This is a genomic window from Haliea sp. E17 (assembly GCF_048323675.1).
Taxonomy (GTDB): Bacteria; Pseudomonadota; Gammaproteobacteria; order Pseudomonadales; family Halieaceae; genus Mangrovimicrobium.
Genome location: NZ_JBLWFK010000004.1, coordinates 173,015 through 400,397 on the forward strand (window position 1 = coordinate 173,015; position 227,383 = coordinate 400,397).

225 protein-coding genes, 1 tRNA gene, 1 other RNA gene and 1 pseudogene (2 of these 228 cut by a window edge) are annotated in these 227,383 nt (G+C 61.1%); 72 read left to right on the top strand and 156 right to left on the bottom strand.

Annotation, left to right across the window (positions count from 1 at the left end; translation table 11 throughout):
- The 4 genes from aceE to ACNKU3_RS11305 form a co-directional block, all read right to left on the bottom strand.
- On the bottom strand, positions 1-1,037 hold the 5' portion of the coding sequence (gene aceE, locus ACNKU3_RS11290; protein WP_418259571.1) for a pyruvate dehydrogenase (acetyl-transferring), homodimeric type. It extends 1,612 nt beyond the left edge of the window; the window shows 1,037 of its 2,649 coding nt (coding positions 1-1,037); it begins with the start codon at positions 1,035-1,037; its stop codon lies beyond the left edge, outside the window.
- Between the two features lie 226 nt (positions 1,038-1,263).
- Positions 1,264-4,122, bottom strand: a complete 2,859-nt coding sequence (locus tag ACNKU3_RS11295) for an insulinase family protein (protein ID WP_418259572.1) — start codon at positions 4,120-4,122, stop codon at positions 1,264-1,266.
- 15 nt (positions 4,123-4,137) lie between these two features.
- A complete protein-coding gene (locus tag ACNKU3_RS11300; protein ID WP_418259573.1) occupies positions 4,138-5,217 on the bottom strand; it encodes an AI-2E family transporter in 1,080 nt (359 codons plus the stop codon).
- Positions 5,218-5,235: 18 nt separating this feature from the next.
- Positions 5,236-5,469: a sulfurtransferase TusA family protein gene (locus tag ACNKU3_RS11305; protein ID WP_418259574.1), complete on the bottom strand. Its 234-nt coding sequence runs from the start codon at positions 5,467-5,469 to the stop codon at positions 5,236-5,238.
- 184 nt (positions 5,470-5,653) lie between these two features.
- Here ACNKU3_RS11305 and ACNKU3_RS11310 point away from each other — a divergent pair, with 184 nt between their 5' ends.
- Positions 5,654-7,135, top strand: a complete 1,482-nt coding sequence (locus ACNKU3_RS11310) for a M48 family metalloprotease (RefSeq protein WP_418259575.1) — start codon at positions 5,654-5,656, stop codon at positions 7,133-7,135.
- Positions 7,136-7,157: 22 nt separating this feature from the next.
- Here ACNKU3_RS11310 and nadA read toward each other — a convergent pair whose 3' ends face one another.
- Complete coding sequence (gene nadA, locus ACNKU3_RS11315) at positions 7,158-8,231, bottom strand: quinolinate synthase NadA (RefSeq protein WP_418259576.1); 1,074 nt, start codon at positions 8,229-8,231, stop codon at positions 7,158-7,160.
- 287 nt (positions 8,232-8,518) lie between these two features.
- Here nadA and ACNKU3_RS11320 point away from each other — a divergent pair, with 287 nt between their 5' ends.
- From ACNKU3_RS11320 to ACNKU3_RS11350, 7 genes are all read left to right on the top strand, one after another.
- The gene (locus tag ACNKU3_RS11320) at positions 8,519-10,225 is read left to right on the top strand and encodes a putative bifunctional diguanylate cyclase/phosphodiesterase (protein ID WP_418259577.1); all 1,707 of its coding nucleotides are present in this window, start codon (positions 8,519-8,521) and stop codon (positions 10,223-10,225) included.
- A gap of 90 nt (positions 10,226-10,315) precedes the next feature.
- On the top strand, positions 10,316-12,112 hold the full coding sequence (locus ACNKU3_RS11325; protein WP_418259578.1) for a putative bifunctional diguanylate cyclase/phosphodiesterase: 1,797 nt from the start codon (positions 10,316-10,318) through the stop codon (positions 12,110-12,112).
- A gap of 23 nt (positions 12,113-12,135) precedes the next feature.
- Positions 12,136-14,118 (top strand): S8 family peptidase, encoded by a 1,983-nt coding sequence (locus tag ACNKU3_RS11330; RefSeq protein WP_418259579.1) that lies wholly within the window; start codon positions 12,136-12,138, stop codon positions 14,116-14,118.
- A 290-nt stretch (positions 14,119-14,408) separates the two neighbouring features.
- Complete coding sequence (locus tag ACNKU3_RS11335) at positions 14,409-14,957, top strand: hypothetical protein (protein ID WP_418259580.1); 549 nt, start codon at positions 14,409-14,411, stop codon at positions 14,955-14,957.
- 182 nt (positions 14,958-15,139) lie between these two features.
- Complete coding sequence (locus tag ACNKU3_RS11340; RefSeq protein ID WP_418259581.1) at positions 15,140-19,609, top strand: two-component regulator propeller domain-containing protein; 4,470 nt, start codon at positions 15,140-15,142, stop codon at positions 19,607-19,609.
- 205 nt (positions 19,610-19,814) lie between these two features.
- The gene (locus tag ACNKU3_RS11345) at positions 19,815-22,673 is read left to right on the top strand and encodes a ligand-binding sensor domain-containing protein (RefSeq protein WP_418259582.1); all 2,859 of its coding nucleotides are present in this window, start codon (positions 19,815-19,817) and stop codon (positions 22,671-22,673) included.
- 92 nt (positions 22,674-22,765) lie between these two features.
- Positions 22,766-23,659, top strand: a complete 894-nt coding sequence (locus tag ACNKU3_RS11350) for an FAD:protein FMN transferase (protein ID WP_418259583.1) — start codon at positions 22,766-22,768, stop codon at positions 23,657-23,659.
- Between the two features lie 6 nt (positions 23,660-23,665).
- Here the strand turns inward: ACNKU3_RS11350 and ACNKU3_RS11355 are convergent, their stop codons facing one another.
- Positions 23,666-24,424, bottom strand: a complete 759-nt coding sequence (locus ACNKU3_RS11355) for an enoyl-CoA hydratase/isomerase family protein (protein ID WP_418259584.1) — start codon at positions 24,422-24,424, stop codon at positions 23,666-23,668.
- A gap of 148 nt (positions 24,425-24,572) precedes the next feature.
- Between ACNKU3_RS11355 and ACNKU3_RS11360 the strand changes: the two genes are divergently transcribed.
- Positions 24,573-25,160, top strand: a complete 588-nt coding sequence (locus tag ACNKU3_RS11360; RefSeq protein ID WP_418259585.1) for a DNA-3-methyladenine glycosylase I — start codon at positions 24,573-24,575, stop codon at positions 25,158-25,160.
- Positions 25,161-25,163: 3 nt separating this feature from the next.
- Positions 25,164-26,519 (top strand): MATE family efflux transporter, encoded by a 1,356-nt coding sequence (locus ACNKU3_RS11365; protein ID WP_418259586.1) that lies wholly within the window; start codon positions 25,164-25,166, stop codon positions 26,517-26,519.
- Here the strand turns inward: ACNKU3_RS11365 and ACNKU3_RS11370 are convergent.
- From ACNKU3_RS11370 to hrcA, 10 genes are all read right to left on the bottom strand, one after another.
- Positions 26,516-27,223 carry a histidine phosphatase family protein gene (locus tag ACNKU3_RS11370; protein ID WP_418259587.1) on the bottom strand — a complete coding sequence of 236 codons (708 nt, stop codon included), beginning with the start codon at positions 27,221-27,223 and terminating at the stop codon, positions 26,516-26,518. The genes ACNKU3_RS11365 and ACNKU3_RS11370 overlap by 4 nt on opposite strands.
- Positions 27,223-28,950, bottom strand: a complete 1,728-nt coding sequence (aceK, locus tag ACNKU3_RS11375) for a bifunctional isocitrate dehydrogenase kinase/phosphatase (protein ID WP_418259588.1) — start codon at positions 28,948-28,950, stop codon at positions 27,223-27,225. The genes ACNKU3_RS11370 and aceK overlap by 1 nt, the downstream gene beginning before the upstream one ends.
- Positions 28,951-28,959: 9 nt before the next feature.
- Positions 28,960-29,775 (bottom strand): SDR family oxidoreductase, encoded by an 816-nt coding sequence (locus ACNKU3_RS11380; RefSeq protein WP_418259589.1) that lies wholly within the window; start codon positions 29,773-29,775, stop codon positions 28,960-28,962.
- Positions 29,775-30,815, bottom strand: coding sequence for an LLM class F420-dependent oxidoreductase (locus ACNKU3_RS11385; RefSeq protein ID WP_418259590.1), 1,041 nt, complete (start codon positions 30,813-30,815; stop codon positions 29,775-29,777). Before ACNKU3_RS11385 ends, ACNKU3_RS11380 begins: the two co-directional genes overlap by 1 nt.
- 143 nt (positions 30,816-30,958) lie before the next feature.
- Entirely contained in the window at positions 30,959-31,813 is an 855-nt protein-coding gene (gene trxA, locus ACNKU3_RS11390) for a thioredoxin (RefSeq protein ID WP_418259591.1), read from the bottom strand.
- Positions 31,814-31,932: 119 nt separating this feature from the next.
- Entirely contained in the window at positions 31,933-32,739 is an 807-nt protein-coding gene (gene dapB / locus ACNKU3_RS11395) for a 4-hydroxy-tetrahydrodipicolinate reductase (RefSeq protein WP_418259592.1), read from the bottom strand.
- Entirely contained in the window at positions 32,736-33,863 is a 1,128-nt protein-coding gene (gene dnaJ, locus ACNKU3_RS11400; protein WP_418259994.1) for a molecular chaperone DnaJ, read from the bottom strand. The genes dapB and dnaJ overlap by 4 nt, the downstream gene beginning before the upstream one ends.
- A 132-nt stretch (positions 33,864-33,995) precedes the next feature.
- Complete coding sequence (gene dnaK, locus ACNKU3_RS11405) at positions 33,996-35,930, bottom strand: molecular chaperone DnaK (protein ID WP_418259593.1); 1,935 nt, start codon at positions 35,928-35,930, stop codon at positions 33,996-33,998.
- Between the two features lie 177 nt (positions 35,931-36,107).
- Positions 36,108-36,653: a nucleotide exchange factor GrpE gene (grpE, locus tag ACNKU3_RS11410; RefSeq protein WP_418259594.1), complete on the bottom strand. Its 546-nt coding sequence runs from the start codon at positions 36,651-36,653 to the stop codon at positions 36,108-36,110.
- A gap of 167 nt (positions 36,654-36,820) precedes the next feature.
- Positions 36,821-37,879, bottom strand: a complete 1,059-nt coding sequence (gene hrcA / locus ACNKU3_RS11415) for a heat-inducible transcriptional repressor HrcA (protein ID WP_418259595.1) — start codon at positions 37,877-37,879, stop codon at positions 36,821-36,823.
- A gap of 427 nt (positions 37,880-38,306) precedes the next feature.
- On the opposite strand from hrcA, the gene recN reads away from it, so the two are divergent.
- Positions 38,307-39,965 (top strand): DNA repair protein RecN, encoded by a 1,659-nt coding sequence (recN, locus tag ACNKU3_RS11420; protein WP_418259596.1) that lies wholly within the window; start codon positions 38,307-38,309, stop codon positions 39,963-39,965.
- A gap of 18 nt (positions 39,966-39,983) precedes the next feature.
- On the opposite strand, the gene fur is transcribed toward recN, so the two are convergent.
- Positions 39,984-40,400 (bottom strand): ferric iron uptake transcriptional regulator, encoded by a 417-nt coding sequence (gene fur / locus ACNKU3_RS11425; protein ID WP_418259597.1) that lies wholly within the window; start codon positions 40,398-40,400, stop codon positions 39,984-39,986.
- A gap of 72 nt (positions 40,401-40,472) precedes the next feature.
- Between fur and ACNKU3_RS11430 the strand changes: the two genes are divergently transcribed.
- A complete protein-coding gene (locus ACNKU3_RS11430; RefSeq protein WP_418259598.1) occupies positions 40,473-40,856 on the top strand; it encodes an outer membrane protein assembly factor BamE in 384 nt (127 codons plus the stop codon).
- A gap of 37 nt (positions 40,857-40,893) precedes the next feature.
- Here the strand turns inward: ACNKU3_RS11430 and ACNKU3_RS11435 are convergent, their stop codons facing one another.
- The 3 genes from ACNKU3_RS11435 to ACNKU3_RS11445 are packed head-to-tail and all read right to left on the bottom strand — an operon-like array spanning position 40,894 to position 42,999.
- Complete coding sequence (locus ACNKU3_RS11435; protein ID WP_418259599.1) at positions 40,894-41,199, bottom strand: RnfH family protein; 306 nt, start codon at positions 41,197-41,199, stop codon at positions 40,894-40,896.
- A 5-nt stretch (positions 41,200-41,204) separates the two neighbouring features.
- Positions 41,205-41,636: a type II toxin-antitoxin system RatA family toxin gene (locus ACNKU3_RS11440; RefSeq protein ID WP_418259600.1), complete on the bottom strand. Its 432-nt coding sequence runs from the start codon at positions 41,634-41,636 to the stop codon at positions 41,205-41,207.
- Between the two features lie 10 nt (positions 41,637-41,646).
- On the bottom strand, positions 41,647-42,999 hold the full coding sequence (locus ACNKU3_RS11445) for a sodium-dependent transporter (RefSeq protein ID WP_418259601.1): 1,353 nt from the start codon (positions 42,997-42,999) through the stop codon (positions 41,647-41,649).
- 107 nt (positions 43,000-43,106) lie between these two features.
- On the opposite strand from ACNKU3_RS11445, the gene smpB reads away from it, so the two are divergent.
- Entirely contained in the window at positions 43,107-43,586 is a 480-nt protein-coding gene (gene smpB, locus ACNKU3_RS11450) for an SsrA-binding protein SmpB (protein WP_418259995.1), read from the top strand.
- A gap of 277 nt (positions 43,587-43,863) precedes the next feature.
- Here the strand turns inward: smpB and ACNKU3_RS11455 are convergent, their stop codons facing one another.
- The 4 genes from ACNKU3_RS11455 to ACNKU3_RS11470 all read right to left on the bottom strand — a co-directional run bounded on the left by ACNKU3_RS11455 (position 43,864) and on the right by ACNKU3_RS11470 (position 51,101).
- Positions 43,864-47,031, bottom strand: a complete 3,168-nt coding sequence (locus tag ACNKU3_RS11455) for an efflux RND transporter permease subunit (RefSeq protein ID WP_418259602.1) — start codon at positions 47,029-47,031, stop codon at positions 43,864-43,866.
- Positions 47,024-48,346 carry an efflux RND transporter periplasmic adaptor subunit gene (locus ACNKU3_RS11460; protein ID WP_418259603.1) on the bottom strand — a complete coding sequence of 441 codons (1,323 nt, stop codon included), beginning with the start codon at positions 48,344-48,346 and terminating at the stop codon, positions 47,024-47,026. Before ACNKU3_RS11460 ends, ACNKU3_RS11455 begins: the two co-directional genes overlap by 8 nt.
- Positions 48,343-49,692, bottom strand: coding sequence for a TolC family protein (locus ACNKU3_RS11465; protein WP_418259604.1), 1,350 nt, complete (start codon positions 49,690-49,692; stop codon positions 48,343-48,345). The genes ACNKU3_RS11460 and ACNKU3_RS11465 overlap by 4 nt, the downstream gene beginning before the upstream one ends.
- 596 nt (positions 49,693-50,288) lie before the next feature.
- Entirely contained in the window at positions 50,289-51,101 is an 813-nt protein-coding gene (locus tag ACNKU3_RS11470) for a sulfite exporter TauE/SafE family protein (protein WP_418259605.1), read from the bottom strand.
- 418 nt (positions 51,102-51,519) lie between these two features.
- Between ACNKU3_RS11470 and ACNKU3_RS11475 the strand changes: the two genes are divergently transcribed.
- Positions 51,520-52,062, top strand: a complete 543-nt coding sequence (locus ACNKU3_RS11475) for a flavodoxin (RefSeq protein ID WP_418259606.1) — start codon at positions 51,520-51,522, stop codon at positions 52,060-52,062.
- A gap of 75 nt (positions 52,063-52,137) precedes the next feature.
- On the opposite strand, the gene clpX is transcribed toward ACNKU3_RS11475, so the two are convergent.
- The 19 genes from clpX to nifE form a co-directional block, all read right to left on the bottom strand.
- The gene (gene clpX / locus ACNKU3_RS11480; protein ID WP_418259607.1) at positions 52,138-53,460 is read right to left on the bottom strand and encodes an ATP-dependent Clp protease ATP-binding subunit ClpX; all 1,323 of its coding nucleotides are present in this window, start codon (positions 53,458-53,460) and stop codon (positions 52,138-52,140) included.
- On the bottom strand, positions 53,457-54,350 hold the full coding sequence (gene nifM / locus ACNKU3_RS11485) for a nitrogen fixation protein NifM (protein ID WP_418259608.1): 894 nt from the start codon (positions 54,348-54,350) through the stop codon (positions 53,457-53,459). Before nifM ends, clpX begins: the two co-directional genes overlap by 4 nt.
- 1 nt (position 54,351) lies before the next feature.
- On the bottom strand, positions 54,352-54,846 hold the full coding sequence (locus ACNKU3_RS11490) for a nitrogen fixation protein NifZ (RefSeq protein ID WP_418259609.1): 495 nt from the start codon (positions 54,844-54,846) through the stop codon (positions 54,352-54,354).
- 4 nt (positions 54,847-54,850) lie between these two features.
- Positions 54,851-55,189 carry a nitrogenase-stabilizing/protective protein NifW gene (gene nifW / locus ACNKU3_RS11495; protein ID WP_418259610.1) on the bottom strand — a complete coding sequence of 113 codons (339 nt, stop codon included), beginning with the start codon at positions 55,187-55,189 and terminating at the stop codon, positions 54,851-54,853.
- 24 nt (positions 55,190-55,213) lie between these two features.
- Positions 55,214-55,756, bottom strand: a complete 543-nt coding sequence (locus ACNKU3_RS11500; protein WP_418259611.1) for a hypothetical protein — start codon at positions 55,754-55,756, stop codon at positions 55,214-55,216.
- Positions 55,757-55,765: 9 nt separating this feature from the next.
- Positions 55,766-56,545 carry a serine O-acetyltransferase gene (gene cysE / locus ACNKU3_RS11505; protein ID WP_418259612.1) on the bottom strand — a complete coding sequence of 260 codons (780 nt, stop codon included), beginning with the start codon at positions 56,543-56,545 and terminating at the stop codon, positions 55,766-55,768.
- Positions 56,545-57,723 (bottom strand): homocitrate synthase, encoded by a 1,179-nt coding sequence (nifV, locus tag ACNKU3_RS11510; RefSeq protein ID WP_418259613.1) that lies wholly within the window; start codon positions 57,721-57,723, stop codon positions 56,545-56,547. The genes cysE and nifV overlap by 1 nt, the downstream gene beginning before the upstream one ends.
- Before the next feature lie 10 nt (positions 57,724-57,733).
- Positions 57,734-58,942, bottom strand: coding sequence for a cysteine desulfurase NifS (gene nifS / locus ACNKU3_RS11515; RefSeq protein ID WP_418259614.1), 1,209 nt, complete (start codon positions 58,940-58,942; stop codon positions 57,734-57,736).
- Positions 58,943-58,958: 16 nt separating this feature from the next.
- Positions 58,959-59,918 (bottom strand): Fe-S cluster assembly protein NifU, encoded by a 960-nt coding sequence (gene nifU / locus ACNKU3_RS11520; RefSeq protein ID WP_418259615.1) that lies wholly within the window; start codon positions 59,916-59,918, stop codon positions 58,959-58,961.
- A gap of 56 nt (positions 59,919-59,974) precedes the next feature.
- A complete protein-coding gene (locus ACNKU3_RS11525; RefSeq protein ID WP_418259616.1) occupies positions 59,975-60,298 on the bottom strand; it encodes a HesB/IscA family protein in 324 nt (107 codons plus the stop codon).
- Between the two features lie 205 nt (positions 60,299-60,503).
- Positions 60,504-61,241, bottom strand: a complete 738-nt coding sequence (locus ACNKU3_RS11530) for a Rossmann-like domain-containing protein (RefSeq protein WP_418259617.1) — start codon at positions 61,239-61,241, stop codon at positions 60,504-60,506.
- Positions 61,242-61,267: 26 nt separating this feature from the next.
- Positions 61,268-61,663: a hypothetical protein gene (locus ACNKU3_RS11535; protein WP_418259618.1), complete on the bottom strand. Its 396-nt coding sequence runs from the start codon at positions 61,661-61,663 to the stop codon at positions 61,268-61,270.
- An 18-nt stretch (positions 61,664-61,681) separates the two neighbouring features.
- Positions 61,682-62,005, bottom strand: coding sequence for a (2Fe-2S) ferredoxin domain-containing protein (locus ACNKU3_RS11540; RefSeq protein ID WP_418259619.1), 324 nt, complete (start codon positions 62,003-62,005; stop codon positions 61,682-61,684).
- A gap of 1 nt (position 62,006) precedes the next feature.
- The gene (gene fdxB, locus ACNKU3_RS11545) at positions 62,007-62,309 is read right to left on the bottom strand and encodes a ferredoxin III, nif-specific (RefSeq protein WP_418259620.1); all 303 of its coding nucleotides are present in this window, start codon (positions 62,307-62,309) and stop codon (positions 62,007-62,009) included.
- A 55-nt stretch (positions 62,310-62,364) separates the two neighbouring features.
- A complete protein-coding gene (locus ACNKU3_RS11550; RefSeq protein ID WP_418259621.1) occupies positions 62,365-62,571 on the bottom strand; it encodes a CCE_0567 family metalloprotein in 207 nt (68 codons plus the stop codon).
- 12 nt (positions 62,572-62,583) lie between these two features.
- A complete protein-coding gene (locus ACNKU3_RS11555) occupies positions 62,584-63,051 on the bottom strand; it encodes a NifX-associated nitrogen fixation protein (RefSeq protein WP_418259622.1) in 468 nt (155 codons plus the stop codon).
- A 53-nt stretch (positions 63,052-63,104) separates the two neighbouring features.
- Positions 63,105-63,581 (bottom strand): NifB/NifX family molybdenum-iron cluster-binding protein, encoded by a 477-nt coding sequence (locus ACNKU3_RS11560; RefSeq protein ID WP_418259623.1) that lies wholly within the window; start codon positions 63,579-63,581, stop codon positions 63,105-63,107.
- Complete coding sequence (gene nifN / locus ACNKU3_RS11565; RefSeq protein WP_418259624.1) at positions 63,581-64,972, bottom strand: nitrogenase iron-molybdenum cofactor biosynthesis protein NifN; 1,392 nt, start codon at positions 64,970-64,972, stop codon at positions 63,581-63,583. The genes ACNKU3_RS11560 and nifN overlap by 1 nt, the downstream gene beginning before the upstream one ends.
- A complete protein-coding gene (nifE, locus tag ACNKU3_RS11570) occupies positions 64,969-66,384 on the bottom strand; it encodes a nitrogenase iron-molybdenum cofactor biosynthesis protein NifE (protein WP_418259625.1) in 1,416 nt (471 codons plus the stop codon). Before nifE ends, nifN begins: the two co-directional genes overlap by 4 nt.
- A 377-nt stretch (positions 66,385-66,761) precedes the next feature.
- Here nifE and modA point away from each other — a divergent pair, with 377 nt between their 5' ends.
- Genes modA through modC form a run of 3 tightly spaced genes read left to right on the top strand, consistent with a single transcriptional unit; the run spans position 66,762 to position 69,327 of the window.
- A complete protein-coding gene (gene modA / locus ACNKU3_RS11575; RefSeq protein WP_418259626.1) occupies positions 66,762-67,544 on the top strand; it encodes a molybdate ABC transporter substrate-binding protein in 783 nt (260 codons plus the stop codon).
- On the top strand, positions 67,541-68,242 hold the full coding sequence (modB, locus tag ACNKU3_RS11580) for a molybdate ABC transporter permease subunit (RefSeq protein WP_418259627.1): 702 nt from the start codon (positions 67,541-67,543) through the stop codon (positions 68,240-68,242). Before modA ends, modB begins: the two co-directional genes overlap by 4 nt.
- Positions 68,239-69,327, top strand: a complete 1,089-nt coding sequence (gene modC, locus ACNKU3_RS11585; protein WP_418259628.1) for a molybdenum ABC transporter ATP-binding protein — start codon at positions 68,239-68,241, stop codon at positions 69,325-69,327. Before modB ends, modC begins: the two co-directional genes overlap by 4 nt.
- A 15-nt stretch (positions 69,328-69,342) precedes the next feature.
- On the opposite strand, the gene eutC is transcribed toward modC, so the two are convergent.
- Positions 69,343-70,122: an ethanolamine ammonia-lyase subunit EutC gene (eutC, locus tag ACNKU3_RS11590; protein WP_418259629.1), complete on the bottom strand. Its 780-nt coding sequence runs from the start codon at positions 70,120-70,122 to the stop codon at positions 69,343-69,345.
- Positions 70,119-71,513, bottom strand: coding sequence for an ethanolamine ammonia-lyase subunit EutB (locus ACNKU3_RS11595; protein WP_418259630.1), 1,395 nt, complete (start codon positions 71,511-71,513; stop codon positions 70,119-70,121). Before ACNKU3_RS11595 ends, eutC begins: the two co-directional genes overlap by 4 nt.
- A 170-nt stretch (positions 71,514-71,683) precedes the next feature.
- Here ACNKU3_RS11595 and ACNKU3_RS11600 point away from each other — a divergent pair, with 170 nt between their 5' ends.
- The 5 genes from ACNKU3_RS11600 to ACNKU3_RS11620 are packed head-to-tail and all read left to right on the top strand — an operon-like array spanning position 71,684 to position 74,837.
- Positions 71,684-72,520, top strand: a complete 837-nt coding sequence (locus tag ACNKU3_RS11600; protein WP_418259631.1) for an ABC transporter ATP-binding protein — start codon at positions 71,684-71,686, stop codon at positions 72,518-72,520.
- On the top strand, positions 72,521-73,303 hold the full coding sequence (gene mlaE, locus ACNKU3_RS11605; protein WP_418259632.1) for a lipid asymmetry maintenance ABC transporter permease subunit MlaE: 783 nt from the start codon (positions 72,521-72,523) through the stop codon (positions 73,301-73,303). It begins immediately after the preceding gene.
- Positions 73,304-73,768, top strand: coding sequence for an outer membrane lipid asymmetry maintenance protein MlaD (mlaD, locus tag ACNKU3_RS11610; RefSeq protein WP_418259633.1), 465 nt, complete (start codon positions 73,304-73,306; stop codon positions 73,766-73,768).
- The gene (locus tag ACNKU3_RS11615; protein WP_418259634.1) at positions 73,765-74,493 is read left to right on the top strand and encodes an MlaC/ttg2D family ABC transporter substrate-binding protein; all 729 of its coding nucleotides are present in this window, start codon (positions 73,765-73,767) and stop codon (positions 74,491-74,493) included. Before mlaD ends, ACNKU3_RS11615 begins: the two co-directional genes overlap by 4 nt.
- On the top strand, positions 74,490-74,837 hold the full coding sequence (locus ACNKU3_RS11620; RefSeq protein ID WP_418259635.1) for an STAS domain-containing protein: 348 nt from the start codon (positions 74,490-74,492) through the stop codon (positions 74,835-74,837). The genes ACNKU3_RS11615 and ACNKU3_RS11620 overlap by 4 nt, the downstream gene beginning before the upstream one ends.
- A gap of 5 nt (positions 74,838-74,842) precedes the next feature.
- Here the strand turns inward: ACNKU3_RS11620 and corA are convergent, their stop codons facing one another.
- Both corA and ACNKU3_RS11630 read right to left on the bottom strand, forming a co-directional pair.
- On the bottom strand, positions 74,843-75,937 hold the full coding sequence (corA, locus tag ACNKU3_RS11625; protein ID WP_418259636.1) for a magnesium/cobalt transporter CorA: 1,095 nt from the start codon (positions 75,935-75,937) through the stop codon (positions 74,843-74,845).
- Positions 75,938-76,122: 185 nt separating this feature from the next.
- Positions 76,123-76,677: a leucine-rich repeat domain-containing protein gene (locus ACNKU3_RS11630; RefSeq protein ID WP_418259637.1), complete on the bottom strand. Its 555-nt coding sequence runs from the start codon at positions 76,675-76,677 to the stop codon at positions 76,123-76,125.
- A gap of 335 nt (positions 76,678-77,012) precedes the next feature.
- Here ACNKU3_RS11630 and ACNKU3_RS11635 point away from each other — a divergent pair, with 335 nt between their 5' ends.
- Positions 77,013-77,207 carry a (2Fe-2S)-binding protein gene (locus tag ACNKU3_RS11635; RefSeq protein ID WP_418259638.1) on the top strand — a complete coding sequence of 65 codons (195 nt, stop codon included), beginning with the start codon at positions 77,013-77,015 and terminating at the stop codon, positions 77,205-77,207.
- A 42-nt stretch (positions 77,208-77,249) separates the two neighbouring features.
- On the top strand, positions 77,250-77,702 hold the full coding sequence (locus tag ACNKU3_RS11640; protein WP_418259639.1) for a bacteriohemerythrin: 453 nt from the start codon (positions 77,250-77,252) through the stop codon (positions 77,700-77,702).
- 1 nt (position 77,703) lies between these two features.
- Here the strand turns inward: ACNKU3_RS11640 and ACNKU3_RS11645 are convergent, their stop codons facing one another.
- Positions 77,704-77,898 (bottom strand): hypothetical protein, encoded by a 195-nt coding sequence (locus ACNKU3_RS11645; protein ID WP_418259640.1) that lies wholly within the window; start codon positions 77,896-77,898, stop codon positions 77,704-77,706.
- Positions 77,899-78,183: 285 nt separating this feature from the next.
- Here ACNKU3_RS11645 and ACNKU3_RS11650 point away from each other — a divergent pair, with 285 nt between their 5' ends.
- On the top strand, positions 78,184-78,624 hold the full coding sequence (locus ACNKU3_RS11650; protein ID WP_418259641.1) for an ankyrin repeat domain-containing protein: 441 nt from the start codon (positions 78,184-78,186) through the stop codon (positions 78,622-78,624).
- Between the two features lie 19 nt (positions 78,625-78,643).
- On the opposite strand, the gene ACNKU3_RS11655 is transcribed toward ACNKU3_RS11650, so the two are convergent.
- The 7 genes from ACNKU3_RS11655 to nifH form a co-directional block, all read right to left on the bottom strand.
- Positions 78,644-79,414 (bottom strand): 4Fe4S-binding leucine-rich repeat protein, encoded by a 771-nt coding sequence (locus tag ACNKU3_RS11655; protein ID WP_418259642.1) that lies wholly within the window; start codon positions 79,412-79,414, stop codon positions 78,644-78,646.
- A complete protein-coding gene (locus tag ACNKU3_RS11660) occupies positions 79,414-79,680 on the bottom strand; it encodes a hypothetical protein (RefSeq protein WP_418259643.1) in 267 nt (88 codons plus the stop codon). The genes ACNKU3_RS11655 and ACNKU3_RS11660 overlap by 1 nt, the downstream gene beginning before the upstream one ends.
- A gap of 2 nt (positions 79,681-79,682) precedes the next feature.
- Positions 79,683-80,384 (bottom strand): dinitrogenase iron-molybdenum cofactor N-terminal domain-containing protein, encoded by a 702-nt coding sequence (locus ACNKU3_RS11665; protein WP_418259644.1) that lies wholly within the window; start codon positions 80,382-80,384, stop codon positions 79,683-79,685.
- A gap of 1 nt (position 80,385) precedes the next feature.
- Positions 80,386-80,607, bottom strand: a complete 222-nt coding sequence (gene nifT, locus ACNKU3_RS11670; protein ID WP_418259645.1) for a putative nitrogen fixation protein NifT — start codon at positions 80,605-80,607, stop codon at positions 80,386-80,388.
- Between the two features lie 72 nt (positions 80,608-80,679).
- The gene (gene nifK / locus ACNKU3_RS11675) at positions 80,680-82,260 is read right to left on the bottom strand and encodes a nitrogenase molybdenum-iron protein subunit beta (protein ID WP_418259646.1); all 1,581 of its coding nucleotides are present in this window, start codon (positions 82,258-82,260) and stop codon (positions 80,680-80,682) included.
- A gap of 97 nt (positions 82,261-82,357) precedes the next feature.
- Positions 82,358-83,845, bottom strand: coding sequence for a nitrogenase molybdenum-iron protein alpha chain (gene nifD / locus ACNKU3_RS11680; RefSeq protein ID WP_418259647.1), 1,488 nt, complete (start codon positions 83,843-83,845; stop codon positions 82,358-82,360).
- A gap of 116 nt (positions 83,846-83,961) precedes the next feature.
- A complete protein-coding gene (gene nifH / locus ACNKU3_RS11685; protein ID WP_418259648.1) occupies positions 83,962-84,846 on the bottom strand; it encodes a nitrogenase iron protein in 885 nt (294 codons plus the stop codon).
- 487 nt (positions 84,847-85,333) lie between these two features.
- On the opposite strand from nifH, the gene ACNKU3_RS11690 reads away from it, so the two are divergent.
- Positions 85,334-86,179: an SIR2 family protein gene (locus ACNKU3_RS11690; protein WP_418259649.1), complete on the top strand. Its 846-nt coding sequence runs from the start codon at positions 85,334-85,336 to the stop codon at positions 86,177-86,179.
- A 213-nt stretch (positions 86,180-86,392) separates the two neighbouring features.
- Here the strand turns inward: ACNKU3_RS11690 and ACNKU3_RS11695 are convergent, their stop codons facing one another.
- Genes ACNKU3_RS11695 through ACNKU3_RS11730 form a run of 8 tightly spaced genes read right to left on the bottom strand, consistent with a single transcriptional unit; the run spans position 86,393 to position 90,764 of the window.
- Positions 86,393-86,674 (bottom strand): hypothetical protein, encoded by a 282-nt coding sequence (locus ACNKU3_RS11695; protein WP_418259650.1) that lies wholly within the window; start codon positions 86,672-86,674, stop codon positions 86,393-86,395.
- Entirely contained in the window at positions 86,661-87,032 is a 372-nt protein-coding gene (locus tag ACNKU3_RS11700; RefSeq protein ID WP_418259651.1) for a hypothetical protein, read from the bottom strand. Before ACNKU3_RS11700 ends, ACNKU3_RS11695 begins: the two co-directional genes overlap by 14 nt.
- Before the next feature lie 15 nt (positions 87,033-87,047).
- Positions 87,048-87,359 carry a rhodanese-like domain-containing protein gene (locus ACNKU3_RS11705; protein WP_418259652.1) on the bottom strand — a complete coding sequence of 104 codons (312 nt, stop codon included), beginning with the start codon at positions 87,357-87,359 and terminating at the stop codon, positions 87,048-87,050.
- Positions 87,360-87,392: 33 nt separating this feature from the next.
- A complete protein-coding gene (locus tag ACNKU3_RS11710; protein ID WP_418259653.1) occupies positions 87,393-87,887 on the bottom strand; it encodes a hypothetical protein in 495 nt (164 codons plus the stop codon).
- Positions 87,880-88,242, bottom strand: a complete 363-nt coding sequence (locus ACNKU3_RS11715; RefSeq protein WP_418259654.1) for a hypothetical protein — start codon at positions 88,240-88,242, stop codon at positions 87,880-87,882. The genes ACNKU3_RS11710 and ACNKU3_RS11715 overlap by 8 nt, the downstream gene beginning before the upstream one ends.
- Positions 88,239-89,912 carry a nitroreductase family protein gene (locus tag ACNKU3_RS11720; protein WP_418259655.1) on the bottom strand — a complete coding sequence of 558 codons (1,674 nt, stop codon included), beginning with the start codon at positions 89,910-89,912 and terminating at the stop codon, positions 88,239-88,241. The genes ACNKU3_RS11715 and ACNKU3_RS11720 overlap by 4 nt, the downstream gene beginning before the upstream one ends.
- Positions 89,909-90,166, bottom strand: coding sequence for a nitrogen fixation protein NifZ (locus ACNKU3_RS11725; protein ID WP_418259656.1), 258 nt, complete (start codon positions 90,164-90,166; stop codon positions 89,909-89,911). Before ACNKU3_RS11725 ends, ACNKU3_RS11720 begins: the two co-directional genes overlap by 4 nt.
- Positions 90,167-90,206: 40 nt before the next feature.
- A complete protein-coding gene (locus tag ACNKU3_RS11730; RefSeq protein WP_418259657.1) occupies positions 90,207-90,764 on the bottom strand; it encodes a hypothetical protein in 558 nt (185 codons plus the stop codon).
- Between the two features lie 536 nt (positions 90,765-91,300).
- Here ACNKU3_RS11730 and ACNKU3_RS11735 point away from each other — a divergent pair.
- On the top strand, positions 91,301-91,705 hold the full coding sequence (locus ACNKU3_RS11735; protein ID WP_418259658.1) for a DUF2750 domain-containing protein: 405 nt from the start codon (positions 91,301-91,303) through the stop codon (positions 91,703-91,705).
- A gap of 111 nt (positions 91,706-91,816) precedes the next feature.
- On the top strand, positions 91,817-92,779 hold the full coding sequence (locus tag ACNKU3_RS11740; RefSeq protein WP_418259659.1) for a 2Fe-2S iron-sulfur cluster-binding protein: 963 nt from the start codon (positions 91,817-91,819) through the stop codon (positions 92,777-92,779).
- Between the two features lie 7 nt (positions 92,780-92,786).
- Here ACNKU3_RS11740 and ACNKU3_RS11745 read toward each other — a convergent pair whose 3' ends face one another.
- The 9 genes from ACNKU3_RS11745 to nifL all read right to left on the bottom strand — a co-directional run bounded on the left by ACNKU3_RS11745 (position 92,787) and on the right by nifL (position 100,680).
- On the bottom strand, positions 92,787-93,509 hold the full coding sequence (locus ACNKU3_RS11745) for a dinitrogenase iron-molybdenum cofactor biosynthesis protein (RefSeq protein ID WP_418259660.1): 723 nt from the start codon (positions 93,507-93,509) through the stop codon (positions 92,787-92,789).
- 30 nt (positions 93,510-93,539) lie between these two features.
- Entirely contained in the window at positions 93,540-93,809 is a 270-nt protein-coding gene (locus ACNKU3_RS11750; protein ID WP_418259661.1) for a BolA family protein, read from the bottom strand.
- A 9-nt stretch (positions 93,810-93,818) separates the two neighbouring features.
- A complete protein-coding gene (gene grxD / locus ACNKU3_RS11755; protein ID WP_418259662.1) occupies positions 93,819-94,148 on the bottom strand; it encodes a Grx4 family monothiol glutaredoxin in 330 nt (109 codons plus the stop codon).
- Positions 94,149-94,178: 30 nt separating this feature from the next.
- Positions 94,179-94,820, bottom strand: coding sequence for a nitrogen fixation protein NifQ (locus ACNKU3_RS11760; protein WP_418259663.1), 642 nt, complete (start codon positions 94,818-94,820; stop codon positions 94,179-94,181).
- Positions 94,784-95,212, bottom strand: a complete 429-nt coding sequence (locus ACNKU3_RS11765) for an ArsC/Spx/MgsR family protein (RefSeq protein WP_418259664.1) — start codon at positions 95,210-95,212, stop codon at positions 94,784-94,786. Before ACNKU3_RS11765 ends, ACNKU3_RS11760 begins: the two co-directional genes overlap by 37 nt.
- Positions 95,213-95,223: 11 nt before the next feature.
- Entirely contained in the window at positions 95,224-95,502 is a 279-nt protein-coding gene (locus ACNKU3_RS11770) for a 4Fe-4S binding protein (RefSeq protein WP_418259665.1), read from the bottom strand.
- Between the two features lie 113 nt (positions 95,503-95,615).
- Positions 95,616-97,133 (bottom strand): nitrogenase cofactor biosynthesis protein NifB, encoded by a 1,518-nt coding sequence (gene nifB / locus ACNKU3_RS11775; protein WP_418259666.1) that lies wholly within the window; start codon positions 97,131-97,133, stop codon positions 95,616-95,618.
- Positions 97,134-97,471: 338 nt separating this feature from the next.
- Complete coding sequence (gene nifA, locus ACNKU3_RS11780) at positions 97,472-99,019, bottom strand: nif-specific transcriptional activator NifA (protein WP_418259667.1); 1,548 nt, start codon at positions 99,017-99,019, stop codon at positions 97,472-97,474.
- A gap of 47 nt (positions 99,020-99,066) precedes the next feature.
- The gene (nifL, locus tag ACNKU3_RS11785) at positions 99,067-100,680 is read right to left on the bottom strand and encodes a nitrogen fixation negative regulator NifL (protein WP_418259668.1); all 1,614 of its coding nucleotides are present in this window, start codon (positions 100,678-100,680) and stop codon (positions 99,067-99,069) included.
- 445 nt (positions 100,681-101,125) lie between these two features.
- Here nifL and rsxA point away from each other — a divergent pair, with 445 nt between their 5' ends.
- The 7 genes from rsxA to ACNKU3_RS11820 are packed head-to-tail and all read left to right on the top strand — an operon-like array spanning position 101,126 to position 106,403.
- The gene (gene rsxA, locus ACNKU3_RS11790) at positions 101,126-101,698 is read left to right on the top strand and encodes an electron transport complex subunit RsxA (protein ID WP_418259996.1); all 573 of its coding nucleotides are present in this window, start codon (positions 101,126-101,128) and stop codon (positions 101,696-101,698) included.
- Between the two features lie 11 nt (positions 101,699-101,709).
- Entirely contained in the window at positions 101,710-102,237 is a 528-nt protein-coding gene (locus ACNKU3_RS11795; protein WP_418259669.1) for an RnfABCDGE type electron transport complex subunit B, read from the top strand.
- Between the two features lies 1 nt (position 102,238).
- The gene (gene rsxC, locus ACNKU3_RS11800; RefSeq protein WP_418259670.1) at positions 102,239-103,708 is read left to right on the top strand and encodes an electron transport complex subunit RsxC; all 1,470 of its coding nucleotides are present in this window, start codon (positions 102,239-102,241) and stop codon (positions 103,706-103,708) included.
- Entirely contained in the window at positions 103,705-104,790 is a 1,086-nt protein-coding gene (locus ACNKU3_RS11805) for an RnfABCDGE type electron transport complex subunit D (protein ID WP_418259671.1), read from the top strand. The genes rsxC and ACNKU3_RS11805 overlap by 4 nt, the downstream gene beginning before the upstream one ends.
- Position 104,791: 1 nt before the next feature.
- The gene (locus ACNKU3_RS11810; protein ID WP_418259672.1) at positions 104,792-105,454 is read left to right on the top strand and encodes an RnfABCDGE type electron transport complex subunit G; all 663 of its coding nucleotides are present in this window, start codon (positions 104,792-104,794) and stop codon (positions 105,452-105,454) included.
- Complete coding sequence (locus ACNKU3_RS11815) at positions 105,451-106,128, top strand: electron transport complex subunit E (RefSeq protein ID WP_418259673.1); 678 nt, start codon at positions 105,451-105,453, stop codon at positions 106,126-106,128. The genes ACNKU3_RS11810 and ACNKU3_RS11815 overlap by 4 nt, the downstream gene beginning before the upstream one ends.
- 11 nt (positions 106,129-106,139) lie before the next feature.
- Entirely contained in the window at positions 106,140-106,403 is a 264-nt protein-coding gene (locus ACNKU3_RS11820) for an RnfH family protein (RefSeq protein WP_418259674.1), read from the top strand.
- A 41-nt stretch (positions 106,404-106,444) separates the two neighbouring features.
- On the opposite strand, the gene ACNKU3_RS11825 is transcribed toward ACNKU3_RS11820, so the two are convergent.
- Positions 106,445-107,080 (bottom strand): TetR/AcrR family transcriptional regulator, encoded by a 636-nt coding sequence (locus ACNKU3_RS11825; RefSeq protein ID WP_418259675.1) that lies wholly within the window; start codon positions 107,078-107,080, stop codon positions 106,445-106,447.
- Between the two features lie 101 nt (positions 107,081-107,181).
- Between ACNKU3_RS11825 and ACNKU3_RS11830 the strand changes: the two genes are divergently transcribed.
- Positions 107,182-108,474 (top strand): hypothetical protein, encoded by a 1,293-nt coding sequence (locus ACNKU3_RS11830; RefSeq protein ID WP_418259676.1) that lies wholly within the window; start codon positions 107,182-107,184, stop codon positions 108,472-108,474.
- A 100-nt stretch (positions 108,475-108,574) separates the two neighbouring features.
- Positions 108,575-108,966, top strand: a transfer-messenger RNA (tmRNA) gene (ssrA, locus tag ACNKU3_RS11835).
- 66 nt (positions 108,967-109,032) lie between these two features.
- Here the strand turns inward: ssrA and ACNKU3_RS11840 are convergent.
- The 5 genes from ACNKU3_RS11840 to ACNKU3_RS11860 form a co-directional block, all read right to left on the bottom strand.
- Positions 109,033-110,418 (bottom strand): MFS transporter, encoded by a 1,386-nt coding sequence (locus ACNKU3_RS11840; RefSeq protein ID WP_418259677.1) that lies wholly within the window; start codon positions 110,416-110,418, stop codon positions 109,033-109,035.
- 179 nt (positions 110,419-110,597) lie between these two features.
- Positions 110,598-111,641, bottom strand: a complete 1,044-nt coding sequence (locus ACNKU3_RS11845; protein WP_418259678.1) for a hypothetical protein — start codon at positions 111,639-111,641, stop codon at positions 110,598-110,600.
- Positions 111,642-111,677: 36 nt separating this feature from the next.
- Positions 111,678-113,159 (bottom strand): class I adenylate-forming enzyme family protein, encoded by a 1,482-nt coding sequence (locus tag ACNKU3_RS11850; protein WP_418259679.1) that lies wholly within the window; start codon positions 113,157-113,159, stop codon positions 111,678-111,680.
- A gap of 88 nt (positions 113,160-113,247) precedes the next feature.
- Positions 113,248-113,490 carry a phosphopantetheine-binding protein gene (locus ACNKU3_RS11855; RefSeq protein ID WP_418259680.1) on the bottom strand — a complete coding sequence of 81 codons (243 nt, stop codon included), beginning with the start codon at positions 113,488-113,490 and terminating at the stop codon, positions 113,248-113,250.
- Positions 113,491-113,547: 57 nt separating this feature from the next.
- Positions 113,548-114,435, bottom strand: a complete 888-nt coding sequence (locus ACNKU3_RS11860) for a hypothetical protein (protein WP_418259681.1) — start codon at positions 114,433-114,435, stop codon at positions 113,548-113,550.
- Between the two features lie 378 nt (positions 114,436-114,813).
- On the opposite strand from ACNKU3_RS11860, the gene ACNKU3_RS11865 reads away from it, so the two are divergent.
- Complete coding sequence (locus tag ACNKU3_RS11865; RefSeq protein WP_418259682.1) at positions 114,814-115,992, top strand: class I SAM-dependent RNA methyltransferase; 1,179 nt, start codon at positions 114,814-114,816, stop codon at positions 115,990-115,992.
- A gap of 305 nt (positions 115,993-116,297) precedes the next feature.
- Positions 116,298-118,091, top strand: a complete 1,794-nt coding sequence (locus ACNKU3_RS11870; protein WP_418259683.1) for an SPOR domain-containing protein — start codon at positions 116,298-116,300, stop codon at positions 118,089-118,091.
- Between the two features lie 169 nt (positions 118,092-118,260).
- On the opposite strand, the gene istB is transcribed toward ACNKU3_RS11870, so the two are convergent.
- Complete coding sequence (gene istB, locus ACNKU3_RS11875; protein ID WP_418259684.1) at positions 118,261-119,082, bottom strand: IS21-like element helper ATPase IstB; 822 nt, start codon at positions 119,080-119,082, stop codon at positions 118,261-118,263.
- Positions 119,072-120,580: pseudogene (istA, locus tag ACNKU3_RS11880) on the bottom strand (IS21 family transposase). The gene istB and the pseudogene istA overlap by 11 nt, the downstream one beginning before the upstream one ends.
- A gap of 462 nt (positions 120,581-121,042) precedes the next feature.
- Here istA and ACNKU3_RS11885 point away from each other — a divergent pair.
- Positions 121,043-121,924, top strand: a complete 882-nt coding sequence (locus ACNKU3_RS11885; RefSeq protein WP_418259685.1) for a sulfotransferase family 2 domain-containing protein — start codon at positions 121,043-121,045, stop codon at positions 121,922-121,924.
- Between the two features lie 28 nt (positions 121,925-121,952).
- On the opposite strand, the gene ACNKU3_RS11890 is transcribed toward ACNKU3_RS11885, so the two are convergent.
- The 13 genes from ACNKU3_RS11890 to ACNKU3_RS11950 form a co-directional block, all read right to left on the bottom strand.
- A complete protein-coding gene (locus ACNKU3_RS11890) occupies positions 121,953-123,104 on the bottom strand; it encodes a glycosyltransferase (protein ID WP_418259686.1) in 1,152 nt (383 codons plus the stop codon).
- Positions 123,105-123,123: 19 nt separating this feature from the next.
- A complete protein-coding gene (locus ACNKU3_RS11895) occupies positions 123,124-123,999 on the bottom strand; it encodes a polysaccharide pyruvyl transferase family protein (RefSeq protein WP_418259687.1) in 876 nt (291 codons plus the stop codon).
- Positions 124,000-124,117: 118 nt separating this feature from the next.
- Positions 124,118-125,887 (bottom strand): ABC transporter ATP-binding protein, encoded by a 1,770-nt coding sequence (locus tag ACNKU3_RS11900; RefSeq protein ID WP_418259688.1) that lies wholly within the window; start codon positions 125,885-125,887, stop codon positions 124,118-124,120.
- A gap of 15 nt (positions 125,888-125,902) precedes the next feature.
- The gene (locus tag ACNKU3_RS11905; RefSeq protein ID WP_418259689.1) at positions 125,903-127,189 is read right to left on the bottom strand and encodes a hypothetical protein; all 1,287 of its coding nucleotides are present in this window, start codon (positions 127,187-127,189) and stop codon (positions 125,903-125,905) included.
- A gap of 118 nt (positions 127,190-127,307) precedes the next feature.
- Positions 127,308-129,881: a glycosyltransferase gene (locus ACNKU3_RS11910; RefSeq protein WP_418259690.1), complete on the bottom strand. Its 2,574-nt coding sequence runs from the start codon at positions 129,879-129,881 to the stop codon at positions 127,308-127,310.
- Positions 129,882-129,929: 48 nt separating this feature from the next.
- Positions 129,930-130,934, bottom strand: a complete 1,005-nt coding sequence (gene galE, locus ACNKU3_RS11915) for a UDP-glucose 4-epimerase GalE (protein WP_418259691.1) — start codon at positions 130,932-130,934, stop codon at positions 129,930-129,932.
- 9 nt (positions 130,935-130,943) lie between these two features.
- On the bottom strand, positions 130,944-131,957 hold the full coding sequence (locus tag ACNKU3_RS11920; protein ID WP_418259692.1) for a UDP-glucuronic acid decarboxylase family protein: 1,014 nt from the start codon (positions 131,955-131,957) through the stop codon (positions 130,944-130,946).
- 42 nt (positions 131,958-131,999) lie between these two features.
- Positions 132,000-133,379 carry a UDP-glucose dehydrogenase family protein gene (locus ACNKU3_RS11925; protein ID WP_418259693.1) on the bottom strand — a complete coding sequence of 460 codons (1,380 nt, stop codon included), beginning with the start codon at positions 133,377-133,379 and terminating at the stop codon, positions 132,000-132,002.
- A 480-nt stretch (positions 133,380-133,859) separates the two neighbouring features.
- Entirely contained in the window at positions 133,860-134,204 is a 345-nt protein-coding gene (locus ACNKU3_RS11930) for a hypothetical protein (RefSeq protein WP_418259694.1), read from the bottom strand.
- Positions 134,168-135,574 carry a hypothetical protein gene (locus ACNKU3_RS11935; RefSeq protein WP_418259695.1) on the bottom strand — a complete coding sequence of 469 codons (1,407 nt, stop codon included), beginning with the start codon at positions 135,572-135,574 and terminating at the stop codon, positions 134,168-134,170. The genes ACNKU3_RS11930 and ACNKU3_RS11935 overlap by 37 nt, the downstream gene beginning before the upstream one ends.
- A gap of 399 nt (positions 135,575-135,973) precedes the next feature.
- Entirely contained in the window at positions 135,974-136,444 is a 471-nt protein-coding gene (locus ACNKU3_RS11940; protein ID WP_418259696.1) for a NifB/NifX family molybdenum-iron cluster-binding protein, read from the bottom strand.
- Between the two features lie 28 nt (positions 136,445-136,472).
- The gene (locus tag ACNKU3_RS11945) at positions 136,473-137,027 is read right to left on the bottom strand and encodes a flavodoxin (protein ID WP_418259697.1); all 555 of its coding nucleotides are present in this window, start codon (positions 137,025-137,027) and stop codon (positions 136,473-136,475) included.
- 364 nt (positions 137,028-137,391) lie between these two features.
- Positions 137,392-137,817, bottom strand: a complete 426-nt coding sequence (locus ACNKU3_RS11950) for an RrF2 family transcriptional regulator (protein WP_418259698.1) — start codon at positions 137,815-137,817, stop codon at positions 137,392-137,394.
- Between the two features lie 134 nt (positions 137,818-137,951).
- Here ACNKU3_RS11950 and ACNKU3_RS11955 point away from each other — a divergent pair, with 134 nt between their 5' ends.
- The gene (locus ACNKU3_RS11955; RefSeq protein ID WP_418259699.1) at positions 137,952-138,317 is read left to right on the top strand and encodes a group I truncated hemoglobin; all 366 of its coding nucleotides are present in this window, start codon (positions 137,952-137,954) and stop codon (positions 138,315-138,317) included.
- 108 nt (positions 138,318-138,425) lie between these two features.
- Here ACNKU3_RS11955 and ACNKU3_RS11960 read toward each other — a convergent pair whose 3' ends face one another.
- From ACNKU3_RS11960 to ACNKU3_RS11970, 3 genes are all read right to left on the bottom strand, one after another.
- Complete coding sequence (locus ACNKU3_RS11960) at positions 138,426-138,809, bottom strand: hypothetical protein (protein ID WP_418259700.1); 384 nt, start codon at positions 138,807-138,809, stop codon at positions 138,426-138,428.
- A 32-nt stretch (positions 138,810-138,841) separates the two neighbouring features.
- Entirely contained in the window at positions 138,842-141,127 is a 2,286-nt protein-coding gene (locus ACNKU3_RS11965; protein ID WP_418259998.1) for a heavy metal translocating P-type ATPase, read from the bottom strand.
- Positions 141,128-141,313: 186 nt separating this feature from the next.
- Positions 141,314-141,955, bottom strand: a complete 642-nt coding sequence (locus ACNKU3_RS11970; protein ID WP_418259701.1) for a TetR/AcrR family transcriptional regulator — start codon at positions 141,953-141,955, stop codon at positions 141,314-141,316.
- A 232-nt stretch (positions 141,956-142,187) separates the two neighbouring features.
- On the opposite strand from ACNKU3_RS11970, the gene ACNKU3_RS11975 reads away from it, so the two are divergent.
- From ACNKU3_RS11975 to cfa, 7 genes are all read left to right on the top strand, one after another.
- The gene (locus ACNKU3_RS11975) at positions 142,188-143,438 is read left to right on the top strand and encodes an efflux RND transporter periplasmic adaptor subunit (protein WP_418259702.1); all 1,251 of its coding nucleotides are present in this window, start codon (positions 142,188-142,190) and stop codon (positions 143,436-143,438) included.
- 13 nt (positions 143,439-143,451) lie between these two features.
- Positions 143,452-146,622 carry an efflux RND transporter permease subunit gene (locus ACNKU3_RS11980; RefSeq protein WP_418259703.1) on the top strand — a complete coding sequence of 1,057 codons (3,171 nt, stop codon included), beginning with the start codon at positions 143,452-143,454 and terminating at the stop codon, positions 146,620-146,622.
- 70 nt (positions 146,623-146,692) lie between these two features.
- Positions 146,693-147,664 carry a calcium/sodium antiporter gene (locus ACNKU3_RS11985; protein ID WP_418259704.1) on the top strand — a complete coding sequence of 324 codons (972 nt, stop codon included), beginning with the start codon at positions 146,693-146,695 and terminating at the stop codon, positions 147,662-147,664.
- Positions 147,665-147,727: 63 nt separating this feature from the next.
- Positions 147,728-147,862, top strand: coding sequence for a hypothetical protein (locus ACNKU3_RS11990; protein ID WP_418259705.1), 135 nt, complete (start codon positions 147,728-147,730; stop codon positions 147,860-147,862).
- Between the two features lies 1 nt (position 147,863).
- Entirely contained in the window at positions 147,864-150,650 is a 2,787-nt protein-coding gene (locus ACNKU3_RS11995; protein WP_418259706.1) for an AAA family ATPase, read from the top strand.
- Positions 150,643-151,458 carry a mechanosensitive ion channel family protein gene (locus ACNKU3_RS12000; RefSeq protein WP_418259707.1) on the top strand — a complete coding sequence of 272 codons (816 nt, stop codon included), beginning with the start codon at positions 150,643-150,645 and terminating at the stop codon, positions 151,456-151,458. Before ACNKU3_RS11995 ends, ACNKU3_RS12000 begins: the two co-directional genes overlap by 8 nt.
- 102 nt (positions 151,459-151,560) lie before the next feature.
- Positions 151,561-152,757 carry a cyclopropane fatty acyl phospholipid synthase gene (gene cfa, locus ACNKU3_RS12005; protein WP_418259708.1) on the top strand — a complete coding sequence of 399 codons (1,197 nt, stop codon included), beginning with the start codon at positions 151,561-151,563 and terminating at the stop codon, positions 152,755-152,757.
- Positions 152,758-152,763: 6 nt separating this feature from the next.
- Here cfa and ppnN read toward each other — a convergent pair whose 3' ends face one another.
- Positions 152,764-154,131, bottom strand: coding sequence for a nucleotide 5'-monophosphate nucleosidase PpnN (ppnN, locus tag ACNKU3_RS12010; protein ID WP_418259709.1), 1,368 nt, complete (start codon positions 154,129-154,131; stop codon positions 152,764-152,766).
- Positions 154,132-154,369: 238 nt separating this feature from the next.
- Here ppnN and ACNKU3_RS12015 point away from each other — a divergent pair, with 238 nt between their 5' ends.
- The 3 genes from ACNKU3_RS12015 to gtfA all read left to right on the top strand — a co-directional run bounded on the left by ACNKU3_RS12015 (position 154,370) and on the right by gtfA (position 160,190).
- A complete protein-coding gene (locus ACNKU3_RS12015) occupies positions 154,370-155,920 on the top strand; it encodes a sodium:solute symporter family transporter (RefSeq protein ID WP_418259710.1) in 1,551 nt (516 codons plus the stop codon).
- A 337-nt stretch (positions 155,921-156,257) separates the two neighbouring features.
- Positions 156,258-158,588 carry a glucosylglycerol-phosphate synthase gene (gene ggpS, locus ACNKU3_RS12020; protein WP_418259711.1) on the top strand — a complete coding sequence of 777 codons (2,331 nt, stop codon included), beginning with the start codon at positions 156,258-156,260 and terminating at the stop codon, positions 158,586-158,588.
- 156 nt (positions 158,589-158,744) lie between these two features.
- The gene (gtfA, locus tag ACNKU3_RS12025; protein WP_418259712.1) at positions 158,745-160,190 is read left to right on the top strand and encodes a sucrose phosphorylase; all 1,446 of its coding nucleotides are present in this window, start codon (positions 158,745-158,747) and stop codon (positions 160,188-160,190) included.
- Positions 160,191-160,424: 234 nt separating this feature from the next.
- Here gtfA and ACNKU3_RS12030 read toward each other — a convergent pair whose 3' ends face one another.
- Positions 160,425-160,574 (bottom strand): hypothetical protein, encoded by a 150-nt coding sequence (locus tag ACNKU3_RS12030; RefSeq protein ID WP_418259713.1) that lies wholly within the window; start codon positions 160,572-160,574, stop codon positions 160,425-160,427.
- 212 nt (positions 160,575-160,786) lie between these two features.
- Here ACNKU3_RS12030 and ACNKU3_RS12035 point away from each other — a divergent pair, with 212 nt between their 5' ends.
- Positions 160,787-162,031: an MFS transporter gene (locus tag ACNKU3_RS12035; RefSeq protein ID WP_418259714.1), complete on the top strand. Its 1,245-nt coding sequence runs from the start codon at positions 160,787-160,789 to the stop codon at positions 162,029-162,031.
- Between the two features lie 41 nt (positions 162,032-162,072).
- Here the strand turns inward: ACNKU3_RS12035 and ACNKU3_RS12040 are convergent, their stop codons facing one another.
- Complete coding sequence (locus ACNKU3_RS12040; RefSeq protein WP_418259715.1) at positions 162,073-163,425, bottom strand: ABC1 kinase family protein; 1,353 nt, start codon at positions 163,423-163,425, stop codon at positions 162,073-162,075.
- 337 nt (positions 163,426-163,762) lie between these two features.
- Between ACNKU3_RS12040 and ACNKU3_RS12045 the strand changes: the two genes are divergently transcribed.
- Complete coding sequence (locus ACNKU3_RS12045; protein WP_418259716.1) at positions 163,763-164,752, top strand: prenyltransferase; 990 nt, start codon at positions 163,763-163,765, stop codon at positions 164,750-164,752.
- A gap of 78 nt (positions 164,753-164,830) precedes the next feature.
- Positions 164,831-165,868 carry a ferrochelatase gene (hemH, locus tag ACNKU3_RS12050; protein WP_418259717.1) on the top strand — a complete coding sequence of 346 codons (1,038 nt, stop codon included), beginning with the start codon at positions 164,831-164,833 and terminating at the stop codon, positions 165,866-165,868.
- A 45-nt stretch (positions 165,869-165,913) separates the two neighbouring features.
- On the opposite strand, the gene ACNKU3_RS12055 is transcribed toward hemH, so the two are convergent.
- From ACNKU3_RS12055 to rplU, 5 genes are all read right to left on the bottom strand, one after another.
- Complete coding sequence (locus tag ACNKU3_RS12055) at positions 165,914-166,780, bottom strand: ZIP family metal transporter (RefSeq protein ID WP_418259718.1); 867 nt, start codon at positions 166,778-166,780, stop codon at positions 165,914-165,916.
- A 138-nt stretch (positions 166,781-166,918) separates the two neighbouring features.
- The gene (proB, locus tag ACNKU3_RS12060) at positions 166,919-168,040 is read right to left on the bottom strand and encodes a glutamate 5-kinase (RefSeq protein ID WP_418259719.1); all 1,122 of its coding nucleotides are present in this window, start codon (positions 168,038-168,040) and stop codon (positions 166,919-166,921) included.
- Entirely contained in the window at positions 168,040-169,239 is a 1,200-nt protein-coding gene (gene cgtA / locus ACNKU3_RS12065) for an Obg family GTPase CgtA (protein WP_418259720.1), read from the bottom strand. The genes proB and cgtA overlap by 1 nt, the downstream gene beginning before the upstream one ends.
- 183 nt (positions 169,240-169,422) lie before the next feature.
- A complete protein-coding gene (gene rpmA / locus ACNKU3_RS12070; protein WP_418259721.1) occupies positions 169,423-169,680 on the bottom strand; it encodes a 50S ribosomal protein L27 in 258 nt (85 codons plus the stop codon).
- A gap of 16 nt (positions 169,681-169,696) precedes the next feature.
- A complete protein-coding gene (gene rplU / locus ACNKU3_RS12075) occupies positions 169,697-170,008 on the bottom strand; it encodes a 50S ribosomal protein L21 (protein ID WP_418259722.1) in 312 nt (103 codons plus the stop codon).
- 390 nt (positions 170,009-170,398) lie between these two features.
- Between rplU and ACNKU3_RS12080 the strand changes: the two genes are divergently transcribed.
- The 3 genes from ACNKU3_RS12080 (at position 170,399) to pgi (ending at position 174,064) form a co-directional block, all read left to right on the top strand.
- The gene (locus ACNKU3_RS12080; RefSeq protein ID WP_418259999.1) at positions 170,399-171,307 is read left to right on the top strand and encodes a DMT family transporter; all 909 of its coding nucleotides are present in this window, start codon (positions 170,399-170,401) and stop codon (positions 171,305-171,307) included.
- 52 nt (positions 171,308-171,359) lie between these two features.
- Complete coding sequence (locus tag ACNKU3_RS12085) at positions 171,360-172,322, top strand: polyprenyl synthetase family protein (protein ID WP_418259723.1); 963 nt, start codon at positions 171,360-171,362, stop codon at positions 172,320-172,322.
- Positions 172,323-172,414: 92 nt separating this feature from the next.
- The gene (gene pgi / locus ACNKU3_RS12090) at positions 172,415-174,064 is read left to right on the top strand and encodes a glucose-6-phosphate isomerase (protein WP_418259724.1); all 1,650 of its coding nucleotides are present in this window, start codon (positions 172,415-172,417) and stop codon (positions 174,062-174,064) included.
- Here the strand turns inward: pgi and ACNKU3_RS12095 are convergent.
- From ACNKU3_RS12095 to ACNKU3_RS12110, 4 genes are all read right to left on the bottom strand, one after another.
- Positions 174,061-175,230: a tetratricopeptide repeat protein gene (locus tag ACNKU3_RS12095; RefSeq protein WP_418259725.1), complete on the bottom strand. Its 1,170-nt coding sequence runs from the start codon at positions 175,228-175,230 to the stop codon at positions 174,061-174,063. The genes pgi and ACNKU3_RS12095 overlap by 4 nt on opposite strands.
- 75 nt (positions 175,231-175,305) lie before the next feature.
- The gene (locus ACNKU3_RS12100) at positions 175,306-176,658 is read right to left on the bottom strand and encodes a phosphomannomutase (RefSeq protein ID WP_418259726.1); all 1,353 of its coding nucleotides are present in this window, start codon (positions 176,656-176,658) and stop codon (positions 175,306-175,308) included.
- Positions 176,659-176,661: 3 nt separating this feature from the next.
- The gene (gene galU, locus ACNKU3_RS12105) at positions 176,662-177,492 is read right to left on the bottom strand and encodes a UTP--glucose-1-phosphate uridylyltransferase GalU (RefSeq protein WP_418259727.1); all 831 of its coding nucleotides are present in this window, start codon (positions 177,490-177,492) and stop codon (positions 176,662-176,664) included.
- 21 nt (positions 177,493-177,513) lie between these two features.
- Entirely contained in the window at positions 177,514-178,923 is a 1,410-nt protein-coding gene (locus ACNKU3_RS12110) for a mannose-1-phosphate guanylyltransferase/mannose-6-phosphate isomerase (protein ID WP_418259728.1), read from the bottom strand.
- 203 nt (positions 178,924-179,126) lie between these two features.
- Between ACNKU3_RS12110 and fabA the strand changes: the two genes are divergently transcribed.
- Both fabA and fabB read left to right on the top strand, forming a co-directional pair.
- A complete protein-coding gene (fabA, locus tag ACNKU3_RS12115) occupies positions 179,127-179,627 on the top strand; it encodes a 3-hydroxyacyl-[acyl-carrier-protein] dehydratase FabA (protein WP_418259729.1) in 501 nt (166 codons plus the stop codon).
- Between the two features lie 20 nt (positions 179,628-179,647).
- A complete protein-coding gene (gene fabB, locus ACNKU3_RS12120; RefSeq protein WP_418259730.1) occupies positions 179,648-180,874 on the top strand; it encodes a beta-ketoacyl-ACP synthase I in 1,227 nt (408 codons plus the stop codon).
- A 66-nt stretch (positions 180,875-180,940) separates the two neighbouring features.
- On the opposite strand, the gene glp is transcribed toward fabB, so the two are convergent.
- From glp to ACNKU3_RS12145, 5 genes are all read right to left on the bottom strand, one after another.
- Complete coding sequence (glp, locus tag ACNKU3_RS12125; RefSeq protein ID WP_418259731.1) at positions 180,941-182,146, bottom strand: gephyrin-like molybdotransferase Glp; 1,206 nt, start codon at positions 182,144-182,146, stop codon at positions 180,941-180,943.
- Entirely contained in the window at positions 182,143-182,673 is a 531-nt protein-coding gene (gene moaB, locus ACNKU3_RS12130; RefSeq protein WP_418259732.1) for a molybdenum cofactor biosynthesis protein B, read from the bottom strand. Before moaB ends, glp begins: the two co-directional genes overlap by 4 nt.
- Before the next feature lie 15 nt (positions 182,674-182,688).
- Positions 182,689-183,549, bottom strand: a complete 861-nt coding sequence (locus ACNKU3_RS12135) for an SDR family oxidoreductase (RefSeq protein WP_418259733.1) — start codon at positions 183,547-183,549, stop codon at positions 182,689-182,691.
- A gap of 147 nt (positions 183,550-183,696) precedes the next feature.
- Positions 183,697-184,242, bottom strand: coding sequence for a single-stranded DNA-binding protein (ssb, locus tag ACNKU3_RS12140; protein ID WP_418259734.1), 546 nt, complete (start codon positions 184,240-184,242; stop codon positions 183,697-183,699).
- A 101-nt stretch (positions 184,243-184,343) separates the two neighbouring features.
- A complete protein-coding gene (locus ACNKU3_RS12145; RefSeq protein ID WP_418259735.1) occupies positions 184,344-185,552 on the bottom strand; it encodes an MFS transporter in 1,209 nt (402 codons plus the stop codon).
- Between the two features lie 234 nt (positions 185,553-185,786).
- On the opposite strand from ACNKU3_RS12145, the gene uvrA reads away from it, so the two are divergent.
- Both uvrA and ACNKU3_RS12155 read left to right on the top strand, forming a co-directional pair.
- Positions 185,787-188,645, top strand: a complete 2,859-nt coding sequence (gene uvrA / locus ACNKU3_RS12150) for an excinuclease ABC subunit UvrA (protein ID WP_418259736.1) — start codon at positions 185,787-185,789, stop codon at positions 188,643-188,645.
- Between the two features lie 57 nt (positions 188,646-188,702).
- Positions 188,703-188,778: transfer RNA gene (locus ACNKU3_RS12155), tRNA-Thr, on the top strand.
- A gap of 99 nt (positions 188,779-188,877) precedes the next feature.
- Here ACNKU3_RS12155 and rplQ read toward each other — a convergent pair.
- The 29 genes from rplQ to ACNKU3_RS12300 all read right to left on the bottom strand — a co-directional run bounded on the left by rplQ (position 188,878) and on the right by ACNKU3_RS12300 (position 203,306).
- Complete coding sequence (rplQ, locus tag ACNKU3_RS12160) at positions 188,878-189,267, bottom strand: 50S ribosomal protein L17 (RefSeq protein WP_418259737.1); 390 nt, start codon at positions 189,265-189,267, stop codon at positions 188,878-188,880.
- 60 nt (positions 189,268-189,327) lie between these two features.
- A complete protein-coding gene (locus ACNKU3_RS12165; protein ID WP_418259738.1) occupies positions 189,328-190,332 on the bottom strand; it encodes a DNA-directed RNA polymerase subunit alpha in 1,005 nt (334 codons plus the stop codon).
- Positions 190,333-190,369: 37 nt separating this feature from the next.
- The gene (gene rpsD, locus ACNKU3_RS12170) at positions 190,370-190,990 is read right to left on the bottom strand and encodes a 30S ribosomal protein S4 (RefSeq protein ID WP_418259739.1); all 621 of its coding nucleotides are present in this window, start codon (positions 190,988-190,990) and stop codon (positions 190,370-190,372) included.
- A 21-nt stretch (positions 190,991-191,011) separates the two neighbouring features.
- Positions 191,012-191,404 (bottom strand): 30S ribosomal protein S11, encoded by a 393-nt coding sequence (rpsK, locus tag ACNKU3_RS12175; protein ID WP_418259740.1) that lies wholly within the window; start codon positions 191,402-191,404, stop codon positions 191,012-191,014.
- Positions 191,405-191,491: 87 nt separating this feature from the next.
- Entirely contained in the window at positions 191,492-191,848 is a 357-nt protein-coding gene (gene rpsM, locus ACNKU3_RS12180; protein ID WP_418259741.1) for a 30S ribosomal protein S13, read from the bottom strand.
- Positions 191,849-192,003: 155 nt separating this feature from the next.
- Positions 192,004-192,120, bottom strand: a complete 117-nt coding sequence (gene rpmJ, locus ACNKU3_RS12185) for a 50S ribosomal protein L36 (protein WP_418259742.1) — start codon at positions 192,118-192,120, stop codon at positions 192,004-192,006.
- 29 nt (positions 192,121-192,149) lie between these two features.
- Positions 192,150-193,478, bottom strand: coding sequence for a preprotein translocase subunit SecY (gene secY, locus ACNKU3_RS12190; RefSeq protein ID WP_418259743.1), 1,329 nt, complete (start codon positions 193,476-193,478; stop codon positions 192,150-192,152).
- The gene (gene rplO, locus ACNKU3_RS12195; protein WP_418260000.1) at positions 193,478-193,912 is read right to left on the bottom strand and encodes a 50S ribosomal protein L15; all 435 of its coding nucleotides are present in this window, start codon (positions 193,910-193,912) and stop codon (positions 193,478-193,480) included. Before rplO ends, secY begins: the two co-directional genes overlap by 1 nt.
- A gap of 14 nt (positions 193,913-193,926) precedes the next feature.
- The gene (gene rpmD, locus ACNKU3_RS12200; protein ID WP_418259744.1) at positions 193,927-194,109 is read right to left on the bottom strand and encodes a 50S ribosomal protein L30; all 183 of its coding nucleotides are present in this window, start codon (positions 194,107-194,109) and stop codon (positions 193,927-193,929) included.
- An 18-nt stretch (positions 194,110-194,127) separates the two neighbouring features.
- Positions 194,128-194,640 (bottom strand): 30S ribosomal protein S5, encoded by a 513-nt coding sequence (rpsE, locus tag ACNKU3_RS12205; RefSeq protein WP_418259745.1) that lies wholly within the window; start codon positions 194,638-194,640, stop codon positions 194,128-194,130.
- A gap of 9 nt (positions 194,641-194,649) precedes the next feature.
- Entirely contained in the window at positions 194,650-195,000 is a 351-nt protein-coding gene (gene rplR, locus ACNKU3_RS12210) for a 50S ribosomal protein L18 (RefSeq protein WP_418259746.1), read from the bottom strand.
- A 14-nt stretch (positions 195,001-195,014) separates the two neighbouring features.
- Positions 195,015-195,542, bottom strand: coding sequence for a 50S ribosomal protein L6 (gene rplF, locus ACNKU3_RS12215; RefSeq protein ID WP_418259747.1), 528 nt, complete (start codon positions 195,540-195,542; stop codon positions 195,015-195,017).
- Between the two features lie 26 nt (positions 195,543-195,568).
- Positions 195,569-195,964 (bottom strand): 30S ribosomal protein S8, encoded by a 396-nt coding sequence (gene rpsH, locus ACNKU3_RS12220; RefSeq protein WP_418259748.1) that lies wholly within the window; start codon positions 195,962-195,964, stop codon positions 195,569-195,571.
- A 15-nt stretch (positions 195,965-195,979) separates the two neighbouring features.
- A complete protein-coding gene (gene rpsN / locus ACNKU3_RS12225; RefSeq protein ID WP_418259749.1) occupies positions 195,980-196,285 on the bottom strand; it encodes a 30S ribosomal protein S14 in 306 nt (101 codons plus the stop codon).
- A gap of 10 nt (positions 196,286-196,295) precedes the next feature.
- Positions 196,296-196,835: a 50S ribosomal protein L5 gene (gene rplE, locus ACNKU3_RS12230; protein WP_418259750.1), complete on the bottom strand. Its 540-nt coding sequence runs from the start codon at positions 196,833-196,835 to the stop codon at positions 196,296-196,298.
- A gap of 36 nt (positions 196,836-196,871) precedes the next feature.
- Positions 196,872-197,183: a 50S ribosomal protein L24 gene (gene rplX, locus ACNKU3_RS12235; protein WP_418259751.1), complete on the bottom strand. Its 312-nt coding sequence runs from the start codon at positions 197,181-197,183 to the stop codon at positions 196,872-196,874.
- Between the two features lie 25 nt (positions 197,184-197,208).
- Positions 197,209-197,577: a 50S ribosomal protein L14 gene (rplN, locus tag ACNKU3_RS12240; RefSeq protein WP_418259752.1), complete on the bottom strand. Its 369-nt coding sequence runs from the start codon at positions 197,575-197,577 to the stop codon at positions 197,209-197,211.
- Positions 197,578-197,618: 41 nt separating this feature from the next.
- Positions 197,619-197,888 carry a 30S ribosomal protein S17 gene (gene rpsQ, locus ACNKU3_RS12245; protein ID WP_418259753.1) on the bottom strand — a complete coding sequence of 90 codons (270 nt, stop codon included), beginning with the start codon at positions 197,886-197,888 and terminating at the stop codon, positions 197,619-197,621.
- A gap of 1 nt (position 197,889) precedes the next feature.
- Positions 197,890-198,081 (bottom strand): 50S ribosomal protein L29, encoded by a 192-nt coding sequence (gene rpmC / locus ACNKU3_RS12250; RefSeq protein WP_418259754.1) that lies wholly within the window; start codon positions 198,079-198,081, stop codon positions 197,890-197,892.
- On the bottom strand, positions 198,081-198,494 hold the full coding sequence (gene rplP, locus ACNKU3_RS12255; protein ID WP_418259755.1) for a 50S ribosomal protein L16: 414 nt from the start codon (positions 198,492-198,494) through the stop codon (positions 198,081-198,083). The genes rpmC and rplP overlap by 1 nt, the downstream gene beginning before the upstream one ends.
- Positions 198,495-198,505: 11 nt before the next feature.
- The gene (rpsC, locus tag ACNKU3_RS12260) at positions 198,506-199,177 is read right to left on the bottom strand and encodes a 30S ribosomal protein S3 (RefSeq protein ID WP_418259756.1); all 672 of its coding nucleotides are present in this window, start codon (positions 199,175-199,177) and stop codon (positions 198,506-198,508) included.
- 15 nt (positions 199,178-199,192) lie between these two features.
- A complete protein-coding gene (rplV, locus tag ACNKU3_RS12265) occupies positions 199,193-199,531 on the bottom strand; it encodes a 50S ribosomal protein L22 (protein ID WP_418259757.1) in 339 nt (112 codons plus the stop codon).
- A 24-nt stretch (positions 199,532-199,555) separates the two neighbouring features.
- The gene (gene rpsS / locus ACNKU3_RS12270) at positions 199,556-199,831 is read right to left on the bottom strand and encodes a 30S ribosomal protein S19 (protein WP_135442959.1); all 276 of its coding nucleotides are present in this window, start codon (positions 199,829-199,831) and stop codon (positions 199,556-199,558) included.
- Between the two features lie 37 nt (positions 199,832-199,868).
- Positions 199,869-200,696, bottom strand: a complete 828-nt coding sequence (gene rplB / locus ACNKU3_RS12275) for a 50S ribosomal protein L2 (protein ID WP_418259758.1) — start codon at positions 200,694-200,696, stop codon at positions 199,869-199,871.
- Positions 200,697-200,710: 14 nt separating this feature from the next.
- A complete protein-coding gene (rplW, locus tag ACNKU3_RS12280; protein WP_418259759.1) occupies positions 200,711-201,007 on the bottom strand; it encodes a 50S ribosomal protein L23 in 297 nt (98 codons plus the stop codon).
- The gene (rplD, locus tag ACNKU3_RS12285; protein ID WP_418259761.1) at positions 201,004-201,621 is read right to left on the bottom strand and encodes a 50S ribosomal protein L4; all 618 of its coding nucleotides are present in this window, start codon (positions 201,619-201,621) and stop codon (positions 201,004-201,006) included. Before rplD ends, rplW begins: the two co-directional genes overlap by 4 nt.
- An 18-nt stretch (positions 201,622-201,639) precedes the next feature.
- On the bottom strand, positions 201,640-202,275 hold the full coding sequence (rplC, locus tag ACNKU3_RS12290; RefSeq protein ID WP_418259762.1) for a 50S ribosomal protein L3: 636 nt from the start codon (positions 202,273-202,275) through the stop codon (positions 201,640-201,642).
- 129 nt (positions 202,276-202,404) lie between these two features.
- A complete protein-coding gene (gene rpsJ / locus ACNKU3_RS12295) occupies positions 202,405-202,716 on the bottom strand; it encodes a 30S ribosomal protein S10 (RefSeq protein WP_418259763.1) in 312 nt (103 codons plus the stop codon).
- 275 nt (positions 202,717-202,991) lie between these two features.
- Positions 202,992-203,306 (bottom strand): TraR/DksA family transcriptional regulator, encoded by a 315-nt coding sequence (locus ACNKU3_RS12300; protein ID WP_418259764.1) that lies wholly within the window; start codon positions 203,304-203,306, stop codon positions 202,992-202,994.
- Positions 203,307-203,480: 174 nt separating this feature from the next.
- On the opposite strand from ACNKU3_RS12300, the gene ACNKU3_RS12305 reads away from it, so the two are divergent.
- Positions 203,481-203,882, top strand: coding sequence for an NINE protein (locus ACNKU3_RS12305; protein ID WP_418259765.1), 402 nt, complete (start codon positions 203,481-203,483; stop codon positions 203,880-203,882).
- A gap of 5 nt (positions 203,883-203,887) precedes the next feature.
- Here ACNKU3_RS12305 and ACNKU3_RS12310 read toward each other — a convergent pair whose 3' ends face one another.
- The gene (locus ACNKU3_RS12310; RefSeq protein ID WP_418259766.1) at positions 203,888-205,465 is read right to left on the bottom strand and encodes a peptide chain release factor 3; all 1,578 of its coding nucleotides are present in this window, start codon (positions 205,463-205,465) and stop codon (positions 203,888-203,890) included.
- Positions 205,466-205,587: 122 nt separating this feature from the next.
- On the opposite strand from ACNKU3_RS12310, the gene ACNKU3_RS12315 reads away from it, so the two are divergent.
- Both ACNKU3_RS12315 and ACNKU3_RS12320 read left to right on the top strand, forming a co-directional pair.
- Positions 205,588-206,862, top strand: a complete 1,275-nt coding sequence (locus tag ACNKU3_RS12315) for an ATP-binding protein (protein ID WP_418259767.1) — start codon at positions 205,588-205,590, stop codon at positions 206,860-206,862.
- Position 206,863: 1 nt separating this feature from the next.
- Positions 206,864-207,400 carry a response regulator transcription factor gene (locus tag ACNKU3_RS12320; RefSeq protein ID WP_418259768.1) on the top strand — a complete coding sequence of 179 codons (537 nt, stop codon included), beginning with the start codon at positions 206,864-206,866 and terminating at the stop codon, positions 207,398-207,400.
- A 75-nt stretch (positions 207,401-207,475) separates the two neighbouring features.
- Here the strand turns inward: ACNKU3_RS12320 and lipB are convergent, their stop codons facing one another.
- The 12 genes from lipB to ACNKU3_RS12380 all read right to left on the bottom strand — a co-directional run bounded on the left by lipB (position 207,476) and on the right by ACNKU3_RS12380 (position 218,051).
- The gene (lipB, locus tag ACNKU3_RS12325; RefSeq protein ID WP_418259769.1) at positions 207,476-208,087 is read right to left on the bottom strand and encodes a lipoyl(octanoyl) transferase LipB; all 612 of its coding nucleotides are present in this window, start codon (positions 208,085-208,087) and stop codon (positions 207,476-207,478) included.
- Positions 208,087-208,356 carry a YbeD family protein gene (locus tag ACNKU3_RS12330; RefSeq protein ID WP_418259770.1) on the bottom strand — a complete coding sequence of 90 codons (270 nt, stop codon included), beginning with the start codon at positions 208,354-208,356 and terminating at the stop codon, positions 208,087-208,089. Before ACNKU3_RS12330 ends, lipB begins: the two co-directional genes overlap by 1 nt.
- A gap of 14 nt (positions 208,357-208,370) precedes the next feature.
- Positions 208,371-209,528 (bottom strand): D-alanyl-D-alanine carboxypeptidase family protein, encoded by a 1,158-nt coding sequence (locus tag ACNKU3_RS12335; protein ID WP_418259771.1) that lies wholly within the window; start codon positions 209,526-209,528, stop codon positions 208,371-208,373.
- An 87-nt stretch (positions 209,529-209,615) separates the two neighbouring features.
- Complete coding sequence (locus ACNKU3_RS12340; RefSeq protein ID WP_418259772.1) at positions 209,616-210,461, bottom strand: septal ring lytic transglycosylase RlpA family protein; 846 nt, start codon at positions 210,459-210,461, stop codon at positions 209,616-209,618.
- The gene (gene mltB / locus ACNKU3_RS12345; RefSeq protein WP_418259773.1) at positions 210,458-211,477 is read right to left on the bottom strand and encodes a lytic murein transglycosylase B; all 1,020 of its coding nucleotides are present in this window, start codon (positions 211,475-211,477) and stop codon (positions 210,458-210,460) included. Before mltB ends, ACNKU3_RS12340 begins: the two co-directional genes overlap by 4 nt.
- Positions 211,478-211,494: 17 nt before the next feature.
- The gene (gene rodA, locus ACNKU3_RS12350) at positions 211,495-212,637 is read right to left on the bottom strand and encodes a rod shape-determining protein RodA (RefSeq protein WP_418259774.1); all 1,143 of its coding nucleotides are present in this window, start codon (positions 212,635-212,637) and stop codon (positions 211,495-211,497) included.
- Positions 212,630-214,492, bottom strand: a complete 1,863-nt coding sequence (gene mrdA / locus ACNKU3_RS12355) for a penicillin-binding protein 2 (RefSeq protein ID WP_418259775.1) — start codon at positions 214,490-214,492, stop codon at positions 212,630-212,632. Before mrdA ends, rodA begins: the two co-directional genes overlap by 8 nt.
- 73 nt (positions 214,493-214,565) lie before the next feature.
- Positions 214,566-215,036, bottom strand: coding sequence for a 23S rRNA (pseudouridine(1915)-N(3))-methyltransferase RlmH (gene rlmH, locus ACNKU3_RS12360; RefSeq protein ID WP_418259776.1), 471 nt, complete (start codon positions 215,034-215,036; stop codon positions 214,566-214,568).
- Entirely contained in the window at positions 215,036-215,377 is a 342-nt protein-coding gene (rsfS, locus tag ACNKU3_RS12365; protein WP_418259777.1) for a ribosome silencing factor, read from the bottom strand. Before rsfS ends, rlmH begins: the two co-directional genes overlap by 1 nt.
- Positions 215,378-215,413: 36 nt before the next feature.
- The gene (gene nadD / locus ACNKU3_RS12370) at positions 215,414-216,061 is read right to left on the bottom strand and encodes a nicotinate-nucleotide adenylyltransferase (RefSeq protein WP_418259778.1); all 648 of its coding nucleotides are present in this window, start codon (positions 216,059-216,061) and stop codon (positions 215,414-215,416) included.
- Complete coding sequence (locus ACNKU3_RS12375; protein ID WP_418259779.1) at positions 216,058-217,314, bottom strand: glutamate-5-semialdehyde dehydrogenase; 1,257 nt, start codon at positions 217,312-217,314, stop codon at positions 216,058-216,060. Before ACNKU3_RS12375 ends, nadD begins: the two co-directional genes overlap by 4 nt.
- Positions 217,315-217,448: 134 nt before the next feature.
- A complete protein-coding gene (locus tag ACNKU3_RS12380) occupies positions 217,449-218,051 on the bottom strand; it encodes a peroxiredoxin (RefSeq protein WP_418259780.1) in 603 nt (200 codons plus the stop codon).
- Positions 218,052-218,288: 237 nt separating this feature from the next.
- Here ACNKU3_RS12380 and ACNKU3_RS12385 point away from each other — a divergent pair, with 237 nt between their 5' ends.
- Together ACNKU3_RS12385 and bfr are read left to right on the top strand one after the other, a co-directional pair.
- Positions 218,289-218,495 (top strand): bacterioferritin-associated ferredoxin, encoded by a 207-nt coding sequence (locus ACNKU3_RS12385; RefSeq protein WP_418259781.1) that lies wholly within the window; start codon positions 218,289-218,291, stop codon positions 218,493-218,495.
- A 135-nt stretch (positions 218,496-218,630) separates the two neighbouring features.
- Positions 218,631-219,113 carry a bacterioferritin gene (bfr, locus tag ACNKU3_RS12390; RefSeq protein ID WP_418259782.1) on the top strand — a complete coding sequence of 161 codons (483 nt, stop codon included), beginning with the start codon at positions 218,631-218,633 and terminating at the stop codon, positions 219,111-219,113.
- A gap of 110 nt (positions 219,114-219,223) precedes the next feature.
- Here the strand turns inward: bfr and grxD (ACNKU3_RS12395) are convergent, their stop codons facing one another.
- Positions 219,224-219,556, bottom strand: a complete 333-nt coding sequence (gene grxD / locus ACNKU3_RS12395; protein WP_418259783.1) for a Grx4 family monothiol glutaredoxin — start codon at positions 219,554-219,556, stop codon at positions 219,224-219,226.
- A 491-nt stretch (positions 219,557-220,047) separates the two neighbouring features.
- Here grxD (ACNKU3_RS12395) and ACNKU3_RS12400 point away from each other — a divergent pair, with 491 nt between their 5' ends.
- From ACNKU3_RS12400 to ACNKU3_RS12425, 6 genes are all read left to right on the top strand, one after another.
- Positions 220,048-221,211 (top strand): aspartate aminotransferase family protein, encoded by a 1,164-nt coding sequence (locus tag ACNKU3_RS12400; protein WP_418259784.1) that lies wholly within the window; start codon positions 220,048-220,050, stop codon positions 221,209-221,211.
- A gap of 29 nt (positions 221,212-221,240) precedes the next feature.
- The gene (gene argF / locus ACNKU3_RS12405) at positions 221,241-222,155 is read left to right on the top strand and encodes an ornithine carbamoyltransferase (RefSeq protein ID WP_418259785.1); all 915 of its coding nucleotides are present in this window, start codon (positions 221,241-221,243) and stop codon (positions 222,153-222,155) included.
- A gap of 485 nt (positions 222,156-222,640) precedes the next feature.
- Positions 222,641-225,514: a ribonucleoside-diphosphate reductase subunit alpha gene (locus tag ACNKU3_RS12410; protein ID WP_418259786.1), complete on the top strand. Its 2,874-nt coding sequence runs from the start codon at positions 222,641-222,643 to the stop codon at positions 225,512-225,514.
- 58 nt (positions 225,515-225,572) lie between these two features.
- Positions 225,573-226,883, top strand: coding sequence for a ribonucleotide-diphosphate reductase subunit beta (locus ACNKU3_RS12415; RefSeq protein WP_418259787.1), 1,311 nt, complete (start codon positions 225,573-225,575; stop codon positions 226,881-226,883).
- Between the two features lie 107 nt (positions 226,884-226,990).
- Positions 226,991-227,176 carry a hypothetical protein gene (locus tag ACNKU3_RS12420; RefSeq protein WP_418259788.1) on the top strand — a complete coding sequence of 62 codons (186 nt, stop codon included), beginning with the start codon at positions 226,991-226,993 and terminating at the stop codon, positions 227,174-227,176.
- Positions 227,177-227,304: 128 nt separating this feature from the next.
- Positions 227,305-227,383: the start of a heme-binding beta-barrel domain-containing protein gene (locus tag ACNKU3_RS12425; protein ID WP_418259789.1), read on the top strand. The gene runs 494 nt beyond the window's last position; only the first 79 of its 573 coding nucleotides appear in the window; it begins with the start codon at positions 227,305-227,307; the stop codon falls past the right edge of the window.

A 227,383-nucleotide genomic window follows, 5' to 3' on the forward strand; every position in this document is an offset into this window, starting at 1 on the left:
AGGTCTTCCACCAGTTTCAGGGTCTCCGGGTACTTGCCGAAGAAATGCTCCCGGGTATAGGCGCCGCCGTTGTACTTGTAGTTCTGCAACTCGCCGTCGCAGACCTCGTCCATGCGCTGGCGCAGCAGGCCGCTGTCGTCCTTTTGCAGCAGCGGGTCCCACTTGCGACCCCAGATGACCTTGATGACGTTCCAGCCCGCGCCGCGGAACACGCCCTCCAGCTCCTGGATGATCTTGCCGTTGCCGCGCACCGGGCCATCGAGGCGCTGCAGGTTGCAGTTGACGACGAAAATCAGGTTGCCGAGGCGTTCGCGCCCGGCCAGGGCGATCGCGCCGAGGGATTCCGGCTCGTCACACTCACCGTCGCCCATGAAACACCAGACATTGCGGTCCTGGTGATCGACCAGCCCGCGACTTTGCTGGTATTTCATCACGTGCGCCTGGTAGATCGCCTGGATCGGCCCCAGGCCCATGGACACTGTGGGGAACTGCCAGTAATCCGGCATCAGCCAGGGGTGCGGATAGGAGGAGAGGCCATTGCCGTCCACCTCGCGGCGGAAATTATCCAGCTGCTCTTCCGAGAGCCGCCCTTCCAGATAGGAGCGGGCGTACATACCCGGCGCCGAGTGCCCCTGGTAGAACACCAGGTCTCCGGGGTGCCCGTTGTCGGTGCCGCGGAAGAAATAGTTGTAGCCGACGTCGTAGAGGGTCGCGCTGGAAGAGAAACTGGAAATGTGTCCGCCCAGGCCCTCGTTGTTACGGTTGGCACGCATCACCATGGCCAGCGCGTTCCAGCGCACCAGCGAACGGATACGCCGCTCCATGAACAGGTCCCCGGGCATGAGTTTCTCGTCTTCCGGGGCAATGCTGTTGACGAAAGGGGTCACGATGGATGACGGCAGGCTGACCCGCTGCTTGAGCCCGTGACGGCCCAGCGCCATCAACAGGTAGCGGGCCCGGTCCAGGCCCTGGTGGCGGATAACCGCGTCCAGGGATTGCAGCCATTCTTCAGTTTCAATGGGATCGATATCTTCCATGCTCACCTCGTGTAGAAAACGTGTCGGGGGACGCATTTATAGTTCTATAACAGAACCCTTATCGCATACTCCACCTCAGAACTGGGGGAACGATGAGCAAAAAGTGCCCGGTCGCCACCTGCAGCGCCCGCACACCCTACCCCATTACGCCTCGAAATGGAATATCAGTTCCACATTAGAACCTTAAGCTTGTCCCGGGTTGGTCACTTCCCCGGGACGCAGCGGGTCACTCTACAAGATAGACCCTGTGGCCGGATTTCAACTCCGCGGCGGACTCCACCCGCCGCTGGGAACCGGCGGGCAGGGTTTCGCGGGCACCCGGGGCGGCGACCTGCAGGGAGTGACGCTGCTGCAGGAAAGTGGTGTTGTAGTAGTCCTGCCACTGCTCCAGGGTGAGTGCGCGCAGGGCTTCGGCCTGCTGGTCACGGGAATCGAAATCGAACTGCTTGCGGGCCAGGGACTGCCAGTAGAATTCCGCGCGCTGCCACATGTTCTCGTCCGGCCGCAGTACCTCGTTCAACAGTGCCTGCTTGTTGCGGGCAAACTGTTCCGCATCGATCTCAGCGGGCACCGAGCGCAAGTACGTGTCCATGGCTTCCGCCAGCACTGCCGTGTCAGCCACCGGCGACTGGATCAGCATTACCAGCGCCGGGATGTCCATTTGCGGCCAGTAAAAGGCCGAGACCATGTAGCCCAGTTGCTGCTCGGTGCGCAGTTGCTGGAAGAAACCGGATTTGATCAACTGGCCGGTCATCGCGGTCGCCGCGCGATCCTGCCAGCTGTTGCCCGCCCCCTGCAGGTACCAGGCGAGCACCGCATCTTCATGCTCCAGGGCAACCGGGTAGAGCACCGATTCACCCGCTTTCAGCTCCAGTACCCGCAGGGGCGGCAGGGCTGCCGGCATCCCCGCCGGCAGCAGCACCTTGAGCTGGCCGGCCAGCGTGGTTACTGCCTCTGGCGGGTAGTTGCCGTAGACCAGCGCCTGGGCGCTGGCGCCCTGCCAGAAGCGGTTGGCGTAGTCCTCCAGGTCCGCGAGGCTCATGCCCTGGAGTGCGGCAATCAGCGCCTCCTCTCCCCACTCGCCATAGAGCAGCGACTCCCGCAGGTCATCCATTGCCTGCCGGCCCGGGTTCTGTGCCGCCGTATTGCGCAGGGAGCGAATCATGTCCGCGCGAATGTTGGCGAAGCGCGCTGCATCGAAGCCCGGCGACTTGATGACGGCGAACAGGTCATCGAGCAGGCGCGACTGCTTGTCGTTGTAACCACTGACCCGCAGGCTGATGCCCTGTGCGTGCTTGTAAAGACTGAAGTTGAGACCCGCCAGCATGGCCGGATAGGTATATTCGTTCACCCGGTCCATCAACAATGCCGTGTACAGCGCCGCGGCCGCGGACTGCTCGGGGCTCTGCCCCACCAGTGGTGAACGGAAATTGATATAGGTGGCGCCACGCGGAATACGGAACTCGCTGCTCTGGGCAAACCAGATCTCACTGCGCTGGTCGCCGTAGACCTTGCCCGGATTCCCGGACATACCCGGGACCAGCGGCACCAGGGAAACATCCTCGGCGATGAAGGCATTGGGTGCCGGCAGGTGGAACAGACTGGCGGCCTCCGGATTGCGCCAGGCCTCGGGCACGGCGCCCTGCAGCGCCTGCACCGAATACGGTGTGGCGTAATTGCGCGACTCCCGGTCGGTCGTGACCGAGGGCGCCTCGAGGATGACCACCGCGCGGTCAGCGGTGATGTCCGCCATCAGGCCCGCCAGCATGGCGGAATCGTAATCGTCCATGATGTAGGCGCCGCGCAGGATGTCCCGGGGCGAATAAACATGCATGTTGTCCGCCAGGCGCGCAACGTAGGACATGGGACTGCCCTTTTCCTTGAATTCGAAAGCCAGTTCAGCCAGCTGCCCCTGCTCCTCATACAGCCAGCGCTTCGGCCCCTGCTGGCGCAGCATATCCATGTAGCCAAACAACAACTGCAGGATGCGATCGTGCTCGCTCACGCCTTTCTCGGTAAGCGTTACCGTGACACTGAACAGCGAACCGCCATTCCATTGCAGCCCGTTGCCCGCGGCGAGGCTTTCCGCCAGCCCCTCGGCTTTGAGTTGCGAGAGCAGGCTGCCCTCCCCCTCATGGCCTACCAGGTTGCCCAGGTAGGACAGCGGCTGGGCGTGGTACTCGGCACGGTAATCATCGATGGGAAAGAACACCTGCAACTCGCGCGAAGAGGCCTGCGGCCTGATCTGCACGAACAGCGGCAGCTCGTCGGGTTCGAACAGCGGCTGGTCGATCTGCGCAACTCCCAGCGACTTGTTCGGCACCGGGGAAAATTTCGGCGCCACCATCGACTGCAGTTCATCCAGCGACTGCGAACCGAGCACCACCAGTCGCATCAGGTTGGCGGAATAGTGACTGTCGTAGAACGCGATGAGGTCGTCGCGCACCTTGTCGCCGGGGCGGTCAGCCAGGGTTTCCAGTGAACCGACGCTGAAGCGGCTGTAGGTGTGCTGCGGATTCATGACTTCCTGCAGCACGTCCATGCCGCGCCGGCCGTCGCTGCTCAGGCCCATCTGGTATTCCGCCTCGACCGCGTTCTTCTCGCGATCCACATAGACCTCGTCAAACTTCGGCGCCACGAAGAACTGGGCAAAACGGTCCAGCGCCTCGTCCAGGTAGGGGGCGTCGATATCGAAGAAGTAATTGGTGTTCTCGGTGCTGGTATAGGCGTTGTGGTTGCCGCCGTGCCCGGTGATGAACTCTTCGTACTCGGCGGAATCCGGGTACTTGTCCGTGCCCAGGAACAGCATGTGCTCGAGGAAGTGGGCGAGGCCCTCCCGGCCCGGCGGGTTATCGGCGCTGCCGGTTGCCACATCCAGCGAGGCTGCGGCCGTCGGCGTGTTGGGATCGGAAATCAGCAGCACCTGCAGCTGGTTGTCCAGCGTGATGTAGCGGTACTCCCGGCTGTCGCTGGGGCTCTTGACCGGCTGCGCTGTTTCGGGGGGCAGGCTGGCACAGGCGCCCAGTAACAGTGAAACCAATAGAACGGCGGTAGCGGTATACCACCGCGACAGGTGTTGACTCATGCATCACTCCACAGATTATTCGACTGGTACGTCGGCCGCTACAATGTCGCCGCGCGACGGCCAGGCATAGATTACGGCCTTGATCATGGTGGCCAGGGGGATCGCGAAAAAGACCCCCCACAATCCCCAGATTCCCCCGAAGAAGAGAATCGCCAGGATAATCGCCACCGGGTGCAGGTTCACCGCCTCGGAAAACAGCAGGGGTACCAGCACGTTGCCATCCAGTCCCTGGATCACAAGATAGACAACACAAAGCACATAAAAGTCATTGGAAAAGCCCCACTGGAAAAACCCGACAGCCAGCACCGGCACGGTGACCAGGGCCGCGCCGATATAGGGGATGATGACCGACAGGCCCACCAGCAGCCCCAGCAGGGCGGCATAGCGCAGTTCTATCCAGGCAAAGCAGATATAACTGACGCTGCCGACAATGATGATTTCGAGAACCTTGCCGCGAGAATAGTTGGCGAACTGCTGGTTCATCTCCCCCCAGATACGCCGCAGCAGGGGGCGCTCGTCGGGCAGGAAACCACCCAGCCAGGAGAGAATCAGCTCGCGGTCGCGCAGGAAGAAAAATACCAGGATGGGGATGAGGATCATGTACATCATCACCGAGAACACCCCCGGCAATGAGGCCAGCGAGCGGGTTACCACGATCTGGCCCATGCTGGCCGCCTCCGCCTGGGCGAGCTCGATAAGCCCGGCAATCTGGTCGCTGCTGACCAGCCCCGGGTAGCGCTCCGGCAGCACCAGCAGCACCTGCTTGCCCTGGTCGATATAGCGGGGCAGATCACCGGCCAGCGAGGCCAGCTGCCGCCATACCAGCGGAAACAGGCCGAGGGTGACACCGAAGAAGCCGCCGATAAACAACAGGTAGGCAAGGGCCACCCCCAACCAGCTGGGGACCCCGTGCTGCACCAGCTGTCCCGATACACCCTGCATCAGGTAGGCCAGTACGATGGAGGCGAGCAGGGGGGCGAGGATGTCGCCGATGGTCATCAGCAGGAGAATCGAGCCGACGATCAGCACCAGCAGCAGTATCGCCTCCTCTTCAAACAGGTAGCGCCGGCCCCATTTCTTGAACACTTCCAGCATAGCTCGAACTCTCCGTGATCAGCGCTTTTGCAGCAGGTAGCTGTAGACTCCCGCGTCACAGGCGGATTCGAGCAGGCGATGGCCGGATTGCCGGGCAAACACCTCGAAGTCGCGCTGCGAACCGCTATCGGTTGCCAGCACCCGCAACTGGTCACCGCTGGCGAGACTGTTCAGGGCCCGTTTGGCCTTGAGCAAGGGCATGGGGCATTGCAACCCGCGCGCATCCACTTCCGTCACCACCTGCTGGCTCATGTGTTCACTCGGTTATAAAACAGTGGCCTGAGTATACGCATTCGCCCCGACGGAATGAACTTTGGCAGCGCGCGGTCATCGAATTAGGCGGAACCAGAGATTCCACAGCAGTGTGTCCCGGCATCCGCTGCCTGGGATACAATCAACCTTTTCAGGAAAGACCGAAACCAAGTGCCCTGACCCCGTGTTGTATTCCTCCACCGCAACCCCGACCGGCTGGCGCCGGCTGTTACCTGCCCTGCTCGCCGCAACGCTTTCGACGCCCGTAGCAGCTGGCACCGCGACGGACGGCCTGAAGCTGCCCAACCTGGGCGACGCCAGCACCAGCATGTTCTCGGGAGAATTCGAGCACCAGATCGGCCGTATCTGGCTGCGCAGTTTCCGCAGCCAGGTGCACACCATCGACGACCCCCTGCTCTACGAATACCTGAACAACCTGATCTACCAGCTGGCCACCCACAGCCAGCTGCAGGACCGGCGCCTGGAACTGGTGATCGTCGACAACCCGACCATCAACGCGTTCGCAGTACCGGGCGGGGTAATCGGCGTCCACAACGGCCTGCTCCTCTACGCCCAGAGCGAAGACGAACTGGCCACCGTGCTGGCCCACGAACTTGCCCACCTCAGCCAGCGGCACTTTTCCCGCGGGGTGGAATACCAGCAAAACCAGATGCCGATCAACCTGGCCGCCCTGCTGGCCGGCCTGGTGGTCATGGCGACCGCAGGCGGCGAGGCGGGTATGGCGGCGATCAACGCCTCCCAGGCCCTGGCGCAGAACAATGCGCTGCGCTTCAGCCGCCAGAACGAACAGGAGGCCGACCGTATCGGCATGCAGACGCTGGTCGACGCCGGCATGGACCCCTACGCCGCGCCGGCCATGTTCGAGCGCATGCTGCAGTCCTCCCGCTACACCAGCGCCGAACGCATTCCGGAGTTCCTGCGCAGCCACCCGCTGTCGGAGAACCGGGTGGCCGACACCCAGAACCGGGCGCGCCAGTACCCGCGCCAGATACACCCGGACAACCTCGAGTTCCAGCTGATGCGGGCGCGGGTGGTCAACCAGTTGAGCAACACCCCCGAGGAAGCGGTGCAGTACTTCCGCGGCGCCCTGCAAGGCTCCCCGCGCTCCCCGCAGGCCGCCCGCTACGGCCTGGTACTGGCATTGATCGACGCCGGGCGCGCCGACGAGGCAGCCCTGGAACTGGACAGCATCTGGTCCGGCGACCCGGACCGGCTGGAATACATCATCGCGGGCTCCGAAATCGACCTGCAGAGCGGCAACCCCCAGAAAGCGGTGGATGCGCTGCGCCAACAGCTCGCCCTCAATCCCGGCAACCACCCCCTGACCATGCAGTACGCCCGGGCCCTGACCCGCAACCAGCAGCCCCACATTGCCGAGGAAGTGCTGGTGGAGCAGAGCAAGCTGCGACCCAATGACCCCGGCCTGTGGTATGAACTGGCGGAGGTGCAGGGGCTTTCCGGCAACATCATCGGCCTGCACCAGGCGCGGGCGGAGTATTTTATTCTCAACGGTTACCTGGACCAGGCACAGCAGCAACTGGAATACGCACAGAAGCTCGTGAAGAACGACTACCCCACCAGCGCGCGGATCAACCAGCGGCTGGCGGATGTGGCAAAGATGCGTGAGGAGATGGAGCGCCTCTGACCGGGCGCCCCGTTGCGCGGGATCAGGCGTTGCCTTTGACCGGGACGTTGAGCCCGGCGGCAAAATCGAGCATGCGCTGCAGGGGAACCATGGCTTTCTCGCCCAGGCCGGGGTCGACGAAGATCTCGTTATCATCGCGATCAAACACCGCGGCCAGGGCCTCGAGGTCGTTCATGGCCATCCAGGGGCAGTTGGCACAGCTGCGGCAGGTTGCGCCTTCACCGGCGGTGGGGGCGATGATCAGCTCCTTGTCCGGCGCCTCCTGTTGCATCTTGTAGAAGATGCCCTGGTCGGTGGCGACGATAAACTGCCGGTTGGGCATTTCCTTCGCCGCGCGAATGATCTGCGTGGTGGAACCCACCCGGTCGGCCAACTCGAGCACCGACTCCGGGGATTCCGGGTGCACCAGTACCGCCGCCTCGGGGTAGACCGCCTTGAGGTCGGCGATCCCGCGGGCCTTGAATTCCTCGTGCACGATGCAGGCGCCATCCCACATCAGGATGTCTGCACCGGTTTCACGGCGCACATAATTGCCCAGGTGCTGGTCGGGCGCCCAGATGATTTTCTCGCCCAGTTCCGCCAGGTGCTCCGCCACATCCAGCGCGATGCTCGAGGTGACCACCCAGTCGGCCCGCGCTTTCACCGCCGCGGAGGTGTTTGCATACACCACCACGGTGCGGTCGGGGTGCTGGTCACAGAATGCGGAGAACTCGTCGATCGGGCAGCCCAGATCCAGCGAACAGGTGGCCTCCAACGTCGGCATCAGTACCCGCTTTTCCGGGGTCAGGATCTTGGCGGTCTCGCCCATGAACTTCACCCCGGCGACGACCAGCGTCTTTGCCGGGTGCTCGCGGCCGAAGCGGGCCATCTCCAGGGAGTCGGAAATGCAGCCGCCCGTCTCTTCCGCCAGCGCCTGTACCACCGGCGAGGTATAGTAGTGCGCCACAATGACCGCGTTTTCCTCGACCAGGCACGCCTTGATGCGCTCCTTCAGCGCCGCTTCCTCGGCGGGAGACAGGCGCTGCTGTTCGGCGTGATCCAGGTGGTTCTGGACCTGCAGGCGAATGGACTCGAGTTTTTCGGAAGCGATGCTCATGACGGACAGCGTGGAGTGAGCTGGAAAGGGGCGCAAAGTCTACCACAGTTTATTAGGCCCGGTAGCCGCCACAAAATTCCCCCTGCCCGCGTATTCACCACTTTTGGGCCACGCTGGGGAGCGCTGGATGGAACTGCGGCATTTTTTGTGAACATTCACTAGAAATTTTCTCAATGTTTCCGTATAACTTCATGTTATATAAAGGATAAGCGCAACGCGCAGATCGGTGTTAATGGCGCGGGCCTTACACCGGCACCAATAATCAGGGCGATGACCAGGGGCCATTAGTGGGGCAATACACGGTATTGATCATTTCCGAGAATCAGGCGGACCACCTGATACTCGGCCAGTGCCTGCAGCGCGCGACCCCCAAACGCTTCCAGTTGATCGTGCCGGAGTCCATGGAACGCCCCGTGGAAACCCTCCTCGACCCCGCGGTAGATGCCGTCATCATGGCGATGGGCGCGGAGACCGAATACCTGTTGCGGCTCGCCCAGAAGCACGACTCCCCGACCCCCATCATCCTCCTGCTCGACGAGGAGAATTATCCGCAGATAGAACAGATGCGGGACCTGGGCGCCCGGGACTACCTGCTGCGCAGCCAATTGCACGACAACCTCGTGCACCGGGTGCTGGACTACACGATTCGCCTGAGCGAAGCCGAGCACCGCATCCAGCAGCTCTCCCACCGCGACTCGCTCACCGGCGCCCTCAACCGCGCCGGTTTCCGGGCGCACCTGGAACGCGCCATGGAGCGCTCCCGGCGTTACGGGTTCAACACCGCGCTGCTCTACGTCAATATGGACCAGTTTGCCAATATCAACGATCACTACGGTGAAGCCGACGGCGACCTGATGATCAAGACCATCTCCCGCCGGCTGCTCAACAAACTGCGCAGTACCGACAGCATCGCCCGCATGGGAGCCGACGAGTTCGCGATCGTCCTCGAGGACGTGGCCAGCGCCGAGGACGTGCAGCAGATTGCGGAAAAAATGCTCAGCTCGATCGCCGCACCGATGATCCTGAGCGACCAGCAGGTTTCCATCGCCGCCAGTATCGGCGCGGCCATCTACCCCGACGACGGGCAGGAGTTCCCCGACCTGGTGGAATGCGCCCGCTCCGCCATGCAGCAGGCCAAGAGCATCAGCGGCAGTAAATTCGTTCGCTTCAGCGAGCAGCTCTCCTTTGACCACGGCGGCAACAGCACCCTCGCCGCGGAACTGCGCAACGCCGTGCGCAAGAACCAGTTTGAACTGCACTACCAGCCCCGGATCGACCTCGGCACCGGGCGCCTGGTCGGCCTGGAAGCGCTCCTGCGCTGGAATCACCCGGAACGCGGACTGTTACTGCCGCGCGAATTTATCAGCGCCTGTGAAGACATGGGCCTGCTCAAGACCATCGGTTACCAGGTAATCCAGCACGCCTGCTCGGCACAGGTGTGGATGGAGGAACAGGGCATTCACGATGTCGATGTGGCCGTGAATATCTCCTTCACCCAGTTCCAGGATGACCCCTTTGTCTCCATCGTCAAGGAGATCATCAAGCGCACCGGCTGCGAGCCCTCACGCCTGGAATTCGAGCTCACCGAATCCACCATCCTGAAAAGCCCCGAGGCCGTCCAGCAGCGCATGGACGAATTGCGCCTGCTGGGAATTTCCTTTTCCCTCGATGACTTCGGCACCGGATTTTCACAGCTGTCACACCTGACCGAACTGCCGATCTCGGCGCTCAAGATCGACGCGCGCTTCGTCCGCGACCTGCCCCACAACGCGCACCAGGCTGCCGTCTGCAACATGATTATCGAGATGGGCCGCCGCATGGACCTGCTGGTGATCGCGGAGGGAGCGGAAACCTACGAACAGATCGAATTCCTGCGCGACAATCATTGCCAGCAGGTGCAGGGTTTTTACTACAGCCCCGCCTTCCCCCTGCAGCAACTCCCCCGTTTTATCCAGGAACAGCACTACAAACGCCGCGAATCCCTCATTCCCTGAGCGAACTGGTGTAAACTCCATTCTTGTCTAGGCGGGTGCCACAAGGGATGGTAGCCTATTGGCAGATAAGACTACCGTTCCCGGATATCGATGCCCAGTCACGATGGCCTGCTCCCCCGGGCCAAAATTCTAGTTTGCGACGACGACTTCAACGTACGCCTGCTGACTCGACAGTGCCTCGAGTCCGAAGGCATGACGGTGCTCGAAGCCAGTGATGGTATAGAAGCCATCGACATCTTCGTGCGCGAGCGCCCCGACCTGGTGTTCCTGGATGTGGAAATGCCGGAAATGAACGGCCTGGAAGTGTGTCGCCGCATCCGCCAGTTGCCCCAGGGCGAGTCTATTCCGATCATGATTGTCACCGGCTCGGACGACCGGGAATCGATCGACCAGGGTTTCGAAGCCGGGGCCACCCAGTACAAGACCAAACCGGTCAACTGGACACTGCTCGGCCGCGACGTCCAGTACATGCTGCGCGCCAGCGACGCCTTCAATGCGCTCAAGCGGCAGGAAGACCGGCTGCGTTATCTCGCCTACTACGATCCGCTGACCAGCCTGCCGAACCGCCGCAGCTTCAACGAACAGCTCAACCGCATACTCAAGCGCTGCCGCCGCCACGGCACAGGCGCCGCGCTGATGTTCATCGACCTCGACCACTTCAAGCGGATCAACGACTCGATAGGCCACGGGCGTGGCGACCGCCTGCTGGTCGAAATCGCCAAGCGCCTGACGCTGGAACTGCGCGAAGACGATGCCATCAACTATTACACCGACAACAGCGCGGAAGACTTCCCGGAATCAAACACCGAGATCGCTCGCCTGGGTGGCGACGAGTTCACCGTCGTGCTTTCGGACATCGCCGATTCCAACCAGATAGAAAGGGTCGCGAAGCGGATTCTGGACACCCTGTCCCAGCCGATTCCCCTGCAGTCCCACAACCCGGTGGTAACGCCCAGCATCGGCATCGCGCTTTACCCACAGGACGGTGAAAACCCGGACACCCTGCTGCGCAACGCGGATACCGCCATGTACGCAGCCAAGGCCGAAGGCCGGGCCTGCTTCCGCTTTTACAACGAACAGATGAATGCCCAGGCGGTGGAACAGCTCAAGATGGAAGAAGAGCTGCGCCACGCCATGCGCAACCACGAACTGGAGTTGCGCTACCAGCCCCAGGTGGATTCCCGCACCGGCGAAGTCGTGAGCATGGAAGCCCTGGTCCGCTGGAAACACCCGCAGCGGGGCATGGTGCCGCCCGGGGAGTTCATTCCCGTGGCCGAGCGCACCGGGCAGATTATCGAACTGGGAGAATGGGTTCTGCACGAGGTGGTCCGGCACTGCCAGTACTGGGACTCTCTCGGGCTCAAGCGGTTTTCCATCAGCGTCAATATTTCGCCCCTGCAGTTCAACCAGAGCGGATTACCGGAATGGCTCAAGGAGTTCCTGGAAACCTCCGGGCTATCCCCGGACCGGCTGGAGCTGGAACTCACCGAAAGCGCGATCATGAACGACGCGCCAACCAACATTGAAAAGCTGCGGAAACTGAAAGCCCTTGGCCTGAAACTCGCCGTGGATGATTTTGGTACCGGTTACTCCTCCCTCAGTTACCTCAAGCGCTTCCCCATCGATACGCTGAAGATCGACAAGAGCTTTGTCGCCGATATGCAGACTGCCGACGGCGCGGCCATCGTCGAGGCGATCATCGCACTTTCCAAAACCCTCAACCTGGAAGTGATCGCCGAGGGTATCGAGGAAAAATCGCAGCTGGATTTCCTGATCAAGCGGGAATGCGACCTGCTGCAGGGCTACTATTTCTCCCGGCCGATTTACCCGGAAAACGTACCCGACATCCTTAACGAGCGCTTTCTCGACGAGCCCCGGGCCAGCTGAATCGATTCCGAACCCCGCCCTTGATGCCGCTTCGCCAACCAGTCATCGCCCTCGCCCTGTGCCTGTACACCGTGACCAGCGTTGCACAATCCACAGAGCCGGAACTGGAGACGATGCTGCAGGGCGAATCCGCCCGGGCCATGGCGGCCCTGGTTGACGCCCACGGCGGACAGATCACTCATGTCCTTCCCATCATCAATGCGGTGGGTGCCAGGCTCACCCGGGGCCAACTGGATAGCATCCTCGCGACCGGTGAGGTCAGCCGCCATATCGACGACCTTGCCCTGAATGACCAGCCAGAGGGCTCGCCTACCCTCGATGCCCCCGCCGATTGCAATGTTTCCGGCGCGGTGACCATTCACCAGAGCGGGAATGAAATCACCTGGCAGCTGTTCAACAAGCATTCGTCTGCCGCCGAACTGAACCGCCTGACGCTGACCTGGCCGGCCGGCCTGGGCCACCTGAAAGGACTGGAACTCGATGACAGGGACCTCCTGACAGAGGCCCCCGCCAGCAAAGGCAGTGCAGACCTCACTTTTGAAAGGCCAGCAACGATAGCCGCCGGGCAGGAAGCGAGCCTTCACTTTCAGCTTGAGCACCTCGACAGTGGACCAATGCCACCGCCACAGAGCCAGTTCACCATCCGGGCCGGATTCAGGGGCGGGTGTGAGACCAGCCTGATTCCCGGCTACCCGGACAATCTCAGCGACTATTACTACAGCGATGTCTCCGGTGCCGGCGACTTGCACCGCCAGGGTGTGCTGGGTTCCGGGGTAACCGTAGCGGTACTGGATTCCGGGCTCTGGGAACAGCCGCGGGAACTGGCCCTGGACAGCCAGGGCGAGCCGCGCATTCCCGCACGCTTTGACGCCATCGCGGGCCAGGATGTCGAGGTCGCTTTCGATGAAAGTGGTCACGGCACCCACCTGGTGAGCGCCCTGGCAAACAGCGGCAAGACCCTGCAGGGCGGACGCCCGACCGGCAGCTTCAGAGGCATCGCACCCGACGCGCGGGTTATACCGATCAAGGCCTTCCGCGAGAATGGACAGGGCTCAATGCTCGACATCGTACGCGGCATCCAGTGGGCCGTGGACAACCGGAACCGCTACGCTATCAGAGTGCTCAACCTTTCGTTTGCCGCCCGCCCTCGCTGGCCCTACTTCCTCGATCCCATCAACCAGGCCGTGATGCAGGCCTGGAGGGCAGGCATCGTGGTCATCGCCGCCGCCGGTAACGAAGGCCCAGAGCTGATGACCATCGGCTCTCCCGGCAATACCCCCTATATCATCACCGTCGGCGCGGTCACCGATTCCTGGACACCCACGGACAGGGCGGATGACTATATCCCGGATTTTTCCTCTCGCGGCCCAACTCCGGAAGCCCATATAAAGCCCGATATCGTTGCCCCCGGGGGACACATCACCGGACTGATCAGACCCGGCTCGGGACTGACCCTCGAACACCCCGAATATCTCCTCGACCCGGACACCTTCGTGCTGACCGGCTCATCACAAGCGGCCGCCATCGTGTCCGGCCTGACCGCACTGCTCCTGCAACTGGAACCGGAGCTCTCCCCCGATGACGTGAAATGCAAACTGCTTACCGGCGCCGACCCGGCGATCAACAGCGATGGCAAACTCGCCTACAGCCCCTTCGAACAGGGACAGGGCTACGCCAACGTCATTCGCGCGGTGCTGATCGGCGAGCGCGGCTGTGGCAATACCGGCCTTGATATCGACAAGGACCTCGCCATGCAGGAGCACTTCGAGGGCCCTTCGATTGTCGACAGTGCCGGCAACATTACCCTGCCCAACCTCAACCAGATACTCTCCCCCATCCCCGCGGCCAAGGGCCACAGCGATACCCGCGCCTGGGGTATAAAAGCCCATATCGAGCGTGAAGCACCCGACCCGGCAGCAGCGGCAGCGGCAGAACCGCCGCTGGACTGGGAACTCCTGTATGAGCTCGAACGCGAGCGCGTGGAAAAAATTCAGAACGCCCCCTGAAGCCCGCCATTGGGCGCCTCTCCCACCCCGAAATCGACACTTATTCTTTTAATTTCAACAGGTTACAAGACCTCCCTGCCAGCCTGCGCTAAATTTGCCCGCTAAACCCCCAAAACGACCTAACCCAAAATGGGTATTGGTACCAATTCAGAAAGCTACTCAGTGCTCGTATAACAAAGTCAAGCACTCAAATCGAGGTTTGTGACCTCAATCTCATAGAATGTGCGGGAAGCTTGAAACGAGTCACAGATGGTGACAGCCACTCTGGCCAGAGAAAGGACGTACGAACAATGACTACTAAATCCGCTTTGAAGATTGCATCCATCGGCACCCTCGCCGCAGTACTGCTCACCCCCCTGAGCAGCCTCGCAGAGGTTAATTCACAAAGCACTGGCGCCACTCAGTCCAGCCACAGTCTCGTTCACCGCGTCAGCCACACCCTGGCCAACGACCGGACCTACGCAGCTTCCGGCAATTCAGGCTATAAGTGGGCCAAAGGCACCCAGGCGACCGAAACCAGCGCCACTTGGGCTACCAAAGCCAATGCCCAGGCCGGTTACAAGTGGAATAACGCCGTTGCAGCTGAGCAAAACAATGAACAAGGTTATGCCAGCAATGCAAACTACCAGTGGGGGAGCATGAGCTTTTCGGAGCAGTCGGCGTACAAATGGGGACTTAGAAACTTCTCTGAGCAGTCTGCATACAAATGGGGCCTCCGTAATTTTCCAGAACAGTCGGCATATAAGTGGGGGCTGCGTAGCTTTTCCGAACAATCTGCATACAAGTGGGGCCTTCGTGGCTTCTCCCAGCAGTCTGCTTACAAATGGGGACTCCGATAGCCAAATCGGTGTTTGAGTTCATATCAAACTAGCTTTACTCAACCTTCTAACCCCAAAGGGCTCCTAGCATAAATACGCTAGGAGCCCTTTTCATTATTAACATAATGAATAGGTTTGGGGTTTATCTATATAATCAAAATTAGGTATATCTTCACGAACTACTCTTTCGATTAGTAGCAAGCATGCGGAATTTTATTTTTTTCATAACGCTAGCTTTTACTGCAATATTCCCAAGCCCAAGCAGGGCTATAGTGGCGTTCGCACCTACGATCGACTTTTACGAAGCCCCTTTTTCAAAAGACCTTACACAACAGACTGTTATCCAATCATTTCAGGACTCCAGGGGCGCACTCTGGCTCGCAACCCAGGAGGGTCTGAACAGATATACTGGACTAAGGCTGAACAATTTTAGGCATATCCCTGGTGATACAGCCTCAATATCATCAAATAACGTATCAAGAATTGCCGAAGACGGAAGAGGCGACATCTGGATTTCCACATTAGGAGCTGGAATTAATCGATACGACCCAATTTCCAATAGCTTCATCCAACTTCGATCCGACCCCAACAACAGAAATACGCCCCTTTCTGATACAGTCACGACCATATTCTGGGACAACGCCCACCAGATTTTATGGATTGGTTATAACAATGGACTGAGTATTTTCGACCCCACAGAGTCATCTTTTCGACATTTTACTTCAGCGTCAGGATCACTACCGACAACCGGACTTATATACGACTTTGCTCAAACGAGTGACGGTTTCGTTTGGGCGGGAACAGAAAGCGCAGGACTTATTCGACTGGAAGTGGGATACACAAATTCTACGAGGACAGTATCAAGCCAGGCAGTGGAAATACCAAATGATAGAACCTCAGTAACACGAGTAACCTCCACGAGTCATGATGACCTATGGATAGCCACTCCAGACGTTGGGGTTTTTAGATATGACCCAAAATCTGAAGACCTGAAACACTACGAACATTCAGCCACCAACAGTGCATCAATATCCTCGAACAAGATTTTTGATATCTTTGAAGACGACCGCGGGCGAATTTGGGTCGCCACAGTTGAGGGGCTCAATCTAATAACACCTCAGAAAAATGCAGTAACGACGTTTATCCATACAACGTCAAATTTACCCTCAAATATGATTACAAGTATTTATCAAACACGGGAGGGATTGTTTTGGATTGGCACAATGAACGGCTTGGTATCCGGCAGCGAAGTTCATATACCCAAATTCGATTCAAATAACTCAAAGCTATCGAGCAACGGGGTAAATGCCTTCGCCGAAACTTCAGATGGCACTCTTTGGGTTGGAACCGACAATGGTCTAAACAGGTTGCGCCCCAATAAGACAAACTTCGAATGGATCAATGAGTACTCCAAGCCAAGCATTTCGAGTTCCGTAATAATGAGCCTAATGGGAAACAAGCAGACCCTGTGGATTGGCACATATGATGCGGGACTGAATATTATCGACCTTAACACCGAAGAGGTTAAAGTTTTCCGACACAGTCGCTTTAACGACGAAACAATAGGAGCAAATGGCGTTACGTCCATTTTAAAAACCAACTCAAATCTTGTCTTAGTTGGCACATATGGGGGCGGACTGAGCACATTCACTCCAGATGGAAATTTAATCAAAACCTTCCGCCACACTGCAAATGTTAGCAATTCTCTAAGCAGTGACATGGTAATTGCACTTTATGAAGATTCTTTTGGCTACGTATGGGTCGGAACTGAAAACGGCCTAAATAGATTTGACATCAAGAATAATGAATTCACCCAATTTTTGAGCGACCCACGAAAGGCAAATAGTCTAACCAGCGATACTATTTGGGAATTCTATGAAGACGATGAATCTAACCTCTGGATAGGGTCATCTGGAGGAGGATTAATATCATGGCCTGCCCAAGAACGCCTTCACCTAAACCCGTACTTTGTAAGCTTTTCGGCAAAACTTGAAATAGCCAGTTCTGATATCTACGGAATAACCAGCGACGCGGAAGGCAATCTGTGGCTCTCTCATAACCGAGGAATCACAAGCATTAATAAGGATAAAACCGGGACAACAAAGTATGGCATACGAGATGGCCTACAAAGCACTGAGTTCAATATGGGTGCTTCATTTAAGGGAGAAGATGGATCCATTTACTTTGGCGGCCCAAGAGGCTTCAACATAATTCCCAATGATTTCACTGATAACGAAAGCATAGAACCACTCGTGGCGATTTCATCAATAAAGATAATGAATTCACCAGCAAAATTGAATTCGCCACCGTATGAACTTAGTCAATTAGATCTAACTTACAAAGATAGATTCATAACAATTGAAGCGTACGCCTCAGACTATAAAAACCCTGACCTAGTGCAGTATGCTTACAAACTTGAAGGTATTCATAAGGACTGGATCATATCCGAAGACTCTCACATCGCTTCGTTTACTACCCTACCTCCAGGAGAATACAAATTACGCTTCGCTGCAGCTAATCCAAGTGGGATTTGGAACTGGGATGCGATCAGCTTGCCAATCGTAGTTCACCCGCCACCGTGGCTAAGCAACTATGCCTACTCTCTATACGCCATAACTCTAATGCTGCTACTTTTTCTAGTCTACAGGAGACATAACTCCCAACAATTAATAGCGATAGCCCGACAAAAGGAACTTGAAAAAAAGGTTCAGGAACGTACAGCAGACCTACAAATCGCCAGAGCTGCAGCCGAATCTGCCAACAAAGCTAAATCTAACTTCTTAGCTACTATGACCCACGAGATTCGAACACCTCTGCACGGCATGATTGGAATGACTCAATTGCTCATGCAGACCGATTTAAATGAACAACAAAAGCAATTCACCAAAGCAGCCCATAACAGTGGGCAATCACTACTAAAAATTATCAACGAAATTCTAGACCTCTCAAAAATTGAAGCTTCGAAAGTAGAAATTGAAAAGACCGAATTCGATATTGTTGAGCTTCTGGATGAGACCTGCTACTTACAAAGCGAACCCGCTGCTCGAAAGGGTATATACATCTACAATATATACGACCCTTCCTTAGCAGAATTGGCCATTGGCGACCCTACTAAAATACGCCAGGTCGTTATGAACCTCTTAAGTAATGCGATTAAATTCACCCACAAAGGTGAAGTTGTTTTGTACGCGAGCACAACTAAAATTGATGAAGAAGTCGATGAGCATACTTTATTGGTAAGAGTTTCTGACAGCGGTATCGGCATGGATTCGGAAACTCAAGGAAAAATATTCGACGTTTTTAGTCAGGCAGACTCGAGCATAACAAGGGAATACGGCGGCACTGGGCTCGGGCTTTCTATCTCCAAACAATATGTTGAACTCATGAATGGGACGATCACCGTTGAATCCGAGCCGGGCAAAGGAAGCACTTTCACAATTAAAATTCCGATCGATGTTTTCAAGCATCGGAAAATTAACAGCAAAAATCTGAAACACGAAGTTTGTATCATCACAAAAAATGAAAAAGTAAAACTTCTTCTTGAATCACACCTTTCACTACTTGGCTACTCTCACGTTAGCAGAAGTCAATTGGAAAAACTCAGTGAGAAACAAATTTATATATTAGATACACTAACGTCTAATTACGAAATCAATTTTGAAGAAAAGGGTATACCCGACGCGACCTCGGCGGTCAGGGGATTTAAACTGTCAACAATTTCCAATCATCCCATGAAAATAAAAAACCTGGATTGGCCTAGTATTCTTATTCCAATCAAGTCGAAATCACTGGATCTCACCCTGAATCATCTTAAACTTGAAATTGAGAGCGAGGTACGAATAGCACCACGAGATATTTCTCACAAAAGCAGCCCCAAAATTCATGTCTTAATTGCAGAAGACGTCGAAACCAACCAAAGAATTCTTTCAGAAACCCTGAAGTTGATTGGGTGCACTTGGGATATCGCAATAAACGGTAAAGAGGCTTTCGATCGCTACAAGTCCGATCAATATGACATCGTTTTTATGGACTGCCAAATGCCAGTAATGGATGGAATAACGGCAACAAAACTGATCCGGGAATATGAGAAGGAAAGTAATCATCAGAGGACTCCTATAGTAGCGCTTACAGCAGGGATAGAAGCGCTGGATCCTTCACGATTTTCTTCAGCTGGAATGGACTTCTATGTAAACAAACCATTTTCACTTTCTGAGATAGATGAAATTGTAAGATCGATTTCCAACAGTGCTACCAGCAAGCCAAACAAAAGCACTCACACACCCTCTCCGTCAGTTGAACAAGACAAAGAACCAATAATTGACGAATCTACCTTCGACTCAATTGTTGAACTCTCTATAAAATCAGGTTCTGAATTACTACCTATAATATTCCGAGAATATATTTCACAGATGGAAACGAAGTTATCAGAACTATCGCTAATTGATTTTAATAATGAGAAAAGACGAGGCTCGCAAACGGCTCATGCCATCAAATCCATGAGCGCCAATATAGGGGCGAATAGAGTCAGATTAATCAGCGCGGAACTGGAAAAGTCATATGGAAATGACACCACATCGAAAGACTTCATCCGAGATCTTCAAGAAAACCTCAAATCGTCATTTGATGAGTTTGTTGATTATTCACAAGATAAATTTTCAATTAAGGCCATCTAGAAAAATATTTTTTCCTACAACCGCAATACTTCTTTTAAATTTCCTACTAATAATTCCTTTATTTAGTGAAGCATGTCACGCCACGATAAACGACCGCAACTATCACATCGCAGAATCAAGCCTGAATCACGACATTGAAGAGCCAACAATATCGAGTATCTACAAGGATTCCAGTGACCATCTTTGGATAGGAACACAACATGGTGTGTATAAATTTAACGGTAACAATTTCAGAAAGCTAAAGACCGATGAACCTCGCGACTCCTCTGCAACATCAAATATTTCTGGAATTACAGAGGATCAAAATGGAAGTGTTATTGTCGTCACACACCCTGGAAAAATATATAGATGGAACTCGGAAACTCAAATATTGGAAGATACATATTTCACGAGCAAGAGACTAAATTCCGGATCTGTAAAACTACTGTTCAAAGAGAAAAATACATTATTCTTAAGCACTCGATCCGGACTTGAAATCGCAACCTTGGGCAGTTTTAAAAACTTCCAATGGGTCGGAGAACTGCTAAAAGAAAAAATAACTGGCGAAATAGTTGATGGCCACAGTTACTCTGATCAGTATCTTATCTTCATCGACACAAACACAATCTATATTTTATGCCGAAAAACAAAGTCGTTAATTCAAATCAATATCCCAAACCATTTTCAAGAAATATCAGCATCACAGACCCTTCCTGATAACTCCTTGTTAGTAGCAACAAAGAACAATAATCTCATAACATATTCACTTGAAAGCCTAAAGATTACGAAACACATTAATCTCGAAATAGGAAACCAAACACAAATAACTGATATAGCTGTAGAAGCTTCTACTATCTGGATAGGAACGAATAATGGGATCTATTTAACTGATCTAAATGGAGTAATTCTTGCTCACTTTAATCAGAAGAACTCTGACTTATCGCATGACTATATAACTAAATTGCAACCCGAAGACCAACTTTGGATTGGAACCTTTCAGGGAATTAATCGTGGTGTGAATTCCAAAATAATAACGTTTACACCAGATAATTCTGAAATCTACAGTGACGTTCTCGCTTTCGAAGAAGACAAATTGGGAAATTTCTGGATAGGAACATATAACGGACTCTTTAAAACAGACTCGAAATATCAAAACCTTGAGAGAGTGACCTGGTTAGATAGTTATAATCACCCACTGAAGATTATGACACTCGCATTGCGAGAGGATAAGTTATGGATAGGTCTTCAAGACTCTGGACTTATTATCGCCAATATTTCAACCAGCACATACGAACCTTTCTATCCTGAACTCCTGAAAAGTACTCAAATATCAAAAATCCTTCACGATAACAGCAGGACCTGGATTTCAACATTCGACAACGGAGTTTATCTATTCGAGGACACAAAGCCCCCCACTCATTTTGAACCCTTAGACAATCCTAGCTTCATTGGTCTTTATAAAATTTCTACGGATTTTATATTCGCTTCCGCCGAACAGGGCTTATACCGCATCAATATAGAGGGCAGTTCTTTTGAAAGAATGGGGTTATTTGATGAATATGGCACTGAACTCAAAATCGTCATATTTTCAATTTTAGAAGGGAGTAATGGTAATATTTATTTTGGCACTAAAGATCATGGCGTCTATGTTACTAATATAAAAAAAATATCACTTGATGATATTGTTCTTCGTCGGCTTTCATCCCAGGATGAACTATTAGAGAAAACTGTTTATGGAATATTGGAAGGCTTAAATAGTCACATTTGGGCATCTACTAACAAAGGAGTTTTTAAGCTTTCACAGAGCGGAGAAACAATCTCTCGGCTAACAGCATCCAATGGCCTACAAGATAACGACTTCAACTATGGATCGTACTTCAAGTCTAGCAATAACGATATTATATTCGGTGGAGTTAGGGGATTTAGCGTTATCGATCAAAAAGATACTTGGAAAGCTTTGGAGCAACCCAATATTTACATTAACTCAGTATCGGGACCGGGATTCAGTTGGGCAATAGATCCAGTGGCCTCACTAAAAACTGAACTCAAGATACCCGAATATCGCAATGATTTTTCCATTGTTTTTAGCGTGGCTGACTTTGTAGATCCTAAACTGAATCGATATAAATATAGACTATTTCCAACTGATACTAGCTGGACAGATAGCGGTAATATAAACGTGGCTTCGTATTCAAGTCTCCCCGTAGGAAAGTACACATTTAAGGTGATAGGTGCCAATGCTAACGGCGCATGGAATACCGCAGGTGCAACTATAGATTTCCAGATCGTCGGAAATTGGTGGAAATCGAAGTTGGCATATCTCGCATACATCACAATTCTATTTGTATTATTTTGGTTAATCCTGCGCACATACCGAATCCACATTCTAAAAAATCAAGCCCTCGAACGTGTAAGCGAGATGGAACGCGGCGCATTCCTCAATCAAAACGAACTGGAAGAGGAGCGTGACTATCAGGATGGCGTAATTGACGCTATAAAGACCCAGAATCACGCAATAATGGATATCATTAAAACATGCATCCTCGATACAAATAGCTCTCCAGTCCAGTACAAAAAGATTGCCAGCCAACTCGACCTCCTGCAGGAAATCGAACAGTTCTACGTCTACCAGACGGGTTACCTCGGATTCGATCTACACACTTTTGTGGAAAATATCGTGATTGGCACACTTGTTAACAAGGAATTTGATAACCATCACGTAGTCGTTATCAATTCAACGTCCAGGCAAATCATTCCGGCAAATATTGGCTCCACCCTCGCGGTGATAATCTTTGAACTGGCAAGTAATTCACTTCGCCACGGTTTCGTTGCAGACTCGCCAGTAAACTACATTGATATCTTTTTCGCTTTAAATAGCACAGACAACACCTCCAACCATTACTTTTTGCGGTATAGCGATGACGGCATCGGCTTCCCCCAGGGCATTGATCCTCTGTCGGTTAACTCTACCGGGCTCTCACTGGTGAGATCACTATCCCAATCATTCCACGGCGATCTGTCCGATCGCAGCACCGACGAACAGACCATACTTTGCCTTAGCATCCCTATGCCGGTTACCCATTAACATTGATTAGCTAACATTGCGGTCCGCGCGTTTCAGAAATACTATTGCAGGACTCTGGCATCGGATCCAAGGGATCTATTGGCACTTTATGTATGCTTTTCCGTGAACGGATCAACAGCTTCGGCAAATCCTGCCTTATCTCGATTCATGCCAGTGATGCGGACGCACGCGAATTGGCTGCACTGTCAAAGCGTGAACTTCGCAGGCTGGAGTCCCGATTCAGTTCCTTCCACCCGGAAAGCCTCATTAGCCAGATCAATCGCAGCGCGGGCAACCCGACGCATATCGAACTGGATTCCGAAGCAAGGAGCCTTTTCGAATATGCAACGACACTCTGGAGCGAAAGCCGGCAGGTATACGACCCCACTATCGGAATCGTTAGCTCCTGCTATTCCGAGGACGGGGCATTACGTGCCACCCCACCCCAGGTTTCGAAGTTACTTGCACTGGTCGGCTGGTCAAAACTCCAGGTAAATGAAAGTGGCGCCTACCTCTCGCAGGCCGGTATGCAGATCGATCTGGATAACTGTGTCCGAGTGCATGCACTGGACAGCATACGTAAACTGCTCGCCAGAAACGGCGTTCAGCACGCCTGCATCGAGTTTGACCGCGATGCGGTGACTATCGGGAAACAACCCGATGGTTCAAACTGGCTACTCGGGGTTCGGCATCCTTATCACGGAAGAACCGCCATAGCGCGCATCAAACTCAATAATAAAGGTTTCTCCCAACAGGGTATTTTTGACCAGGGTTACCAATATAACGGTGAATATTATGGTCGCGCGCTGAGTCCCGTCGACGGCTACCCGATACCCGGCCTGCTTTCGGTCACCTGTGTTGGTGACACCTGCCTTGACGCTTACAGTGCGGCGATGCTCGCCCGGCTCAGGACGGAGGAATCGGGGCTCGGCTGGCTGCAAAAGCTGGGATTGCCGTGGATGGCAATAGACCGTCATTTGGGCCTGCATGGACCTCTTGCCCCGTAAGCCCGCTTATTGCCCTGAAAACTCCGGTTCGCGCTTTTCCTTCTGAGCGAGCAAACCCTCCCGCAAGTCGTTTGAGCCGGCGCACGTCGCTACGAGATCAGAAGCCGTAGCCATGTCCAACTGACCACGACCCGATTGCTGGATAATGGCCTTCATGGCCGCTACTGCCATCGGCGCCAGAGCAGCAACACTCGCAGAAAAGCGCTCGACCTCGGGTTGTAACTGTGAAGGTTCAACCACCATGCTCAAAAAGCCAATGTCTTTCATTCCCTGAGTATCAAATTCTTCGGCAGCCATCAGCACCCGTTTGGCGACATTCATTCCCAGCTTTTCCACAAAGCGCTGGATTCCGTTGACCGGATAGCACAGGCCGATCCGGGCTGCCGGCACACGCATTCTGATTCCCGTCACCCCCATCCTGAAGTCACAACTCAGGGCCAGTTCGACGCCTCCACCGAATGCATTACCTCCCAGGGCTGCCAGTGTCGGCATCCTCAGGCTGCCGATACGGTCAGTCACTGCCTGGAAATCGTCGCCCTGGATCAAACCATCCCGAAGATCCTGCAGAGATGCACCAGCGCAAAATGTCTTGTCGCCCCGCCCGGTGACAACCAGCATGCGGACGTCATTGTCACTCTCAACCTGGTCAAGAATTTTGTGGAGTTCATCGAGTTCAATTCGCCCCAGAGAGTTATGCCTTTCTGGCTTGTTCAGGACAATCGTTCCAACATAGCCTTCTCTCTGGTACAGAACGCTTTCAGACATCTCAAAACCTCTTCATATAAAAACTACATACCCGGGTAACCACAGGCAAGCCAGCACGTTACGACCGGGATCGACCAGCCAGATTTCCGCAGCCGCTGGACAGTACCGCACCTGAAGCCCATACTTTGCCGCGACTGATAATTCTGAAATGCTTATGACCGGCAGATGCACCTGGTGCGGCGAAGACCCACTCTACACGCAGTACCATGATAGCGAATGGGGAGTCCCGGTTCTGGACGACCGAACCCTGTTCGAATTCCTGATCCTTGAAGGTGCCCAGGCGGGATTATCGTGGATAACGGTACTGCGTAAGCGGGAGGCATACAAGAACGTATTCGATAACTTTGACCCCGTTAAAGTGGCCCGTTTCACCGACGCCAAGCTGGAGAAGGTGCTATCGAATCCAGCCATCATACGCAACCGGCTGAAAGTGTTTTCCGCGCGTAAAAATGCCCGCGCCTTCCTGGACATACAGGCAGAGTGGGGTAGTTTCAGCAACTATATCTGGCAGTTTGTCGACGGAAAGCCCATCCAGAACCAATGGAAAAGCCAGGCTGACATACCCGCCAATACACCACTATCAGACAAGATCAGCAAGGACATGAAAAAGCGTGGTTTTACCTTCGTTGGCACCACGATCATCTACGCACATATGCAGGCTACCGGCATGGTCAACGACCATACTGTAAGCTGTTACCGACACCGTGAGTGCGCGGCACTGGCCAAAGCCCTCTAGCCCATGGCAATCAGTTCCAATCCCGGAAGTGATACGGGCTCAACCACCCTGCGCGTCTGGCAGCTGGCCTGGCCGACGATAGTTTCCAACCTGCTGTTAACAACGGTCCAGTTCGCCCATATCAAAATCGTATCCGACCTCGGCAGTAGTTCGGTAGCGGCGGTCACTACCGGGCACCGGGTCTTTTTCCTGCTTCAGGCAATGATGATGGGGTTGTCGGTTGCCGCTACAGCGCTGATCTCCCGCCACTGGGGAGCGGGCAACAAGCTGATCGCGGAAAGGGCTCACTGGGCCTCAATGGCGCTATGTTTACTTCTTTCCGCCGTAACAACCATTCCGCTGCTCCTGTTTCCCAGCCAGGTCGCGGGTCTTTTCGGGCTGGATGCGCACACAACCCAGGAAACCGCACGATTCATATTCTGGTACGGCCTGTTCAGTGTTTTTATCTCGATCAACCTCATGCTCTCAACCGCGTTGCGGGCAACCGGGGACGTGGTAACACCACTCTGGTTCCTGTTTGCCAGCGTCATGTTGAATGTGCTGCTTGCCTACTCATTCACCTACGGAGCGCTCGGACTTCCCGCATTGGGCGTCGCCGGCACGGCGATGGGCGGCGGGCTCGCCGCGGCGATACCCGCCTGCATTTTCGTACTGAGCTGGTGGCGGGGTAATTTCAAGCTCGGCGCGGTAAAGCGCTGGGCCATCGACCGCACCCAGGTGCGCCAGTTGGTCCAGATTGGCACCCCATCGGTTCTGGAGCAGGGTTTTATACAGATTGCCATGCTCGGCTTTTTCCTGTTCCTGGGGCATTACGGCACAGCCGCCTACGCGGCCTACGGCATTGGCATCAGTATCGTATCCTTCTCGCTGGTGGTCGCCTTCAGCTTCGGGCTCGCTACCGCTACCCTGGTGGGCCAGCACCTCGGTGCACAACGTCCGGATCTCGCCAGGACCACCGGCTGGCGTGGACTGGCCATGGCGGTCACCACCATGTGCGTGCTTTCTGTGCCGATTGCAATCTATGCGCAAGATCTCGCGCGTTTCATGATTCCAGACGAGGAAACCGTACAGCTGACCAAGGTTTTCATCTACTTCATTGCGCTTTCCCAGCCGATCATGGCGATCGAGATCACCCTCGGCAGCGCGCTGCGTGGCGCCGGGGATACCCGCTTCCCCCTCATCTCGACGGTCATCGGCATGGTCGCGGGGCGCATCATACCCGCGGCAATTTTTGTCAGCCTGGGGATGTCCGTCTACTGGATGTTCGCGGTCACCCTGTTCGACTACGGCATCAAGGCTGTACTGATGTTACTGCGCTACAGCCGGGGACACTGGCAACACGTCAGGATCGGCAGCTAGCGGTAGGTTACCAGCTGTTCTCCCGCGTCACTTCCCGCGACACGCAGGAAGGAGCAGTCGTTGTAACTCGCGAGGGAAACACGACCACCGGAAAACACCAGTTGGCTAATCGCACAGTTGAACATCGGCTCATAGAACTTATAGGTAGCGATGCCCTCCATTCCCAGAACCTGGGAAACGATGGTCGCGATGGTGCCACCGGAGGTGAACAGGGCAACCTGCTTGCCAGAGCCTTCGTTATCCATGAGCTCCGCCATCGCAGTGCGCACACTACCCCGGTAGTCATCCCAGCTCTGGATGCCGAATTCACTGCAATCATTCCTTACCCAATAGTCAAAAACCGCGGCGAGTACTTTCTGGTAGGGTTTGCTTTCGTTGTGTGAGCGCGACAGCAGCTCCGCCAACTGCGGGTCATTCCCGGCCAGGAAGGGTGCGAGATGTTCAAACTGCTCGTCGTTACGAATCTCGTCGAATCTCGGGTCAACGATGGCTTCAACCTGCCGCGGTTGCGCAGCAAGTGCCAGACTCGCCGTATCCTTTTGCCGTTTCAGGCTGCCGGTATAGACCGCGTCCAGCGTTACACCACTCCGATACAGATACTCCCCGGTGCGCTGCGCCTGTACCCGCCCGAGCTCCGACAGGCGATCGTAATCATCAGTGCCGAAGGAGGCCTGGCCATGCCTGATCAGGTATAAAGTAGACATCAGTCAGCAAACCCCCGATCGAAACGCAGTTTCCTGCGGTAGGGAAAGAAGCTCTCGATATAGCCGCTGCGTACCTGGTCTTGCAGGCCGTTCCAGAATGAAGCCTCGTAGATGTCGCTGTGCATACTGTCAAATACCTTTCTTGCCCGCTGGTTTCCCGAGAAAAACAGGCGGAACTCCTCGGGGAAAATATCGTTCGGCCCCACCGAGTACCATGGCGTGCTCGCCAGCTCTTCTGCCTCTGTTCGCGGGCTGGGAATGACCCGGAAATTACACTCGGTAAGGGGCTGGATTTCATCGTAATCATAGAAAACGACGCGACCGTGACGGGTGACGCCGAAGTTCTTGAGCAGCATATCACCGGGGAAAATATTGGCGGCGGCGAGCTGCTTGATGGCATTGCCATATTCGTCCATCACTTCGCTGACCTGTTCGTCCGTGGCATCCTGCAGGTACAGGTTAAGGGGCGTCATCCTTCGTTCGACATAGACATGGCGGATTATCAGTGCCTTGCCATGTTCCTCGATCATCGAGGGTGCGACCTTGTGCAACTCCGCCATCAACTCGTCGGAGAAACGCTCCCGGGCGAACGCCAGGTTGGTAAATTCCTGGGTGTCGGCCATGCGCCCCGCCCGGTCCCAGCGCTTCACCAGCCGGTATTTCTCCTTCACCTGTTCCCTGGTCATTTCCTTGGGCGGGGTGAATCGATCCTTGATGATTTTGAACACGAAATCATAGGAAGGCAGCGTAAACACGCTCATCACCATCCCCTTGATACCCGGCGCAACAATGAACTTGTCGGTGGTGCTCGTCATGTGCCGGTAGGCACAGCGGTAATAATAGGTCTTGCCGTGCTTGTTGTGACCCATTGCGCTGTAGATTTCCGAAATGGGCTTTGCCGGCATCAGTTGCTGCAGAAAGAGTACGTACTGGGAGGGAATCGCCGCGTTCACAAAAAAGTAAGAGCGCGTAAAACTGAAAATAACACTCAGCTTGTCTGATCCGAACAGGATCGTATCGACGAATACCCCGCCCTCGTCATTATGCAGAATCGGCAGTACGAAGGGCATGGTCCTGGCACCACTGACGATACGGCCAACCACATAGGCGCTCTTGTTGCGAAAGAAATGCTGGTGCAGTACCTGGAACTGGAGACTGTCACTACCCAGGTCCAGTTTGCCGCCCAGGTAGGAGTTGATGGCCTCGACGATATGGCGAACATCCCGTTCGCGATCCTCGAAGGGGATGTCGAAGCTGTAGTCGTCCAGTATCTCGCCCACCACCTGTCCCAGCGAACTGCCGCCACGGTAAGTATGGTAAACCCGGCTCACGTCGGCAGGCGGCATGTCCCCCTGCGGCGAAAATACAAAGGCATACTCGTCGCGAATCTTGTGGTGATCAAAAACCGTGCAGAACACCGAATTGTAGAAGGTCTCGGCAATCTCGAAATTATCGTGGCCTTCGATCAGGCGTGAATAAATGACCTTGGATTCTCGCCAGAAGTCGAAGTCGCGAAGGCATGCCCCGGCGATCAACTCGACATACTCGAAAATCTCGTTGGTCTTTTCCTTGTAGAGGTCGATCCGCTGCCGGGAAGCCGCCTGCATAGCGAGCCAGTCGGCGTTTTCAAAGCGGGTGCGCGCCGCCAGTGTGATGTTCTGGAATTCGGCGAAATAGGCCTCAAAGCCATTCAGTATGGTGCGCGCGAAGCGTTCCTGGCGATGCAATGTCTCACCTTAGTGAAAGTCCTTGCCGAAGCCGACTTTGCGGCGCAGTTTGCGCATGCCGCCCAACCAGCGGTCGTAGTCCCTGGCTTTCGCCTGGCGATAGCTTTCCACCTCAGGGTGGGGAAGTATCAGGAAGCGTTCCTCAGCAAGCCCAGCTACTGCCGCACTGGCGACATCGGCTGCGGAGAGGACCCCGTCGACGCTCGCTGCCTCCCCCGCGCCAGCACGCGCGCCGCCGCCCAGGTTTTCCACCATACCGGTGGCCACAGCCTGGGGACAGAGCACCGATACCTTGATACCGTCATCGCCGTGGGTTATCGCCAAGGCCTCGGCAAAACCGATTGCTGCGTGCTTGGTGGTTGAATAGGCCGCATCGCCAATCTGGTTGAGCAGGCCCGCCGCAGACGCCGTATTCAGGAAATAACCCTCACCGCGGGCAAGCATTCCCGGCAGGCAAGCGCGGGCGGCGTGCACATGCGCCATGACATGAATCTCCCACATCGCCTGCCAGGTAGAATCCGGGGCAGACGTCGCCCACCAGGGCTCGCCGTCCAGGGAGAGAATACCGGCATTGCTGCAGAAAAGGTCGACGCGGCCATAACGTGCCTCTACCTGTTCGACGAATGAGCGAATGGCGTCACCATCGCGCACATCGAGGGCAAAAGCGTCGCCGCAAACCGTGTCCGCGACTTTGCTCGCGCCGCCGTGATCGAGATCGGTAACGACGATCTTTTCCGGACCTTCCTCGGCAAAGCGCTCACACAGGGCCCTGCCGATACCGCTTGCGCCACCGGTTACCACGATCACCTTACTGGCCAGGTTCACTACAGCAGTTCCCCGGCAAGAAACTCCAGCACGGAAGGCGCCTGCATGCCCAGCAGCATGGTACTGATCTCACCGCGGGCCGCTGCGGCTTTCCAGTCAGCCAGCTTTTCGCGGATTCGCTCGCGGGGTCCGACCAGGCCAATGGCGTCGACAAATTCATCGGGTACGGCGGCAATCGCCTCGGCGTGTTTGCCGGCCAGGTACAGGTCCTGAATTTCCTCCGCGGCATCGGCAAAACCGAGGCGCGCAGTGTAATCGTGGTAGAAGTTTTTGCCCTTGGCGCCCATGCCGCCGATGTACAACGCCAGGCCCGGGCGCAGTGCGTCATAACCGGCACGGACATCGTCATTCATCGCCACAAACACAAACGGGGCAACGTCGAAATTGGCGAGCGACTTGCCGTTACCGGCCGCCGCAAAGCCCTTCTCCAGGTGTTCGCCAATCACCCCGTACTGGTTCGGATCCATCCACACAGGGAAGACCCCGTCGGCCAATTCACCCGCACAGCGCAGGCCCGCGGGGGTTATGGAGGCGGTGTAGATGGGAATATCCGGGCTGGGATCGAGAATGGACTTCAGCGGTTTGCCGAGGCCGGTAGTACCGGGTCCCTTGTTGGGCACCTGGTAGACCTCGCCCTGGAAATCCAGGGGCCCCTGGCGGGCCATGATCTGGCGCATGATCTCGATATACTCGCGGGTGCGGGTGACCGGCTTGCCGTAGGGAATCCCGTGCCAGCCCTCGACAACCTGGGGCCCGGAAGCGCCTATACCGGCGATAAAACGGCCACCGGATAGCTGGTCAAGGGACATCGCGGTCATCGCGGCGAGCGCCGGGGTGCGCGACGGCATCTGCATGATCGAGGTACCGACGCGAATTTTGTCGGTGTGCGCGAGGATCCAGGTAGCACTGGTCACGGCATCATTGCCATAGGATTCGGCGGTCCACACCGAGTCGTAACCGAGGGCTTCCGCCTGCTTGATCAGGTCAAGGGGAATTTCTATACGTTTGCCGGAGTAACCCAGCAACAGGCCCAGTTTCATACGCCGCCTCCACAAGTAGTGTTCACCCCGGGAAAGGACTGTAGTCTAGTCCATGGGGAGAAGCCAAAGTACCGGCTTGGGGAACAGCACTCAATGGTTGGAGCGGCCAAAAATATTGACCGCAACGTACGCCGGGGATGGTTTCAGTACAGCAGGCTGTAGAGTTTGCGCTGGTACTCTGCCGCCAATGGATCGCCCTTGCCCAGGCTGGCAATGGTATCCAGCAGGACCTTCCTGGTGGCGCCATCGGCGTGATTGACGTCCTTGCGCAGGATGCTGACCAGGTTTTCCAGGGCATCGCGGAACATGCCAGCATTGGTGTACTGCACCGCCAGTTGCTGGCGGATATCCAGGTTCTCCGGATCGGTTGCAAGCTGTTGTTCCAGCGCCTCGATCTCCGGGGATTTTGCCGCCTGCCGCTTGATCTCAAGCAGGGCGCGCAGTTGCTCGTAACTGGCGTCCTGGTCCGCCATGCGCACGCCATCCAGCAGCACCTGTGCCTCGTCCAGGCGCAGGCACTCGATCAGTGCGCGCACATACAGGAAGGTCACCTCCAACTGCTCCCCGGAGTCCTCCCGGGCCTGGCGCAGCGGCGCGAGCGCGGCGTTGAAATCGCCTGCGGCCATCAGTTCCTGCGCCTGTTCGATCAGGGCATCCCAGGGTTTCGGCAGGTACTTGCCAAGCATCTCGCGAATCGCGGTTTCCGGCTGGGCTCCGGCGAAACCGTCCACCGGCTGGCCGTCTTTCATCACGAAAACCGTAGGCAGGCTGCGCACCCCGAACTGCTGGGCAATCATGCCCATTTCGTCGGCGTTGACCTTGGCGAGGACGAAGGCACCCTGGTATTCGTTGGCGATTTTTTCCAGCAGCGGCATCAGCGTCTTGCAGGGCTGGCACCAGTCGGCCCAGAAGTCCACGACGACCGGACGGTTGTGGGACTCGTCGATCAGCACCGCCGCGGCGTTGGATTCATTGATGTTGACGATGTAGTCGCTCAATGTCATTTCCTCAAACATTTCTCGATGGCAGGCATACCGCGGCGACACTCGCGCGGCGCACGCTGCTGCCAATTGCTTCGTACTGATTCAACCCGCCCCACTGGGGCGGCACACCTGCCTTACAGGCCCAGTACGTCCCGCATGTCGTACAGTTTCGCTTCGCGGCCAGCCAGCCAGCCGGCCGCGCGCACGGCGCCGCGGGCGAAGGACATCCGGCTGGACGCCTTGTGGGTGATTTCGACCCGCTCACCATCCGCGGCAAACATCACCGTGTGATCACCGACGATATCGCCGGCCCGCACGGTGGCGAAGCCGATGGTTTCGCGTTCGCGGGCGCCGGTCTGGCCCTGGCGGCCATAGACTGCAACCTTGTCGAGGTCACGGCCCAACGTATCGGCAACCACCTGCCCCATACTGAGCGCAGTACCGGAGGGCGCATCGATCTTGTGCCGGTGATGGGCCTCGTAGACCTCGATGTCCACGTCATCACCCAGCACCCGCGCCGCGACCTCCAGCAGCTTGAAGCAGAGGTTTACGCCGGTGCTGAAATTGGACGCCTTGCAGACCGGTACACGCTGCGCCGCAGCATCGATTTCAGCCTGCTGATCACTGCTAAAGCCGGTAGTACCGATAACCACCGCCACCCCGTGCTGCGCACAGAGTTTCACGTTCGCGAGCGTTGCCTCGGGCACGGTGAAGTCGATCAATACGTCGATATCGGCGACCACTTCAGCGAGGTCCCCGGCCACGCTGACGCCGTTGCGGCCAATGCCGGCCAGCTCACCCGCGTCGGCACCGATCAGGCTGCTACCGGGTCGTTCGATGGCGGCCGCCAACTGCAGCGGGGCACCGGCGGCGTTCACAGCCTCGATGAGTGTGCGCCCCATGCGCCCGGCGGCGCCGGTAATACCGATACGTGTGGTCATGATGTCATGTCTTCAAAAAAATTCTTCACGCCCTCGAACCAGCTCTGCTGGCGCGGGGACTGCCGCTTGCCGTCCTCGCCGAGGGTCTCGCCCAGCTCCACGAGCAGTTCGCGCTGGCGCTTGGTGAGGTTGACTGGAGTTTCCACTACCGCGCGACACAGCAGGTCGCCCACTGCGCCGCCGCGCACCGGCTTGACGCCCTTGCCACGCAGGCGGAACAGTTTACCGGTCTGGGTCTCCGCGGGAATCTTCAGTTTTACCCGTCCGCCGAGGGTGGGGACTTCCATCTCGCCACCCAGTGCCGCGTCGACAAAGGATATCGGCACTTCACAGTAGAGGTGCTTGCCGTCGCGCTCGAAGATCGAGTGCTGCTTGACGGAAATCTGCACGAACAGGTCGCCGGGAGGACCACCCTTCAGGCCCGCTTCGCCTTCCCCGGTAAGCCGGATACGGTCACCGGTATCCACGCCGGGGGGTACTTTCACGGACAGGGTACGGGTTTTTTCCACCCGGCCCTGGCCGTGACAGGAATTGCAGGGATCGGAGATGATCTGGCCCTGGCCGCGACAGGCCGGGCAGGTCTGCTGCACCTGGAACAGGCCCTGCTGCATCCGTACCTGGCCGACGCCGCCACAGGTACCACAGTTCTGCGGCTTGGAGCCCGGCCTGGCGCCAGTGCCGTCGCAGGGTTCACATTCGACAAGGTTGGGGACGCGAATTTCGACCGTGGTGCCATGCACCGCGTCTTCCAGGGTGATGTCCAGGGTATAGCGCAGGTCGGAGCCGCGTTGGGGGCCGCTGCGGGAACGACCGCCGCCGCCAAAGATGTCACCGAAAACGTCGCCGAAGATATCGCTGAAGCTGCCGCCGCCGAAACCGCCGCCACCGCCCATCTGCGGATCGACCCCGGCGTGGCCAAAGCGGTCATAGGCCGCGCGCTTTTCCGGATCCATGAGGACATCGTAGGCCTCGGTGGCTTCCTTGAACTTGTGGTCCGCCTCCGGATCATCCGGGTTGCGGTCCGGGTGGTACTTCATGGCCACCCGGCGGTAAGCTTTCTTGATTTCCTTTTCGTCGGTACCCTTATCGACGCCAAGAATCTCGTAATAGTCGCGTTTTTCCATACTCACCCGGCCCGCCTGCCGCTGTTTAAAACGTAAATTGGGGTCAGAGCCCGAACCAACAAAACCGGGGTCAGAGCCCTTTTTCCCTCAGGGGAAAAAGGGCTCTGACCCCATCGAGGCAGCCTGCTTGCCTTACTTCTTGTCGTCGTCCTTGACTTCCTCGAACTCAGCGTCGACCACGTCATCGGCGGCGTTGCTGCCGCTGCCGCCGGCACCCGCACCGGCGGACGCGCCCTGTGCGCTTTCCGCCTGGGCCGCGTACATCTTCTGCGCGACCGGACCGGTGGCTTCGGTGAGCGCGGTTGCCGCGGCGTCGATGGCATCCTTGTCGTCACCTTTCACCGCCTCCTCAGCCTTCGCAATGGCGGCCTCGATAGCAGCTTTCTCGTCATCGCTGGCGTGTTCCGCACCCTCTTCCAGGGTTTTCTTCGCCGCGTGGACCAGGCCGTCGCAGGTGTTGCGAGCGGTGATCAGTTCCTCGAACTTCTTGTCCGCTTCAGCGTTCGCCTCGGCGTCCGCCACCATTTTCTCGATATCTTCCTCGGACAGGCCGCCAGAGGCGGTGATCCGGATGGACTGTTGCTTGCCGGTGGCCTTGTCCTTCGCCGACACGTTGAGGATGCCGTTGGCGTCGAGGTCAAAGGTGACTTCGATCTGCGGCATGCCGCGCGGGGCCGGCGGGATGTCCGCCAGGTCGAAGCGGCCCAGCGACTTGTTCTGCGCCGCCTGCTTGCGCTCACCCTGCACCACGTGGATGGTCACGGCTGTCTGGTTGTCGTCCGCGGTGGAGAAGACCTGCGATTTCTTGGTCGGAATCGTGGTGTTCTTCTCGATCAGCGGGGTCGCCACACCGCCCATGGTTTCGATACCCAGGGTCAGCGGGGTGACGTCCAGCAGCAGTACATCCTTGACGTCGCCCGACAGTACCGCGCCCTGGATGGAGGCGCCCATGGCCACCGCTTCATCCGGGTTGACGTCCTTGCGCGGTTCCTTGCCGAAGAAGTCCGCGACTTTCTGCTGCACCATCGGCATGCGGGTCTGACCGCCCACCAGGATCACGTCGTTGATCTCGGAGGGTGACAGGCCGGCGTCCTGCAGGGCGATTTTCACCGGTTCCAGCGAACGGTTCACCAGTTCTTCCACCAGCGACTCGAGCTTGGAGCGCGACAGTTTAACCACCAGGTGCTTGGGACCGGTCGCATCCGCCGTGATATACGGCAGGTTCACTTCGGTCTGCTGCGAACTGGACAGTTCGATCTTGGCTTTCTCGGCGGCCTCTTTCAGGCGCTGCAGGGCCAGCGGATCGTTGTGCAGGTCGATACCGGACTCTTTCTTGAACTCCGCGGCGAGGTACTCGATCAGGCGCAGGTCGAAATCCTCACCACCGAGGAAGGTGTCGCCATTGGTGGACAGTACTTCGAACTGGTGCTCGCCGTCCACTTCGGCAATCTCGATGATGGAGATGTCGAAGGTACCGCCACCCAGGTCGTAGACCGCGATGGTGCGGTCGCCCTTGGCCTTGTCCATGCCGTAGGCCAGCGCCGCCGCGGTGGGCTCGTTGATGATGCGCTTGACCTCGAGACCGGCGATCTTGCCCGCGTCCTTGGTGGCCTGGCGCTGGGAGTCGTTGAAGTAGGCCGGCACGGTGATAACCGCTTCGGTTACCGGCTCACCGAGGAACTCCTCGGCGGTTTTCTTCATCTTGCGCAGTACTTCCGCGGAAACCTGCGGCGGCGCCATTTTCTGGCCCTTGGCTTCCACCCAGGCGTCGCCGTTGTCCGCCTCGGTGATCTTGTAGGGGACCATGCTGATGTCTTTCTGCACCACGTCGTCCTTGAAGCGGCGGCCGATCAGGCGCTTCACGGCGAACAGGGTGTTTTGCGGGTTGGTCACGGCCTGGCGCTTGGCGCTCTGGCCGACCAGGATTTCACCGTCCTCGGTGTACGCGACGACCGACGGGGTGGTGCGGTCGCCCTCGGAGTTCTCGATAACCCGCGGCTTGCCGCCCTCCAGCACTGACACGCAGGAGTTGGTGGTACCGAGGTCAATTCCGATAATCTTGCCCATGTTTGTCTCTCCAGTCTTGGTGGGCGCTCCGTGGCGCCCGCTGCAATTTCGTTGTTCTCTATCTGGGGGTCTTTCGCGGTGATTCAACCCCCGGAAAGTGGGGTCAGGGCCGGTTTTTTACACTGATCGCACCCGGTTTTACCCGGCTGCCGGTCAAAACGCCCCCACCCTGGCCGGTTACTTGCTGACCATCACCATGGCCGGGCGGATCAGGCGGCCGTTCAGGGTGTAGCCCTTCTGCATGACGGCGATAACAGTGTTCGGCTCGACTTCCCGGTTTTCCACCATGCTCATGGCCTGGTGCAGGTTCGGGTCGAAGGGCTCGCCCTGGGGGTCGAGCTGCGCCACGCTGTGCTTCTCCAGTGCGCTGATCAGGCTTTTCAGGGTCAGCTCGACCCCCTCGGCGATCGGCCTGACGGCCTCTTCACCGCCGGCGGCCGCTTCCAGCGCCCGTTCGAGGTTGTCTACCACCGGCAACAGCTCGCTGGCGAAGCGCTCGAGGGCGAACTTGCGGGCTTTCTCCACGTCCAGCTCGGCGCGGCGCTGGATATTCTGTGCGTCGGCCTGGGCACGCAGGGCCGCATCGCGGGCTGCGGCGAGGTCGGCCTGCAGGGTTTCCAGCTCTGATTCCAGGGTATCCTCCTCAACGACTTCCTCGTTGGCGATATCCCGGGCATTTACTTCCGCTTCGGGCGAAGCTGGCGACTGTTCGCCCCCGTCCATGGTACCGGTTCCAGATTTCTGAGAGTCTTGCTCGGCCACGCGTTTTCTCCGTTATGGCTTGCGATTGGTGTCGTTCGCCGGATATGGGGCCGGCTCGGGGAATTTCAAGGCTGGAATTGGAGGCCGATCCTGAGCGGATGGCGGGTCCCGGGACGCGCCTGCGGGGATCAGCGGGTGAGTGCGGAGCTCAACATCCGGGCGGTGATATCGACGATGGGAATCACCCGCTCGTAGGCCATCCGGGTCGGTCCGATAACCCCCAGTACCCCGAGGGTACGGGCGCCGTCGGTGTAGGGGGCAGTGATCACCGAATAGTCGCCAAACACTTCGTAGCCGGCCTCGTCACCAATATACACCTGTACCCCCTGTGCCTGGGAGCAGCGCTCCAGCAGGTGGAGCAAATCCTTTTTGCGCTCGAAGGCGTCGAACAGCTCCCGCAACTTGAACATTTCATCCGCCGTGGCACCGCCCAGCAGGCGCGATTCTCCCGCCACGACGCAATCCTCGCTGCCCTCATCCTGGTCCAGCGCCTTGCTGGCAAGGTCCAGGGTCGCCTGCATGTAGCTGTCGATCTGGCTGCGGGCCTCCTGCATTTCCCGCAGCAGGTGCTCCTGGACCTGCTGCAGGGGGCGCCCGGCGAAACGCTGGTTGACCATGCTGGCGGCGGCGTTGAGCTCCTCTTCGGTAAAGGGCCGCTGGGTGTGGATGATGCGGTTCTGCACTTCGCGCTCATTCACTACGAGGATGACCAGCACCCGGTCCCCGGACAGGGGCAGGAACTCCACCTGCCGGAGCTGCCCCGGCTCTTTGCGCGGCACGGTTATCAGGCCGGCCTGGGCGGTAATATTGGACAGCAGTGACGAGGCGCTCTGGACCAGTTCGCCGGTGGACTTGTCGGGATTGAGGCCGTGGCGCAGGAACTGCACGGCCTCCTGTTCCAGCGGCTGTACCTGCAGCAGGCAATCGACGAAGAAGCGGTAGCCCTGGGCGGTGGGGATGCGCCCGGCGGAGGTGTGCGGCGAGGCGAGGAAGCCGCGCTCCTCGAGGTCGGACATGACGTTGCGGATGGTGGCCGCGCTGACGGCCAGCCCGGAGGCCTGCATCAGCGTCTTGGAGCCCACGGGCTGGCCGTCGCTGATGTGTTTCTGGATCAGGGTCTTCAGGAGTACCTTGGCCCTGTCGGAAATAACGTCGCTGGTCATGGTGTCCGTAATCAGGTTGTCCATGTGTTTGTATCATAGTGGGGGCGGATCGCCAAACTCACAAGTTCCCATGCAATGGCCCAGCCTGAATCTTGTGCCACAGGTAGAGTGTGAGACGGAACCTGCCTGCTGGAACCGTGTGGCGACAGGGACGTCGCCACCCGAGCCTGCACATGGAAGTGCGCTTTTTGGCGTGTTCCAGCAGGCAGGATCCGTTTCACGCTCGGCGGCTCAACCCACGCACCAGGAAGTCAAACAACGCTACAAATCAGTCCCATCTTCAAGCGCTCCCTCATGGTTACTTCGCTAGCCGGTGGCTTGGCCAGCGATCAGCCAGTATCCCTTCCAATCACCTTACAAATTTCAGGTTCCAGATCCAATCCAGTGGCGTTCGATCTATTTATGCTGCCAGACTTCTGCGGTATAAATGTCGAAACATTCAGGGCGGCGTATGCTCACCCATCTCAGCATCAGCAACTACACCATCGTCCCGGAACTGGACATCGAACTGGCCGGCGGGATGACCGTCATTACCGGCGAAACCGGTGCCGGCAAATCCATCATGCTCGACGCCCTGGGCCTGTGCCTGGGCGACCGGGCGGACCCGAAGGCGGTGCGGCCCGGCTGCGAGCGCGCCGAGATTTCCGCTACCTTTGATATCACCGGTATCCCCGCGGCGCACCAGTGGCTGGCAGGGCGCGATCTCGACAGCGGCGAGGAGTGCCTGCTGCGCCGGGTGGTGACGGCGGAGGGCCGCAGTCGCGCCTATATCAATGGCAGTCCCAGTACGCTGCAGGATTGCGCGGAACTGGGGGCGCTGCTGATCGACATTCACAGCCAGCACGCCCACCAGTCGCTGCTGCGGCGCCCGGTGCAGCGGGACCTGCTGGATGAATATGCAGGGCATTCCAGGCTCACCGAGTCTGTCGGGCAACTGGCCAGTGCCTGGCTGCGCGCCCGGCGCGAGCTGGAACTGCTGGCGGGCAGCCGCGAGGAGCACACGGCACGCGCGCAGTTGCTGTCCTACCAGGTCGAGGAGCTGGAGGCGCTGGCGCTGCAGGAAGGGGAGCTGGAAGCGCTGGAGAGCGAGCAGAAGCAGCTGGAGAATGCCGAACAGATTCTCTCCTCCGCCCACGCCGCGGTGGAATTGTGCGAGGAACAGGAAACCGGGACCCGGCGCGCATTGCAGCTGATGGACAGCCGCACCCACGCCGGCGAAGCGGCGAACGGGGCGCGCGAATTGCTCGAGAGTGCTGCCATCCAGCTGTCCGAGGCGAGCCGCGAGATCCAGCATTACCTCGACCGGGTGGAAATCAATCCGGAGCGCCTGAAAGAGGTGGAAGAGCGGCTCGAAGCGATTTACGACGTGGCGCGCAAGCACCGGGTGCTGCCCGAACAGGTGCGGGAGACCCAGCAGCGACTGCAGGAAGAACTGGACTCCCTGACCGGCAGCGCGGAGCGTATCGATACCCTGCAAGCCGACCTCGACCGGCTGGCGGGGGAGTACCAGGCCGAGGCGAAGAAGCTCAGTGCCGGCCGCAAAAAGGCCGCCAAAAGCCTCGCGGTGGAAACGCAGAAGATTCTCGCCTCCCTGGCCATGGCCCACTGCCAGCTGGAGGCCGCCCTGCCCGGCCGGGAGGACGGCAACCCCCACCCCCACGGCAACGAGGACGTGGAGCTGCGGATCAGCACCAACCCGGGCGCAGCGCCGCAGCCGCTGGGCAAGATCGCCTCCGGTGGCGAACTCTCCCGCATCAGCCTCGCCATCCAGGTGGTTGCCGCCAGCGGCAGTACGGTGCCGGCGATGGTCTTCGACGAGGTGGACGTGGGCATTGGCGGCGGTGTGGCGGAAGTGGTCGGCCGACTGCTGCGCGGGCTGGCCGGCAAATCACAGGTGCTGTGCGTCACTCACCTGCCACAGGTCGCGGCACAGGGGCATCACCACCTGCGCGTCAGCAAGCTCAGCAGCGGCAAATCGGTGCAGACACAGCTGGAAACGCTGGACGCGGACAACAAGGTGGAGGAACTGGCGCGTATGCTCGGTGGCCTGAGCATCACCGAACAGACCCGGGCCCATGCCCGCGAGATGCTGGAAAACGCCGAGGCCTGACGCTGCGAGAAACCTGCTTCAGTTGGCTTTTTTACGGACGTAGAGAACCAGCGAGTGGTCCTCGAGCTCGAAGCCGTGCTCGGCGGCAATCCGGTTCTGGCGTTCCTCGATAACCGGGTCGTTGAACTCGATGACTTCGCCGGTATCGAGACAGACCATGTGGTCGTGGTGATCGCCCTTGGCCAGTTCGAACACGGAGTGGCCGGTTTCAAAATGGTGGCGGGTGACAAGACCGGCGGATTCGAACTGGGTGAGTACCCGGTATACCGTCGCCAATCCCACATCTTCCCCGGCGTCGCGCAGTGCGTCGTAGACCTGTTCCGCGCTCATGTGCTGCTCGCTGTGCTCGGTCATCTCCAGGATCTGCAGGATCTTGACCCTGGGGAGCGTAACTTTCAGCCCTGCGCGGCGCAGTTCCTGATTTTCTTCGGACATGGTGAGGGGTTCTCTGTCTTGGCGAGTAGCGGTATGATGCCACCGCTATAAATGAAGTGGAAGTTTTAGCCCATGCGTATTCTTTTGCCGGCCCTGCTCGCCTTCGCTCTCAGCGCCTGCAGTTTTGTCGGTTTTCCCGGTGTTTATCGCATCGACGTCGAACAGGGCAACATCGTCACCCAGGAACAGCTCGACCAGCTCCAGCCGGGGATGAGCCGCCGCCAGGTTCGCTTCCTGCTGGGAACGCCGCTGGTGGAAGACACCTTCAACCCGGATCGCTGGGACTACAGCTACAGCAAGCGCAACGGCCTCGATGTCCTGGCCGACTCCAAACTGACCGTGATTTTCGATGGCGACAGCCTTGTGGATGTGCGCGGAGACGCGGCGCCTGCCGCCTTTCGCGAAGAGGTTCCCGCCGAGAGTGACAGCAGTTTCCCGGAAGACGACCGCACCTGATTAACGCGGCCTGCCTGAACCGGTGCCGCGGCGCTGGTCAGGCCTGGCGGCGCTCTTTCGACTTCGCCGCCCGCGCCTTGCGCACTTCCTTCGGATCGGCAATCAGCGGGCGGTAGATTTCCACCCGGTCGCCCTCGCGCAGCACCTGTGTCGGCGCCACCGCCTTGCCGAATACGCCGAGCTTGGCGTTCTCGAGGTCGACCCCTTCAAACTTCTGCGTCACCCCGGACTGTCGCGCGGCTTCCAGCGCCGTCGTGCCTTCCGCAACGCTCAGGCTGATAATGGCCTGCTTGCCCGGCAGGGCATAGGCCACTTCGACATTGATAGTGCCCGGCTCACTCATGGGGCTCAACCGTACAGCTGGCGCGCGCGTTTTTCCACCGCGCCGACCAGGTTATCGGATACCGAATCGAACAGGCGCGCCGCGGCAACCCCGAGCAGCGCGCTGCTGATGCTGAACTCCAGTTCCAGGCTGACCTTGCAGGCCTGCTCCCCCAGCGACAGGAACTCCCAGTTGCCGTGGAAGCGCTCGAAGGGGCCATCCACCAGTTCCAGCGAAATGTGGCGTGCATCCAGCAGGCGGTTGCGGGTGGAAAAGCTCTGCCTGACGGGCCCCTTGGCCAGGTCCAGTCGCGCCTCGATGAGATCCGCTTCCCGGCGCAATATCTGCGCGCCCACGCAGCCGTCCATATACGCGGGGTAGGCCTCGACATCGTTGACGAGGTCGAATATCTGCTGCGCCGGATACGGTAACAGGGCGCTGCGGTGAATGCGTGTCATCGGAAACTCTTCACTGAACCAGGCCCGCCACCAGCATCAACACCAGCGCGGGGGGCGTAATATAGCGCAGGACCCAGCGCCAAAGCGAGAACTGGGCCCGCGACTCCCGGCCGAGGCAGCGGCGCAACTGTTCCGGCCGCAGGCCCCAGCCCACCAGCACGGCGATCAGCAGCGCTATCAGTGGCAGCATGATGCCCGCCGCCAGGTAATCGATACGCCCGAGCAGGTTTTGCCAGCCATTCCAGCCGTACTCGCTCATGGACGCGGCGATCACCCAGCCGAGGCCCCAAACCAGCAGCGCCGCCGTCGCTGCCGCGGCGACGCGACCCAGGCGCAGGTATTGCTGGAGCAGGGTCACCAGGGGCTCCAGCAGCGCAGCGGCGGCACCCAGGCAGGCCATCGCCATCAGGGCGAAGAACAACACGCCAATGAACTCGCCCTGGCCGAGGTTGCCGTAGGCGTAAGGCGCGCCAATGAACAGCAGACCGGGGCCACCTGCGGGCAGCAGGTTGCTGGCGAGAATTACCGGCATGATGGCAATGCCGGCCAGCAGGGCCAGCAGGGTATCGAACAGCGCCACGGCCATGACCGAGCGCCCGAGCGGTATCTGTGCCGGGGCATAGGCTCCGAACACCAGCACGGCGCCGACGCCGGTGCCCAGGGACAGCAGCGCGTGGCCGAGCGCCGCCAGCACTGCTTCCAGGTTGAAATCCGCCAGCCGCGTGTTGAACAGGAAGTTGTGCGCGGCGGCGAGATCGCCGTTGTCGAACGCGAAGCCCACCAGCACCGCCAGCAGGGTCACCATCAACGGCACCAACAGCCAGGCCAGCGCCCCCAGGCCGCGCCGCACACCGGCCGCCAGTACTCCGCCAAGGAGCGCGGCGAACACCGTGAGCCAGCGAATCTGCATGGCGGTATCCTCGATCAGGTCGCTGAAGCGATCCGCCACTTCCGGCACGCTGGCGGCGGCGAAGACCTCGCCGCGGAAGAGGTTGAGATAGGCGAGACTCCAGGCGGCGACGACCGACTGGCAGGCGGCCAGCAGCACGCCGGTCAGCGCCATCAGCAGGCCCAGCCACATCCAGTGGCGGGAGGCGCCGGCGTCCTCCGCTGCAACCCGGATGGCCCGGATCGGGGCGGCCCGGCCCAGGCCGCCGAGGACCGCTTCAGCGCAGCAAACGGGAACCGCCACCAGAAACAGGCTGAGGACATAGGACAGCATGAATGCGGCGCTGCCGTAATTGCCCAGCAGCCAGGCAAAGCGCCATAGCGTGCCCAGTCCGACCGAGGCCGCCGCCAGCGCCAGTACGAATGTCGTGCGGCTCTGCCATCCGGGAAGCACTGCCTGTACAGCTGCAGTCACAGCATAATCCACTGTTTTATCATGGGCTTAGAGTGCCCGAGGCGGGCCGCGCAGAAAAGAGCAAGATTACCGTTTCAGCGCGCGCGGTGAACCGTATAATGCGCGCCATGGCAAAGAAACCGAAAGTCTCCGACAACACCATTGCGCGCAACAAGCGCGCCCGCTTTGACTTCGAGCTGCTCGAGTCCTTCGAGGCGGGCGTCTCGCTGACCGGCTGGGAAGTGAAAGCGCTGCGCATGGGCAAGGGCAACCTCACCGACTCCTACGTACTGATGAAGAACGGCGAGGCTTTCCTGCTCGGCGCCCAGATCGTGCCGCTGGACACCGCCTCCACCCACTTTGTGACCGACCCGACCCGCACCCGCAAACTGCTGCTGCACAAGAAGGAACTGGCACAAATACTGGAAGGGACCTCGCAAAAGGGGCTGACCTGCGTGTGCACCGACCTTTACTGGAAGGGACACCTGGTCAAGGCGCGGATCGCCCTGGCCCGCGGCAAGAAATCCCACGACAAGCGCGACACCGAGAAAGACCGCGACTGGCAGCGGCAGAAACAGCGTGTAATTCGCGATAACGTCAAACAGTAAGCCCGGTTGTTATCAGGCCAGGCGAGCTTAGACAGACTCGGTCTAAAACCCGCCTTGCGGTAAGCTCCCGCGGCTACCATAGTTAAAATGTGGCAGGTATTCCTTACCCCCAACGCACACACGGAACGTCCTTGCCACGGGTATACGGTGTTAACCGCAACACTCTCCCATGGAGGAGAGTGCCGGGTGAGGGACCCTGGCGCGATGCAATTCCCTCACTATAGGCAATACCCCCCCGGCCGCAGTCGATTGCTCCCCGGCAACCGGTTGCGGCTTTCTATTGCTGGTGGCCGGCGTTTTCCAGCTCCGCGCGTGAATGCTGCTCCACCGGGTGGGCCAGTTCCCAGCGCCGCCACAGCAGGTACACCACCGGAATCACGAAGAGTGTCAGCAGCACGGCACTGAGCATCCCCCCCACCATTGGCGCCGCCAGACGGCTCATCACCTCTGCGCCGGTACCACTGCCATGCAGGATCGGCAGCAAGCCGAAAATGGTCGCCGTCGCCGTCATCAGTACCGGGCGGACCCGGCGGCTGGCACCGGACAACACCGCGGCGTCCAGCGCCGCCCTGTCGCGGGCGGATGCCTCTGTGCTTTCCTGCAGGTCACGCCAGGCCTGGTCGAGATAGACCAGCATGATCACACCGGTCTCTACCGCCACCCCGGCCAGCGCAATCACACCTACCCCCACGGCGATCGACAGGTTGTAATCCAGCAGGTAAAGCAGCCAGACACTGCCGACCAGGGCCAGCGGCAGGCAGGCCATCAGGATCGCCACTGGCGCAAAGCGGCGGAAATTGAGGTAGAGCAACAGGACGATCAGGCCCAGGGTCAGCGGCACCAGGTAGAGCAGGCGCTCACCGGCGCGCTGCATGTACTCGTACTGGCCGGACCAGCTGATGGAGTAGCCCGGGGGCAGGTCCAGCTGCGCGGCCACTGCCGCCTGCGCCGCCTCCACGTAGGAGCCCACATCACTACTGGCGAGATCGACGAAGGTCCAGCCATTGAGCCGGGCGTTTTCACTCTTGATCCCGGGGGGCCCATCCTCCACCCGCACGCTGGCCACGTCGCCCAGCGCGATGCGCTGCCCCGCCGGGGTGATCACCGGCAGCAGGCCCAGTTGTTCCGGCGAGTCGCGGTAGTCCTGCGGGTAGCGCAGGTTGACCGGGTAGCGCTCCAGGCCCTCCACGGTGCGGGTGATGTTCACCCCGCCCACTGCACTGGCGATGACCTGCTGGACATCGGCAATGTTCAGGCCGTAGCGCGCTGCCCGCGCCCGGTCGATGTCGACATTGATATAGCGCCCGCCGGCCACCCGCTCCGAATAGACCGACGCCGTACCGGGCACCTCCGCCAGGATGGTCTCCAGTTGCCTGCCGATGCTTTCGATCACCGCCAGTTCGGGCCCGGCTACCTTGATGCCCACCGGAGTCTTGATGCCGGTGGCGAGCATATCGATACGGGTCTTGATCGGCATCACCCAGGCGTTGCTCAGCCCGGGCATCTGTACCAGCTGGTCGAGCTCCGCCTGCAGCGATGCCGTCGTCACCCCTGGCCGCCACTGCTCGCGGGGTTTCAGCTGGATGAAGGTTTCGATCATGGTCAGCGGCGCAGGATCGGTGGCGGTCTCCGCCCGGCCGATCTTGCCGAACACTGTCGCCACCTCCGGCACCGTGCGAATCAGCTTGTCGGTCTGTTGCAGGACCTCCCGCGCCTTGCCGATCGACAGGCCGGGATAGGTGGTGGGCATGTACATCAGGTCGCCCTCGTCCAGCGTGGGCATGAACTCGCTGCCCAGCCGCGACAGGGGCCACAGACCGCTCAGCACCAGCAGCAGGGCCAGCACCAGCGTGGTCCGCGGCCGCGCCAGCGCCGCCCGCAGGGCCGGCGTGTAAGCGCCCACCAGCGCCCGGTTGACCGGATTGCGGCCCTCCGCGGGCAGCTTGCCGCGCACACAGTAGCCCATCAGCACCGGCACCAGGGTCACCGCCAGCGCCGCGGCGGCGCCCATCGCGTAGGTCTTGGTCAGCGCCAGCGGGGTGAACATGCGGCCCTCCTGGGCTTCCAGGGTGAACACCGGGATAAAGCTCACGGTGATGATCAGCAGGCTGAAAAACAGTGCCGGGCCGACCTCCGAGGCGGCGGCCGCCACCACCTGCCAGCGGTTGGCGCGGGTGACCTCGGTGCGCGAGTAATGCCGGTGCAGGTTTTCCACCAGCACGATGGCGCCGTCGATCATCGCGCCGATGGCGATGGCGATGCCGCCGAGTGACATGATGTTGGCGTTCAGGCCCTGCAGGTACATCACCACGAAGGCCGCGAGAATCCCCACCGGCAGGCTGATCACCGCCACCAGCGAGGAGCGCAGGTGAAACAGGAATACCAGGCAGACCAGCGCCACCAGCAGCAATTCCTCGCCCACCTTCTGCCAGAGGTTGCGCACCGCGCGGTCGATAAGGCCGGAGCGATCATAGACCGTTACCAGTTCCACCCCCTCCGGCAGGCTGCCGCGCAGCTGTTCGAGGCGTTCCCTGACCGCGGCGATGGTCGCGCGGGCGTTCTCGCCATAGCGCATGACCACAATGCCGCCGGTAACCTCGCCCTCGCCGTCCAGCTCGGCAATACCGCGGCGCATCTGCGGGCCGATATCGATCTCCGCGACGTCCTGCAGCAACAGCGGCGTACCGTTGTCGTTGACCCCGAGGGGGATATGCCGCAGGTCGTCGAGGCCCTCGATATAACCGGTCGCACGCACCATGTACTCCGCCTCGGCCATCTCCACCACCGAGGCGCCCACCTCCTGGTTGGCCGCGCGAATGGCATTCTGGATCAGCGACAGCGGAATGCCGTAGGCGCGCAGGCGATCCGGGCTCACCTTCACCTGGTACTGGCGCACCATGCCGCCCACAGTGGCGACCTCGGACACCCCGGGCACCCCCTGCAGCTCATACTTCAGGAACCAGTCCTGCAGGCTGCGCAACTGGGCGAGGTCGTGCCTGCCGGTGCGATCCACCAGCGCATAGATATAGACCCAGCCCACGCCGGTGGCATCCGGGCCGAGTTGCGGGCGCGCACTCTCGGGCAGCGAGGGCGCCACCTGGCTCAGGTATTCCAACACCCGGCTGCGCGCCCAGTAGAGGTCGGTGTCCTCGTCGAAGATCACGTAGACGTAGGAATCCCCAAAGAAGGAAAAACCGCGCACGGTCACAGCGCCGGGCACCGACAGCATGGCGGTGCTCAGCGGATAGGTGACCTGGTCCTCAACGACCTGCGGCGCCTGGCCCGGATAGCTGGTCTTGATAATCACCTGCACATCCGAGAGGTCCGGGATGGCGTCCACCGGGGTCTGGCGCAGGGAGAAAATCCCCGCCCCTACCAGGACCAGTGTCGCCAGCAGCACCAGCAGGCGATTGGCTATCGACCAGCGAATAATCCCCTCAATCATGGTCGTGCGCTCCCGCGTCGCCGTGCTTCTGCATCGCGTCCGGCGCATCCGTGGCGGCGTGGTTCGCATGCGCATCACTGCTGTGGGCAGCATGCTCCGACGCGGGTTTGCCTGCGCCGCCGGGCACTTCCATGCGCGCGAATTCCGCGCGCCGGCTGGACTCTGAATCGAGCAGGAACTGGGCGGAAGTCACCACCTCATCACCTTCGCCAATGCCGTCGAGGATTTCCACCAGCTCGCCGCCGTAGCGCCCGGCGCGCACCGGCACCGCGCGGAAGCGGCCCTCGCCGAGGGCCAGTACCAGCCGCTCGCCTTCGCCGCTGCGGATCAGCGCCTCCCGGGGTACGGCGAGTACCGGTTGGTCATCCCCGGCGTGGATGGTCACCTGGGCAAACATGTTCGGCCGCAGCTCCCTGGAATCGTTGGCAAAGCGCAGCCTGACCCGCAGGGTACGGGTCGCCGGGTCCAGCGAGGGGTAGACGTAATCGACCCTGCCGGACCACTGCTTGCCGGGTATCGATTCCAGCGCCATGGTCACCGGCAGGCCGCGACGAATGCGCGCGGCCTGGCGCTCGAAGACTTCCGCCTCGACCCAGACTTCATCCAGGGCGGCTATCGCCATCAGCGTGTCCCGCGGGCCGATAAAGAAGCCCTCGCGGATTTTCAGCGCGTCGACCACCCCGCCACCGGGCGCCAGGTAAGTGACTGTCTGCTGTACCTGGCGCTCGCGCTTCAGGGTCTCGATAAAGGCATCGCTCAACTGCAGCGCCCGCAAGCGATTCTCCGCCGCGCGCTGCAGGGTGGCATTGTCGCGGCGCAGGGCGAGCAGGAATTCCTCCTGCGCGTTGACCAGTTCGGGGGAATAGAGATCGTAGAGTGGCTGCCCGGGGGCAACCGGGTCGCCCGCGGCCTTGACGTAGAGCTTTTCAATCCAGCCCTCCACCCGCGGGTGTACGTGCACCAGGCGGTCCTCGTCGTACTGCACGTAACCCACCGTGCGGATATCAACCGGCAATATCTCGCGCCGGGCCGGCGCACTGCGCACCCCGAGCTTGTTGACCACGGCAGGCGAAATTTGCACCGTACCCGCCGGCTGCTGGCTGGCGTACACCGGCACCAGGTCCATACCCATGGGCGACTTGCCCGGCTGGTCGCGGCGGTAGTTGGGATCCATGGGCGCCACCCAGTACAGCGGCTGCTCCTCCGCGGGTGCGTTGTTTGCCACCGGGTCAGCGGCGGACCAGTGATTGCCCAGCAAAGCGCCGACGGCCACGCCTGCAGCAAGGACGCCAATCAGTGTGAACGAAGTCTTCATGCGGCTGGCTCCTCATCATTGGCGGGCTGCAGGTAGTAGTTGATCCGGGCAATCGACTTGAGCCGCTCCACGTCGAGGGACAGGGCGTCGATATGCGCGTTGAGTTCGTCGATGCGGGCGCGCACCACCTCGGCAAAATCCCCCGCGTCGTGGGTGTAGGCGGCAAGCGCAGCCTGGGCCTGGTCGCCAATTTCCGGCAACAGGCGGTCGCGGTAGAGTGCGCGGCGCTCTTCCAGTCGCTGCAGCCGCGACCACTGGCCGAGGAACTCCCCGACCATCCGGCGCAGCGCGAGTGCGCGCTCGGTGCGCACCGCCTCGGCACTGGCCGTCGCCGCCTGCACCTGCTTGTCCTGGCGGCTCGCGGAAAACAGCGGCAGGTCAACGGCGACACCGACGGAAAAGAAGTCCGGGCGATCCATCCCCGCGGGATCGTCCTCGCGATAGCCGTAGCTGGCGTTCAGGCGCCACTCGGGCCGGTAGCCCTGCTCGGCAATATCGATCCCCGTCTGCGAGGCATCCAGGCGCCGGTCTATCCCCCTGATTGCCGGGTGTTGCTGCAACTGCTCGCCCAGGATCACGGGCGACGGGTTGCTGGCAACAGTGGTCAGGTCCGTCCCGGCCAGCGGCAACAGTTGCAGGGCGGGCAACCCGCTGGCCGGTTCGATCCGCGCCACTGCGGTCGCACCCTCGGCGGGCAGCCACTGGCGCAACCGGGACTGGGCACTCTCGCGCTGTGCCCGCAGGCTGGCCAGCCGGTCGTCGAGACGGGTCAGTTCCAGCTGGGCGCGCACCAGGTCGTTCTGGCTGGTGCCGCCCAGGGCAGTGGCGTAGCGGGATTCGGCCACGCTTACCAGCTGCTCGAACAGTTCGCGGTCATCCTCGATCAGGCGGATGGATTCTCGGGCCAGCCAGGCATCGAGCCAGAGCTCGGCTACCGACACCGCCACCTGTGCCCGGCGGTCCTGGCGGGTGAAGGGCAGCTCCCGGCCCAGTTCGTCGAACTGGCGCTGACGCAGCTCACGGCTGTCACCGCGCGGCAGGACCTGGGTTAGACCCACCGTGAACTGGGTCATCGCCTCCTGGTTGAAGTCGAAGGTATCGGTCGGCAGGTTGGCGAATCCCGCGCTCAACAGCGGATCCGGAAGGCTGCCCGCGGCCTCCCCCTGGGCGACCAGCGCCAGCTCTTTCTGCTTGCTGCCATCGAGCCAGGGATCACTGGCCTGGGCGATCGCCACCGCCTGTTGCAGTGGTAGTTGGGACCAGGCTGGCCCAGCCTGTACAAGGAGGCCCAGCACCAGCACTGCACAGCGCCGCCGCTGGACGCGATTGTCTGATTGCGTTTTCACTTTCCCGCTTCCTGTCTGGTAACACACCGGCCACGCGCTTTGCGGTGGCATCAGGTGCCGGCGCGCGGCCGGCGCGGACAGGATTCAGCCGAAATTCAGGCGTACCTGTCCCGTGCAGTCAGGCAGAGGGGGGACGTTGGGGCGTTTCGCTGTGCGCGCGTGGATGGCTGGGTGTGACTGAACTCAACCAGCTGGCGGCGGGGGATGTGGCTTCAAACAGGGAAGCCGGTGGCAGCAGTGCATGTATCGCGCAGCTGCCCTTGAGGCACTGATGGCTGTCACAGCAATTGGGGGACATTGATCCCTGGTCAGTGTCCGCCATGGCCATGGCGTGGTGGGCTGAGTGGTCCATATCCGCGCTCATCGCTGTCGCGGCGCTGTCTCCCGGCATCGACTGGCAGGCAACCGCCTGCCCGGCCAGAGTCTGGCAGAGCAGCAGCAGGGCCAGCAAGCTGGCCAACATTGTGCGCAGGCGCGGCGACATCGCGAATGGTTTCCTCGGGCTCACCCATCAGTGTAGCAGCCCGATAATAAACCTTCCTGCCGGTGGAAGGTCAATCCTGAATACCACTTTCCAGCCGGGCGCCGGACTCAGATCAAGCGAGCGCCCGCCACAGCATGCGGCCACCGACCAGCAGCAGGAACAGCCCGAACGCGAGATTTAGCTGGCGCTTGTCCAGGCGATGGGCAAGCGCTGCACCCACTGGCGCGGTCAGGATGGTCATCGGCGCGATGGCGGCGACACCGATGAGATTCACATAGCCGAGGCTGCCCGCGGGGAGCCGCGGGTCGCCCCAGCCGCTGGCCACGAAGCCCAGCGCACCGGGCACCGCGATCAACAGGCCGAACAGGGCCGAGGTACCCACCGCCCGGTGAATCGGCTGGCTCATCAGGGTCAGCGCCGTGACGCTGAAAGTACCCCCGCCGATACCGAGCATCGCGGACAGCAGGCCGATCAGTGAAGGGGTCAGCGCACCCTTCACCCCGCGCGGGACATCCGGCCAGGGCCGGTATTCATCCAGCGGCAACACCATCTTTATCGCGATCAGCACCGCCACCGCGCCAAACAACAGGGCCAGGGCGTGGCCGTGGACCAGCCCGGCCAGCAGTGAGCCCAGCAGCGAACCGAGGAAGATGAAGGGTCCCCAGTGACGCACCAGTCCAGTATCCACCGCTCCCCGGGCATGGTGCGCGCGGGCCGATGAAACACTGGTGAACATGATCGTAGCCAGCGAGGTGCCCACCGCGATGTGCATGCGAATGGCCGGGTCCACGCCCTGCAGGCCCAGGGCAAAATCCAGGACCGGCACGATGATAATGCCGCCGCCGACCCCCAGCAGGCCGGCCAGCACGCCCGCCGCCGCGCCGGTGGCGAGCATGGTGAGCAACAGGAGAACGAGGTCAGTCACGGGAATCCGGGGGCTCCGGGGCAGGCGAAGCGGCGAGGATACACGGGCGCGGTGGCCGCTACCAGCAGGCCTCGGCGGGTTGCGGCGGCGGCCGCAAGCGCCGGTTTGTCCCGCTTGCGACACTCCCCGGCCGACTGCGCGGGGCCACAGCACCAGGCGGATCGCCCTGTCGCGAATGCGACAAAGCGCCACCCGGTGGGTAAAAGTCCCCTGTCGGGTTTGCGACAGCGCGTCGCGCCCCATCGGCAGGATAAATAAAACCCCATATTTTTCATAGAGTTAAAAACACCCAATCCGAGTGCACGATGGCACAGGCCATGCAATTTCCTATTTGAAGCCGGGTTATCGAGCAATCCCTGCAACGGCCCGGCTGGCTCTCTTTCGAGATGATGAACAACCCGAATAGCGAGGTATGGACATGGCAAAGATAGGCCTGTTTTTTGGCACGGATACCGGCAAGACGCGCAAGGTCGCCAAAATGATCAAGAACAAGTTCGACGATGAACTGATGGCCAAGCCGGTCAATGTAAATCGCGCAAACGTCGATGAATTCGCAAGCTACAGTTACCTGATTCTCGGCACGCCCACACTTGGCGAAGGCCTGCTGCCCGGCCTGTCCGCCGACTGCGAGGGCGAAAGCTGGGAGGAGTTCCTGCCGCAACTGGAGGATGTCGACTTCAGCGAGCGCACGGTGGCCATCTACGGTCTCGGCGACCAGGTGGGTTACGCGGACGAGTTCGTCGACGCCATGATGGAGGTCTACGAGTTCTTCACCGAGCGCGGCGCGAAGGTGGTCGGCGCATGGCCCACCGAAGGTTACGAGTTCGAACATTCGGAAGCGCTGCTGGACGGCAAGTTTGTCGGCCTGGCCCTCGACCTCGACAACCAGTCCGGTCTTACCGAACAGCGCCTGGACGCCTGGCTGGCACAGATCGCCGGCGATTTCGGCCTGCCGCTCTAGACACTACCCCCGCGTCAGGGCAAAAGGGAAACGCCGGCGCGAGCCGGCGTTTTTTCTGCTATCGCGCTTTTCGCTTCAGGATGCCGCGCCCAGCGCCTGCTGCTTCCCGGCGCTACCCTGCTCAGGCAGTCGGAATGTTTTCTGCACTTCGAGTGCCGGCGGCTCGCCCTCGCTCACCTCGATGCGACAGCTGTTCAGTCCCTCCAGGCTCGGCAGTTCGAACATGGTGTCGCACAGCGTGGTTTCGAGCAGGGCGCGCAGCCCGCGTGCCCCGGTACCGCGTTCCAGCGCCTGTTCAGCGATGAACTCGATCGCCTCGTCGCTGAATTCGAGATTCACCGACTGGTAGGCAAACAGCTGGCGGTACTGCTTGAGCAGCGCGTTCTTCGGTTTCACCAGGATGGTTTTCAGCGCTTCCACATCCAGTTCCTGCAGGAAGGTCACCACCGGGAAGCGGCCGATGAACTCCGGTATCAGGCCGAAGCGTTGCAGGTCTTCCGGCTGCAGCGCGGCCAGCAGTTCGTTGTTGCTGAACTCGCATTCCTCCGGCAGCGACGCGTTGAAACCGATACCCGCCTGGCGCGGTTGCAGTCGCTTGCCGATGAGTTCCACCAGGCCGGGGAACGCACCGCCGACAATAAACAGGATGTTCTGGGTATTGATGGTGATCTCCTCGCCGTGCCCCTCGCGCTGACCGGGCCGGGTAACCCGGACCTCGGCGCCCTCGATCATTTTCAGCAGGGCCTGTTGTACCCCCTCCCCGGAAATATCGCGCACTGCGGCGCCGCCGTCACCGCGGCGGGCGATCTTGTCGATCTCGTCCACGTAGACGATGCCCCACTCCGCGCGCTGCACATCCCAGTCCGCGGCCTCCAGCAGTCGCTTCAGCAGGCTCTCGACATCCTGGCCGACATAGCCGGCCTGGGTCAGGGCAGTGGCATCGCCAATGACAAAGGGCACACCGATAATTTTCGACAGGGTCTTCACCAGCAGGGTCTTGCCCGCGCCCGAAGGCCCGGTCATCAGGACATTGGATTTCTCCACCTCCACACATTCGCCCTGCATGTTTTCGGTGTGCGCAAAGGGCAGGTGCTCGTCCTGCTGGCTGAGCCGGATATAGTGGTTGTACAGCGCGACGGCGAGGGACTTTTTCGCACCTTCCTGGCCGATGATGTGCTCGTCGAGAAAATCCTTGATGACCGCCGGGGTTTTCAGTTCCGGCGCCTGCAGCACCGCTTTGCGCCCCCAACTGGACACGACCTGGTGAGCGAGCTTCACGCACTTTTCACAGATGTGGCCCTCGTTGCCGGCAATCAGGGGAATACTCGCGGATTTCTCCACCCCGCAGAAGGAACAGCGTAGTACCGCGGCGGACTGGCCCTGGTTCGATTGGGTCATGCGTATTCCTCCGTTGGTGTCTCGACAGTCTCGCCCTTGGCGCTGAGCAGTTCCCTGACCCAGCGGCGGGTGTGGCGCGAACGCTCCCGCTCCTGCATTTTCTCGGTCAGGCTCTCGCGGATGTCGGCCAGCGGCGCCACGCCGCCGGGCTGGATCGCCTCGCAGAGCAGGATGTGGATGCCCACGGGAGACTCGACCAGGTCACTGATCTGCCCTTTGCGCAGGCCGAACAGCACTGCGCCGAGCTCCGGGTACAATGAGTCGCGCTTGACCTCACCCAGCAGGCCGCCCTGCAGCGAGGTCGGACATTCGGAGTGTTTCATCGCCTGATCGGCGAAGCGCCCCGGGTGCTTGCGCAGGCGCTTGAGAATCTGGCCGGCGCGACGCAGGGTCGCCTCGCGGGTATTCTCGGCAAACTGGGGATTGATGGTCAGCAGGATGTGCCGCACCGTGCGCTGTTCCTCACGGCTGAAGCGTTCGCGGTTCAGGTAGTAGAACAGGTTGATCTCCGTATCCCCTACCCGCGCTGCACGGGAGCCCACCAGGCCCAGCACCGCCTCGACCCGCAACTCCCGTTCCAGTGCGTGCTTGAGGTCCTCGAGGCGCAACTGGTTGCTGGCCAGCTCGGCGTAGAAGGCATTTTCGTCGCCGTAACGTGCGCAGATCTGCTCCACGGCCTTGTCCACCTGCGACCCCGGCACGACGACATCCGCTGCTTCGGCACTGCCCAGCACCGCCTGTTCAATCAGGAATTCCCGGGCCGCGATGGACCTGACCTCGGCGTAGTCCTTCGCATCCAGCGCCGCCGGCGCCTTGCCGTATTTTTCCGTGGCGATACGCAGCAGCCGGTAATTGACGCTCGCTTTCTCCGGAGAACTTTCCAGCAACACCTCACTGACCTCCCTGTCCGGCAGCGACCGCATCCCCGGTCGGCACGGACGCTTGATCGCTTTCCTCGAAGCCATCGAGGGCCGCCTCGGGAACCTGGAAAACACGCTCGGCGAAGCGCACGTGGTAGAGAATCATGCCGGGCTCGCGGAGGACCTTCTGCACTTCGCCCGTTTGTCCGGCCGTCACGATCACCTCACCGGCCACCGACAGCGGCAGGGTGGAGACCACCTTGTCGCGGAATTCGAAGCGGTTCTGGATCCACTCCGCATCGGCGGGGATCAGCTCCTCCTCGCGGCACCCCACGGTCCGGCCGTCCTCGATAAAGTGCACCCGGTAGATGAGCTGGTCCTGCAGGTATGTACCGACATCGTAAACACAGCCTATGGCGCCGCGCCTGATCAGCAGCGCGCCGACCTCCATGCCCGGGTAAGTGCCGTCGTTGCGGACATTCCTGGTCAGTCGGACTTCCTCGCCGTATTCAAAACGCGGTTGCACCGGCTCAACCCTCCAGCAGTGATTCCACGGAGACAAACCCCGCCTGCGCGCCGTGGGTCTTGAACACCTTGAAGACCTTCTCGGTCAGCGCATCGGACTCGACGAAGTCCTGGTAGGCCCGCTCCAGCAGGGCCTTGTAGGCCGCCGCCATGGCATCGTCGTTACCGGCGTGGGTGTCGGTCAGCGACTCGCTTTTGTCCAGGTAATCGTGGAAGCGCTGCATGATGTGCAGCCGGTTCACGTGGACGACGGCGGGGTCGAAGGGGATGTCGAAATAGTCCAGGAAATCCTCGGCGGAACTGAGTTCCTCCAGCGCGTCTTCCAGGGTCAGTTCATCGTTCATGGTGATTCCTCTCTCGGGGCCGGGTTAAACGCTACTTGCCGCAACTTCCAGTACTGCACCGCCCGGCCTGGCGGCCAGCGCCGTGGGCGTCATCGCCCGCAACAGCGCGCCCGCCCCCAGGCGATCCTTGACGTCCAGTTCCATTACCTTGTTCAGCATGCGCACACCGCTTTCGATTTCGCCGAGGCGCAGGTGCAGGTAGGCCGCCCCCTTCAGGGCCAACAGGTAAAAACGCACCAGCGTGAAGGACTGGGCCACCCCGTTGGCCAGGTTGGTCGCGTTGATTTCCGCCCACTCATCGGGGAAATAGATATCCGGCGCAACCGCGGCCATCGCCCGGTGAGCCACGTCGATGGCGTCCCGGTAGCGGTGCTGGTAATAGTAAAAGCGGTACATGGCGACCAGCACGGTCAGGTTCTGCGGCGCGAGCAGGAAGGCCTGTAACAGCAGGGGTTCCGCGCGGCCTTCCGCATAGGCATCGGAAGCGGTCGCCAGCAGGTTCTCGACCTCTGCCGACATGGGCTTTTCGAAATACAGGCCCTGGGCGTCAAAATCCTGTAAATCCATCTTGAACTCCTACTGGTTTACCACCAGGCCGCGGGCGCAATCGCGCTCACAGATCTCGTTGTCCGGGTCGCAGTCGACTTCCGCGACTGCCACTTCCTTTGCGCCGCCGACCTGCAGTTCCAGCGCATCCAGGCGGTCCAGCAGGCAGGCGATGACCTTGGAAACCGGGTCGGGAATCAGGTGGTGGTCCAGGTCGACCCCGTAGGGATTGAGGGTGCCGGCGCTGCGCACCTTCACCACCTTGCCGGGGATGCCGACCACCGTGCAGGCCGCCGGCACCGATTCCACCACCACCGAGTTGGCGCCTACCCGGGCATTGCTGCCCACGGTGATATTGCCGAGGATCTTGGCGCCGCAACCGACCAGTACACCGTCTTCCAGCGTCGGGTGGCGCTTGCCCTTGTTCCAACTGGTGCCGCCGAGGGTAACCCCGTGGTAGAGCGTGACGTTGTTGCCGAGAATGGCGGTCTCGCCAATCACCACACAGGCGCCGTGATCGATGAATATCCTTGCGCCAAGTTGTGCGCCGGGGTGGATGTCCACGTTGCTGATAAAGCGGCCAAAGGCGGACAGCCAACGCGCGGTGAAGCGCCAGCCGCGCAGCCACAGGCGGTGGCTCAGGCGGTGCATCATGAGCGCGTGCACCCCCGGATAGGTCGCCAGCACCTCCAGGGTGGTGCGCGCCGCGGGATCGCGCTCGAACACACAGGCGATATCCTCTTTCCACTCCTGCCAGAGCGACTTGCGCCGGCTGGTCTCGACACACGTATTGGTTGTGCAACAGTCCATCAGGCACCTCCCAGCGGCAGGGAAACCGCGCTCAGCGTATCCGGCACAACCGCATCCAGCGCCAGGTACATGTCCATCAGTTCTTCGGCTTGCGGGCTGCGCTTGGTGGCTGTCACCAGCACCCGCAGCTGCGAGAGCAGGACTGGCACCTGCCAGTCGAGCAGTTCGATATTCAGTTCCCGGTAGGAGCGGCGCAGCATTTTGCCGCCGGAGTGCTTGCCCAGCACCAGCTGGTGGGACTTGCCGAGCTCCTCCGGGTCGAGACCCTGGTAGTTGCGGCGGTCCTTCATCAGGCCGTCGACATGGATACCTGCCTCATGGGTGAAAACACCGGCCCCGACCACGCTCTTCTGCCAGGCGACCGTGCGGCCCGAGGCATCCTCCACCAGCTTTGAGAGCTGTGGCATGCGGCGCATATCCAGCCCAACATCGATTCCGTGCAGGTACTTCAGCGCCAGCGCGCACTCCTCCAGCGGCGCGTTGCCGGCGCGCTCGCCGAGACCATTGACCGTGGTGTTGATATGGCTCGCGCCCGCCGCCACCGCCGCCAGGGTATTGGCAGTGGCAAGCCCGAAGTCGTCGTGGGCGTGCATCTCGATATCGAGGTCCAGCTGCGCATGCAGGCGCGCGATTCTCTCGCGCACGGTGAAGGGTTCCATCACACCCACTGTGTCCGCGAAGCGCAGGCGCGATGCCCCGGCCATGGCGGCCGCCTCGCCGACGCGCAGCAGGAAATCCATATCGGCGCGCGAGGCGTCCTCACAGCCCACGCAGACCTCGTAGCCGAGATCGCGGGCTTCCCGCACCAGCTGCCCGACGCGCTGCAAAACCCCGTCGCGGTCGCTGCCGAGCTTGTGCAGGATTTGCTGGTCGGATACGGATACCGAGAGGTCCAGCATGTCCACCGGGATGCCGCGGGCGGCCTCGAGGTCGTACGCGGTCATCCGGCACCACGCCAGGGTGCGCAGCGGCAGCCCGAGGCCGACAATTGCGCGCATCACCTCGCGCTCTTCGTCGCCCATGGCGGGAATGCCAATCTCCAGTTCCGGAACCCCCACCGCCGCCAGCTGGGTGGCAATCTGCAGCTTTTCCTCGGGGTTGAAGGCGACACCGGAACTCTGCTCACCGTCGCGGAGGGTGGTGTCATCGATGATGACTGTGCGCTGTTGCTGGCTCACGGCGGGCTCCTCAGGCGTACACGGGGGCGAAAGCCGCCTCGGGATTTTCCACCGGACCCTGCTCGCCCCAGTAGGGTGAAAGCTTGCGCAGCTGGGCGACCACCGGGGGCACAGCCTCGATCACCCGCTCGATTTCTTCCATGGTGTTGTAGCGCGACAGGGAGAAACGCACGGTGCCGTGCGCCGCGGTATAGGGTATGCCCATGGCCATCATCACGTGGGACGGTTCCAGCGAACCCGAGGTGCAGGCGGAACCGCTGGAGGCCGCGATACCCAGCTTGTTGAGCAGCAGCAGGATCGCCTCGCCCTCGATGTACTCGAAGGCGATGTTGGCCGTGTTGGGCAGCCGGTTGCCGACATCACCGGTAGCAAACGCGTGGGGGACCGCTGCGAGAATGCCTTCCTGCAGGCGATCGCGCATCGCCTTGACCACGGTGTTTTCGTGCTCGAGGTTGGCCAGCGCCAGTTCCGCCGCCACCCCGAGGCCGATGATCGACGTGACGTTCTCGGTGCCGGCGCGGCGCCCGCGCTCCTGGTGGCCGCCACGCAGCAGCGGGCGGAAGCGGGTGCCGCGTTTCAGGTAGAGGACGCCGACGCCCTTGGGCGCATGCAGCTTGTGGCCGGAAAGCGACAGCATGTGGATCGGGCTGCCCTCCAGTTCGATGGGAATCTTGCCCACCGCCTGCACCGCGTCGGTGTGGAACATGATACCGGCGTCGTCCGCCATCTGCGCCATTTCGAGCACCGGGAAGATGGTGCCGGTCTCGTTGTTGGCCCACATCACACTGACCACGGCGACGTTGTCGCTGAGCAATGAGCGGTATTCCTCGAGGTCGAGCCTGCCGCGCTCATCCACCTTCAGGCGGTGCACGGTATAACCCTCGGTCTCGAGGAACTCGCAGAGATTGAGCACCGCCGGGTGTTCGACCACGGTAGTGATGATCTCGCGGCGTTCAGGCTGCGCCCGCAGTGCGGAAAGTATCGCGGTGGAATCCGATTCCGAGCCGCAGGAAGTGAAGATGATCTCCGAGTCGTGTTCCGCGCCGAGCAGGCGCTGTACGCTCTTGCGCGCCTTCTTCAGGGCAAAGCCGACCTGGTTGCCAAAGCTGTGCATCGAGGAAGGGTTGCCGAACTGCTCGGTAAAATACGGCATCATCGCCTCGACCACGGCGGGATCGCACTGGGTGGTCGCGTTGTTGTCCAGGTAAATATCAGCCATGACTCCTACCTCCGGTTCAGGCGCCAGCCTGGTGTTGTGCGGCAGCTGCCTTGTCGAGTGGAATAACCTTGACGAACTCGCCGAGGGCCTCAATCAGCTTCTGCTGTATACCGCCCACGGTCATCGCCGCCATCTGGCAACCGCTGCAGGCGCCGACCAGATTCACGTAGATGTTCTTGCCGTCGACGTCGACCAGTTCGCAGTCGCCGCGGTCGGCCTGCAGGTTGGGTCGGATCTGCTCGATCACCGCCTCGATCTTCTTGATCCGCTGGAAGGCGGACATACCCGCGGGGGCAGCCGGCGCCGGCACTGCCGGGGCTGCGGGTTCCGGTGTCTCCAGGGTGACCAGGGTTTGCTTTTTCCTGGCCGCGACTTTCGCCACCGGGGCGGCGACAAACACTTCCCCGCGCGCTTCCAGTTCTTCGGCGAGGATGTTCTCGATCCCCTCGTGGCAGGAGGAGCAGCCACCCCCGGCCTTGGTGTAGTTGGTGACGTCCTCCACCGTGCTCAGGTTGTTGGCGCGAATCGTATCGCGGATGTACACGTCGTCGATGGCGAAGCACTTGCAGACCAGTGCGCCCTCTTCGTGGTCGTCGACCCACTCCTCGCCGCGGTAGTTCGCCACCGCTGCCTGCAGGGCTTCGCGGCCCATCACCGAACAGTGCATTTTTTCCGGCGGCAGGCCGTCGAGGTAATCGGCGATATCCTGGTTGCTGATGGTCAGCGCCTCGTCGAGGGTTTTGCCCTTGACCATTTCGGTGAGCGCCGAAGAAGAGGCGATTGCAGACCCGCAACCGAACGTCTGGAAGCCGGCGTCGAGGATGACCTCGCTCTCCGGGTCGACCTTCAGGGTCAGGCGCAGGGCGTCGCCGCAACTGATGGAGCCCACATCACCGGTGGCGTTCGCTTCAGCAACCGCGCCGGCATTCTTGGGGTTGTAAAAGTGTTCCTTGACCGTTTCCGAGTAGTCCCACATGGTTCAAGATCTCCTGGCGCAGTGCCGGACGGGGTGTCGTATGAGCTGCATCCGTCTCAGCAGGTGAATGATTTTCCGCAGCCACAGCTGGCCGTAGCGTTGGGGTTTTCGAACTTGAAACCGGTGCCTTCAAGGCCGTCGATGAAATCGACAGTGACACCGTCGAGCAGGCCGGCACTGTCGCCGTCCACCAGTACTTTCACACCGGTGAAATCGAGCACCGAGTCGGCTTCGCCGACACTCTCTTCAAGGCGCATGCCGTACTGCAGCCCGGAGCAGCCACCGCCCTCCACCTTGATTCGCAGTCCGGCGATGGGTTTGCCCGCGGACTCGATGAAACGTTGCACTGCGCTGACGGCACTGTCGGTCATGTTGAGCATGGTGTTGCCTCCGTGGATGCTTGATTGCTGCCTGTAGGGAGGAAAGTGCAATCCACATGCCACACCGGTGAAACAATTTTTAATGCAGTTGAATCAGTGACTTAGCGTTATCGGGAGGGCTTTGGTCGCTGTCGGGAAGGGCACCTGCGGCGGGATTTGTCGGACTTGCTACACGGGCCCCGCGGGGGCGATGTCGCATTCCGACTCAGGCGAGTTGCAACAGGCGGTAGCGCACGGCGGCATTGAAAATACGGGTTCCCCCGGCCTCTCCCACCACCTGCCCGAGGCGCTCGCGGTCGAGCACCTCCACCCCGGCGATAAAGTCCACACCGTAGTCCGCCCAATCGGCCAGCCAGGGCAGGCTGGGCCCCATGAGCACGCTGCGGGCATTGCGGCTCCAGTGCAGCAGGTCGGCCAGCGTGCCGTTGGCCAGGCTGCTGGCGGTAATAAAGGCCCAGTCGGCCTGGGCGAGGACTTCCGGCGCGGCTTCCGCGGGCAGGTCCCCGGGACCGGGCCGGCGTTCGACGCACTGGTAGTCGAAGTCCGGCAGATGTTGCTCGATCCCCGGGTAGCGACCGATCACCACGACCCGGGCTCCGTCGAGCTGTCCGGCAAAGTGATGGAATACCGACAGGTGCGGGGCGGCCTCAAAACACAGGGGCTCGGCCGCCCGCAGCAGGGGATTGTCCGCGCCGTTCAGCACGGCATTGACGGTGGCAACCGCGGCGGCAACCTCGATGTGACGCTCGCTGCCGAGCCAGGGCAGCAGATTGTCCGCCGGACGTCCGGCGAGGGAGCCGGGCCAGTCGATATTGCGCGCCACCTGCAGCGGGCTGAAACACAGCCCCGTCGAGGCTTCCGTTTCCGCGATTGACCAGTTGAGACCGAAGAGCACCCGCTGCAGGCGGGCGGAACTCGCCGCCCGGTCCTGGAGCAGCGACATAATCGATGTTCTCGCCGCGACCACCCTCAGTCGCCGATGGCGGGCAACAGGCGCGGCTCGGCCTTGACCTGGTCGGGGCTGCCCCAGGCGGTCATCGCCTCGATCACCCACTGCGGTTTTGTCGGGTGGGCGCGCAGCACGTCGAATTCCGCGTAGATCTGCCCGCCACCGTGAATCAGCAGGTAGCCCAGCAGGGCCCCGGATTCGGTGCGCCATTCGGCGAACAGCGAGACACTGCCGTCGAAACAGTCCTTGCGCAGTTCCGGATTGACCAGCGGCTCCGCCAGCCGGCCAACCAGGTCCTCGAAGCCGTAGCGGCGCATCTGGGCCTGCAGCGCATCGCGCAGCTGGGCTATGGTCGGGCGTTCCAGCTCCATCCGCTGCAGCAGTTCATCCGAGTCGCGCAGCTGGTCTGTTGTCATATTGTTCACCGGCGCCCCCTACCAGGCCGAGTCCGGGGCCAGTTTGTCGGCAACCGGCTCGCCGCCAGCGAGGTGCTGCGCGACGATGTGGTCGACGTCCTGTGGCTGGATGCCGCTGTAGAGATGGGCGCCGGGAAATACCAGCAGGTTGGCACCTGCGGTACAGGGCCCGAGGCAGGCGGTAGGCACGATGGACACCTGGTTCAGCAGGTTGCGCTGCATGACACTCTGGGACAGCGCCGGTAGCAGTGCTGCCGCGCCCTTCTCACCACAACTGCCGCGCGGATGACCGCTGGGGCGTTGCTGGGCGCAGACGAAAACGTGGAATTCGGGCTTGCCCATCTCACACCCCCACCAGCGCCTGGTGCGTGTGGCACTGCTTGGGACAGACCCGGGAACAGGACATGCAGCCGATACAGTCCAGCGCGTCCTTGATGGTCATCACCATCATCTCGTCGTCGTCATCGTAAAAATCATCGTCGTCATCGACCATTTCGCTGCGCTCGGTCAACTCGAAAACATCGCGCGGGCAGACCTTGTAACAGCGCCCGCAGCCGATACAGCGCCCGGCGTCCAGTTCGACGACAAACTCCGGCGTCCACTCGGCACCACCGCGGGTACGCCCGACAATTACCGCTTCTGTCATTTCTCGATACCTCTCATTGTCCCTGGGGCCACGGCGCGATTCCCGGAGCGGGACCTCAGCCGTCCAGTGCCTGGTAGCGGGCGTTGGTTTCCGCCCAGGCCTCACAGGCCGCGACGGTCTGCTGGGCCAGGCGGGTGAGCTCGGCGTAATCACTGAGCAGGCGATCCTCGACCAGGTCGTGAACCTGTGAGGCGTAGTCCATGGCAATGCGCTTTTTGCTGCTGACTTCCTTTTTCAGCGCTTTCAGTTCCTCGTCATCCATCTTGGTTGTCTCCTACAATTCGGCCACGGCGCGATGGGCGTCGACCAGGGCCACGGCCTGGGCTATCTGCTTTTCCAGGTCCTCGACCAGCTTTTCCAGCGAGTCGAAGCCGAAGCGATGAACGTCCCGCAGGGTCCGGTTGACCACCACCAGGCGGCCGACGGTGATCAGGGCCTTGCCGAAGCCCTCGTGGGAAAGATTGACCAGCGGCACCGCCATCAACTCCACCTCGCGCTCGATACCGGCGGCAATAGCGTTGTAATAGGCTTTCAGGCGCGAGATGGTGGTCTCGTCCGGATCGCCGACCACCGGTATTTCGCGGCGTCGCTCCTTGGTCAGGATCATCGGGTCGAGCACCTTGAAGTCCGGCCAGGTGTCGTAGGTGCCGTAACTGTCCAGTGCGCGCAACTGGGTGACGATCTGGCGCACCGCGGGATGCGCCATCAGGTCATCGCTTTCCTTCAATACTGCTTCGCTCATATTCACCTCGCATATTCAATGTCGCTGATAGGATTGGAAATCACCGGTGCCGCCTATTCCAGCCAGCCCTCGGTCTCCATGGCGTCGAAGCGGTCGCCCGTCTCCGCCTGGTTGCGCTGGAGCGCCTTGGCCAGCCAGCTCGACGGGCCCTCGCGCAATTCCTGCTGCAGGGCGCTGATCAGCGGGGCGATCTGCGCGCCCTCGCTGACCTTCACCGGCTGTACGCCCAGGGTCAGCAACTGGCGCACCGCGGAAGCGCCGCAGGCGCGGCAGTAGACGGCGACACAGTCCTGCAGCATTTCCAGTTTCACCGCCAGCTTGTCCTCGTTGCCGTCCTGGGCCAGGTCGCCGAACTCGGTGACATTGAGCAGCCGCGAACCGTCCATGCCGACACCGTAGATGGCAAAGGATCGGGCGGAGCCGAAGTGCTGGTTCACGGTTTCCCGGTCGGAGGTGGCGAAAGCCACCCTGAGCACTTCATCGCTCTCGCTTTCGTCGAGGACACGGAGTTGTCGGGTGACTTCGCTCATCAGTGGCTCCATTCACTCGAGGGCATCACCAGGGCGCCCTCGCCGATTTTTTGCGCATAGACCGAGTAATAGGGGGCGGTTTCCTGGTGGTGACTCATGACCAGGTTGGCGAGGTCGAACAGGGCCTGGGCCGAGCCGCGATAGCCGAACCAGCAGCGCTGGAATCCACCCACCAGGTCGTACTGGGGAAATCCCACGCGCAGGACCGGCACGCCGAGCCGCGCCGCGCTTTCGACACCGTGACTGTTGGCCAGCAACAACTGTGCGCCCCGCTCGCGGGCCAGCCGTTCCAGGTCCTCCAGGTCGCCGACCCGGACTTCGGCCAGGTCGCAATCGGCGAGCGCCGGTCCTTTCGCCGGCACCACCGCCACCACCGTTTCCGCACCCATGCCCCGCAGCAGGCGGTCATAGCCGACCAGCAGGTCGGGGTCTCCGGCGATGGCCGCCTTCGAGTGCCCGATCATGAAATGGGTATCGAGCATCGCGTCCTGCAGTTGCCGGCGCTGCTTCTGCCAGCGCGGGGGCACCGGCTGTCCGCTGATGTCCGCCAGGGCCATGAACCAGCCGTCCACCGCATCCAGCCCAAGCAGGTGACCGAACAGGTGGCTGGGTACGCCGCTGCGTTTTTCCAGCACCCGCGCCGCCGCGTGCATGCTCTCGCCCACCGCCAGGGTGGCGATACTCTCGCCCGCGGTGGCGATATCGTCGGCACAGACGCCGCCGGTAGTCAGGGCGTTGTGCTCGCTGTCCTCGAGGTGGCCGTCCAGCGACCCGGAGAGGTCGGGAATCAGCAGCGGCCGCAAACCGAAACTCTCGATACTGTCACTGACGAACTCGATATCGCCCGGAGTCAGGTTGGCGCCGCACAGGACATTGACCTGCCGCTTGCGCAGTCCCACCCTGGCGTGGTCCTCGGGCACCAGAGTCTCTATGATGCCGCGCACGGCCAGGGCGAAGCCGCTCTCGAAGCTGCCGGTAAAATCCGGCGTGTTCACCGCCACTACCGCGACATGGTCGAATTGCGGATTTTCGCTGCGAAACTCGTAGACTGCGCGACGGATGTCCGCTCCCTGGGTCTCCGCCAGGCCGGTGGTCACCAGGCCAATCATCGCCGGCTGGTTCTTTTCACTGATCACCCGCAGTGCCTCGACGATATTGTCGTCGGCGCCCATCACCGAGCTGACCTGGTCCATGGCGGTGGTCTGCAGCGGGACCGGCTCGCGGAAATGCCGCACGAAGAACACCTTGGCGAAGGCGGTGCAGCCCTGGGAACCGTGCATCAGCGGCATGGCGCGGTTGACCCCGAGGAAGGCCAGTGCCGCACCCACGGTCTGGCTGGTCTTCAGCGGGCTGACCGAGAGCGCCTTGTTGCGCTTGATGATCTCCGTCATGCGCACACCCCCTGCGCGGTCAGCGCGCCGTCATCGGTTCCCGCCCAGGGTGCCGGTCGGCGCACCGCCTCCCACACCGGGCTCTCCAGGGTCAGCGCCAGCTGCCGCACCAGTTCCAGCATGCCGTCGTAGCCGGCGTAACCGAATTCGCGCTCCTGGTTGATATCGAGGAAGGGAATACGCGCCTTCAGGGCGGTGTACATGTTGCGCCCACCGGCGATGAGGATGTCCGCCTTGTAGTCCGCCACCGTCTGCAGCAGCACTTTCGGATTGCCCTCGTCGAGCATCTTGACGTCGTCGCCCATCAGTTCGCGGATGCGCGCCTTGTCTTCCTCGGTGGATTTCTTGGTGCCGGTGGCGACCACCTTCATGCCGAGGTCCTGCAGCGCGGAGATCACCGACCAGGATTTCACCCCGCCGGTATAGAGCAGCACCCGCTTGCCGGCCAGCCGCTCGCGCCAGGGCTCCAGCGCCGCGCGGACCTTTTTCTCCTCGCGTTGGATCAGCGCCTCGGTACGGGCAGTGAGGTCGGGATCATCGATCAGGCGGGCAAAGTCCCGCAGCGCCTGGGAGGTGTCGGTAATGCCGTAGAAGCTGCCCTCAAACCAGGGAATGGCGTAGCGCTCCTGCATCTTGCGCGCCACGTTGAGCATGGCCTTGGAGCAGACCATCATGTTCACTTCTGCCTTGTGCATGGTCTGCACCTCGCGGAAGCGGGCGTCGCCGGAGAGGGTGCAGAGCACGCGGATACCCAGTTCGTCGAGCAGCGGCAGCACGTACCAGAATTCACCGGCGATGTTGTATTCGCCGACCAGGTTGACGTCGTGGACGGTGATGCCGGGGCGCACGCTGGCCGCGGGCAGCGGGTCCGGCTCGCGACTGCCGATGACATACTTGACCATGGCATCGCCGGCGATGCGGTTGCCGAGGTTCTTGGTGCCATAGAATCCAGCCGCATCCACCGGCACCACCGGCACACCCCAGCGTTCCTCCGCGGCCCTGCACACGGCGTCGACATCGTCGCCGATCAGGGCGGGCACGCAGGTGTTGTAGACGAATACCGCCGGCGGCGCGTAGTCCTCAATGGCCTGCTTGATCGAGTGGAACAGGCGTTTCTCGCCTCGTCCCATCACCACATCCTGCTCGGTGAGGTCGGTGGTCATGCCGATGCGGTAGAGGTCCGGCCCGCTGGAGCGGGTGCCGCGGTTGTCCCAGGAGCTGCCGGCGCAGGCGATCGGGCCGTGGACGATATGGGCGACATCGGCGATTGGCAACAGCGCGATCTGCGCGCCGTCGAAGGCGCAGCCCCCGGCGGAAGCGCCGGGCTTGGGCTTGGCACAACCGGATTTCTCCTTCTTGTTGTGCTCACAGGCGGGCTCGTCGAGCAGTTCCGCGATGTCTTTGGCTTTCATCTACAGTCACCCTCACGGTCGGGGTGGCAGATACCACCCCTGTTGCGAGGTTCTGGTGCAATACTCAGGCCACAGGACTACATGGCTGATTTATAAAGACTTTCATCTTTCAGGAAGCTGTAAGACTTGCGACACCCACACAGCTTTGGCGGAAATACGACAAGTACCTCGGCCGCTTCCCGCTGGCGTGACCGGGACTGTCGCATTTGCGACAAACGGGCCGCCGCGCGCCCCGCGGCCGGCACCCGTGAAACTCCCTAAACTTCAACAGGCTCAGCAACTTATAACTTCGCAACGGGGAAATCCCGGGGTTCACAAAGCACTGGCGTACAAGTTGCAACACTGCCTGTATCCCCGCGTTACCCAGGAGTCCCCCCTTGTCCCCTGTCAGCCTTCAATTCCGCAAGTACTGCCGTTTACTCAGCCGCCTTGCCCCGGTCCTGCTGGCGCTGTGCTACTCCATTCCCGGGGTGGCCGGCGAAGCCCGCGTGGCCGTCGCGGCCAATTTCACCGGGGCCATGCAGGCTATCAACGCGGCCTTCGAGCAAGCATCCGGGCACCGGCTGCAGATCAGTTACGGTTCCTCGGGCAAGTTCTATGCACAGATCAGGAACGGTGCCCCCTACGATGTTTTTCTCTCCGCAGACAGCGATAAACCGGCGGCCCTGGTCGCGGATGGCGACGCCCTCGAAGGCAGCGCCTACACCTACGCCCTGGGCACCCTCGCCCTGTGGAGCAGCGCCGCCGGCGCCCCCCTGGACCGGCTCAAGGCGGGCGATTACCGGCGCCTGGCAATCGCCAACCCCCGGCTCGCCCCCTACGGCGCCGCCGCCATGGAAGTGCTGGAACACCTGCAGCTACTACCCAGCGCCAGCGACCGCGTGGTCACCGGTGAAAGCATTGCCCAGGCCTACCAGTTCGTCGCCAGCGGCAATGCACAACTCGGTTTCATCGCCCTGTCACAACTGATCGAGGGCGGCAATCCCTCCGCGGGCAGCTGGGTCGTACCGGGCGAACTGCACTCACCGATTCGCCAGGTCGCGGTACTGCTCACGCGCGGCGCCGGCAACCCGGCCGCCAGCGACTTCCTCGCCTTCCTGCGCAGCGACCAGGCCCGGGCGCTGATCGAGTCACACGGCTACCGGAGCGCGGCGGAATGAACGCACCCTGGTTCAGCGCGGAAGACATAGAGGCCCTCCTGCTCACCCTCAAGCTCGCCACCACGGTGACCGCCCTGTTGCTGGTACTGGGCACTCCCCTGGCCTGGTGGCTGGCGCGCTCGACCAGCCGGTGGCGCCACCCGGTAAACGCCGTGGTCGCCCTGCCGCTGGTGTTGCCGCCCAGTGTGCTGGGCTTTTACCTGCTGATCTTCATGGGGCCGCGGGGACCGCTCGGGGAACTGACCCAGAGCCTGGGGCTCGGCACCCTGCCGTTTACCTTTTCCGGGCTGGTGTTTGCCTCGGTGATCTACTCCCTGCCGTTTGTCGTGCAGCCGATCCAGAACGCCATGGAAGCCATGGGCCGCCGGCCGACCGAGGTGGCCGCCACCCTGCGCGCCGCGCCCCTCGACTGCTTTTTCACCGTCGTCCTGCCGCTGGCGCGGCCCGGCCTGCTGTCGGCCACGGTACTCGGTTTCGCCCACACCGTGGGCGAGTTCGGGGTGGTGCTGATGATCGGCGGCAACATCGGCGGCGAGACCCAGGTCGTCTCGGTACAGGTCTACAACCACGTGGAAGCGCTGGACTATGCCAGCGCCCACCGCCTGTCGCTGGTGATGCTCGGCTTTTCCTTCGCGGTGCTGCTCGCCCTCTATGTCTTCAATCCCAATTCCGCGCCGCAGCGGGGTCGGGCCCGATGAGCGTTATCGCAGCCCGTTTCAACCTGCGCCATCCGGGTTTCGAACTGGACGTCGACCTGCAACTGCCGGCCAGCGGCGTCAGCGTACTGTTCGGCCACTCCGGATCCGGCAAGACCACCCTGCTGCGCTGCATCGCGGGCCTCGAGCGCGCACAGAGCGGAGACCTGCACGTCATGGGCGAGGTCTGGCAGTCGGCGCGCACGTTCCTGCCGACCCACCGACGCCCCATCGGCTATGTCTTCCAGGAAGCCAGCCTGTTCGAGCATCTCTCGGTACGGGGCAACCTGGACTACGCGCGCAAACGCGCGCCGCGGGTGGATGACGGCACCACCCTCGACGAGGCAGTGGACCTGCTCGGCATCGGCGCACTGCTGGAACGCCGCCCGGCGCAACTCTCCGGCGGCGAGCGCCAGCGTGTCGCCATCGCCCGGGCGCTGCTGATCCAGCCCCGCCTGCTGCTGATGGACGAACCGCTGGCGGCGCTGGACCTGCCGCGCAAGCTGGAAATCCTGCCCTACCTGGAGCGTCTCAAGCGGCGCCTGGACCTGCCCATCATCTATGTCAGCCACGCTCCGGACGAGGTCGCGCGGCTGGCGGACTACCTGGTAGCGATGGAAAGCGGCCGCGCGGTGGCGGCGGGCAGCCTGGCGGATACCCTGTCGCGCCTCGACTTCCCCATCCGCCTCGGCGAGGACGCCGGGGTGGTGCTGGAGGGCGTGGTCGCCGAACGCGAGCGGGAGTGGAAACTGGCGCGGGTGCGTTTCGATGGCGGGGAAGTCTGGCTGCGCGACGGCGGCCACGCGATACACAGCGCCGTACGGGTGCGCGTGCTGGCCCGGGACATCAGCCTGGCCCGGGAACCACAGGCGGATTCGAGCATCGTCAACGCGCTGCCCGCCACCGTGGTGGAGATCAGCAGCGACGAACACGCTGGCCTGGCACTGGTGCGGCTGGCATTACAGGACACTGACGGCGGCGCGGGTAGCTACCTGGTGTCGCGGGTGACGCGGCGCTCCGCCCACCTGCTGGGACTGGCCCCGGGCATGTCGCTGTGGGCGCAGATCAAGTCGGTCGCCGTGATCTGAACGACCGCCGCCGCTTCAGCGAAAGAAGGGTATCTGCTCACTGCCCGCCTGCGCCAGCTCCAGCGAGTCGTCCTTGAGCCTGACCCCGCTGAGCTGCCGGCGCAGGGCATTGCGGCAGAGGTAGAGACAGGTATCGGCCGCCCGCTGGTAGTCGAGCCCCTCCGGCGGGCGAATGTTGGAAATACAGTTGCGCTCGGAATCCAGGCGGCCGGGACACGGGGCATAGGTCAGGTAGATGCCCAGGCTGTCGGGCGAGCTGAGCCCCGGTCGCTCGCCGATCAACACCAGTACCAGTCGGGCGCCGAGCGCTTCGCCGATATCATCGCCGAGCGCCACCCGCCCCTGGTTGGCCAGCGTCAGCGGCGCAAGGGAATACCCGGCCTCGCGCAGCTGCGGCAGCAGCCGCTGCAGCAGCGCCGCCGCGTGTCGCTCCACCGCAATCGAGGACAGTCCGTCGACGACCGCTACGGCGATCTCCGCGGTACCCTTGTGTGTCGCCAGTACCTCATGGTCGGTGTCGCGCAGGCGCCGGCCGAGGTCCGGGCGCTGCAGGTAGAGCGCGCGATTGTCCGCCGCGCTCTGTACGGTGAAGACCGGCAGCCCGCTGTCCTGCAGGTCCTGCGCCAGCCGCCCGGTATCCAGGGGATGCAGTACCGCATCGCGCGCCCGGGCGTGATCAAGCTGGAAGCGCAGCTGCGCCTCAGTAGTCTGGGCATTGCCGGCACGGCCACCGGCGAGCCGCGCGGCGGTGTACCGGCGCAGGCCGTCCCAGCGATTGCGAATCACCCCGCTCACGACCGGCCTCCGGCGAGGGCGAGTTTGCCGGCCAGCGCCGCTGGCGGCAGTTCACCGGTCTGCAGGCGGCCGCTGGCGTCGAAGATCCCCTGTGCCAGCAGCCACTGCTCGAACTCCGGCGCCGGCCGCAAGCCCAGCACCTCGCGCACGTAGAGTGCGTCGTGGAAGGACGTCGACTGGTAATTGAGCATGATGTCGTCGGCCCCCGGCACCCCCATGATGAAGGTGCCGCCGGCCACCGCGAACTGGGTGAGCAGCGCGTCCATGTCGTCCTGGTCCGCCTCGGCGTGGTTGGTATAGCAAATGTCACAGCCCATGGGCAGGCCGAGCAGCTTGCCGCAGAAGTGGTCCTCCAGCGCGGCGCGGGCGATCTGCTTGCCATCGTAGAGGTATTCGGGGCCGATAAAGCCGACCACCGTGTTGACCAGCAGCGGGTCGAAAGCCCGCGCCACACCATAGGCCCGCGCTTCGAGGGTTTGTTGGTCGACGCCATGGTGGGCGTTCGCGGACAGCGCGCTGCCCTGCCCGGTCTCGAAATACATCACGTTGTGGCCGACGCTGCCGCGGCCCAGCCCGAGGGTCGCCGCGCGGGCCTGGGCAAGCAGTTCGAGGTCGATACCGAAACCCCGGTTGGCGGCCTCGGTGCCGGCGATCGACTGGAAACACAGGTCCACGGGGGCGCCGCGCCCTATCGCCTCGAGTGTCGTGCTCACATGCGCGAGCACGCAGCCCTGGGTGGGAATCTCGAAGCGGGTGAGGATATCGTCGAGCAGCCGGTTCAGCCGGATCACGGTCTGCAGGTTGTCCCCGGCCGGGTTGATGCCAATCACCGCGTCGCCGCTGCCGTAAAGCAGGCCATCGACGATACTCGCGGCAATCCCGGCAAGGTCGTCGGTCGGGTGGTTGGGTTGCAGGCGGGTGGAAAACCGCCCCGGCAGGCCGATGCGGTTGCGAAAGGCGGTCTCCACCCGGCACTTGCGCGCCACGCAGATCAGGTCCTGCACGCGCATCAGCTTGCTCACCGCGGCGACCATCTCCGGTGTCAGCCCCGCGCGCAGCGCTACCATCACGGCGGGGTCATCGAGCGCCAGCAGCCAGTTGCGGAAATCCCCCACCGTCAGGTGCGCGACGGCGGCAAAGGCCTGGCGATCATGCGTATCGATGATCAGGCGGGTGACCTCGTCGTCCTCGTAGGGCACCACTGCCTCGTTGAGGAAGTGCGCCAGCGGCAGCTCGGCCAGCGCCGACTGGGCGGCGACCCGCTCCTCGTTGCTGGCGGCGCCGATGCCGGCGAGATAGTCTCCCGAGCGCGCCGGGCTGGCCCTGGCCAGCAAGGTGCGCAGGTCATCGAAGTGGTAGCGGCGGCTGCCGAGCGTGCAGTGGAATGCCATCGGGTGTCCCGGCCAGGTGGAGGAATTCGCTGGCGAATGCAGAAATAGTAACCAAATAATTGCAGAATGAAAGCCGCGGTCGGGGTGTCGCAGTACTGGCAGGGCAAGCCTGAAAGCTTGCGGTGATCGACAACTGGTCCATAATGCTCTTCAGGAACCGGCGGGAAATTATGCAACCGACAACAGCTGAAAACTCTACCGCCACAGCGTCCAACTGGATCGAAATCAGGAAGCTCTCTTTCAGCCACGGTCCCCGGCTGATCCTGGACAATATCGACGTCGACATCCCGCGGGGCAAAATCACCTCGATCATGGGCCCCAGCGGCTGCGGCAAAACCACCCTGCTGCGCCTGATCGGCAGTCAGCTGCGCCCCGCCGCGGGCTCCATCCATGTCGGCGGTATCGACATCACCCGGTTGAACCGCGCGGAACTCTTCGTGCAGCGGCAGCGCATGGGCATGCTGTTCCAGACCGGCGCGCTGTTCACCGACCTGTCGGTATTCGAGAACGTGGCGTTTCCCCTGCGCGTGCATACCTCGCTGCCCGAGCGCATGATCCGCGACCTGGTGCTGATGAAACTCAACGCCGTGGGCCTGCGCGGCGCCCGCGACATGATGCCGGCGGAACTCTCCGGCGGCATGACGCGCCGCGCGGCGCTGGCCCGGGCGATCATCCTGGACCCGGAACTGATCATGTACGACGAGCCCTTCGCCGGCCAGGACCCGATCTTCGCCGGCGTGCTGCGCGACCTGATCCGGCGCATCAACCAGAGCATGGGCTGCACCTGCATCATCGTCTCCCACGATATCAACGAAACCCTGTCGATCACCGACTACATGTACGTGCTGGCGGACGGCGGGGTGATCGGTCACGGCGTCCCCGACAAGGTCATCAACAGCGACAACCAGCACGTGCGCCAGTTCCTGCAGGGCCTCCCCGACGGGCCGGTCCCCTTCCACTATCCCGCGCCGGACTACCGGCAGGACCTCGGACTGGAGTCAGCCTGAATGCTGGAATTCCTGCGCCAACTGGGCAGTACCGGCCTGCAGGTCGCCGCCGCCTTCGGCCGCGCCGGCATCCTCTGCTGGCAGGCCCTGTGGGGCTTGCCCGACTGGCGCGCTGGACCCGGACTGTTCATCCGGCAGCTGTATTTCGTCGGCGTGTACTCGCTGATCATCATCGTCGTATCCGGCACCCTGATCGGCATGGTGCTCGCCCTGCAGGGCTACACCGTGCTGGTGCGCTTCGGTGCGGAGGCGGCGCTCGGGCAGTTCGTCTCCCTCACCCTGCTGCGGGAACTGGGCCCGGTGGTGGCGGCCCTGCTGTTTGTCGGCCGCGCCGGCTCCGCGGTCACCGCCGAGATCGGGCTGATGAAGGCGACCGACCAGTTGGCGGCGATGGAGATGATCGGCGTAGACCCGATGAAACGGATCATCCGGCCGCGGCTGTGGGCCGGTATTGTCTGCATGCCGATACTCGCCCAGGTGTTCAACATGGTCGCCATCTGGGGCGCCGTGGCGGTGGGGGTCAACTGGCTGGGAGTCGATGCGGGCTCTTTCTGGTCCAACATGCAGCAGGTGGTGGAATTTCGCGAGGATGTGCTGAACGGTGTCATCAAGGCCTTCGCCTTCGGCGTCGTGATCACCTGGATCGCCGTCTTCGAGGGCTACGACGCGGAGCCGACCTCCGAAGGCATCAGCACCGCTACCACCCGCACAGTGGTTTATTCCTCGCTCGCCGTCCTGGCCATGGACTTCCTGTTGACCGCCGTCATGTTCGGAGTGAATTGAATGCAACAGCACAGAATCGAGATTACCGTTGGCGTCTTTATCCTGCTGGGCCTGGCGGCCATGGCCTTCCTCGCCATCCAGGTCAGCGGACTGAGCCTCAACGCCGCCAAGCGCGACACCTACCGGATATCCGCCAGTTTCAACAATGTCGCCGGACTGACCGCCCGGTCACAGGTCCAGGTCGCCGGCGTGCAGGTGGGACACGTTACCGGCATTCACATCGACCCGCTGACCGTCCGGGCAGTGGTGGACATGGCCATCGACAAGGACGTCGACTACCTGACCACCGACAGCATTGCCTCGATCAAGACCGCGGGCGTACTGGGCGAGCAGTACGTCAGCATCGCGCCCGGCGCGGAACCGGACATCCTCGGCGACGGTGGGGTGATTCACGACACCCAGTCGGCCCTGGTGCTGGAGGACCTGATCGGCAAGTTCATGAGCAGCATGGGGAACAAACCATGAGTGTCGCGAGGCCCCTTGCGGCACGGGCGGCGCCGCGCTTGAGGGCCATGGCCTGCCTGCTGCTCGCCGTACTGCTGTGCGCGCTGCCCGTACGGGCCGCCGAACCGATTGCGCGCGATGACCCGGAGAACCTGCTGCGGCAGGCCACCACCCAACTGCTGGATGTCGCAAAGCAGGCTCGCGATTACGCCAAAGACGATCCCGAACGCTACTACGCAGCGGTGAAGGAGGTGCTCGACCAGGTGCTGGACATGCACTATTTCGCCCGCGGGGTGATGGCTACCTATGCCAGCGCCCGCCTGTACAAATCGCTGCAGAGCGACGAGGAACGGGCGGCCTTTCGCGACCGCGTCGAGCGCTTCGTCAGCGCGATCGAACGGGTATTCATGGTCAAGTACGCAGACGCCCTGCTCACCTTCGCCGGTGAGCGCATCGACGTGGAATCCCTGCCCAGCGACCGGCCCGACCACGCCAGCGTACAGCAGACGATCTACGACGAACACGGGGAATCCTATGTTGTGCAGTACAGCCTGCACCAGGCAAAGGAAGGCGGCTGGCTGATCTACAACGTCATTGTCGAGGGGGTCAACCTGGGCCAGATCTACCGCAACCAGTTCGCCGAGGCGGTGGAAAAGCACGGCGGCGACCCGGACTTTGTGGTCGATCACTGGGTGGAACTGATGATGGGTGACGGTGAGGCCGCAGGGGAGGAGTCCAGCCAGTGAATGCTGCGGCGCAACTCAGCTTTTCCGCCGATTGCATGCAGTTGAGCGGCAGCCTGGATTTCCACAGCGTCGTCCCGCTGCAGCGAGAGGGTGACGCCTGGCTGCGCGAGCAGGCCCCTGCAAGCTGCCGGCTGGACATGTCCGCGGTGACCCGCTGCAGCAGTGCCGGAACTACCCTGTTACTCGCCTGGTTGCGCACTGCCACCGCGGCGGGCAAGTCGCTGCGCGTCGAACACCCCCCCGAGGCACTGATCGCCCTGTTACAACTGGCGGGACTGGACAAACTCCTGAAGGACGTTATCCCCGCAGCCGGGCCGCAGGACGGCGGGAATGGCCCCGCCTAGGCGGGTTATTTCCGGTCGCGCCACAACCAGCCCCGTGCATGGAAGTACGCCAGCAGGGAGACGCTGACCAGCACCATCAGGCCAATAGCGAAGGGATAGCCGAAGAACCAGTTCAGCTCCGGCATGTTCCACGGCGACACCCGGGTATTGAAATTCATCCCGTAGAGACTGGCGATAAAACCCAGCGGGATGAAGATCGTCGCGATGATCGTTAGCACCATCATGATTTCATTGAGGCGGTTGCTGACCGAGGAGAGGTACACGTCGCGCAGGTCAGCGCAGGTTTCATTGTAGGTTTCCAGCACGTCAACAAGCTGGATGGTGTGGTCGTAACAGTCGCGGATGTACACGCGCGTGCCGCCACTGACCAACCGGCTGGGGTCGTGCAGCAGCTTGCCGATGGCGTCCCGGTGCGACCAGATTACCCGCCGCAGTGCGCGCAGCACGCCCCGCACCTCGTGGATGCGGTGGATGATGTAGCGCGGCGGATCGTCGGTAATCGCGTCATCGAGTGCATCCAGCCGCTCACCGAAATGCTCCAGCAGCGGGAAATACCCGTCGATCACCGCATCCAGCACGGCATAGGCCAGGAAGTCGGCGCCGGAGGCCCGCAACTCGCTGCGGGAATCCGCCAGCCGCTGGCGCAGTGGCGCCAGCCAGTCGCCGGGGCGCTGCTGGAAGGTGACGACAAAGCCTTCGCCGAGGAATATGGAGACCTGCTCCGTCCGCCCGTGCCCCACATCGTCGACCATGCGACCGACGATAAACAGGTGGTCGCCGTAATCCTCCAGCTTCACTTGTTGGTGCACGTTGACGACGTCCTCCAGCGCCAGCGCATGCAGGCCGAAAATCTCGCCGATCTGGCGAATTGCCGCCGCATCGCCCAGTCCCGCCACGTCGATCCACAGCACCGCGCGGCGACCGCGCAGGGCGTTGATGTCACTGATGTCGCTGATCTCCAACTGCTCCACCGCATCCGCCCCGTAGGAGGTGGCGACGATATGCGGCTGCGGGGCCTGCGGATCGACCGCTATGACGCCAGGCGCCGCCCCGGGTTTGGTGCGGCGGTGAAAGCGCCGGGGGGAATTTTTTTTCTGCATGGTCGCGTCCAGCGCTTGTCAGGTGTGTGCACATCCCAAGCAATATAGCACCCGCGACCAGCTTACCAACGGGCCGTGGCGATCGGGGGAGCTGAAAAGCACTTTTGGGCCTCAGCCACCGCTTCCTGCGAACGAACCAGCCTGGCCTCCTGGCTCCTGGCTCCTGGCTCCTGGCTCCTGGCTCCTCAGAATTTGAGTGCGCAGCCCACCAGCTTGTCCTGCAGGCTCGCCTTGTCCACCTCCGGCAAGCGGTTGTTGCGCGCCCACAGGTAGTCCAGCGCGACGCCGGCTGGCAGGGTAATCCGTTGCAGGCCGTTATCGTCTACCTGCACCTCGCACAGCGCGGCGTTGGCCGAAAGGTCCAGTTCCTCGAGTTCGTTGGCGTTGGCGTAGAGAATCTCGAGTCGCGGGTTGGCGCTCAGGTCCAGGCCCGCGATATCGTTCATGAAGATTTCCAGGCCCTCGAGCTCGGCCTGGGCACCGAGATCCAGTTCCTCCAGTTGGTTGTTGCCGAGAAACAGCTGCTGCAATTTCGGGTTGCCGCTGAGGTCGATGCTCGCCAACCGGTTGCGAGTCAGGTCCAGCACCTTGAGGTTGGGCAGGTGCTCGATTCCCCGCGTGCTGCTGATCTTCTGCTTGCGGGCCTTGATGACGGTCACCGCCTCCGCCTCGGTTTCACCGCTGGCGAGAACGGCTGCGGCAAAGGCCGGATCTTCAAACTCGATGTCTTCCAGTTTCATGGCTGTACGCTCCAGCAATCACATTGATTCGGCCTGTCGGCCTTTAGCTGCTCACAAGAGTCATTGGCAAAATCCGCGCCAATCACCAGACGCAGGGTTAAGCGGCTTTTCGCAGTATTTCTGTCGCAATCACGACACTGCTGGCACGGTACCTGGCTCGTCGAATGTCGCGGTTGTAACAATTGCCCCCACACCGGCCGGCCAAAAGCATCCTAAGACCCTGAATTAAAGGGAAATTGCCGCTAGCGGGGGCATCGGCCCGGAGTTTGCAACAGGACTCGCAAATGCGAATCCTTCCTGATTGGAAGCGACTACGGAGCAGGGGAGGCAGGGCGATGTATGTATGTTTGTGTCACGGCGTTACCGAGCGGCAGATCGTTGCCGCGATCGACAGCGGCGTTGACTGCATGAAGCAGTTGCGGCGCGATCTCGGCATCGCCACCGAGTGCGGACGCTGCGCGAGCTGTGCCAGCGACTGCCTGAAGCAGACGCTCGCCAGTCGCAACAGCGCCGAAGGCGGCGCGAAATAATTTTTCGGGGAATCCCCAATCTACCTGGCCGGAGAGACTGGCATGGCAAGCGACAAGACACCGGAATCCCCCAGGACCGCAGCGGCGGCCGGAACTTCGCTACTGGCGCCAGACCTGGTGCTCGGTGAACCGCAGATGGACGACACCCATCGCGAGTTCCTCGCCCTGGCACAACTGGTCGCGCATTCGCCTGCCACTGCGCTCGCCCCGGCCATGCAGGAACTGTTCGAGCATACCCGGGAACATTTTTCCTCGGAAGAATCGCGCATGCAGCAGCTCGGCCACCCGCTGCTCGGTGAACACCGCGCAGACCACCAGCGGATTCTCGGAGACATGGAGCGCTTGTGCCAGCGCGCCGAGGCCGGTCGCGGTCAAATGGCGCGCGCCTGGGTCAGCGACAACCTGATGGAATGGTTTGCCGCCCACGCCCGGACCATGGACAGCGCCCTCGCCGCGGATATGCAGCGGGGCGCGAAAGACAATGCGGAAAACTGAATCAGCTGGAAAGGCAGTCCGGACAGGGTTCCACACCGTTGAGCAGGTTGACGGCCTTGTCGATCGCCGCCTTCTGGTTGCCGTAGGACCCGAGATAACGGGTGCCTTCGGTAGCCGGCAGCGCGCCGCAATTCAGGTTATGGACCTTGTACTGGGCCGGTTCCACGCTGACAGTTTCGAGAATGTATTCAGCCATTTGTGCGCTCCTTGATTGTCCTGTGTTGATGGCCCGCGACACGACCACGGGCTTGCAGGTTGGCAGTTGCGAGAATCGTACCAGCGCCGCCCCAGGACGGATCGCGCAATAAAGCGCGGTAAAAACAATACCTTGGAGTTGCCCGAAACAGCCGGCGCGGCTGCTGCCGGCTACAGGGTGGTTTTTGTAACAGGAAAACGCGACACACTGTCGCAATCATGACGCCCGCCGCGCCTGCGTCGAACCAGGGCCAGGGCCACCAGTAACCGCAAAAGGAACAGGACAATGCTGAGCGTAACGACATGCCAATGGATGCAGGACAACGGCTTCGACCCGCAGGCGCCGAACCAGACTGGCAAATACCAGGACAGCCCACTCATCCTCGCCTGCCGCCAGGGTGAGATCGCCATCGCCGGTGACCTGCTTGATGCGGGAGTCGATATTCACCTGCGCAACATGGACGGCACCGATGCCCTCTGGGCCTGCGTGGTCTCCGACAGTTTCACGCTGGCCGATGCCTTGCTGAGGAACGGAGCGGACATCGACAACCAGAACGACAATGGCGCCACGGCACTGATGTACGCCTCTTCGTCAGGCAAGACCGCCTGGGTGGAATTTTTCCTCGCCCATGGGGCGGACACGTCAAAGCGTTCACTGGACGATTTCAGCGCCCTCGAACTGGCCAGCAACCGGGACTGCCTGCGCCTGCTCAGGGCCTGCGGCTAGGCAAGAGTCTGCGGCCGACTCAAGGCCTGCGGCTAAGGGGATCTTCCGCTGCGCTGACGCGCGCCTGCACAGCCTCGCGCACTTCCGGGTCACTGTCGTTGACCAGTCCGCGCAGGCGGGAAAGCGGTGCGTTTTCCACCGCGGCGAGGCGCACGGTCCAGTCCTCGTCGTCGAGCATGGGAATCACGCTGTCTCCCCACATGCGGCTGGCGACGATGCGCCGCACCTCGGGCTCGGGGTCGCCGCTCATCATGTCCAGGGTTTCCACCGGCAGGCGCTGGGCCACCAGTTTGCGCACCTGGCGGTCGTCGTCGCGCATGAAGCGAAACAGCCGGCCCAGCGGCACCCGCTGTACCACGTAGGCGCGCACCAGGTAGTCCGGGTCCTCCGCCATACGTTCCAGTTGGTCCAGGGGCAGGCGGTCGGCGACAGTGATGCGCACTTCGCGGTCCTCGTCGTCGAGCATTTCAACAAGGCGCTCGCGCGGCAGGCGGTAGGCGACGGCGCGGCGCACCGCTTCGTCCTCGTCACCCATCAATTCGTCGAGCAGTTCCGGCGGCAGGTAGCGCGCGGCGATAGCGCGACGCTCCCAGAATTCATCGCGGATGTAGCGCGGCGCCAGTTCCGGATTGGCGCGCAGGAAGCGGTCGATCTGGCGTCCGCTGTCGACGGCGACGCAGGCATCACCGGGCTGGCAGCGACCCTGGTGTAGCAGGCTCTCGCGGTAGCGGCAGGTGAGGCAGTCCGCCCTCGGGGTCAAGTCTGCAGCGGATTCGTCCTTGTTTTCCATCAGCCCTCGAATACCTCGGCGAGAACCATACCGGACGCACCGTCTATTTCCCGGGTCAGTACCGAGCAATGGTCCTGGGAGTTGACCAGGTAGATATTGAAACCGGCACACTCGCGGTAGGGACGGGCGTCACCGATATCGTCGTCCATGCAATAGGTGAAATGGGCGCCTTCGAAATCCTTGCGCAGGTGGGCCAGGGTGGCCTCACTGAGCCCCTGTTCGCCGACAATACCGATGACGCGGTCTATGTCTGATGTGTTCAACATGGTCAGGCCTCCACTGCGTAGCGCACCCGCTCGCGCGGGGTTTCACCCATGATTTTTGCCAACCAGGGCGGGGGCGAGCCGGACAACACGGCCTGCAGTTCCACCATCAGTTCCGGTGCCGGGCGCGGTTCGTTCAGTTTCATCGGGTGCAGCCCGGCGCGCACGACCTTGGCCGTGGCAGGCCCACCGATGGATGTCGTGCACAACACGTGGCAATCGGCGATCAGCTCGGCGCGCAAGCGGTTTTTGTCTTCCTCGGGATCCACCTCGGGCACACCGCGTATGTCGATCAGGCGAAGGTCGCTGGCGGACACCTGGTACACCAGGAAATGCGCGCAGGAACCGAAGTGGCCGTCGATACGCTCTCCGCTGTTGGAGGTACAGGCGATACGGATAGAGCCGGGCATATCGCCGTCGGCGTAGGGGGTGATCTCCGGCAGCGGTTCGGCTTCGAGTTCGAAGCCGCGCCCCTTCAGGCAGTTTACCGCCTGGGAAAGTTGCTGCTCACTGGCCTGGTCGAGCAATCCGTTGGCGGCCGCGCGCAGCCGCGCCTTGCGCAGTTTCGCCAGCTTGGTAGCGGTCAGCGGCGCGCCGACCGCCTGCAGCAGGATTTTGAGCAGCAGGCTGGCGTCGACATCCGGCAATTCGCGGGCGGCCAATCCCACCCGTAATGCGACCTGCTCGGTGAGAGGGGCGCCGCTCATGTCACTCGCCCCCGGCGCGCCTCGCGCGCAAGGTAATCGGCAGGTTGGGCGCCGCGGAAAGCGGCTCGATGTAGTAGGCGGAACCGTCGGCCAGGGTGAACTCCCCGCCCCACTTGTCCGCTTGTTCGTGCTCGATGGCGACAACTGTCTCCTCGAGGTCTTTCTTGGCAACGTAGAGTGTCATCTGGCCGCTCTCGTTGCGACGAATCATTACGCTGGGCATGGTAGCCTCCGGCTCTGCGTGGGAAAACCGCGGCGGGTAGCGCCCGCCGCGGCGTGTCGACTACAGGACTGGTCAGCGGACCAGGTCGTAGTTGTAGTCGGTGGTCTGCATGCCCCGGGTCTTGTTGTCCAGGTGCTCCAGCTCCGTGTTCACCAGGGTGGTGAGGATCTGCATGGCGCCCTCGTAACCCAGGGTAGTGGCACGGTGCAGGTGGTGCCGGTCGAAGATCGGGAAGCCGATGCGGATCAGCGGTACCTCGAACTCCTCACCCTTGTACAGCGTATCGCGCTGGATGAACTTGCCGTAGGAGTTGCCGATCATGTAATCCGGCTTGTTGGTGAACACCAGGGAACGCATGTGCCACAGGTCCTTGCCGATGTGTACCTCGCTGTTGGCGCCGTAGGGGTTCTCGGCGAGGATTTCTTCCATGGCCTTTTTCCAGCGCTTGTTGGCGTTGTTGGCCAGGATGTGGATCGGCTCGCAGCCCAGTTCCAGCAGGAACTTGGTCATGCCCATGACAAAGTCCGGGTCACCCCACAGTGCATAGCGCTTGCCGTGCAGCCAGGCGTGGGAATCGGTCATCATGTCTACCAGGCGACCGCGTTCCTTGGCCAGCGACTCGGGGATCTCCTGGCCGGAGATCTCGCTGACTTTCATCAGGAAGGCATCGGTCCAGTCGAGGCCCATGGGGATTTTGAAATCCTTTTCGCCGGGAGCACTGTGCTGCCAGGTGTTCTTGGCGAACTTCAGGCTCTTGGTGGACTGCCAGGGCTGCAGGAACAGGGTGTCGTGTGCGTTGGGCGCATCCTTCATCTCGTCCATGGTAGTGCCGCCGGCATACATGCGGAACTTGCCATCGGCGGGGGTATCCAGCACTTCCTCCGGGTCGGAGAGCATGGTGAAACCCACATCCATTTCGTTGAGCATGCGCTTGATGACGCGGAAGTTGCCGAGGTAGGTCTCGAAGCCCGGCACGATGTTGATCTTGCCGTTGCTGCCCACTTCCTTGTCTTCCATGTAATTCAGGGTGAAGTAGCGGGCGATGCCTTCGAACATGTTGTCCCAGCCGGTGGTATGACTGCCGACAAAACTCGGGGTGTGGGCGAAAGGTACCGGGTAATCATCGGGGATGTGCCCTTCCTTGCGCGAGTTGCCGATGAAGGCATTGAGGTCGTCACCGATGACTTCCGCCATGCAGGTGGTGGAAACCGCGATCATGTCCGGCTTGTAGGTGGCCTTGCAGTTTTCCAGACCGTCGAACATGTTCTTCTGGCCGCCGAATACCGCGGCGTCCTCGGTCATGGAGTCCGACACGCAGGAGATCGGCTCCTTGAAGTGACGGTTGAAGTAGGTGCGGAAATAGGCCACGCAACCCTGGGAACCGTGCACGTAGGGCATGGTGTTCTCGAAGCCCAGGGAGCACAGTACCGCGCCGAGGGGCTGACAGGCTTTCGCCGGGTTGACGGTGAGTGCCTCGCGCTGGAAGTTCAGCTCCTGGTACTCCACGGTGGTGGTCCACATGAAGGTTTCGTCGATCAACTCCTGCGGATGCTTCTCTTCGAAGTTGTCCTTCTTGTTGGTCAGCATATCCTTGTAGTCCTGGTCGCGGAACAGCGGATAGCTGGGCTTGATGTTCTCTACTGACTGGCTCATGGTTTTCCTCCTCCCGCGCCACTAATCTGTGGTCCGGCGGGTAATGGTTAAGGAATCGGCTCCGCTCGGCCAGGAGACAGAGCCGTTACATCTAGCGTTACGCGCTTGCGGCTACCGCCTCTTCACCGGCTGCTTCGTCCTGTTTTTTCCAGGGCGCCTGCAGCTTGTGCCAGCACGGGTTGTTCAGGGTCATGTCCATGTCCCGGGCGAAGATGGCAAAGCCGTCAAAGCCGTGGTACGGACCGGAGTAGTCCCAGGAGTGCATCTGCCGGAAGGGGATACCCATTTTCTGGAAGATGTATTTCTCCTTGATGCCCGAACCGATCAGGTCCGGCTTGACCCGCTTCACGAATTCCTCGAACTCGTAACCGGTTACGTCGTCATACAGCAGCGTAGCGTCGCCCATTTCCTTCAGGGTGCGGTCGTAGTCGTCGTTGTGGCCAAACTCGTAGCCGGTGCCGACAACTTCCATACCGAGGTCTTCGTAGGCGCCGATCACGTGACGGGGCCGCAGGCCGCCGACATACAGCATGACGCGCTTGCCTTCGAGGCGCGGACGGAACTTCTCGATGACTTCTTCCCACTCGCCGCGGTACTTGTCGATCACTTCCTCGCACTTGGCCTGGATGGTCTCGTCAAAGTAGGACGCAATCTTGCGCAGGGACTCGACAGTTTTGGTCGGGCCGAAGAAGTTGTACTCGACCCAGGGGATCTGGTACTTCTCTTCCATGTGGCGCGAGATGTAGTTCATCGAGCGGTAGCAATGAACCAGGTTCAGTTTCACTTTCGGGGTCAGCTCCATCTCGGAGATGGTGCCGTCGCCGGACCACTGGGCCACCACGCGCAGGCCCATTTCCTCCAGCAGGATGCGGGAAGACCAGGCGTCGCCGCCGATGTTGTAGTCGCCGATGATGGCCACGTCGTATGGCGTGGTCGGGAAGCTGTCATCGTCGTCGCGTGCGGAGAGCACCCAGTCGCGCACCGCGTCGTTGGCGATGTGGTGACCGAGAGACTGGGAGACACCACGGAAGCCTTCACAGCGCACCGGTACGACAGTTTTGCCGTGTTCCTTGGTCTTGGCCTTGGACACCGCCTCGATGTCGTCGCCGATCAGGCCGATCGGGCATTCGGACTGGATGGTGATGCCCTTGTTCAGCGGGAACAGGGTTTCAATTTCGTCGATCAGCTTGGCGAGTTTCTTGTCGCCGCCGAAGACGATGTCCTTCTCCTGGAAGTCGGACGTGAAGTTCATGGTGACGAACGCGTTCACACCGGTGGTGCCGATGTAGTAGTTGCGACGTCCGGCGCGGCTGTACTGGCCGCAACCGACGGGACCGTGGGAAATGTGGATCATGTCCTTGACCGGACCCCACACCACGCCCTTGGAACCGGCGTAGGCGCAGCCGCGAATAGTCATCACACCCGGCAGGGACTTCTTGTTGGAGGTGATGCATTTTTTCGATTGCTCGAGCTCCGGATCGTTGGGCGACAGGTGCTTGGCACGGTTCGCCTTGGCTTTCTCCGGGTAGACCTCGAGCACTTCCTGAATCAAGGATTCAACTTCATCTCGTGACATAACGGCCATGGTAAGCCTCCTCATAAATTTGGTTGCGGGTAACGGGAGGGGCCTTCAGTACAACACTGCGAAAGCCCCCGCTCCGGCAGGGCTAATCCGCCCTGCCCCGAACACACCTCCGCATATCAGGCGGTGGCGGCCTCGTCAGCGGCTGTCTTGCCGACGATGCTCAGGTCTTCCTCGTCCATGATGCCGAACTCCATCAGCAGGTCTTCCAACTCGTCCATGGTGATCGGAGTGGGGATGACCAGCTTCTTGTTCTCGATGATCTTGTTCGCCAGGGCACGGTACTCATCGGACTGTGCGGCGGCGGGATCGTATTCGATACAGGTCATGCGACGGATTTCAGCGCGCTGAACCACGTTGTCGCGGGGGACGAAGTGGATCATCTGGGTGCCGAGTTTTTCGGCCAGGGCGATGATGAGTTCGTCTTCGCGGTCAGTGTTGCGCGAGTTGCAGATCAGGCCGGCCAGGCGCACACCGCCAGAGTTGGCGTACTTCACGATTCCCTTGGAGATGTTGTTGGCCGCATACATGGCCATCATCTCGCCGGATACCACGATGTAGATCTCCTGGGCCTTGTTCTCACGGATCGGCATGGCGAAACCGCCACATACCACGTCGCCGAGTACGTCGTAGAACACGAAGTCGAGGTCGTCCTCGTAGGCGCCTTCCTCTTCGAGGAAGTTGATGGCGGTGATTACACCGCGGCCTGCACAGCCCACGCCGGGCTCCGGACCACCGGATTCAACACAGCGGACGTCGCCGTAACCGGACTTGAGTACATCTTCCAGTTCCAGGTCTTCCACGGTGCCGGCTTCAGCGGCCATTTCCATGATGGTGTTCTGGGCCTTGGAGTGAAGGATCAGACGGGTGGAGTCTGCCTTCGGGTCGCAGCCCACGATCATGACTTTCTTGCCGGCTTCAGCCAGGGCGGCCACCAGGTTCTGGGTGGTGGTGGATTTACCGATACCACCCTTGCCGTAAATTGCACATTGACGCATTGCCATTTGTATTCCCTCCGTTTCATCAGGCGATAATCGCCATGATTGCTTCGAGTGACAGCCAACGGCCAATAGCGCGCATACTGCCCCTACACCGGTACCGGTGCAGGCTTTGTGCCAGCGCCGTATATTTCTAACAAGCTGTTGTTTTAAGGGAATTTTTTCTACGTTTCCTGGTGCTGGGGCCAAGTGTCCATTGCGACAATCCGGTGGTGAATGTCGCAATGACAACAGCTTTTGTGAGGTTTTGTTCGACCGGCCAACACGGCGGCGGTGACTCCCCGCTTTTGTCGCAAACACTGCAAAACACGGAGAAAAACCCGCGGCCCATTGCCTGTGTCGCATTTGCTCCAAGTCTTAATGTCGAAAAATCAATCGCTTACACGTGGCGTGAAAATTGCGGAAGACCCCGGGATATAGATGTACCAGCGAATGCGGCCCGACCCGGCGGGCACCGGGGCCGCGACCCAACGACTAGCGTGGAGATGACGTCATGAGCAATACACCAACCCTGAACCAGATCATCGACGGCATGGCCAGTGGCGCGGTGGTTCCCTACCTGGGCGCCGGCGTGCTGCAGGGTGTGACCGACCGGGCCAGCGGGAACCCGATACCGGCGGACAGCGAAAGCCTGATCCTCGCGATGAACAACGGCACGCCGATGGCACCCAAGCTGATGTATGAATTTCCCCGTGCGGCGATGAACCTGGAGCAGAAAAAGGGCCGCAAGTTCATCGAACGCTTCCTTAATACGACCTATGGTGAAACCCAGTACAGTGAATCGCCATTCCATCGCTGGCTCTCGCAACTCGACCTGCCCTACATCATCGACATCAACCGCGACACCCAGTTGCAGGGCTTCTACGCCGGGCGCCCGCACACCCTTGTGGTCGGCCTGGCGCGCATCGCCGGCACGGACTACCGCTTCAAGCTCTACGAATGTACCGAAGGCAACTATCGGGAAGTGCAACCGGGCGAGGTCAACAAATCCCTGCCCGTACTGTTCAAGCCGATGGGGACGCCGCTGCCGGAACCCAACTACATCGCCTCGGACGCGGATTACGTGGACTACATCACCGAACTGATGGGCGGCTTCGCCATCCCCTCCTTCCTGAAGGAATACCGGCTGGGCAAACAATACGTTTTCCTCGGCATGCGCATGCAACGCGATACCGAACGTATGGTGCTGTCCGACATCATCTACGGCGCTCCGCAACACGCTGGCTGGGCATTGATTGCGAACCCCAATGACAAGGAAAAGCGCTTCTGCGAGAAGAAGGGGCTGGAAATCGTCGAGGCGGACTGGGAGAGCCTGCTCAACCTGCAGCAGGCTGCCTGAGCGAAGACCGGAGAAGGCCCGCAGGAGCGGGCCCCGGGAATTTCAGCGAGGGGCCTCTTTGCGCAGTCGCAGCGCGCGGCTTACACCCAGGCCGGGCACGGAGAGAAGCAGACCGTAGAACGGCAGGACTGGTATCGTTTGAACTCAAGTGCAGCGTGTTAAACAGGGCCAGCTGATGGGCACAGCAACGAGATTGCCCGCTACATCGGTCTATTAGTCGCTCTCCCCCCAGAGATACTCGTCGATTTCCCGCATCAGGAAAGGGTTATCGCGGATACTGGCGGCAATCGACCGCGCCTCGTCGGCGTCGTAGCCGTTGAGATCAAAACGCAGAATCCCCGCGGGAAAGCCGTCGTACACCAGGCGCAGCGACAACAGCCAGGCGCGCTCGCCCTGCGGTACAAGGTTCACTGCGGCCATGAGTTCGCCCTCCAGTGGAACAATCAGGTCCATGCTACCGGCGGCGGCATCCGCCACATCTTCAACTGATGTCATAGCCCATGCCAAAGTGTGCCGCGAGAATGTCGGAGAGCCGCGCAGCGTTGAGATCTTCGTAGGTTTCGTAGGTTGGGCTTCGTCCATCCAGTGCCGGGAATTCCAGGTGCAGCCCGGCACGCCCCGGGGACTGGCCGTGAACATGCAAATAAGCCCGCAGGCCGGCCTCCCGCGGATGTGTCAGGTAGATACCGTCCGGATGGCTGCGCAGGCTGGAGTCTACCTGCCACTGGATTCCCTCGATGTCGCTGTAGATGCGAATCAGCAAACTCTTGATCCGGGCGCTCTTGCGCAGCGACCAGGGATTTACTGGCTGGTACTCGCCCCGCGGGTTGCTGAAGAAACTCTCTAACCACATCACTGCCAGTCTCCTTCACGCCCTGCCCTGGCTCTCCAGCCAGCTCGCGTAGCCGCCCTGCACACTGAACACATTCTGGAAGCCGAAATTGCCGAACAGTTCCGCCAGGTGTTCGCTGCTGTGACCGTGGTAACAGTAGATCACCAGTGGTGTGCCTTTGTCCGCTTTCCTGATTAGTGATTCGACAAGATCATCGTGGGCGTGCATCGCGTTCTCGATATGGCCCTCGCGATAATCGCGCAACTGGCGACAATCCAATAGCAGCGAATTTTCCGCGGACAACAGGCCCGGCATATCGCCCACGCTGACAGTCTGAAATTTTTTCATCAGTGGTTACCTCCTTCGCGCCACGCGGCGGTTTCATTCATCGTTCAATCGCTCGGCCATCTCCAGCACGACACTGCCGCCTACCTGGTCCCGGGGATCGAGACTGGCCAGCTTGGCCAGCACTGCATTCGCGGTCGCCAGGTCCCCCCGGCGCAGGGAAACAAAGCCCATCGCCTTGAGGGCATACAGGTAATGGCGTACCGCACCCTCCGCCGGGTACCAGGCGGCACTTTCCGGTTGCAGCATTCGCCAGTCAGCGTCGAAGCCCTCGCGGCACGCCGCACTGGCCTGCACCGTCGTAATGAGTGCCAGCGATTCCTCGAAGCGGTTGCTGTAAGCGTACAACTTGTACAACGCCACCTGGATTTCCAGGCACTCCGGCAGCGCTTCGCGGGCCTGTAACAGGATTTGTTCCGCGGTTTCCCAGTCCTGGCTGACATCGAGGTCTGCCCGCAGAAGCTGTTGCAGAGCGAGGGGAACCACCGCACCACGCTGCTCGCGTGGCGCTTCGTTGAGCAAGTCACGCAATAGCACTTTCCGCCTCCAGTAACGCGAACAGGCCCTGTTCGCGGATCATCCTCTTGAATGCCTTCATCACCGGCCGGGAAATTACCGTCTCCGCCAGCACCCGCCGCTCATAGATCACTTCGCGCATCTCCGGGTCCGCTCGCGTTCCCGCGCGCGCGATCAGTTCACGGATATCGGCACCGAGTTTTTCCCCGGGTGAACCCGACACCGCGTGATAGAGCTGCGCCATGACCCGTTTTTCCTCCCCGCCCATCTTGCACTTGCCATCGAGGATCTTGAGCATCACAGCTGTCGCGCAATCCACGTGCACCGGCGCCAGGGGGTGTTGCTGTAGCCACTGTTGCACCGCGTTCACTGGCGCCGCTTCCCGTAAGCGGGCAGGGTTGCAATCCGCGGATCGCGCAGTGCACCGCCCACCGTGAAGTGATACAGGCTCTGCAGGCTGTCATTGCCGATACCCAGCAGGTCGTGCACGGCATCGTCGAAGAAGCAGCCTATACCGGTACCCTGCAGGCCGATGCCCTCTGCTTCCAGGTACAGGGCCTGGCCGATCGCGCCCGCCTCCCAGAACAATTCCCGGTAACGCCAGGGCGCGCCCTCCAGCTGGCTGGAAAACTCCGCCAGCATGCCCAGGCTGAACGCGCTGGCACCGGCTATCTGCTGCTGGCAACAGAGCTTTGCGGCGGTACGCTCCGCCCGTGCACTCACCAGCCGGTAGAAAGGCAGATGCGCCGGCGCCGACGCCACCCGCTCCCAGTCGAACGTTGCTCGCAATTCGCGGCGCAACAGGACCTCCCCCGCCTCGCTGCGCGGCAGCGTATAGAGGCCCGGTTCCAGGCCTTCCACCCGGTGCACGAAAAACACACAGTGCAGCGAGGCAGGCCCGGGAAGTGGCATCCACGGCGCCACTGACGCGCGCGGCAAAAGGTGATCCAGCAAGCTGAAAAACTGCGCCTGCCCGATACCGGTGACGCCGTCATAGCCCTGCGCGGAACGGCGCTCGAGAACCAGCCGGTAGAGCTTTTCGCGGTAATCGACTGCCAGCGCGGGGGGCAGGTGCTCATCGCCTGCGGAGTTGGCATATTCCGCGCTGGCCGGGCGGCGAACCTGTTCCGCCACCCGATCGACCAGCGGCCAGTGATAGAAATGCTTGCGGTCCAGGACTTCGGCGCAGCCCTGCCATTGTCCCGCGGCGGCAGCCGCTAGCAGGGAGTCCAGCGCCTGCCCGGCATCGCTTGCCGGCGCACCGGTAGCCACCCGCAACAGGCACTCGCCCCACTCTTCCTCACCGGGAAAAAAATCCCGCGGGCGGTCCAGGCCGAGCAGGCTTTCCAGCGCGCTGTCGGCCAGCGGCAGGTATTCCAGCTTCCAGCCCAGCGGTGCGGCGGCGCAGGCCAGTGCAGCCAGCGCGTGGCCGATATCCAGCTGGCTGTAGCGATAGGCCCGCTCGCCGTACTTCCATGCCTCGCGCCAGTGGATACTCGACAGGCCGAGATAGAGGCCGGGCTGCAAGCTGGCTTCGGCGGGGAACGCACACCTCAACTCCAGTCCGTGACAGTCCGCTCGGTAGTGGTACACCCCGTTCGCGCAGTCCTCAAATCCGGCGACGACCACATAGGCCTCGGTGGGATGCAGGTTACCGCTGGAAGGATTGCAGCGCAGGGACCAGCGCGCGCCACCGTAGACCTTCCAGGCGGACAGCGCGAGGGCGTGGCGCAGCCAGACTGCCAGGGACGCTAGTCCCGGGCTTAGCGGTTCCGGCCAACAGCCCTGCCAGAGTTCAGCAAGGCTGTAATCCTGCAGCTGCGCGAAGGAATGTGCGGTATCTGCAGGGGGGGATAGTGGCAACTGGATCTGCCCGGCCCCCTCAAATCGCCGAAAGGGACTCGGCTGCTGATCCCAGTCGAGCGTCTCGGGTCCCTGCGCATAGCCGTCCAGCCGGTGCTTGCTGCGCCGATGGTAAGCGGGGATATCGATCGACGCGAGATCTTCCGCCGCAACTCGCGGCGCGTCGGTGACGCTCATGCCAGGGGCTGGGCGCTGATCTCATCGGCCAGGCAGGCGACCGGCGGCCCGGGCTCGCCGGCCTCGGTACGGAAACTCACCAGGAACAACTCGGTATCCGGCTCCAGTTCGACGTAGCCGGTGTTCAGCAGCATACCCATGGTGCCGGGCGTGGCGAACACCTCGCCTGTCTCACAGCCGGGCACGGAGCCGTCGTTGACGATGGTGGTGGTGGCGAATACGGCGTCGCCTTTTTGCAGGTTCGCGTGTTGCATGACCTTTCTCCCTTTCCCTGCCCTTAATCCGCTGGTGCGCCTAGACGGCGCCCCAGGCTTCACGCACTTCGTTGGTCGTGGCGGCCAGCAATTCGTCGAGGCTCTTCACCGCGCCCTTCGCGCTGTAGGATTTCATCTCCTGGTACAGCGTGTAGACCTTGTCCGCGGGTGCCTGGCCCTTGAAATCACTTTTTTCCAGCGCCAGCTCGTCGATGGCCTCGTTCCAGCACACCCCCTGGACCAGCGGGATGATGGCTACAGTGCTGCCTTCGAAGTCAAAGCGGGCGCGCTCACTCGCATTGACCACAAACAGCATGAGCGGCGCCCCGGGGGCAATATCCTTGCCAAAACGTCCAAAAAGATCGCTCATCTGGTCGATGCGATCGAGACTACCGATCAGCATCTCGACTTTCTCGCCGGCCAGAATCACGGCGCCGCGCAGGACTTCCTCCGGCGGATTGGGGTGGCCCTTGTCGTCGAGGCCGCCGTCGATGACGACAAGGTCACCGCGGTAACTGCTCAGGCCGGGCTGGCTTGTCGGGTCGTAAAAGTTGCTGTTGAAAAGCAGGTTGTCTGACTTGTACTGGTCCAGAATCACGGGTGGCCTCCTCAGTGCACGGGTTCTGCCGGCGCGCGAATGACGGACGCGCGGCTACGCTTCCACTACTGTGAATGGCAATCTCCGTGCCTAATTCCCGCTTTGCAAATTACCGTGGCTTATCAGCCGTTTACATCAAGTGACCAGGCGGCTGCGGTGGCGTTTTGTCGCAGATGCGACAGGCTTTGAGCGACGCTGGATTGCAACAAACCCGACAATCGGTCCGCGCACGGGACGCAATACGAGCTGTAGGAAACGCGCCAAAGGGCGTGTCGATTCGGCTCCGAACGGCGCCAGCCCAGTCCTGGCGCGCCCGGCGAGGTGCTCTGGCAGCCCGTCGGGACGGGCTCTCAAACGGGTGTGAATTCACCGGCCGCCTGGAGCAAATTTTGCAATACGCATAAACGGAGATAAACAGGGATAAAGGGTTCGGGCGCCACTGCGCGCAGCCGCGCTGCACGGCCGCCCCGCCCCACCGTCACCCGGGCGTTTTCCCGGCGCTGGCCTGCCCGCTGCGCCAATGATGAGGATCCACCGTGCGCTACAGCCCCTACGCAGAAGAGACCGCCGCGCTGGCGGTGATGAGCGAGCCCCAACTGCTTGAATACTTTCTCACCCGGGTGTTCGAAACCGAGGAGGTCTGGGGCCTCGACGATGGCTGCGAATGGGTGATGCAGCAACGCGATGAGCAGTGGGTCATGCCCCTGTGGCCCTATCGCCAGTTCGCCGAGGCTGCCGCCAGTGGCTGGTCTGGTTGTGCGCCCAGTGCCGAATCGCTGGAGGACTTTGTCTACCAGACGCTGGGCGCCCTTATCGACGAGGATACCCTGCTGGAAGTCATGAGCGATCCGGGCCGCCGCGGTTGCCTGGTGTCACCCCAACGGTTGCACGACATATTCACCGGTATGATGAACGCGGGCGAATACACCCTGGACAGTTGACCCCCATTCGGGGCTTTACAGCCAAACCGCTGCACAGTAGTCTGTAGAGGTTCCGGTTGCCCTCCGGAACGCGTCCAGCCCGTATACCGTACCCTGCACAGCGAGCGTGATATGCCAACTATCACCTGCGCCGACCGCTGCATTGAAACCGGCGGCGGCAGCGTACTGGACAGCCTCGAACGCGCGGGCATTCAAATCCCCAACAGTTGCCGTAGCGGCCACTGCCAGAGCTGCGTCGTGCACCTGAAGTCCGGTGAAACCAAGCCCCTTGCCCAGCTCGGCCTCAACCTGCGCCAGCGCAGGCTCAACTATTTTCTCGCCTGCCAGTACCAGCCCGACACCGATATCGAGGTGGAACTGCTCGACGACCGCCAGCGCCGCCGGGCAACCCTGCTGGAGAAGACCGTTCTCAACGAGCGGGTCATGCGCATACGCCTGCAGGCGCCGATCGACTGGCGCGCGGGGCAATACCTGACCCTGTGGCGCAACGGGGCCTCGGGCCGTATCTACTCCATCGCCAGCCTGCCCGAGGACGGCTATATCGAACTGCATCTGCGCCGTCGCAACGGGCTGGTCAGTGGCTGGATAGAAAATGAGCTGGTACCCGGTGACGAATGTGAAATCGGCCTGCCCCAGGGCGACTGCCACTACAGTCCGACCATGCCGGGCCAGCCGCTGGTACTGGTCGGCTCGGGCACCGGCCTGGCACCGGTTTACGGAGTGTTGCGGCAGGCGCTGGCGGACGGCCATCACGGCACGATCACCCTGTACGCCTGCGCAGGAGAACCGGATACGCTCTACCTGCAGGGGCAGCTGCGCAGGCTGGCGGGAACTCATCCGGGGCTGAGCGTGGTACCGGTGGTACGACGCAACCCGCAGCAGCACGGCGACGTGGTCACTGCGGAACTCGAGGAACTACTGGAGCAGCGGCATCCGCGCTTGCGCGGGTCGCTGATCTACCTCTGCGGGCCGCCCGGGATGGTGGCGCGCTTGCGCGAGCAGTGTTTCATGCAGGGCGCCCACTACAGCGATATTTTCTTCGACAGTTTCGAACCCTTCGAAAACGGCAAATAGCGCTGGTTCAGGCAGTTTCTGCACTGCGGGTAAAGCGGACCCGCGCCTCCGCGTCGACCCCGAGAATCTTGGCCAGCCAGGGCGGCGGACTGCCCGCCATCACCCGCTGCAACTCCGCCAGGATGTCCGCGGCCTCGCCGCCGTCGATTTTCTTGATCGGGTAGACACCGGCGCGAATCACCTTGGCCGCGGCAGGGCCGCCCACCGATACCACATAGAGTACCTGGCAATCCCTGATCAGGTTGGCGCGAAAGGCGTTGCGGTCATCGGAGAAATCCGCTTCCAGCGCCGAGCGCACATCGACCAGGCGAGATTCCGCAGTGCTCACATCGTAGATGAGGTAGCGCAGGCAGGAGCCGAAGTGCCCGTTCAGCGCCTCGGCGCTGTTGGAGGAAATCGCCACCCGGATCGAGCCCGGCAGCGGGGGAGCGTCCCGTTGCGGCTCCGGCAGGTCTTCGGCATCACTCTCTCCCCACAGGATGCGCACCGCCTCCTTGAGCGCCGGCAGGCCGATGCCGATGTCCTCGCCGTCTTCCTCTCCGTCGACACTGGCGAATCCCGTCTTGAGGTCGGTGACAGTGATGGTTTGCAGGGATTCCTCGCTCAACTCACCCTGGATGCGCCGGTGCAGGATATCGAGGAGTGTACCCACCCCGATCTCCGGCAGGGCCCGTGCCGCCAGCGCAATGCGCAGTGCCGCTTCACGACTCAGGTTACTGACGTCTACCATGTTTGACTCCTCGCCGGCGCGACGCCGGGATCACAGTGAAAGCTGGGTCAGCGATTGCGCCTGTTTCGCCTGCCATTCAGCCGGTGTATAAGCCTTTACCGACAGCGCATGCAGTTCGCCGCTTCCCAGCACGTCCGCGAACGATACGAGCACCTGCTGCTGGCGCTTCACCTGGCTGACGCCGGCAAAGTCCTCGCTGAGGACCAGCGCGGTGAAATCGCAGTCGGCGCCCTCCACCTGGATATCGGCGGCCGCGGGGACCGCCTCGCGAATCCGGCGCAGCACTTCGCTACTGTCCATGCTTGCTCCTCAGGCCGCGACTTCGGCCTGCTCCAGCAGGAGTTGCAATTCCCCGCTGGCGGCCATTTCCGTAATGATGTCACTGCCGCCAACCAGTTCCCCCTTGACGAACAACTGGGGGAAAGTCGGCCAGCCGGACACGCCGGGCAAGCGCTCGCGAATCGACGGCGCCTGCAACACATTGACGAAAGCAAGATCGACGCCGGTGGCTTTCAGCGCGGCGACCGCCTTGGCGGAAAAGCCGCACTCGGGCGCGTCGGGTGAACCTTTCATGTAGATCAGAACCGGGTTTTCCGCGATCTGGCGGCGAATGATGTCTTCGATTGCCGTTGTACTCATGGCGCTTTACTCCTCGATCAGTGGGTAATGTCAGGTTTCTTCGCCGAAACAGTCGGCGTAGGCGGCGCATTGCTCACAGGTTGGCGCGCGGCAGACGTAGCCGCCCTCCTGTTCGCAAAGCTGCTTGTAGAAGAACTTTTTCCACTTCATGTCGCCGCTGTTCTTCGCCGCCAGTTGGGGAAAAAACAGCGCCATCAATTCACTGAGTTCGGCCCGGGACTCGAGGCCGAGGTCGCGCCACAGGTGGTCGCCCCCGAGGCAGCCCGCGGCGACCATATCCGCCATGGCGTGCTCCAGCGGGTGTACCCCGGCGCGATGGGCCAGCAGCAGTCCGCGCACGTCCTGCCACTCGTCGCGGCGCAACTCCAGCAGTTCCTGGCGCAGGTCGCCGCGCTGCCAGGCTGGCGATTCCAGGTCGTGGGCAGCGCCGGCAACGGCAGTGGCGCAAAACCCTCCAGGCTGGTAACGCTGCGCCAGCCACATCAGCGCCAGGGGTTGCAGCCCGAGGAAAAAGGGCAGCGCCCCCCGCCCCGCGCGCTGGCCGGCCAGCAACCTGCCGAGAAAGTGGCTGTGGCAGGCGCTGCTGGCGGTCTGTTCGCAGCCCACCGGCAATGGTTTTGCCTGCAGGGCCTCGCTCACCGGCAGCCCTCGCTGGCCTGTGGGCGCGAACACTGGTCGACACTCCCGGAGGCGGCGTCGGAGGCGCTTACCAGCGACACCCCGAGCAGTTGCTGTACCCGGGTCATGTCGAAACCGGCCATGCGGACGCCCCTGTATTCCAGCAAGGGACGGCGGATCAGCACCGGGTCTGCGGCCAGCAAGCGCAGTGCCTGGGCCGCGGACAGCGACTCCGTATCCACTTCACCGCTTTTCAACAGCGGCGCGGAGGGGTTGAACCATTCGCGGACCGCCGTACCGCGGAAAAAATCCGCCAGTTCATCTTCCCGCCAGGGGTGGGCCAACAGGTCCACTTCCTCGAGCGCGATGCCCGCCTTCCGCAGCAGCGCTTTCTGCCTGCGGTTGGTCTGGCAGGCGGGTTTGCCGTAGAACGTCAGTACTGTCATGGCAACGCCGCCTAGCGCGCCCGGTACTCGGCCATCGCCTCGGCCATCAGCTCCGGCGGAATTCCGGTCAGGGAACCGGGCGGGTTCATCGGTACACCCGCCGCATCGAGGATCGCCTCCTCGATGGGGCAGATCGTCGCGCACTGGGGATGGGCGTAATCGCCCTCGCATTCAGTGCATTTTTTCGCGTTGATCTCGAAGTGCGGGGAACCCTGGTAAATCGCGTCGCTGGGACAGACGTCGTAGCAGGCCCAGCAATTAACACAGGAATCGACGATCGACAGTGCCATGCTTTCCTCCTCTACCCGGTGCCGGCCGGCAGGCCGGGTTGTTCTGGTTGTTGCGCAGGTGGTGTGGAAAAAAGCGGGCGGCGCGTGGAACTGCCGCCCGCAAGAGAGTCCACTTACGCGGATGCCTGTTGCGCCTTTGCAGCGGGAGACGCCTTGTCCAGCGCTCCGTTTGCGGCCATTTCCTGGTAGACCGCCATGACCGCCTCTTCGATGGGCTCCATGGCGTGTTCGCCGTTGGGGACGATGCCGGCCTCCTCGAGCTGGCCCCAGGGTTCGTAGCCGATCTTCGAGCAGAGCACAGCCTCGCAGCCGTGCAATGAACGGATACTGCCGGAGAGCGCGGATTCCTTCTCGCCGCAGGTGTCATTGCCGATGCAGTACTGGTCCACCTTGCGGTGACCGATGAAACGCACTCCGGTGGGCGCGGCCTCGTAGACCAGGAACTCGGTCGCGTGGCCGAAGTGCTGGTTGATCAGGCCGCCGCCGCTGGTGGCCACCGCCATCAGCACCGGGCGGGTATCGGCCATCTGCGACTGGGCTGCCGACGGCACCGTGGCCGCGGCCAGGCGCGCTTTCTTCTCCTGCTTCTCGTGGAGTTCCTCCATGATGCCGGCGTGCACCACGGCGCGGGTTTTCATCGCCGATTCGTAGTCCACTTCCATGGCGTCGATCTTGTCGAGGGTGAATTCCTCGCCGCGATCCTCGCCCAGCAGGCCCACCGCATCGGCCCGGCACTGGCGGCAGTGGCGCATCATGTTCATGTCGCCGGCACAGTCGTCCTGCAGGTCCTGCAGTTCTTCCGGGTCCGGACCGCGCTGGCCCATGACGCCGTAGAAGGTGCCGTGCTCCTCCTCGGCAATCAGCGGCATGACGTTGTGCAGGAAGGCGCCCTTGCTCTTGACGATGCGGCTCACTTCCTTGAGGTGCTCGTCGTTGACCCCGGGAATCATCACCGAGTTGACCTTCACCAGGATGCCGCGCTCGACCAGCATTTCCAGCCCTTTCTGCTGCTGCTCGATAAGGATCGCGGCGCCCTTTTCGCCGCGGATGCGGCGGTTGTTCCAGTAGATCCATGGATAGATCTGCGCGCCGATTTTCGGGTCGACACAGTTGATGGTGATGGTGACGTGGTCGATGTTGTGCTTGGCCAGTTCGTCCACCGACTCCGGCAGCGCAAGGCCGTTGGTGGAAACACACAACTTGATGTCGGGCGCCTCTTCGGAAAGGCCGCGGAAGGTCTCGAAGGTACGCTCCGGGTTGGCCAGCGGGTCGCCGGGGCCGGCGATGCCGAGCACGGTCATCTGCGGGATGGTGGCGGCGACCGCCTTGGTTTTCTTGATCGCCTGCTCGGGAGTGAGCAGCTCGGAAACCACGCCCGGGCGCGATTCGTTGGAACAGTCGTACTTGCGGTTACAGTAATGGCACTGGATGTTACAGGCCGGCGCCACCGCCACGTGCATGCGCGCGAAATAGTGGTGCGCCTCCTCCGAATAGCAGGGGTGGTTCTCGACCTTCTCCCGGATGGCATCCGGCAGGAACGACATCTGGTCGTCGGTGCTGCCACAGGACCCGGAGGAACAGCCGCCGCCGGCAGCCGCCTCACCTTCTTGACCGATTACTGATAACTCCATTGCTAGTACTCCTGTTCGACTGGGTACGCTGGTCTGGCGACGCGCTCCGTCTCGCTCGCTGGACCGGGACGGGGCATTTACCGGGTACAGTTGCAATGCCTGTGCCGATTTTTAATGCATTGTTTTTATTGGATTATTAGTCTCTCAGGCAGGGTGTTTGTACGGTTTGGAACAATGGATTTGCGACCAATTGTGTTTTAGGTGACAGGGATCGAGGGCACTCCGGAATGGGGTCAGAGTCACGACTCTGACCCCGGTCCGTGCGGGGGGTTGGGGGCACTCCGGAATGGGGTCAGAGTCGTGACTCTGACCCCGGGCGGTGGCGACACCGGGCCGTGTCAGATCTTGCGCACGTTGATCTTCATGGTCTGGATACGATAGGCGATCTGCCGCGGCGTCATGCCGAGCAGGCGCGCGGCCTTGGCCTGCACCCAGCCGGCCTGTTCCAGCGCCGCGATCAGGCGTTCGCGCTCGTCCAGGTCGGGATCGTTGGGATCGACGCTCGGCACCAGCGCGCTGGCGAAGGACGGCGGGGCGACGCTCGGCGCGCTCCCGTTGACTGAGATGACGTCGGTGTCGATGATGTCCGCCTCGCTCATGATAGCGGCCCGTTCCAGGCAGTTCTCCAGCTCGCGCACGTTGCCCGGCCAGTCGTGGCCGACCAGCTGGCGGATCGCGCCGTCGGTGAGCCGCAGCTCCCTGCCCTGTTCCCTGGCGATCTTGTCGATCAGGAAGTGGGCGAGCTCGGGAATGTCCGAGAGGCGATCACGCAGGGGCGGCAGGTTGAGGGCCATGACGTTCAGGCGGTAGTAGAGATCCTCGCGGAAGTTGCCTTTTTCCACTTCTTCCTCGAGGTTGCGGTTGGTCGCCGCGACGATGCGCACGTCCACCTTGATGGTCTGGGCCCCGCCGACCCGCTCGAACTCGCGCTCCTGCAGTACCCGCAGCAGCTTGGCCTGGAACATCGGGGAAATTTCCCCGATCTCGTCGAGGAACAGGGTGCCGCCGTCGGCCTGTTCGAAGCGACCCTTGCGCTGTTTCACCGCGCTGGTGAAGGCGCCCTTCTCGTGGCCAAACAGTTCCGATTCAAGCAGGGTTTCCGGCACCGAGGCGCAGTTGAGTTTGACGAAACGCTTGTGCGCCCGCGGCGAATTGTAGTGAATGGCGCTGGCGATCAACTCCTTGCCAGTACCCGATTCGCCCAGTACCAGCACGGTGCTGTCCCACTTGGCGACCCGGCGCACCTGGTCGAACACCCGGCGCATGGCGTCGGTGTTGCCCACCACCATGTTCTCGAAGCCGTACTTGCCGCGCACTTCCCGACGCAGCTCGTCGCGCTCGCTGGCCAGGGACTGGCCGCGCTCCACGTTGACCAGCAGGCGCGCGGTCTGCGCCAGCAGGTCGCCGACGGCTTTCATGAACGTGGTGCGCTCAGGCAGGTAATCGTCGGCGGGCACGTCGGGCTGGGCCGCCAGTACGCCGATGGCGGAACCGTCGTTGTCGCGTATCGGCACGCCGATGAAGGGCAGCTCCAGGTCGTAGAGGGCCAGCTTGTCGAGGAAACGCGGCTCGGAGGAAATTCGCCCCAGCACGATCGGCTGGTTGTGCTGCAGGATGCGGCCGACAATTCCCTCGCCGGACTGGTAACGGATACCGCTGGAGGCCTTGCGCACCGACTCCGACTCGCAGTACACCGCGCCGACCTGCAGCTTGCTGTGCTCGGTGTCCGAAAGGGTGATGATGCCGTGCATGAGCCCCGTGTCGTTGTGCAGGATACCCAGCACCTCGCTCATGGAATCCTCGATATTGGTGACCTGGCAGAGCACGTGGGAAATCCGGCACAGCGCGCTAAACAGAACTTCGACAAGCTCCGCGCGGCTGTTCACGACTGACCCGCTCCTGGCAACACTGGTTGGTCCCATAACTCGCCCCGTTATCCCGCTCGAAGCATTGGCAGTTGCACGACGACGCGGCAACCTTCGTGATAGTCCGGATCGATGAACACGGTGCCCGCGTGGTCCGCGACGATCTCCTGCACCATGGGCAGCCCCATACCGCGAAAACCGTGGCGGGTCTTCTTGGTGCTGAAAAAGGGCTGGAACACTTTCAGCAGCTGTTCTTCGGGAATGCCCGGGCCGCTGTCGGTGATTTCCACCTCGATGAATTCTTTCTCACCCCGGGTGGAGATGGTGAGATTGCGCTCGCGGACGCCGCGGGTGCCCAGCGCCTCCACCGCGTTCTGCACCAGCTGCTTGAGCATGCTGCGCAGACGCCGCTCCTGGCCGACCAGCGAGGGCAGGTGCATCGAGGGCTGCCAGGCGATGACCACCCCCTGGGCCAGCAGCTCATCGGTCGCCAGCGCCAGCACCTCGCGGATCAACTGGTTGATATTGACCGGCTGCTTGCTCTCCGAGACCGGCGGCGGCAGCGAATCCATCAGGTTATCCAGGGCCCTGCGGCCCGCCTCCAGGGCCTCTTCAGCCGCCGACAGCACCAGGTCGTCACGACCGTTTTCAGCGGCCCGGCGACGCAGTGTGTGGACAGCGGCCTCGATCAGGTTGACCGGCCCCTCCAGCTGGTGGATGGCGCCGTTGACCGTCTCGCGCATGCCCTGGACGAGGTCCTCCTCGGCCATCAGCGACTTCAGGGTGTTCAGGTGCATCTGCTCCTGGTGGCGGCGCAGCTCGGTGATGTCGGTGATCATCAACAGGAGGTAGTGTCCAACCTCGCGCTGGAAGAAGCCGTTCGGGCTCTCTTCGGTGATATCGATGGTGGTGCCGAAACAGGAAAAGCGCCGCGGTGCGCCGTCACCCCGGTCCATGGTTATTTCGCGGCTGTTGAAATTGCGCTGCTCGCTCTTCAGGCGTTCGAAGTCGCCCTCCAGCTGGTCGGCCAGTAACCTGAGCAGTCCCGGCTTGCTGCCATCGGGCGCGAGGTCCGCCGCCATGTGTCCGAAACTGGGGTTGGAGAGCTCGATACCCCCGGCACTGTCGATCAGCACCATCGCCGCCGGCACCGCGTTGACCACCGACTCGATCATCAACTTCTGGTTGAAGACCCGCTGCTGCAGCTCGTGCACCTCGGTGCCGTCGCGGTGCATGCCGAGGTAATAAACCGACTTGCCCTCCTCGTTGATGACCGGGGCGACAGTCAGTTCCGCCAGGTAAAGGCTGCCGTCCTTGCGCCGGTTGACCAGCATGCCGGTCCAGGGACGCTGCTGGGCGAGGCGGCCCCAGAGGGCCTGGTAGACCAGCCGCGGGGTGGTGTGGTTGGACAGGATCGACTCGTTCTTGCCGACCACCTCGTTGCGGGCGTAGCCGGTGACCTGGGTAAACACCCGGTTGGCATAAATGATATTGGCCTTCAGGTCGGTGATGGAGATCGCCACCGGGCAGTGCTCCACGGCCTGCAGGAAGACCTCGGGAGACAGCGGTTCGCTGTCCAGCGGGATTCCCGCCTCGGCCAGCACACTGCCCTGGGCGGGATCCGCGGCGACCGAGACCCGCGAATCCGCGTCGATCGGGTTATTCTGGTTGAACTTCGACATGGTAGTCCTCGTTGACAGGCCGACATGCCGCCCTCGGGCGGGTGTCGCCGCTATTGGCATGTGGCGGTTGTCGGTCAGGCCTGGGCGGCCTGCGGATTTCCGGTCCTGTACCGCGTGCCCGGTCTCTCCGGGGTTCTGCAAAACCCGTGCCGTGGATGAATATCGACATCCACCGTGGAAATCCGACATATCCGGCGAAACCGTGTCGCAAACCCGACAAGGAAATTTTTTACCCGGATTCCGGATTGTCGTATTTGCTACAAAATATACCCCCATCGCACCGGTTACACAGCCGCGACCTGCGGTTTGCTTGATCAGGATCAATCAATTGCCGGGGAATTCCCCATGGCACAGTTAATGCAATTCCCCTCCCAGGCGGGTTCGACTTGCGACAAACCGGCGCTGGTCCGGACCTGGATATCCACTGATGGGACAGGCGACTTCCATGGAGTACCTCACATTACTTGGCAGCACGATCCTGGTGAACAACATCGTCCTGGCGAAGTTCCTCGGGCTGTGCCCGCTCATGGGGGTATCCAACAAGTTGAGTTCCGCGGTGGGCATGGGCATTGCCACCGCCTTCGTGCTGACGCTTTCCGCGGCCTGCGGCTGGGTTCTGGAGAACCTGGTGCTGGGTCCGCTGAATATCGGCTTCCTGCGCATCCTCTCCTTCATCCTGGTGATCGCCGCCATCGTCCAGTTCACCGAACTGGCGATGCGCAAGTTCAGCCCCGTGCTGCACAAGGCGCTGGGCATTTTCCTGCCGCTGATCACCACCAATTGCGCGGTGCTGGGTGTCGCCCTGCTCAACGTGAACGAACAACACAGCTTCGGGCAGAGCGTGGTCTACGGACTGGGCTGCGCCCTGGGCTTCTCCCTGGTGATGGTGATTTTCGCCGGCGTGCGGGAGCGGCTGACGCTGGCGGATGTGCCGGAGGCTTTTGCGGGCACCCCGGTCGCACTGGTGACCGCGGGCATCCTGTCGCTGGTGTTCATGGGCTTTGGCGGTATGTTGTGAGGGACTGATCGATGTTTACGGCGACTCTGGTACTGACTGTTCTCGGATTTTCACTGGGCGGGGGCCTCGCGATAGCGGCGAAGCTGTTCAGCGTGGCCGAGGAAAACCCGCTGGTGGAACAGATTGAGGCCCTGCTGCCCGGCAGCCAGTGCGGCCAGTGCGGCTTCCCGGGTTGCAAACCGGCCGCCGAGGCGATGGCCGACGGCAGCGCCGAGATCACCTGCTGCCCGCCCGGCGGGCGCGCCCTCGCCGAGACCCTGGCGGACATGCTGGGGATTGATATCAACTCTCTCGGGGAAACCAGTGCGCCGCTGCTGGCCAGTATCGAGGAGAGCCTGTGCACCGGCTGTACCCGCTGCTTCAAGGCCTGCCCGACCGACGCTATCGTCGGCGCCAACAAGCAGATTCACGCGGTGATCCGCAGCGCCTGTACCGGCTGCGGCAAGTGCAAGGACGCCTGCCCCGAGGACTGCATCCACCTGGATGCGGAACAGCCGGACCTCAACAACTGGCACTGGCCAAAACCGCTGGTGGCCTGAGATGTTCGGCCTATCCCCTATTCGCGGCGGCGTCCACCCCTCCGGACACAAGGAGGCGACCTGCGGCCGCGCGATCCGGACCGCGCTGCCCCTGCCGGAGCGCCTGGTGCTGCCGCTGTTCCAGCAGGCTGGCGCCAGCGCCATGCCCATCGTGCAGGCCGGGGAAAAAGTGGCCAAGGGCCAGTGCATCGCGCTGTCCGGCGTCGGCCTGTCCACCCACCTGCACGCGCCGACCTCCGGCACCATCGCCGGAGTCGAGGACTGCCTGGCACCGCACCCCTCGGGACTGGCATCGCGGGCAATTATTCTCGAACCCGATGGCGAGGAGCGCTGGTGTGAAACCCGGGGCGAGAGCGACCCCTTCCAGCGCAGCCCCGACGAACTTTCCGACGAAGTCGAGCGAGCGGGGATTGTCGGCCTGGGGGGGGCGGTCTTCCCCTCCGCGATAAAACTGCGCCAGGGACGCCGCTACGAGATCAAAACGCTCATCATCAACGGCGGCGAGTGCGAACCCTATCTCACCACCGACGACCGCCTGATGCGCGAGCGCGCGGCGGAAATCGTCGAGGGCGCGCGCCTGATCCAGCACATCGTCGAATGCTACCAGGTGATCATCGGCATCGAGGACAACAAGCCCGAGGCCATCGCCGCCATGCGCGAGGCCGCGGCGCCCTTCGGCAAGGTCGAGGTACGCCCGGTGCCGGCCATGTACCCGATGGGCTCCGCCAAGCAGTTGATCCAGGCGCTGACCGGGCTGGAGGTACCCGCCGGCGGCCGCAGCAACGACCTCGGCATCCTGGTCCACAATGTCGCCACCGCCTACGCCATCCAGCAGGCCCTGCGCTACGGGCGGCCGCTGATTTCCCGCGTCGTCACTATCGCCGGAGGCTGCGTCGCCAGCCCCTACAATGTCGAGGCCCTGTTCGGCACGCCCATCCAGCATGTGCTGGACCACTGCGGCGGCCTTACCGGCAAGCCCGCCCGGCTGGTGATGGGCGGGCCGATGATGGGCCAGGAACTGCCCTCCACCAGTGTACCGATCATGAAAGGCACCTCGGGGGTCCTCGCGCTGACCAGCCGCGAGGTCAACACCCGCTTGCCCTCACCCTGCATCCGCTGCAGTCGCTGTGTCGATGCCTGCCCCATGGGCCTGGTCCCGCTGGAGATGGCGAAGTTTTCCCGCCAGAACAATTTCGACGCAGCCGGGGAGTACGGCCTGCGCGACTGCATCCTCTGCGGCACCTGCGCCTACGTCTGCCCCTCACACATCCCCCTGGTGAACTATTTCGAGTACGCCAAGGGCGAACTGCGGCAGCGCCGCCAGGATGCCAAAAAGCTCGCCTACACCCAGGAACTGACCGCCGCACGCAACGCGCGCATGGAACGCGAGGCGGAGGAAAAGCGCGCGGCCAAAGCGGCGAAGAAAAAACGTGCGCCGCGGCCGGCCAGCAGCGAGGCCGGTGAGCCGTGAACAGCATTATCAACCCAACCGTAGCGCGGGCAGCGCCGCATACCCACGACAGGGCGAGCATCGAGCGGATCATGCTGCACGTCTGCCTCGCCCTGGTGCCGGCGACCCTGTTTGGTTTCCACCTCTTCGGCTGGCCCGCGGCCATTCTCTGGCTGGTCACCTGCGGCGCAGCGGTGCTCTGCGAAATGCTCTGCCTCGCCCTGCAGGGCCGGTCGCTCGCACGCGCGGCGGATGGCTCCGCCCTGCTCACCGGCTGGCTGCTGGCCATGACCCTGCCGCCCTGGGCCCCCTGGTGGATCGGCGCGGGGGGGGCCGCCTTCGCCATTGCGGTGGGCAAGCACCTCTACGGTGGCCTCGGCCAGAACATCTTCAACCCGGCGATGCTCGCCCGGGTCGCCCTGCTGGTCTCCTTCCCCGTGCAGATGACCACCTGGGTGCAACCGGGCCAGTTTGACCACCCGGACCTGGCCACCGCCCTCGGCATCATTTTCCAGGGCAGCGGCATTGCCGATGGCGTGACCGGACCGACCATCCTCGGCGAACTGAAAACTGCGCAGACCGCCGGTAGCGTCGCCACCCTGACCCTGGGCGGCTACTCCGCGCTGGAAGCCGCTATCGGCAACACCGGGGGCAGCCTGGCGGAGACCTCGGAATTCCTCGTGTTGATCGGCGGCCTGTGGCTGCTCGCCCTGCGCATCGTCAGCTGGCATATCCCGGTGGCCATGCTGGCAACGGTCGCCATCGTTGCCGCAGCGTTCAACCAGGCCGACCCGGCGCACTACGCCAGCCCGCTGGTACACCTGACCAGCGGCGGCATTATGCTCGGCGCATTCTTTATCGCCACCGACTACGTGACCTCGCCCTCGTCCAACATGGGCAAACTGCTGTTCGGCATGGGCTGCGGCCTGGTCATGTTCGCGATTCGCAGCTGGGGCGGATTTCCGGAGGGGCTCGGCTTTGCCGTGCTGTTCATGAACTCGCTCACCCCGCTGCTGGATCGCTACTGCAAACCCCGGGCCTACGGGCGCACCGTGCGCGGTCGCCCGGTCAGCCCACCCGGCGGCGCCGGCAAGGCGCGCTGAGATGGCGACCCCATCCGTACCCAGTTACCGCAACCGCATGGCCTACCACGCGGGGCTGCTGGGCGGCATCTGCTGCCTGGTCAGCGTGCTGCTGATTCTCGGCAATATGGAAACCAGCGCCCGCATCGCCGATCACCTGGAGCAGGAAAAACGCGCCACCCTGGCCGAGGTGCTGCCGAGTTCGCTGTACGACAACGAACCCCTCAGCGAGGTGCAGACTGCGCCGCTCCACGCGCCCTTCACCGCGCCGCTGACCATCTACACCGCCAGCCTGAAAGGGCAATTCGCCGGCGCGGCCCTGCAGAGCTCGATCTACGGCTGGGGCGGGGATATCCAGTTTATCGCCGCGATCGACGGCAGCGGGACCCTTACCGGGGTCCGGGTGCTCAGCCACCGGGAAACCCCGGGGCTGGCGGACAAGATCGAAGTGCAGAAGGACGACTGGATTGAGGGCTTTACCGGCAAATCGCTGGCCAACACACCGGGGCAGGACTGGGCTGTACGCAAGGACGGCGGCGAGTTCGACCAGTTTACCGGCGCCACCATCACCCCCCGCGCGGTGGTCAGGGGTGTGCACGCCTCCCTGCAGGAACTGGACGCGTGGCGGCAACAGCAGCTGAAGCAGGCGGCCAGGGCGCAAACCACGGAGGAGGGCAAGAAATGAGTTCGCAGTACCGGCAGATCTTCAACGACGGCATGTGGAACAACAACGTGGCCATGGGCCAGATGCTGGCGCTGTGCCCGCTGCTGGCGGTCACCACCTCGGCCACCAACGGCCTGGGCATGGGCCTGGCCTCGGTCGCCGTGCTGGTGCTGACCAACGTGATCATCGCCAGCCTGCGCGGCATTATCACCCCGCAGGTGAGAATACCGGTGCTGATCGTACTCATTGCCACGGTGGTGACCCTCGTCGATATGGTCATCAACGCCTGGATGCACCCGCTGTACAAGGTACTCGGCCTGTTCATTGCGCTGATCGTCACCAACTGCGCCATCTTCGGTCGCGCGGAGAGCTTTGCCCTGCGCAACGGCGTGCGCCTGGCCGCGGCGGACGCCCTGTCCATGGGCCTGGGTTTTACCTGGGTACTGGTGGCGGTCGGTGGCATGCGCGAGATTCTCGGCAGCGGCACCCTGTTCGCCAACGCCTCGCTGCTGCTGGGCGACGGCTTTGCCTGGCTGGAAGTCACCATCATTCCCAACTTTTCCGGCATCCTGCTCTCGGTGCTGCCGCCGGGGGCGTTCATGGCGCTGGGCCTGCTGATCGCCACCAAGCGGCTGGTCGACCGCCGCCTGCAGGCGCGCAAGCCGCGCAGCGACCTGGTCATGCCGACGGTATAGGAGGATTTGCGATGAAAGTCAGCGTGGTCTATGCCGGCAGCCACAACCAGGCCTGGGTGGACGTGGACGTCGACAGCGAAGCGACCGTGGAAGAGGCCATCCAGCGCTGCGGCCTGCTGGAGAAAATGCCGGAGATCGACACCCGGACCATGAAGATCGGGATTTTCGGCAAGTTCACCACCCTCAAGCAAGCGCTGAAGGAGGGCGACCGGGTGGAAATCTACCGGCGCATCACCCGGGTGCTGGATGAAGATGACGACGACGATGATGATTGAGGCCCACCGGCGGCTGGGCAACACTCACCGGCAGACGTGAGTCAGCTTTCCATTGCCGGCGTTTCACCCCGATGCAGTGCATCGAGTACCAGGCGCACCACCCAGCTCACCGCCGCCGAGGCTTCCGGCTCCTGCACGCCGAAGGTAGAGCGCAGCTGCCACCAGGATTCCGCGGATATGAGGTGCCCGAGCACCGCCTTGACCGCCTCCCCTTCTTTCCCGGGCAGCGCTGCCATGGCGACATCCAGTGCAGCGGCGTTGCCGCTCAGCCGCTTCTCGCGCATGCGCGAGCGCACTCCCCTGCCGAGTTCCGAAAGCAACAGGGCCTGCATCAGGCCGGCGTTGTTGTCGAACATGCGGTAGCTGGCCTGCAGGGCTGAGACGAATTCCTCCGGGGTCCGGGGAATCGCCACGGTACCCGTGGTCTCCCACACCAGTTCGGCCAGCGCGGCGAGCATGCTTTCCCGGTCCGGGAAATGCCGGAACACCGTGCGCCGGGATACACCGGCATCCGCCGCCGCCTGCTCAAGGGAAAAGTCCGGGGTATTGTTGCTTGCCAGCTGCGCCGCCAGCGCCTCCAGAATCCGCCGCCGGGTCTGTTCCGCGCGGCGTTCCCGCTTGCGGTTGTCGTAGGCTCGGGTCGGCTTGTCGGGCTGCTGGGGCGTCTTTTTCGTCATCGATCTGGTCCACCTGTGCTACCCCGAAAAGGGTATCAGGGATTGCGCATTTGATGTCTAATATTAGCGGCACTCTATGGGACATTAAATAGGAGATTCCCATGCACAGGTGGTATCCGGTATCCGGCGGCTGGAAGCAGGCTCGCCGGGCCTTGTATTGCGGAGTACTTGCCGTCACCACGGGGCTGGCAGCGGGTTGTGGAGGCGGCAGTGGCGGAGATGGCGATGGCGGCATCGTTGACGGCTGCGGCAGCTGGCCCGAACTGACCGTAGTGGGAAGCGGTACCGGCCACAGCGCCGTCAGCGCCCTGGTGGTGCTCGATGACTGCAACGTGGTGATTGCCGGCTACGAGGGTTCCACACGCGCCGGACAGGTGGAGGGCGACAGCCACGGCTTTGTCCGGCGCCTGACCCTGTCCAGTTCGGGTGTGCAGGTCCGCTGGGAGCGCCTCGTGGACACCTCGGGGAGCGACGCCATCCTCACCCTGGAGCGCGACGGCGAGCAACTGCTGTTCACCGGCTTCGTTTCGGGGACTCTCGAGGGACAAACCAGCCAGGGCAAAAAAGATGTCGTGATCGGCAGCCTCGACCTCGAAGGCCGGACCAACAGCCTGTCCCAGCTCGGTAACGCACGCCCGAACGTTCCGCTGCGCCGGCTGGTGCTGCCCAGCGGCGAGCAACTGCTGGTCGGCAACGACGAGGTCTATGTGCCGACCAATTTCGTGGAGCGCTGGGAGGACCCCTGGATCGCCGGCATTACGGAGCAGGCCAGCGGATTCGTCATGGACTGGATCGCCAACGCGAACACCGACACGGGCGACATATATGGCGCCGCGCTGGCCTACGACTACACCGCCCTGCTGGGCCTGAACGTCGGTGGCGGCGGCAATGCCGGCATCCACCTGCAGGCGCGCACCGCGACCGGTGCCCTGTACTGGTCCCAGCCGATCAGCCCCATGCCCTACGATGCCATCAGCGACATGGCCCTGGACGCAAACGGCAACCTGCTGGTGCTGGGCACCACCTACCTGACCCTCGGGGAGTCCGCGCTGGGCGGCGGCGACTACTTCCTGCTGCAGGCCGACCCGGCAACCGGCCAGTTGCAGCGCATCGACCAGTTCGGCACCGGGCGCCTGGACTGGGCGCGCAGGCTACTGGTGGACGGCAACCGGCGGATCGTCCTGGGCGATGAATCCGACGGCGCCTGGCCCTGGTCCCTGGCGATCCGGGTACTGGCCGCCGACGGCAGCGAAACCGCGCGTATGGAGCGGACCTTCGGCCAGAGCTCCCAGGTGCAGGGGGCGGCGCTGGCCCCGGGCGGCATCTTCGTCACCGGCAACCACCAGCCACAAACCGGGCCCGAGCGCGGCTATGTGGCTTTCCTCCAGCTCTGAGCGTCTTCGGGAACTTGTCCGGACAATTGTGGTCCTACCATCGGTGCGGAAAATGAATCTGTTTTCCGTGGCGGGTTGCGATATACTCGCGCGTTCTTTCGGGGGCGATTTGGATTCGACGACGGTTACAAACCCTGAGGTGCATGCCGTGATGACAGCCAATCACGTAAATCCAAAGCTGTAACTTAATAGTTGCCAACGACGACAACTACGGTGCCCAACTGGCTGCGTAAGCAGTCATAAAAGCACCATCTAGTAGCTTCGGCTCTAGCGGTCTTCAACAAGGTGCCAGCCCCGCGTTGTACGACTGTCATACAGAACTGGATCGCAGCAGAGCTCGCCCTGGGCCGCGTTGCTAAACAATTACAGGGATCGCCAATCACGTCCTGCCCGTTGGGCTGTGTGCGGTTAAAGCAATAAACGGAATCTAAGCATGTAGAGCCGATGGCAGAGGACTGGCGGACGCGGGTTCAACTCCCGCCGCCTCCACCAAATCCAACAGGAAAGGGTCGCGTAAGCGGCCCTTTTTTGTTGGATCAGCGGCAGGCAGCTGACAGCCTATTTCTTCCTCACTACCGTCAACCAGTCCAGCACCACCCCGGCCCCGGGTGTAAACCGCGAAACCCGGTATATGACTTTCAGCAGGCTCGGCCGCTGTCGCACCCGCAGCTCCCGCGAGCGAGGAATGAACCAGGCGATAATCCCCAGCCGCAACAGCGCAGAGAGCGCGAACAATCCCACAATGGGGTATTCCGGTTGCCAGCCGGCGGGCAACAGTGCCGCCAGTTGCGGCAGGGCGGAGGAAAGGTACCCCCCCGCCAACGCTCCCAGGAACACCCCCAGCGCGCTGAGAGCTGACTGAACTGCGGCGTAACCCGCGAAGTCGGTGCCCGGTGGGCGCAGGTCGTAGAGGTAATTGGCGGTGCTCAGGGTGAAGCCGCCCCAGGCGATGCCCGACATGACCTGCACGAACAGGATGTAGTGGAAGTCGGGCGAGACCAGCCACAGGGCCGGCACGATGGGGATCAGGATGCTGCTCAACAGCATCGCGAAGCGGTTACCCAGGTGGTCGCAGGCGTAACCCCAGGCCGACAGCGTGAAAAACTGGGTGAGAATGGCGGCGCCGGTGCTGGCGGTGAACTGCCAGTAAGTGAACTCCAACTCGCGCAACATATAGACCGCGAAAAATGGTCCGGAGAGTGCCACGGCGCCCTGCACCGCGGCGAAGAACAGGCTGTACTCGCGAAAGGCGCGATCGTGAAAGGCGGCGCCAACCCGGCGCAGGGTACCACCCAGGGAGGTTCGCGCCGCGGCGGCATAGGGTTCCGGATCGTGCATCCGGTGCAGGAACCAGGTGGAGAGGCCACGACCAGCCGCCGCGGGCAGGAACAGCAGCCCGAAACCCAGCCAGGCCAGCTCGGCACGCTGGAACAGACCGAGTGCGCCGCCACCGGCGAAGAACACAGCGGAGGAGGTCAACATGGTCAGGCGGGTACGACCGGCGAAAAATGCGCCGCGGCGCCGCGCCGGCACCAGGCCGCCCAACCAGCTGCGCCACTGGGGCTGCATGAAATTCAGGCAGGCGTGGTAGACCACGGCCAGTGCGATCAGCCAGCTCACCGCCTGCGGCGGATGCAGCAGCGCAACCAGCGCCATGCCCAGCACCGCCAGCGCCTGTATGGCAGCGCCGGCGACGATGGCGTACTGGCGAGAGAACCAGGGACACAGCCAGACCGACAACAGCTGGAAGATCGCCCCGGCCAGTTGCGGAGCGGCGCTCAGCCAGCCCATCTGGGCGAGGCTGGCGCGCAGGTGGATGGCCAGCGCCGACAGGTAGTTGTCGCTGATCCCGGTCATGACCGCACTGGCGACTGCCTCCCGGCGCGATAGCGCCAGGGTCTCGCGCAGCCAGGAGTTGCGCCGTGTAACGACTTGTTCCGCCAATGTCCTCTACCCGGGTAAACCGGCAATGCCCCAGCCAGGTGTGGGTAGCTGCCGGAAAAGGGACAATCATCGGACACAAGGCAGACGGCGGTCTATGGACAGCCCCGGGGAATGACAATAATGCCAAAACTCGCCCGCTCAGTGGATCACAGCCCTGCCCATATCTCTGGTTACCCAACTCATTCAGGGTAGGGGTGAATTGAATCATCCGCACGAAAGCGCGAAAGGAATATCGGACCACCAGGCGCTTTTTGGTCCGATGACCACCAGGACGTGGGATGCTCGAGGCGCTTGATAAAGCCCAATTGACGCAAAGCATTCGCCATATGAGTACATGTGGTTCGGCAAGACACGCTGCATGCACCTTTGCTTTTCAAGACTAGAGCTGTTTCTCCGAGCATCCATCGGAGAAGTTCGACTGACGCGCTGGATGTCTGCAAGTGCAGTATGTTTGACTTTAGTATCCCTCTGCTTTGGTATAGCCGGCTGATTGAAAAACCCACGACTTTATCGTCGACTGTGTATTCCTGCAGCTGGAATTCACCCATCTCTGGTGGTGCGGAATATAGCCAATCGAGCTCCGGGGTTTCAATCGCCCTTATCAGTGCGTACTCCTGCGCAGGAGGCACTACGGCCACCCTGGAAACTCCAGGCTTGAAATGAATGGTGCTTGCACACCCTCGTGGTGGATCGACGACTCTTGGCCGACTCAGCGGCAAACGGATTTTGTGTGCATATCTTATACACTGCGCCTTGCCGGGAAATTCTTTATGCTTCAAAACTCTTTCGAGGATCATGCCTGTTGTTAGCGGCATGGTGTAGTCACTTGCCGGGGCCAGGGAGGACCACCCAAGACGGGGAAGAATTGCCTGAGTTGCTGGAGAACCACCGATAGATATGATTGGTTCATTTCTCTTCATCATCATACGTATGGGTTGCAGCCCGATACCGCGATATTCTGGCAGACTAAACCAGTCACAAAGCTCACGAACCCGAAGCATCTCACCGTCTACCACATACTGGCGACACCACGAGTCAATCATCGCAACACAGTTTTCACCATCCATCGCAAGTATGGATTCGCCTTCCTTTCTCTGCAGAAAGCGCCAACGAAAAATTCCTTCTGTTAAATCCGGATCCCAATTACGTTGCCATGAAGGCAGTAGAAGCCGGGCTACAGCCGGCAGATTTTCTTCTGACAATGAGCAGAAACGTATGGTCACTTCACCTTATCCCGCCAAACAAGACGCATCGTGGCTTCAACCGCCGCTCTCCTCTGTATTCAGCATTTCCTTACGCAGTATTTTCCCCAGGGGGCTTCTGGGAATTTCGTCTCTGAATTCGATTTTCCTGGGCACTTTAAAGTCGGCCAACCTTTCCTTGCACCATCGCCTGATTTCCTCGGCAGTAAGATCCGATGCGCCCACGATCACGGCTTTGATAATTTCGTTGCCATAAGCCCCTTGCACTCCCAGCACGACGCTCTCGACAACTTTTGGATGAGCCGATATAACGTCCTCAATTTCGCAAGGGTTGATCTTGTTGGCACCAGCGTTGATAAACAACTTTTTTCGCCCTGTAATAAACAGGTTCCCGTTTTCGTCCATCCGCCCCAAATCGCCAGACCAGAACCCCTCCTTGGTAAAGCAATCTCTACTGGAATCGGAATCCTGACTATAGCCAGAAACCATGGTCGCGCTAGAAATTACGATCTCGCCGGTTTCACCATTCTCGACTTCCTTTCGGGTTTTCTCATCCATGATTCTTATTACTACATTGTCGACAGGCCTGCCAACCGAGGCGACAGGACTTATTGCGGCGTCTGATGCGTCAATTGCAACCGGCCCCGTTTCAGTGGAACCATAGTGCTGGCGGATGGGCGTATTAAACTTTTCCAGAAAATTGTCGAAGATTGTCTTCTCCAGTGGGGCGCCAGCAGAATACGCGAGTCTGAGACCGGGCAGACCCATCGAATCGACTGAAATCGACTCAGCAAGCATTGCAAACATGAACGGTACGCCAGGAAAAATCGTGACGCCCTTTTTTGTCAATGCCAGCGTAACCTGCTGGCGATTGAACGATTCGAGTAGAACCAATGTCGCGCCACTATACATGGCAACAAGAAGGCAATTTCCAAAACCATAGGAATGGGAGAGCGGTACCACGCCGAGTACTTTGTCGGAGAGAGTCAAACGCAGGGTTCCTGAGTAGTTGGCAGCCTCGGCAGCCAGTTCTTCCTGCGAGCGTATAACCGATTTTGACTGGCCTGCTGTCCCGGATGTAAATTGGAACAGAAAGTCGCCTGATATCGGTCGCCTTGCAGTAGCAGATTTCAATGAAGGATCGGGTGCCGTAGGTACCTGGGTCACAAATTGGCAGCCGGGATCAATTTCTTTGAACAGCTCCGCATGCTTTTGCGCGAGATGCGGCGTGGTTATAACTAACCTGGCTTCGCTGGATAGCGCGTATTGCGATAGTTCGCTGGACTTGAAGGCAGGGTTGGCTGGCACACAGACTCCTCCCAACTTTGCGATTGCAAACACTGCTACCACAAATTCCGGACCGTTGGGTAAGAGGAGCATAACGGGTGTTCCCATCATTAGGCCTTTTACACCCAGTTGCGACGAAAATGCATCGATAGCGCCGAGCAAGTCGCGAAAGCTCAAGCTGCTATCCATGGTTTCCAGAGCCAGGCCTTCGGGATTATGTGTCGCCGAGTCACGTATCATTTCATAGAGCATTTATTCTATCTCGCGTCCCCCGAACTATTACTGACTGGACAACACCAGCAGGAACCGCCCCCTCCAAGAGCGGAATTCCCGGGTTTGATCAGCCTGCCTCTGTGTTCAGGACGAATCTGGCAATCTGGTTCACTGAATTGAATTTTTCCAACAGTTCCGGGTCTGATTCGTCGACTACTACCCCAAAACGTTTCTCCAATGCGATGAGAAGCTCCAGCAGCACCAGGGAATCCATGTGCAACTCCTCATCATAGCTGGATGGGCGGATCGAGTTTTCAGACGCATCCAGAATGATCTGTGCCACAGTTTTACGAACTTCGACAATATCCATTATCTTCCAATATTCGAAAGGATTACCCACCGATTGCGCACTTTGTGCAGTTAAATTTCACTCAAAGTACACAAATTCCAACACAGTAATTGGACTGGAGGGCTCTTGCTGCCTGCGTACGGCGAACTTGGTATTGTGCGAACCATCCCCGGGATTAATAGAAATTTCTTCTCCGTACGTTCTCACCAGCCCGGATCTGTCCTGCTGCCCCATTTTATGCAACATTTCCAATACCGATCTATCGAATAACTGCAATGCAAGGTGGCATATCGGCAGGTCTGGAGGAGTTGAACGCGAGGGTACATAACATATGGCGCTTAGTCTTTTCTGCATGCCCTCAAAGTTTTGTGCTCCCGTGCCATCTCGATTTCCAACATAGAACAGCTCAAGAGCGAGACGTTTGTTTTTCTGGTTTGAACGGACAAAAGTTTTTGCGATAGTAACCGCCTCAACGCTGGGGTCCTCACGCTGTATTGCCTTGACAACTTGCACTGACGGAAAAATCAGGTCGTCCGGCAGCCTCGTAGCAGGCGTAGTTGGCTGATATTTTTGGAAATCAAAATATTCACAAACGCTATGCCACGCTTGAAGCAGGGGATCGAGCGGGCAAATCACTTCGCGCCCAACATGCCCCAGGCAATAGTCAATGTCTACTACCTGACTTAACAAATGGGATGGGAGGATATTCGATAGCAGTTCTACGTGATCGCAGTCGACCAGCAGTGTCATGGCGTGGGCCAATCGCCCAAGATCAGAGCGTATAGCCGAATTCAGGGCTTGAGGTTGAACCCCTCGCCCGAGCAGCGAGTCAGTTACTTCAGGAAGCGAAGATAGTTCAGGCAGCAAGCGATTAAACGCAGCCAGATAAGTCTGTGCAGGGCGAGTGTCCAGCCAGCATTCATCGATGCTGAGAAAATCTGATCCTGCATGTACTGTTGAATTCATACGGCACTGGCCTACCCTGGCTATCCTTGTAAAGCAGGCGACTGATTGACATCGCCCTGTAGGTCAAATTGATAGACAATTCGCTTTCAACTAATACTTTGGATTTGGCTTCGACTGGAGGTTTTGTCGTTTAAACCCCTATATTGGCGCCGATACAAAACATGCGCAGGGGTCAGGTCGCTCATACCCTCGGGCGTCCATGCTGTGCTTGCCGAGGTTGCCATAGTTACTTCCTGGTAACTACACAAAGGCTAGCACAATAGCGCGGTTCAGAAACGTCCGGCGGCGTATTTTTTCAACGTTTCAGCTCGCGAAGTCGAGCCAATTACCCGGAAGCCCGCTATAGTTCCAGCCCGGTGCAGAAGGACCAGACAAACCATGAAACAGCGGAAGCCCGGGCATACCAGTTCGGCGCCCGGACATACCTTTGAGGGCAGCGTGCGCGACATCGCCAGTGACGGGCGCGCTGTGGTGCCCCACCCCGATGGCCCGGTGGTCTTCGTGCCCGGCCTGTGGCTGGAGGAACGTGCCCTCATCCGGGTTACCGGAGCCCGCGGCAGGGCCTGGCAGGGAGAGATCGTCGAACTGCTCGACGCAAGTCCCGCGCGACGCCCCCCACCCTGTCGGCATCACGGTTTCGCCACCCCTTCTGATCCCGCACCGGCTTGCGGCGCCTGCCCCTGGATGTTCGTCAACTATCCGGCGCAACTCGCCTGCAAGCAGAGCCGCGTGGAGCAGGCCTTCGAGCGCCTCGGGACTGCGGGGTGCGTTGCCCCGATCTGGGCCACACCGGAAACCCTCGGGTATCGCAACCGGGCGCAGTTGAAAAGCGATGGCAAGGCACTGGGTTTCGTCGCCGCAGGCAGTCGCAGGATCGCCCCGGTAGAGGACTGCCCGGTACTCAGCGCACACAATCGCCAGCTGTTGCAGCAATTGCGCGCGCAACTACCGAACCCCGCCTGGCGCCCGCGCCGGGGCGGCGAATGGACCACCCTGGATATCGACGAAGAGGTGCAACTGGAGTCGGTGAGCGTCAATGCCCGGCGCCCCTTCCGCCAGGCCAACGATGCGCAAAATCAACGCATGCGCGACTGGCTGGCTGCATTGGCCAGCGACTTTGCCGGTCAGGAGGTACTCGAACTGTACTGTGGGACCGGCAACTTCACGCAGGTCCTGTCGGCGGCGGGTGCCCGCGTGCTGGCCCTGGAGGGCGATGATGCGGCGGTGGATATGCTGCAACAGCGGAACTTGCCGGGGGTCAGCGCCAGGCGCGTCAACCTGTTCGCCGAAAACGCCTTCGAGCAACTGTCGCCCTCCGTCGGTAGCTTCGAAGCGCTGGTCCTGGATCCACCCCGCGATGGCCTGAAAGTCACCCGCGGCCTTTTGCCGAAAAAATCCCGGCTGCATACGGTAGCCTACATTTCCTGTGACCTCGCGACGCTGGTGCGGGATGTGGCGTACTTCCAGCAGCACGGATTCGATGTAGTTTCAGTGCAACCGCTGGACCAGTTTCCCCATACACCGCATATCGAGTGCCTGGTGCATCTCAGCCGGTGACGGTGCCAGTGCTGCCTTCGCAGTTCGGCAATACCCGATGGACTCTGCTCCCTTGGTTTCGCCGTCCACCGCGAGGCCTGCCTGTCGGCGCGGGTGCCTGCGTGACGGCTTGCCGGCCTGGACGAGTTGGGCGCCTGAGACCTCAACGGCCCGGTATCGGCGCACTGGTTTAGTGCGCATCCGCAGTGCGCCCGCGCACCCGATCGGTGCGATAAGGGAGATACATCAAACACCCTAGCCCCTTGATTTTTCACGAAAAAAGCCTAATCTTACCAAGTCTGGACAAGCGTTTTTGGGTGAGGCAGTTGAAGCGGTATTTGCTACTCAAATATCTGATTTCTCCTGTCGTTGTGCTCATAATGGCCAGGGGTTCGTACGGCTACGAACTTCCCGGAGACCCGCCCGAGTCCGACCAAAGGACCCTCGTTCCTATCGATCTCGACTTCACCGACAACCCCGTGCACGGCAGGATTGCCAATATCGACAGCGACGCCGCGACCCTGAAGTACAATTTCAGCCAGATTAAAGGTCTCGCGATTTCCAGCAGCTACTCCAACCGACTGCTGGACCCCTTTTCATCGGATGGCGACGTCGACATGGACGGTTTCTGGGACATTCGTCTAAGCTCTCCCCGAACCGACTCTCTGCCGGGTATCGAGATAGACTTCTCCGCAGGTGGTTTCAACGGTGAGACCGGCACCGATTTCGCTGACCCCAGTCATCAACGCATCAGGGTAAAGACATCCAGCAAGCTCGGTGCTTTCGACTATGGCTCGAGCTATCAGGTGGTCGGCACGGACTACGAAGTGGTCGACAAAAACAACAAGATCAAGGAGAAGGACAGAAACCGGGCCACGACCAATTCATGGATAGGCAGGTCGTTCGGCAAGCTGCACATCAGCCAGTTCACCGAGCAGAAGCGGAACAACATCGATGAATCCCGCCAACCGCAGGTTACGGACTCGCTGTATGGAACCAGCCTTCGCTATACCCTACTGAGCTGGCCCTATGTGGGTACCAGCTTTTCGTACGCGTCCGGCGACAGGGAAAGCGAGGTGGTAGATGTAGGCATCACTTCCCTTAACGGCGGTCTCAGCGCATCCCACAATAACTGGAATGTTGACCTGTACATTTCCCGGACCAGCCCGGAGGATAATGCCGGCAACTACTTTGGCCAGGCCCGGGACACAAACTACTATCTCGGTGGCTCCTACTACCCGAACAAGCGTCTGGTGATCTCTCCCTCAATCAATCGTAATGTCCAGAACTACCAGGATTGGGGTGTGGAGTCCGAGACCCTGTCGACAGCTGTTTCTGTGATGTACCGCCCCAGGGAACGGGACTACAGTTTCAATATCTATGTTTCCCAGGACAGCCAGGAAGCCCCTGAGTGGGGTGTAGAGACCGAGTATTTCTATTCGGAGGCCGGCATCCAGTGGGATCTTCGCAATAACAATCTGCTGGCGCTGACCTTCGGCTACAACCGCTATGATGACAAAATCTATTCTGGATCCGATTCGGACGACTTTTCGGTCAAGATCAGTTTCAAGAGTTATGCACTGGACCGCATACTTAACAGCCGTACCGTCACTCCATACAGCAATCAGCGCCAGTCATACCGTAGCTACCAGCAGGAACAGTGGTTGGAGATGGAGCGGCACCTCACCCGGCTCCAGTCGGTTGCATCTCTTTCCAACGGTCAAGCCCAGGGCGCACCAAATTATGCGAGAGATCTACAGCGCAGTCGGCAGTTGATGCCAGTAAACAGCCAGCAAGAAGAAGGCAATCCGTCCGCGCAGACAGACACCACCGTACCTGCATCGGAACCTGCACCAAAAGATAAATCGGCAGCGACCTCAACCAGTAGCCAGTGGTTTGTCAATTTTGGAAGTTTCAGCGACCTCGAAAACGCAAAAAAGCTGGAGGCGCAACTGGATCTTTCCTGTGAAAAGGTGTCCGTCACTGCCATCACCCTGGAGGGTCGAACGCTGTATCGTGTACAGGTTACCGGGTTCGATACCAAGCTGGAGGCTAAAGCACTTGCCCAGCGAATCGAGGAAAATCTCAACCTGGGAACCCTTTGGGTAGGCAAGGGTTAAAACTCTGGCTGGTTATAGCGAGGATTATTGATCATTCATGAATTAAGAGATTTGGTATGTGGCTGCATGCACTTTCATATACAGCGACTGCCCAATTTGTTGGTTGCCACGCAAAACTGACCCAGGATTTCCATCCAATTCTGACCCGGGTTACGGGTGCCCAGTATACCTAGGCGTCTGTGGATAAGTCTTCTGTCTGCCTCGTGTGTTCTCCTTCCTCGGGTGTTGGTGTGCTGGCCCTTTTCCGTTTGCTGCTGTTGCTCGCCAGACTGTGACGGAAGCGCCAGGACTCGTTGCCTGTTTCCACAAACTGGCAGTGATGGGCCAGCCGATCCAGTAACGCCGTCGTCATCTTCGCATCGCCGAACACGCTGGCCCACTCGGCAAAGCCCAGATTGGTAGTGATCATCACGCTGGTTCGCTCGTACAGCTTGGAGAGCAGGTGAAACAACAATGCCCCACCTGCCTGGCTGAAGGGCAGATAGCCCAGCTCACCGAGGATCACCAGATCAACATGAGTAAACCGGTAGGCCAGCTGCCCCTTCTTGCCTGCGGCTTTCTCCTGCTCCAGTGCATTGACCAGTTCCACTGTCGAGAGGAACCGTACCCGGCGATGATAGCGCTGGATGGCCTCGACTCCGATGGCAGTGGCCAGGTGCGTCTTGCCCGTTCCCGGCCCGCCAATCAGTACCGCATTCTGCGCACTGTTCATTAACTCGCCACCGTGCAGGCGCCGAACCAGGGTTTCATCCACCCGGGCCTGAGTGAAGTCGAAGCCCGCCAGGTCACGGTGCGCCGGGAAGCGGGCCGCCTTCATCTGGTAAGCCAGTGATTTGACCTCCCGCTCCGCGGTCTCCGTAGCCAACAGGGCCTGTAACACCTGCTCCACATCCATCGCATGGCTTCGCGCCTGCGCCAGCAGCTCGGGCAAGGTCTGCGCCATGCCGTGCAGCTTCAGCGCCTTCAATTGCGCCACCAGGTCATTCGACATGGTTCACCTCCTCAGCCGTCTGGCTGCGCAGGTGATCATAGCGATGCACATTAGCCTCGGGTTCCTCATTCAGCGTCAACGAGGTCTCTACCGGCGTCAGGGTAGCCACCGGGGCTTGCTGCCGGGCCAGCACGTTCAGTATATGGTCACCGCTGATGTTGCCCGATTCCAGGGCCAGCTCCACGGCCACCAGCACCGGTTCCAGGTCCTGGGCGGCCACCGCCGCCAGCACCTGCGCCATCACCCGATCGCCCCCTTCGTGGCGCAACAGGTGCCGTTGCAGCATCTGCAAGCACTTCGGCATCTCGGCAAAGGGCGCGCCATTGCGCAAGGCTCCCGGCTTGCGTTGCAGGACGCCGATATAATGCCGTCAGTCATAGATCGTCTGGTAGCGTTCAAAGGTGCGCCGGTGCCGGGCGACCTCTTCCCCCTCGGCGACCAGCACCAGTTCCCAGGGATACACCCGCAGGCTGATCACCTGGTGGGCCAGTTCAGCGGGCACGCTGTAGCGGCTGCGCTGGTAGTGCACCAGCGCCGTGGCTGAGACCCTCACCGATTGTTCGATATACCCGTCGAAGGGCCGCGGGTTGGGCATCAGGTGAGGGTGTTCATCCTCCAGAACGGATGCCAGAGTCAGGTCGGGGCAGTCCGGGTGGCGCATGTCCGCCCAGGCCGCCCGGCACTCACTGGCCAGCCAGTCATTGAGGTCGGCTATCGATGACCAGTGGCGGGCGTTGGCGCCAACCCAGAGTTGCCGGCGGCGGTCCTGCACGTTCTTCTCCACGACGCCTTTCTCCCACCCGGCGGCGCGGTTGCAGAACTCGGGCTCGAACAGGTAGTGCCCGGTCATCGCCAAGAAGCGCGCACTGACCGTGCGTTCCTTGCCGCGCCCAACCTCGTCCATCGCCGTCTTCATGTTGTCGTAGATTCCGCGCCGAGGTATCCCGCCAAAGGCGGCGAAGGCCCTGGCATGGGCGTCAAACAACATCTCGTGGGTTTGCAGGGGGTAGGCGACCACCAGGAAGGCCCGGCTGTGGGCCAGCTTGATATGCGCCACCTCCAGCCGGCGCCGTATGCCAGCAATGATGGCGTACTCGCAGCTCCAGTCGAGCTGGAACGCCTCGCCTGGCGCAAACCGCAGCGGTATGAAGGCCGGGCGGGCAGGAGCCGCGCCGCCCGCTTCGCGCCACTGCTTGGCAAAGATGGCCACGCGGGCATAGCCGCCCGGATAACCCTGTGCCTGGAGCAACTGGAACAACACCTTGGCGGTGCGTCGGTCCCGCTTGGGGCGGTGGCTGTCGGCCCGAAGCCAGCTGACCAACTGTTCCTTGTAGGGGTCGAGGATACTGGGAACGTTGCGAGGAGGATACGCAGGTTTGCGCATCTCGCCCTCCCGCAACCAGCGCCTGAGAGTATTACGGGATAAACCGGTCTGCCGCGCGATCTCGCGCAGGAGTACTTTGTCGCGGAAATACATCCGCAGGATCTTGGCTAACATGCCCACTGTGATCACTCCTTGATACTCCGCTCAAAAAGTGAGCAGGGTAGTCGATTCAGTGGGTCAGTTTTGGACGGAAATTATCCCTCAAAGTGAGGTCAATTTTGGGCGGCAATCAACAGTCACGGCGGCATGCTGACGAACCGATGCGAAAACAAAATGTTACGCGTGGTTGTAATACACGACTCCTTTGGGCCACTGTTGACTCCTTATATTTTCGCAACTTTCAATCGAGTAACCTATATTTGGATGAGTAGTCCTGAATTTTCCATTATTCGGCACTTGGTTCAAAATTTGGGAGTGGATATTGTCATACGAGTGATCGTGGAAAGACATTTGTTCCCGAATTATTTTTTTGATTGACCCCACAAACTTAAAGCTGAGCCGCAATGGGTGATTGGAGCAATAGACTCAGGCAATATCGCCTAATCCGAGGGGGCTCGTTTATTTGAGATTGACCATATGCAAACCAAGACAGTTATAGAAAAACTGAACAACACGGTAACTCAACCGGATCATGATACTGTTTTACTTTTTTTACATATACCGAAAGCAGCCGGGACCACTCTCACTAATTGCATATATAACGAGTACCGTGACCAAGAACAATGGAAAGCCGAAGGTAACTGGTTGATTGATGGAATTTATTATTATCCCGCAAGACTGTTGAAACCCAAAAATCCGGAAATTGCTCCCGAAATACGCACTGCCCTAAATAGACCTGATGTGAAAGTGGTGGTGGGACATTTTACATTCGGTATTCATCAAGAGGTACTCAAACCATGTTCATATATGACTTTTATTCGTGATCCGGTAGAGCGAGTCATCTCGCTTTACTCTCATATAAAACGCTATAGAGATACAGAACTGCACAAGGAAGTGGTAGAAAAATCACTCAGTATTGAACAATTTACCAGAGACCTAGAGTGTCGAGAAACAAATAACGACCAAGTAAGGCGCATAGCTGGAGTAAACCCACCATTTGGCCAATGCACCAAATATGACCTTGAGTTAGCCATGGAGAACCTAGAAAAGCATTTTAGTGTTGTTGGTATAACTGAGCGCTTCGATGAGACCTTACTGTTGGCAAAACGAAAGTTTCGCTGGGTGGCACCAATTTACTATCTCCCAAGCTTGGTCAATAGCAACAGGAAACGGCGCACTGAACTATCTGAAAGCACTATCTCGGCAATTAGCGAGCTTAATTCACTCGACTACGAATTGCATAAATTCGCCGAGAATCTATTGAATGCTAGCATCAAAAATGAAGGATCCGATTTTCAATTAGAGCTGCATCGATTCCAGCAAGAAAATGAAAAATATATGAATCGCGATTCGGAGTAAGTACAACTTTAGAATAATTCCCTATTCCTTAAATTTTTGATACATAATCACTGCCGCCAATATCATCAATGAATGTGCTTAGTAATTTCTTCGCATCCAAGTACTCGATAGCGATTTCTCGTGCCGCTCTAGAGTGCTCTTCGTAGTCAAGCTCCACCTCGCGAATAGCTTCTGCCGCCTGGTCAATATCCGTTACTGCAAACAAACCTTTTCCACATGGTAGCTTTTCGCTAAACCCAGTTTCCTGAAGTATTACCGGCCTTCCGCTCGCCAAGTAGACCGCACTCCGATCACTAAACCATCCGCCGTAAGTTTGAACGAATACATTTTTGCACACACTAAATTCGCCCTTTGAATCACGTATATAGCGATAATACTGCTCTACTGTCTTAGTTACGCTCTTTGCGTCACGAGTTCTCCACCCATGCTCTTTGAGTTTCTTTATTGGCGCTTTGCCAGAAACAGAAACTTCCAATGAGGTATCTAACTTACTGGGCAGCGACATGAATCTTTGGAATTCGATATCCTTTTGCCCGAATGTCTGGCCATCAAAGATAATGGGCTTATGCGACTGCCAGTTCATCACAGTAGTAAATGAAGCGCCTGCTGGGGGTGGTTCAACACTAAAAAGATCCGTAGCTACCAAGTTCCAAAGATGCCTCCAGGATCTACCAGCATCGGGCGCCTTCGTTCGCTCAGTACCGACAAGACATCCAGCTGAATAGTAGAAGTCAAAATTCGTCTTCTTTTCACTATTCTCCATTAACATCTGTGTGTAGCCCGGCTCACCCTCTATCAGAACTCGAATGGGCGTTAGAATCGATTCTTCCTCCCATGCACCGTGTGCCCCCATATCGATATATATATCTGCGGATCGAAATAGATTGCTGATCTCACTGCGAGATCGCCCGTAGCATGTACCCTGGATATCAACAAAGCACCATTTATCACCTAGTCCGTTCATCTCTAATAAGGCCTTTACTATTTCAATACCCTCTGCAGGATCATCGGCCATTACGTTTCGTTTCGGGTCATAACAAGCGTTTGAATAGTTGGCTTTTTCAAAGAAATAAATATCGTGACCCAACATCTGAAATCCTTTCAGAAACTGCAGAGCCCAAGATAGGTTACCGCCTAGAGGATAACGGATCATGTAAGATCCCAAAATGATTTGCGCCATCAAAAAACCATAAATAGGGTTACATATTTAGCTCTTTAAAGATTTGCATTTTGATTCCGATCAAAGCTTGTTGGGCATTTTCATTACAAATTTTCGTTAAATCGCGAGCATCTTGACTGCAGCAAAAATCAAATGCATTGGATAAGTCTTTCTGATCTAAATCATCAGCCGTGAAAATCACAGGCCAGCCTATGGTCTCTGTTTGTTTCTTCAGTTTCGCTCCTCCAGCAATTGGGTCAATTGCTAGCGCCGGTACGCCGTTCTGTATAGCGAGAACGGTCCCGTGCAATCGAGTTGTTACTACCAAATCCATCTTTGATATCAAAGATTCTATCTCGGAAGCAGTCCGTAAACCGGTCCTGTTTTCGTCAAGTCTTGTATCAATTTGTACAAGTACACTTGGCTTATTTTTCAGCAGAGAATCAATTGCGTCATTTGCTTTCTGGTGTAGCGCTCGATTTTTGTATTCTTTTTGTGGTTCAACTTGTATTACGCCGACTACGGGTACATTTTTTGTTACCGATAAAAACGTCAAATCAGGGTTTGTTCTATGATTACTATCACGTTCAATGAGAAGGTCGAAGGGATTCCAGGTTTCAAGAGGATCCAACATTGAAAGATTGAGGCCAATCTTGCGGCAACAATCAAAATGTTCCAAAAATTGCGTTAGCGGCTCTCCATTGCCACAGGGGCCGCAAATGAAAAATATATGTGAGTAATCAGATGCGTTCAGACATTTCCAGTCCATCCCCCCACTGAATGGACTAGCCAATGCCATGTCAAATGCAATCCCTCCAGCCTTCAACCAAGATGCAACTACGTCACTAGAAATTAAATCTCCCGCAGTCGCTCCCATCTGCTCGAAGCTGAACCAGCCTGCAATTAGTACCTTCATCAAATTCCCTTAGTTGAAAAAATCACAGGAAGTTAGTATCGATCACAAAAACCTATGGAAAAACGATCATCTTGTGGCTTAGCAATTCACTCCTAAAAATGTCTTGAGGAAGATCCGATCAATTGCCTAGCGCAATTTTGGAATTTGGTTCCAGAAATTCACGCACTTCGATCGGCTTGCCATAGTCAAGACTGAGCCACAGATCGCAACTTTCCAGTGTCGACAGTCTATGTGCGATCATGAATGTGGTACGTCCCTGCATTAAGCGGTCCATCGCATCGACAATTGAAGCCTCTGTTTTGGTGTCCACAGAGCTTGTCGGTTCATCTAAAACAAGTATTGGTGCATCTTTAAGAAAGGCCCTGGCAAGGGCAATTCTTTGGCGTTCTCCTCCCGAGAGACTCATTCCTCTCTCTCCTACCAAGGTCTGATATCCATCGGGGAGGCCACTGATGAAATCGTGTACATCCGCAGATTTTGCAGCAGCAACTATCTTTTCTTCGCTCGCATTGGGATCGCCGTAGGCGATATTGTCGCTAATACTGGTTGCGAACAGCACTGGTTCCTGCAATACCATCGCAAATTGATTACGCAGAGAAGTTAGTTTGTAATTCCTGATATCGATTCCGTCAATTTCTATTGACCCGCTTTCCGGATCATAAAGCCTCATCAATAAGCTCATCATGGTGGTTTTCCCGGATCCTGTTCTACCCATAATTCCCACACGACTACCAATGGGAACGGTGAAGGTAGCATTCTGCAAAACGGGACGTCTCTTACTGTAAGAAAAATTAACGTTTTTGAATGCAATCGAATCTTTAACCTGCCCTATTTCGGTGGCACCATCCTTTTCCTCAACCTCTCCGGGTTCAGCAAGATAATTGAAAATTCGGTCTGCACTGGTAAGCGCTGCCTGTTGAGCAGCAATCTGACTGCCGATGGTTTGCAGAGGCCCATACATTTGAGTGAGATAAGACATGATGAGAAGAAGAGATCCAACGGTTAGCTCTCCTTTGAGTACGGATGATGTCCCCAGATAGAGCACCAGAACAGTGCCAATCAAAGTTGTCAGGCCAACAAAGAAATTAAACATCCCTTCGGAAAAGCCTACCCGCACACGTTGTTTTATGTACGGCTCTGAAGCGTCACGAAAGCGCGCGTGTTCATCATCCTCCCGCCCGAAAACCTTCACAACTCTGAGAGCTCCAAGCACTTCCTGTACTATAGCCAGCGCAGAACTTTCGAGCCGTTTAACAGCTTTCCATCGCTGCTGTAAGCGCCGGCTGTATAGTCGATTCAAGAAAATAAGAATGGGGGAAATGCTTATTGCGACAAGTGCGATAGGAAAATTGATGATCGCCATCACAACCAGCATTGCGATCAGGTTAGTTGCTGCAGTAATCAATGGGATAAGACCATCAATGGCAAGCCAACGTATGGCCGGAGCATCCCAATTCACCCGATACAAGGAATCGGACGCACCGCGAATATCGTGATAGCTCAAGGATATTCGTTGCATCTGCTGAAATAGAGCGCTCCGTGACTCCAGAGTGAGCTTCTCACCGGTGTAATCTTTTAATAACCATAGTAGTTGACTAAGCAATTGATTAAATATGGTTACAAGCGCCAACATAATAAGCGCCAGTACTAGAAAACCACTGACACCTGCATTTGGATCTTGTATTTCAAATATGCTGAGGAAACCTGGAAGGGGCTGAGAACCGATCACACTGTCGACGATAATTTTCAGGGGAAGAGGCATCAACAGGGCGATTGGCGCTGAAAGGAGCCCTAACAAAAAAATCGCTATCAAATGATACTTGTAGTCGCTCGCTCGAACGAGGACCTTTTTGTAAATCGATAGCGTATTTAACCTTTCTTCAGCCATTTAGCGGATCTTCACCTACTGGACATTCGAAGCCCTGTGAAAGGAGACTTCAGACGGTTTATTCATCGATTCATCAACTAACCTGGAAAGTATTTTTTCGCTATCAAAATAAGCTGATGCAATTTGTCTCGCTGACCTGGCGTGCGTCGGATAGTCGTTTCTTACCGCAGAGATCCCCTCCATTGCCTCTTCAAGCGTACTGAACTGCAGGATACCCTCTCCGACAGGAAGCACTCCATCAAATCCGGTATTTTGTACTACAACCGGCTTGCCTGAGGCCAGGTAGCAGGCAGAGCGGCAACTAAACCAACCGGTATTTCCTACAACATAGCCATGCTTCGCCACACTCCACTCCGCGAGAGACGACTGGATATAGTCTCTATAAGCATCCATCGTTGCGCCCACTTTTCCGGCATCGGCGACTCGCCAACCAGCTTGACTCAAAAACTGGCTAAGCTCTGAAATGTGACCGCACTCTTGATTCTCTTGCGCAACATCTGCAATAACTCCATCGCCGCTTTCCCAGTTAGTATGCATCGTTCCATTAATGGCAACCTCAAGATTTTGGTCATCAAGCAGTTGGGGTAATTCGATGAAGCGAATGAATTCCAAATCCTTCTGGCCAAACCGTCTACCGTTCAAGACAAGCGGCTGATAACTCGTCCAACTCATCACTGTCGTAAAGGCTGGACGAACTTCTGAATTCGACTTCCACTCCGACAACACAATGGGCTGTCGGGTTGGGATCCATTCACGACCAGCTGTTAAGGCGGTTTTGTTGATAGACTCTCCGAAACTGAACAGCAGGTCGTGAACCTCTACACGCTGACAGAAATCGCGGTGTTCATCAGGTAACATCAACTTTACCTGCGTAAATCCAGGATCAGAGTCAATATAGACCAGTCGAGGTATCTGGCGATAATTGGCTGGGCATTCCAATGTTCCGGAGATATTGATCAGAAGATCTGCGCTCTGAATTACTTCTCGTCTCTTTGCGGCAGACAATCCGAACCATTCAGAATTTGTAGGAAAGTGATACGCCCATTTGTCATCCAAGCCAAATCTCTTCATGACTGATGAAAGATGGCTCAAATTCGTTTGACAATCCCGAGCGACCCACTCGTCACCGGAAACTCCACCATCCAGCGTGTAGGGCCATTCACCGGAGTCTTCAAAGTAATAGACGTCGTGCCCCAGGCGATGTAGCCCCAACACATACTGTAAATAGTCCCAAGCAACTCCAGCGAGCGTTGGGTGCTGTGCGATCAGGCCTGTAACGATGATGCGTAGTCGGCTGTTCATACAAAACCACCTCTGTATGATTGGCCGACTCTTTGCTTGAACTTTGTTTGCCTTGAACAGCAGTCAGCATCCTGCTTTTCAGTCAAACAGTCATCATGCGTTGGCAGGTAAGATTCGCTCATTCGGGATCAACCAGGAGAGTTGCTTTGAAGCGTTCAAATGTGACGGCAAGCAGCCCTTGAGCACTAGCACATTCTCTTATACTCCTGATCAATACAGCGAGCCCCGAGATTGCTAAAACGCAGGTTGCCAACCACGCCTGATCAAGAGCAGCAAATAGGCTTAAGAGGAGCAAGAGTCCGCTAATAAAAAAGACGGATGTCCGAAGTTTCGGCCAAAACCGCACCCTGATATAGTGCGCTCCGCCACCATGGTCTTCAACAGCCATCATCATTCGAGCGCCTCCAAGCAGCCCTCCTGACACCTCGATATCCCAATCGTCGAAATCGCCACCATATTCGAAAACACAACCCTTTCTTTCCAGTTCCGATGTGAACTGAAACGGCCGATTTCCCGGGTCCTCCCATTTTTCCGTCCAGATGGCAAACGACTTTGGCCATGGAAGCAGCAGTAGGGCGTCTCCACCTCGTCGCCAGATAGTCAAACCGTGATCCACTCGTCCCTTGAGGCGCGCCAGGGGTTGGGTCAAATGCATCGCCGTAGTCAAGAACCACTGCTTGAGTTTTTGCTCTCTGCTCAGGGCAGGGTCACGCAGGAACGTAGCGCGTGAAGCGCTAATTCCGGCCTGGATAACAGGTATCGCCACGGAGGCCAGAAAGACAGGAAGAATCCAAAGCATGGGAGGCCAAAGAGGCCCTAACAGGGACAATATGCCCAGAAAACCAACAAGTAGATACCACTCGGGCATGAGCGGGAGTGACCAGATAGTGGCAGGAGCCATCTCATATATTGACTGGAACGGCGCACCACCCATCAAGCCGCCGTAGACTCGCTGCCGGCGTCCTAGTGGAAGCGTAAAACCCGCGCCGTACATCCGCCCACCCCATGTGGTATGGCCAAGCGTGTTGTACTTCTCCGGCCATTTTTCCTCCAGCAGCGCTTCAGCCTTGCCATAGCCTTTCTGCTGGTTCCAGTACATCTCGATCGAATTGCGGCGGTGGTGCCAATCCATAGCGGCGGCGTGAAAGCCGATTTTCCAGCCTTTAGCCTGCAGTCGCCAACACACGTCCACGTCGTCACCCGCTGCCCGATATCGACCGTCGAAGCCCTCGATAGCCTCCAGGGCCTCGCGCTTGAAAGCCATATTGCATCCAGGGATATGTTCCGCTTCGATATCAGTAAGCAGCACCTGCACCGGTCCGCCCGGTGCGTTGTAGACGCACTCCGCGATGGGGCCGTCTCCCGGTGGTGCCAGATTAGGTCCCCCTACCCCAACAAAGTCATTTGTCATGAAGCGGTAGGCCAGGTACTGCAGCCAGTGAGGGTCGGGATATGCGTCGTCGTCGATATAGGCAATAATCTCGCCGGCTGCGTTTTGCCAACCGGTGTTCCGGGCATTGCTCAGGCCGCGGTTTTCCGTGCTGATCAGCTTGACATCATATTCCCCCACTATTTTGGCTGTATCATCTGTGGAGCCGTCGTTGACCACGATGACTTCATAGTCGGGATAATCCAGTGTCTTGAAGCCTTCCATGGTGTCGCGAATAGTGGCAGCGCCGTTATAGCTGCATACGACCACCGTAACCATTGGCCAATCCATCTGGGCAGGGAAAGGAGCTTCCTCGAAAGCCCTAGAGACTGCGTGCAAGCCCGGCTTGGCGACCCTGTCCCGGTTGGTCAGCCCGAAGGCCCAGTCCTCTACTTCGGCTTCGGCGCGATACCATTCATCGGTCCACGAAAACACCACAATACCGACGCATCCTTCGGCAAACGCGGTGCGTATCTGCCAATCCAGTGATCGGGCCTGCTCCTCTTCCCCATTCCTCAGGCAATCCAGTCCGACTTCACTCATCAGCAGGGGGCGATCGCAAGCCAGGTTCTGCAGCTTCTGCAGGTATGCGGCCAGCTTGTCCTCTGACTCCAGGTACACGTTGAATGCAAGCAGGTCCAGGAAGGACAGGTCCAGATACTCTGTCGTGGGATAATTGACGTAAGTCACCAGACCCTGCGGATCGACTGACTTGATCGCTTTATAGATCGAGCGGATATAGCGTTCTACTTTCTTCCGTCCAATCCAGCGCACCAGGGACGCCTGAATTTCGTTGCCGACCGCATAACACAGAAGGGCCGGATGCCCCGCGACTTCCCGGACTTTATTCCTGACCAGTTCGACAACATCGGGCGCGTCCGCTTTCTTGTCGACGAGATAGCCCGCGTACTGTTCGGCGGAAAGCCCAACCATGACCCGCAGGCCGTGCTTTGCTGCTATATCCAGCAATGACCTGGGGGGCATGGTATGCGGGATACGGACGGTATTGACGCCGCTCGCCGCCATCTGGGCGAAATCGCGTTCCAGCTTTTCGTTGTCGGTATATTCGTTGCCTTCCTCGTCCGGACGGAAGGCGCCATAGCTCACGCCCTTTACCCAGAACTTCTCGTTGCCGACAAAAAGAAATTTTCCACCTATCCGGGGGCGCGGCGTCTGATTGGTAATTGGCTCAAGCGTCGGTAACGACGCCTCTTCTTCCGGCTCAACGTATGCACTTTGTTGCAGTGCGCCCTGATTTTCCATAGAGATTGAATCCTTGGCGTGAATTCAGCGAACAGTTTCTGGAATGATTCAGGCGGACAGCGCGGACCCTGAATTATTCAACTTCATTGCGTGCCAGCGCAGCGCAGTTCCGACGATGGTTTTCAGATCCGAGTACTCAGGCACCCAATCCAGCAGCGCATTGGCCAGCCCCGGGGCTGCCACCAGTGCCGGCGGATCGCCCGGGCGACGGTCGCACTCCCTGGCATTGACAGGGTAGCCACTGATCCTTTCCACCGCGGCAATCACCTCCTTTACCGAGTGCCCCTTGCCGGTACCGAGGTTTACAGCGAAGCTGTCGCTGCCGGCGGCAAGCCGTTCGATAGCCTTTAAGTGAGCGGAGGCCAGGTCTGTAACATGGATATAGTCGCGTACGCAGCTCCCGTCCGGTGTCGGGTAGTCACTGCCGAAAATCTGCACGTCCTCTCGCTGCCCGAGTGCCGCCTGTATCACCAGGGGTATGAGGTGGGTCTCCGGGTCATGTTCCTCGCCGATCTCGCCTTCCGGGTCAGCGCCAGCGGCATTGAAATAACGCAGGGCTCCGTAGCGAATGCCGTGTGCTTGCGAATACCACTTGAGCGCTTTTTCGATAAAAAGTTTGGACTCCCCATAGGGGTTCACCGGTTGCTGCGGCAGCGTCTCCCTGATGGGACTCTCGCCGGGTTCGCCATAGGTGGCGCAGGTCGAAGAAAAGACGATGTTTTTCACGCCTTCCTCCACCATGGCATCGAGTAGAGTGACGGTATTGGCTACATTGTTGCGGAAGTACTTTCCCGGATCCTGCATGGATTCGCCCACATAGGCAAAGGCAGCAAAGTGCATGACGGCCTGTATGTTGTGCTTGCGCAGCGTTTCCCGCAGGGTGATGCCGTTGTGCAGGTCACCCTCTACCAGGGGGCCCCACTTCACCGCCCAGGAGTGGCCATGCACCAGGTTGTCGTAGGTAACGGGCGTATGGCCCGCCAGGGAAAGGGACTTGCAGGCGTGACTGCCGATATAACCGGCGCCGCCCGTAACCAGTACGTTGATGCCCATATGCAGCCCCTACCCCGCCTTGGAAAGTGTCAAGTCGGGAGTCTTGACCCTGGCGTTCCCGGTGCCCAGCAACTGGTCGAAGTACGCGATGGTCCTGGTCAAGCCCTCGTCGAGCTGCACCCTGGGCTCCCAGCCCAGGGTCTCCCGCGCCAGTGTGATGTCGGGTCTACGCTGTCGCGGGTCGTCTGCCGGAAGGGGTTCCTCGATCAACTTCGAACTCGAACCGGTAATCTCCAGCACCTTTTCAGCCAGTTCGCGAATGGTGAACTCGTTGGGATTGCCGAGGTTCATGGGGCCCCGGAACTCGGGTGGCGTGGCCATCAACTGCATAAATCCTTCCACCAGATCATCGGCATAACAGAATGAGCGCGTCTGGGAACCATCGCCGTAGAGGGTGATGGGTTCACCCTTCAACGCCTGTACGATGAAGTTGGAAACAACCCGCCCGTCCTCGGGATGCATACGTGGCCCGTAGGTATTGAAAATGCGCACCACTTTCACATCCAGCTGGTGACGGCGATGATAGTCGAAGCACAATGTCTCGGCGCTGCGCTTACCCTCGTCATAGCAGGATCTGATTCCGGTTGGATTGACATGTCCCCAGTAGCTTTCCGGCTGCGGGTGTACGAGCGGATCTCCGTATACCTCGCTGGTGGACGCGTGCAGGATCTTTCCTTTTACCCGCTTGGCCAGACCCAGCATATTGATCATGCCCAGCACACTGGTCTTCATGGTATGCACGGGATCGTACTGGTAGTGCACTGGCGAAGCCGGGCAGGCAAGATTGTAAACTTCGTCCACCTGCAGGTAGACCGGGTTGGTGATGTCATGCTCCATCACGGTGAACATGGGGTCGCTCATCAGGTGGGCGATGTTGGCTTTGCGACCCGTATAGAAATTGTCCAGGCACACCACTTCATTGCCCGCGTGCAAAAGCTTCTCGCAGAGATGAGACCCCAGGAACCCGGCGCCACCTGTCACCAGAACGCGTGTGCCGTCAACCCTCTGTAATTGCCTGTTCATATCGCGCCTCTTTCCTTGATGAATTATCAGTGCCCATCGCCTTTAACCGGTTTCACGCATTATCTCGGGCCTGTAATCTGAATCACGTTGCCGCCTGCCGATCCCCTCGTATTCGAAACCGAAATCCTTCAGCATGTGGTAATCGTAGATATTGCGCCCATCGAATATCACCGGCTGGCGCATCAGTCCGTGCATATGCTGAAAATCGGGGTTGCGGAAGGAGTTCCACTCGGTCACAACCATCAGCGCATCCACATCCTGCAGCGCCTCGTACTGGTCCTCCACCAGGGTGATCATGCCGGTTTCAAACCAGCCTTGCGGGAAGGCCCGCTGGGCTTCCCCCATCGCAACCGGGTCGTGGGCACGGATTCGCACCCCTTCCGCCACCAGGCGCCTGACCAGGTCGACTGAAGTCGCCTCGCGCATGTCGTCGGTTCCCGGCTTGAAGGAGAGACCCCAAAGTGCCACTGTGCTTGCACCCAGTTCGCCGTTGAAGCGCCTCGACAGTTTGTTGAACAGCACCTGCTTCTGGCTCTGGTTGCGCGACTCCACCGCATTCAATATCTGCGGCTCGTAGCCGTATGCCTGGGCCATGCTGATCAGGGCCTTCACGTCCTTGGGAAAGCAGGAGCCGCCGTAGCCGCACCCTGGATTGATAAAGGAGTAACCGATACGCGAATCAGAGCCTATTCCCCAGCGCACGGACTCCACGTCCACGCCCATCTCGTCGCACAGGCCGGCAATCTCGTTGATAAAGGAAATCTTGGTCGCCAGCATGGCGTTGGCGGCGTACTTGGTCATTTCAGCGTCTCGCACGCCCATGTGGAAAATGCGATCGCCGGCTTTGTTGAAAGGCGCGTACAGGTGATCCATGATGCGTGCGGCCCGCTCGCTGCCAGAGCCAACCACGACGCGGTCGGGATTCATGAAATCGTCGATGGCCGCCCCCTCCTTGAGGAACTCGGGGTTGCTCACCACGTCGTAGGAAATCTCTTCCCTACGCTGCGCCAGTTCCAGTTCGATCACCTTGCCGACGCGCTCGGCCGTGCCGACAGGCACGGTCGATTTGGTGGCAATCACGGTGTAATGTTTGAGGTGCTGGCCTATCTCGCTGGCCACGCCCAGCACGTAATCCAGATTAGCTGAACCATCGTCTCGCGGCGGGGTACCCACGGCAATAAAGACAACCGAGGCCTCCTGCATCGCTTCGGCCAGAAAGGTTGTGAAATAGAGCCGCTTTGCGGCGACGTTACTGATGATGAGGGGCTCGAGGCCCGGCTCGTAGATGGGGATGATACCGCGTCGGAGGTTCTGGATCTTTTCCTCGTTGATATCGACACAAGTGACCTTATGTCCCATCTCGGCCAGGCAAACCCCGGTCACGAGACCGACATAACCGGTTCCTACAATAGCGACTTCCATGCTCCCCAAACCCTCGCCAGCAACGCCTGTTGACTACCGCATTAGGAAAAATGCATGTGGGAAAATTTCCGGCTTTTATATTTTTATGGCTGGCGATTCACGCCCACTATGCCCCTGTATTCAAAAATCTAAACCACGTTTCCCGCAAATGACGGACGTAAAAAAGACTTCATTCAAGGCTGGTTGCCCGCCATCTACACCGCTAGCCTGAGCACCAAATTCCTAATCCACTGCTCACGCTATAGTCGCTGCAATAATCTTGCACTTTCTATGCCTAAATTTAACTTTGTAGTGCCGAAGGAGCAGAAAGCGATCCTTCGTAGCAGAGAGTAGGTCTTACATGGCGTCTCCAACCACGTTGAATTCACTGATCAAAATTACTATTTTTCGAGGGAAATCAGCGCCATGCGGACTGCCAAAAAATGACCGACTTCCAAACAACTGACGAGGCTAGACCATGCACGGCCTGTTGCTGCCAGTTCATCGGTAAAGACAATTGCTTTTGATCAGATTGTTGTTTAGCGCACTTACATGGTGCGGGCGAGCGCCAAAAGCGCTATTTCGAACCACGACCAATCCCTTCAGGAGATAAGGAGTCAGCTGATTATTGAGCTCCTGGAGCTCGCCTTTTAGCTGCTCAAACTGGATCGCTCGTTCTTTAGCTCGCGCCTCGAGCTGCTCGTCAGACTTTGTTGCCTGTGCTTCGGCGAGTTCGTCGGCGAGTTGTAGATTGGTCCCGTTAATACCTAAATTTACATGAGGCGGCTGGGCAGCACGCTTACCATCAATTAACGCTTGGTAGATCGCTGCCAGGGGTCCACCCAACCGAACGTACTCTCTTCAAAACCGTAGTCATTGCGCCCAGTAGGGGAAGTGCGGCGAGAGAACAGTTCGTCCAAACCATAACTGACCAAGTTGACGTTCACTGAAAAACTGTCTGAACTCGCGGCCGAGTAGAAACCGTCCTCATACCGGTTATATCCAACCACCAGTGACAGGTTGCTGTGACGTTTGGGAATAAAATCAAGATCCCAGTGAACCCCAACCTCGGAATACACCCCGGAATAATCCATATACCATTCTTCGTTTTCCGAGGCATCGTAAGACACGTAGCCGCTGAACCTGAGATCGCTCTGAACTGGCTGGTAGTTGAATGACAACGATGCCCATGTCGTATCGGTTTGCGCCAGGTAATCAGCGAAAGTCTCCGTCGTGAAGCCGATAGAGGGAGTAATACTCAGAACGCTGTTGGGATACCATGACCCGCCGAGATAATAATTACGGGTATCGGGCTCGCCAAAATAATATCCCTGGCTGTCCTCGGGATTCAGGCTATCCACCGACAGATTCGCACTCCAGGTATTGTGAGAAGCACTCAGCGATGCACTGTAGTAATCGATTCCCAGATCATAGTCGCCACTGGAAGTCTTACTGGCGACCACTTCCCTGTCACCCGATGCCTGTGCGAAGGAAGCGCTGACGTACGGCCAGTACAGGATTGTGTAACGTCCTTCCACCCCCACAAGCGTGTCAGTGGTCAGTGGCTTGTTCGGCGAATAGATATTGGTTTCTGTCTGTTTGGAAAACTGCTTGATGCTCAGGTCGCCGAACGATTTGCCAACCCACGAGTAAAGGGTGGCTTTATCCCTGTCCTTGTCGCGAATCTGGTTTTTCTTGCTTAAAACCGCATACTCGGCACCAACCGATCTGTAGCTGAACCCCTGATCCAGTATTCCCGCCAGACTTCCGCTCGAAGAAACCGAAAACATCTGTCGCTGCTCGTTGCTGAAATCATCGCCTGTATAGCCGTCAAAGCCACCCACCGAGTATCTCACTTTGAGCGCTGGCAGATTTTCCGTTTTTTTCACCGAGAAACCCAGGTTGAGATAGCCGTTGAAGTTTTCCCCGTATGAGAGCTGGGATGCACCGAGACCATCTTCTTTGGCCGCCGCGTAAGAATAACTGGCATAGGCGGATAGTCCCGATGAACCGCCAGTACGGTAGGTCAGCGTGGCGCCGTTATTGAGCTCACGCTCCACACTGCTGATGAAGAAAGACGGTTCGCTCTGTGCAAGGTCAGGCAGTTTCGAATCGTAAATCTGGGAATCAGGGAATCCCTCAGAAGCAGCACAAACCCCCGCCATCATCGCGATAGCGGAAACGCATGCGTATCCTGGAATTTTCCACTGCTTCACAAACATCTTCCCTGATGGGAGCGACCCTTATACAAGGTTAATGAATTATTCAATTAATTCAACCAGATAGCGGCCTTATTCATGATTGGCAGAACTGATCTTCGCCCCATTCTGAAGCATTAGCCTGGCGTTCACTTGTCAAATAAAGTGCGCAGATGTTCGATTTGTAATTCGGTGTGCGTTCCCCGGGCTTCTTGAACCACACCTACCCTACTTCTTTTTTGAGAAAATCAAACAGTTGAACAAAAAAATGAGCTAATGGAGGGGGCGCGGGTCAATCAACCACTTGCGCTCAGCGCTGGTGCAATTCAGGCACCAAAATCTCCTGGCGTTAAATATAAATTTCCCGACTATTTCAATATTCCGATGGCCGACACGCCTTTTTCAGAACTCTACGGGCTAACCGTCCCAACCCTCATCATCCATCGCAGCAAATCGATCCTCATCCGATGCCCTGCTTTTACGCTGCAACAGCTTCTCCAGCCACGCCTCCTTGTCGCCGTTAAGCTGTAGCTGCAGTTCCTCGATCAATTCTTTCACATCGGGCCCACCCTTCACCTTCAGCGGATGAACGCCCAGCGCCAGAAGCTGGCGGGTTGCCGAGCCGCCGATGGAGCCGCAGTACACAATGTCGGCCCCCGCCAGCCACGCCAGTTTCGGCTTGAGCTTGTCTTCATTGCCGTCCTTCTTTTCCACCCCGAAAGATTGTGACGCAAGCAGGTTCGCTGCATCACTGCTGATCGCGTAGAGATAGAAGGCCTGCGCGGAACCGAAATGCTGATCCACCATATCGCCGTCCATGGAGGCGAAGGCCACCAGCAAGCACGCATCGTCAATCTGTGCATCAGCCACACAGCCGAGAGTATCCATAGCATTCATCACCTGCCCTCCCCTTGTATCACGCAGCTCGCGCAATTTTTTCGATCAGCAGTGGTTTCACCTGATCCGCCCAATCCTTCAATCGCTGTTCGGTGTACATGCCCTGCGTACGCTGATCGATCACCAGGCCGACAAAGCGGCCATCAATCACCGATGCAGAGTGATCAAAGGTGTAGCCGTCGACTGGCCAGTCACCGACCATTTCCGCGCCCAGTCCCTCGAATACGCGATACAGCGCGAAGAGCGAGCTGGCGAAGCGCTCTGAATAGCGCTCCTGGGCGCCAAGCCCAAACATGGCGATGCGTTTTCCGGATAAATCTGGAGACCCGAGCTGTTGCAGGAACTCTCCCCAGTTGCGCTCCAGGCAACCGGCACTGAGCCCGGGAATGTCGCCGACACCATAACTGGGCGTACCGAGGATCAACGCGTCATATTGCAGGAACTCCTCTACCGTAATGCGATTTACGTTCAACGGCTTGCTGGCGATATCCTCGCCGAGTATTTTGTAGAGTTTCTTGGCAATCAGGCGCGTGGTGCCTGTTTCAGTTCCGAAAAACATACCAATGCTTTGCATAAGGGCTCCCGGTGCAAGTGGCGAGTGTGTTCATCAGATAGTCCCGGCCGGGCGAAGGACGAAAGCCTGCCGAGAGTGATCCCGGCCAGAAATTTCCGCTCTTTATCGCGAACAGGAGCGCTATCCATGTGTTGTTCAGCAAAAATCAGGCCGCCCGAAATTTTTGCAAAAATAACCAAAGATTCAATTAGTTATGTTTTAGCGGAGAAAGCAGTAGCCACCGAAGGAGCCACGATTTGTCGCAAACCCTACACAGCGATAGCGGCTAGCTCCTACTTCCGATGTTGGGGACTATGCAGACAAGGCGACCAGAATCCACCCCCACCAGGCAGGCGGGGTTGCTTACATACCGGGATCGCTTCGCTCAGGTATCGCTCGTCCGCAACAGGATCTGTTGCATCGCCTTGTTTTTCAGCAGGTCGCTCAGGCAATAACCTTTCAGCACGTCGTAGAAGGCCTTTTCAGCTTCCTGGAGCACCGACTGCAGGGTGCATGCGGAAACCAGGATGCAGGGTGAGCAATCAATCACCGGCTGCCGGGGCTCGGTAGCTTCCACCACGTCGCCAATGTTGATCTTCGCGGCGTCAGCTCCCAGGGTAAAGCCGCCGCCCTTGCCGCGATGGGTCTCGATATACCCCAGTTTACCCAGCAGGTGGACCACCTTGCGCAGGTGCTCCCGGGATATTCCGTAGCTGTCGGCGATCTCCGCCATGGTGACACGCCGGCCGCTGTTGGTACCGATGTACAGTAGGACACGCAGCGAGAAATCGGTGTACAGGCTGAGTTTCATGACCTTTCCTGTCTATCTCCAGATAAAAAATTGTCAGGAACTTGTATTCCGGGGAGAATCCTATAAGATGTATTTGAAATACATTTTAACGGTGTTTCAACAATATTACATTCTTTCCCTGTCTGGAGTTCAATATGAGCCTTTTCGAAGACCTGGGTGGCGCGGCAGCACTGGATGCGGTCGTTGACGCCTTTTACCAGAAAGTCCTGGCCGATGACCGTGTAAACGGTTTCTTTGACAGCACCGACATGGAGCGGCAGGCGCGCAAGCAGAAGTCGTTCCTGTCATTCGCGTTCGGGGGGCCCAACAAGTACACGGGTAAAAACATGCGCGACGGCCACGCCCACTTGGTCGAGAGGGGGCTCAATGACTCCCATGTCGACGCGATTATTGAAATACTCGGCACAACGCTGCAGGAGTTTAACGTGCCCGCCGAGAAAATTCAGGCAGTGGCAGCCGTCGCCGAAAGCGTCCGGGACGACGTGCTGGGCAGAAGTTAATCGGGGGACAGCCTACCCAGCACCCGACAGCTTCCGCACTTCAACCCTGCTGGAACAACACATTCCGGGCGGGAACCGGGGCCGAGTAAGCAGTCTGCGCAGAACGGCTTACATTCCGCCCTGGTTTTTTTTGCCGCTACCCTGCATGCCTGCACCCTGCCCGGAGCCCTGTCCTTGCCCGTGCATGCCCATGTGGCCGCCGTACTCGGGTGGGTCGTCCGGCAGCTGCTTGCCCATGGCCTCAGCTCGCTGGCGCATCGCTTCATGGTGCGCCGCGCGTATCTGGTCGCGCTCCTGCTCGGTTTTGGCCGCGCGCATCTGGTCGCGATACGCGTTGCGTTCCTGCTCGGTCATAAGTTCGGAGCCATAGATATGCCCCTGCTGGTGAACCATCTGCTGCGAGCCCATACCGCCCTGTCCCTGGGCCAGGGCGAACGGCGGTACTACACACCCGGCGATCATCACCGCGGCCATCAAGTTTCTGTATTTCATCTTCAGGCACCTCCTCGTAATGGAAAAATCCCCTACTGAAACCGCAGGCGCAGTGCATTGGTCACCACCGACACCGAACTCAGGCTCATCGCCAGCGCCGCGATCATGGGCGACAACAGTAAGCCGGTGAACGGAAACAGGACGCCCGCCGCAACCGGCACCCCAATGCTGTTATAGAGAAAGGCGAAGCCGAGGTTCTGGCGCATATTGCCGACGGTGAGCTCCGACAGCCTGATCGCCTCGCCGATGCCGCGCAGGTCGCCCTTGACCAGGGTGACCTGCGCGCTGCTCATGGCAACGTCCGTACCGGTACCCATGGCGATACCCACCTGGGCCTGCGCCAGTGCCGGGGCATCGTTGATGCCGTCACCCGCCATGGCGACCACGGCGCCTTCGCCCTGCAGTTTCGCCACCAGTTCCAGCTTGCCCTGCGGGGTTATCTCGCCGTGGACTTCGTCGATGCCGAGCTCCTGGCCGACCGCCCGGGCGGTTCTCTCGCCGTCACCGGTGGCCATGATGATTCGCACCCCGGCCTCGTGAATCAGCCTGATCGCATCCCGACTGGACTGTTTCACCGGGTCGGCCACGGCGAGAATACCTGCCATCTCACCATCGACACCAAGAAAGATCACGCTCGCGCCCTTGTCGCGCAACTGATCGGCCTCGTCTGCGAAGCCATCAGGGTCGATACCGGATTCCCGCAACAGCGCGGTGTTACCCAACACCAGCCGCCTGCCCTCGACGTTTCCGGTTACCCCGATGCCGGATTCGGAGTCGAAATCCTGCACTGCCGCCAGTTCGATGCTCCGCTCGCGTGCCGCCTCCACGATGGCCATCGCCAGGGGGTGCTCGCTGCCCTGGTCGAGGCTGGCGGCGAGGCGCAGCACTTCCGACTCACTGCAGTCCTTCCCGCCAATCGCAGAACGGAATACCGGCCGGCCCTCGGTTAGCGTGCCGGTCTTGTCCACTACCAGGGTATCGACCTTGCGCAGGGCCTCGATGGCGGCCGCATCGCGGAACAGGATGCCCTGGTTGGCGGCCTTGCCGGTCGCCACCATGATCGACATCGGGGTCGCCAACCCGAGTGCACAGGGGCAGGCGATGATCAGTACCGAGACCGCGCTGATCAGGCCATGCACCCAGCCGGGCTGGGGACCAACCAGCCCCCAGGCGAAGAAGGTAATAATCGCGATGCCCACTACCACAACAACAAAATAGCCCGCCACCACATCCGCCATGCGCTGCATGGGAGCCCGGGAGCGCTGGGCCTGGCTCACCAGCTTGACGATCTGGGCCAGGGTGGAATCGTCACCCACGCTTTCGGCGCGAATGACCAGGCTGCCGCTGCGGTTCATGGTGGCGCCGATCACCTTGTCGCCCGGGCGCTTGGAGACCGGCACGGGCTCCCCGGTCAACATCGATTCATCCACCGCACTGCCGCCCTCGATCACTTCGCCGTCCACCGGCACTTTCTCGCCGGGGCGAACCCTTAAACTGTCGCCCTTGCTCACCTCGGCGAGGGGCACATCTTCCTCGCTGCCGTCTGCATTGATTCGGCGAGCGGTCTCGGGGGCGAGTTGCAGCAGCGCCTTTATCGCCTCGGAGGTCTTCGATCGCGCCCGAAGCTCGAACACCTGGCCCATCAGGGTCAGGCTGATAATCACTGCCGCCGCTTCAAAATACACACTGACCCTGCCGTCCATGAAGAACGCTTGCGGGAAGAGCTGCGGCGCCAGGGTTGCGATAACACTGTAGAGGTAGGCCGAGGCGGTGCCGAGACCGATCAGCGTCCACATGTTCGGGCTGCGGTTGACGAGCGACTGGACGCCCCGGATAAAAAATGGCAATCCGCACCACAGCACTACCGGTGTCGCGAGCAGCAACTCGACCCAGTTGTGCCAGCCGGGCGGCAACCAGCCATGGCCGAACATGGCGAGCACGAAAACGGCGAGGGAAAAAGGCAGGCTGAGGTAAAGGCGCCGGGTGAAGTCGACCAGTTCCGGATTCTCTTCCTCCTCCAGCGATGGCGCCTCCGGCTCCAGTGCCATACCACATTTCGGGCAGCTACCCGGCCCGAGCTGGCGAATCTCGGGGTGCATCGGACAGGTGTACCAGGCGCCGGGATCGCCCTCGCCTACGCCGCTCTCCGCAGCATGCAGGTAACGTTGTGGACTGGCGGAGAACTTTCCCTGGCACGAAGCACTGCAAAAAAAGTAGGTATGTCCCTCGTGCTCAGCGTGGTGAGGGGAATGCTGATCCACAGACATCCCGCAAACCGGGTCAGTCAGGCTCCCGGCTTTGTGCTGGTGGCTGTGCACGCCATGGTCACTCACATTTCACCCCGGGTTCAGGTTCAATGGATGTACTAACTGAAGGACAGGAAAACCCGGTGACAGTTCATTTTTGCCTGCCAACGCGGCAAATCGATATTGCCCTTGCCGTCACCGAGCAGTGCACTCAGCGCGCTGGTTATGGTAGCGCTGTCAACCTGTCGGCCCGATGCGCTATTTTCCAGCCTGCGCTACAGAACCCAGTTCCGCATCCAGCAGTATCTTCAGGGCCGCGACCATGTTTTCAGCAGGCCATTCCTGCTCGGCAAAGGAAATCCGCGACAGCATCGCACCTTCCAGCAACAGGATCAGGCCGTCGGTGAGGGTGTCGAGATTTTTCGCACCGGCCGCCTCGAGGCGGTCGCGGATGTACTGGCGGGCCCTGGCCCGGCCTGCATGGATGACCTCCAGCCCGGCGTGACCGGTGCCGCGCAACTCCACCGCGGCATTGGCCGCGGGACAGCCGCAGTGGGCCTGGCCGTGGCCACGCGCCACGAAGGACTCGAAGATGGCTTCGAGCTGGGCGCGCGGATCGTCGGGGCAGGTGGCGCAGATCTCATCCCAGCGGGCAAAATGCTCCTGCTGTCGCTCCTTCAGGTACTGGACCACGAGATCGTCCTTGGAGGCGAAGTTGCGGTACAGGCTCATCTTGTTGGTGTCCGCCTCGCAGACGATCGCGTCTATCCCCACGCAGTTGATGCCCTGGGAATAAAAGAGGTGCGAGGCCGCATCGATGATGCGGTCGCGTACGCGGGGTTTCGCTGTCGCGTGAGCCCCGGATTGCTCCTTCGGCTCGGGTGTACCTGAACTTGTCATAAAAATATCTCTTGACGAAGTGTGTTACCGGTCAGTAACATCCTATCACGTTACTGACCGGTCACATACTACCATTTTATATTTTTTAAGACAGCTGCCTGATACATCGGCAGCTGCCCGCGGTTCGACACCTTCCGGTGGCTACTCAAGCACCGGCCTGTACAGCTGACCGGCAACCGCAGCAAAGCCCCCGTTACAGAAAGGGGCCAGTATATCGCAAGGAACCAGAGCCATGAGACTGTCACGAAAACCACTGTTCGCGTCCCGCTCGCGCTGCCCGCACGCCCCTGTTGCGGCGCGTTCGCTGACCCTGCCCTTCTGGAAAACAGCACTGGCCTGCATGGGCACTGTACTGGTCGCGGGTGCCCTGCAGGGCTGCAAATCCGACGCCGCGCAGGCGGCCGATGCCCCTACCGCCCCGCAGGTTGATGTCCGGATCGTGGCGACCGGACAGGTCAAGGACTGGACCACCTTCACCGGCCACTTTGAAGCCGTGGAAAGTGTCGAGCTGCGGCCCCGGGTCAGCGGCTATATCGACGATGTCCGTTTCGATGAAGGCAGTGATGTCAGCCAGGGCGAGGTGCTGTTCGTGATCGACCAGCGCCCCTACCAGTTACAACTCGAACGCGCCCAGGCGGAGGTCGAGCGGGCCAGATCCCTGCGGGAACTGGCGCAGATCGATCTCGACCGCTCGGAAAAACTGATCAGTCTGAAAGCGGTATCCAAGGAGGAGTACGACCAGCGCGCCAGCAAGCTCAGCCAGGCCGAGGCGGAACTGCAGGCGGCCCAGGCGGCCCTGGAACAGGCCCAGCTCAACCTCGAGTACACCTATGTGGTCTCACCGATCGCCGGGCGGGTCTCGCGGGCGGAAGTCACCCGCGGCAACTATGTCACCGCCGGCAGCAGTGTACTGACCACGCTGGTTTCGCTGGACCCGATCTACGTTTCCTTCAATGCCGATGAGCACAGTTTCAACAACCTGAAGGGACTAATCCATGACGGCACCCTGCCCAGCGCCGGCAGCGGCGAATTACCGGTGCATGTGGGGCTGACCAGCGACGGCGACTTTCCCTACACCGGCCAGCTCACCTTCATCGACAACCGGGTCAATCGCGACACCGGCACCATTGCCTCGCGTGCCCTGATCAGCAATCCGGACGGCGAGTTTACCCCCGGCATGGCCGCCCGTGTGCGCCTGCAGGGCAGCGGCAGCTACCAGGCGGCACTGGTGGATGACGCCGCCATCGCCACCGACCAGGATCGCAAGTATGTGCTGGTAGTGAATGACAAGGGTGTCGTCGAGTACCGCCGGGTATATACCGGCAGCCTCTATGAGGGCCGCCGTATTGTCCAGGATGGCCTCGATGGCGGTGAAAGAATCGTGGTGCACGGCCTGCAGCGCATCCGCCCCGGCATGACCGTACAGCCCAACGTAATCGAAGCCGCCGCGCCTGACGCGGCCAAGCTGGCATTCCGCTTCTGAGGGCTGGTCACGGATGAAATTTACCCACTTCTTTATCGAACGGCCGATTTTCGCCAGCGTGCTCTCCGTGCTGGTGCTGGTCGCCGGCCTGCTGGCGATGAACAAGCTGCCGATCGCCGAGTACCCCGAAGTCAGCCCGCCCACCATCGTGGTACAGGCGCAGTTCCCGGGAGCCAGCCCCGAGGTGATCTCGGAGACCGTCGCCGCGCCGCTGGAACAGGAAATCACCGGTGTGGAGGACATGATCTACATGAACTCCCGGGCGCAGCAGGACGGCTCGCTGTCGATCACCGTGGTCTTCGGCCTCGGTGCGGATATCGACCGCGCCCAGGTGCAGGTACAGAACCGCGTCGCCCAGGCCCTGCCGCGGCTGCCGGCGGAGGTCCGCGCGTTGGGCGTGACCGCCCAGAAGAGTTCGCCGGACCTGACCATGGTGGTACACCTGTTCTCGCCGGATGACCGCTACGACGGCCTCTACCTGCGCAACTACGCCCTGATCCAGGTACGCGACGCGCTGGCGCGCCTGCCCGGCGCCGGTGATGTGCGTATCTTCGGCTCCGGCGACTACGCCATGCGCGTGTGGCTGGACCCGCAAAAACTCGCAGCCCGCAAGCTCACTGCGGGCGATGTGATCGCCGCGCTGCGCGAGCAGAATGTGCAGGTGCCTGCCGGTTCGGTCGGCGGCGCGCCGATGTCCAATGCCATCGACTTCCAGCTCGCCATCAACGCCCAGGGACGACTGCAAAGCATCGACCAGTTCGAGAACATCATCGTCAAGGTCGGCGACAAGGGCGAACTCACCTACCTGCGCGACGTCGCCCGGCTGGAACTGGGTGCCGGGGAATACGCCCTGCGCAGCATGCTGGACAACCGCTCCGCGGTGGCCATCCCGGTCTTCCTGCAGCCCGGAGCCAACGCACTGGAGCTGGCGGACCAGGTCAAGTCCACCATGGACGACCTCGCCACCCGCTTCCCCGAAGGGGTGGAATACAGCATCGTCTACGACTCCACGGTGTTCGTCGCCGAATCCATCCAGGCGGTGATTCACACCCTGCTGGAAGCCACCCTGCTGGTGGTCATCGTGGTGCTGCTGTTCCTGCAGAGCTGGCGCGCGGCGTTGATCCCGATCATCGCGGTGCCGATCTCCATTGTCGGCACGCTGGCGGCCCTGCTGCTGTTCGGCTTCTCTATCAACACCCTCACCCTGCTCGGCCTGGTGCTGGCGGTGGGCATCGTGGTGGACGACGCCATCGTGGTGGTGGAAAACGTCGAGCGCGGCATCGAGGACGGGCTCTCCCCGCGCGAGGCGGCGCATCGTTCCATGGATGAGGTGGCCGGCCCGATCATCGCGATCTCGCTGGTGCTGTGCGCGGTGTTCGTACCACCGGCGCTGGTGGACGGTTTCAACGGCGCGTTCTACCGCCAGTTCGCACTGTCGATCGCCTTCGCCTCGATCCTGTCCGCGTTCAACTCCCTGACCCTCTCCCCCGCCCTTTGCGCCCTGCTGCTGAAGCCCCACCACGCCGAGCCCGACCGGGTGCAGCGGATGATCAACGGCGCGTTCGGCTGGCTGTTCCGGCCCTTCAACCGCCTGTTCGACCGCGCGGCGATCTCCTACCAGAACGGGGTCAAACGGGTTCTGCGGGTCAGCGGGCTGTCGCTGGCTATCTATGCCCTGCTGGTGGCCGCCGCCGGCATCAGCTTCCAGCAGACCCCGGAAGGTTTCGTGCCGGAGCAGGACAAGGGTTACCTGATCACCACGGTCTCCCTGCCGCCGGGCGCCTCCATCGAACGCACCGAGGAAGTGGCGCGGGAGATCTGGAACTACGCCCAGGAGATTCCGGGTTTCCGCCACGCGGTGCAGTTCCCCGGCCTGTCCCTCAACGGCTTTACCCGCGCCTCCAACAGCGCGATCATCTTCCTGCCGCTGGACCCCTTCGAGGAGCGCGGCGCGGACCAGTCCGGCCCCGCCCTGGCGGCCAAGTTGAATGCCAGACTGGCGGGGCTCAAGGACGCCTTCGCCATGGTCATCTCCGCCCCGCCGATTCGCGGCTTCGGGCCGGCGGGCGGCATCAAGATGCAGATCGAGGATCGCACCGCCAGCGGTATCGATAACCTCAACGCCATGACCCAGGCAGTGGTCGCCGAGGCGCGCAAGCGTCCCGAACTGGCCGGCGCATACAGCAACTTCGAGATCAATGCGCCGCAGCTGTTTGCCGATGTGGACCGGGAGAAAGCCAAGCGCATGGGCATCAACCTGGACGACCTGTTCCTGACTATGCAGGCCTACCTCGGTTCCTACTACGTCAACGACTTCAACCAGTTCGGCCGCACCTTCCGGGTGATGGTGCAGGCCGACCAGCGCTTCCGCGCCGAGGCCGACGACGCCCTTCTGCTGCAGACCCGCAACCAGGACGGCGCGATGGTGCCGCTGGGCGCAGTGATGAAACTGGACCAGAGCTACGGTCCCAACCTCGTGCAGCGCTACAACGGCTACCCCTCGACGGACCTCAACGCCAAGCCCGCCCCGGGCTACAGCTCCGGCGAGGCGATTGCCGCCTACGAGGAAGCGGCGCGGGCTGCCCTGCCCAAGGGCGTCACCTTCAGCTGGACGGAAATCGCCTTCCAGCAGGTGCAGTCCGCCGGCGCCCTCACCCTGGTGTTGCCGCTGTGCGTGCTGCTGGTGTTCCTGGTGCTCGCGGCGCAGTACGAGAGCATCAAGCTGCCGCTGGCGGTCATCCTGATCGTGCCGATGTGCCTGCTGAGCGCGGTCCTCGGCCTGTTGCTGATGGGCTCGGAAATCAACATCTTCACCCAGGTCGGCCTGTTCGTGCTGATCGCCCTGGCGGCGAAAAACGCCATCCTGATCGTCGAGTTCGCCCGCGAGCTGCAGGCCCAGGGCAAGTCGATTGCCGAAGCCGCCCTTGAAGCCTGCCGTCTGCGCCTGCGCCCGATCATCATGACCTCCTTCGCGTTTATCTTCGGTGTGATTCCGTTGATGGTCGCCACTGGCGCGGGCGCCGAGCTGCGCAATGCACTGGGTATCGCGGTGGTCTTTGGCATGCTCGGGGTAACCTTTTTCGGCATCTTCTTTACCCCGCTGTTCTATGTGGTGCTGCAGGGACTGGGGCTGCGGAAACAGCAACCTGCAGAGGAAAACGTTCCGGGATTGGACCAGGGCTGAATTTCCTGCTTGCCACAGGCGCTTTGGGATGCTCAAGTAGGCCACTCGTTGCGTACAGGTTCTATATCCCATGCTGTTACCCGCCCTCGCGGTCATCTGCGGTCTTATCCTGCTGGTCTGGAGCGCGAACTGGTTCGTCGAGGGCGCCGCCATCAGCGCCAGCTATTGCCGGGTGCCGCCGCTGCTGATCGGCATGCTGGTGGTCGGCTTTGGCACGTCCATGCCGGAGATGGTGGTGTCGGCATTTTCGGCGGCGCAGGGAAATCCGGGGCTGGCGCTGGGCAACGCCTACGGCTCCAACATTACCAACATCGCCCTGATCCTCGGGCTCGCCGCGCTGATCAGCCCCATCGCGGTCAATTCCACCATCCTGCGCAAGGAGCTGCCGATCCTGACCCTGGTTACCGCTATTGCGGCAGCCCAGTTGCTGGACGGCAATATCAGCCGGCTGGATGCCGGTGTGCTGCTCGCCCTGTTTGCCGGCCTGATGGGCTGGACGATCTACCAGGGCCTGCGCCGTTCCGGCGACGGCCTCGGCAGGGACATCGCGGCGGAAATGGATACCCGGGCCATGCCCCTGCGCCGCGCCCTGGTCTTTCTCGTGGTCGGCCTGCTGGTACTGGTGGCCAGTTCGCGCTTGCTGGTCTGGGGCGCCGTGGACATTGCCCACAGCTTCGGCGTCAGCGACCTGGTCATTGGCCTGACGGTGATTGCTGTCGGCACTTCGCTGCCGGAACTCGCCTCTACCCTGATCGCCGCGCGCAAGGGGGAACACGACCTGGCAGTGGGCAACGTACTCGGCTCCAACCTGTTCAACACGCTCGCCGTGGTCGGGATTGCCGGGAGCATTCACCCGATGCCGGTATCACCGGAGGTGCTCGACCGCGACGTACTGGTGATGGCCGCCCTGACCCTGTCGCTCTACCTGGTCTGTTACGGCTATCGCAAGCCCGGCAATATCGACCGCTTCGAAGGCGCGGGGCTGCTGCTTTGCTACCTGGCGTACACCGGCTTCCTGCTGGCCACCGCACTCAAGTCGTAACTTGCGCCGGCACAGCCTATACTTTTTCGATCAGGGGAGCCGCAAGGGGCAACGGCACAACCAATGGATGCAACACTGAGCCACGCATTCACAGTTTTCATGGACGACCTGCAGGTCGCCTCGGCGGATCACCAGATCCTTCGCGGAGGTTTTGGAGGCACTGTACCCGAATTCCTCAAGACCAACGGACTCGCCTGAGATGAGAGCCCTGCTGCTCGCCTGTTTCGCGCTGCTCGCCAGCCTGCCCCTGCACGCCGAAGACCTGTTGCCGGAAAGCGGCGTCTGCCGCGAGGAGCGCAGGACTTACGCCAGGTTGCAGGAGCAGCTCGCAGGTTTCCAGCGCCAGGCCACTGCCATCGAGGACATTCTCGAAGGCGACGCCGACGCGGACCTCGGTGTAGATGAGATCGTCGCTCTGCTCTCGGGAGACGACGGCGAAGCGGCGCCGACCCACGCGGCGGAGAACGTGCGCTGCGAGGCGCTACAGGCAGGCTACCGTAAGACCCGCGAAGCACTGGTCTGGCAGAAGGCGCAACTGGTCCGCCTGCGCGCCGAAAACTGGGCCAACCTGCCCGCGCCCGCCCGCGAGGGCATGCTTGACCTGTGGGCTTCGCGGGCCCGGCTCAGCCGCAGCACCCGGCAGGTCGCTGACATATCCGGCACGAGCAACGCGGAGTTACTCCGTGAAATTGCCCTGCTCGACAGCCGCCTGCAAAGCGGGCGCCTCGCCTACCTGCAGATGCTAAAGACCCTGCAGGGAAACGTGTCCGCGCAGGTCATCGATGACTGGTTGCAGCACTGGCGGCAATCCCTGGATTTAAACCGTACCGCGGCCACACCCCCGGAAAACCTGCTGCGCGAAGCCAGCGCGGAGCTGTCCGGCGCGGTCCACCGCCACTACCGGCTCGCCGCCATGGATACGCTGATCCAGGCCCGGGCCTACAACGCCGTTCGCGGCTGGCTCTGGGCCGAGCACCACAACGCATTCCGCAGTGCCCTGGCGGGCGCGGGCGACAGCGCCCGCCTGCTCTACGACGAGGGCCGGGCCATGCAGGGCATCCTGCTCTCCATGCTGCCCGCGATCGCCGAGGACTTTGCCAGTACCGCCGGGGGTACACGCGGCAAACGCTGGTTGCTCGGCTTCGAGTACCTGCTGGGGCTGGGCGCTTTTATCGCGCTGGGATTCTTCGCCCGCGCCAGTCGCGGCCCCGCCAATCGCGCACAGGCCGCCTTTGCCCGGCGCTGTCACGGCAGCCGCGCCCGCGCCCAACTGGTGCGCATGACCGCGCCGATTCCCGAGTTGTTGCCCTGGATCCTCGGCTGGCTCGGTCTCGCAGTACTGGAGCACCAGTACCGCAACCACCACCTGCCGCTGCTGCTGCCCCTGCTGCCCTTCGCCCGCCTCTACATCGTCTACGGCTTGCTGTGCCTGGCCGGGGAGTGGTTCCTGCACCGCATCGCGAGCCTCGCGGGCAGCTACCTCAACGGCCAGCAGCAACAGGCCGCGGTGCTGCGGGCGCGGCGTTTCGCCCGGATCGTGATCCTGCCGTGGCTGCTGATGGACGTTGTCGGGATGACCCTCGGTTCGTCGCTCAGCCTCGCCCTGCTCGACTGGCTCACCGTAGCCGCCATGCTGGTCGCGCTGGGCCTGCTGCTGCTTCCCTGGCGCAGCGAATTTATCCGCGCACTGCAGTCCATCCTGCCCTCGGCCTGGGATGCTCCGGCGGAGCGCCTGTTTGCCGACTGGCGCTTCGTGCTGCTGGCGCCGCTGGCGACACCCTTCCTGCTGGCCGCGCTGCTGGTGTTCTTCGTGCACAAGGGGCTGGTGGACTACGACTGGTACCGGCGGCTGATGGCGCGCGGCTTCAAGCTGCGCTCCGGCCAGGCCGACGAGGACGCCGTGTCGCTGTCCGACGAAAGTGCCCTGGCCCGCTACCAGGTGTACTTCGGTGAAACCCTGGATGCGGGCGAACCTCCGTTCATTGTGGTGGATGTGGGCGAGCGCCTGCAGAAGTCCCTGGATGCCTGGCTGGGGGAGAAATCCGAGGAAAATTCCCTGTTGTTCAACGGCGAGCGGGGCTCCGGCAAAACCACCGTACTGATGAAAACCTGCGAATGGCTCGGCCGGCAGGAGGCCGCACCGAGAGTCGAGTACGTTGAGGTGCCCGCCAAGTGCGCGAGCCCCGAGGCCATCGCTGCACTGCTGGAACCGATACTCGGCGTCGGCCTCGTCGACGGTCCGGCGGAACTGGTCAAATCGGATACCGACCGCGAGCCGACAGTACTGGTGCTGGACAACGCGCAGAACTGTTTCCTGCGCCGGGTCGGGGGCCTGCAGGGCTGGGAGTTCCTGCTCGGCCTGACCCGCGCCCGGCTGCGCAACGTGTTCTGGGTAGTGGCGATGAACAACCAGAGCTGGGCCTATCTCGGCAACGTATTCGGCCGCGACTACCAGTTCGGCACCCTGCTGCATACCCGACCCTGGAGCCAGAACGATATCCGCTCCCTGATTCTCTCGCGCAACCAGCTCAGCGGCTGCAAGATTCACTACGACAGCATCCTGCTCTCCTCCCGCGGTCCGGAAGCCGGCAATATCCGCAACGCGGAGCAACTGTATTTCAGCCTGTTGTGGGACGCCTGCCGCGGCAATCCGCTGCTCGCGCTACGCCTGTGGCTGACCTCGGTCACGGTCAACGGCAGCAGCGTGACGGTGGGCCTGCCAGTAGAGGTGGCCGGCGCTGCGCTGGAGCGCCTGGACAAGGAAATGCACTTCACCTACGCCGCGCTGGTCCTGCACGAAAACATGACCAGCGAGGAACTGGTGGCGACGACCGCACTGCCGGAAAGCAGGGTGCGGGCGGCACTGAAAATTGCCTTCGATATCGGCCTGGTACAACGTTCGGCGAACCGGCGCTACCGGATCGTGCCGCTCTGGTATCCGGCCATCACCCGCCTGCTGGCGAGGAAAAACCTCCTCCATGAATGAAAACGGCGACAAACTGATCGAACAGTTCGACGTCGTGGCCGACATGTTCGACGCCACGACGCTGCTGCTCCTGCTGGCCGGCATCCTCACCATCTGGCTGCTCAACTGGTTCGTGCGCCGCTTCTGCGAACTGCTGATGGAGCGCATGCCCTCCCGCCGCTTCCAGTTGCTGCAACTGTCGACCCTCACCACTTTCGTACTCTATATCGGCGGCACCGTGGTCCTGATCGTCGGGGTGCTGCAGCCGCCGAAGGAATTCCTGATCGCCGTCGGCGGTTCCATCGCCGTCGCCCTCGGCTTTGCCCTGAAAGACGTTGCGGCCTCCCTGGTCTCCGGCATCATGCTGTTGTTTGACCGGCCCTTCCAGGTGGGCGACCGGGTCTCCTTCAACGATACCTACGGCACCATCACCGCGATCACTCTGCGCTCGGTGCGCCTGCAGACACTCGACGATAATACGGTGACGATTCCGAATTCGCGCTTTATCACCGATGTGGTGGCGTCGGGCAACATGGGCGCCATGGAGATGATGGTCACCGCCGACTTCCACCTCGCACTGGACGCGGATATCGACCAGGCGCGGGACATCATCCGCCAGGTCATTGTCACCAGTCGCTTCGCCTTCCTGAAAAAGCCGGTGACCTTTTCCATCGAGGAAGTCGCACTCGCCGAGCGTATCGCTATCCGCCTGCGCGCCAAGGCCTACGTCCTCGACGTCGACCACGAGAAGGATTTCAAAACCGATATCACCCGGCGCGCCACCCGCCTGCTGCTGGAGGCGGGCATCCAGCGTCCCACCCGCGATTGAGCCCACTACAAAACCGTTGATTATTTCTTATACTGTTTAGCAGGAACCATCTAACCGGACCCGCCCGGTGCTACCGGAGGGACGTCCACTGGAGGGTGCGCCGTGCTGCAGGAACAACACGACCCCGACGGATTCGGGAAGGCCAGCCCAGGAGGGCCCGCGCAACCTGCGCCGCCCGCCGCACTGGCACAACTGGCGGCGCTGGCCGGCGTCACCTTCAACGGCGATAAGCCGTGGGATATACAGGTCTTCGACGCCGCCACCTACGAGCGGATTCTTACCAGCGGTTCCCTCGGGCTCGGCGAATCCTTCGTCGACGGCCAGTGGGACGCCGCCCAGGTCGATGAACTGATCAACCGCTTCCTGCGCGCGCGGGTGGATAACCGGCTCCACCGTTCACTGCGACTGCGCCTGCTCGGCCACGCCCTGTCCGGTTACCTGAAAAACCTTTTGCGCAACCGCCAGAGCCGACGCCACGCCCACGAGGTTGGCGAGCGCCACTACGATATCGGCAACCCGATATACCAGGCCATGCTCGACCCCACCATGTCCTACAGCTGCGCCTACTGGGAAACCGCGACCAATCTCGCCGACGCGCAGCAGGCCAAGCTCGACCTGATCTGCCGCAAGCTGAAACTGCAGGCGGGCGAGCGCCTGCTGGACATCGGCTGCGGCTGGGGCGGACTGGCGGAATTCGCCGCCCGTCACTACGGTGTTAACGTCACCGGCATTACAGTATCGAAGGAACAGGCCGCCCTGGCCAGGGAGCGGCTGTCCGGACTTCCCGCCAGCATTGAACTGATGGACTACCGCAGCCTGGAAGGGCAGTTCGACAAAGTGGTCTCGGTGGGCATGTTCGAACACGTAGGCCCGAAAAACTACCGCACATTTTTCCGCAAGGTGCGCAGGCTGATGCAACCCGGGGGCTGCTTCCTGCTGCATACGATCGGCGAATACCGCACCACCACCCGCGACGACCCCTGGATCGACACCTATATTTTCCCCAACGGCAAACTGCCATCGGCAAAACGTATCAGCAAGGCATTCGAGGGCCTGCTCACCCTGCAGGACTGGCACAACTTCGGCCCGGATTACGACCGCACCCTGATGGCCTGGTGGGAAAACTTTGATCGCGCCTGGCCTCAGCTGAAGAGTGAATACTACGACGAGCACTTCTACCGCATGTGGAAATACTACCTGCAGTGCTGTGCCGGCTTCTTCCGTTCCGGTCGCGGCCAGTTATGGCAGATAGTGTTCACCGGAGCGGAACTGCAGGGCACCTACCGCTCGGTCCGCTGAACCACGTCAGCAGGCGAGACTGAAACAGGGGACATAGTTGTCCGGATTTATCTTCATGCGCCCCTCCGCCACGAAACCGGCGAGCAGTTCACCGAGCAGGGCAATGACGTCCGCTTCGCCATTGAGCTGGTAGGGGCCATGCTCCTCCACCTGGCGAATGCCCTGTTCTTTCACATTGCCGGCCACCAGCCCGGAAAACACCCGTCGCAGGTCGGCGATCAGTTCATGTTGCGGCCGCGAGCGATCCAGGTGCAGGGCCGCCATCCGTTCATGGGAAGGGATGAAGGGCTGCTGCAGGGCGTTTTCGATGTGCAGTCCCCAGTTGAAACCGAAGGATTCACTGGTGCGCACCCGGTAGTCGCGCACATCCCTGAGCCCCTGTTTCATGCGCTGCGCTACACCCGCCGGGTCGCCAATGATGATGTCGTAGTGGCGGGACACCTCCTCCCCGAGGGCATGGCGCAGGAAGCGGTCGATTCGCTCGAACCAGGCCTCGCTGCCCTTCGGCGCCGCCATGATCAGCGGCAGGGGAATATCCGCGTTGGCCGGGTGCATCTTCACCCCGAGCAGGTACATGATTTCCTCGGCGGTACCCACGCCGCCGGGAAAAATGACGATGCCGTGCGCCAGCCGCACGAATGCCTCCAGGCGCTTTTCGATGTCCGGCAGGATCACCAGTTCGTTGACCATGGCATTCGGTGACTCGGCGACGATGATCCCGGGCTCGGAAATACCGACGTAGCGACAGCCGTGGTTAAGTTGTTTGGCATGACCAATGGCCGCCCCCTTCATCGGCCCCTTCATCGCCCCCGGCCCGCAGCCGGTAGCGATATCCATGCCGCGCAGCCCGAACTCGTAGCCTACCTCCTTGCTGAAGTCATACTCCTGCCGGGAGATGGAGTGTCCGCCCCAACAGACCACGAGACGCGGTGAGGTATCGCTGCGCACTATGTTGGCGTTGCGCAGCACCCGGAACACCGCGTCAGTGATGCCGCTGCGGGATTCCAGGTCGAACTGCCCGACCTGGGCCAGCTTGTGGTGGGTATAGACAATATCGCGCAGCGCAGAAAACAGGTGGGCGCTGATACCCTCGATCATCCGGCCATCCACGAAGGCCTGTGCTGGCGCGTTATGCAACTCGAGTTTCAGCCCACGGGGTTCCGGGACCACCTGCAGCCTGAAATCGTCGTAGCGGGCGGATACTTCCCGCGTGTCGTCCACGTTGACCCCGGTGTTGAGTACCGCCAGCGCACAGAGCCGGAACAGGGCATACACCTCCGGGTTCACCTCGACGAGGCTGGTCATCTCGCGCTGGGAAAGAAGATCGAGGCTGTGCCTCGGGCGTACGGAAGAAAATGCAATTTTATCGGTCATAGACGGCAATATAGAGTATTTCCCGCCATCGACGCCATGCTTTACAGGGCGCTGCTGGCATGCTGCCATAGGCGTTTTTGCTCCGGAACAGCCGCCAGTGCTGACCCTCCAGGCCCGCAATCATGCCCACACGGCTGGCGCACGATTTGAAATCCCGCCACGCTTCCAGTAACAATGGTGAGGTAGCGGCGGCCAAGCCAGACCACCGCTGCCAGATTGCCTTACCAGGGAGGAACTCGTGCCAACGCTCACAACGTTGGATTATGCGGTTATTGCCGGCTACGTCTGCGTGGTCATTGCCCTGTGTGCGCTGGTCACACGAAAGTCCCCCGACACCGAAGAACTTTTCCTCGCCGGGCGCAGCCTCGGCCCGGCGGCCATCGGCCTGTCCCTGTTTGCCTCGAACATTTCCTCCACCACCCTGATCGGCCTGCCCGGTGCCGCCTGGGAATCCGGTATTTCGGTGGCCAACTACGAGTGGATGGCGGCCCTCGTACTGCTTTTCACCGCTGCGTTCGTGGTCCCGGTATTTATCGGCAAGCGCATTACCACCATCCCCGAAGTCCTGGAAAAGCGCTTCAGTCCGGCCCTGCGCAAATACCTTTCAGCGGTTTCACTGTTTCTCAGTATTGTGCTGGATACCGCGGGCAGTCTCTACGCCGGGGCCCTGGTACTGATGCTGTTCTTCCCGCACTTCAGCCTCGCGCCGACCTGCGCAGCCATGGCCCTGTTTGCCGGTCTCTACACTGCCGCCGGCGGGTTGCGCGCGGTCGTCTATACCGATGTGCTGCAATCCATCGTGCTGCTGGCCGGCTCGCTGATACTCGCGCTGCTGGTGTTCGCGGAATTCGATTTCAGCTGGGCCACCGTCAGCGCAGCCGTCGATCCGGAACACCTGTCGCTGATTCGCCCCCTGGACGACCCCGCCCTGCCCTGGCTCGGCACTCTCATCGGCCTGCCCTTACTTGGTTTCTATTACTGGACGATGAACCAGTACGTCGCCCAGCGCCTGCTCGGCGCCCGCAATGTAGAGGCCGCCGCCAGAGGTGCGATGCTCGCCGCCGCGCTCAAATTGCTGCCGTTGTTCCTGATGGTTATGCCAGGGGCGATGGCCACAGTCCTGCTGCCGGACCTGGAACGCGCCGACACCGTCTTCCCGCGCCTGATCGCCGAATACGCTCCGGCAGGTATCGCCGGCCTGATGCTGGCGGGCCTGATGGCGGCGATCATGTCCAGCGTCGACTCCACTCTCAACTCCGCCTCGACCCTGCTGATGGTGGATTTCGTGCAACCGCGCCACCCGACCATCAGTTCCCTCCAACTGGCGCGTCTCGGCCGGATCAGTACCATCGTGTTGATGATACTCGCGGCCCTTTGGGCGCCGGCTATCGACCGGTTTCCCGGCCTTTTTGCCTACCTGCAACAGACCTTCGCCTATGTGACACCGCCACTGGTCGCGGTTTTCGCCGTCGGCTTCTGCAGCAAACGGATCGGGGCCGGCGCGGCGCTGTACGGCCTGCTGCTCGGCCACCTGTGTTCGGCGCTGGCTTTTGTCGCCGCGCAGTTCCATTGGCTTACCCTGCACTTCACGATTATGGCGGGGCTGCTGTTTGCAGCGACGATCACTCTCATATTCCTTTTGCAGGCGCTGCCGGGCATGGACCGCGCCAGCGAGATGCAGGCGGCCGCCATCGGGTCGGAAAGCAGCGATAAATTGCCCAACACAATGCTGCTTCGTGTGGCTTTACTGGCGATCCTGACACTGGTTGTGGTCGGGATTTTCTGGTGAGGACCTGCCTGCATGTAACATGCATGTGTACATTTCGGGAAAAAACGCGGAAAAAACAGGGTTAAAAATTCATTCTGGAAAAAACTTCGTAATTTCAAGCTGATTCTGGTTTAATAATTTTCAGAAAACATTTTGTCACTAAGCACTTCGGTGCCCGTGCTGTTTTCCCTCGCGTTATAAAAACCACATATTCCCGCCGAGGTTGTTTACTGGCAAATGCAGCTCCAGCACCGGAATGGACTGGAGTCAGGATGGCCGAGCTTACCCTACGCTCCGCCATCCCGGCGTGCTGATCCCGCTGCAAAGCAGTCCACAAACAACCTGACGGGAGTACCGGATGCTATTAGCGACAGATCTCGATGGAACCTTTCTCGGCGGCAGCCTGAAAGATCGCAACAACCTGTACCAGCTTATCTCCTCTCACCCGGACATCGACCTGGTGTTTGTCACCGGACGCGGCCTCGAGTCAGTCCTGCCGCTGCTGTCGGACCCGATGATCCCCAAACCGCGCTACATCATTTGCGATGTCGGCTGTACGGTCGTCGACGGTGAAACCCTGCAACCACTGCACCCGCTTCAAGCAGAGATCGACTGCCTGTGGCCCGGCGAACATGTGGTCGAACAGGCCCTGCAGCACATCGACAATATCCAGCGACAGGATGTTCCGCAGGAACGCCGCTGCTCCTACTTCTGCGAGGCGGACGCTGTCACCGGGGAAATTCACGAGATTGTCGCGGAGCTGGAATGCGACCTGCTGTACTCTGCCGACCATTACCTGGATGTCCTGCCCCGGGGAATCAACAAGGGGCGCACACTGACCGCCCTGGTCGAGCATCTCGGCGTGGACCCGGCCCGGGTGCTGGTCGCGGGGGATACCCTCAATGATCTCTCCATGTTCCAGCAGACTTTCAATGGTGTCTGCGTGGGCGAATCCGAAGCGGCGCTGCTGGAATCCACCCGGGGTCGCTCACGCGTATTCCACGCCGAGGCCCCGGGTGCGGGCGGTATCCTCCAGGCCATCAGCTATTTTTCTTACCTCGGGCGTGCCGGTATCGATACGGAAATACGTGAGAATTACCAGTCCGGCAAATCGGACCTGGTCATCGTGTACCACCGCCTGCCCTACGAGGAAATCGTCGAAAACGGCGAAGTCATACGCCGCCGCCCCAAGTCACCGAACGGCATCATCCCGACCCTGCTGAGCCTCTTCGCCGACGGTCGCCAGGGTTCCTGGGTAGCCTGGGCACAACACAAGGGGCCGGATGACAAGTTTGTCGTGCATACCGAGGTGGATGCGCAAAACTACCCCAACCTGGTCGCCGCTCGCGTCCCCCTCACCGCCCAGGACGTGGATATCTTCTACAAGAAATTTTCCAAAGAGGCTTTCTGGCCCACCCTGCACACGTTCTGGGAACGCGCCTCCTTCCAGGAAGACCACTGGCAGCGCTTCCTCGAGGTGAACCGGCTATTCGCCGAGTGCACTGCCGCTGAAGCGGCTGCGGGCGCCACCGTCTGGATTCACGACTACAACCTGTGGATGGTGCCCGCCTTCCTGCGCGAACTGCGACCGGACGTGACCATTTCCTTTTTCCACCACACCTATTTCCCCTCGGCGGATGTCTTCAACGTCCTGCCATGGCGGCGCCAGATTGTCGGCAGCCTGCTGCAGTGCGATTACATCGGCTTTCACATCCCGCGACAGGCAGAAAACTTTGTGGATGTCGCACGCGGCGTCATGCCGGTCGAAAAGGTCCAGCGCGTAAGCTGCGCGCCCCGCTTTCTCAGCTATGGCTGCGCCGTGGGGCTGGATGAAATGACCACCCGCATCAAGGTCAATGACCGCCTCATCGGCCTCGGTGCACACCCGGTCGGTCTCGACCTCAATCGGGTTGCTTCGGTATTGCAGGACCCGGACGCACAACAGCGCATGAACGCGTTGCGCAAAGAACTACACGGCATCCGCCTGATCCTGTCCGTGGAGCGACTGGACTTCACCAAGGGCATCCTGGAAAAGCTCGAGGCCTACGAAACCCTGCTCGACGAGCATCCGGAGCTGGCTGGAAAAATCACCCTGATCATGGTCTGCGTTCCCGCGGCCAGCGGCATGACCATCTACGACCAGTTACAGGTACAGATCGAACAGACTGTCGGTCGCATCAACGGCCGCTTCGCCCGGGTCGGCTGGACGCCGGTGCAGTTCTTCTTCCGCGCCCTGCCCTTCGAGGAACTGGTGATCTACTACACCATGGCCGACCTGATGTGGATTACCCCGCTGCGCGACGGTCTCAACCTCGTGGCCAAGGAATACATTGCGGCACAGGGGATGAGCCAGGGCAGCGGCGTGCTGGTGCTCTCGGAATTCGCCGGTGCTGCCGCCGAACTGCGTGGCGCGGTACTCACCAACCCCCACGACCCCCGGGAACTGGTGGATACCTGTTATTTCGGGCTGTCGATGAGTCGCGAGGAAGCCCGCAACCGGCTCTCCGAGGCATTCGACATTGTCAGTCACTACGATATCGATTATTGGGCAAACGACTACCTCGACTCGGTGAAGGAATACGACGCCAGTTTCATCGGCGAAATCACGGCTGCATATTCGGACGCCACTACGGCGACGGACAGCCTGTACCGCAGTCACCCGGAAGCGGAGAATGCCGACGTGGTCTAGTGCCACCTCCCTGGACTGACTGTTATCAGAACTGTGACACCGGGTGCACAGGACCCATTAAACCGCCGGAGCAGCACAATCGTATAAGCGGCCGCAGACCGTCTGGCGGACATCCAACCGACTGGAAGATCGGCCGGCGCCGACCAAGGAAGTTCCATGCTGTTGAAAAACAAGATACAACTGATCTGCTATCCCAATCGCATCGGCAACAATCTGGCCGACCTCTACGCGACCCTGGAGAAACACTTCTCCGACGCGGTCGGCGGTGTGCACATCCTGCCCTTCTATCCGTCCAACGCCGACGGCGGTTTCTCCCCACTCACCCACTGTGAAGTCGACCCCGACGTCGGCGACTGGCATGACGTGGAGCGCATCGCGGCAAACTACGATATTTGCGCCGATCTCACCGTGAACCATATCTCGGATGAATCCGAGGAATTCAGGGACTTCCTCCAGCACGGTTTCGAGTCTGAATACGCCGAACTGTTCGTCGACGTAGACAGCTTCGGCGAGATCAGCCACGACGACATGGCCAAGATTCATATCCGCAAGGAAAAGGAACCCTTTCGTGAAGTCACCTTCGCCAACGGCGGCACTGCGCGCGTCTGGTGTACATTCACCGAGCAGCAGATTGATCTCAATTACAATTCTCCGCTGACCTACCGCCTGCTGGAACGCTACATTCGCGAGTTGACCTCACACGGCGTCAAATTGCTGCGCCTGGACGCCTTTGGCTACACGACCAAGGAAATTGGCACCAGCTGCTTCCTGGTGGAACCGCAGGTCTACCGCAACCTGGAGTGGATCAACGAGGTTGCCCTGAAACACGGCGCCGAGTGCCTGCCGGAAGTCCACGACCACACCAGCTTCCAGTACGCGATCAGCCGCCGCAACATGCATCCCTACGGCTTCGCCCTGCCGCCGCTGTTGCTGTACTCCCTGCTCGACAACAACAGTGTCCACCTGAAAAACTGGCTGCGCATGTGCCCGCGCAATATGGTCACCGTGCTCGACACCCACGACGGTATCTGTATTCCTGACGTCGAGGGCGTGCTCCCCGACGAGAAAATCCGCCTGCTGATCAACAATATCGAAACCCGCAGCGCCGACCCGATCATGCGCAGGTCCGCGGTCAACATTCACAGCGTCGGCGCCATCTACCAGCTCACCTGCACCTTCTACGACGCCCTGATGCAGAACGACGACGCCTATATCGCGGCGCGGGCGATCCAGTTCTTCACCCCCGGCATTCCCCAGGTCTACTACGTCGGCCTGCTGGTGGGCGCCAACGACGAGGAACTGATGCACCAGACCGGCGAATTGCGCGACATCAACCGCCACTACTATTCGCTGGAGGAAGTCGACCGGGAAATCGAACGCCCGGTGGTCCAGCGCCTCCTGAAACTGATGCGCTTTCGCTGCAGCTACCCCGCCTTCGACGGCCACTTCGAACTCAACTACTCCAGTGACGCCAGCGTGGCCATGGCCTGGCGGCACGGAGAGTACTACTGCCGCCTGTTTGTGGACCTGAATTTCAAAACAACTTCAGTAACTTACCTTGATGAGCACAGCGGGAACGAGGAAGTTCTGGACATATCCTGACGGCAAGTTTCCTGGGGATTTCGCAACAGTCGATGCACACACCAAAAGAGCACATTAGGCGCAAGAGGGCAGCTGGAACCGTTCGGCGACAGGGATGTCGCCGACCGAGCCTGCACAGGGATGTGCGCTTTTTGGCGTGTTCCGGCTGCCTTCTTGCCCCTCATGTGCGTTGGTCGTAGCTGCATCTCAGGGGGAAATTCGAATCAACCTTCGGTTTTTTTTCAGATATATGGTTCAAATTTTTAATAATCTTTCATCGTGAATTTCAAAATTCGCTGTGACTTTTTCCACATTGCCCAACTCCAATATTGACCAAAACCGCAGTACAGGCGCATTATTGCCACAGCCTACGGGCCCAACCATTTTTTGAAGAGTGATTTCCATGACCAGTCTGCATCAGGCATACATCGGCAAACGAGATGGCGCTACCGCCATGTCGCCCGTGTGCCTGTGGGTATGCGGGGTGGTTTGAGGAAGCATTTGAACTAGATTCATGAAAAAGGCCTCCGAGAACCCTGATTCCGGAGGCCTTTTTTAATTCCCCTACTTTCCAGGTCTTCGCTTTCAGGGTTCTCCCATAAACGGGAAGAAGAACCGTGAAAAAGGAATTACAGAACAATATCAGGACCATCTACATGATGGGGTTCCTGCTCGGCTTCATCGTGGTGGTACCGATCTACGTACCCCTGCTGCAAAGCCACGGCCTGAGCATGAGCGAGGTACTGCAGACTCAGGCCCTGTTCGCGCTGACCATCGCGCTGTTCGAAGTGCCCTCGGGCTACATCGCAGACATCTGGGGCCGGCGCAATGCCATCCTGCTCGGTGCCGGGCTGAACGCGATCGGCTTTTTTTCACTGCTGTGGGCGGACAGCTTCGTCGATTTCCTGGTCTACGAAGCCATCCTCGGGGTGGGTTTCAGCCTGATCAGCGGCGCGGATCTCGCGCTGCTCTACGACACTGAAGTCTACCTGCAGGAGCAGGGCCTCGACGGCGGAGCCGGAGCGGGCAAATCCCTGAGCCGGCTGATCTCCCTGGAAGCGGCGGCTTCCGGCGCAGCGGGTGTAGTTGCCAGCCTGCTGCTGATGCGCTCGCTGGATAGCGTGGTGCTGGTCCAGGCCATTGTCGGCTTTGCACCGGCAATACTCGGGCTGGGACTGGTGGAAGTACCGCGCATCACCAGCCAGGTACCCGAATCCGGCGGCCACGCAGCCAATGCCCGGCGCATCCTCGGCATACTGCTGTTCGGGCGCCCGGTAGTGTTGTGGACTGCAGCCGCCATCGCGGTATTCGGCCTGTTCGCCGTCTACGTCTTCTGGGTCTACCAGAAGTACTGGGAAATGCAGGGTATTCCGCTGGAGTGGTTCGGCTATATCTGGGCGGCCTTCGCGCTGACCGCGAGCCTGGCGGCGCGTTACAGCGGCGCGCTGGAAAGGTATTTCGGCACGCGACTCCTGCTGGTAATGATCGCCGTCCTGCCCCTCGGTGGCCTGCTGGGAATGGCCTTTGGCGCCGGCTGGTTCGGGGTATTCTGCGGCTTCGCGATACAGATATCCCGCGGCCTGTCGATGACGCTATTCTACGAGGCGCTCAACCGGCGGGTACCCGGCGAATTCAGGGCCACGGTGAACTCGCTGGTCAGCCTTGCGGTGCGCTCGGTGTTTATCGTCACCGGTCCACTGCTGGGTATGGCGCTGGACAGCCAGGGCATGCAGCCCACACTGCTGGCCCTGGTGGCGATCTTCGCCCCCCTGATGGTGGTGGTACTGGTGCCGCTGGTCCTGCGGATACGCAGCGAACGGGCGGAGAATCTGTCCGTACCGGCGGCCCGCAACGCCACCTGAGAAACTGACTGACGGCCGGCAGCTGCGCTGCCGGCCGCATGCTATCCCGCCGGAATTTCCCGTTCCTGCCAGGCGGCAACATGCCGCTCAAGCACATCGCAGCCGTTGAACTGGGCATCCAGCGCGGCAATAAAATTGAACACACCGGTTAACTTGCGCGCGATCAGCGCGAACTCCCGCGATGGCGGTGTAAAGTGGCGGCTGGCCGCAGAGGCAGCCGCTTTCTTTCCCGCGCGGCGCATCAGGTGCGAGCGGGCCCAGCAATACTCTCCCTGGGCATTGAGGTATTCCGCCGGCAGCTGGTCCGCCGGGCGCAGCGGTTCCAGCAGGTGCAGGCAGAAGTCCGCGAACATCTCCCGCCCCTCGGCACTGGCATCGGGCTGCAGGCAACCCAGTCCGGTCAGTCCCTCGACTATCGCGTGCATATCCTGCTGCTGGCTGGCCGCCACCGTGCGGCGCAGGTGCAGGAGAAAATCCTCCGGGCAATCCAGCACCGAACCGAAATCCAGCAGGGCCAGCTCGTCGTCCGCCTCGCTCTTGCGGCGATCATCCAGCCGCAACAGGTAATTGCCGAAATTGGGGTCGGTCTGCAGCAGGCCCCAGTCATAGAGCTCGTAGAAAAACAGCTCGAGCATGGCCCGGCCCAGGGCATCGCGCCGGGCCTGGGACAGGCCCGAGACCTCTTTGGCGGTAACCGGGTAGCCCTCGATGAATTCCATCGCCAGCACCTCCCCGCTGCAGTAGCGGGGAAACAGTTCGGGTACGTGGTAGTGAACGGAGTCCACCCTCAGGGTGCTCACCCGCTCGCGCATTTGCGTCGTCACCCGCGCTTCGCGCCGGTAGTCGATTTCCAGCAGCAGGTGTTCGCGCAGGGAATGCATCCAGTTATCGAGATCGCGCCCCGACTTTACCCAACGCGATAAAACCAGCATGCGGATGACCGCGTCGAAATCCGCTTCGATGAGTTCGCGCAGGCCGGGATACTGGATTTTCAGGCAGATCCACTCGCCGCCGTCCCGCAACCTGGCCAGGTGTACCTGGGCCAGCGAGGCCGCAGCAACCGCCTGCGGATCGATGTCCAGTTCGTCGTAGCGTGCGCCGAGGGATTCGCGCACGAATGGTTCCAGCTCGCTCCAGGCCATTGGTTCGGTGCCATCGGAGAGTTCGCGCAGCGCCTCCACCAGTACCGCCGGCAGGAAATGCTCGCCGAACAGCGCCATCATCTGGCCGATCTTTACATAGGTGCCCTTGAGTCGGCCCAGTTCGGCGACAAAACGCCGCGCCTCGCGGCGGGCGAATTCGGAATCGCCCTCCTCGCGACCCAGCACCCGGCCCACCGCACCGTCCAGGGCCAGCGCACCACCGGCGCGCAGACCGGCCAGGGAGACCGCCATACCACGCCCCAATGCACCAAAGCCCGAGTTCCGTTTTTTTGCCATAGCCGTTCCGTACAAGTACAGCCGGTGCGCACCAGGACCGGTCTGCAAGTAATCACTCCCCCTGATGGTAGCGGCAGCTTGCCGGCGCTGTACAGTCACCACCGGCACCTGCCGCCGCTGCCCCGCAGTCCCGCAACCCGGCGCTGCAAGCCCAGCGGTCCTGCAGGCGCGAGTGGCGCGCCGCCGACGACGGGGAATATTGGTCCCCCGAGCGCGGCCATGCACACTGGCATCGCGACTTACCGCGAAAATAAGCTACCCTAGAACGGGATATCCAAGGGGACCCTCTCGCATGATCAACCTGAGTGTCTGGGCGCAGGCCCTGGACCGCATGCCCAAGCTCAGCGCCAGTGAATGGCAACAACTCGACCCCGTGGCGCGCTGGCTGATCGCCTGCCGCGCCTCGGTGCTGTTCATGACCTTCACCGCCGCAGCCCTCGGCGGCCTGCTGGCCTGGCGGGCCGGCGCGTTCCACTGGGACCTGTGGCTGGCCACCGTGCTCGGGCTGGTGTTCGCCCACGCGACCAATAACCTGCTCAATGACTATACCGATTCACGCCGCGGCATCGACCGGGACAATTACTACCGCAACCAGTACGGCGTCCACGTACTGGAAGACGGCCTGATGAGCGAGACGCAGTTCTGGCGCTACACCGGCACCACCGCAGCCGTCGCCCTCGGCCTCGGCGGCTGGCTGGTGTTCCAGCGCAGCGGCCTGACCCTGGACCTGATGCTGGCCGGGGCGTTCTTCGTACTGTTCTACACCTGGCCGCTGAAATACTACGGTCTCGGTGAGCCCGCTGTACTGCTGGTCTGGGGGCCACTGATGGTGGGCGGCGCGTATTACGTACAGACGGCCGACTGGAGCTGGGATGTGACCTGGCTGAGTATCGTCTTCGCGCTGGGACCGACCACCGTCCTCTTCGGCAAGCACACCGACAAGCTGGAAGCGGACCGGGAGAAGCACGTGCGCACCCTGCCGGTGCTCATCGGCGAGCGCGCCGCCCGCTGGGCGGTGCTGGGCATGATCATCGCCCAGTACCTCCTGTGTATCGCCCTGGTGCTGGGCGGCGCCTTCCAGTGGCCCCTGCTGGTAGTGCTGGCAGCCCTGGCGCAATTCCCGGCCCTGTGGCGCGCCTTCAGGCAGCCCAAGCCGGCTACACCGCCGGCGGATTACGCCGCGGATGTCTGGCCGCTGTGGTTCTCCGCCTGGGCGTTTCGCCATACCCGGCGCTTCACCACCCTGTTCCTGCTCGGACTGGTTGCCGACACGCTGCTCTAATGAAACCGGTGGATTTGGCGGTAAAAAGGCCGCAACCACTTGGCGCTGCGGCGTGCTCACCGTATATTGTGGCGCAGCATGAACTATCAACGCAGCAAAACCATTGATCCCAGCGCGCCGGTGAAAGTCGGCGTACTGCTTGCCAACCTCGGGACTCCGGATGCGGCCGAGCGCGGCGCCCTGCGCCGTTTTCTCAAGCAGTTCCTGTCCGATCCACGGGTGGTGGAAGCCCCGCGCCTGCTGTGGTGGTTCATCCTCAATGGATTCATTCTCAATTTCCGCCCCGGGCGTTCGGCGCGCGCCTACCAGCGCGTGTGGACGGAACAGGGCTCACCCCTGCTGGTTTACACCCGCGATCAGGCCAATGCCCTGCGGGCAACCCTGCAGGAGCGCTACGGCGAAGAGTTGCTGGTGGAATTCGCGATGCGCTACGGCAGCCCGTCAATCGACCAGGTGGTCGACGGCATGCTGGAGCAAGGTGTCACACGCCTGCTGGTGATACCGCTTTATCCGCAGTACAGCGGCGCCGCCAGCGCTTCCGTTTTCGACGCGCTGGTACAACCGCTGATGCGGCGGCGCGACGTGCCGGCCCTGCGCACCGTCCACGATTACCACGATCACGCAGATTACATCGGCGCCCTGGCGCTGCAAATCCGCAAATACCAGGCCGAGCACGGCAAACCGGACAAGCTGGTGTTTTCCTACCACGGGGTGCCCCAGCGGCAGTGCGACGAGGGCGACCCCTACTACCTGCAGTGCCTGCACACCACCCGCCTGGTCGCGGAGTTGCTGGACCTGGCGGAAGAGAGCTACCTCACCTGCTTCCAGTCCCGCTTCGGCCGCGAACCCTGGCTGCAACCGGCCACCGATACCACCCTCAGGGAACTGGCTGGCCAGGGTGTCAAATCCCTGCAGGTGATCTGCCCCGGCTTCAGTGCAGACTGCCTGGAGACCCTCGAGGAAATCGCCATGGAAAACCGCGATGTATTTCTCGAGGCCGGTGGCAGCGACTACGGCTACATTCCCTGCCTCAACAGTGAACCCGAGCACATCGCGGCGCTGGCCCAGATCGCCAGCGAGGAACTGGCCGGGTGGGTTTTCAACCGCATCGAGTAAGCCCGGCAATACCACCTGCCACCCCCGACACGCGCAGGAAAAAATTCAGTGGTGGAAGGAGTGGGGCTCCAGCACCCCAATGCTGTAAGCCAGGGCAATCCCCAGCAGGAAGGCAGTGGTCAGCTTGAAGCGGTCATGGCTGTGGAAGTGCACCTCGGGCAGCAGGTCACTGAGCGCGATACACACGAATGCCCCCGCCGAGAAAGCCAGTGCGCCGGCCACCACGGCATCGCCAGAATAGGTGAGCAGGTCTACACCGAAATAAAACGCCAGTGCTCCCAGTGGGCAGAGCAGCGCGAACAGCAGGTTCGCCGCCATCCTCGCCATCCGGCTGCTGCCGCCGGCCTGCATGATCGTCGTAACCGACATCGCGTCCAGGGGCTTGTGCAGCAACACTGCCATGAACACACCGAATCCAGCCAGCGCGCCGGCCGCACTGGTATGGGTATCACCGCGCATCACCGCACCCAGTGCGATACCGTCGATCACGCTGTGCAAACCGAGGCCCAGGGCCACCCCGATCCAGCTGGCGCCGTGGGCCGCCGGCTGGTCCGGCTGCCCGTGGTCGTGATGGTGGTGGGCATGGGGATGATCGTGGTGCTCATCCTCCTCCGGGCTGAAATCGTGCTGGTGAAAATTGAACAGGCGCAACATCAGCAGCATGGCGATCAGGCCGACCATCAGCCAGTCCACCGCCCGGTCCACCGAGGCCTGTTCGCCGCCGAGCGCAATGCTGTGGGGCAGCAGGTGGAAAAACGCCACGCCGAGCATCAGGCCGGAAACCAGGCTCATGACCAGCTGGGTGCGGGTGTGGGTCATGCGAATCCGGTCTGGCAACAAGCCGCCCGCCAGCGACACACAGGCGATGGCGACACAGTAGCCGGTTAACAGGAGCGCGGTTGAGACGGACATGAGCGAGGCAGTTTCTCCCGGGAAAAGCAGCGTATTATTTCACAGGGGCCGACAGCACAGCCAGCGGCTGGCCGAGGAGCAGTCGGAACTCGGTGGAGCGGCGCGGGCAGCGGGGCAGGCGACGGCTCCCGCTCACCCCTACACCAGCACCAGGTTGTCGCGGTGAATCAGCTCTTCATCCCCGGCATAACCCAGGATGCTTTCGATGGCCGACGAAGCCTTGCCCATGATCTGGCGGGTTTCCTCGGCACTGTAATTACACAGGCCCCGAGCGACTTCGCGACCTTCCGGGTCGCGACAGGAGATGAGGTCGCCACGCGCGAAGCGACCCTGCACTTCACGTACCCCCACCGGCAACAGGCTGCGACCGGATTCACGCAGCACGCGCACGGCGCCGGCATCGAGGCTGACGCTGCCCTGCACCTGCAACATGCCCGCCAGCCATTGCTTGCGGGCATTTTCCGGGCGCTTGCCGCTGCGCAGCCAGGTGCCGATGTTGTCGCCGCTGGCGATGCGCGCCAGCACATCCGCCTCGCGGCCACCGGCGATGATGGTTTCAGTGCCCGAGCGCGCAGCCAGCCGTGCAGCGCGCAGCTTGGTAATCATCCCGCCGCGGCCCAGCACGCCGCCCTCCCCGGCCATGCTGTCGAGCTCCGGCGACAGCACATCGGCCATCTCCACCAGCCGGGCACCGGGATTCCTGCGCGGGTCGGCATCGAACAGGCCCTGCTGGTCGGTCAGCAGCATCAGGCCATCGGCGTCGATCAGGTTGGCCACCAGCGCGGCCAGGGTGTCGTTGTCACCGAAGCGGATCTCATCGGTGACCACGGTGTCGTTCTCGTTGACCACCGGCACCACGCCAAAATTCAGCAGGGTACTCAGGGTACCGCGGGCGTTGAGGTAGCGGTCGCGGGCGATGACGTCGTCGTGACCCAGCAGGACCTGCGCGGCGATAATACCGTGCTGCTTGAAGGCGTTCTCGTAGTTCTGTACCAGTACCGACTGGCCCACCGCCGCCGCGGCCTGCAGTTCGTGCAGCACGTGGGGGCGCGCCGACAGGCCGAGGCGCACCACGCCCGCGGCGACCGCGCCACTGGAGACCAGCACCACCTCACAGCCGCTCGCGCGCAGCCGGGCAATCTGCTCGACCAGATTGGCGATCACCAGTTCATCAAGCCCGCGACCATCGTTGGTCAGCAGCGCACTGCCGACCTTGACCACCCAGCGCCGGCCGGCAGCGATTTCAGCTCGTTCACTCATCAGGGGGCGTACTCTACCTCGACGTCGTAATCGTCTTCGTCCCAGTCGTCGTCATCGTCATCGCTGTCGCCCTTCGCGGGGCGGCGACGGGCCGCACGCAGTTCGGCTATCCGCTCGCGGGCCTCGGCCTGCATGCGCAGCTGGGCTTCGCGTTCCGCCTCGGCCAGTTCGGGATCGGCTGCCTCGCGCTCCTGCAGCTCCTCGAGATGGCGCATGAGGTCACCACAAAGCACGTCCGTGCCCTCGCCCTTGATCGCCGAGATCTCGTAAACCGGCCCCTGCCAGTCCAGTGCTTCGATGATCGCCGCGCGCCGTTCGGCGAGCGTTTCGGCGTCCAGCAGGTCGCACTTGTTGAGCACCAGCCAGCGCTCGCGCGCGGCCAGGGTGGGACTGAACTGCTCCAACTCGTGGACGATGGCGACCGCGGCATCTGCGGGCTCGACTGCATCCCAGGGGGCCATGTCCACCAGGTGCAGGAGAATGCGGTTGCGGGTCAGGTGCTTGAGGAAGCGGATGCCGAGGCCGGCGCCTTCCGAGGCACCCTCGATCAGGCCGGGGATATCCGCCACCACGAAACTGCGGTGCGCCTCCACGCCGACCACCCCGAGGTTGGGCACCAGGGTGGTGAAGGGGTAGTCCGCCACTTTCGGCTTGGCCGAGGAGACCGCGCGGATAAAGGTCGACTTGCCCGCGTTGGGCAGGCCCAGCAGGCCGACATCGGCCATCACCTTGAGTTCGAGCTTGAGTGCCCGGACCTCGCCCTCGGTGCCGTGGGTGGTCTGCCGCGGGGCGCGATTGGTACTGGATTTGAAGCGGGTATTGCCGAGGCCGTGGAAACCGCCCTGGGCCACCATCAACTGCTGGCCATCGGCCTGGATGTCGCCGAGCAGTTCACCGGTGTCCTCGTCCAGGATGGAAGTACCCACCGGCACCTTGAGCACCAGGTCCTTGCCGCTCTTGCCGGTGCAATTGCGCCCCTTGCCCGATTCGCCGCTCTCGGCGCGGTAACTGCGTACGTAGCGGTAGTCGACCATGGTGTTGAGGTTGTTGTCGCCCTCGAGGTACACGCTGCCGCCATCGCCGCCGTCGCCGCCATCCGGGCCGCCCTTGGCAATGAATTTCTCACGCCGGAAGCTGAGGCAGCCGTTGCCGCCCTTGCCGGCGTAAACCGTGATACTTGCTTCATCGACGAATTTCATAAGCTATCCGTGGTATCGGGTATCCGCGGCGCGGGCGGCTTTCCCACCCTCACCTCGCGTCCGGAACTTCCCCTCCAGAGACGAAAGGGCCTGCCCCGCACCGGGTCTCCTGTACCAATCCAGTATATAAAAAAAAGCCCCGTCATCAGACGAGGCTTTTTGTTTCTTGTCGCGACAGTGCGATCAGGCGCTCACCACCTGAACGAACTTGCGGTTGTTCGGGCCGCGGGTCACGAATTCAACCTTGCCATCGGCGGTGGCGAACAGGGTGTGATCCTTGCCCATGCCGACGTTTTCACCGGCGTGGAACTTGGTGCCGCGCTGGCGAACGAGGATGTTGCCAGCCAGGACCGCCTGGCCGCCGAAGCGCTTCACGCCAAGGCGTTTACTTTCGGAATCGCGGCCGTTACGAGTACTACCGCCTGCTTTCTTGTGTGCCATGAGTCAATTCCTCCTGTTACGCCGAGATACCGGTGATCTTCACTTCGGTGTACCACTGGCGGTGGCCAGTTTCCTTCCGATAGTGCTTGCGGCGGTTGAATTTGACGATCTTCACTTTCTTGTGACGACCGTGGGCAACGACTTCAGCGGTAACCTTGCCGCCTGCCACAACGGGGGTGCCGATCTTGACTGCGTCGCCGCCGCCAATCATCAGGACGCGATCGAATTCGACAGACTCGCCAGTGGCGGCTTCGATCTTTTCCAGCTTGAGGGTTTCACCCTCGACGACGCGGTGCTGCTTGCCACCGGCTTCAATAACTGCGTACATTGCGTGCTCCGTTTACTTAGCCTGCTCGCAATTTGATAAAAACCCTTGATAATCAAGGGGGCAGAGCAAGGCACAAACGTTGTTGAGAACCCCTCCAGCAAGCCTCAGGGGAGGTACCAGGGGGCAGAGGGCGGCGATTCTACCCAAATCAGCCACGTGTCACAAGGGGAAATTTGCCCCTCCCGGCAGAGGCCGCGGGGCACCGTGCTGTGCGCAAACGCCGATCCATGCCACACAATTATAAACCATTATCCTTTTTGGGAAATCCATTACCAATGGGAATATGCCCCAGTCGCGCTTTTCACTGGGTTTTACCCGCCAGTCGCGTCAAGATGAGGGCACCCCCTGACACCCGCCAAGGCATCCAGACTGAACGCGTCACGCCCCCCTATCTGGCAATCGGGCCTCTTCCTCGTCGCCATCGCCACCCTGGGCATGGCCATGAAGGGCATATTCGCCCGCTTCGTCTACCAGCACGGCGTCTCCGTGGACGCGTTACTGGTGTGGCGGTTCGCACTCGCGGTGCCCATGTTCTGGCTGGGCGCGCTCTGGCTCAACCGGCACAAACCAAAGGCGCCGCTGACAGCGCGCCAGTGGCAGCTGTGCCTGCTTACCGGGGCCCTGTTCTTCCTCAGCGCCTGGTGCGACTTCAACGCCATCCACCAGCTGGGGGCGAGCGTATCGCGCATCCTGCTCTACCTGTTTCCCGCACTGCTGCTGGTCATTCACGCGCTGCAGTACCGGCGCATGCCGCCGGGCCTGCAGGTTGCCGTGTTCGCGGCAGCCTGGGTTGGCATGCTGCTACTCCTTATACCGGGCTGGCAGGGCGGCGCTATCGGGGCAGCGGGCATTGCCTTTGGACTCGGGGCCGCGACCTGCTACGCGCTGTTCCTGTGGCTCAGCCAGGGTGTCATGCGCGAGATTGGCTCGGTGCGCTTCAACCAGGTTTCCAACAGTTTTACCCTGGTACTGATGGCGCTCCTGCTGCTGCCGGGTACCACTGCGGGGGAGCTCGCGCTGGACCTGCCCGCGCTCGGCTGGATGCTGGCCCTGGTGCTGTTTTCCACCGCGCTACCCTATTTCCTGATGCTGGAAGGCGTACACCGGGCCGGCGCCTCCGAGGCAGGCATCGTCGCCATGTTCGGCCCGGTGCTGACAGTAATGATGGCGGTAGCACTTTTCCCGGATGAACGCCTGCAGCCCCTGCAATGGCTGGGAGCCCTGCTGGTCCTGCTGGGCATTGGAGCACTGACCATGGCGCGGCCGCCCGGCAAAGCCAAGACGCACCGTAACGCTTGACAGCCCGGGGGGGCGCACCTAGCATGCCGGTGCACCCTGGCTGTCATTTCCTATGCAAGAGATTCGCTCGCCGGTTGCCGCCGAATTCGAGCGGGTCAACCAGTTAATCATCGACCAACTGCATTCCGATGTTGCGACCGTGGAAAATATCGGTCATTACATCGTCGATGCCGGCGGCAAGCGACTGCGCCCCCTGCTGGCGCTGCTGACGGCCGCCGCCCTGGGTCGCTGTGACGACGCCCATATCAAATTCGCCGCGGTGATCGAATTCATCCACACCGCCACGCTGTTGCATGACGATGTGGTCGATATTTCCAGCCTGCGCCGCGGTCGCCCCACCGCCAACGCCGAGTTCGGCAACGCCTCCTCGGTGCTGGTAGGAGACTTCCTCTACACCCGCGCCTTCCAGCTGATGGTGGACCTCGCCAACCACGAGGTGCTGCGGCATATGGCGGACACCACCAATACCATAGCCGAGGGCGAGGTGCTGCAACTGGAGCGGGCCGGCAACCCGGACACCAACGAACAGCAGTACCTGGACGTCATTACCCGCAAGACCGCGGTGCTGTTCAGCGCCGCCACCTACGGCGCGGCGACCCTGGGGAATGTCGACACCGGCCTGCGCAGCGCCATGCGCGAGTTCGGCCTCAACCTCGGTATCGCCTTCCAGATGATCGACGACCTGCTCGACTACGCCGGTGACCCCGCGACCATGGGCAAGAATGTCGGTGACGACCTCAACGAGGGCAAGGTCACCCTGCCCCTGATCCACACCATGGCCCAGGGCTCTCCCGCCGAGCAATCCCTGGTGCGCGATGCTGTGCTCGCGCGTTCCAGCGAACACATCGGGGAAGTCGTGGCCGCCGTGCAGCGCTGCGGTGCGCTGGAGTTTACCCGCCAGCGCGCCTGCCATTACCGCGACCTGGCGCTAGCCGCACTGCACGTACTGGAGGACAGCCCGGCGAAGTCCTCACTGCAGGCCGTCGCCGAACTTTCGGTCGCCCGCGACAGCTGATTCACCCGAAGTAGTCGGCCATTCAATTGCTTCGCACCCGGGGCCTTCCTATACTCGAAAGCAATCGCTTCCCGTAGTAAGGACTCCCCGCCATGCCCGCCGCACCACGACTGGACCTGTATCCCGCCTTTTCAACACTTCGGGATCAGGCGCTGGCCCTGCGTGGAGCAACACTCGCAAATCTCTTCGCCGGCCAGCCTGGCCGGGAAGATGCATTCTCCCGCAGCGGTGCCGGCCTGGGGCTCGATTTCAGCCGGCAGTTGCTCGACCCTCCAGCCCTGGCTGCGCTACTGCAACTCGCCAACGAGGCGGACCTCCCCGCCCATATCCAGGCCCTGCTGCGCGGCGACAGCGTCAACAACACCGAGGCGCGGCCGGCGCTACACTCCCTGCTGCGGGCAGCCACTGCCCCGGCGGGACTGGAGGACAAGTTCGCGCAGGTGGAAGCCACTCGCCTGCGCATGCGCGACATTGCCGCGCTCATCAACAGCGGTACCCACAAGGGATTTAATGGCGACGCCATCACCGACGTCGTCAACATCGGCATCGGCGGTTCCGACCTGGGCCCGCGCCTGGTCACCGAGGCCCTGCGTCCCTACCAGGGCGGCATCGCCTGCCACTACGTGGCCAACGTAGACCCGGCCGACCTGCAGGACACCCTGCTCGAGCTCGACCCGGAGACCACCCTGTTCGTGGTCTGCTCGAAGTCCTTCCGCACCGAGGAAACCCTGACCAACAGCCTGTTCGCCCGCGACTGGATGCGCGCTGCCGGCGCGACGGATGCCGATCTCGCCCGGCATTTCCTCGCCATCACCACCAATATCCCGGCGGCCACCGAGTTCGGCATCGCCGAGGAAAACTGCCTGCCGATCTGGGACTGGGTGGGCGGCCGCTATTCCGTGTGGTCGGCTATCGGCCTGTCCTGCGCCATCTCAGTGGGCTGGGACAACTTCGCCGACTTTCTGGCCGGTGCCGCCGCCATGGACCGGCACTTTGCCGAGGCGCCGCTGGCGGACAACCTGCCGGTACTGCTAAGCCTGCTGGAGATCTGGAACCGCAACCTGCTCGGCGCCGGCAACCACGTGGTCCTGCCCTACGACCAGTGCCTGGCGCACCTGCCCGACTACCTGCAGCAGCTGACCATGGAGAGCAATGGCAAACGGGTCGGTGCGGACGGCGGCGCCCTGGGCTACGCCACCGGTCCGGTGCTCTGGGGTTCCGCCGGCACCATCGGCCAGCACTCCTTCCACCAGTTGCTGCACCAGGGTACCGAACTGTGCCCCGCCGACTTCGTCCTGCCGTTCACCACCCACACTGGCATGAGCGAACAGCACCGCCGCCTGGTGGCCAACTGCCTGGCGCAGAGCCGGGCGATGATGGTGGGGCGCTCCGAGCCTGCCGCCACGCAATCCCTGCTGGCGCGCGGCTACAGCGCGGAAGATGCCGCGGCGCTGGCGCCGCACCTGGTGATCCCCGGCAACAAGCCCCACAACGTGATCACCATGGACGCGCTGACACCAGCCACGCTCGGCGCGCTGCTTGCGCTGTACGAGCACCGCACCTACTGCAGCGGGGTGCTCTGGGGCATCAACCCCTTCGACCAGTGGGGCGTTGAACTGGGCAAGGAGATCGGCGTGCAGATTCTCGGCCTGCTGGAGGACCCGGACGTGGCGGGCGACATGGATCCGGCGACGGCGCGCCTGATTGCGGAGTGGCGAAGTGCCCAGGACAAATCTGCCTAACGCCGCGACAGGACTGCGAGCTTGCCCTGGTAAAGCGAGCGCGATTCCGGCTCCTCGGCTGCCTCAACTGCCCGGGCAAAGGCCTGCTTCGCCTTGCTGCGCTTGCCCGCGAAATAGTAGGCCTTGGCGAGTTCCCCCTGGATTTCGGCACTGTAGGGCGCCAGCTCCGCGGCGGTTTCCAGAAAGCCGACCGCCGCGCGGAAGTCACCCTCACCCAGCGCCGCCAATCCCAGCGCGTACCAGCGCATCGGGCTGGGGTCATCGATCCTCGACAGCTGTTGTGCGACCTGCTCTGCCTCCGCGCTGCGTCCCTCGGACAGCAGGAGCAAACGCAGGTTTTTCAGCAGGGTCAGTGGGTATTCGGTGTTAGCGATACCGAATCGGTAGGTGTCCTCGGCGAGCTCGTTCATGCCCGCGTGACGATAAACCACGGCAAGGAGGTTCAGTGACTCTGCATCGGCGGGCGCCGCTTCGAGTGCACTCACCGTGTACCAGTAGGCCCGGTCGAGCTCGCCAGCCTCGAGCGCATCCACCGCTAAGTTACGGTAGTAGCGCCCGGTAAATTCGCCGAAGGAAAGGTTGCCGAAAAAACGTTCGCGACCGGTGGGAAAATAATCGATAACCACCGACGGGGGCCGCAGCAGCTGGATATCCTGTTCCGGCAGCCATTCCGGGTCGCTGAGCCGCGTCCGCACATGGACACCCTTCTCCACGACGCCCTCGCGAATCTGGTAGACCGGGGCATCGATCATCAACTGGTGATCGATTTCCACGCCGGCGCGCCTCGCCAGGGCTGTGGTCAGTATCGCCAGCGACAGGCAATTGCCCGACTCCTGCGCCAGCGCCTCGCTGGCGAGGAGGGTATCGCCGCGATAACTGAAGTCCTCGGTGATGTGTTTGAGGTAATCCGCCACCCGGCGGTAGGGAGGATTCCGGCTCTGCCGTGAACCGTTGAACCAGATGTCGAATGCGGCAGTTTGTGCGTCTGTCAGCTGGTAAATCGCGTCGGGAGAGGGGATATCCGGTGGCGGCCCGAACGCTTCGTCGCGACGAAAACTGGCAATTGAGTCGACGTGAGCCGCCGAACCACTTGAAGCAGTGCCTGCACACCCGGCACAGGCCAGGCACAACAGCGCTATAGAGACGGGCCGCACGATGTTTATCATCACCTTATCCGAGGGCCGATTACCCCCCGATTATAGCGCGATTCCACCCGGCGTGCGGCACGCCTCTTCCAGCCGTCAGGCTTCGATCAGTGCCAGCAACTCGGCGGTTTTCGCCTCCATCAGGGCCTTGTCGCCGCGCGATTCCACGTTCAGGCGCACCACCGGTTCGGTGTTGGACATACGCAGGTTGAAGCGCCATTCACCGCAGTCCACGCTGACCCCATCGGTGTGGTCGACCTCGCCCTGACCGGCGTAGGCTTGCTCAGCCTTTGCCAATACCGCCGCCGCGTCATCGACACTGCGGTTGATCTCCCCGGAACAGGGATAGGCGGCCACCCGCTCCGCGACCAGCTTGGACAGCGGCTTGCCGGTGCTGGCCAGTAGGCCGGTAACCAGCAGCCAGGGAATCATGCCGCTGTCGCAGTAGGCGAAATCGCGGAAGTAATGGTGGGCGCTCATCTCGCCGCCGTAGGCCGCGTTTTCCTTGCGCATGCGCTCCTTGATGAAGGCGTGGCCGCACTTGGTCAGCACCGGTATGCCGCCAGCAGCCTTCACCACATCGATCGTGTTCCAGGTCAGGCGCGGGTCGTGGACGATTTTGGCGCCTTTCTCCAGCTGCAGGAACGCTTCGGCCAGCAGGCCGACGACGTAATAGCCCTCGATGAACTCACCGCTTTCGTCGAAGAAAAAGCAACGGTCGAAATCGCCGTCCCAGGCGATACCGAGGTCGGCGCCATTGTCGCGTACCGCGGCGATTGCCGCGCTGCGATTTTCCGGCAGTAGCGGGTTGGGCACGCCGTTGGGAAAGTTGCCGTCGGGGTTGTGGTGCAGCTTGATGAACTCGAAGGGCAGGTGGGGTTCCAGCAGGTCGATCACCCTGCCCGCGCCGCCATTGCCCGCATCTACGACGACCTTGAGGGGCTTCAGCGCGGCGACATCGATATAGGAAAGCAGGTGTTCCACGTAGGCCTGGTCGGTATCCAGCACATGCATGGAACCACGCTGTGCAGCCGGTTCAAACTCATCGCGCTCGGCCAGGGCGCGGATTTCCTGCAAGCCGGTATCCGCGGAAATCGGCCGCGATTCCTCGCGCACGAACTTCATGCCATTGTAATCCTTGGGATTGTGGCTCGCGGTCACCGCGATGCCGCCGCCCATTTTGGCGTGGGAGGTGGCAAAGTAGATTTCCTCCGTGCCGCACAGGCCGATGTCGTAGACATCCACCCCCTGCTCCATGAGTCCCTCGCTGACCGCCGCCTTGATCGATTCACTGGAGAGCCGGATATCGTGACCGACCACCACCGTGCCCGGCTTGATCACCTCCGCATAGGCGCGTCCGATACGCCGGGCGATATCCTCGTTGAGCTGGTCCGGCACCCGGCCGCGAACGTCGTAGGCCTTGAAACAGGTAATTTCCTTCACGCCCATCTCCTAATCTGCCTGGTAGCAGTTTTCGTAGACGAAATTGGTCGCCTCGACAAAGCCGGGAACGCTACCGCAGTCAAAGCGCCGCCCCTCGAACTTGTAAGCCATCACGCAGCCGCGCTGGGCCTGGATCTGCAGCGCGTCGGTCAGCTGGATCTCCCCGTTGGCGCCCGGGGGGGTGTCCTCGATGATCTCGAAGATGTCGGGGGTCAGGATGTAGCGGCCGATAATGGCGAGATTGGAAGGTGCGTCTTTCTGGTCCGGCTTTTCCACCATGCCATCGACCCGGTAGATACCCTCCTTGAGGCTCTCGCCGGAGATGACACCGTATTTGTGTACCTCATCCATCGGCACTTCCTGGATCGCGACAATGGAGCAGCGGAACTGGTTGTACAGCGCGGCCATTTGCTTCAGCACGCCGTCGCCCTCGCCGTTGAGGCAGAGGTCGTCCGACAGCAACACGCCGAATGGCTCATTGCCGATCAGCGAGCGGCCGGTCAGGATGGCATGTCCCAGGCCTTTCATCTCGCGCTGGCGGACCATGGTGAATACGCCCTTGTCCAGCACACCGCGAATGCTCTGCAGGTACTTTTCCTTGCCGGTACCGGATATCTGGTGTTCCAGCTCGTAGCTGATATCGAAGTGGTCGGCGATCGAACGCTTGCCGCGACCGGTGACAAACGCACAGGTCTTCATCCCCGCTTCGATTGCCTCCTCTACCCCGTACTGCACCAACGGTTTGTTGACAATCGGCAACATCTCCTTGGGCATGCTTTTGGTGGCGGGCAGAAACCGGGTACCGTAACCGGCAACGGGGAAAAGACACTTGGTAATCATGAAAACTCCTTGGTGGGAAATTCAGCTCTTGCGTCCATAATGATCGTCGAAACGCACTATGTCGTCTTCACCCAAATAGGTTCCGGACTGCACTTCAATCAACTCCAGCGGAATTTTGCCCGGGTTGGCCAGGCGGTGCCGATGACCGAGGGGGATATAGGTCGATTCGTCCTCTCCCAGCATAAACACCCTGTCATCACATGTCACTTCCGCCGTGCCGTGAACCACTATCCAGTGCTCGGCGCGGTGATGGTGCATCTGCAGTGACAGCGCCGCTCCGGGGTTGACGATGATGCGCTTGACCTGGAAACGCTCAGCTGTCACCAGGGATTCGTAGGACCCCCAGGGGCGATAAACCTTCTGGTGGAGTGAGACCTCGGGGCGCTCGCTGGACTTCAGTGCCTGCACGATGCGCTTCACGTCCTGCACGCTGTCGCGCGCAGCTACCAGCACCGCATCCGCGGTCTCCACCACGACGAGGTTTTCCACACCGGTAGCGGCGACCAATCGCGAGTCGGCATAAAAATAGCTGTCACTACAATTGTCCAGCAACACGTCGCCGCGCAGGACATTGCCAGCCGCGTCGTGTTCAGCTACCTCCCACAGAGCCGACCAGGCGCCGACGTCGCTCCAGCCGCAGTCCAGAGCCACCACCGCACCGCGCCGGGTATGCTCCATGACAGCGTAATCGATGCTATCCGAGGGACAGGCCGAGAAGGCCCCGGCATCGGGACGAACGAAATCGAGATCGGTTTTGGCGCCGACCATGGCGGCCCGGCAAGCCGCCAGGATCGGCGGTGCGAACTGCTCCAGTTCCTCAAGGAAGCTGGTGGCGGCAAACATGAACATGCCGCTGTTCCAGACATAGTCGCCACTGGCAAGGTAGGCGGCGGCGGTCTGGCCGTCCGGCTTTTCCACGAAGCGTTCCAGCTCATGCAGCCTGTCACCCAGCGTGGCCCCACACTTGATGTATCCGTAACCTGTCTCAGGGCTGGTAGGTACTACCCCGAATGTAACCAAGCGCCCGGAGCGGGCCAGAGGCAAGGCCGACTGCACCGCCTCGCTGAACGCCTCCACTCGGGTAATGACATGATCCGCCGGCAACACCAGCAACACCGCTCCGGGATCATCCTGCGCGGCATGCAATGCAGCCAGCGCAACCGCAGGGGCGGTATTGCGACCTTCGGGCTCAAGAATCAATGCGCCTGGATCAATGCACTGCTGGCGCAGTTGTTCTGCAACCATGAAGCGGTGTTCTTCGTTACACACGACGATCGGGCTGCTGGCATTGAGCCCCCGCGTTCGCTCCAGGGTTTCCTGCAGCATGGAAAGTTCACCCGCCAGGGGTTGGAACTGCTTGGGGTGGGCTTCGCGGGAAACCGGCCAGAGGCGGCTACCGACTCCGCCAGATAAGAGAATAGGTACAATCATGTTGTTTCCTGATTTTGGGAGGCATCCAGCCATCGTTATTATTTTTACCGCTTCCAAGGGAACACGGCAAACTGATCTTATCGAACTGGCAGGATTCCCGCCAGACGCTGTCGATCGCGGTTGGCCTTGGCCCTCGCAACAGATAGAATGGGCACCCTTACCACCGCCCATACCTGGCACACCCTGAGACCACCGGAAATCACATGACAGCACAGAACGCGTTCAGCAAAGAAGAACTGGTCGCTTGCGGGCACGGAGAACTCTTTGGTGAAGGCAATGCCCGCCTGCCCATCGACCAGATGCTGATGCTCGACCGTATCACCCGCATCAGCTCTGAAGGCGGCGCGTACGGCAAGGGGGAAATCACTGCCGAACTGGACATCACCCCCGACCTCTGGTTCTTCGACTGCCATTTCCCCACCGACCCGGTAATGCCCGGCTGCCTGGGGCTGGACGCAATGTGGCAGTTGCTCGGTTTCTTCCTCGGCTGGCGCGGCAATCCCGGTCGCGGGCGTGCCCTGGGTTGCGGCGAAGTCAAATTCACCGGCGAAATCCTGCCCACCTCGAAGCTGGTGGTCTACCAGATCAACATCAAGCGGATCATCGAACGCAAGCTGGTCATGGGCATCGCCGATGGCATCGTCTCGGTGGACGGCCGCGACATCTATCACGCCAACGACCTGCGAGTCGGCCTTTACAAATAATACGGGGTTATTCGGAATCCATGAGCAGACGAGTAGTAGTTACCGGCCTCGGCATTGTTTCCTGTCTTGGCAACGATGCCGAGACCGTCGCCAGGTCCCTCTACGAGGGTAAATCCGGTATTGGCATTCGCCAGGAACATATCGACATGGGCATGCGGTCATTTGTCGCCGGTGCCCCGGATATCGACATTCCCGCCCTGATTGATCGCAAGGTACTGCGTTTCATGGGCGATGCCGCCGCCTATGCCTACATTTCGATGCAGCAGGCGATTGCCGATGCGGGTCTGGACCTCGACCAGATCTCCAACGAGCGCATCGGGATCATCGCCGGCTCCGGCGGCGCCTCCTCCGCCAAACAGACCGAGGCCGCGGACATCCTCCGCGAGCGCGGCCTGCGCAAGGTCGGTCCCTACCGCGTCACCCAGACCATGGGCAGTACGGTATCCGCCTGCCTGGCGACCCCGTTCAGGATCAAGGGCGTCAACTACTCCATCTCCTCGGCCTGCTCCACCAGCGCGCACTGCATCGGCAACGCCATGGAGCAGATCCAGTTGAACAAGCAGGACATGGTCTTCGCCGGCGGCGGCGAGGAACTGCACTGGACCCTGTCCAGCCTGTTTGACGCGATGGGCGCCCTGTCCACCAAGTACAACGACACCCCGGAAAAAGCCTCCCGCGCCTACGACGCGGACCGCGACGGCTTTGTCATCGCCGGCGGTGGCGGCATGCTGGTGCTCGAGGAACTGGAACACGCCCTGGCCCGCGGCGCGAAAATCTACGCAGAACTGGTCGGCTACGGCGCCACCTCCGACGGCTACGACATGGTCGCCCCCTCCGGGGAAGGTGCCAAGCGCTGCATGGGCCAGGCGATGTCCACGGTTGACGGCCGGATCGACTACATCAACGCCCACGGCACTTCCACGCCGGCGGGCGATATCCAGGAACTGAAAGCAGTGCGCGAGGCCTTTGCCGAGCGCGGCTACACCCCGCCGATCAGCTCGACCAAGTCCCTCTCCGGCCACTCGCTGGGCGCCGCCGGCGTGCAGGAAGCCATCTACACCCTGCTGATGCAGCAGCGCGGCTTCATCTGCGCCTCGGCCAATATCGACAACCTGGACCCGGAGGCCGAGGGCATGCCCATCGTGCTGGAGCGCCAGGACAACGTCGACCTGCAACGGGTGATGTCCAACAGCTTCGGCTTCGGCGGCACCAACGCCTCCCTGGTTTTCCAGAAATTCAGCGGATAGCAGCGGCCCGCCTGCGCGGGCCATCCCTCCCCGGCTAACGACTCCCCCGCGCCTGCCGCGGGGTTGTCAGGCCAGCAGATCCAGCAACAACACCTGTACCGGGTCACCCGGTTCCACCAGGGTATCCGGCGGCACCACCGCCAGCGCCGTCGAGCGACTGACCGAACTGAGTACGCCGGAGCTCTGGTTGTCATAGGGGCGCGCCAGCAATCCCCCGGCGACCGGCTCGAGACTCACCCGCAGGTAGTCCTGCCGTTTTCCCGCCCTGCCGACCCGGAAACCGGCGCTGGCCGGTATCGCGGGCAAGGGCGCCTCTGTCGCACCCTGCAGGGCCAGCAGGAAAGGGCGCGCGAGCAGGCAGAAGGTCACGAAACTCGAGGTGGGATTACCCGGCAGCCCGATAAATGGCCTGCCGCAAACCTCACCGAAGGCGAAGGGTTTGCCGGGTTTGATCGCCAGCCGCCACAGGTCGAGGTGGCCGAGCTTTTCCACCTGGGCGCGTACATGGTCTTCCTCGCCAACAGATACCCCGCCGGAGGTCACCACCACATCGGCGCGGCTGGCGAGATCGCGCAGGGCCCGAGCGGTGGCCTCGGGATCGTCGGGCACGATACCGCCGTCGACAAACTCCATGCCCAGACCCTGCAGCAGACCGGCCAGGGTGAAGCGGTTGGAATTGTAGGACTGCCCCGGCGACAGCGTCGCGCCACCCGGTTCCACCAGTTCGTCGCCGGTGGAACACACCGCCACCCGCAGCCGGCGATACACCGGTACGCGATCCACGCCCACGGACGCCAGCAGCCCCAGGTCCTGGGGCCTCAGCACCCGCCCGCGGGACTGCACCACAGCACCTGTGCGAATGTCCTGGCCGCGACGGCGGACGTTCTCGCCCACTGCCAGGGTGCGCCCGACGGTGACCCGGCCATCCTGCTCCGTGCAATCCTCCTGCATCACCACCGCGTCCGCCCCGGCCGGTACGGGCGCCCCGGTAAAGATACGCGCCGCGCAGCCCGGAGCCAGCGGCAGGCCCACACTGCCCGCGGCAATCCGCTGGCTCACCTGCAGGCTGCCCGGCACGTCGCCCGCGCGCAGGGCGTAGCCATCCATGGCGCTGTTGTCGTCCAGCGGCACGTCGATGGTCGCAGCGACATCGTCGGCGAGGGTGCGCCCCAGCGCCTGCAACAGGGGGACTTGCTCCACTCCCGGCTGTCCCGGGCGCGCACTGGCGAGAATCCGTGCCAGTGCATCCTCTATCGGCAGCAGCTGGCTCAAGACTCCCGGTCCCGGACCTTGAGCACACCGACGAAATTACAGGGCCGGTGGGAACTGTCCAGTTGCTCGCGGATAATGCCCTCCCAGGCGGTCCGGCAGGCCCCGGTGGAGCCGGGCATGCAGAAAACCACCGTTTCGTTGGCAAAGCCGGCGAGCGCCCGGGACTGGATGGTCGAGGAACCGATTTCCGCCAGCGAAAGGCTGCGGAACACCTCGCCGAAACCGTCGATGGTCTTGTCGAACAGGGGCAGGACCGCCTCCGGCGTGGAGTCGCGCCCGGAGAAACCGGTGCCGCCGGTGATCAGCACGGCATCGACCCCGGCGTCGGCAATCCAGCGCGAGAGCACTGCCCGGATCTGGTAGATATCGTCGCGGACGATGCAGCGCTCGGCGCAGCGGTGCCCCGCGGCCGCAAGCGCGCCGGCGAGATAGTCGCCCGAGGTATCGTTGGCCTCACTGCGGGTATCGGAAACGGTAAGCACGGCCACTGCCAGCGGCCGGGTTGTATCGTCGGTAGCCTTGGCCATCTCGGTACTCCTGGACTACATCTGTTGGAAGTAGGTTTTCACCTGGTCGGCAATGGAGCGCCGCCAGGGCATCTGCTTGATCGCAAAGGTGTCGCGAATCTTGCGGCAATCCAGTGAGCGATTGAGCGAGGGGGCATTCTTGTCCCGCGATTCCAGGGCGACTGCCTCGGCACTGAACTCGGAGAACTGGGACGCCGCGGCGAGGATGGCTTCGGCGAACTGGTAGTAGGTGGCGGTTTCCGAACTGCAGTAGTGGTAAGTACCCCAGACCTCGGCACCGGTACTCAGTTGATCGAGAATTGCCGAGACCACCCTGGCGCCATCGTTACAGGCCACCGGGCAGCCGCGCAGGTTATTGTCCAGCACCAGGTTTTCGCCGCGGATCATGCCGCCGAGCATCTGGGTGACCAGGTTGGCCCCCTCGCTGGCGAAAACCGGCCCGAGGCGCAGTATCAGGTGTCGTTCGCAGTTGTCGCGGATCACATCCTCCGCCTCGGCCAGCAGCTGCGCGATACTGCTGTCGCTGTCCGGCGCGTCCTGCTCGTTGTACATGCGGTCGAGCTTGCCGGAGAACACCCGCGCACTCGACACGAACATGAGGCGGGCATTGTCCTTTTGGCAGGATTTCGCCACCCACAGGCAGCGCTTGAGGTCCAGTTCGACAATTTCCTGGCCGCCGTCGGCGACCGCCTCGACCCGGATGTCCACCACCGCATCGGCCTGGGCGCGACGCACGGCCTTCTTGGCGTGGCGCTCGCTCTTCCAACGGGAGGCGGCGCGGGTCAGGCCGATGACTTCATGCCTGCCCAACTCCGCCAGGAGTTCCGAGAGAGAGTGCCCGAGAGGGCTGTCTGAACCGAGAATAAGTACGCGCACGCGTCTGGGCCTGTGACTGAAAGGGCTGTGCCCAACCTTGTTGAACCAATCCGGAAAGTTATCACAAATGCGCTGTGTCGCGTGCCTGTGACAGCAATTGTTCCGGTAGAAATGCGGGGCACGGCGGGTGCCGTGCCGGAGCTGGCATCAGAAGGGGATATCGTCGTCGTAGTTGTCGTCGAAGTTCGGCGGCGGGGCGCTCTGGGGTGGGGCACTCGGGGCCGGTGCGTTGCCGCGCGCGGGTGCGCCAGCGGCCTGCGGGCGGGAGGCACCCTGGCCGTAACCGCCCTGGTAGCTGTCACCGCTGTCCTGGTTGAAGCCGCCTTCGTAAGCGCCACCACCGCCCTGTCCGCCGCGGCTGTCGAGCATCTGCATCTCGTTGGCGACGATTTCCGTGGTATAGCGGTCCTGGCCGTCCTGCCCCTGCCATTTGCGGGTGCGCAGGGAACCCTCCACATAGACCTTGGAGCCCTTGCGCAGGTACTCGCCGGCAATTTCCGCGAGTCGGTTGAAGAACACGACCCGGTGCCACTCAGTGCGTTCCTGGGGCTGGCCGGTCTGCTTGTCCTTCCAGGTTTCCGAGGTGGCGAGGTTGACGTTGGTCACGGCACCGCCGGAAGGCATGTAGCGGGTCTCGGGATCGGCCCCGAGATTGCCGACCAGGATGACTTTATTCACACCCCGTGAAGCCATAATTGTTCCTCTGTACTTAAAGGTTTTTCGGTGCGGGTAGGAGGCAGACTATAGCAACCCCACCCGGCAAATGCGACAGCCAAACCGGCCAGCGGGGCCGCCTATCGGGAGGGCGCGGCGCGTGCGGGCACCGGCACGGCGCCGCCGGGCAGGAACAGGAGCAGCCACGCGACCGCCAGGCCGCCGCAACAGGCCGCCAGCAAAAGGGGTCCACCGCGCCCCAGCAGCCAACCGCCGAGTGCACCGCCACAGAAGGTGCCGAAAAACTGGCAGGTGGAAAAGATACCGAGCGCGGTTCCCTTGCCCTCGGCGCTGACCAGCTTGCTGACCAGCGAGGGCAGCGTGGCTTCCATGTAGTTGAAACCAATGAAGAACAGCAGCACACCCAGGTACAGGGGCAGCGCCGCAGGGGCGAAAATGATCAGCGGGACCGCCAGCAACAACAGGCCGATCGCCAGCAGGAACATCCCGTGCAGGCGCCCCCGACGCTCCGCCTGGATCATCATCGGCACCATGCCGGCCACGGATAACAGCAGGGCGGGCAGGTAGACCAGCCAGTGGACGCTGCGATCGAGGCCGGCCACATCACTCAACGCCCCGGGGACCACCAGGAACAGGGAGGTCAGGGTGAAATGCAGGGCGAAGACCGCAAAATTCATGCGGCCCAGAGCGCGATCCGTCAGGCAGCGCCGCAGCAGCCCGCTGCGGACGCCGACAGCCCCGTCCCGGGCGCGGGTTTCCGGTGTGGGCACGCGGGTGAGCACGACCAGGATGCCGGCCAGCGCCAGCAAGCCATTGAACCAGAACACCCCGGACAGCCCGGCCCAACCGGCCACCAGGGGACCCAGCACCAGGGCCAGGGCGAAACTGCCGCCGATGCTCATGCCCACCAGCGCCATGGCCTTGGTCCGCTGCTCCTCGCCGGTGAGGTCGGCGAGCAGGGCCATTACGGTGCTGGCGATAGCTCCCGCGCCCTGCAGGGCCCGCCCCACGACGATACCGTAGATGCTGTCCGCGAAGGCCGCCACCACGCTGCCCAGCACGAACATCAGCAGGCCGCCGATAATCACCGGCTTGCGTCCCACCTGGTCCGACAGCCAGCCCAGCGGCACCTGCAACAGGGCCTGGCTGAGCCCGTAGGCGCCGAGGGCGAGTCCGATCATAGCGGGACTGGCGCCGCGCATGTCCGCCGCATAGACGGCGAGCAACGGCAGGACCATAAACAGGCCTATCATGCGGAAACTGTAAAGCGTGGCCAGGGAGGCGACGGAGCGCCGCTCCAGTGGCGTCATGGGGTGTTCGGTGATCACGTGAAGAAGTCTCTTGAGTCGGCTTCATGATAGCAGTTAACTTGGGGTGAAACACAGTTTGCCATCACCAGCATTCCCGGAAATCATTTGGTTTCGCTGGCAAAACCACACTGGTAAACCCACTGGTACGACAAACGCTGTTCTTGATAATCAACAGGCCTCACAGCCTTTGCGCGATGCCACGCGCAGGCCATATACTTTCCGGTTAATTCTCTCCAGCGGTTATCTCTCACGATGGATACGATCCAGGTACGCGGCGCGCGCACCCACAACCTGAAGAACATCAACCTCGACATCCCCCGGGACAAGCTGGTGGTCATCACCGGCCTCTCCGGATCCGGCAAGTCGTCGCTGGCCTTCGACACACTCTACGCCGAGGGGCAGCGGCGCTACGTGGAGTCGCTGTCCACCTATGCCCGGCAGTTCCTGTCGATGATGGAAAAGCCCGATATCGACCATATCGAGGGCCTGTCGCCGGCCATCTCCATCGAGCAGAAGTCCACCTCGCACAACCCGCGCTCCACCGTGGGCACCATCACCGAGATCTACGACTACCTGCGCCTGCTGTTCGCCCGGGTCGGCGACCCGCGCTGCCCGACCCACGGACTCAGCCTGCAGGCGCAGACGGTGAGCCAGATGGTGGATGCGGTGCTGGCCCTGCCCGAGGGCGCGAAGCTGATGCTGCTGGCGCCGGTGGTGCGCGACCGCAAGGGCGAGCACCTGCAGATCCTCGAGGAGCTGCGCGCCGGGGGCTTCGTCCGCGCGCGCATCGACGGACGGGTCACGGAACTCGACGAGGTGCGCCCGCTGGACAAGAAGCGCAAGCACCGTATCGAGGTGGTGGTCGACCGCTTCAAGGTGCGCGAGGACCTGCGCCTGCGCCTGGCCGAGTCGGTGGAGACCGCGCTGGAACTCTCCGACGGACTGGCCACGATCAGCTACATGGACGGCGATGGCGAGGATATCGTGTTCTCCTCGCGTTTCGCCTGCCCGGAGTGCGGCCACAGTATCGACGAACTGGAGCCCCGCCTGTTCTCCTTCAACAACCCGGCGGGCGCCTGCGGCGGCTGTGACGGCCTTGGCGTCAAGCAGTACTTCGACTCGGAGCGCATTGTCCTGCACCCGGAAGCGAGTCTGGCCGAGGGCGCCATCCGCGGCTGGGACCGGCGCAACGTCTACTACTTCCACATGCTGAAGTCACTGGCGGAGCACTGCGGTTTCGATGTCGATACGCCTTTCAAAAAACTGAAGAAAGCCCACCAGCAGATCATCCTGCACGGCAGCGGTGACGAGGAAGTCGCCTTCGCCTACGTCAACGACCGGGGCGATGTGTTCAAGCGCACCCACCCCTTCGAAGGCATCATTCCCAACATGGAGCGCCGCTACCGCGATACCGATTCGGTATCGGTGCGCGAGGAACTGGCCAAGTTCCTCTCCACCCAGCCCTGCCCGGACTGCGGCGGGGCACGCCTGCGCGAGGAAGCCCGCCACGTGTTTGTCGACGAGCGCACGCTGCCGGCGGTAACAGGGATGTCGGTGGGAGACGCCAGCGACTACTTCGAAGCGCTGCGACTGGACGGGCGCAAGGGTGAGATCGCCGACAAGATCCTCAAGGAAATCCGCGCCCGCTACCGCTTCCTGGTCGATGTGGGGCTCAACTACCTGACCTTGAACCGCAGCGCGGAAACGCTTTCCGGCGGCGAAGCCCAGCGCATCCGCCTCGCTTCGCAGATCGGCGCCGGCCTGGTCGGTGTCATGTACATTCTCGACGAGCCCTCCATCGGCCTGCACCAGCGCGACAACGAGCGCCTGCTGGGCACCCTCACCCACCTCCGCGACCTCGGCAATACGGTGCTGGTGGTCGAGCACGACGAGGACGCCATACGCACCGCCGACCACGTCATCGATATCGGCCCTGGCGCAGGCGTGCACGGCGGCACTATCGTGGCCGAGGGCACGGTGAAGGCGATCATGAAAAACCCCGATTCCCTGACCGGGGATTACCTCTCGGGGCGGCGCAGGATCGAGGTCCCGGCGCAGCGAACCCCGCGCAAGCCCAAGCACCAGCTGACCCTGAAAGGCGCCCGCGGCAACAACCTGCAGAACGTCACCCTGGAACTGCCGATCGGCCTGCTGACCTGTGTCACCGGTGTCTCCGGCTCCGGCAAATCGACCCTGATCAACAACACGCTCTACCCGATTGCCGCCACCGCGCTCAACGGCGCCACCACCCTGACGCCGGCGCCCTACGACGCCATCGACGGCATGCAGCACATCGACAAGTGTATCGATATCGACCAGAGCCCCATCGGCCGCACACCGCGCTCCAACCCGGCAACCTATACCGGGATATTTACCCCGGTACGCGAACTGTTTTCCGGCACCCAGGAAGCCCGCTCCCGCGGCTACAAGCCGGGCCGCTTCAGCTTCAACGTCAAGGGCGGTCGCTGCGAGGCCTGCCAGGGCGACGGCGTGACCAAGGTGGAGATGCACTTCCTGCCGGATATCTATGTCCCCTGCGATGTCTGCAAGGGCAAGCGCTACAACCGCGAGACCCTGGAAATCCGCTACAAGGGCAAGAACATAAACGAGGTGCTGGAGATGACCGTGGAGGACGCCCTGGAGTTCTTCAGCGCGGTACCCGCCATTGCCCGCAAGCTGCAGACCCTGATGGATGTGGGCTTGTCGTATATTCGCCTGGGGCAGGCCGCCACCACCCTGTCCGGCGGCGAGGCCCAGCGGGTCAAGCTGTCCCGCGAACTGTCCAAGCGCGACACCGGCAAGACCCTGTACATCCTCGACGAGCCCACCACCGGCCTGCACTTCGAGGACATCCAGCAGCTGCTGCAGGTCGTGCACCGGCTGCGCGACCACGGCAACACCATAGTCATCATCGAGCACAACCTGGACGTCATCAAGACCGCGGACTGGCTGGTGGACCTCGGCCCGGAAGGCGGCTCTGGCGGCGGGCAGATCATTGCGACGGGCACCCCTGAGGACGTGGTCAAGGTGGCGGCCTCCCACACCGGGCGTTTCCTGGCGCCGCTGCTGAAAAAGCCCCGGGGAGGCAAGGGTAAGAGCCGGGCGGCCTGAGGCAGCATTTCACGCTTGACTCCGCCCGTACCGCGGCTACTATAGCCTCCGACCCACGCCGGCATAGCTCAGCTGGTAGAGCAACGCATTCGTAATGCGTAGGTCCGGCGTTCGACTCGCCGTGCCGGCACCATCTTCCTGGTCCGTGAGTCCCCAGAGCATTCTGATGAAATTGCAGACATAAAAAAGCCGGGCATTGCCCGGCTTTTTCGTATTCGCTGTCGCGAGAACCTCAGTCCTCGTCGCCCTCGAACTCGTCGTACTGCGGACGGTCAACCAGCTCGACATAGGCCATGGGGGCCTTGTCGCCGGCGCGGAAGCCGCACTTCAGGATACGAATGTAGCCACCCGGACGCGCCTGGTAGCGCGGGCCCAGCTCGCTGAACAGCTTGCCGACCGCTTCCTTGTTGCGCACGCGGTCGAACGCCAGACGGCGATTCGCAACGCTGTCGTTCTTTGCCAGGGTGATCAGGGGCTCCGCATAGCTGCGCAGTTCCTTGGCCTTGGGCAGGGTGGTCTTGATCAACTCGTGCTCAACCAGGGACACGGTCATGTTGCGGAACATGGCCTTGCGGTGGGCACTGTTGCGGTTCAGCTGACGTCCACTTTGACGATGACGCATTTTTCCAATCCTATCTTTTCTGTGCTATCGCAGCACGACTGTCTGGGGACCGGGGAGCGATCAGGCGCTCAGTACCCGGTCATCGTTTTTCAGGCTGGCAGGCGGCCAGTTGTCCAGGCGCATGCCCAGGGACAGACCACGTGAGGCCAGTACATCCTTGATCTCGGTCAGTGACTTCTTGCCCAGGTTCGGAGTCTTCAACAGCTCGACTTCGGTGCGCTGGACCAGGTCGCCGATGTAGTAAATGTTCTCGGCTTTCAGGCAGTTCGCGGAGCGAACGGTCAGTTCGAGATCATCTACCGGGCGCAGCAGGATCGGATCAACTTCGTCCTCTTCCTCGACATAGTCGGATTCAGACTCGCTCTCCAGGTCAACGAATACCGCCAACTGCTGCTGCAGGATGGTGGCGGCGCGACGGATCGCCTCTTCCGGATCGATGGTACCGTTGGTCTCGAGGTCGAGAACCAGCTTGTCCAGGTCGGTACGCTGCTCGACACGGGCAGCCTCGACAACGTAGGACACGCGCAGGACCGGGGAGAAGGTGGCATCCAGCTGCAGGCGACCGATTGAACGGGTCTCCTCATCAGGATTGTCACGGGAATCCGCCGGGGAGTAGCCGCGACCACGGGCCACTACCAGCTTCATGTTGATCTCGCTGGCGCCATTCAGGTTGCAGATCACGTGATCGGGGTTGCGCACCTCGATATCGTGGTCCACCTGGATGTCGGCAGCGGTGACCGGGCCGGGGCCCTTCTTGCTCAGGGTGAGTTCAGCCTCATCCTTGCCGTTCATGACCAGCGCAACGCCTTTCAGGTTGAGCAGGATCTCGATGACATCCTCCTGGACGCCCTCGATTGCGCTGTACTCGTGCAACACACCATCAATTTCAACTTCGGTGATGGCGCAACCGGGCATGGAAGACAGCAGGATGCGACGCAGCGCATTGCCCAGGGTGTGGCCGAAACCACGCTCCAGGGGCTCCAGGGTTACCTGGGCGCGGCGGTTGTCCTTTTCTTCCACGTTGATAACGCGCGGGGTCAGAAATTCTGTCACTGCACTCTGCATACGGGGCACCTATTACCAGGATCAATTCTTCAGTGAATTACTTCGAGTAAAGCTCGACGATCAGGTTCTCGTTAATATCCGAGGACAGATCCTGACGGTCAGGCAGCGACTTGAACGTGCCTTCCATCTTGTCGGAGTTTACTTCCAGCCATTCCGGCTCACCGCGCTGTGCGGCCAGCGCCAGGGCAGACTGCACACGCAGTTGCTTCTTGGCTTTTTCACGCAGGGATACGACGTCACCGGGCTTTACCTGGTAGGACGGAATGTTCACTGCGGCGCCATTCACGAGAATTGCCTTATGCGAAACCAGCTGACGTGCTTCACTGCGGGTGGCGCCGAAGCCCATCCGGTAAACCACGTTGTCGAGGCGGGACTCCAGAAGTTGCAGCAGGTTTTCACCGGTTGCACCCTTCAGGCGGGCCGCGTCCTTGTAGTAGTTGCGGAACTGCTTTTCCAGAATGCCGTAGATTCGACGGACTTTCTGCTTTTCACGCAGCTGCACACCGTAGTCGGACAGGCGACCGCGACGGGCGCCGTGCTGACCGGGAGCGTTTTCCGCTTTACACTTGCTTTCCAGCGCACGCACGCCACTCTTCAGGAACAGGTCGGTTCCCTCGCGACGGGAGAGCTTGCACTTGGGTCCAATATATCGAGCCATGTCTATACCTTCCTGTAAGCCTTACACGCGACGTTTTTTCGGCGGACGACAGCCATTGTGCGGAATCGGCGTTACGTCGGTGATATTGCTGATCTTGTAGCCACAGGCGTTGAGTGCGCGCACGGCGGACTCGCGACCCGGTCCGGGGCCTTTCACCTGGACGTCCAGGTTTTTCAGGCCGTATTCCTTGGCTGCTTCACCGGCGCGCTCGGCTGCTACCTGGGCAGCGAACGGGGTGCTCTTGCGCGAGCCGCGGAAACCGGAACCACCAGAAGTGGCCCAGCTCAGGGTGTTGCCCTGACGGTCCGTGATGGTGATGATCGTGTTGTTGAAAGACGCGTGAACGTGCGCAATGCCGTCCACGACTGTCTTGGTGATTTTCTTGCGAGTGCTTTTGGCACCTGGCTTAGCCATGTTTTACTTCCTGTTTAATATCAACACTGCACAACGGTGCAGCTACACTAAAAAGGATTCGCGAACTCGGTCGACCGGAGTCTTCCCTTACTTGCGAATCGGCTTGCGCGGACCCTTGCGGGTACGGGCATTGGTTTTGGTACGCTGACCGCGAACAGGCAGGCTGCGGCGATGGCGCAGGCCGCGGTTGCAGCCGAGGTCCATCAGGCGCTTGATGTTCATGGAGATTTCCCGGCGCAGGTCACCTTCCACGGTCATCTCGGCGACCTTGCCGCGCAGCGCATCCATCTGCTCTTCGTTCAGTTCACCGATCTTGGTAGTCTCGGCGATCCCGGTAGCGGCGCACAGGCCACGCGCCTGGGTGCGGCCAATGCCATAGATATAGGTCAATGAGATAACAGCATGCTTGTTATCGGGTATGTTGACGCCGGCAATACGAGCCATTCAACTCTCTCCAATTAATCACATCGTGTGAATGCTACCCGCCTCGCAAGCGCCTGATTTTGCTCAACTTTGTGCAAATAACAGGCAGCTCGGCGCAAAGGGCGCAGCATTCTAGCGATATCGTTACAAAAAATCAACTGTACAGCGGCCCGGGCTCAGCCCTGGCGCTGCTTGTGGCGGGGGTCTGTGTTGCAGATTACCCGGACCACACCATTACGGCGCACAACTTTACAGTTGCGACACATCTTCTTGACTGATGCACGTACTTTCATCGTTCTATCTCCGTTACAACCGCTGGCGCTCAGCGCAGCCGGCCGGCACTACCATAGTTTTTCAGGTTGGCCTTTTTCATCACAGATTCGTACTGCTGTGACATCAAGTGGCTTTGCACCTGCGCCATAAAATCCATTACCACGACAACCACGATCAGCAGCGAGGTGCCACCCAGGTAGAAAGGCACGTTGGCCGTGACTACCAGGAACTGCGGAATCAGGCAGACAATCGCGATATAGGCGGCGCCGAATACTGTCAGGCGGGTCAAAACGCCGTCGATGTAGTTGGCTGTCTGCTGTCCCGGGCGGATACCCGGTACAAAAGCACCGGAACGCTTCAGGTTGTCAGCAACTTCTACCGGGTTGAACATCAGCGCCGTGTAGAAGAAGCAGAAGAACACAATAAATACGGTGAACAACAAAATGTTCAACGGCTGGCCGGGGCCAATCATTACCGCCAGATCCTGCAGCCAGTCCGCCGAATCGGAGGTGCCGAACCACTGCGCGATAGACGCAGGGAACAGCAGGATGCTGCTGGCAAAAATCGCCGGAATCACGCCTGCCATGTTGACCTTGAGCGGCAGGTGCGAGCTCTGGGCCTGGTACATCCGGCGACCCTGCTGGCGCTTGGCGTAGTTCACCGTGATCCGGCGCTGGCCGCGCTCGATGAACACGATGGCGAAGATCATGAACACCGCCAGCGCGAGAATCGCCAGCAGGAACAGGATATTCAGTTCGCCCTGGCGCGCCTGCTCCAGCGACTGGCCGATCGCCGACGGCAGTCCAGCGACGATACCGGCGAAAATCAGCAGTGAAATACCGTTGCCAACGCCGCGCTCGGTGATCTGCTCGCCGAGCCACATCATGAATACCGCACCGGTTACCAGCGAAGTGACCGCGATCAGGTAGAACAGCGGGCTTACGCTGTAAGCCATACCCTGGTTCGCCATGCCCACGGTCATACCGGTCGCCTGGATGATCGCGAGCACTACGGTGAGGTAGCGGGTGTACTGGCTGATTTTGCGACGCCCGGACTCACCTTCTTTCTTTAACGCTTCCAGCTGCGGCGTTACCGCCGACATCAGCTGGATAATAATCGACGCAGAAATATAGGGCATGATACCCAGCGCCAGGATACTCATCCGCTCGAGCGCGCCACCGGAAAACATGTTGGCGAGACCGAGGATGGTGCCCTGGTTCTGGTTGAACAGCGCCGCCAACTGGGCGGGATCGATCCCCGGCACCGGGATATGGGTCCCGATCCGGTAGACGATGATCGCCATCAACAAGAAACGAAGGCGAGCAAATAGCTCGCCCATACCGGCCTTGCTGACCTGTGGCATTTGCGCCTGCGCCATTAGTCTTCGACCTTTCCGCCGGCTTTCTCGATGGCTTCGCGGGCACCCTTGGTTACCGCCAGGCCTTTCACGGTCAGTGCCTTGCCCAGCTCTCCGGACATGAAGACACGCGCGCGAGTTACGTTCTGTTTGACCAGGTCAGCGGCTTTCAGCGCTTCCAGGTCGACGATATCTCCGGCAATCGCGTTCAGCTCGGACAGGCGAACCTGGGCCGTGGTACGGGAGATACGCGAGGTAAAACCGTACTTCGGCAGCCGCTTCTGCAGCGGCATCTGGCCGCCTTCGAAGCCCGGGCGAACGGAACCGCCGGAGCGGGACTTCTGACCCTTGTGACCGCGACCAGCGGTCTTGCCGAGACCGGAGCCGATACCGCGACCGACACGCTTGCTGCTTTTCCTGGAACCCGGTGCAGGGCTCAGGGAGTTCAGACGCATTACTTCAGACATGTTCAGTCCTCAACCCTTACCAGGTAGTTAACCTTGTTTATCATGCCGCGAACCGAGGGAGTGTCCTCGACTTCGACGGTATGGCCGATCCGGCGCAGACCGAGGCCAGCGACGCAGGCCTGGTGCTTTTTCAGGCGCCCGTGAATGCTCTTCACCTGGGTAACCTTGATGGTTGCTTTAGCCATGACGATTCAACCCAAAATTCAGTTAGTAATTTCTTCCACGGTCTTGCCACGCTTGGCAGCCACATCTTCCGGGGAAGTCATGTCGCGCAGACCGTTGTAGGTCGCGCGGACAACGTTTACCGGATTGGTGGAGCCGTAGCACTTGGCCAGAACGTTGTGGACACCAGCGATTTCCAGTACCGCACGCATCGCGCCACCGGCGATGACTCCAGTACCTTCGGAAGCCGGTTGCATGTATACCTTGGAGGCGCCGTGAGCAGCTTTAACCGGGTACTGCAGCGTGCCATCCTTCAGGTCTACGGTGATCATGTTGCGACGCGCCGCTTCCATGGCTTTCTGGATAGCCACAGGTACTTCGCGTGCCTTACCGCGGCCGAAGCCGACACGACCATTGCCATCGCCTACGACGGTAAGCGCGGTGAAGCTGAAGATCCGGCCACCCTTGACCACCTTGGCCACACGGTTAACCTGGACCAGCTTTTCCTGCAGGTCGCCTTCGATCTGCTGCTTCTTCTGCTCATTGAACGCCATAACGATACCCTAGAATTCCAGTCCACTTTCACGGGCTGCGTCGGCCAGGGCCTTCACACGTCCGTGGTACTTGTAGCCCGCGCGATCGAACGCGACACGCTCTACGCCGGCAGCCTTGGCGCGCTCTGCGACCAGTTTGCCGACCGCGGCAGCGGCGTCGATGTTGCCGGTTGCGCCCTTGCGCAGATCCGCATCCAGGGTTGAGGCGCTGGCCAGTACAACATCACCTTGCGGTGAAAACACCTGGGCATAGATATGCCGGGGAGTACGGTGCACACTCAGGCGGTTTACGCCGAGGCCGCGCATGTGGGCGCGTGAGCGACGGGCCCGACGCAGCCGTGAATCATTCTTTGCACTCATCTCAACTTACCTGCTTACTTTTTCTTGGCTTCTTTACGGCGAACGTGCTCGTCCGCGTAACGAATACCTTTACCCTTGTAAGGCTCCGGCGGACGGTAGCTGCGAATCTCAGCCGCCACCTGGCCTACCACTTGTTTATCCACGCCCTTGACCACGATTTCAGTCTGGGTGGGGGTTTCGGCGCTGACACCTTCGGGAAGTTCGTACTCAACCGGGTGCGACAGACCAACGGTCAGGTTGACCTTGTTGCCGGCGGTGCTGGCACGATAACCAACACCGTTCAGTAACAGTTTCTTTTCCCAGCCTTCGCTGACGCCCTTGACCATGTTTGCCAGCAGTGCGCGAGTGGTACCCGCCATTGCCTTGGACTTGTCACTGTCGAAAGCGACCTGCAGTACATTCTCTTCCTGGCTAACGCTGATGCCGTCGAGCAGTGAGAGCGCCATCGTGCCCTTGCTGCCCTTAACGGTGAGATCGGAACCTTCCAGTTTGATCTCAACGCCGGCCGGCAGTGTTACCGGATTGTTTGCGACTCTAGACATTTTGGTTGCTCTTCAATTCAATCAGATTAGAAAACGGTGCAGAGCACTTCACCGCCAACACCGGCGGCGCGCGCAGCGCGATCAGTCATCACACCCTTGGAGGTGGATACGATTGCGACACCCAGACCACCGCGAACTGAAGGCAGTTCGTCCTTGCTCGAATAGGAGCGCAGACCGGGACGGCTCACGCGGTCGATTTCAGCAATAACCGGCTTGCCCTGGAAGTATTTCAGGTCAATAGCCAGGCGCGGTTTGCCGGAATCGTTATTCGCCTTGAAGCCGGCGATATAGCCTTCGTCTTCCAGCACTTTTGCAACAGCAGATTTCAGCTTGGAACCGGGCATCTCCACGGATTTCTTGCCTGCCATCTGGGCGTTGCGAATACGGGTCAGCATATCTGACAGCGGATCTTGCATACTCATTTCAAATACTCTCCGTTACCAGCTGGCTTTAACCAGGCCGGGTACATCACCGCGCATTGCAGCTTCGCGCAGTTTGTTACGGCACAGACCGAATTTACGATACACCGCGTGCGGACGACCGGTGACCTGGCAGCGGCGCTGCTGGCGGATCGGGCTCGCATCGCGGGGCAGTTTCTGCAGCGCGATCTGGGCATCCCACTTGTCGTCGTCGGAAGCGTTGACGTCGGCGAGAACTGCCTTGAGCGCTGCGCGTTTTTCCGCGAATTTAGCGACCAGGCGTGCGCGTTTCTTTTCACGCGCGATCATAGATTTCTTAGCCATGTAAAGCCTCTTAACCTTTCAGTGGGAAGTTGAAAGCGCGCAGCAGTGCGCGGCCTTCATCGTCCGTACGAGCAGTTGTGGTGATGGTGATGTCCATGCCACGCAGGGAATCGACCTTGTCGTAATCGATTTCCGGGAAGATGATCTGCTCGGTGACACCCATCGCGAAGTTGCCGCGGCCGTCGAATGACTTGGGGCTGATGCCACGGAAGTCACGGATACGCGGGATAGCGATGCTGATCAAACGCTCCAGGAATTCGTACATGCGATCGGAGCGCAGGGTTACCTTGCAGCCAATCGGCCAGCCTTCACGCACTTTGAAGCCCGCAATGGATTTACGCGCCTTGGTTACTACCACCTTCTGGCCGGCAATAGCTTCCATGTCCGCAATAGCGGCTTCGAGCACTTTCTTGTCGCCAATCGCTTCGCCGACACCCATGTTCAGGGTGATCTTGGTGATGCGAGGCACTTCCATTACGTTGCTCAGGCCCAGCTCTTCTTTCAGCCGGGGAGCAATCTCGCTCTTGTACTTGTCTTTCAACGTTGCCATGTCTTTTACCTGTTAGCCCTTTGACCAGCTCGCGACTCAGCTGATTGCTTCGCCACTGGACTTGTAAATACGGATCTTGGCGTCGCCTTCAACTTTGAAGCCCACGCGATCAGCCTTGCCTGTACCAGGGTTGAAAATCGCGACGTTGGAAACCTGGATCGGTGCTTCCTTCTCTACGATGCCGCCTGCTACACCAGCCTGTGGGTTGGGCTTGGTGTGCTTCTTTACCATGTTAATACCGGCAACAATCACGCGATTGTCATCCAGCACCTTGCGAACCTTGCCGCGCTTGCCCTTGTCCTTACCGGCAAGAACAATCACTTCGTCATCGCGCTTGATCTTCAACATTTCCTTTCCTCTCCTGCTGGCCGGCCTAAATGACTTCCGGGGCCAGAGAAATGATCTTCATGAACTTTTCACCACGCAGCTCGCGCGTCACCGGCCCGAAGATACGGGTGCCGATCGGCGCCTGCTGGTTGTTCAGCAGTACTGCGGCATTGTCGTCAAACTTGATCAGCGAACCATCAGCGCGACGAACACCTTTACGGGTGCGCACTACAACCGCAGTCATTACCTGGCCTTTCTTGACCTTGCCGCGGGGAATCGCTTCCTTCACAGTTACCTTGATCAGGTCACCAACACGTGCATAGCGACGCTTGGAGCCACCCAACACCTTGATGCACATCACACGGCGAGCGCCACTGTTGTCTGCGACTTCCAAATACGACTGTGTCTGAATCATCTTCTACTCCAAACTGCGGCGCGAGCCGCACTATCCTGCGCTTAACCGACCTGAGCGGCGCTCTCGACGACTTCCTGGAGCTTCCAGGTTTTCGTCTTGGAAAGCGGACGGGACTCAATCACTTTTACGGTGTCGCCAATTCCGCACTCATTGTTTTCGTCGTGAGCGTGGATCTTGGAAGAACGGGTAATGTACTTGCCGTACACGGGGTGCTTGACCCGGCGCTCGATCAGTACAGTGATCGTTTTGTCCATCTTGTTGCTGACAACCCGGCCGGTTGCCGTGCGGATACGCTTCTCTGCACCTGACATGCTATTCACCTGCCTTCTGAGTGAGTACAGTCTTGACGCGTGCGATGTCGCGCTGGTTTTCCTGGAGCAGGTGAGTCTGCCCAAGCTGACCAGTGGACTTCTGCATGCGCAGCTTGAACTGCTCCTCACGCAGGGTGAGCAGCTGCTTGTTCAGGTCCTCTACGGACTTTTCACGCAATTCGCTAGCTTTCATCACATCACCGACCGTTTAACAAAAGTTGTAGCCACCGGGATCTTTGCCGCTGCCAGGGTGAATGCTTCCCGTGCCAGCTCCTCAGATACGCCCTGTACTTCGTAAAGCACCTTGCCGGGCTGAATCTGGGCTACCCAGTACTCAACGTTACCTTTACCTTTACCCTGACGAACTTCCAGCGGCTTGCCGGTAATCGGCTTGTCCGGGAAGACTCGAATCCAGATCTTGCCGCCACGCTTGATGTGACGGGTCATCGCACGACGCGCTGCCTCGATCTGGCGAGCGGTAATACGGCCGCGGCCAGTGGCCTTCAGACCGAATTCACCGAAGCTCACCTTGCTGCCGCGATGGGCCAGACCGCGGTTGCGGCCCTTCATCGTCTTGCGGAATTTTGTACGCTTTGGTTGAAGCATCTGCGTAACCCTTAATTAGTAGCTGATTTCCGGGTGTTTTCGGAAGCGTTCTCGCCGCCAATCACCTCACCCTTGAAGATCCAAACCTTCACACCGATGATGCCGTAGGTGGTGGTCGCTTCGTATGTCGCGTAATCGATGTCCGCGCGCAGGGTGTGCAGGGGCACACGACCTTCGCGGTACCACTCGGTACGTGCAATCTCGGCACCGCCCAGACGACCGCTGACCTGGATCTTGATACCTTCGGCGCCCTGGCGCATGGCGTTCTGTACCACGCGCTTCATGGCGCGACGGAACATCACACGGCGCTCGAGCTGCTGGGCAACGTTCTGCGCTACCAGCTTCGCGTCCAGGTCCGGCTTGCGAATCTCTTCAATGTTGATGTGCACGGGCACACCCATTTTCTCGGTCAGCACCTTGCGCAGTGAATCGACGTCTTCACCTTTCTTGCCGATCACGATACCGGGACGGGCAGTGTGAATGGTGATGCGCGCGGTTTGCGCCGGGCGCTCGATCACTACACGGCTGACTGAAGCGTTTTCCAGTGCCTTCTCAATGTACTTGCGAACTTCCAGGTCAGTAATCAACTGCTTGGAGTAGTTCTTGCTGTCGGCATACCAGATCGAGTTGTGATCCTTGACGATACCCAGACGGATTCCGACGGGATGTACTTTCTGACCCATGGTCGTCTCCTTTCCTTAGCCTTCGCCGTCTGCAACTTTCACAGTAATGTGACAGCTACGCTTGAAAATACGGTCTGCGCGACCCTTGGCACGGGGGCGCAGGCGCTTCATAGTCATGCCTTCGTCGACGAAGATGGTGGACACTTTCAGTTCGTCCACATCGGCGCCTTCGTTGTTCTCGGCATTGGCGATTGCAGAGTCGAGAACCTTCTTGACGATCTGCGCCGCTTTCTTGTTGCTGAACTCCAGCAGGTTCAGCGCTTCTTCCACAGGCTTGCCGCGGACCTGGTCAGCGACCAGGCGGGCTTTCTGCGCTGAGATGCGCGCGCCTTTCAGTCTTGCTGCTACTTCCATTTCCTCAACCTCTCAACGCGGCGCTTAGCGCTTCGCCTTCTTGTCTACAATGTGGCCCTTGAAGGTGCGCGTCACTGCAAACTCACCCAACTTGTGACCAACCATGTCCTCATTGATCAGGACAGGTACATGCTGACGGCCGTTGTGCACGGCGATGGTCAGGCCGACCATGTCCGGAGAGACCATCGAACGACGTGACCAGGTCTTGATCGGACGGCGATCGTTGGCTTCGACAGCGGCTTCTACCTTCTTCATCAGGTGCAGGTCGATAAAAGGACCTTTCTTCAGTGAACGCGGCACAATCTGTTTCCTCTACTCTCGATTCTTACGATCGCAATTACTTTTTCCCGCGACGGCGCACAATCAGCTTGTCAGTGCGCTTGTTCTTGCGGGTCTTGTAGCCTTTGGTCGGGGTACCCCAGGGGCTGACCGGGTGACGGCCACCGGAAGTACGACCCTCACCACCACCATGCGGGTGATCGACCGGGTTCATCGCCACACCACGAACCGTGGGGCGAACACCGCGCCAGCGTGCAGCACCGGCCTTGCCGAGCTTGCGCAGGCTGTGCTCACTGTTGGACACCTCACCCATGGTCGCGCGGCAGTCCACCAGCACCTTGCGCATCTCACCGGAGCGCAGGCGGAGGGTGGCGTACTGGCCTTCACGCGCTACCAGCTGTACAGAGGCACCGGCGGAACGCGCGATCTGGGCGCCTTTGCCGGGCTTCAGTTCCACACCGTGCACAACACTACCCACGGGGATGTTGCGCAGCGGCAGGCAGTTGCCGACCTTGATCGGGGCTGCGGCGCCGGACTGGACCACGTCACCTGCCTGCACGCCCTTGGGAGCGATGATGTAGCGACGCTCGCCATCCTTGTACAACAGCAGCGCAATGTGCGCGGAGCGGTTCGGATCGTATTCCAGGCGCTCTACGCGCGCAGGAATGCTGTCCTTGTTGCGCTTGAAATCGATAATCCGGTAATGCTGCTTGTGACCACCACCCACGTGACGGGTAGTGATACGGCCCTTGTTGTTACGACCACCGTTGCGGCTCTGCTTTTCCAGCAGGGGCGCGTGCGGTGCACCTTTGTGCAGGCTCGTCTCAACAACACGGACAACGTGGCGACGACCGGGCGAAGTTGGTTTGCTCTTCAGAACTGCCATTTTGATCCGACTCCTTACTCTACTGCCGCAAAGTCGATATCCTGACCTTGCTCCAGTCGTACATATGCCTTTTTCCAGGTCGGCTTGCTGGCGTAGCCGTAACGGTTACGCTTGACCTTGCCCTTGACCTTCAGGGTCTGCACGCTGTCCACTTTTACCTTGAACAGCTGCTCAACCGACTTCTTGATCTCCAGCTTGGTCGCGTCTGGCGCAACCTTGAAGACGAACTGGTTGTTGGCATCGGCAGTGATCGCCGCCTTTTCAGATACGTGCGGACCTACCAGCACCTGGAATACGCGCTCGGGGTTCATGCCAGCATCTCCTCAATCTTCTTCACAGCGTCAACCGTGACTACCACTTTCTCGTGGGAGATCAGGCTGACCGGATCCACGCCGTTCACGTCACGCACGTCAACCTTGTGCAGGTTGCGCGCCGCGAGGTACAGGTTTTCACCGACTTCAGCGGACACGATCAGTGCGTTGTCCAGTCCGTACTCGCCGAGCTGCTTGACCAGCAGTTTGGTCTTGGGCTGCTCGAGGTCGAGGTTCTCCACGACGACCAGGCGATCCTGACGGGCCAGTTCCGACATGATGGTGCGCAGTGCCGCGCGGTACATCTTGCGGTTAACTTTTTGCGAGTGATCCTGGGGCTTGGCCGCGAAGGTCACGCCACCGGTACGCCAGATCGGCGAACGGATGGTACCTGCGCGAGCACGACCGGTGCCCTTCTGACGCCAGGGCTTCTTGCCACCACCGGAGACCTCGGAACGGGTCTTCTGGGCACGGGTACCCTGACGGGCGCCGGCCAGATAGGCGGTCACAACCTGGTGAACCAGATCCTCGTTGTACTCTTTAGCGAAAGCGACATCGGACACGGAGACTTTACCCGCATCGACATTGCCCGGCTTCACAACATTCAATTCCACGTTAGAAACCCCCTAACCTTATGCCTTGACGCTCGGGCGCACGATAACCTGACCACCGGGAGCACCGGGAACAGCACCCTTGATGAGCAGCAGATTGCGCTCTGCATCGACACGCACGACTTCCAGGCCCTGGGTAGTAACCTGTTCGGCACCCATGTGACCGGCCATTTTCTTGCCCTTGAACACCCGACCGGGCGTCTGGCACTGACCAATGGAACCCGGCGCACGGTGCGACAGGGAGTTACCGTGGGTAGCGTCCTGGGTGCGGAAGTTCCAGCGCTTGACCGCGCCCTGGAAGCCCTTACCTTTGGATTTACCCGCCACATCAACGATCTGGCCGGCTTCGAAACGCGCAACAGTCAGCTCAGCACCAACCTCGAACGCCTCATCGGCGTCTTCCAGGCGGAACTCCCACAGACCGCTTCCTGCCTCAACACCCGCCTTGGCGAAGTGTCCGGCTTCGGATTTACTCACTTTTGAGGCCTTGCGGTTGCCCGCAGTGACCTGAATCGCCCGATAACCATCGGTTTCGAGCTCTTTGATTTGAGTAACGCGGTTTGGAGAAACCTCCACTACGGTTACTGGAATGGATGCGCCGTCTTCGGTAAACACGCGGGTCATACCGGACTTACGGCCGACTAAGCCAATAGCCATTTTGCTAACCTCTCAGTGTACGGGGCTGGTAACCCTCTATGGCCTTCCCCACCCGGCACCTGCCGCTGTGGGTCTGTTACACACCCGGCAGCTGGCTAGCGACCGGGCAGGTCTTGTTACGAAATTTCGTTAACCAAGACTAATCTGTACTTCTACACCTGCTGCCAGGTCGAGTTTCATCAGGGCATCTACCGTCTTTTCAGTCGGTTCAACGATGTCCAACAGACGCTTGTGGGTACGAATTTCGTACTGGTCACGTGCATCTTTGTTAACGTGCGGTGAAATCAGCACGGTGTATTTCTCCTTCCGGGTAGGAAGGGGGATCGGACCCCGGACCTGGGCGCCTGTACGACGCGCAGTTTCGACGATTTCCTGAGTCGATGAATCGATCAGCTTATGGTCGAAAGCCTTGAGGCGGATACGAATACGCTGGTTCTGCACCTGACCTAACTCCAATGAATAAAAAACCAGAGGCCCGCAAAGGAACCCCCCGAAAAAAGAGACGCGAATTCTAATTACCGCCCCAAGTTGTGTCAAGGCGGTTTGCGGACAATTTTTCGGAATTCTGCCAGCCCGGGAAGCGCTGGCGTTACAGGGCGCGAACTATACCTGAAATCCGGGCCTGTGCCAGCCCGCGCAGTGGTAAAAATTGCGCATTTGGCAACTGCAGTTCGTGTCAGCGCCTCCCGGCGGGATCGGATTGCCGGGAAAGGCCGCTAATCAGCGCAATTGACGCAACGGGTTGCCTCGGGGAGCGCACGCAGGCGCGGCAGGCCAATATCCTCGCCACAGACCTCGCACTCGCCATAGGTGCCCTCGGCGATTTTATCCAGCGCTACCTGGATGGAATGCAGCGACAGCCGGGTTTCATTGCCGATGGCGTCAACCACCTCGTCATTTTCACGTTCCTGGGCCTGCTCGGCGGAATCGCCCGAGTGCTCGCGGGTGACATCGCGCTTGATACTGTGCAGCCGTGACTGCATCTGCGCCAGGCGGGCTTCCAGCTCCGCCCTGAGTTCCTCGTATGCCATAGCATCTCCCAACCCGGGTAATTGGCCTCAAATTCCTCGCAGTCCGCCGCAGAACCGCCCCTCACCGGGAACCATTCTGGCAAACTGGTAACTACTACTATTATATCGCTGGTCGGCAGACCGGAGACTGCCCACAGCCAGACTATACCTGCCACCCGGAACAGAGGACAACCGATGAGCAACTCCCGCGACAGCCACTCCGTACTGATGGGTTACCTGCTATGGATATTCGGCTTTATGGGCGCACACCGCTTCTTCTACGGCCGCCAGATCACCGGCGCCATCTGGTTTTTCACCCTCGGCCTGTTTTTTATCGGCTGGATCATCGACCTGCTGCTGATTCCGGGCATGGCGCGCGATGCCGACGACCGCTATATCCCGGGTCCGGTGGACTACAACCTGAGCTGGATACTGCTGGTGTTTCTCGGGCTGTTCGGCGTACACCGGATGTACATGGGCAAGTGGATCACCGGCATCATCTACCTGTTTACCGCCGGCCTGTTCGGTATCGGCTGGCTGTGGGACCTGGTCACCCTCAACGAGCAGCTCTCCGAGGTCAACCGCGGTTACCGCTGAGCGGCTCAGTGCTCCCGGGTGGCGCGGAACTGGATATCCGGCCAGCGCTCTTCCATCAGTGAGAGGTTGACCCGGGTCGGCGCCAGGTAGGTGAGGCAGCCGCCGCCGTCGATGGAAAGCTGGTCCGCGGCCTTCTTGCGGAACTCCTCCAGCTTGCGCGCGTCATCGCAGTAGACCCAGCGCGCGGTATAGACGCTGACCGGCTCGTAGATCGCCTCGACCTTGTACTCGTCCTTCAGGCGGTAGGACACCACCTCGAACTGCAGCTGGCCCACCGCGCCAACAATCAGGTCGGTGGAGCTGATCGGCGCGAAGACCTGGGTCGAACCCTCTTCCGACAGCTGCTGCAGGCCTTTCTGCAGCTGCTTGGACTTCATCGGGTCCTTCAGGCGGATGCGCCGGAACAGCTCGGGCGCGAAGTGCGGAATCCCGGTGAATTGCAGTTCCTCGCCCTCGGTAAAGGTGTCGCCGATCTGGATGGTGCCGTGGTTGTGCAGGCCGATGATGTCGCCGGAGACCGCGGTCTCCACCATCACCCGCTCGCCGGCCTTGAAAGTCACCGCGTCGGCGATCTTCACGTCCTTGGCGATGCGGGTATGGCGCATTTTCATGCCCTTCTCGTAGCGCCCGGAGCAGACCCGCAGGAAGGCGATGCGGTCGCGGTGGCGCGGGTCCATATTGGCCTGGATCTTGAAGACGAAGCCGCTGAAACCCTGTTCCGTGGCGCCGACGACGCGGCTGGTGGTTTCCCGGTCCTGGGGCGGCGGCGCCCACTCGACAAAATCATCGAGCATCTCGCGCACCCCGAAGTTGGCCAGTGCAGTGCCAAAGAACACCGGACTGAGCTTGCCCGCCAGGAACTGCTCGAGGTCGAAGGCGTGGCTGGCGCCCCGCACCAGCTCGATCTCCTCGACGAAATCCTCGTAGTCGGCCCCCAGCAACTCGCGGGCCTCGGCGGAATCGATCCCGTCGATGCGTTTGTCGTCGGGCAGCACACTGCCCTGTCCGGGGGTATAGACATGAATGGTGTCGGTATAGAGGTTGTAGACCCCCTTGAACAGGCTGCCCATGCCGATCGGCCAGTTGATCGGCGCACCCTGGATGGCGAGGACCTCCTCGATCTCGTCCAGCAGCTCGATCGGGTCGCGGATGTCCCGGTCCATCTTGTTGACGAAGCTGAAGATCGGGGTGTCGCGCAGGCGGCAGACGTTCATCAGCTTGATGGTGCGGTCTTCCACGCCCTTGGCGCCGTCGATCACCATCAGCGCGGAGTCCACCGCGGTGAGGGTGCGGTAGGTATCCTCGGAGAAATCCTCGTGCCCCGGGGTATCCAGCAGGTTGACCGTGCGGTCGTGGTAGGGGAACTGCATCACCGAGGAAGTCACGGAAATACCCCGCTCCTGCTCCATGCTCATCCAGTCCGAGGTCGCGTGTGGACCGCGCTTGCCCTTGACACTGCCCGCCACCTGGATCGCCTGGCCGAGCAGCAGCAGCTTCTCGGTAATCGTGGTCTTACCGGCATCCGGGTGCGAGATGATCGCGAAGGTGCGCCGCGAAGCAATGGCTTTGTCGAGATCGGACATCGTGGGGTTCCGCCAAAAAGCGCGGATTATACGCGCTCGCCAGCCGCTCCGGAATGCCGCCTGCCGCGACAATCTGCCACTGCCACCGGGCCGCCTGTCGCCGCTATAATCGCCGGGTGACCATGCCATTCGCCCAGACCAGCTACTCCCCCAGCCTCGACAACCTGCGCAGCCTGCTGCTCATGCGCTGCGTGGCCCTGCTCGGCCAGACCGGGGTACTCGCCTGGGTACTCGGCGTCAGCCGCACTTCTGACAACCTCGTGGGACTGGGCGCGAGCCTGGCCGGCTTTGCGCTGCTGACCCTGCTCAGCTTCTGGCGGCTGGGCCGGCGCTGGCCGGTATCGGATATGGAATTCCTGGTCCAGTTTCTCCTCGATATCGCCGGCTGGAGTGCGCTCATGTACTTCACCGGCGGCGCCGGCAACCCGTTTATCTCCTACTATATCGTGCCGCTGGTGGCCTCCGCTGCGCTGCTGCCCTGGCGCTATACCTGGCTGGTCGCCGGGGCCGCGCTGGGCGCCTACAGCCTGCTGCTGTACCACTACCGCCCCTTTCCCCTGTTCTCGCCCTACGCCGGCCACGGCCACGAGATGGGGGGCCGGGCCCATGTGCTCGGCATGTGGTTCAACTTCCTGTTCAGCGCCGCCCTGATCACTTTTTTCGTGGTGCGCATGGCTGCCCAGCTGCGCCTGCAGGACGCCCGCGCCAATGCCCAGCGCGAACAGCGCCTGCGCCACGACCAGATCCTCGCCGTTGCCAGCCTGGCCGCCGGCACCGCCCACGAACTCGGCACCCCCCTGACCACCATGACCGTACTGCTGGATGAAATGCTGGCGGACCCAGCTCTCACCCCCACCCAGCGCGGCGACTGCGAGACCCTGCGCTTCCAGCTCGACCAGTGCCGCCACACGCTGGCCAGCCTCACCCGGACCGCCCAAGCGGCGGACAGCGACCAGCGGCAAAACACCGCCGCGGACCAGTTTGTCGAACAGTGCGTGCGCCGCTGGTCGGTGCGCAGGCCCGGGGTCAGCTACGGGATTGAATACGACAGCGAAGGCAGGCCGCCGGCAATTTCCGTGGACTCGACCCTGGGCCAGGCGCTGGAAAACCTGCTCAATAACGCCGCGGACGCCGGTTCGCCGCGGGTACAGGTGACGCTCGGCTGGAATGCCCGCGAATGCCATATTGCCGTGCGCGACTGGGGCCGCGGCGTCGCCGCGGAGATCCTGGAGACCCTCGGCAAGCCGGTCATCCATGCCAGCCGCAGCGGGCTGGGCATCGGCCTGCTACTCAGCCACGCTACCGTCGAGCGCTTCGGCGGCCGGCTGGAACTGCGCAACGCGGCGGATGGCGGGGCCATCGCCACCCTGACCCTGCCACTGGCGGGTGAGGTGTAACATGGCGGAGCAAGCGCACATCCTGCTGATCGACGACGATGAGGTATTCACGGAGGTGATGGCGCGGGGTTTCTCCCGCCGGGGCTTTGCGGTCCGGCGCTGCCACGTGCCCGGCGAAGCAGTCGCGGCCTGCGCCGACTTCCAGCCCAGCCACATCCTCCTCGACCTGAACATGCCGGGCACCTCGGGCCTGTTGATCCTGCCCGCCCTGCTCGACGCAGCCCCGGATGCGCGACTGGTAATCCTGACCGGCTATTCGAGCATCGCCACCGCCGTGGAGGCGACCAAGGCCGGGGCCCTCAACTACCTGTGCAAACCGGTGGGTATCGACGAGATTCTCGCCGCTTTCGATGGCAGTGCCGCCGCGGCGCCGGCGGAGGTTCCCGCGGACCCGATTTCCGTTGACCGCCTGGAATGGGAGCACATCCAGCGGGTGCTCACGGATAACGGGGGCAATATCTCGGCCACGGCTCGGGCGCTGGGGATGCACCGGCGGACCTTGCAGCGCAAGTTGCAGAAACGGCCAGTCCGGCGTTAGGGGTTCGGGGTTGATTCCCGGGCTGACGGGCAGCTTGTCCCTCCCTACCCAGGGCACCCTGGTTCTTCGCCTGGCCTAGCCCAGCTTCTCCGCGAGAATGCCCAGCAGGCGCCGCCCGATCGCGTCCATATCCAGCTCCGCATCCGGCAGCAGGCGCGCCATCGAGGTCACCTGCAGGCCCTCGTAGCCGCAGGGGTTGATACGCTGGAAGGGCTCCAGGTCCATATCGACGTTGAGCGACAGCCCGTGATAGGTGCAGCCGCGACGTACCCGCAGGCCGAGGGAGGCGATCTTGTCGCCATTCACGTAGACGCCCGGCGCGTCGGGTTTCGCCGCTGCCTGAATGCCGTATTCGGCGAGCAGTGCGACGATACTGTCCTCGATCAGGGTGACCAGCGCGCGCACGCCCATACCCCGGCGCTTGACGTCGATCATCAGGTAGATCACCCACTGGCCGGGGCCGTGATAGGTGACCTGGCCGCCGCGATCGACCTGGATCACCGGGATATCGCCGGGCGCCAGCACGTGCTCCGCCTTGCCGGCCTGCCCCTGGGTAAACACCCGCGGATGCTGCAGCAGCCAGAGTTCGTCGGGAGAATTTTCGTCGCGCGTCTCGGTCAGTTCGCGCATGGCCTCGAGCACCGGAACGTACTCCGCCAGGCCCAGTTCGCGGGTTTCCACGGCCATCAGATCACCATCTGCACGTGGCCGGTGGCCAGCAGGTCCTCGTGCAGCGCTTCCAGCTGCGGTTTGCCGGTAGCGATGATCACCACCGTAATCGCGGTGAAGGTCCCCTTGCCGCTATCCCGCTGGGTCACCCGCTCGCGGTCAAAGCCGGGAGCATGGCGCTCGAAGACCTCGAAGATGACTGCCTCGAAACTGGCGCTGGCCCGCCCGAGCACCTTGATCGGGTACTCGCAGGGAAATTCAATCTTCGGCGGTTCCTGCTCTGCCACGTCCAGCGCTCCACTCAAACCCGGAACAGGCGGTTGATCCACATCAGGACCATATCCCAGAGGCGGGAGAAAAACCCGCCGGGCTCGACCGCCTGCAGGGCGACCACGTCGCCCTGGTAAATCTGCTTGCCGTCCAGCGTCATGGCAATGCTGCCCACCACATCGCCCTCGGCGAGGGGGGCCTCGATTTCCTGGCGCAGGGTGACTTCAGTCTGGATTTCGTCCTTGCGGCCCCGGGGCACGGTGAGGAGTACGCCCTCTTTCACCCCCACGGGCACGCTGTCCACCACGCCTTTCCAGATACGCGGCGATTCCAGCACGCTACCCGCGTCGAGGATCGAATCGGTTTCGAAGAAGCGGAAACCGTAGTTCAGCAGGCTGCGCGACTCGGCCGCACGGGCCTTGGTGGAGCGGGTGCCGAGCACCACCGAGACCAGCCGCATCTGTTCGCGCTTTGCCGAGGCCACCAGGCAATAGCCGGCCTCCTTGGTGTGGCCGGTCTTGAGGCCGTCGACACTGGGGTCCTGGCCGAGCAGGGTATTGCGGTTGTACTGCCTGATGCCGTTGTAGGTGAATTCGCGCTCCTTGTAGATCGGGTACTGGCTGGGGTGATCCCTGACCGTCGCCCGGGCCAGCAGGGCCAGGTCGCGCGCGGTGGTGTACAGCTCAGGATCCGGCAGGCCGTGGGAATTCACGTAGTGGGTATCGTGCATGCCGAGCCGCTGGGCCTCGCTGTTCATCATCTCCGCGAACACCTGCTCACTGCCGGCGACATGCTCGGCTACGGCGACACAGGCGTCATTGCCGGAGGATATGATGATGCCCCGCTCGAGGTTGGCAATGGACACATCCTTGCCGGGCTCGATCCACATCAGCGAGGAGCCCTCGAAGATCGGGTTCTGGGACCAGGAGTTTTCGCTGACCGTAACCATGTCGTCCCGGCTGATCCTGCCGGCACTGATCTCGTTGGCGAGCACGTAGCTGGTCATCATCTTGGTCAGGCTCGCCGGCGGCAGGCGCTCATCGGCGTTGTGCTCGGCCAGCACCGCGCCGCTGTCGGCGTCCATGAGGATGTAGGCACTGGCTTCGAGCTGGGGCGGATCGGGTATCGGCGAAGCGCTGGCTTCGGCGGTAAAAACAAACAGGAAAAGAAGAGAGACAAGGCGGATCATAGAGAACAGGCACACTCGGATGGGTGGGGTTCAGTAGCTGCGCATGGTAACGCATGCGCCCCTGCAGCGAAAGGAAGGGGCCGCCCCTCAGGGCAGGGGCTGGCCCTCGGGATAGCCGCCATCGCGCAACTGCTGCTGCACCAGCGCCAGTTCATCGCCGTTGGCCACCGGGCCGATGCGCACCCGGTACATGACGCTCCCGGAGACATCGACCTCGCTGACAAACACTGGCACCTGGACGAACGCGGCGAGCTGGGTCTGCAGCCTGCGGGCCGATTCCGGGGAGCCGAAGGCACCCAGCTGCAGGAAGCGGTAGTGGCTGCCGGGTACGTTGCGCAGGTCGTCGACGCCGGTGACATCGATGACTTCAACTTCCACCCGCGCCGTTCCCTGGTTGGCGTAACCCAGTTTGACCGCCGCGCCGTAGGAGAGGTCGATCAGGCGCTCGCTGTGGAAGGGGCCGCGGTCGTTGACCCGCACAATCACCTTGCGGCCATTTTCCAGGTTGGTCACCCGGGCATACACGGGGATAGGCAGGGTGCGGTGGGCCGCGGATGCGGCGTACACGTCAAAGATCTCGCCGTTGGAGGTCTCGTGGCCGTCGAACTTGGCCCCGTACCAGGAGGCGATGCCCTGTTCCCGGTATTCGCGGTAGTCATCGAGGATGGCGTATTCGACACCGGAAACAGCATAGGGGCTGCGGTTGCCCACCGCCAGAATCGGGTCGGCGCGGGGCACCGCATCCGCGACCTGGTCGGGGCTGATTGCCCGCAGCGGCGCTCCGTCGCGATCCCGGCTGTAGCGGGTGGCCTGGTATTCGTCGCCCGCGGCCCCGGGGGCGGGAGCGGCGGCCGTCTCCACCGGCCGGGAGGCACAGGCCTGCAACAGGGATGTGGTCAGGAGAAGCAGAGCGCACAGGCGCAGGGGCTTCATTCCGCGACCCCCTCGGCAATCGCCTCGCTCAGCTGGTAGACGCTCATGGCGTACTTGGCGCTGTGGTTGTAGCGGGTGATGACGTAGAAATTGTGCAGCCCCAGCCAGTATTCGTGGCCGTCGTCAGCCAGTTCAAAATCCAGTGCGATGGCCTTTTCCTGCGGGTCCACCGGCGCGCCCGGTACCAGGCCGGCGGCGCTCAATTCGGCAACGCTGTAACGGGGTTCAAGGGCCCTGCCCTCGCTGAACATCTCCGCGGGCAGCGCGCGTTCCTCCCGCGCCGGCACCACCACCGTGGCGCCGGGAGTCCAGCCGTGGGCCTTGAAGTAATTGGCCACGCTGCCGATGGCGTCAACCGGGTTTTCCCAGATATCCGCGGTGCCGTCAGCGTCGAAGTCGATCGCGTAGGAGCGGTAGCTGCTGGGCATGAACTGGCCGTAGCCCATGGCCCCCGCGTAGGAGCCTTTCAGGGTGCGCGGGTCCTTGCCCTGTTCCCGGGTGAGAATCAGGTAGTTGCGCAATTCGCCGGTGAAGAAGTCGGCGCGGCGCGGGTAATCAAAGGCCAGGGTGGTGAGCGCGTCGAGCACCCGGTAACTGCCCATGATCCTGCCGTAGAGGGTTTCCACACCGATGATGGAGACGATGATGCTGGCGGGAACGCCGGTTTCCGCCTCCGCCCGCAACAGGGTTTCACGGTGTTCGCGATAGAAAGCGATGCCGTCGTTGATGCGCTTGGGGGTCAGGAATATCTGCCGGTATTCGTACCAGGGCTTGGCCTTCTCCGCGGGCCGGGAAATCGCCTCGAGGATCGATTCCTGGCGCCTGGCGTCGCCCAGCAGGAGCAGCAATTCCTCGCGCTGGAAGCCGTCTTCCGCCACCATCTGGTCCACCAGCTCGAGCGCCGCCGGATTGCCGGCGTAATTCTCGTCGCCGGCACAGGAAACGGCGGGACACAAACCCAGCGCCAGGGGAATCCAGCTCCAGCGCCGCACCACTCTATCGAGACTGCCTTTCATTGATTTCCTCTTGAACATCAGCGAACCACCATCCGCTTTTCAGTACTGACGGCCATCAATATGCCGAAGCCCGCCATCAGGGTTACCAGCGCTGTACCGCCCGCGCTGACCAGGGGCAGTGGAACACCCACGACGGGAAGCAGGCCCGCCACCATGCCCATATTAACAAACACGTAGACAAAGAAGGTCAGTGTCAGGCTGCCCGCCATCATGCGCCCGAAACTGGTCTGGGCGTGGTAGCCAATCCAGAATCCACGGGCGAGGATCAGCAGGTAGAGGCCCACCAGGGCCAGCACACCGCGCAGGCCGAACTCCTCCGCCAGTACCGCGATGATGAAATCGGTATGGCTCTCGGGCAGGAAATCGAGCTGTGACTGGGTTCCCGTCATCCAGCCCTTGCCCATCCAGCCGCCGGAGCCGATGGCGGTCTTGGACTGGATGATATTCCAGCCTGCACCCAGCTTGTCGCTCTCGGGATTGAGCAGGGTGAGAATGCGCTGCTTCTGGTAGTCCTTGAGCATGAACAGCCAGGCCGGCCAGGCGGAGGCCACCGCCACTACCACCGCACCGAAAATATAGCGCCAGCTGATGCCCGCCATGAACAGCACGAACAGGCCGCTGGCGGCAATCAGCAGGGCGGTGCCGAGGTCGGGTTGCTGCAGGATCAGGGCCGCCGGCACACCGACGATGACCAGGCCGACCAGAAGCGTGGCGAAGCGCGGCGGCAGCGAGCGCTCGGCGAGATAGCAGGCCACCGCCATGGGCACCATCAGCTTCATCACCTCGGAGGGCTGGAAGCGGAAGCCACCCAGGTCCAGCCAGCGCTGCGCACCCTTGGCGCCGACACCGAAAAACATTACCGCCACCAGCAGTCCGATACCCGCCAGGTAGAGCCAGGGCGCCCAGCGGGTATAGCGCGGCAGGCTGATCTGCGCGGCGACGAACATCACCGTGTAGGCCACCAGGTAGAAGCGTCCCTGGCGGATGACCGCACCCATGTCCTGGCCGGATGCACTGTAGAGCACCACCAGCCCGTAGCCGGTCAGCGCCAGCAACAGCAGCAGCAGGGGCATATCGAGATGCAGCCGCGAGGCCGTGCTGGGGCGCCGGGCCAGGTCGGCGCTGCCCTGGTGGGGCATCTGGCGAACATAATCACCCATCGGCGGGAATCTCGAAGTCGGAGCTGCCGAGCAGCCAGGTATCGATAACACGGCGCGCCACCGGCGAGGCGGCACTGCTGCCGCCGCCGTTCTCGACAATGATCGCGACCGCGATGGTGGGCGCCTCTACCGGCGCAAAGGCGACAAACAGGCCGTGGTGACGGTGGCGCTCCATGACTTCGTCCTCATCGTACACCTCGCCCTGGGCAATGCCGATCACCTGGGCGGTGCCGGTCTTTCCGGCCATCTGGTAGCGGATGCCCTTGGCCAGGTTCTTGGCGGTCCCGCGCTTGCCATAGACCACCTCCAGCATGCCATCGATTACCGCGTCCCAGTATTCGGGATTGGTCTGGATCGGCGGCAGTGCCGGCACTTCCAGCTCCTGTCCGTTGATCGCCTTGACCAGTCGCGGTACGTGGCGTTCGCCCCGGCTGGCGATCACCGCCACCGCCTCTGCCAGTTGCAGTGGCGTCGCCAGCATGTATCCCTGCCCGATGCTGGCACTGATGGTCTCGCCGGGATACCAAGGCTGGTTCATGGTCTCGCGCTTCCAGCGCACCGAGGGCAGGACTCCCGGACGTTCGTGGGTGGTGTCGATGCCGGTCCGCTCGCCAAAGCCGAAGGGCAGAAGGTACTCGTGTATCCGGTCGATGGTAAGGCGCCGGCCCAGGTCGTAGAAATAGGTGTCGCAGGACTCGGCAATCGCCATGTTCAGGTCGACCCGCGGCGCGTGCCCGGTGCCGCGGATGCGCAGGATCCAGTCGCGGTAGCGGTGGGAATCCCCGGGCAGGCTGTACCAGCCCGGGTCCGGCACCGTGTACTCGGGCGTCACCAACCCTGAAATCAGCCCCGCCATGCCCATCATCGGCTTGATTGTCGAGCCCGGCGGGTATTGCCCCTGAACTGTGCGGTTGAACAGCGGCACATCCGGGGAATCACGCAGCTCGGCGTAGTCCTTCGAGCTGATCCCGTTGACGAACAGGTTGCTGTTGTAGGCGGGCGTCGACACCAGCGCCAGCACACCGCCGGTGCGCGGGTCGATGGCCACCACGGCCCCGCGGCGATTACCCAGCGCTTCGGTTGCCGCGCGCTGTACGTGGATGTCGAGGTTCAGGGTCAGGTTGGCGCCCGGCGTGGGATCAAAGCGTTCCAGTACCCGCAGGATCCTGCCGTGGGCATTGGTTTCCACGTTCTGGTAACCCACCTTGCCATGGAGGATATCCTCGTAGTAGCGCTCCACCCCCACCTTGCCGATGTGGAAGGTTCCGCGGTAGGCGTTCTCATCGATCTGCTCCACCTCCCGCTCATTAATCCGCCCGACATAGCCCAGGGCGTGGGAGAACAGGTCGCCGTAGGGGTAGTAGCGCAGCAGCTGCGCCTCCACCACCACCCCCGGCATGCGAAAGCGGTCCACCGCGAGGCGCGCCCGCTCGGATTCGGTGAGGCGAAAGTGCAGCGGCACCGCCTCGTAGGGACGCCGCCGGCGCAGGCGCTCGTGGAACTTTTCCAGCTCACTCTCGGTGATCGGCAGGATACCCTGCAGCTCACCGAGGGTCGCCTCCAGGTCCTTCACCCGCTCCTTGATTATCGACAGGGTATAGCTGGGGCGGTTGTCCGCCAGCAGGACACCGTTGCGGTCGTAAATAAGGCCGCGCTTGGGCGGCAGGGGCTCCAGCCGGACCCGGTTGCTCTCCGACTGGGTCCGGTAGGTCTCGTATTCGGTGATCTGCAGGTTGTAGTAGCGGGCGACTATAACGCCCAGCAGGACCAGGACGATGGCGATGGCGGTTAAGGTTCTGGCCTGGTAGATCCGGATCTCCCGCTGCGGATCTTTCAAAGCAATGGGTTGGGGCATGTAACCGCGGGCCTGGGTTCTTATCGTGGGAGATTACGGTATCGAAAGCCGGAAAAAATTCCGGCTGGCGACGCTAGTCGCGATGATACGGGTGATTGACTGTGATTGTCCAAGCCCGGTACAGCTGTTCGGCGAGTAAAACCCGCACCAGGGGGTGCGGCAGGGTGAGGTCCGACAGCGACCAGTGCATTTCCGCCCGCTGCAGGCATGCATCCGCCAGGCCATCGGGGCCGCCAATCAGCAAACTGACGTTGTTGCCGGACATCTGCCAGTCATTGAGTTTTTGCGCCAGGCCCGGGGTGCTGAAGGATTTGCCGCGCACGTCCAGCGCAATGACCCGGTCGCCATCGGGGATAGCGCGCAGGATCTGCTCGCCCTCCTTTTCCACCAGCTGTTCGGGCTGGCTGCGCTTGCCCCGCTGAGGCAGGGGCAGCTCGCGCCACTCCACTTTAAGCTCGCGGGGCATGCGCCGGGTGTACTCGTCCACGCCCTCATAAACCCAGCCCGGCATCCGCGTACCCATGGCGAATACGGTGATGCGCATTACTTCGCTTCGGGGTTGCGCAGGTCCGCCCAGAGACGTTCAAGGTCATAGAAGTCGCGGGTGGCGGGCAGCATGACATGGACGACGACATCGCCGAAATCCACCAGCACCCACTCGCCGGCGTCCTCACCTTCCACGCCAAGCGCCCGCTGGCCCTGCTTCTTGGCCTCGAGGCACACGTTATCGGCCAGCGATTTGACGTGGCGATTGGATGTGCCGCTGGTTATCACCAGGTAATCCATGACATCGGTCAGACCGGTGACATCCAGGGCCACCGTGTTTACCGCCTTGAGGTCATCGAGCGCATCGATGACCAGATCCTTCAATTGCTCAGCCTGCATTTCGCTGACAGGTTTCCATAGTTTTCGTGTTCCTCTTCACAGGTACAGTTGATTGTCTTGAATATAGTCCAATACCGGCGCCGGCAGCAGGTATCGCGGCGAGCGCCCCGCCGCCAGCATCTGGCGGATCTCGGTGGATGAAATCGGCAGCTGGCGCAGGCGTTCCACCAGGACCGCGCCGGCCGGCCGCAAGCCGAGTTCCGCCGCATCCGGCACCGCGTGCTGCCGCAGCCAGTCTGCAACCACCCCGGATTCGGGCAGCTGCCAACCGGGGCGCGCCAGCACCACGATGTGGGCCAGCTCGCCGAGTTGCTCCCAGCGGTTCCAGCTATCGAGGTGCGCGACCGCGTCGCCCCCCATGACCAGGCAGAGGCTGGCGCTTTCGCCGAGCTCGCCGCGCAACTCCAGCAAACTGTCCACGGTGTAGGACGCGCCGCTGCGCCCGAGTTCGCGGGCATCACAGGAAAGGCGGGGCTCATCACGCACGGCCAGCTCCACCATGGCCGCGCGGTGCCCGGCGGCCACCGCGGGCGTTTTGCCGTGGGGAGGCTGGGCACAGGGCATCAGGCGCAGGTGGTCCAGCTGCAAAAGTTCGACCAGTTCCAGCGCTGAGCGCAGGTGGCCGTTGTGCACCGGGTCAAAGGTGCCGCCAAAGACACCCACCGGCCCCGATCGGGTACTCAACGGCGGACCTGCCCCTCGCCCAGCACAATGTATTTTTCCGAGGTCAGCCCCTCGAGACCCACCGGGCCGCGGGCGTGGAGCTTGTCGGTGGATATGCCGATCTCCGCACCGAGGCCATATTCAAAGCCATCGGCGAAGCGGGTCGAGGCGTTGACCATCACCGAGCTGGAATCCACCTCGCGCAGGAAGCGCATGGCGCGGCCGTGGTCCCGGGTCACGATGCTCTCGGTATGGCGCGAACTGTACTGCTCGATATGCGCCATGGCGGCATCCAGACCGTCGACGATGCGCACCGCCAGGATCGGGCCGAGGTACTCCTCGTACCAGTCGCTTTCGGTCGCCGCCACGGCGCCGGGCAGCAGCGGGCGCGATCGCTCGCAGGCGCGCAACTCGACACCCGCAGCGGCGTAGGCCGCCGCCAGCCGCGGCAGGATGGCCTCCGCCTCGGCGGCATGCACCAGCAGGGATTCCATGGTGTTGCAGGTGCCGTAGCGCTGGGTTTTGGCGTTCACGGCTATCGCCTCGGCCATATCCAGGTCGGCGCCCTCGTCGATATACACGTGGCAGTTGCCGTCCAGGTGCTTGATCACCGGCACCCGGGCCTCGGCACTGATGCGCTCGATCAGGCTCTTGCCACCGCGGGGCACGATCACGTCGACGAACTCCGGCATCGCAATAAGCCGGCCGACCGCCGCGCGGTCGCGGGTCTCCACCACCTGCACCGCGGACGCCGGCAAACCGGCGGCCTGCAGGCCCGCGGCGAGGCAGCGGGCAATGGCCAGGTTGGATTCCAGCGCCTCGCTACCGCCGCGCAGGATGGTCGCGTTACCCGACTTGAGGCACAGGCTGGCAGCTTCCACAGTAACGTTCGGACGCGACTCGTAGATGATGCCGATAACCCCGAGGGGCACGCGCATGCGCCCGACCTGGATACCGCTCGGTCGGGTTTTGACATCGTTGATACTGCCCACCGGGTCAGGCAGGGCGGCAACCTGGACCAGCCCTTCGAGCATGGCATCGAAGCGCGGAGGCGTCAGTTCCAGGCGGTCCATCAGCGCAGCGTCCAGGCCGTTTTCCCTGCCACGCTGCAAATCGGCGGCGTTGGCTTCGGCGATTGCATGGCGGGCGGCTTCCAGCGCATCCCGCGCCGCCAGCAAGGCGTCGTTGCGCACACGGGTCGAGGACGCCGCCACGACCCGCGCAGCGGCGCGCGCCGCGCCGCCGAGCTCCGACATGTACTGCTCTACATCCATAACCGAACCGTGCCCTGCACCAGTGAAAGCGCGGGATTATACCCGAAGCCCGCGGCTGGCGCGCCCTGCGGGTGAATAATCCCGCGGGCAAAAAAAACGCGGGCAATGCCCGCGTTTCGCTTCCGCTTGCAACCTTACAGCGCGTCGGCGTTCTCGGCCAGGTAGGCGGCGACGCCGTCGGGGGACGCGGACATGCCCTTGTCGCCCTTGTTCCAGCCCGCGGGGCAGACTTCGCCGTGCGCTTCGTGGAACTGCAGCGCCTCGACCAGGCGGATCAGCTCGTCGATGTTGCGGCCCAGCGGCAGGTCGTTGACCAGCTGGGAGCGCACGTTGCCTTCCTTGTCGATCAGGAACGCGCCGCGGAAAGCCACGCCGCCGGCGGTTTCAACGTCGTAGGCCCGGCAGATGTCGTGGTTAACGTCCGCAGCCATGGTGTAGGACACAGCGCCGATGCCGCCTTTGTCGACAGGGGTATTGCGCCACGCGTTGTGGGTAAACTGCGAGTCGATAGAGACTGCAACCACTTCCACGCCCAGCTCACGGAACTTGTCCATGCGGTGGTCGAGTGCAATCAGCTCGGAAGGACAAACGAAGGTGAAGTCCAGAGGATAGAAGAACACCAGGCCGTACTTGCCGGCCATCGCCTCGGACCGCTTGTAGGAATCAACGATCTCGCCTGAGCCAAGTACCGCGGCAACATCAAAATCAGGTGCAGGTTTGCCAACTAAAACGCCCATCTTGTCACTCCCTTTGTGAGGTTGAATAGCGCGGGGCGAATACCCCGCTTAGCGGCAGAATCCTAACCGCGCGGGAACATAGAGGCAAATAAAATGCCCGAACAATACCGGCCGCGATGCTGTGGTCGCGCGGTGCAAACAGCCCCGGAATGATCTGGCAGAGAACACTGTTGACAATCATTCTCGTTTTCAATAACTTTAACCCGGTCAGGATTCATACAGTATAAAGAAACGCCCATGTACGTCTGTCTTTGCAAAGGTATTACCGACTCCCAGATCCGCACCGCCGTGGAAGAGGGCGCCAGCTCCCTGCGCGAAGTCCGCGCCGCCCTCGGTGTCGCCAGCCAGTGCGGCAAGTGCGGCCTGCTGGCCCGGCAGATCGTGCGCGATGCCCTGGCCGAAATGCCACAGCTGGAAGAGCCCCTTTACTACGCGGCAACCTGAGCAGACAACGGCGACAGGAGCTGATAATCAATCTGATTATCAGTATCAAAACCCATAAAAATCAATAACTTACGCTTGACAAAGCGGAGCGTTTAGCCCATTCTCCGGCGCAGGAACTTTGCAACGGAGGCATTTATGAAAGGCGACCCCAAAGTTATCGAGCACCTCAACCGGATTCTCGGCAACGAACTGGTGGCGATCAACCAGTACTTCCTGCACGCGCGCATGTACAAGGACTGGGGCCTCAAGGAACTCGGCGATCACGAATACCACGAGTCTATCGACGAAATGAAACACGCCGACACCCTGATCGAGCGTATTCTTTTCCTTGAGGGACTGCCCAACCTGCAGGACCTGGGCAAGCTGATGATCGGCGAGAACACCAAGGAGATGCTGGAGTGCGATCTCAAACTCGAGCACAAGGCCCACGAAGACCTCAAGGACGCAATCGCCTACTGTGAAAGCGTCAGCGACTACGTCTCCCGCGAGATCTTCGTCCACATCATGGAATCCGAGGAAGAGCACATCGACTGGCTGGAAACCCAGCTCGGCCTCATCGACAAAGTCGGCCTGCAGAACTACCTGCAAACCGCGATGCACTCGATCGGCGAATCCTGAGACCGGAAAACGCCGGGGCACCTGCGCCCCGGCCCGGCCCGGCCCGGCCCGAATAAAGAAAAACCCGCTGCCCCTTGCCGGAACAGCGGGTTTTTTAATGCCCTGCGAAACTATTCGGAGGCCGCGCTGGACTGCGCCGATTCCTTGATCAGGGTTTGCAGCTCCCCGCTCTCGAACATCTCGGTGACGATGTCGCAGCCGCCGACCAGCTCGCCGTTGACCCACAGCTGGGGGAACGTCGGCCAGTTGCCGTACTTCGGCAGGTTGGCGCGGATATCCGGGTTGGTCAGCACGTCGACATAGGCGAAACGCTCACCACACTGCATCAGGGCCTGCACCGTGCGTGCGGAAAAGCCGCACTGGGGCGCGTTGGGAGATCCTTTCATGTAAATAAGGATGGGGTTGTTTTCAATCTGCTCTTTGATGGTATCGAAGATTTCCATGGGAGTTCCTGTATAACACTGTCCGGGCGACGCCTGCTCCACCGCTGTGGACGGGCCTGCCCGGCAACCACTTGATGACAACTCATTATTCTACCGTATTAACCCCGGACAAAATACGCCCTTCCCCACACCGTGGGAATTGAAGCCAATCGCACCTCCCGGAAAGAAGAGACAAAGCCCGCCAGAGACTGGTCAATCGCGGCCAGATTCCGGGCTTGCTCCACCGGCAGGGCGTGAGGCGGAACCTGCCTGCTGGAACCGTGTGGCGACAGGACGTCGCCACCCGAGCCCACACAGGGACGTGCGCTTTTTGGCGTGTTCCAGCAGGCAGGTTCCGTCTCGCGACCGGCAAGATAACCCCCAAGCCTGGTACTCAATAACTGCCAGCCACCACCCGCCGATAGACCACATTGCCAAACCCCTGACACGAGGATATAGTGGTCGGTTCGAGGCAGCTCCCGCTGCCTTTTTGCGTTTACTGGAGAAGAAAAATGTCGGCGCTGATGCCTACCTATGCCCGCTTGCCCGTCTCGTTCGAGTACGGTGAAGGTGTGTACCTGTATGACAGCGAAGGGCGCCGATACCTCGACGGAATCTCCGGCATCGGCGTCACCGGTCTCGGCCACGCCCACCCCGCCGTCACCGATGCCATCACTTCCCAGGCGGCGAAGCTGCTGCACACCTCCAACCTGTACGGCATTGGCCCCCAGGAGCGGCTGGCCGAGCGCCTCACCGCGGCCACCGGCATGGACAACTGCTTTTTCGGCAACTCCGGCGCCGAGGCCAACGAGGCGGCGATCAAGCTGGCGCGCCTGTACGGCCACAATCGCGGCGTGGACAAGCCGACCATCATCGTCCTCGAGGGCGCTTTCCACGGCCGCACGCTGGCGACCCTGAGCGCCACCGGCAACCGCAAGATCCAGGCGGGCTTCGAGCCACTGGTCAGCGGTTTCGTACGCGCACCGCGCAACGATATCCAGGCACTGCAGCAGATCGCCAAAAACAACCCCGACGTGGTGGCCTTCCTGGCCGAGCCGATACAGGGTGAGGGCGGCGTGCTGCCGCTCGACGCCGATTACCTGAGCGCCGTGCGCGAACTGTGCGACCAGCAGGGCTGGCTGATGATGCTCGACGAGGTGCAGACCGGCACCGGGCGCACCGGCACCTGGTTCGCCTACCAGGGCCTCGGCTTCCTGCCCGATGTGGTCAGCACCGCCAAGGGCCTCGGCAACGGCGTGCCGATCGGCGCCTGCCTGGCCCGCGGCAACGCGGCGGAAGTATTTCACGCCGGCAACCACGGTTCGACTTACGGCGGTAACCCGCTGGTCTGCGCGGCGGCCCTGGCGGTCGTGGAAAGCATTCTCGACACCGAGATCCTGCACTCTGTACCCAGCCGCGGCGAACTGATTCGCAGCATTGTTCGCGAGCGCACCGCCGCCAGCGGCAAGCTGCTGACAGACCGCGGCATGGGCCTGATGCTGGGCTTCCAGCTCGACCGCGAATGCGGCCAACTGGTCGGTCAGGCGCTGGAGCGCGGCCTGCTGATCAACGTCACCGCCGGCGACACGATACGCCTGCTGCCGCCACTCATCATCTCCGAGGATCAGGCCAGGGAACTGGCCGAAGGCGTAGCAAGCCTGATCCTGGACCTGTAACCGGACAAAAACCGAAGCGAGCTGTACCTATGGCAAGCCCCCGGCACTTTCTCACTCTCAACGATTTCAGCGCAGGCGAACTGCAGGCGCTGATCGACCGCGCCATCGAGATGAAGACGGAGCACCGCGCCGGCACCGCCCGCCCGCTGTTCCCGGGCAAGGTGATGGCGATGATCTTCGAGAAATCATCCACCCGGACGCGGGTTTCCTTCGAGGCCGGCATGGCCCAGCTCGGCGGCCACGCCATGTTCCTGTCCCCCAACGACACCCAACTGGGCCGCGGCGAACCGGTGGAAGACTCCGCCCGGGTGATCTCATCGATGGTGGACATCGTCATGATCCGCACCTTCGGCCACGACATCATCGAGCGTTTTGCGGCGGCGTCCTCGGTGCCGGTCATCAACGCGCTTACCGACGACTACCACCCCTGCCAGCTGCTGGCGGACATGCAGACCTACCAGGAGCACCGCGGCAGCATCGCCGGGCGCACCGTGGCCTGGGTCGGCGATGGCAACAACATGGCGCAGAGCTATATCAACGCAGCCGGCCAGTTCGACTTCCAGCTGCGGGTGGCCTGCCCCGCGGGCTATGAACCAGCCAGCGCCCTGCTCGATGCCTACGCCGACCGGGTGCAACTGGTAGAGGACCCCCGCGAAGCGGTGGCTGGTGCCGACCTGGTGGTGACCGACGTGTGGGCCTCCATGGGCCAGGAGGAGGAGCAGAAAACCCGCGAAAGGGCCTTCGCCGGCTACCAGGTCAACGCGGCGCTGATGGCTCACGCCGCCGCCGACGCCCTCTACATGCACTGCCTCCCGGCGCATCGCGGCGAGGAAATCAGCGCCGAACTGATGGACGCGTCCGACACTGTCATCTGGGATGAGGCCGAGAACCGGCTGCACGCCCAAAAAGCCCTGATCGAAGCCCTGCTCAACGCCGCAGCCTGAGCCCCTACCCCGGGCTGTGGAAAAGCCCCCCCCCTGCGGCGCCCCTCCGGGCCCGCGCCGGGGAAAAAATTTCACCGGCGATTTGTGTCGAAATATCCCAGCCCCCGCAAGCTCCACGGCACCCGCCCGGTTAGTGGGCGCCGACCCACCTTTAAATCAACAAGTTATCCACAACATAAACCCAGCGTGGTGCCTTGCATTACGCCAGACCTCGCATTATCTTGTATCTCACGCTTTCAAAAACCCCAATATATGGGGTATTCGCCGGGCAAAGAGCAATCATAATGTCACCCGGCGTTACTGATCTGCACAGATTAGCCCGCTGCGGGCAAGAAAAGCTTCCCACCACCAGTGTGGGGATCACACAGTGACGCCAATCGGAGCCCCCTCCAGCAGGGGCAAGGTGAACCGGTTGAGCGACGTGATAGACAACACAACGCGGCCAGGGGAATCGGGACTGGCGGTCGCGATACAACGGAGAGACCATGCAGACTGAAACCCAATCCGGCTCCACAGCTCCTGTCAGCACCCCATCAACACCCACCGCCTCCAGTGGCGCCATCGCAGCAACCGCACCGGGCCAGCTGCGGGTTATCAAGCGCAACGGCACCGTAGTCAGTTTCGAAGACAGCAAGATTTCCGTGGCCATCACCAAGGCCTTTCTCGCCGTGGAGGGCGGCACCGCCGCAGCCTCCAGCCGCATCCACGAAACCGTCGCCCGCCTCACCGAACAGGTCATCGCCACCTTCAAGCGGCGCATGCCCTCGGGCGGCACCGTCCACATCGAGGACATCCAGGACCAGGTCGAGCTCTCCCTGATGCGCGCCGGCGAGCACAAAATCGCCCGCGAGTACGTTATCTACCGCGAGGAACAGGCCCGCAAGCGCGCCGCCCGCTCGGCCCTCTCCCAGGAAACCCAGGCGGCGGCCAGCAATATCAGCGTGGTCCAGCCGGACGGCAGCAGGGCCCCGCTCGACCTCGCCCGCCTGCACACCATCGTCAGTGAGGCCTGCGCCGGCCTCGAAGACGTCAGCGAAGCGCGCATCCTCGACGCCTCGCTGAAGAACCTTTACGACGGCGTCACCAGCGCGGAACTGTCCACCTCCCTGGTCATCACCGCACGCACCCTGATCGAGCAGGAACCCAACTACAGCTATGTCGCCGCGCGCCTGCTCTGCGACAACCTGCGCGCCGAGGCCCTGAATTTCCTCGGCGTCGCCGACAGCGCCACCCAGTCGGACATGGCCCTGCTCTACGCCCGTGCCCTCCCCGCCTACATCGCCCGCGGGGTGGAACTGGAACTGCTGGACCCGAAACTGCTCGCCGACTACGACCTCGACCTGCTCGGCCGGGCACTGCTGCCGGAGCGCGACCTGCAGTTCACCTACCTGGGACTGCAGACCCTCTACGACCGCTATTTCATCCACAGCAACGAAGTGCGCTTCGAACTGCCGCAGATTTTCTTCATGCGTGTGGCCATGGGGCTGGCGATAGAGGAGCCGCAAAAGAACGAGCGCGCCATCGAGTTCTACCAGCTGCTTTCCTCATTCGACTACATGAGCTCCACCCCGACACTGTTCAACGCCGGCACCCTGCGGCCCCAGCTGTCGTCCTGCTACCTCACCACGGTACCCGACGACCTGAGCGGCATCTTCGGCGCCATCCAGGACAACGCCATGCTCTCCAAGTTCGCCGGCGGCCTGGGCAACGACTGGACGCCAGTGAGGGCGCTGGGCTCCTACATCAAAGGAACCAACGGCAAGAGCCAGGGGATCGTGCCTTTTCTCAAGGTGGTCAACGACACCGCGGTCGCGGTAAACCAGGGTGGCAAGCGCAAAGGGGCAGTTTGCGCCTACCTCGAGACCTGGCACCTGGATATCGAGGAATTCCTCGACCTGCGCAAGAACACCGGTGACGACCGCCGGCGCACCCACGACATGAACACCGCCAACTGGATTCCCGACCTGTTCATGAAGCGGGTCTTCCAGGGCGGCGAGTGGACCCTGTTCTCGCCCAACGATACCCCCGACCTGCACGATCTCTACGGCCGTGCCTTCGAGGAGCGTTACAACCACTATGAAGAAGAGGCCCGCGCGGGTCGCCTGAAACTGCACAAGACGGTGAAGGCGGAAAACCTCTGGCGCAAGATGCTCGGCATGCTGTTCGAGACCGGCCATCCCTGGGTGACCTTCAAGGACCCCTGCAACCTGCGCTCGCCGCAGCAGCATGTCGGCGTGGTGCACTCCTCCAACCTGTGTACCGAGATCACCCTGAACACCAACGCGGATGAAATCGCGGTCTGCAACCTGGGCTCCATCAACCTGCCACGGCACATTGGCGAGCAGGGCCTGGACCTGGAGAAGCTGCGCAACACCGTGCGCACCGCCGTGCGCATGCTGGATAACGTAATCGATATCAACTACTACTCGGTGGATACGGCGCGCAATTCCAACTTCAAGCACCGGCCTGTCGGCCTCGGCGTGATGGGCTTCCAGGACGCGCTGTACAAGCAGCACGTCGCCTACGCCTCCGACGCCGCTGTCGAGTTTGCCGACCGCTCCATGGAGGCCATCAGCTACTTCGCCATCGAGGCCTCCAGCGACCTCGCGGCGGAACGCGGCAGCTACCAGACTTACCAGGGCTCGCTGTGGAGCCAGGGCGTGTTCCCGATCGACACGCTCGACCGACTGGCCGAGGAGCGCGGCGCGGACTACCTCCAGGTCGATCGCAGCCAGACCCTTGACTGGCCGGGCCTGCGCAACAAGGTCCAGCGCGACGGCATGCGCAACTCCAACGTCATGGCGATCGCACCAACCGCGACCATCGCCAACATCACCGGCGTTTCCCAGTCGATCGAGCCGACCTACCAGAACCTGTATGTCAAATCGAACCTGTCCGGCGAGTTCACGGTGGTCAATCCCTACCTGGTCAACGACCTCAAGTCCCGCGGCCTCTGGGATGGCGTCATGGTCAACGATCTCAAGTACTACGACGGTTCAGTCCAGGCCATTGACCGGGTGCCGGCAGACCTCAAGGCCGTCTACGCCACCGCCTTTGAAGTCGAGCCGCGCTGGCTGGTGGACGCCGCCAGCCGGCGCCAGAAATGGATCGACCAGGCGCAGTCACTGAACCTGTACATCAACAACGCCAGCGGCAAGAAGCTCGACGTGACCTACCGCATGGCCTGGTACAACGGCCTGAAGACCACCTACTACCTGCGCTCACTGGCCGCCACCAGCACCGAGAAATCGACCATCGAAAGCGGCGCCCTGAACGCGGTATCCCGGGATGCAGTCGCACCGGCACCGGTGCCCAAGGCCTGCTCGCTGGACGACCCGGATTGCGAGGCCTGCCAGTAAGGTGCCAATGGAACCGAGTGAAACACAACAGGAAACAAACGCCAGGGGACAAAACCAGATGTTGAGTTGGGACGACTACCACAAGGAAGACAGCGCCAGTAACAACCAGGCTCGCGGGGCAGCGCGCCTGGCTGAACCGACGGTGACCGCAGCGCCAGCTGCCGCCGAAATGCCGGTGCCGGCCGCTGTCGAAAAACCGGCCGCGGTGCCCGCGCCGGAGCGTTCCACCGAATCATCTCTGGCAACCACCGAGGCCAGCGCAGCCAAAGATGCGGATCTCGCGGCACTCGCCGCCGAGGCAGTACAGAACCTGGATGTCGCCCCGGGGCTCGAGGAACTGGAGATGGGCGCCTCGCGGGTCTCGGTAGATGAGAAAGCGATGATCAACTGCCGCGCCGACCTCAACCAGCTGGTGCCCTTCAAGTACGACTGGGCCTGGCAGAAATACCTGGACGGCTGCGCCAACCACTGGATGCCCCAGGAAATCAACATGACCGCCGACGTCGCCACCTGGAAGAGCCGCGACGGCCTGACCGAGGACGAACGGCGCATCGTGATGCGCTCACTGGGCTATTTCTCCACCGCGGACTCGTTGGTGGCCAACAACCTGGTGCTGGCCATCTACCGCCTCATCACCAACCCCGAGTGCCGCCAGTACCTGCTGCGCCAGGCCTTCGAGGAAGCCATTCACACCCACGCCTACCAGTACTGCATCGAGTCGCTGGGCATGGATGAAGGCGAGGTGTTCAACATGTACCGGGAGATTCCCTCGGTGGCGAAGAAGGCCGCCTGGAGCCTCAGCCACACCCACGAACTCTCGGACCCGACCTTCAAGACCGGCACACCGGAAGCGGACCGCACCCTGCTGCGCAACCTGATCGGATTCTACGCAGTCACCGAGGGTATCTTCTTCTACTGCGGCTTTACCCAGATTCTCTCCATGGGTCGTCGCAACAAGATGACCGGCGTCGCCGAGCAGTTCCAGTACATCCTGCGCGACGAATCGATGCACCTCAATTTCGGCATCGACGTCATCAACCAGATCAAACTGGAAAACCCGCACCTGTGGACGCCGGATTTCCAGGCCGAGGTCACCCAGATGATCCTCGAGGGCACCCAGATCGAAATCGAATACGCCAGGGACAGCATGCCGCGCGGCGTGCTGGGGATGAACGCCGCAATGATGGAGGAGTACCTGCACTTCATCGCCAACCGGCGCCTGGCCCAGCTCGGCCTGCCCGAGCAGTTCAAGGGGGCGCAGAATCCCTTCCCCTGGATGAGCGAGATAATGGACCTGCGCAAGGAGAAGAACTTCTTCGAAACCCGGGTCATCGAGTACCAGACGGGGGGTGCCCTGAGCTGGGACTGACAGTGGCGTTGTATGCGGCGCTCCCTGCGGCAGTGAGCGCCTTCAGCACCAATCGGTAGAAGCACAGTTGCGGTTAATGGACGATACAGTCACACGAGGACAACCGGATGAGTGAGAGCAAACCGAGCGAGACCGAGACCATCCTGATGGCGCTGGACCAGATCAGCCAGACCATCGACGTGATGACCAGCGTGGTGGGTCGGCTACGCCACTATGTGCAGCAGCAGGGTGCCAGCGCGGATTCCGCGCTTGAAAACGGCATGCCCCTGCCCTCCGAGCGCATAGTCCACTAGAATACCTGTCGGCGCCTCTCCCCGGGGCGCCGACGCTGGAATCAGGCTCCCACTCCCCCGACACACTCCCACGGGGCAGGCCGGTTGCCCACTGTCCGGCGGCCCCCGCAATTTGCAAGGAGTACTTGATGAGCACTGTTATCGATGGTGTGGACTACGGCCCGCTGGCGCAACTGATCGGCACCTGGTGGGGCGACCGCGGCCTGG

Coding starts and splice junctions, on each gene's coding strand:
- ACNKU3_RS11295 (WP_418259572.1), bottom strand. CDS start 4,122: ATGAGTCAACACCTGTCGCGGTGGTATACCGCTACCGCCGTTCTATTG.
- ACNKU3_RS11300 (WP_418259573.1), bottom strand. CDS start 5,217: ATGCTGGAAGTGTTCAAGAAATGGGGCCGGCGCTACCTGTTTGAAGAG.
- ACNKU3_RS11305 (WP_418259574.1), bottom strand. CDS start 5,469: ATGAGCCAGCAGGTGGTGACGGAAGTGGATGCGCGCGGGTTGCAATGC.
- nadA (WP_418259576.1), bottom strand. CDS start 8,231: ATGAGCATCGCTTCCGAAAAACTCGAGTCCATTCGCCTGCAGGTCCAG.
- ACNKU3_RS11325 (WP_418259578.1), top strand. CDS start 10,316: ATGCCCAGTCACGATGGCCTGCTCCCCCGGGCCAAAATTCTAGTTTGC.
- ACNKU3_RS11330 (WP_418259579.1), top strand. CDS start 12,136: ATGCCGCTTCGCCAACCAGTCATCGCCCTCGCCCTGTGCCTGTACACC.
- ACNKU3_RS11335 (WP_418259580.1), top strand. CDS start 14,409: ATGACTACTAAATCCGCTTTGAAGATTGCATCCATCGGCACCCTCGCC.
- ACNKU3_RS11340 (WP_418259581.1), top strand. CDS start 15,140: ATGCGGAATTTTATTTTTTTCATAACGCTAGCTTTTACTGCAATATTC.
- ACNKU3_RS11350 (WP_418259583.1), top strand. CDS start 22,766: ATGCTTTTCCGTGAACGGATCAACAGCTTCGGCAAATCCTGCCTTATC.
- ACNKU3_RS11355 (WP_418259584.1), bottom strand. CDS start 24,424: ATGTCTGAAAGCGTTCTGTACCAGAGAGAAGGCTATGTTGGAACGATT.
- ACNKU3_RS11360 (WP_418259585.1), top strand. CDS start 24,573: ATGCTTATGACCGGCAGATGCACCTGGTGCGGCGAAGACCCACTCTAC.
- ACNKU3_RS11365 (WP_418259586.1), top strand. CDS start 25,164: ATGGCAATCAGTTCCAATCCCGGAAGTGATACGGGCTCAACCACCCTG.
- ACNKU3_RS11370 (WP_418259587.1), bottom strand. CDS start 27,223: ATGTCTACTTTATACCTGATCAGGCATGGCCAGGCCTCCTTCGGCACT.
- ACNKU3_RS11385 (WP_418259590.1), bottom strand. CDS start 30,815: ATGAAACTGGGCCTGTTGCTGGGTTACTCCGGCAAACGTATAGAAATT.
- dapB (WP_418259592.1), bottom strand. CDS start 32,739: ATGACCACACGTATCGGTATTACCGGCGCCGCCGGGCGCATGGGGCGC.
- dnaJ (WP_418259994.1), bottom strand. CDS start 33,863: ATGGAAAAACGCGACTATTACGAGATTCTTGGCGTCGATAAGGGTACC.
- dnaK (WP_418259593.1), bottom strand. CDS start 35,930: ATGGGCAAGATTATCGGAATTGACCTCGGTACCACCAACTCCTGCGTG.
- grpE (WP_418259594.1), bottom strand. CDS start 36,653: ATGGACGGGGGCGAACAGTCGCCAGCTTCGCCCGAAGCGGAAGTAAAT.
- hrcA (WP_418259595.1), bottom strand. CDS start 37,879: ATGGACAACCTGATTACGGACACCATGACCAGCGACGTTATTTCCGAC.
- recN (WP_418259596.1), top strand. CDS start 38,307: ATGCTCACCCATCTCAGCATCAGCAACTACACCATCGTCCCGGAACTG.
- fur (WP_418259597.1), bottom strand. CDS start 40,400: ATGTCCGAAGAAAATCAGGAACTGCGCCGCGCAGGGCTGAAAGTTACG.
- ACNKU3_RS11430 (WP_418259598.1), top strand. CDS start 40,473: ATGCGTATTCTTTTGCCGGCCCTGCTCGCCTTCGCTCTCAGCGCCTGC.
- ACNKU3_RS11435 (WP_418259599.1), bottom strand. CDS start 41,199: ATGAGTGAGCCGGGCACTATCAATGTCGAAGTGGCCTATGCCCTGCCG.
- ACNKU3_RS11440 (WP_418259600.1), bottom strand. CDS start 41,636: ATGACACGCATTCACCGCAGCGCCCTGTTACCGTATCCGGCGCAGCAG.
- smpB (WP_418259995.1), top strand. CDS start 43,107: ATGGCAAAGAAACCGAAAGTCTCCGACAACACCATTGCGCGCAACAAG.
- ACNKU3_RS11455 (WP_418259602.1), bottom strand. CDS start 47,031: ATGATTGAGGGGATTATTCGCTGGTCGATAGCCAATCGCCTGCTGGTG.
- ACNKU3_RS11460 (WP_418259603.1), bottom strand. CDS start 48,346: ATGAAGACTTCGTTCACACTGATTGGCGTCCTTGCTGCAGGCGTGGCC.
- ACNKU3_RS11475 (WP_418259606.1), top strand. CDS start 51,520: ATGGCAAAGATAGGCCTGTTTTTTGGCACGGATACCGGCAAGACGCGC.
- clpX (WP_418259607.1), bottom strand. CDS start 53,460: ATGACCCAATCGAACCAGGGCCAGTCCGCCGCGGTACTACGCTGTTCC.
- nifW (WP_418259610.1), bottom strand. CDS start 55,189: ATGAACGATGAACTGACCCTGGAAGACGCGCTGGAGGAACTCAGTTCC.
- ACNKU3_RS11500 (WP_418259611.1), bottom strand. CDS start 55,756: ATGGATTTACAGGATTTTGACGCCCAGGGCCTGTATTTCGAAAAGCCC.
- cysE (WP_418259612.1), bottom strand. CDS start 56,545: ATGGACTGTTGCACAACCAATACGTGTGTCGAGACCAGCCGGCGCAAG.
- nifS (WP_418259614.1), bottom strand. CDS start 58,942: ATGGCTGATATTTACCTGGACAACAACGCGACCACCCAGTGCGATCCC.
- nifU (WP_418259615.1), bottom strand. CDS start 59,918: ATGTGGGACTACTCGGAAACGGTCAAGGAACACTTTTACAACCCCAAG.
- ACNKU3_RS11525 (WP_418259616.1), bottom strand. CDS start 60,298: ATGCTCAACATGACCGACAGTGCCGTCAGCGCAGTGCAACGTTTCATC.
- ACNKU3_RS11530 (WP_418259617.1), bottom strand. CDS start 61,241: ATGTCGCTGCTCCAGGACCGGGCGGCGAGTTCCGCCCGCCTGCAGCGG.
- ACNKU3_RS11535 (WP_418259618.1), bottom strand. CDS start 61,663: ATGACAACAGACCAGCTGCGCGACTCGGATGAACTGCTGCAGCGGATG.
- ACNKU3_RS11540 (WP_418259619.1), bottom strand. CDS start 62,005: ATGGGCAAGCCCGAATTCCACGTTTTCGTCTGCGCCCAGCAACGCCCC.
- fdxB (WP_418259620.1), bottom strand. CDS start 62,309: ATGACAGAAGCGGTAATTGTCGGGCGTACCCGCGGTGGTGCCGAGTGG.
- ACNKU3_RS11550 (WP_418259621.1), bottom strand. CDS start 62,571: ATGGATGACGAGGAACTGAAAGCGCTGAAAAAGGAAGTCAGCAGCAAA.
- ACNKU3_RS11555 (WP_418259622.1), bottom strand. CDS start 63,051: ATGAGCGAAGCAGTATTGAAGGAAAGCGATGACCTGATGGCGCATCCC.
- ACNKU3_RS11560 (WP_418259623.1), bottom strand. CDS start 63,581: ATGAGCGAAGTCACCCGACAACTCCGTGTCCTCGACGAAAGCGAGAGC.
- nifN (WP_418259624.1), bottom strand. CDS start 64,972: ATGACGGAGATCATCAAGCGCAACAAGGCGCTCTCGGTCAGCCCGCTG.
- nifE (WP_418259625.1), bottom strand. CDS start 66,384: ATGAAAGCCAAAGACATCGCGGAACTGCTCGACGAGCCCGCCTGTGAG.
- modB (WP_418259627.1), top strand. CDS start 67,541: ATGAACGCACCCTGGTTCAGCGCGGAAGACATAGAGGCCCTCCTGCTC.
- modC (WP_418259628.1), top strand. CDS start 68,239: ATGAGCGTTATCGCAGCCCGTTTCAACCTGCGCCATCCGGGTTTCGAA.
- ACNKU3_RS11595 (WP_418259630.1), bottom strand. CDS start 71,513: ATGGCATTCCACTGCACGCTCGGCAGCCGCCGCTACCACTTCGATGAC.
- ACNKU3_RS11600 (WP_418259631.1), top strand. CDS start 71,684: ATGCAACCGACAACAGCTGAAAACTCTACCGCCACAGCGTCCAACTGG.
- mlaE (WP_418259632.1), top strand. CDS start 72,521: ATGCTGGAATTCCTGCGCCAACTGGGCAGTACCGGCCTGCAGGTCGCC.
- mlaD (WP_418259633.1), top strand. CDS start 73,304: ATGCAACAGCACAGAATCGAGATTACCGTTGGCGTCTTTATCCTGCTG.
- ACNKU3_RS11615 (WP_418259634.1), top strand. CDS start 73,765: ATGAGTGTCGCGAGGCCCCTTGCGGCACGGGCGGCGCCGCGCTTGAGG.
- corA (WP_418259636.1), bottom strand. CDS start 75,937: ATGCAGAAAAAAAATTCCCCCCGGCGCTTTCACCGCCGCACCAAACCC.
- ACNKU3_RS11630 (WP_418259637.1), bottom strand. CDS start 76,677: ATGAAACTGGAAGACATCGAGTTTGAAGATCCGGCCTTTGCCGCAGCC.
- ACNKU3_RS11635 (WP_418259638.1), top strand. CDS start 77,013: ATGTATGTATGTTTGTGTCACGGCGTTACCGAGCGGCAGATCGTTGCC.
- ACNKU3_RS11640 (WP_418259639.1), top strand. CDS start 77,250: ATGGCAAGCGACAAGACACCGGAATCCCCCAGGACCGCAGCGGCGGCC.
- ACNKU3_RS11645 (WP_418259640.1), bottom strand. CDS start 77,898: ATGGCTGAATACATTCTCGAAACTGTCAGCGTGGAACCGGCCCAGTAC.
- ACNKU3_RS11650 (WP_418259641.1), top strand. CDS start 78,184: ATGCTGAGCGTAACGACATGCCAATGGATGCAGGACAACGGCTTCGAC.
- ACNKU3_RS11655 (WP_418259642.1), bottom strand. CDS start 79,414: ATGGAAAACAAGGACGAATCCGCTGCAGACTTGACCCCGAGGGCGGAC.
- ACNKU3_RS11660 (WP_418259643.1), bottom strand. CDS start 79,680: ATGTTGAACACATCAGACATAGACCGCGTCATCGGTATTGTCGGCGAA.
- ACNKU3_RS11665 (WP_418259644.1), bottom strand. CDS start 80,384: ATGAGCGGCGCCCCTCTCACCGAGCAGGTCGCATTACGGGTGGGATTG.
- nifT (WP_418259645.1), bottom strand. CDS start 80,607: ATGCCCAGCGTAATGATTCGTCGCAACGAGAGCGGCCAGATGACACTC.
- nifK (WP_418259646.1), bottom strand. CDS start 82,260: ATGAGCCAGTCAGTAGAGAACATCAAGCCCAGCTATCCGCTGTTCCGC.
- nifD (WP_418259647.1), bottom strand. CDS start 83,845: ATGGCCGTTATGTCACGAGATGAAGTTGAATCCTTGATTCAGGAAGTG.
- nifH (WP_418259648.1), bottom strand. CDS start 84,846: ATGGCAATGCGTCAATGTGCAATTTACGGCAAGGGTGGTATCGGTAAA.
- ACNKU3_RS11690 (WP_418259649.1), top strand. CDS start 85,334: ATGAGCAATACACCAACCCTGAACCAGATCATCGACGGCATGGCCAGT.
- ACNKU3_RS11695 (WP_418259650.1), bottom strand. CDS start 86,674: ATGACATCAGTTGAAGATGTGGCGGATGCCGCCGCCGGTAGCATGGAC.
- ACNKU3_RS11700 (WP_418259651.1), bottom strand. CDS start 87,032: ATGTGGTTAGAGAGTTTCTTCAGCAACCCGCGGGGCGAGTACCAGCCA.
- ACNKU3_RS11705 (WP_418259652.1), bottom strand. CDS start 87,359: ATGAAAAAATTTCAGACTGTCAGCGTGGGCGATATGCCGGGCCTGTTG.
- ACNKU3_RS11720 (WP_418259655.1), bottom strand. CDS start 89,912: ATGAGCGTCACCGACGCGCCGCGAGTTGCGGCGGAAGATCTCGCGTCG.
- ACNKU3_RS11725 (WP_418259656.1), bottom strand. CDS start 90,166: ATGCAACACGCGAACCTGCAAAAAGGCGACGCCGTATTCGCCACCACC.
- ACNKU3_RS11740 (WP_418259659.1), top strand. CDS start 91,817: ATGCCAACTATCACCTGCGCCGACCGCTGCATTGAAACCGGCGGCGGC.
- ACNKU3_RS11745 (WP_418259660.1), bottom strand. CDS start 93,509: ATGGTAGACGTCAGTAACCTGAGTCGTGAAGCGGCACTGCGCATTGCG.
- ACNKU3_RS11750 (WP_418259661.1), bottom strand. CDS start 93,809: ATGGACAGTAGCGAAGTGCTGCGCCGGATTCGCGAGGCGGTCCCCGCG.
- grxD (WP_418259662.1), bottom strand. CDS start 94,148: ATGAGTACAACGGCAATCGAAGACATCATTCGCCGCCAGATCGCGGAA.
- ACNKU3_RS11765 (WP_418259664.1), bottom strand. CDS start 95,212: ATGACAGTACTGACGTTCTACGGCAAACCCGCCTGCCAGACCAACCGC.
- ACNKU3_RS11770 (WP_418259665.1), bottom strand. CDS start 95,502: ATGGCACTGTCGATCGTCGATTCCTGTGTTAATTGCTGGGCCTGCTAC.
- nifB (WP_418259666.1), bottom strand. CDS start 97,133: ATGGAGTTATCAGTAATCGGTCAAGAAGGTGAGGCGGCTGCCGGCGGC.
- nifL (WP_418259668.1), bottom strand. CDS start 100,680: ATGTCGAAGTTCAACCAGAATAACCCGATCGACGCGGATTCGCGGGTC.
- rsxA (WP_418259996.1), top strand. CDS start 101,126: ATGGAGTACCTCACATTACTTGGCAGCACGATCCTGGTGAACAACATC.
- ACNKU3_RS11795 (WP_418259669.1), top strand. CDS start 101,710: ATGTTTACGGCGACTCTGGTACTGACTGTTCTCGGATTTTCACTGGGC.
- rsxC (WP_418259670.1), top strand. CDS start 102,239: ATGTTCGGCCTATCCCCTATTCGCGGCGGCGTCCACCCCTCCGGACAC.
- ACNKU3_RS11810 (WP_418259672.1), top strand. CDS start 104,792: ATGGCGACCCCATCCGTACCCAGTTACCGCAACCGCATGGCCTACCAC.
- ACNKU3_RS11815 (WP_418259673.1), top strand. CDS start 105,451: ATGAGTTCGCAGTACCGGCAGATCTTCAACGACGGCATGTGGAACAAC.
- ACNKU3_RS11820 (WP_418259674.1), top strand. CDS start 106,140: ATGAAAGTCAGCGTGGTCTATGCCGGCAGCCACAACCAGGCCTGGGTG.
- ACNKU3_RS11825 (WP_418259675.1), bottom strand. CDS start 107,080: ATGACGAAAAAGACGCCCCAGCAGCCCGACAAGCCGACCCGAGCCTAC.
- ACNKU3_RS11830 (WP_418259676.1), top strand. CDS start 107,182: ATGCACAGGTGGTATCCGGTATCCGGCGGCTGGAAGCAGGCTCGCCGG.
- ACNKU3_RS11850 (WP_418259679.1), bottom strand. CDS start 113,159: ATGCTCTATGAAATGATACGTGACTCGGCGACACATAATCCCGAAGGC.
- ACNKU3_RS11855 (WP_418259680.1), bottom strand. CDS start 113,490: ATGGATATTGTCGAAGTTCGTAAAACTGTGGCACAGATCATTCTGGAT.
- ACNKU3_RS11860 (WP_418259681.1), bottom strand. CDS start 114,435: ATGAATTCAACAGTACATGCAGGATCAGATTTTCTCAGCATCGATGAA.
- ACNKU3_RS11865 (WP_418259682.1), top strand. CDS start 114,814: ATGAAACAGCGGAAGCCCGGGCATACCAGTTCGGCGCCCGGACATACC.
- istB (WP_418259684.1), bottom strand. CDS start 119,082: ATGTCGAATGACCTGGTGGCGCAATTGAAGGCGCTGAAGCTGCACGGC.
- ACNKU3_RS11885 (WP_418259685.1), top strand. CDS start 121,043: ATGCAAACCAAGACAGTTATAGAAAAACTGAACAACACGGTAACTCAA.
- ACNKU3_RS11890 (WP_418259686.1), bottom strand. CDS start 123,104: ATGGCGCAAATCATTTTGGGATCTTACATGATCCGTTATCCTCTAGGC.
- ACNKU3_RS11895 (WP_418259687.1), bottom strand. CDS start 123,999: ATGAAGGTACTAATTGCAGGCTGGTTCAGCTTCGAGCAGATGGGAGCG.
- ACNKU3_RS11900 (WP_418259688.1), bottom strand. CDS start 125,887: ATGGCTGAAGAAAGGTTAAATACGCTATCGATTTACAAAAAGGTCCTC.
- ACNKU3_RS11905 (WP_418259689.1), bottom strand. CDS start 127,189: ATGAACAGCCGACTACGCATCATCGTTACAGGCCTGATCGCACAGCAC.
- ACNKU3_RS11910 (WP_418259690.1), bottom strand. CDS start 129,881: ATGGAAAATCAGGGCGCACTGCAACAAAGTGCATACGTTGAGCCGGAA.
- galE (WP_418259691.1), bottom strand. CDS start 130,934: ATGGGCATCAACGTACTGGTTACGGGCGGCGCCGGTTATATCGGCAGT.
- ACNKU3_RS11920 (WP_418259692.1), bottom strand. CDS start 131,957: ATGAACAGGCAATTACAGAGGGTTGACGGCACACGCGTTCTGGTGACA.
- ACNKU3_RS11925 (WP_418259693.1), bottom strand. CDS start 133,379: ATGGAAGTCGCTATTGTAGGAACCGGTTATGTCGGTCTCGTGACCGGG.
- ACNKU3_RS11940 (WP_418259696.1), bottom strand. CDS start 136,444: ATGGATACTCTCGGCTGTGTGGCTGATGCACAGATTGACGATGCGTGC.
- ACNKU3_RS11945 (WP_418259697.1), bottom strand. CDS start 137,027: ATGCAAAGCATTGGTATGTTTTTCGGAACTGAAACAGGCACCACGCGC.
- ACNKU3_RS11950 (WP_418259698.1), bottom strand. CDS start 137,817: ATGAAACTCAGCCTGTACACCGATTTCTCGCTGCGTGTCCTACTGTAC.
- ACNKU3_RS11955 (WP_418259699.1), top strand. CDS start 137,952: ATGAGCCTTTTCGAAGACCTGGGTGGCGCGGCAGCACTGGATGCGGTC.
- ACNKU3_RS11960 (WP_418259700.1), bottom strand. CDS start 138,809: ATGAAATACAGAAACTTGATGGCCGCGGTGATGATCGCCGGGTGTGTA.
- ACNKU3_RS11970 (WP_418259701.1), bottom strand. CDS start 141,955: ATGACAAGTTCAGGTACACCCGAGCCGAAGGAGCAATCCGGGGCTCAC.
- ACNKU3_RS11975 (WP_418259702.1), top strand. CDS start 142,188: ATGAGACTGTCACGAAAACCACTGTTCGCGTCCCGCTCGCGCTGCCCG.
- ACNKU3_RS11980 (WP_418259703.1), top strand. CDS start 143,452: ATGAAATTTACCCACTTCTTTATCGAACGGCCGATTTTCGCCAGCGTG.
- ACNKU3_RS11985 (WP_418259704.1), top strand. CDS start 146,693: ATGCTGTTACCCGCCCTCGCGGTCATCTGCGGTCTTATCCTGCTGGTC.
- ACNKU3_RS11990 (WP_418259705.1), top strand. CDS start 147,728: ATGGATGCAACACTGAGCCACGCATTCACAGTTTTCATGGACGACCTG.
- ACNKU3_RS11995 (WP_418259706.1), top strand. CDS start 147,864: ATGAGAGCCCTGCTGCTCGCCTGTTTCGCGCTGCTCGCCAGCCTGCCC.
- ACNKU3_RS12000 (WP_418259707.1), top strand. CDS start 150,643: ATGAATGAAAACGGCGACAAACTGATCGAACAGTTCGACGTCGTGGCC.
- ppnN (WP_418259709.1), bottom strand. CDS start 154,131: ATGACCGATAAAATTGCATTTTCTTCCGTACGCCCGAGGCACAGCCTC.
- ggpS (WP_418259711.1), top strand. CDS start 156,258: ATGCTATTAGCGACAGATCTCGATGGAACCTTTCTCGGCGGCAGCCTG.
- gtfA (WP_418259712.1), top strand. CDS start 158,745: ATGCTGTTGAAAAACAAGATACAACTGATCTGCTATCCCAATCGCATC.
- ACNKU3_RS12030 (WP_418259713.1), bottom strand. CDS start 160,574: ATGGAAATCACTCTTCAAAAAATGGTTGGGCCCGTAGGCTGTGGCAAT.
- ACNKU3_RS12040 (WP_418259715.1), bottom strand. CDS start 163,425: ATGGCGGTCTCCCTGGCCGGTCTGCGCGCCGGTGGTGCGCTGGCCCTG.
- ACNKU3_RS12045 (WP_418259716.1), top strand. CDS start 163,763: ATGATCAACCTGAGTGTCTGGGCGCAGGCCCTGGACCGCATGCCCAAG.
- hemH (WP_418259717.1), top strand. CDS start 164,831: ATGAACTATCAACGCAGCAAAACCATTGATCCCAGCGCGCCGGTGAAA.
- ACNKU3_RS12055 (WP_418259718.1), bottom strand. CDS start 166,780: ATGTCCGTCTCAACCGCGCTCCTGTTAACCGGCTACTGTGTCGCCATC.
- proB (WP_418259719.1), bottom strand. CDS start 168,040: ATGAGTGAACGAGCTGAAATCGCTGCCGGCCGGCGCTGGGTGGTCAAG.
- cgtA (WP_418259720.1), bottom strand. CDS start 169,239: ATGAAATTCGTCGATGAAGCAAGTATCACGGTTTACGCCGGCAAGGGC.
- rpmA (WP_418259721.1), bottom strand. CDS start 169,680: ATGGCACACAAGAAAGCAGGCGGTAGTACTCGTAACGGCCGCGATTCC.
- rplU (WP_418259722.1), bottom strand. CDS start 170,008: ATGTACGCAGTTATTGAAGCCGGTGGCAAGCAGCACCGCGTCGTCGAG.
- ACNKU3_RS12085 (WP_418259723.1), top strand. CDS start 171,360: ATGCAAGAGATTCGCTCGCCGGTTGCCGCCGAATTCGAGCGGGTCAAC.
- pgi (WP_418259724.1), top strand. CDS start 172,415: ATGCCCGCCGCACCACGACTGGACCTGTATCCCGCCTTTTCAACACTT.
- ACNKU3_RS12095 (WP_418259725.1), bottom strand. CDS start 175,230: ATGATAAACATCGTGCGGCCCGTCTCTATAGCGCTGTTGTGCCTGGCC.
- ACNKU3_RS12100 (WP_418259726.1), bottom strand. CDS start 176,658: ATGGGCGTGAAGGAAATTACCTGTTTCAAGGCCTACGACGTTCGCGGC.
- galU (WP_418259727.1), bottom strand. CDS start 177,492: ATGATTACCAAGTGTCTTTTCCCCGTTGCCGGTTACGGTACCCGGTTT.
- ACNKU3_RS12110 (WP_418259728.1), bottom strand. CDS start 178,923: ATGATTGTACCTATTCTCTTATCTGGCGGAGTCGGTAGCCGCCTCTGG.
- fabA (WP_418259729.1), top strand. CDS start 179,127: ATGACAGCACAGAACGCGTTCAGCAAAGAAGAACTGGTCGCTTGCGGG.
- fabB (WP_418259730.1), top strand. CDS start 179,648: ATGAGCAGACGAGTAGTAGTTACCGGCCTCGGCATTGTTTCCTGTCTT.
- moaB (WP_418259732.1), bottom strand. CDS start 182,673: ATGGCCAAGGCTACCGACGATACAACCCGGCCGCTGGCAGTGGCCGTG.
- ssb (WP_418259734.1), bottom strand. CDS start 184,242: ATGGCTTCACGGGGTGTGAATAAAGTCATCCTGGTCGGCAATCTCGGG.
- uvrA (WP_418259736.1), top strand. CDS start 185,787: ATGGATACGATCCAGGTACGCGGCGCGCGCACCCACAACCTGAAGAAC.
- rplQ (WP_418259737.1), bottom strand. CDS start 189,267: ATGCGTCATCGTCAAAGTGGACGTCAGCTGAACCGCAACAGTGCCCAC.
- ACNKU3_RS12165 (WP_418259738.1), bottom strand. CDS start 190,332: ATGCAGAGTGCAGTGACAGAATTTCTGACCCCGCGCGTTATCAACGTG.
- rpsD (WP_418259739.1), bottom strand. CDS start 190,990: ATGGCTCGATATATTGGACCCAAGTGCAAGCTCTCCCGTCGCGAGGGA.
- rpsK (WP_418259740.1), bottom strand. CDS start 191,404: ATGGCTAAGCCAGGTGCCAAAAGCACTCGCAAGAAAATCACCAAGACA.
- rpsM (WP_418259741.1), bottom strand. CDS start 191,848: ATGGCTCGTATTGCCGGCGTCAACATACCCGATAACAAGCATGCTGTT.
- rpmJ (WP_418259742.1), bottom strand. CDS start 192,120: ATGAAAGTACGTGCATCAGTCAAGAAGATGTGTCGCAACTGTAAAGTT.
- secY (WP_418259743.1), bottom strand. CDS start 193,478: ATGGCGCAGGCGCAAATGCCACAGGTCAGCAAGGCCGGTATGGGCGAG.
- rplO (WP_418260000.1), bottom strand. CDS start 193,912: ATGCGTCTGAACTCCCTGAGCCCTGCACCGGGTTCCAGGAAAAGCAGC.
- rpmD (WP_418259744.1), bottom strand. CDS start 194,109: ATGGCTAAAGCAACCATCAAGGTTACCCAGGTGAAGAGCATTCACGGG.
- rpsE (WP_418259745.1), bottom strand. CDS start 194,640: ATGGCGTTCAATGAGCAGAAGAAGCAGCAGATCGAAGGCGACCTGCAG.
- rplR (WP_418259746.1), bottom strand. CDS start 195,000: ATGAGTGCAAAGAATGATTCACGGCTGCGTCGGGCCCGTCGCTCACGC.
- rplF (WP_418259747.1), bottom strand. CDS start 195,542: ATGTCTAGAGTCGCAAACAATCCGGTAACACTGCCGGCCGGCGTTGAG.
- rpsH (WP_418259748.1), bottom strand. CDS start 195,964: ATGAGTATGCAAGATCCGCTGTCAGATATGCTGACCCGTATTCGCAAC.
- rpsN (WP_418259749.1), bottom strand. CDS start 196,285: ATGGCTAAGAAATCTATGATCGCGCGTGAAAAGAAACGCGCACGCCTG.
- rplE (WP_418259750.1), bottom strand. CDS start 196,835: ATGGCAACGTTGAAAGACAAGTACAAGAGCGAGATTGCTCCCCGGCTG.
- rplX (WP_418259751.1), bottom strand. CDS start 197,183: ATGTTGAAGATCAAGCGCGATGACGAAGTGATTGTTCTTGCCGGTAAG.
- rplN (WP_418259752.1), bottom strand. CDS start 197,577: ATGATTCAGACACAGTCGTATTTGGAAGTCGCAGACAACAGTGGCGCT.
- rpsQ (WP_418259753.1), bottom strand. CDS start 197,888: ATGTCAGGTGCAGAGAAGCGTATCCGCACGGCAACCGGCCGGGTTGTC.
- rpmC (WP_418259754.1), bottom strand. CDS start 198,081: ATGAAAGCTAGCGAATTGCGTGAAAAGTCCGTAGAGGACCTGAACAAG.
- rplP (WP_418259755.1), bottom strand. CDS start 198,494: ATGCTTCAACCAAAGCGTACAAAATTCCGCAAGACGATGAAGGGCCGC.
- rpsC (WP_418259756.1), bottom strand. CDS start 199,177: ATGGGTCAGAAAGTACATCCCGTCGGAATCCGTCTGGGTATCGTCAAG.
- rplV (WP_418259757.1), bottom strand. CDS start 199,531: ATGGAAGTAGCAGCAAGACTGAAAGGCGCGCGCATCTCAGCGCAGAAA.
- rplB (WP_418259758.1), bottom strand. CDS start 200,696: ATGGCAGTTCTGAAGAGCAAACCAACTTCGCCCGGTCGTCGCCACGTT.
- rplW (WP_418259759.1), bottom strand. CDS start 201,007: ATGAACCCCGAGCGCGTATTCCAGGTGCTGGTAGGTCCGCACGTATCT.
- rplC (WP_418259762.1), bottom strand. CDS start 202,275: ATGGCTATTGGCTTAGTCGGCCGTAAGTCCGGTATGACCCGCGTGTTT.
- ACNKU3_RS12300 (WP_418259764.1), bottom strand. CDS start 203,306: ATGGCATACGAGGAACTCAGGGCGGAGCTGGAAGCCCGCCTGGCGCAG.
- ACNKU3_RS12305 (WP_418259765.1), top strand. CDS start 203,481: ATGAGCAACTCCCGCGACAGCCACTCCGTACTGATGGGTTACCTGCTA.
- ACNKU3_RS12310 (WP_418259766.1), bottom strand. CDS start 205,465: ATGTCCGATCTCGACAAAGCCATTGCTTCGCGGCGCACCTTCGCGATC.
- ACNKU3_RS12315 (WP_418259767.1), top strand. CDS start 205,588: ATGCCATTCGCCCAGACCAGCTACTCCCCCAGCCTCGACAACCTGCGC.
- ACNKU3_RS12320 (WP_418259768.1), top strand. CDS start 206,864: ATGGCGGAGCAAGCGCACATCCTGCTGATCGACGACGATGAGGTATTC.
- lipB (WP_418259769.1), bottom strand. CDS start 208,087: ATGGCCGTGGAAACCCGCGAACTGGGCCTGGCGGAGTACGTTCCGGTG.
- ACNKU3_RS12335 (WP_418259771.1), bottom strand. CDS start 209,528: ATGATCCGCCTTGTCTCTCTTCTTTTCCTGTTTGTTTTTACCGCCGAA.
- ACNKU3_RS12340 (WP_418259772.1), bottom strand. CDS start 210,461: ATGAAGCCCCTGCGCCTGTGCGCTCTGCTTCTCCTGACCACATCCCTG.
- mltB (WP_418259773.1), bottom strand. CDS start 211,477: ATGAAAGGCAGTCTCGATAGAGTGGTGCGGCGCTGGAGCTGGATTCCC.
- rodA (WP_418259774.1), bottom strand. CDS start 212,637: ATGGGTGATTATGTTCGCCAGATGCCCCACCAGGGCAGCGCCGACCTG.
- mrdA (WP_418259775.1), bottom strand. CDS start 214,492: ATGCCCCAACCCATTGCTTTGAAAGATCCGCAGCGGGAGATCCGGATC.
- rlmH (WP_418259776.1), bottom strand. CDS start 215,036: ATGCGCATCACCGTATTCGCCATGGGTACGCGGATGCCGGGCTGGGTT.
- rsfS (WP_418259777.1), bottom strand. CDS start 215,377: ATGCAGGCTGAGCAATTGAAGGATCTGGTCATCGATGCGCTCGATGAC.
- ACNKU3_RS12375 (WP_418259779.1), bottom strand. CDS start 217,314: ATGGATGTAGAGCAGTACATGTCGGAGCTCGGCGGCGCGGCGCGCGCC.
- ACNKU3_RS12380 (WP_418259780.1), bottom strand. CDS start 218,051: ATGGGCGTTTTAGTTGGCAAACCTGCACCTGATTTTGATGTTGCCGCG.
- ACNKU3_RS12385 (WP_418259781.1), top strand. CDS start 218,289: ATGTACGTCTGTCTTTGCAAAGGTATTACCGACTCCCAGATCCGCACC.
- bfr (WP_418259782.1), top strand. CDS start 218,631: ATGAAAGGCGACCCCAAAGTTATCGAGCACCTCAACCGGATTCTCGGC.
- grxD (WP_418259783.1), bottom strand. CDS start 219,556: ATGGAAATCTTCGATACCATCAAAGAGCAGATTGAAAACAACCCCATC.
- ACNKU3_RS12400 (WP_418259784.1), top strand. CDS start 220,048: ATGTCGGCGCTGATGCCTACCTATGCCCGCTTGCCCGTCTCGTTCGAG.
- argF (WP_418259785.1), top strand. CDS start 221,241: ATGGCAAGCCCCCGGCACTTTCTCACTCTCAACGATTTCAGCGCAGGC.
- ACNKU3_RS12410 (WP_418259786.1), top strand. CDS start 222,641: ATGCAGACTGAAACCCAATCCGGCTCCACAGCTCCTGTCAGCACCCCA.
- ACNKU3_RS12415 (WP_418259787.1), top strand. CDS start 225,573: ATGTTGAGTTGGGACGACTACCACAAGGAAGACAGCGCCAGTAACAAC.
- ACNKU3_RS12420 (WP_418259788.1), top strand. CDS start 226,991: ATGAGTGAGAGCAAACCGAGCGAGACCGAGACCATCCTGATGGCGCTG.